Source organism: Amycolatopsis sp. cmx-11-51 (genome assembly GCF_047608665.1).
Classification (GTDB): Bacteria; Actinomycetota; Actinomycetes; order Mycobacteriales; family Pseudonocardiaceae; genus Amycolatopsis.
Genome location: NZ_JADNQO010000001.1, coordinates 1,068,928 through 1,299,613 on the forward strand (window position 1 = coordinate 1,068,928; position 230,686 = coordinate 1,299,613).

The 230,686-nt window shown below is 67.6% G+C and carries 211 protein-coding genes, 3 tRNA genes and 1 pseudogene (2 of these 215 running past the window's edge); 92 read left to right on the forward strand and 123 right to left on the reverse strand.

All coding sequences use genetic code 11. From position 1 onward, the window contains the following. Positions 1–148, forward strand: partial view of a DUF6474 family protein gene (locus tag ACM6LU_RS05425; protein ID WP_414936429.1) — the 3' portion only. Its footprint begins 317 nt before the window's first position; only the last 148 of its 465 coding nucleotides appear in the window; its start codon lies off the left edge, out of view; its stop codon occupies positions 146–148. A gap of 286 nt (positions 149–434) precedes the next feature. Here ACM6LU_RS05425 and ACM6LU_RS05430 read toward each other — a convergent pair whose 3' ends face one another. Genes ACM6LU_RS05430 through ACM6LU_RS05445 form a run of 4 tightly spaced genes read right to left on the reverse strand, consistent with a single transcriptional unit; the run spans position 435 to position 3,987 of the window. Next, positions 435–1,394 carry a glycine betaine ABC transporter substrate-binding protein gene (locus ACM6LU_RS05430; RefSeq protein WP_414936430.1) on the reverse strand — a complete coding sequence of 320 codons (960 nt, stop codon included), beginning with the start codon at positions 1,392–1,394 and terminating at the stop codon, positions 435–437. Between the two features lies 1 nt (position 1,395). Continuing rightward, on the reverse strand, positions 1,396–2,172 hold the full coding sequence (locus tag ACM6LU_RS05435) for an ABC transporter permease (protein ID WP_414936431.1): 777 nt from the start codon (positions 2,170–2,172) through the stop codon (positions 1,396–1,398). Continuing rightward, positions 2,169–3,353: an ABC transporter ATP-binding protein gene (locus tag ACM6LU_RS05440; protein WP_414936432.1), complete on the reverse strand. Its 1,185-nt coding sequence runs from the start codon at positions 3,351–3,353 to the stop codon at positions 2,169–2,171. Before ACM6LU_RS05440 ends, ACM6LU_RS05435 begins: the two co-directional genes overlap by 4 nt. Then, positions 3,340–3,987, reverse strand: coding sequence for an ABC transporter permease (locus ACM6LU_RS05445; protein ID WP_414936433.1), 648 nt, complete (start codon positions 3,985–3,987; stop codon positions 3,340–3,342). Before ACM6LU_RS05445 ends, ACM6LU_RS05440 begins: the two co-directional genes overlap by 14 nt. A 302-nt stretch (positions 3,988–4,289) precedes the next feature. Here ACM6LU_RS05445 and ACM6LU_RS05450 point away from each other — a divergent pair, with 302 nt between their 5' ends. From ACM6LU_RS05450 to ACM6LU_RS05470, 5 genes are all read left to right on the forward strand, one after another. Continuing rightward, the gene (locus tag ACM6LU_RS05450; protein ID WP_414937095.1) at positions 4,290–4,781 is read left to right on the forward strand and encodes a hypothetical protein; all 492 of its coding nucleotides are present in this window, start codon (positions 4,290–4,292) and stop codon (positions 4,779–4,781) included. Positions 4,782–4,851: 70 nt separating this feature from the next. Further along, on the forward strand, positions 4,852–5,625 hold the full coding sequence (locus tag ACM6LU_RS05455) for a YcnI family protein (RefSeq protein ID WP_414936434.1): 774 nt from the start codon (positions 4,852–4,854) through the stop codon (positions 5,623–5,625). Continuing rightward, positions 5,626–6,189, forward strand: a complete 564-nt coding sequence (locus ACM6LU_RS05460) for a copper resistance CopC family protein (protein WP_414936435.1) — start codon at positions 5,626–5,628, stop codon at positions 6,187–6,189. Continuing rightward, complete coding sequence (locus ACM6LU_RS05465; RefSeq protein ID WP_414936436.1) at positions 6,186–7,217, forward strand: copper resistance D family protein; 1,032 nt, start codon at positions 6,186–6,188, stop codon at positions 7,215–7,217. Before ACM6LU_RS05460 ends, ACM6LU_RS05465 begins: the two co-directional genes overlap by 4 nt. 253 nt (positions 7,218–7,470) lie before the next feature. Further along, a complete protein-coding gene (locus tag ACM6LU_RS05470; protein WP_414936437.1) occupies positions 7,471–9,486 on the forward strand; it encodes a tetratricopeptide repeat protein in 2,016 nt (671 codons plus the stop codon). A 212-nt stretch (positions 9,487–9,698) separates the two neighbouring features. Here ACM6LU_RS05470 and ACM6LU_RS05475 read toward each other — a convergent pair whose 3' ends face one another. Both ACM6LU_RS05475 and ACM6LU_RS05480 read right to left on the reverse strand, forming a co-directional pair. After that, on the reverse strand, positions 9,699–10,586 hold the full coding sequence (locus ACM6LU_RS05475; RefSeq protein ID WP_414936438.1) for a phosphotransferase family protein: 888 nt from the start codon (positions 10,584–10,586) through the stop codon (positions 9,699–9,701). A gap of 7 nt (positions 10,587–10,593) precedes the next feature. Beyond that, positions 10,594–11,997, reverse strand: coding sequence for a tetratricopeptide repeat protein (locus tag ACM6LU_RS05480; protein WP_414936439.1), 1,404 nt, complete (start codon positions 11,995–11,997; stop codon positions 10,594–10,596). A 318-nt stretch (positions 11,998–12,315) separates the two neighbouring features. Here ACM6LU_RS05480 and ACM6LU_RS05485 point away from each other — a divergent pair, with 318 nt between their 5' ends. Next, complete coding sequence (locus tag ACM6LU_RS05485) at positions 12,316–12,690, forward strand: hypothetical protein (protein ID WP_076163933.1); 375 nt, start codon at positions 12,316–12,318, stop codon at positions 12,688–12,690. A gap of 13 nt (positions 12,691–12,703) precedes the next feature. After that, positions 12,704–13,129 carry a hypothetical protein gene (locus ACM6LU_RS05490; RefSeq protein ID WP_414936440.1) on the forward strand — a complete coding sequence of 142 codons (426 nt, stop codon included), beginning with the start codon at positions 12,704–12,706 and terminating at the stop codon, positions 13,127–13,129. A gap of 338 nt (positions 13,130–13,467) precedes the next feature. Here the strand turns inward: ACM6LU_RS05490 and ACM6LU_RS05495 are convergent, their stop codons facing one another. Together ACM6LU_RS05495 and ACM6LU_RS05500 are read right to left on the reverse strand one after the other, a co-directional pair. Beyond that, complete coding sequence (locus ACM6LU_RS05495) at positions 13,468–14,724, reverse strand: MFS transporter (RefSeq protein WP_414936441.1); 1,257 nt, start codon at positions 14,722–14,724, stop codon at positions 13,468–13,470. Then, positions 14,717–16,039 carry a GH1 family beta-glucosidase gene (locus ACM6LU_RS05500; protein WP_414936442.1) on the reverse strand — a complete coding sequence of 441 codons (1,323 nt, stop codon included), beginning with the start codon at positions 16,037–16,039 and terminating at the stop codon, positions 14,717–14,719. The genes ACM6LU_RS05495 and ACM6LU_RS05500 overlap by 8 nt, the downstream gene beginning before the upstream one ends. Positions 16,040–16,179: 140 nt before the next feature. On the opposite strand from ACM6LU_RS05500, the gene ACM6LU_RS05505 reads away from it, so the two are divergent. Then, a complete protein-coding gene (locus ACM6LU_RS05505; RefSeq protein WP_414936443.1) occupies positions 16,180–16,824 on the forward strand; it encodes a TetR family transcriptional regulator in 645 nt (214 codons plus the stop codon). A gap of 433 nt (positions 16,825–17,257) precedes the next feature. On the opposite strand, the gene ACM6LU_RS05510 is transcribed toward ACM6LU_RS05505, so the two are convergent. Continuing rightward, the gene (locus ACM6LU_RS05510) at positions 17,258–18,442 is read right to left on the reverse strand and encodes an amino acid deaminase/aldolase (protein ID WP_414936444.1); all 1,185 of its coding nucleotides are present in this window, start codon (positions 18,440–18,442) and stop codon (positions 17,258–17,260) included. Positions 18,443–18,528: 86 nt separating this feature from the next. Here ACM6LU_RS05510 and ACM6LU_RS05515 point away from each other — a divergent pair, with 86 nt between their 5' ends. Beyond that, the gene (locus ACM6LU_RS05515) at positions 18,529–19,833 is read left to right on the forward strand and encodes a D-arabinono-1,4-lactone oxidase (RefSeq protein WP_414936445.1); all 1,305 of its coding nucleotides are present in this window, start codon (positions 18,529–18,531) and stop codon (positions 19,831–19,833) included. Positions 19,834–19,845: 12 nt separating this feature from the next. On the opposite strand, the gene ACM6LU_RS05520 is transcribed toward ACM6LU_RS05515, so the two are convergent. The 5 genes from ACM6LU_RS05520 to ACM6LU_RS05540 all read right to left on the reverse strand — a co-directional run bounded on the left by ACM6LU_RS05520 (position 19,846) and on the right by ACM6LU_RS05540 (position 27,012). Further along, positions 19,846–20,793: a ribose-phosphate diphosphokinase gene (locus tag ACM6LU_RS05520; protein WP_414936446.1), complete on the reverse strand. Its 948-nt coding sequence runs from the start codon at positions 20,791–20,793 to the stop codon at positions 19,846–19,848. A gap of 61 nt (positions 20,794–20,854) precedes the next feature. Continuing rightward, a complete protein-coding gene (locus ACM6LU_RS05525; RefSeq protein ID WP_414936447.1) occupies positions 20,855–21,505 on the reverse strand; it encodes an NAD(P)H-binding protein in 651 nt (216 codons plus the stop codon). A 19-nt stretch (positions 21,506–21,524) separates the two neighbouring features. Continuing rightward, complete coding sequence (locus ACM6LU_RS05530) at positions 21,525–22,175, reverse strand: hypothetical protein (protein WP_076163924.1); 651 nt, start codon at positions 22,173–22,175, stop codon at positions 21,525–21,527. 362 nt (positions 22,176–22,537) lie between these two features. Continuing rightward, positions 22,538–24,805 (reverse strand): protein kinase domain-containing protein, encoded by a 2,268-nt coding sequence (locus tag ACM6LU_RS05535; protein ID WP_414936448.1) that lies wholly within the window; start codon positions 24,803–24,805, stop codon positions 22,538–22,540. Then, on the reverse strand, positions 24,796–27,012 hold the full coding sequence (locus tag ACM6LU_RS05540; RefSeq protein ID WP_414936449.1) for a serine/threonine-protein kinase: 2,217 nt from the start codon (positions 27,010–27,012) through the stop codon (positions 24,796–24,798). The genes ACM6LU_RS05535 and ACM6LU_RS05540 overlap by 10 nt, the downstream gene beginning before the upstream one ends. A gap of 118 nt (positions 27,013–27,130) precedes the next feature. On the opposite strand from ACM6LU_RS05540, the gene ACM6LU_RS05545 reads away from it, so the two are divergent. Both ACM6LU_RS05545 and ACM6LU_RS05550 read left to right on the forward strand, forming a co-directional pair. Beyond that, positions 27,131–28,192: an HpcH/HpaI aldolase/citrate lyase family protein gene (locus ACM6LU_RS05545; protein WP_414936450.1), complete on the forward strand. Its 1,062-nt coding sequence runs from the start codon at positions 27,131–27,133 to the stop codon at positions 28,190–28,192. 138 nt (positions 28,193–28,330) lie between these two features. Further along, positions 28,331–29,185 carry an HpcH/HpaI aldolase/citrate lyase family protein gene (locus ACM6LU_RS05550; RefSeq protein ID WP_414936451.1) on the forward strand — a complete coding sequence of 285 codons (855 nt, stop codon included), beginning with the start codon at positions 28,331–28,333 and terminating at the stop codon, positions 29,183–29,185. Positions 29,186–29,374: 189 nt separating this feature from the next. Here the strand turns inward: ACM6LU_RS05550 and ACM6LU_RS05555 are convergent, their stop codons facing one another. The 9 genes from ACM6LU_RS05555 to ACM6LU_RS05595 all read right to left on the reverse strand — a co-directional run bounded on the left by ACM6LU_RS05555 (position 29,375) and on the right by ACM6LU_RS05595 (position 38,459). Next, on the reverse strand, positions 29,375–29,896 hold the full coding sequence (locus tag ACM6LU_RS05555; protein WP_414936452.1) for a hypothetical protein: 522 nt from the start codon (positions 29,894–29,896) through the stop codon (positions 29,375–29,377). A gap of 240 nt (positions 29,897–30,136) precedes the next feature. Then, positions 30,137–31,522, reverse strand: coding sequence for an amidase (locus tag ACM6LU_RS05560; protein WP_414936453.1), 1,386 nt, complete (start codon positions 31,520–31,522; stop codon positions 30,137–30,139). An 11-nt stretch (positions 31,523–31,533) separates the two neighbouring features. Then, positions 31,534–32,292, reverse strand: a complete 759-nt coding sequence (locus ACM6LU_RS05565; protein WP_414936454.1) for an SDR family NAD(P)-dependent oxidoreductase — start codon at positions 32,290–32,292, stop codon at positions 31,534–31,536. After that, positions 32,289–33,710 (reverse strand): aldehyde dehydrogenase family protein, encoded by a 1,422-nt coding sequence (locus tag ACM6LU_RS05570; RefSeq protein ID WP_414936455.1) that lies wholly within the window; start codon positions 33,708–33,710, stop codon positions 32,289–32,291. Before ACM6LU_RS05570 ends, ACM6LU_RS05565 begins: the two co-directional genes overlap by 4 nt. After that, positions 33,703–34,476: an ABC transporter ATP-binding protein gene (locus ACM6LU_RS05575; protein WP_414936456.1), complete on the reverse strand. Its 774-nt coding sequence runs from the start codon at positions 34,474–34,476 to the stop codon at positions 33,703–33,705. The genes ACM6LU_RS05570 and ACM6LU_RS05575 overlap by 8 nt, the downstream gene beginning before the upstream one ends. Further along, positions 34,473–35,219 (reverse strand): ABC transporter ATP-binding protein, encoded by a 747-nt coding sequence (locus ACM6LU_RS05580; protein WP_414936457.1) that lies wholly within the window; start codon positions 35,217–35,219, stop codon positions 34,473–34,475. The genes ACM6LU_RS05575 and ACM6LU_RS05580 overlap by 4 nt, the downstream gene beginning before the upstream one ends. Further along, positions 35,216–36,028: an ABC transporter permease gene (locus tag ACM6LU_RS05585; RefSeq protein ID WP_414936458.1), complete on the reverse strand. Its 813-nt coding sequence runs from the start codon at positions 36,026–36,028 to the stop codon at positions 35,216–35,218. Before ACM6LU_RS05585 ends, ACM6LU_RS05580 begins: the two co-directional genes overlap by 4 nt. Beyond that, on the reverse strand, positions 36,028–36,972 hold the full coding sequence (locus tag ACM6LU_RS05590) for an ABC transporter permease (protein ID WP_414936459.1): 945 nt from the start codon (positions 36,970–36,972) through the stop codon (positions 36,028–36,030). Before ACM6LU_RS05590 ends, ACM6LU_RS05585 begins: the two co-directional genes overlap by 1 nt. Next, positions 36,969–38,459, reverse strand: a complete 1,491-nt coding sequence (locus tag ACM6LU_RS05595) for an ABC transporter substrate-binding protein (protein WP_414936460.1) — start codon at positions 38,457–38,459, stop codon at positions 36,969–36,971. Before ACM6LU_RS05595 ends, ACM6LU_RS05590 begins: the two co-directional genes overlap by 4 nt. A 60-nt stretch (positions 38,460–38,519) precedes the next feature. On the opposite strand from ACM6LU_RS05595, the gene ACM6LU_RS05600 reads away from it, so the two are divergent. Together ACM6LU_RS05600 and ACM6LU_RS05605 are read left to right on the forward strand one after the other, a co-directional pair. Then, entirely contained in the window at positions 38,520–39,263 is a 744-nt protein-coding gene (locus ACM6LU_RS05600; protein ID WP_414936461.1) for a FadR/GntR family transcriptional regulator, read from the forward strand. Between the two features lie 21 nt (positions 39,264–39,284). Further along, entirely contained in the window at positions 39,285–40,340 is a 1,056-nt protein-coding gene (locus ACM6LU_RS05605) for a patatin-like phospholipase family protein (RefSeq protein ID WP_414936462.1), read from the forward strand. 74 nt (positions 40,341–40,414) lie between these two features. Here the strand turns inward: ACM6LU_RS05605 and ACM6LU_RS05610 are convergent, their stop codons facing one another. The 5 genes from ACM6LU_RS05610 to ACM6LU_RS05630 form a co-directional block, all read right to left on the reverse strand. Next, on the reverse strand, positions 40,415–41,017 hold the full coding sequence (locus ACM6LU_RS05610; protein ID WP_414936463.1) for a class F sortase: 603 nt from the start codon (positions 41,015–41,017) through the stop codon (positions 40,415–40,417). A gap of 4 nt (positions 41,018–41,021) precedes the next feature. Further along, the gene (locus ACM6LU_RS05615; RefSeq protein ID WP_414936464.1) at positions 41,022–41,726 is read right to left on the reverse strand and encodes a hypothetical protein; all 705 of its coding nucleotides are present in this window, start codon (positions 41,724–41,726) and stop codon (positions 41,022–41,024) included. Between the two features lie 429 nt (positions 41,727–42,155). Beyond that, a complete protein-coding gene (locus tag ACM6LU_RS05620; RefSeq protein WP_414936465.1) occupies positions 42,156–42,488 on the reverse strand; it encodes a hypothetical protein in 333 nt (110 codons plus the stop codon). A 17-nt stretch (positions 42,489–42,505) separates the two neighbouring features. Continuing rightward, the gene (locus ACM6LU_RS05625; RefSeq protein ID WP_414937096.1) at positions 42,506–43,546 is read right to left on the reverse strand and encodes a trans-sulfuration enzyme family protein; all 1,041 of its coding nucleotides are present in this window, start codon (positions 43,544–43,546) and stop codon (positions 42,506–42,508) included. Positions 43,547–43,882: 336 nt separating this feature from the next. Continuing rightward, positions 43,883–47,119: a penicillin acylase family protein gene (locus tag ACM6LU_RS05630; protein WP_414936466.1), complete on the reverse strand. Its 3,237-nt coding sequence runs from the start codon at positions 47,117–47,119 to the stop codon at positions 43,883–43,885. Between the two features lie 194 nt (positions 47,120–47,313). Here ACM6LU_RS05630 and ACM6LU_RS05635 point away from each other — a divergent pair, with 194 nt between their 5' ends. Then, entirely contained in the window at positions 47,314–47,688 is a 375-nt protein-coding gene (locus ACM6LU_RS05635) for an FKBP-type peptidyl-prolyl cis-trans isomerase (protein WP_414936467.1), read from the forward strand. 64 nt (positions 47,689–47,752) lie between these two features. On the opposite strand, the gene ACM6LU_RS05640 is transcribed toward ACM6LU_RS05635, so the two are convergent. The 3 genes from ACM6LU_RS05640 to ACM6LU_RS05650 all read right to left on the reverse strand — a co-directional run bounded on the left by ACM6LU_RS05640 (position 47,753) and on the right by ACM6LU_RS05650 (position 49,693). Continuing rightward, on the reverse strand, positions 47,753–48,796 hold the full coding sequence (locus ACM6LU_RS05640; RefSeq protein WP_414936468.1) for an ImmA/IrrE family metallo-endopeptidase: 1,044 nt from the start codon (positions 48,794–48,796) through the stop codon (positions 47,753–47,755). After that, positions 48,793–49,122, reverse strand: a complete 330-nt coding sequence (locus ACM6LU_RS05645; protein WP_414936469.1) for a hypothetical protein — start codon at positions 49,120–49,122, stop codon at positions 48,793–48,795. Before ACM6LU_RS05645 ends, ACM6LU_RS05640 begins: the two co-directional genes overlap by 4 nt. 488 nt (positions 49,123–49,610) lie before the next feature. Then, positions 49,611–49,693, reverse strand: a tRNA-Leu gene (locus ACM6LU_RS05650). 129 nt (positions 49,694–49,822) lie between these two features. On the opposite strand from ACM6LU_RS05650, the gene ACM6LU_RS05655 reads away from it, so the two are divergent. From ACM6LU_RS05655 to ACM6LU_RS05690, 8 genes are all read left to right on the forward strand, one after another. Further along, entirely contained in the window at positions 49,823–51,100 is a 1,278-nt protein-coding gene (locus tag ACM6LU_RS05655) for a DUF3662 and FHA domain-containing protein (RefSeq protein WP_414936470.1), read from the forward strand. A gap of 161 nt (positions 51,101–51,261) precedes the next feature. After that, complete coding sequence (locus tag ACM6LU_RS05660; RefSeq protein WP_414936471.1) at positions 51,262–51,729, forward strand: FHA domain-containing protein FhaB; 468 nt, start codon at positions 51,262–51,264, stop codon at positions 51,727–51,729. Beyond that, complete coding sequence (locus tag ACM6LU_RS05665) at positions 51,726–53,132, forward strand: PP2C family protein-serine/threonine phosphatase (RefSeq protein ID WP_414936472.1); 1,407 nt, start codon at positions 51,726–51,728, stop codon at positions 53,130–53,132. Before ACM6LU_RS05660 ends, ACM6LU_RS05665 begins: the two co-directional genes overlap by 4 nt. Continuing rightward, positions 53,132–54,610, forward strand: coding sequence for an FtsW/RodA/SpoVE family cell cycle protein (locus tag ACM6LU_RS05670; protein ID WP_414936474.1), 1,479 nt, complete (start codon positions 53,132–53,134; stop codon positions 54,608–54,610). The genes ACM6LU_RS05665 and ACM6LU_RS05670 overlap by 1 nt, the downstream gene beginning before the upstream one ends. After that, positions 54,607–56,070: a penicillin-binding transpeptidase domain-containing protein gene (locus tag ACM6LU_RS05675; RefSeq protein ID WP_414936475.1), complete on the forward strand. Its 1,464-nt coding sequence runs from the start codon at positions 54,607–54,609 to the stop codon at positions 56,068–56,070. The genes ACM6LU_RS05670 and ACM6LU_RS05675 overlap by 4 nt, the downstream gene beginning before the upstream one ends. A gap of 3 nt (positions 56,071–56,073) precedes the next feature. Continuing rightward, entirely contained in the window at positions 56,074–57,384 is a 1,311-nt protein-coding gene (locus ACM6LU_RS05680; RefSeq protein ID WP_414936476.1) for a protein kinase domain-containing protein, read from the forward strand. Continuing rightward, entirely contained in the window at positions 57,381–59,354 is a 1,974-nt protein-coding gene (pknB, locus tag ACM6LU_RS05685) for a Stk1 family PASTA domain-containing Ser/Thr kinase (protein WP_414936477.1), read from the forward strand. Before ACM6LU_RS05680 ends, pknB begins: the two co-directional genes overlap by 4 nt. 91 nt (positions 59,355–59,445) lie before the next feature. Further along, on the forward strand, positions 59,446–59,907 hold the full coding sequence (locus ACM6LU_RS05690; RefSeq protein WP_414936478.1) for a type II toxin-antitoxin system Phd/YefM family antitoxin: 462 nt from the start codon (positions 59,446–59,448) through the stop codon (positions 59,905–59,907). A 176-nt stretch (positions 59,908–60,083) separates the two neighbouring features. Here ACM6LU_RS05690 and ACM6LU_RS05695 read toward each other — a convergent pair whose 3' ends face one another. From ACM6LU_RS05695 to ACM6LU_RS05705, 3 genes are read right to left on the reverse strand one after another with little or no spacing between them, the layout of a single operon-like run. After that, positions 60,084–60,728, reverse strand: coding sequence for a hypothetical protein (locus ACM6LU_RS05695; protein ID WP_414936480.1), 645 nt, complete (start codon positions 60,726–60,728; stop codon positions 60,084–60,086). Beyond that, on the reverse strand, positions 60,716–61,528 hold the full coding sequence (locus ACM6LU_RS05700; protein WP_414936481.1) for an ATP-binding cassette domain-containing protein: 813 nt from the start codon (positions 61,526–61,528) through the stop codon (positions 60,716–60,718). The genes ACM6LU_RS05695 and ACM6LU_RS05700 overlap by 13 nt, the downstream gene beginning before the upstream one ends. After that, positions 61,525–62,169: an aminodeoxychorismate/anthranilate synthase component II gene (locus ACM6LU_RS05705; RefSeq protein WP_414936482.1), complete on the reverse strand. Its 645-nt coding sequence runs from the start codon at positions 62,167–62,169 to the stop codon at positions 61,525–61,527. Before ACM6LU_RS05705 ends, ACM6LU_RS05700 begins: the two co-directional genes overlap by 4 nt. 111 nt (positions 62,170–62,280) lie before the next feature. Between ACM6LU_RS05705 and ACM6LU_RS05710 the strand changes: the two genes are divergently transcribed. Beyond that, on the forward strand, positions 62,281–63,600 hold the full coding sequence (locus ACM6LU_RS05710) for an FAD-dependent oxidoreductase (protein ID WP_414937097.1): 1,320 nt from the start codon (positions 62,281–62,283) through the stop codon (positions 63,598–63,600). Positions 63,601–63,790: 190 nt separating this feature from the next. On the opposite strand, the gene ACM6LU_RS05715 is transcribed toward ACM6LU_RS05710, so the two are convergent. Next, on the reverse strand, positions 63,791–64,444 hold the full coding sequence (locus ACM6LU_RS05715; RefSeq protein WP_414936483.1) for a response regulator: 654 nt from the start codon (positions 64,442–64,444) through the stop codon (positions 63,791–63,793). Beyond that, the gene (locus ACM6LU_RS05720) at positions 64,384–66,234 is read right to left on the reverse strand and encodes a sensor histidine kinase (protein ID WP_414936484.1); all 1,851 of its coding nucleotides are present in this window, start codon (positions 66,232–66,234) and stop codon (positions 64,384–64,386) included. The genes ACM6LU_RS05715 and ACM6LU_RS05720 overlap by 61 nt, the downstream gene beginning before the upstream one ends. Before the next feature lie 132 nt (positions 66,235–66,366). Here ACM6LU_RS05720 and ACM6LU_RS05725 point away from each other — a divergent pair, with 132 nt between their 5' ends. The 3 genes from ACM6LU_RS05725 to ACM6LU_RS05735 all read left to right on the forward strand — a co-directional run bounded on the left by ACM6LU_RS05725 (position 66,367) and on the right by ACM6LU_RS05735 (position 68,321). Beyond that, complete coding sequence (locus tag ACM6LU_RS05725; RefSeq protein ID WP_414936485.1) at positions 66,367–67,077, forward strand: ABC transporter ATP-binding protein; 711 nt, start codon at positions 66,367–66,369, stop codon at positions 67,075–67,077. Between the two features lie 15 nt (positions 67,078–67,092). Then, positions 67,093–67,827: an ABC transporter permease gene (locus ACM6LU_RS05730; protein WP_414936486.1), complete on the forward strand. Its 735-nt coding sequence runs from the start codon at positions 67,093–67,095 to the stop codon at positions 67,825–67,827. Between the two features lie 101 nt (positions 67,828–67,928). Next, entirely contained in the window at positions 67,929–68,321 is a 393-nt protein-coding gene (locus ACM6LU_RS05735; RefSeq protein ID WP_414936487.1) for an SCO5389 family protein, read from the forward strand. Here the strand turns inward: ACM6LU_RS05735 and ACM6LU_RS05740 are convergent. From ACM6LU_RS05740 to ACM6LU_RS05750, 3 genes are read right to left on the reverse strand one after another with little or no spacing between them, the layout of a single operon-like run. Beyond that, positions 68,318–69,295, reverse strand: a complete 978-nt coding sequence (locus ACM6LU_RS05740) for an LLM class flavin-dependent oxidoreductase (protein WP_414936488.1) — start codon at positions 69,293–69,295, stop codon at positions 68,318–68,320. The genes ACM6LU_RS05735 and ACM6LU_RS05740 overlap by 4 nt on opposite strands. A 2-nt stretch (positions 69,296–69,297) precedes the next feature. Further along, entirely contained in the window at positions 69,298–69,453 is a 156-nt protein-coding gene (locus tag ACM6LU_RS05745; RefSeq protein ID WP_409489491.1) for a hypothetical protein, read from the reverse strand. Continuing rightward, on the reverse strand, positions 69,453–70,376 hold the full coding sequence (locus ACM6LU_RS05750) for a class E sortase (protein ID WP_414937098.1): 924 nt from the start codon (positions 70,374–70,376) through the stop codon (positions 69,453–69,455). The genes ACM6LU_RS05745 and ACM6LU_RS05750 overlap by 1 nt, the downstream gene beginning before the upstream one ends. A gap of 402 nt (positions 70,377–70,778) precedes the next feature. Here ACM6LU_RS05750 and crgA point away from each other — a divergent pair, with 402 nt between their 5' ends. Beyond that, entirely contained in the window at positions 70,779–71,045 is a 267-nt protein-coding gene (gene crgA / locus ACM6LU_RS05755) for a cell division protein CrgA (protein WP_037308756.1), read from the forward strand. A gap of 118 nt (positions 71,046–71,163) precedes the next feature. After that, positions 71,164–71,541, forward strand: coding sequence for a PH domain-containing protein (locus tag ACM6LU_RS05760; protein WP_414937099.1), 378 nt, complete (start codon positions 71,164–71,166; stop codon positions 71,539–71,541). Between the two features lie 268 nt (positions 71,542–71,809). On the opposite strand, the gene ACM6LU_RS05765 is transcribed toward ACM6LU_RS05760, so the two are convergent. Together ACM6LU_RS05765 and ACM6LU_RS05770 are read right to left on the reverse strand one after the other, a co-directional pair. Beyond that, the gene (locus ACM6LU_RS05765; protein WP_414936489.1) at positions 71,810–72,772 is read right to left on the reverse strand and encodes a rhomboid family intramembrane serine protease; all 963 of its coding nucleotides are present in this window, start codon (positions 72,770–72,772) and stop codon (positions 71,810–71,812) included. 52 nt (positions 72,773–72,824) lie between these two features. Continuing rightward, complete coding sequence (locus tag ACM6LU_RS05770) at positions 72,825–73,385, reverse strand: peptidylprolyl isomerase (RefSeq protein ID WP_414936490.1); 561 nt, start codon at positions 73,383–73,385, stop codon at positions 72,825–72,827. An 89-nt stretch (positions 73,386–73,474) separates the two neighbouring features. Between ACM6LU_RS05770 and ACM6LU_RS05775 the strand changes: the two genes are divergently transcribed. Then, a complete protein-coding gene (locus tag ACM6LU_RS05775) occupies positions 73,475–74,194 on the forward strand; it encodes a hypothetical protein (RefSeq protein ID WP_414936491.1) in 720 nt (239 codons plus the stop codon). 292 nt (positions 74,195–74,486) lie between these two features. Here ACM6LU_RS05775 and ACM6LU_RS05780 read toward each other — a convergent pair whose 3' ends face one another. Continuing rightward, complete coding sequence (locus ACM6LU_RS05780; RefSeq protein WP_414936492.1) at positions 74,487–74,942, reverse strand: DUF6918 family protein; 456 nt, start codon at positions 74,940–74,942, stop codon at positions 74,487–74,489. A gap of 168 nt (positions 74,943–75,110) precedes the next feature. Beyond that, complete coding sequence (locus tag ACM6LU_RS05785) at positions 75,111–75,635, reverse strand: DUF2020 domain-containing protein (RefSeq protein WP_414936493.1); 525 nt, start codon at positions 75,633–75,635, stop codon at positions 75,111–75,113. Between the two features lie 99 nt (positions 75,636–75,734). Between ACM6LU_RS05785 and ACM6LU_RS05790 the strand changes: the two genes are divergently transcribed. Further along, positions 75,735–76,448 (forward strand): hypothetical protein, encoded by a 714-nt coding sequence (locus ACM6LU_RS05790; protein WP_414936494.1) that lies wholly within the window; start codon positions 75,735–75,737, stop codon positions 76,446–76,448. A 3-nt stretch (positions 76,449–76,451) separates the two neighbouring features. Continuing rightward, positions 76,452–77,093 (forward strand): pyridoxal 5'-phosphate synthase, encoded by a 642-nt coding sequence (locus ACM6LU_RS05795; RefSeq protein ID WP_414936495.1) that lies wholly within the window; start codon positions 76,452–76,454, stop codon positions 77,091–77,093. A gap of 67 nt (positions 77,094–77,160) precedes the next feature. Here ACM6LU_RS05795 and ACM6LU_RS05800 read toward each other — a convergent pair whose 3' ends face one another. Beyond that, a complete protein-coding gene (locus ACM6LU_RS05800) occupies positions 77,161–78,345 on the reverse strand; it encodes a DNA glycosylase AlkZ-like family protein (RefSeq protein ID WP_414936496.1) in 1,185 nt (394 codons plus the stop codon). A gap of 254 nt (positions 78,346–78,599) precedes the next feature. Here ACM6LU_RS05800 and ACM6LU_RS05805 point away from each other — a divergent pair, with 254 nt between their 5' ends. Both ACM6LU_RS05805 and ACM6LU_RS05810 read left to right on the forward strand, forming a co-directional pair. After that, complete coding sequence (locus tag ACM6LU_RS05805) at positions 78,600–79,451, forward strand: ADP-ribosylglycohydrolase family protein (RefSeq protein ID WP_414936497.1); 852 nt, start codon at positions 78,600–78,602, stop codon at positions 79,449–79,451. Positions 79,452–79,511: 60 nt separating this feature from the next. Continuing rightward, complete coding sequence (locus ACM6LU_RS05810; RefSeq protein WP_414936498.1) at positions 79,512–79,754, forward strand: hypothetical protein; 243 nt, start codon at positions 79,512–79,514, stop codon at positions 79,752–79,754. A gap of 372 nt (positions 79,755–80,126) precedes the next feature. Here the strand turns inward: ACM6LU_RS05810 and ACM6LU_RS05815 are convergent. From ACM6LU_RS05815 to ACM6LU_RS05830, 4 genes are all read right to left on the reverse strand, one after another. Further along, a tRNA-Ala gene (locus tag ACM6LU_RS05815) sits at positions 80,127–80,199 on the reverse strand. Positions 80,200–80,238: 39 nt separating this feature from the next. After that, positions 80,239–80,427: a DLW-39 family protein gene (locus ACM6LU_RS05820; protein ID WP_414936499.1), complete on the reverse strand. Its 189-nt coding sequence runs from the start codon at positions 80,425–80,427 to the stop codon at positions 80,239–80,241. Positions 80,428–81,430: 1,003 nt separating this feature from the next. Then, the gene (locus ACM6LU_RS05825) at positions 81,431–82,291 is read right to left on the reverse strand and encodes a hypothetical protein (RefSeq protein ID WP_414936500.1); all 861 of its coding nucleotides are present in this window, start codon (positions 82,289–82,291) and stop codon (positions 81,431–81,433) included. Positions 82,292–82,401: 110 nt separating this feature from the next. Further along, complete coding sequence (locus tag ACM6LU_RS05830; protein WP_414936501.1) at positions 82,402–83,613, reverse strand: helix-turn-helix domain-containing protein; 1,212 nt, start codon at positions 83,611–83,613, stop codon at positions 82,402–82,404. Positions 83,614–83,784: 171 nt separating this feature from the next. Here ACM6LU_RS05830 and ACM6LU_RS05835 point away from each other — a divergent pair, with 171 nt between their 5' ends. The 3 genes from ACM6LU_RS05835 (at position 83,785) to ACM6LU_RS05845 (ending at position 85,937) form a co-directional block, all read left to right on the forward strand. Further along, positions 83,785–84,027: a hypothetical protein gene (locus ACM6LU_RS05835; RefSeq protein ID WP_414936502.1), complete on the forward strand. Its 243-nt coding sequence runs from the start codon at positions 83,785–83,787 to the stop codon at positions 84,025–84,027. After that, positions 84,024–84,917 (forward strand): helix-turn-helix domain-containing protein, encoded by an 894-nt coding sequence (locus tag ACM6LU_RS05840; RefSeq protein WP_414936503.1) that lies wholly within the window; start codon positions 84,024–84,026, stop codon positions 84,915–84,917. Before ACM6LU_RS05835 ends, ACM6LU_RS05840 begins: the two co-directional genes overlap by 4 nt. 195 nt (positions 84,918–85,112) lie before the next feature. Next, complete coding sequence (locus ACM6LU_RS05845; RefSeq protein ID WP_414936504.1) at positions 85,113–85,937, forward strand: phosphotransferase enzyme family protein; 825 nt, start codon at positions 85,113–85,115, stop codon at positions 85,935–85,937. On the opposite strand, the gene ACM6LU_RS05850 is transcribed toward ACM6LU_RS05845, so the two are convergent. Continuing rightward, on the reverse strand, positions 85,896–87,329 hold the full coding sequence (locus ACM6LU_RS05850; RefSeq protein WP_414936505.1) for a hypothetical protein: 1,434 nt from the start codon (positions 87,327–87,329) through the stop codon (positions 85,896–85,898). The two genes, ACM6LU_RS05845 and ACM6LU_RS05850, sit on opposite strands and share 42 nt — an antisense overlap. 143 nt (positions 87,330–87,472) lie before the next feature. Between ACM6LU_RS05850 and ACM6LU_RS05855 the strand changes: the two genes are divergently transcribed. After that, the gene (locus ACM6LU_RS05855; protein ID WP_414936506.1) at positions 87,473–87,673 is read left to right on the forward strand and encodes a hypothetical protein; all 201 of its coding nucleotides are present in this window, start codon (positions 87,473–87,475) and stop codon (positions 87,671–87,673) included. On the opposite strand, the gene ACM6LU_RS05860 is transcribed toward ACM6LU_RS05855, so the two are convergent. After that, positions 87,670–88,023, reverse strand: a complete 354-nt coding sequence (locus ACM6LU_RS05860; RefSeq protein WP_414936507.1) for a GntR family transcriptional regulator — start codon at positions 88,021–88,023, stop codon at positions 87,670–87,672. The two genes, ACM6LU_RS05855 and ACM6LU_RS05860, sit on opposite strands and share 4 nt — an antisense overlap. Positions 88,024–88,168: 145 nt before the next feature. Here ACM6LU_RS05860 and ACM6LU_RS05865 point away from each other — a divergent pair, with 145 nt between their 5' ends. The 8 genes from ACM6LU_RS05865 to xerC all read left to right on the forward strand — a co-directional run bounded on the left by ACM6LU_RS05865 (position 88,169) and on the right by xerC (position 95,430). Beyond that, positions 88,169–88,393: a hypothetical protein gene (locus ACM6LU_RS05865; RefSeq protein WP_414936508.1), complete on the forward strand. Its 225-nt coding sequence runs from the start codon at positions 88,169–88,171 to the stop codon at positions 88,391–88,393. A gap of 212 nt (positions 88,394–88,605) precedes the next feature. Next, the gene (locus tag ACM6LU_RS05870; protein WP_414936509.1) at positions 88,606–89,289 is read left to right on the forward strand and encodes an ABC transporter permease; all 684 of its coding nucleotides are present in this window, start codon (positions 88,606–88,608) and stop codon (positions 89,287–89,289) included. After that, positions 89,289–91,484, forward strand: a complete 2,196-nt coding sequence (locus ACM6LU_RS05875; RefSeq protein ID WP_414936510.1) for a cell division protein FtsK — start codon at positions 89,289–89,291, stop codon at positions 91,482–91,484. Before ACM6LU_RS05870 ends, ACM6LU_RS05875 begins: the two co-directional genes overlap by 1 nt. Before the next feature lie 138 nt (positions 91,485–91,622). Beyond that, positions 91,623–91,907 (forward strand): hypothetical protein, encoded by a 285-nt coding sequence (locus tag ACM6LU_RS05880; RefSeq protein ID WP_414936511.1) that lies wholly within the window; start codon positions 91,623–91,625, stop codon positions 91,905–91,907. Positions 91,908–91,938: 31 nt separating this feature from the next. Further along, a complete protein-coding gene (locus ACM6LU_RS05885; RefSeq protein WP_414936512.1) occupies positions 91,939–92,478 on the forward strand; it encodes a hypothetical protein in 540 nt (179 codons plus the stop codon). Then, entirely contained in the window at positions 92,478–94,052 is a 1,575-nt protein-coding gene (locus ACM6LU_RS05890; protein WP_414936513.1) for a DUF3631 domain-containing protein, read from the forward strand. The genes ACM6LU_RS05885 and ACM6LU_RS05890 overlap by 1 nt, the downstream gene beginning before the upstream one ends. Next, positions 94,053–94,283 (forward strand): helix-turn-helix domain-containing protein, encoded by a 231-nt coding sequence (locus tag ACM6LU_RS05895; RefSeq protein WP_350574242.1) that lies wholly within the window; start codon positions 94,053–94,055, stop codon positions 94,281–94,283. It abuts the gene before it with no gap. Beyond that, positions 94,267–95,430, forward strand: a complete 1,164-nt coding sequence (gene xerC, locus ACM6LU_RS05900; RefSeq protein WP_414936514.1) for a site-specific integrase — start codon at positions 94,267–94,269, stop codon at positions 95,428–95,430. Before ACM6LU_RS05895 ends, xerC begins: the two co-directional genes overlap by 17 nt. A gap of 60 nt (positions 95,431–95,490) precedes the next feature. Here xerC and ACM6LU_RS05905 read toward each other — a convergent pair. The 9 genes from ACM6LU_RS05905 to dnaA all read right to left on the reverse strand — a co-directional run bounded on the left by ACM6LU_RS05905 (position 95,491) and on the right by dnaA (position 107,796). Then, positions 95,491–95,564 (reverse strand) — tRNA-Ile (locus tag ACM6LU_RS05905). Positions 95,565–95,611: 47 nt separating this feature from the next. Continuing rightward, the gene (locus ACM6LU_RS05910; protein WP_414936515.1) at positions 95,612–96,298 is read right to left on the reverse strand and encodes a DUF3566 domain-containing protein; all 687 of its coding nucleotides are present in this window, start codon (positions 96,296–96,298) and stop codon (positions 95,612–95,614) included. A 36-nt stretch (positions 96,299–96,334) separates the two neighbouring features. Next, positions 96,335–98,857: a DNA gyrase subunit A gene (gyrA, locus tag ACM6LU_RS05915; RefSeq protein WP_414936516.1), complete on the reverse strand. Its 2,523-nt coding sequence runs from the start codon at positions 98,855–98,857 to the stop codon at positions 96,335–96,337. Positions 98,858–98,909: 52 nt separating this feature from the next. Then, positions 98,910–100,877, reverse strand: coding sequence for a DNA topoisomerase (ATP-hydrolyzing) subunit B (gyrB, locus tag ACM6LU_RS05920; protein WP_414936517.1), 1,968 nt, complete (start codon positions 100,875–100,877; stop codon positions 98,910–98,912). 205 nt (positions 100,878–101,082) lie between these two features. Further along, complete coding sequence (locus ACM6LU_RS05925) at positions 101,083–101,574, reverse strand: DciA family protein (RefSeq protein WP_414937100.1); 492 nt, start codon at positions 101,572–101,574, stop codon at positions 101,083–101,085. A 272-nt stretch (positions 101,575–101,846) separates the two neighbouring features. Then, positions 101,847–103,001 (reverse strand): DNA replication/repair protein RecF, encoded by a 1,155-nt coding sequence (gene recF, locus ACM6LU_RS05930; RefSeq protein ID WP_414936518.1) that lies wholly within the window; start codon positions 102,999–103,001, stop codon positions 101,847–101,849. Positions 103,002–103,006: 5 nt separating this feature from the next. After that, the gene (gnd, locus tag ACM6LU_RS05935) at positions 103,007–103,897 is read right to left on the reverse strand and encodes a phosphogluconate dehydrogenase (NAD(+)-dependent, decarboxylating) (protein WP_414936519.1); all 891 of its coding nucleotides are present in this window, start codon (positions 103,895–103,897) and stop codon (positions 103,007–103,009) included. Between the two features lie 37 nt (positions 103,898–103,934). Then, the gene (gene dnaN, locus ACM6LU_RS05940) at positions 103,935–105,068 is read right to left on the reverse strand and encodes a DNA polymerase III subunit beta (RefSeq protein WP_414936520.1); all 1,134 of its coding nucleotides are present in this window, start codon (positions 105,066–105,068) and stop codon (positions 103,935–103,937) included. 1,102 nt (positions 105,069–106,170) lie between these two features. Beyond that, positions 106,171–107,796, reverse strand: a complete 1,626-nt coding sequence (gene dnaA, locus ACM6LU_RS05945; protein ID WP_414936521.1) for a chromosomal replication initiator protein DnaA — start codon at positions 107,794–107,796, stop codon at positions 106,171–106,173. A gap of 594 nt (positions 107,797–108,390) precedes the next feature. Between dnaA and rpmH the strand changes: the two genes are divergently transcribed. The 8 genes from rpmH to ACM6LU_RS05985 all read left to right on the forward strand — a co-directional run bounded on the left by rpmH (position 108,391) and on the right by ACM6LU_RS05985 (position 113,897). Next, positions 108,391–108,534, forward strand: coding sequence for a 50S ribosomal protein L34 (rpmH, locus tag ACM6LU_RS05950; RefSeq protein WP_005154511.1), 144 nt, complete (start codon positions 108,391–108,393; stop codon positions 108,532–108,534). Between the two features lie 23 nt (positions 108,535–108,557). After that, entirely contained in the window at positions 108,558–108,968 is a 411-nt protein-coding gene (gene rnpA, locus ACM6LU_RS05955) for a ribonuclease P protein component (protein WP_414936522.1), read from the forward strand. A gap of 4 nt (positions 108,969–108,972) precedes the next feature. Continuing rightward, positions 108,973–109,278, forward strand: coding sequence for a membrane protein insertion efficiency factor YidD (yidD, locus tag ACM6LU_RS05960; RefSeq protein WP_020632650.1), 306 nt, complete (start codon positions 108,973–108,975; stop codon positions 109,276–109,278). A gap of 4 nt (positions 109,279–109,282) precedes the next feature. Beyond that, positions 109,283–110,392, forward strand: a complete 1,110-nt coding sequence (yidC, locus tag ACM6LU_RS05965) for a membrane protein insertase YidC (RefSeq protein ID WP_414936523.1) — start codon at positions 109,283–109,285, stop codon at positions 110,390–110,392. Positions 110,393–110,422: 30 nt separating this feature from the next. Next, the gene (locus ACM6LU_RS05970) at positions 110,423–110,980 is read left to right on the forward strand and encodes a protein jag (protein WP_414936524.1); all 558 of its coding nucleotides are present in this window, start codon (positions 110,423–110,425) and stop codon (positions 110,978–110,980) included. 219 nt (positions 110,981–111,199) lie between these two features. Further along, positions 111,200–111,880, forward strand: coding sequence for a 16S rRNA (guanine(527)-N(7))-methyltransferase RsmG (gene rsmG / locus ACM6LU_RS05975; protein ID WP_414936525.1), 681 nt, complete (start codon positions 111,200–111,202; stop codon positions 111,878–111,880). A gap of 65 nt (positions 111,881–111,945) precedes the next feature. Beyond that, entirely contained in the window at positions 111,946–112,875 is a 930-nt protein-coding gene (locus tag ACM6LU_RS05980; RefSeq protein WP_414936526.1) for a ParA family protein, read from the forward strand. Next, positions 112,872–113,897, forward strand: a complete 1,026-nt coding sequence (locus ACM6LU_RS05985; protein WP_414936527.1) for a ParB/RepB/Spo0J family partition protein — start codon at positions 112,872–112,874, stop codon at positions 113,895–113,897. Before ACM6LU_RS05980 ends, ACM6LU_RS05985 begins: the two co-directional genes overlap by 4 nt. 487 nt (positions 113,898–114,384) lie before the next feature. Here ACM6LU_RS05985 and ACM6LU_RS05990 read toward each other — a convergent pair whose 3' ends face one another. Both ACM6LU_RS05990 and ACM6LU_RS05995 read right to left on the reverse strand, forming a co-directional pair. Then, positions 114,385–115,335: a D-alanine--D-alanine ligase family protein gene (locus ACM6LU_RS05990; protein WP_414936528.1), complete on the reverse strand. Its 951-nt coding sequence runs from the start codon at positions 115,333–115,335 to the stop codon at positions 114,385–114,387. Between the two features lie 37 nt (positions 115,336–115,372). Then, positions 115,373–116,692: a PLP-dependent aminotransferase family protein gene (locus ACM6LU_RS05995; RefSeq protein WP_414936529.1), complete on the reverse strand. Its 1,320-nt coding sequence runs from the start codon at positions 116,690–116,692 to the stop codon at positions 115,373–115,375. A gap of 194 nt (positions 116,693–116,886) precedes the next feature. Between ACM6LU_RS05995 and ACM6LU_RS06000 the strand changes: the two genes are divergently transcribed. Continuing rightward, positions 116,887–117,531: a GNAT family N-acetyltransferase gene (locus tag ACM6LU_RS06000; RefSeq protein WP_414936530.1), complete on the forward strand. Its 645-nt coding sequence runs from the start codon at positions 116,887–116,889 to the stop codon at positions 117,529–117,531. A 348-nt stretch (positions 117,532–117,879) separates the two neighbouring features. Here ACM6LU_RS06000 and ACM6LU_RS06005 read toward each other — a convergent pair whose 3' ends face one another. The 9 genes from ACM6LU_RS06005 to ACM6LU_RS06045 all read right to left on the reverse strand — a co-directional run bounded on the left by ACM6LU_RS06005 (position 117,880) and on the right by ACM6LU_RS06045 (position 129,083). Next, the gene (locus ACM6LU_RS06005) at positions 117,880–119,028 is read right to left on the reverse strand and encodes an N-acetylmuramoyl-L-alanine amidase (protein ID WP_414936531.1); all 1,149 of its coding nucleotides are present in this window, start codon (positions 119,026–119,028) and stop codon (positions 117,880–117,882) included. Positions 119,029–119,288: 260 nt separating this feature from the next. Continuing rightward, complete coding sequence (gene trxA / locus ACM6LU_RS06010) at positions 119,289–119,612, reverse strand: thioredoxin (protein ID WP_076163850.1); 324 nt, start codon at positions 119,610–119,612, stop codon at positions 119,289–119,291. A 36-nt stretch (positions 119,613–119,648) separates the two neighbouring features. Continuing rightward, entirely contained in the window at positions 119,649–120,644 is a 996-nt protein-coding gene (gene trxB, locus ACM6LU_RS06015; protein WP_414936532.1) for a thioredoxin-disulfide reductase, read from the reverse strand. Between the two features lie 172 nt (positions 120,645–120,816). After that, on the reverse strand, positions 120,817–121,602 hold the full coding sequence (locus ACM6LU_RS06020; protein ID WP_414936533.1) for a hypothetical protein: 786 nt from the start codon (positions 121,600–121,602) through the stop codon (positions 120,817–120,819). After that, complete coding sequence (gene sigM / locus ACM6LU_RS06025; RefSeq protein ID WP_037308644.1) at positions 121,599–122,258, reverse strand: RNA polymerase sigma factor SigM; 660 nt, start codon at positions 122,256–122,258, stop codon at positions 121,599–121,601. The genes ACM6LU_RS06020 and sigM overlap by 4 nt, the downstream gene beginning before the upstream one ends. 31 nt (positions 122,259–122,289) lie before the next feature. Beyond that, positions 122,290–123,852, reverse strand: a complete 1,563-nt coding sequence (locus ACM6LU_RS06030; protein ID WP_414937101.1) for a protein kinase family protein — start codon at positions 123,850–123,852, stop codon at positions 122,290–122,292. A 121-nt stretch (positions 123,853–123,973) separates the two neighbouring features. Further along, a complete protein-coding gene (gene murJ, locus ACM6LU_RS06035; protein ID WP_414936534.1) occupies positions 123,974–126,109 on the reverse strand; it encodes a murein biosynthesis integral membrane protein MurJ in 2,136 nt (711 codons plus the stop codon). A gap of 305 nt (positions 126,110–126,414) precedes the next feature. Then, on the reverse strand, positions 126,415–128,565 hold the full coding sequence (locus ACM6LU_RS06040) for a DUF6049 family protein (protein WP_414936535.1): 2,151 nt from the start codon (positions 128,563–128,565) through the stop codon (positions 126,415–126,417). Further along, a complete protein-coding gene (locus ACM6LU_RS06045) occupies positions 128,562–129,083 on the reverse strand; it encodes an NUDIX hydrolase (RefSeq protein ID WP_414936536.1) in 522 nt (173 codons plus the stop codon). Before ACM6LU_RS06045 ends, ACM6LU_RS06040 begins: the two co-directional genes overlap by 4 nt. A 148-nt stretch (positions 129,084–129,231) precedes the next feature. Here ACM6LU_RS06045 and ACM6LU_RS06050 point away from each other — a divergent pair, with 148 nt between their 5' ends. Continuing rightward, positions 129,232–130,653 carry a CCA tRNA nucleotidyltransferase gene (locus tag ACM6LU_RS06050; RefSeq protein ID WP_414936537.1) on the forward strand — a complete coding sequence of 474 codons (1,422 nt, stop codon included), beginning with the start codon at positions 129,232–129,234 and terminating at the stop codon, positions 130,651–130,653. 258 nt (positions 130,654–130,911) lie between these two features. On the opposite strand, the gene ACM6LU_RS06055 is transcribed toward ACM6LU_RS06050, so the two are convergent. After that, the gene (locus ACM6LU_RS06055; RefSeq protein ID WP_414937102.1) at positions 130,912–131,334 is read right to left on the reverse strand and encodes an AAA family ATPase; all 423 of its coding nucleotides are present in this window, start codon (positions 131,332–131,334) and stop codon (positions 130,912–130,914) included. Further along, positions 131,289–132,176, reverse strand: coding sequence for a hypothetical protein (locus tag ACM6LU_RS06060; RefSeq protein WP_414936538.1), 888 nt, complete (start codon positions 132,174–132,176; stop codon positions 131,289–131,291). Before ACM6LU_RS06060 ends, ACM6LU_RS06055 begins: the two co-directional genes overlap by 46 nt. Before the next feature lie 348 nt (positions 132,177–132,524). Between ACM6LU_RS06060 and ACM6LU_RS06065 the strand changes: the two genes are divergently transcribed. After that, positions 132,525–133,832: a sensor histidine kinase gene (locus ACM6LU_RS06065; RefSeq protein ID WP_414936539.1), complete on the forward strand. Its 1,308-nt coding sequence runs from the start codon at positions 132,525–132,527 to the stop codon at positions 133,830–133,832. 16 nt (positions 133,833–133,848) lie between these two features. Then, positions 133,849–134,700 (forward strand): class I SAM-dependent methyltransferase, encoded by an 852-nt coding sequence (locus ACM6LU_RS06070; protein WP_414936540.1) that lies wholly within the window; start codon positions 133,849–133,851, stop codon positions 134,698–134,700. 384 nt (positions 134,701–135,084) lie between these two features. Here ACM6LU_RS06070 and ACM6LU_RS06075 read toward each other — a convergent pair whose 3' ends face one another. From ACM6LU_RS06075 to ACM6LU_RS06115, 9 genes are read right to left on the reverse strand one after another with little or no spacing between them, the layout of a single operon-like run. Beyond that, positions 135,085–137,013 carry a TNT domain-containing protein gene (locus ACM6LU_RS06075; RefSeq protein WP_414936541.1) on the reverse strand — a complete coding sequence of 643 codons (1,929 nt, stop codon included), beginning with the start codon at positions 137,011–137,013 and terminating at the stop codon, positions 135,085–135,087. Between the two features lie 37 nt (positions 137,014–137,050). Next, positions 137,051–138,145, reverse strand: coding sequence for an ADP-ribosylglycohydrolase family protein (locus ACM6LU_RS06080; protein ID WP_414936542.1), 1,095 nt, complete (start codon positions 138,143–138,145; stop codon positions 137,051–137,053). Positions 138,146–138,149: 4 nt separating this feature from the next. Then, positions 138,150–140,171 (reverse strand): YrhB domain-containing protein, encoded by a 2,022-nt coding sequence (locus ACM6LU_RS06085; protein ID WP_414936543.1) that lies wholly within the window; start codon positions 140,169–140,171, stop codon positions 138,150–138,152. 16 nt (positions 140,172–140,187) lie between these two features. Then, positions 140,188–142,434 (reverse strand): ADP-ribosylglycohydrolase family protein, encoded by a 2,247-nt coding sequence (locus ACM6LU_RS06090; protein ID WP_414936544.1) that lies wholly within the window; start codon positions 142,432–142,434, stop codon positions 140,188–140,190. Then, positions 142,435–143,904, reverse strand: coding sequence for a TNT domain-containing protein (locus ACM6LU_RS06095; protein ID WP_414936545.1), 1,470 nt, complete (start codon positions 143,902–143,904; stop codon positions 142,435–142,437). An 8-nt stretch (positions 143,905–143,912) separates the two neighbouring features. Beyond that, positions 143,913–144,368 carry a hypothetical protein gene (locus ACM6LU_RS06100; RefSeq protein WP_414936546.1) on the reverse strand — a complete coding sequence of 152 codons (456 nt, stop codon included), beginning with the start codon at positions 144,366–144,368 and terminating at the stop codon, positions 143,913–143,915. After that, positions 144,365–151,438: a toxin glutamine deamidase domain-containing protein gene (locus ACM6LU_RS06105; protein WP_414937103.1), complete on the reverse strand. Its 7,074-nt coding sequence runs from the start codon at positions 151,436–151,438 to the stop codon at positions 144,365–144,367. The genes ACM6LU_RS06100 and ACM6LU_RS06105 overlap by 4 nt, the downstream gene beginning before the upstream one ends. 10 nt (positions 151,439–151,448) lie before the next feature. Beyond that, on the reverse strand, positions 151,449–151,778 hold the full coding sequence (locus tag ACM6LU_RS06110) for a WXG100 family type VII secretion target (protein ID WP_414936547.1): 330 nt from the start codon (positions 151,776–151,778) through the stop codon (positions 151,449–151,451). Next, positions 151,778–152,338 carry a YbaB/EbfC family nucleoid-associated protein gene (locus tag ACM6LU_RS06115; protein ID WP_414936548.1) on the reverse strand — a complete coding sequence of 187 codons (561 nt, stop codon included), beginning with the start codon at positions 152,336–152,338 and terminating at the stop codon, positions 151,778–151,780. The genes ACM6LU_RS06110 and ACM6LU_RS06115 overlap by 1 nt, the downstream gene beginning before the upstream one ends. Positions 152,339–152,753: 415 nt before the next feature. Between ACM6LU_RS06115 and ACM6LU_RS06120 the strand changes: the two genes are divergently transcribed. Further along, a complete protein-coding gene (locus tag ACM6LU_RS06120) occupies positions 152,754–153,335 on the forward strand; it encodes a YqgE/AlgH family protein (RefSeq protein WP_414936549.1) in 582 nt (193 codons plus the stop codon). A gap of 334 nt (positions 153,336–153,669) precedes the next feature. Here ACM6LU_RS06120 and ACM6LU_RS06125 read toward each other — a convergent pair whose 3' ends face one another. Then, positions 153,670–154,092 carry an SdpI family protein gene (locus ACM6LU_RS06125; RefSeq protein ID WP_414936550.1) on the reverse strand — a complete coding sequence of 141 codons (423 nt, stop codon included), beginning with the start codon at positions 154,090–154,092 and terminating at the stop codon, positions 153,670–153,672. Between the two features lie 65 nt (positions 154,093–154,157). On the opposite strand from ACM6LU_RS06125, the gene ACM6LU_RS06130 reads away from it, so the two are divergent. The 3 genes from ACM6LU_RS06130 to ACM6LU_RS06140 all read left to right on the forward strand — a co-directional run bounded on the left by ACM6LU_RS06130 (position 154,158) and on the right by ACM6LU_RS06140 (position 159,173). Next, positions 154,158–155,324 (forward strand): esterase-like activity of phytase family protein, encoded by a 1,167-nt coding sequence (locus ACM6LU_RS06130; protein WP_414936551.1) that lies wholly within the window; start codon positions 154,158–154,160, stop codon positions 155,322–155,324. A 165-nt stretch (positions 155,325–155,489) separates the two neighbouring features. Further along, on the forward strand, positions 155,490–158,345 hold the full coding sequence (leuS, locus tag ACM6LU_RS06135) for a leucine--tRNA ligase (protein WP_414936552.1): 2,856 nt from the start codon (positions 155,490–155,492) through the stop codon (positions 158,343–158,345). Between the two features lie 90 nt (positions 158,346–158,435). After that, positions 158,436–159,173 (forward strand): SDR family oxidoreductase, encoded by a 738-nt coding sequence (locus ACM6LU_RS06140; protein WP_414936553.1) that lies wholly within the window; start codon positions 158,436–158,438, stop codon positions 159,171–159,173. On the opposite strand, the gene ACM6LU_RS06145 is transcribed toward ACM6LU_RS06140, so the two are convergent. Further along, complete coding sequence (locus ACM6LU_RS06145; RefSeq protein WP_414936554.1) at positions 159,170–159,874, reverse strand: TetR/AcrR family transcriptional regulator; 705 nt, start codon at positions 159,872–159,874, stop codon at positions 159,170–159,172. The two genes, ACM6LU_RS06140 and ACM6LU_RS06145, sit on opposite strands and share 4 nt — an antisense overlap. A gap of 39 nt (positions 159,875–159,913) precedes the next feature. Then, positions 159,914–160,285, reverse strand: coding sequence for a hypothetical protein (locus tag ACM6LU_RS06150; RefSeq protein WP_414936555.1), 372 nt, complete (start codon positions 160,283–160,285; stop codon positions 159,914–159,916). Positions 160,286–160,474: 189 nt separating this feature from the next. Here ACM6LU_RS06150 and ACM6LU_RS06155 point away from each other — a divergent pair, with 189 nt between their 5' ends. From ACM6LU_RS06155 to ACM6LU_RS06185, 7 genes are all read left to right on the forward strand, one after another. Further along, positions 160,475–161,020 (forward strand): YbaB/EbfC family nucleoid-associated protein, encoded by a 546-nt coding sequence (locus ACM6LU_RS06155; RefSeq protein ID WP_414936556.1) that lies wholly within the window; start codon positions 160,475–160,477, stop codon positions 161,018–161,020. A gap of 23 nt (positions 161,021–161,043) precedes the next feature. Further along, positions 161,044–161,358 (forward strand): hypothetical protein, encoded by a 315-nt coding sequence (locus ACM6LU_RS06160; RefSeq protein WP_414936557.1) that lies wholly within the window; start codon positions 161,044–161,046, stop codon positions 161,356–161,358. 3 nt (positions 161,359–161,361) lie between these two features. Further along, positions 161,362–162,498 (forward strand): WXG100 family type VII secretion target, encoded by a 1,137-nt coding sequence (locus ACM6LU_RS06165; RefSeq protein ID WP_414936558.1) that lies wholly within the window; start codon positions 161,362–161,364, stop codon positions 162,496–162,498. Positions 162,499–162,572: 74 nt separating this feature from the next. Beyond that, positions 162,573–164,105 (forward strand): DUF6346 domain-containing protein, encoded by a 1,533-nt coding sequence (locus ACM6LU_RS06170; protein ID WP_414936559.1) that lies wholly within the window; start codon positions 162,573–162,575, stop codon positions 164,103–164,105. 463 nt (positions 164,106–164,568) lie between these two features. Continuing rightward, a complete protein-coding gene (locus tag ACM6LU_RS06175; RefSeq protein ID WP_414936560.1) occupies positions 164,569–165,429 on the forward strand; it encodes a ribokinase in 861 nt (286 codons plus the stop codon). Positions 165,430–165,497: 68 nt separating this feature from the next. Further along, the gene (ptsP, locus tag ACM6LU_RS06180) at positions 165,498–167,132 is read left to right on the forward strand and encodes a phosphoenolpyruvate--protein phosphotransferase (RefSeq protein WP_414936561.1); all 1,635 of its coding nucleotides are present in this window, start codon (positions 165,498–165,500) and stop codon (positions 167,130–167,132) included. Positions 167,133–167,241: 109 nt separating this feature from the next. Beyond that, positions 167,242–168,660: an MFS transporter gene (locus ACM6LU_RS06185; protein WP_414936562.1), complete on the forward strand. Its 1,419-nt coding sequence runs from the start codon at positions 167,242–167,244 to the stop codon at positions 168,658–168,660. On the opposite strand, the gene ACM6LU_RS06190 is transcribed toward ACM6LU_RS06185, so the two are convergent. Beyond that, positions 168,657–169,319, reverse strand: coding sequence for a DUF1707 SHOCT-like domain-containing protein (locus tag ACM6LU_RS06190; RefSeq protein WP_414936563.1), 663 nt, complete (start codon positions 169,317–169,319; stop codon positions 168,657–168,659). The two genes, ACM6LU_RS06185 and ACM6LU_RS06190, sit on opposite strands and share 4 nt — an antisense overlap. Before the next feature lie 147 nt (positions 169,320–169,466). On the opposite strand from ACM6LU_RS06190, the gene ACM6LU_RS06195 reads away from it, so the two are divergent. Continuing rightward, positions 169,467–170,435, forward strand: coding sequence for a hypothetical protein (locus tag ACM6LU_RS06195; protein WP_414936564.1), 969 nt, complete (start codon positions 169,467–169,469; stop codon positions 170,433–170,435). Between the two features lies 1 nt (position 170,436). On the opposite strand, the gene ACM6LU_RS06200 is transcribed toward ACM6LU_RS06195, so the two are convergent. The 3 genes from ACM6LU_RS06200 to ACM6LU_RS06210 are packed head-to-tail and all read right to left on the reverse strand — an operon-like array spanning position 170,437 to position 173,452. After that, positions 170,437–171,096: a response regulator gene (locus ACM6LU_RS06200; RefSeq protein WP_414936565.1), complete on the reverse strand. Its 660-nt coding sequence runs from the start codon at positions 171,094–171,096 to the stop codon at positions 170,437–170,439. Beyond that, complete coding sequence (gene macS, locus ACM6LU_RS06205; RefSeq protein ID WP_414936566.1) at positions 171,093–172,259, reverse strand: MacS family sensor histidine kinase; 1,167 nt, start codon at positions 172,257–172,259, stop codon at positions 171,093–171,095. The genes ACM6LU_RS06200 and macS overlap by 4 nt, the downstream gene beginning before the upstream one ends. Then, on the reverse strand, positions 172,256–173,452 hold the full coding sequence (locus ACM6LU_RS06210; RefSeq protein WP_414936567.1) for an AI-2E family transporter: 1,197 nt from the start codon (positions 173,450–173,452) through the stop codon (positions 172,256–172,258). Before ACM6LU_RS06210 ends, macS begins: the two co-directional genes overlap by 4 nt. Before the next feature lie 268 nt (positions 173,453–173,720). Between ACM6LU_RS06210 and ACM6LU_RS06215 the strand changes: the two genes are divergently transcribed. Together ACM6LU_RS06215 and ACM6LU_RS06220 are read left to right on the forward strand one after the other, a co-directional pair. Further along, complete coding sequence (locus ACM6LU_RS06215; RefSeq protein WP_414936568.1) at positions 173,721–174,782, forward strand: hypothetical protein; 1,062 nt, start codon at positions 173,721–173,723, stop codon at positions 174,780–174,782. A gap of 195 nt (positions 174,783–174,977) precedes the next feature. Next, the gene (locus ACM6LU_RS06220; RefSeq protein WP_414936569.1) at positions 174,978–178,112 is read left to right on the forward strand and encodes a PE-PGRS family protein; all 3,135 of its coding nucleotides are present in this window, start codon (positions 174,978–174,980) and stop codon (positions 178,110–178,112) included. Between the two features lie 158 nt (positions 178,113–178,270). Here ACM6LU_RS06220 and ACM6LU_RS06225 read toward each other — a convergent pair whose 3' ends face one another. Further along, positions 178,271–179,464 (reverse strand): ROK family transcriptional regulator, encoded by a 1,194-nt coding sequence (locus ACM6LU_RS06225; RefSeq protein ID WP_414936570.1) that lies wholly within the window; start codon positions 179,462–179,464, stop codon positions 178,271–178,273. Between the two features lie 91 nt (positions 179,465–179,555). Here ACM6LU_RS06225 and ACM6LU_RS06230 point away from each other — a divergent pair, with 91 nt between their 5' ends. Next, complete coding sequence (locus ACM6LU_RS06230) at positions 179,556–180,722, forward strand: MFS transporter (RefSeq protein WP_414936571.1); 1,167 nt, start codon at positions 179,556–179,558, stop codon at positions 180,720–180,722. On the opposite strand, the gene ACM6LU_RS06235 is transcribed toward ACM6LU_RS06230, so the two are convergent. Then, positions 180,719–181,480 (reverse strand): dioxygenase, encoded by a 762-nt coding sequence (locus tag ACM6LU_RS06235; protein ID WP_414936572.1) that lies wholly within the window; start codon positions 181,478–181,480, stop codon positions 180,719–180,721. The genes ACM6LU_RS06230 and ACM6LU_RS06235 overlap by 4 nt on opposite strands. A 177-nt stretch (positions 181,481–181,657) precedes the next feature. Between ACM6LU_RS06235 and ACM6LU_RS06240 the strand changes: the two genes are divergently transcribed. Next, a complete protein-coding gene (locus ACM6LU_RS06240) occupies positions 181,658–182,119 on the forward strand; it encodes a MarR family winged helix-turn-helix transcriptional regulator (protein ID WP_414936573.1) in 462 nt (153 codons plus the stop codon). Here ACM6LU_RS06240 and ACM6LU_RS06245 read toward each other — a convergent pair. Next, a pseudogene (locus tag ACM6LU_RS06245) lies at positions 182,095–182,215 on the reverse strand (VOC family protein); the annotation flags it as partial. The gene ACM6LU_RS06240 and the pseudogene ACM6LU_RS06245 sit on opposite strands and share 25 nt — an antisense overlap. A gap of 9 nt (positions 182,216–182,224) precedes the next feature. Further along, positions 182,225–183,412, reverse strand: a complete 1,188-nt coding sequence (locus ACM6LU_RS06250; RefSeq protein WP_414936574.1) for a serine hydrolase domain-containing protein — start codon at positions 183,410–183,412, stop codon at positions 182,225–182,227. Between the two features lie 194 nt (positions 183,413–183,606). Here ACM6LU_RS06250 and ACM6LU_RS06255 point away from each other — a divergent pair, with 194 nt between their 5' ends. Next, on the forward strand, positions 183,607–184,569 hold the full coding sequence (locus tag ACM6LU_RS06255; RefSeq protein ID WP_414936575.1) for an NADP-dependent oxidoreductase: 963 nt from the start codon (positions 183,607–183,609) through the stop codon (positions 184,567–184,569). Between the two features lie 321 nt (positions 184,570–184,890). Here the strand turns inward: ACM6LU_RS06255 and dnaB are convergent, their stop codons facing one another. The 12 genes from dnaB to ACM6LU_RS06315 all read right to left on the reverse strand — a co-directional run bounded on the left by dnaB (position 184,891) and on the right by ACM6LU_RS06315 (position 196,086). After that, positions 184,891–187,503, reverse strand: a complete 2,613-nt coding sequence (dnaB, locus tag ACM6LU_RS06260; protein WP_414937104.1) for a replicative DNA helicase — start codon at positions 187,501–187,503, stop codon at positions 184,891–184,893. A gap of 464 nt (positions 187,504–187,967) precedes the next feature. Further along, positions 187,968–188,765, reverse strand: coding sequence for an ESX secretion-associated protein EspG (locus ACM6LU_RS06265; protein ID WP_414936576.1), 798 nt, complete (start codon positions 188,763–188,765; stop codon positions 187,968–187,970). 97 nt (positions 188,766–188,862) lie between these two features. Continuing rightward, positions 188,863–190,242: a hypothetical protein gene (locus tag ACM6LU_RS06270; RefSeq protein WP_414936577.1), complete on the reverse strand. Its 1,380-nt coding sequence runs from the start codon at positions 190,240–190,242 to the stop codon at positions 188,863–188,865. Between the two features lie 3 nt (positions 190,243–190,245). Then, positions 190,246–190,845, reverse strand: coding sequence for a DUF3558 domain-containing protein (locus tag ACM6LU_RS06275; protein WP_414936578.1), 600 nt, complete (start codon positions 190,843–190,845; stop codon positions 190,246–190,248). After that, positions 190,845–191,255, reverse strand: coding sequence for a hypothetical protein (locus tag ACM6LU_RS06280; RefSeq protein WP_414936579.1), 411 nt, complete (start codon positions 191,253–191,255; stop codon positions 190,845–190,847). Before ACM6LU_RS06280 ends, ACM6LU_RS06275 begins: the two co-directional genes overlap by 1 nt. A 165-nt stretch (positions 191,256–191,420) precedes the next feature. Beyond that, positions 191,421–191,876, reverse strand: coding sequence for a 50S ribosomal protein L9 (gene rplI, locus ACM6LU_RS06285; protein WP_414936580.1), 456 nt, complete (start codon positions 191,874–191,876; stop codon positions 191,421–191,423). An 11-nt stretch (positions 191,877–191,887) separates the two neighbouring features. Continuing rightward, positions 191,888–192,136: a 30S ribosomal protein S18 gene (rpsR, locus tag ACM6LU_RS06290; protein ID WP_005168122.1), complete on the reverse strand. Its 249-nt coding sequence runs from the start codon at positions 192,134–192,136 to the stop codon at positions 191,888–191,890. Positions 192,137–192,226: 90 nt separating this feature from the next. Beyond that, positions 192,227–192,736, reverse strand: coding sequence for a single-stranded DNA-binding protein (locus ACM6LU_RS06295; protein WP_414936581.1), 510 nt, complete (start codon positions 192,734–192,736; stop codon positions 192,227–192,229). Between the two features lie 16 nt (positions 192,737–192,752). Then, positions 192,753–193,073 carry a 30S ribosomal protein S6 gene (gene rpsF, locus ACM6LU_RS06300; protein WP_414936582.1) on the reverse strand — a complete coding sequence of 107 codons (321 nt, stop codon included), beginning with the start codon at positions 193,071–193,073 and terminating at the stop codon, positions 192,753–192,755. Positions 193,074–193,173: 100 nt separating this feature from the next. After that, on the reverse strand, positions 193,174–194,058 hold the full coding sequence (locus ACM6LU_RS06305; RefSeq protein WP_414936583.1) for a hypothetical protein: 885 nt from the start codon (positions 194,056–194,058) through the stop codon (positions 193,174–193,176). Between the two features lie 169 nt (positions 194,059–194,227). Next, on the reverse strand, positions 194,228–195,121 hold the full coding sequence (locus ACM6LU_RS06310; RefSeq protein WP_414936584.1) for a hypothetical protein: 894 nt from the start codon (positions 195,119–195,121) through the stop codon (positions 194,228–194,230). A gap of 122 nt (positions 195,122–195,243) precedes the next feature. Beyond that, positions 195,244–196,086: a hypothetical protein gene (locus ACM6LU_RS06315; protein WP_414936585.1), complete on the reverse strand. Its 843-nt coding sequence runs from the start codon at positions 196,084–196,086 to the stop codon at positions 195,244–195,246. 174 nt (positions 196,087–196,260) lie between these two features. Here ACM6LU_RS06315 and ACM6LU_RS06320 point away from each other — a divergent pair, with 174 nt between their 5' ends. The 3 genes from ACM6LU_RS06320 (at position 196,261) to ACM6LU_RS06330 (ending at position 198,138) form a co-directional block, all read left to right on the forward strand. Continuing rightward, positions 196,261–197,040 (forward strand): deoxyribonuclease IV, encoded by a 780-nt coding sequence (locus ACM6LU_RS06320; RefSeq protein WP_414936586.1) that lies wholly within the window; start codon positions 196,261–196,263, stop codon positions 197,038–197,040. 190 nt (positions 197,041–197,230) lie between these two features. Beyond that, a complete protein-coding gene (locus ACM6LU_RS06325; protein WP_414936587.1) occupies positions 197,231–197,740 on the forward strand; it encodes a hypothetical protein in 510 nt (169 codons plus the stop codon). A gap of 44 nt (positions 197,741–197,784) precedes the next feature. Next, entirely contained in the window at positions 197,785–198,138 is a 354-nt protein-coding gene (locus ACM6LU_RS06330; protein ID WP_414936588.1) for a hypothetical protein, read from the forward strand. Here ACM6LU_RS06330 and ACM6LU_RS06335 read toward each other — a convergent pair. Both ACM6LU_RS06335 and ACM6LU_RS06340 read right to left on the reverse strand, forming a co-directional pair. Next, positions 198,095–199,633, reverse strand: coding sequence for a glycosyltransferase family 87 protein (locus tag ACM6LU_RS06335; protein ID WP_414936589.1), 1,539 nt, complete (start codon positions 199,631–199,633; stop codon positions 198,095–198,097). The genes ACM6LU_RS06330 and ACM6LU_RS06335 overlap by 44 nt on opposite strands. A gap of 17 nt (positions 199,634–199,650) precedes the next feature. Then, the gene (locus tag ACM6LU_RS06340) at positions 199,651–200,739 is read right to left on the reverse strand and encodes an ROK family transcriptional regulator (RefSeq protein WP_414936590.1); all 1,089 of its coding nucleotides are present in this window, start codon (positions 200,737–200,739) and stop codon (positions 199,651–199,653) included. 56 nt (positions 200,740–200,795) lie between these two features. On the opposite strand from ACM6LU_RS06340, the gene ACM6LU_RS06345 reads away from it, so the two are divergent. Next, positions 200,796–201,845 (forward strand): Gfo/Idh/MocA family oxidoreductase, encoded by a 1,050-nt coding sequence (locus ACM6LU_RS06345; protein WP_414936591.1) that lies wholly within the window; start codon positions 200,796–200,798, stop codon positions 201,843–201,845. On the opposite strand, the gene ACM6LU_RS06350 is transcribed toward ACM6LU_RS06345, so the two are convergent. The 3 genes from ACM6LU_RS06350 to ACM6LU_RS06360 form a co-directional block, all read right to left on the reverse strand. Continuing rightward, complete coding sequence (locus ACM6LU_RS06350; RefSeq protein WP_414936592.1) at positions 201,846–204,389, reverse strand: transglycosylase domain-containing protein; 2,544 nt, start codon at positions 204,387–204,389, stop codon at positions 201,846–201,848. 382 nt (positions 204,390–204,771) lie between these two features. After that, positions 204,772–207,138 (reverse strand): transglycosylase domain-containing protein, encoded by a 2,367-nt coding sequence (locus ACM6LU_RS06355; RefSeq protein ID WP_414937105.1) that lies wholly within the window; start codon positions 207,136–207,138, stop codon positions 204,772–204,774. Between the two features lie 490 nt (positions 207,139–207,628). Beyond that, entirely contained in the window at positions 207,629–208,042 is a 414-nt protein-coding gene (locus ACM6LU_RS06360; RefSeq protein ID WP_414936593.1) for a DUF5318 domain-containing protein, read from the reverse strand. 246 nt (positions 208,043–208,288) lie between these two features. On the opposite strand from ACM6LU_RS06360, the gene ACM6LU_RS06365 reads away from it, so the two are divergent. Then, on the forward strand, positions 208,289–208,834 hold the full coding sequence (locus ACM6LU_RS06365; RefSeq protein WP_414936594.1) for a PadR family transcriptional regulator: 546 nt from the start codon (positions 208,289–208,291) through the stop codon (positions 208,832–208,834). 63 nt (positions 208,835–208,897) lie between these two features. Then, positions 208,898–209,980, forward strand: coding sequence for an inositol-3-phosphate synthase (locus ACM6LU_RS06370; RefSeq protein WP_414936595.1), 1,083 nt, complete (start codon positions 208,898–208,900; stop codon positions 209,978–209,980). Between the two features lie 131 nt (positions 209,981–210,111). Here ACM6LU_RS06370 and ACM6LU_RS06375 read toward each other — a convergent pair whose 3' ends face one another. Then, positions 210,112–210,378, reverse strand: a complete 267-nt coding sequence (locus tag ACM6LU_RS06375) for an HAD family hydrolase (RefSeq protein ID WP_414936596.1) — start codon at positions 210,376–210,378, stop codon at positions 210,112–210,114. A gap of 22 nt (positions 210,379–210,400) precedes the next feature. Here ACM6LU_RS06375 and ACM6LU_RS06380 point away from each other — a divergent pair, with 22 nt between their 5' ends. The 3 genes from ACM6LU_RS06380 to ACM6LU_RS06390 are packed head-to-tail and all read left to right on the forward strand — an operon-like array spanning position 210,401 to position 212,664. Beyond that, on the forward strand, positions 210,401–211,903 hold the full coding sequence (locus ACM6LU_RS06380) for a recombinase family protein (RefSeq protein ID WP_414936597.1): 1,503 nt from the start codon (positions 210,401–210,403) through the stop codon (positions 211,901–211,903). A 24-nt stretch (positions 211,904–211,927) separates the two neighbouring features. Further along, on the forward strand, positions 211,928–212,095 hold the full coding sequence (locus tag ACM6LU_RS06385) for a hypothetical protein (RefSeq protein ID WP_414936598.1): 168 nt from the start codon (positions 211,928–211,930) through the stop codon (positions 212,093–212,095). Positions 212,096–212,106: 11 nt separating this feature from the next. Further along, the gene (locus tag ACM6LU_RS06390; RefSeq protein WP_414936599.1) at positions 212,107–212,664 is read left to right on the forward strand and encodes an NUDIX hydrolase; all 558 of its coding nucleotides are present in this window, start codon (positions 212,107–212,109) and stop codon (positions 212,662–212,664) included. 3 nt (positions 212,665–212,667) lie between these two features. Here the strand turns inward: ACM6LU_RS06390 and ACM6LU_RS06395 are convergent, their stop codons facing one another. Both ACM6LU_RS06395 and ACM6LU_RS06400 read right to left on the reverse strand, forming a co-directional pair. Then, positions 212,668–214,110 (reverse strand): XRE family transcriptional regulator, encoded by a 1,443-nt coding sequence (locus tag ACM6LU_RS06395; protein ID WP_414936600.1) that lies wholly within the window; start codon positions 214,108–214,110, stop codon positions 212,668–212,670. A gap of 207 nt (positions 214,111–214,317) precedes the next feature. Further along, complete coding sequence (locus tag ACM6LU_RS06400) at positions 214,318–214,461, reverse strand: hypothetical protein (protein WP_414936601.1); 144 nt, start codon at positions 214,459–214,461, stop codon at positions 214,318–214,320. Positions 214,462–214,922: 461 nt separating this feature from the next. On the opposite strand from ACM6LU_RS06400, the gene ACM6LU_RS06405 reads away from it, so the two are divergent. The 8 genes from ACM6LU_RS06405 to ACM6LU_RS06440 all read left to right on the forward strand — a co-directional run bounded on the left by ACM6LU_RS06405 (position 214,923) and on the right by ACM6LU_RS06440 (position 220,919). Next, entirely contained in the window at positions 214,923–215,381 is a 459-nt protein-coding gene (locus ACM6LU_RS06405) for a hypothetical protein (RefSeq protein ID WP_414936602.1), read from the forward strand. 85 nt (positions 215,382–215,466) lie between these two features. Next, positions 215,467–215,790, forward strand: coding sequence for a putative ATP-grasp-modified RiPP (tgmA, locus tag ACM6LU_RS06410; protein WP_414936603.1), 324 nt, complete (start codon positions 215,467–215,469; stop codon positions 215,788–215,790). A 3-nt stretch (positions 215,791–215,793) separates the two neighbouring features. Continuing rightward, positions 215,794–216,771 (forward strand): ATP-grasp ribosomal peptide maturase, encoded by a 978-nt coding sequence (tgmB, locus tag ACM6LU_RS06415; RefSeq protein ID WP_414936604.1) that lies wholly within the window; start codon positions 215,794–215,796, stop codon positions 216,769–216,771. Next, positions 216,758–217,942 (forward strand): ATP-grasp peptide maturase system methyltransferase, encoded by a 1,185-nt coding sequence (tgmC, locus tag ACM6LU_RS06420; RefSeq protein WP_414936605.1) that lies wholly within the window; start codon positions 216,758–216,760, stop codon positions 217,940–217,942. The genes tgmB and tgmC overlap by 14 nt, the downstream gene beginning before the upstream one ends. Before the next feature lie 157 nt (positions 217,943–218,099). Continuing rightward, the gene (locus tag ACM6LU_RS06425) at positions 218,100–218,249 is read left to right on the forward strand and encodes a hypothetical protein (RefSeq protein ID WP_414936606.1); all 150 of its coding nucleotides are present in this window, start codon (positions 218,100–218,102) and stop codon (positions 218,247–218,249) included. A gap of 148 nt (positions 218,250–218,397) precedes the next feature. Then, positions 218,398–218,718 (forward strand): hypothetical protein, encoded by a 321-nt coding sequence (locus ACM6LU_RS06430; RefSeq protein WP_414936607.1) that lies wholly within the window; start codon positions 218,398–218,400, stop codon positions 218,716–218,718. After that, on the forward strand, positions 218,718–220,397 hold the full coding sequence (locus ACM6LU_RS06435; RefSeq protein ID WP_414936608.1) for an alpha/beta hydrolase: 1,680 nt from the start codon (positions 218,718–218,720) through the stop codon (positions 220,395–220,397). The genes ACM6LU_RS06430 and ACM6LU_RS06435 overlap by 1 nt, the downstream gene beginning before the upstream one ends. Positions 220,398–220,406: 9 nt before the next feature. Beyond that, the gene (locus ACM6LU_RS06440; protein ID WP_414936609.1) at positions 220,407–220,919 is read left to right on the forward strand and encodes a hypothetical protein; all 513 of its coding nucleotides are present in this window, start codon (positions 220,407–220,409) and stop codon (positions 220,917–220,919) included. Positions 220,920–221,086: 167 nt separating this feature from the next. On the opposite strand, the gene ACM6LU_RS06445 is transcribed toward ACM6LU_RS06440, so the two are convergent. The 11 genes from ACM6LU_RS06445 to ACM6LU_RS06495 all read right to left on the reverse strand — a co-directional run. Then, complete coding sequence (locus tag ACM6LU_RS06445; protein ID WP_414936610.1) at positions 221,087–221,872, reverse strand: M15 family metallopeptidase; 786 nt, start codon at positions 221,870–221,872, stop codon at positions 221,087–221,089. 3 nt (positions 221,873–221,875) lie between these two features. Beyond that, positions 221,876–222,262, reverse strand: coding sequence for a hypothetical protein (locus tag ACM6LU_RS06450; protein ID WP_414936611.1), 387 nt, complete (start codon positions 222,260–222,262; stop codon positions 221,876–221,878). Between the two features lie 69 nt (positions 222,263–222,331). After that, positions 222,332–223,081: a hypothetical protein gene (locus ACM6LU_RS06455; RefSeq protein ID WP_414936612.1), complete on the reverse strand. Its 750-nt coding sequence runs from the start codon at positions 223,079–223,081 to the stop codon at positions 222,332–222,334. Further along, positions 223,081–224,214: a hypothetical protein gene (locus ACM6LU_RS06460; RefSeq protein WP_414936613.1), complete on the reverse strand. Its 1,134-nt coding sequence runs from the start codon at positions 224,212–224,214 to the stop codon at positions 223,081–223,083. Before ACM6LU_RS06460 ends, ACM6LU_RS06455 begins: the two co-directional genes overlap by 1 nt. Positions 224,215–224,225: 11 nt before the next feature. Next, on the reverse strand, positions 224,226–225,326 hold the full coding sequence (locus ACM6LU_RS06465; protein ID WP_414936614.1) for a hypothetical protein: 1,101 nt from the start codon (positions 225,324–225,326) through the stop codon (positions 224,226–224,228). A gap of 16 nt (positions 225,327–225,342) precedes the next feature. Further along, a complete protein-coding gene (locus tag ACM6LU_RS06470; RefSeq protein WP_414936615.1) occupies positions 225,343–226,227 on the reverse strand; it encodes a hypothetical protein in 885 nt (294 codons plus the stop codon). Then, on the reverse strand, positions 226,227–228,623 hold the full coding sequence (locus ACM6LU_RS06475; protein WP_414936616.1) for a phage tail protein: 2,397 nt from the start codon (positions 228,621–228,623) through the stop codon (positions 226,227–226,229). The genes ACM6LU_RS06470 and ACM6LU_RS06475 overlap by 1 nt, the downstream gene beginning before the upstream one ends. A gap of 182 nt (positions 228,624–228,805) precedes the next feature. After that, positions 228,806–229,351 (reverse strand): hypothetical protein, encoded by a 546-nt coding sequence (locus tag ACM6LU_RS06480; protein ID WP_414936617.1) that lies wholly within the window; start codon positions 229,349–229,351, stop codon positions 228,806–228,808. Beyond that, positions 229,351–229,875 carry a phage tail tube protein gene (locus tag ACM6LU_RS06485; protein ID WP_414936618.1) on the reverse strand — a complete coding sequence of 175 codons (525 nt, stop codon included), beginning with the start codon at positions 229,873–229,875 and terminating at the stop codon, positions 229,351–229,353. The genes ACM6LU_RS06480 and ACM6LU_RS06485 overlap by 1 nt, the downstream gene beginning before the upstream one ends. Further along, entirely contained in the window at positions 229,847–230,443 is a 597-nt protein-coding gene (locus ACM6LU_RS06490; protein WP_414936619.1) for a hypothetical protein, read from the reverse strand. The genes ACM6LU_RS06485 and ACM6LU_RS06490 overlap by 29 nt, the downstream gene beginning before the upstream one ends. Then, positions 230,440–230,686, reverse strand: the 3' portion of a protein-coding gene (locus ACM6LU_RS06495) for a minor capsid protein (protein ID WP_414936620.1). 182 nt of this gene lie beyond the right edge of the window; the window shows 247 of its 429 coding nt (coding positions 183–429); the start codon falls outside the window, past its right edge; it ends in the stop codon at positions 230,440–230,442. The genes ACM6LU_RS06490 and ACM6LU_RS06495 overlap by 4 nt, the downstream gene beginning before the upstream one ends.

The window sequence follows — 230,686 nt, forward strand, 5'->3', positions numbered from 1 at the left end:
GGACACGCAGGGGACGCTGGAGCAGCTTTCGGCGACCGTCCGCGCTTCGGAGCGGATGCCGGCCGCGCGGCGGAAGGCGGCGCACCGGGCGGTGGCCGGGGAGCTGGACCAGCTGGAGGGAAAGCTGCTGCACCGCCTGGGGATCTGAGCGGTCGAGCGCCTCAAGTGCCATGAACGGTCCGTTACTTGCAAAATTTGCAAGTAACGGACCGTTCATGGCACGACCCGGTGCGTCCAGACGGGTGGTGAGGGTGATGAACTCAGCCGAGAGGTCTCCCCAAGGGCGCCCCGCGCCCGACGGAGACTTCACCCGTCGAGCGCCCTCTCTTGGGCCGAAGGCCCACGGAAACTCGATGAAGGGGCGCCTCCACTCCTACCGCGAGGTGAATGCGGAACGGCGCCCCTTCGGCGAGTTTCCGTCAGCGCTCGACAGATTAGCTGATGAAGCCCTTCTTCTTCATCCACTCATAAGCGACTTCGCCTTGGTCACGGCCGTCTACGTCGACCTGCTTGCACAGTTCGATCATCTGCTGGTTGTCGATGGCCGCGGCGACGGCTTCGAGCGGGGCGCGGAGTTCCGGGTGCTGCTTCAGGAAGTCCGAGCGCAGCGTCGGCACGGCGTTGTACTGCGGGAACGCCTTTTTGTCGTCCTCGAGGACACGCAGGTCGAGTCCGGCGATGCGGCCGTCGGTCGTGAAGATCTCGCCGATCGGGCAGGTCCCGCTCGCGACGGCCGAGTAGATCGTGCCGATGCCGAAGTTCTTGATCACCGGGTTCTGGAACCCGTATGCCCGCACGGCGGCGGGGAAACCGTCCTGGCGGCTGGTGAACTCGGTCTCCAGGCAGAACACGCCCTGGTCGGGCTTCTGCTTGAGGAACGCCGCCAGGTCCGAAGTCGTCTTCAGGTTGTTCGCCGCTCCGTAGGCTTCAGTGACCGCGAAGCCGTACTGGTCGTTCAGCGGCGAATAGTTCAGCCAGGTGACGCCGAACTTCGACTCGTCGGCCGCCTTCGTGGCTTCGTACTGGGCTTGTTCCCCACCGGGGACGGGAAGTTCGTTGCCCTGGTAGTTGATCCAGCCGGTGCCGGTGTATTCCCAGGTGACGTCGGTCTGGCCGGCGAGCAGTGCCTGCCGCGACGAGTTCGAGCCCTTGATGTCGGTCAGGTCGATGACGTCCGCGCCCGCCGCGGAAAGCGCCATTTCGGCCATGTAGCCCAGGATGATGTTCTCGGTGAAGTCCTTGGACCCCACCGTCACCTCGACACCCTTGAGCGCCTCGATGGGCTGGATCGAACCGGGTTCGATCTTGTACGGCAGCGCGGTGTTGACCTCGAGCCCGCAAGCGGAAAGCGTGCCGCACAACAGGACTGTGCCGAGAATCGCCTTCAATCGCATGTCAGCGCAGTCCCTTCGGTCCGAAGAACTGTTCCGCGACCGCACCCAGCCAGTCCACCAGCAGTGCCAGCGCGACGGCGAGCACCGAACCGGTGATCAGCACCTTCGTCAGGTTGAGCTTGTAGCCGGTGTCGATGAGCAGGCCGAAACCGCCGGCGTTGACGAACATGCCGAACGTCGCCGTGCCCACCGCCAGCACCAGCGAGGTCCGCAGGCCGGCCAGGATCAGCGGGACGGCCAGCGGGAACTCGACCCGCCACAGCACGCCGGAGGCCGACATGCCGATGCCGCGACCCGCGTCGATCAGTGCGGGGTCGACCTGTTGCAGGCCGACCATCGTGTTCCGCAGCACCGGAAGCAGCGAGTAGAACGCCAGCGGCAGCGCCGCGACCCACAGCCCGCCGGTCGCACCGGTGACGATGAACCACAGCACCAGCACCCCGAGCGCGGGCGCGGCCTGGCCGATGTTCGCGACCGCCAGGAACACCGGTGCCGCCCACTTCGCGTACGGCCGCGTCACGAGCACGCCGAGCGGCACCGCCACGGCGACCACGATCGCGGTGACCACGACGGTCATCGCCAGGTGGTCACGCAGCGCTTCGAGTAGCCCGGTGGCGTTGAGTGTCGCCTTCTCCGTGGCGGTCAGGTCGCCGGCGAACACCCAGATCAGCACGCCGGCGACGATCAGCAGGACCACCGCGGGCTGGGCGAACAGCCGGACCCGTTCGGCGCTTCTCGACGAGGACTCGGTGGTGAACCCGGTATCGACGGCCGTCATGCGGTCACCCCTTCCGCCGGGTTGCCGTCCGAGTGCTCCTCGCGCAGCTGCTGGATCGTCGAGATGACGGTGTCGAGCTCGATCGTCCCGGCGTACTCGCCGCGAGCGCCGGTCACCGGGACGCTGCCGCCCTCGGCGAGCATGGCTTCGAGCGCGTCCTGCAGCGTCGACTGGAGGCTGACCGAGTCACGCAGCGGCTTGCCCGCGGTGGCCAGCGACGTCGCCGCGGTCAGCTCGCGGACGTGGACCCATCGCATCGGACGACGGCGCTGGTCGAGCACCAGCACGAAATGCTTCCGCTGCCGGGTCAGTTTCTCGCGCACGTCCGACGGCGATTCGCTGACCGCCGCCGTCAGGGCGTCCTGCTTCAGCTCGACGTCGCGGACCCGCAGCAGCGTCAGCTGCTTCAGCGAGGCACCGGCGCCGACGAAACCGGCGACCGTGTCGTCGGCCGGGTTCGCGAGGATCGCGTCCGGGGTGTCGTACTGGAGGATCTTCGACTGGTTGCCGAGCACCGCGATCTTGTCGCCGAGCTTCACGGCCTCGTCGAAGTCGTGGGTGACGAAGACGATCGTCTTCTTCAGTTCGGTCTGCAGCCGCAGCAGTTCGTCCTGCAGATTTCCTCGGGTGATCGGGTCGACCGCGCCGAACGGTTCGTCCATCAGCAGGACCGGCGGGTCCGCGGCGAGCGCCCGCGCGACGCCGACACGCTGCTGCTGCCCACCGGACAGCTGACGCGGGAAGCGGTCGCGGAAGTCGGCCGGGTCCAGCCCGACCAGGTCCATCATCTCCTCGACCCGGTCGTTGACTTTCTTCTTGTCCCAGCCGAGCAGACCGGGCACCACCGCGATGTTCTGCGCCACGGTGAAGTGCGGGAACAGCCCGGCCTGCTGGATCGCGTAGCCGATGCGACGGCGCAGGGTGTCGACGTCGAGCTTCAGCGCGTCGTCACCGCCGATGGTGATCCGGCCGGACGTCGGCTCGATCAGCCGGTTGATCATCCGCATGGTGGTGGTCTTGCCACAGCCGGACGGGCCGACGAAGACCACGATCTTGCCGGCGGGCACCACCATCGAGAACTCGTCGACCGCGGGCTCGCGGGTGCCGGGGTAGCGCTTGGAGACGTTCTCCAGCTCGATCTCGACGCCGGATACGGTTTCAGGCTGCTCAGCCACGGACACCCCTCGAGACGGTCAAACGATTGATCAGGACGTAAACGGCGTCGAGGACCAGCGCGAGGACGACCACGCCGAGCGTCCCGGTCAGCGCCTGGTTGAGGGAGTTCGTGCTTCCCGCGTTGGTGAGGCCGGAGAAGACCTCCGAACCGAGGCCCGGGCCCTTCGCGTAGGCCGCGATGACCGCGATGCCCATGAGCATCTGCGTCGCGACCCGCATCCCGGCGAGGATGGCGGGCCAGGCGAGCCGTAGCTCCACCCTGGTCAGCACGCCGAACCGGCCCATACCGATGCCGCGTGCCGCGTCACTGACCGCTGGATCGACGCCGCCGAGCCCGACGATCGTGTTCCGCACGATCGGGAGCAGCGCGTAGAGCACGAGGGCGATGACGGTGGTGTTCGCGCCGAGGCCGAAAACCGGGATGAGGAGGCCTAAGAGGGCGAAGGAGGGGACGGTGAGGATCGTGCTCGCCAGCGCCGTGGCCACGGCCGACCCGATCGGGCTGCGGTAGACCGCTACCCCGATCACCACGCCGAGCACGGCGGCGATGATCGTGCACTGCACGACCGCGCTGACATGGAGAAGCCCTTGAAGGGCGAGTCTGTCCCACCGATCCGAGATGTACTCGAAGAGGTTCATCGCGTGCTGGTTCTCCCGCCGCCTCTAAGTGAGAGTCCTCACCCATTCGGAGTAGCCGTATCGGGAGCCTGACTACCCAAAACGTGTGCGGCCAAACCCCGGTTTACCGCCTTTTATCCCGTAAACCTTCCCCATTCGGCCTAAATGGGCAAACGCAGGCGCCGTCCCGCGGTGTCTTTCCCACTGCTCACCAGCCGGGAGGACGTCGACCGCTCGGCCGGATGTCGCATACCCTTCACCTCGTGAGCAAGGGCAGCCATCACCGAAGCGCGTTACGCGTTGTGCGTGGCGGCTTGCTCGGCGTGAGTTCCGCGGCGCTGGCGGTGACCGCTCACGTCGTGGGGGACGGCGAAGTACCCGATGCGGCGATGACGATGTTGCTCACCGTGCTCATCGGCTGGAACGCCACCGCGCTCGCCGCGAAGGCGCGCGGACCGCTCGCCACGATCGTCGACCTCGGCGCGGGCCAGGTCGTGATGCACCTCGTGCTCAGCTCCCTGAGCAGTCACGAACTGAGGCACGACGAGCCCGCTCCCGTCTCGGGCGGGCTCGCGATGACCGTGGCCCACGTCGTCGCGACGCTGGTCACCGCGCTGCTGCTGGCCAAGGCCGACGGACTGCTGCTCGGCGTCCTCGCCTGCCTGCGCGTGCTGGTCCCGTTCATCCTCAACGCGCTTCCGGTGCCCGCCGCGGCGGGCACGCCGGTGCTCGCCCGTCCGGCGGGTCCCGGTCACCTCGTCCGCGTGGACCTTCGCCGGGTCCACGGCAGGCGCGGCCCCCCGCTGCTCTCCTGAACCCCAGCTCGTCCCCCGTAAACCGGCGAGGTCCCCGAACCCGCCGTCTCAATCACGTTCAGGAGTCTTCGTGTCCAAGCACGTCTTCCAGCGCGCCGGTTTCCTCGCCGCCGCCATCGGTGCCGCCGGTCTGCTCTCGGCCGGGGTCGCCTCGGCCCACGTCACCGCCAACGTCTACGGCCCCCAGCCCGAAAAGGGTGGCTACGGGTCGATCTTCTTCCGCGTCCCCAACGAGGAGAAGGACGCCGGCACGGTGAAGGTCGAGGTCACCCTCAAGCCCGAGTACGCGCTCAGCTCCGTGCGCACCAAGCCGATCCCCGGTTGGAAGGCCGAGGTCGTCAAGTCGAAGCTGCCCGCCCCGGTGACCACCGCCTCCGGCACTCAGATCACTGAAGCCGTCACCAAGGTGTCGTGGACCGCGGAGCCCGGCACCAAGATCGCCGCCGGTTCGGCCGAGTTCCAGGAGTTCCAGATCAGCGCTGGCCAGTTCCCGGCCACCGTCGACGCGCTGGAGTTCCCGGCCACCCAGACGTACGAGAACGGCAAGGTCGTCGAGTGGAACCAGCCGACCCCGGCCTCCGGTGAAGAGCCGGAGCACCCCGCGCCGAGCGTGAAGCTCGCCGAGAAGAGCGGTGACGGGCACGGTGGTGGCCACGGTTCCGACACGAAGGCCTCCGAGGAATCGCACGCTTCTTCGTCGTCGTCCGACAACACCGCCCGCTGGCTCGGCGGCGCGGGCCTGGTCGTCGGCGCGCTCGGCCTCGGCGTCGGCGCCGGTGCCACCCTGCGCGCCCGCCGCGCCACCGCGGCCGCCTCCACCAAGAGCACCGAGGAAACCGAGTAAATGCGTAAGGCGCTCATCGCGCTGGCGATCACCGGGGTGGCGTGGCTCGCCACAGCCACCCCGGCGCTGGCGCACAACGTCCTGATCTCCTCAGACCCGGCGAAGGGCGCTTCGCTCGCCGCCGGGCCCGCGAAGATCACCCTCACGTTCGACCAGTACGTCCAGAACGCGAACGTCAACCAGATCGCGGTCATCGGACCGGGCGGCGGCCAGTGGGCCGAAGGCCAGGTCGAGGTCCGCGACAGCGTCGTGTCCGTACCGCTGCGGCCGCTCGGCCCGGCGGGCGAGTACAAGATCGGCTTCCGGATCCTGTCCGCGGACGGGCACGCCGTGACCGGTGAGGTGCCGTTCACGCTCACCGCCGCGGGCGCCGGGACACCGGCGACCGCCGACGCCGCGCGCAGCAACGCGGGCCAGGCCGAGACGACCCCGGCGACCGGCGGCGAAGGTTCGTCCGGGGTACCGATCTGGGTGTGGATCGCGGGCGCCGTCGTGCTGCTCGCCGTCGGACTGACCGTCGCACTGCGCACCGGCGCGGGCGACAAGGAGAAGAGCGGGTCATGACACAGGCCGAGACCACCTCGCGCGCCCGCGTCGCCGTCCTGTTCTGCGTGGTGGCGGCGGGGATCGTCGGTGCCCTGATCGGCGTCGCGCTGACGGCCACCACCCCGGTCCCCGGGGTCGCGCAGGTCAGCGAGGTGGTCTCGGTCTCCATCCCGATCGTGCGGGTGCTGCTGGACATCTCGGCGGTCGCCACGATCGGGCTGGCGCTGCTTTCAGTGCTGGTCGGCTACGACCGGCCGAAGCTCTCCGAGCCGATCATGCGGATCGCGCGGCCCGCGAGCGTCGCGGCGGCGCTGGTCTGGGCGACCACCGCGCTCGTCGCGCTGATCCTGCAGACCGCCGAATACCGGCCGGGCTCCAGCACACTGTCGATCTCGGACGTCGGGAGCTACATCGCCGATGTCGGCGCGGGGAAGGCGCTGCTGATCGTCGCGGTGCTGGCGTTGCTGCACGCGGGACTCGGCGTCCTCGCGCTGAAACACGGCGAGAAGGTGCCCGCCGAGGTCCGCGTCGGACTGGGCCTGTTCGCACTGCTGCCGCTGCCGGTCACCGGGCACGCGTCGAACTGGAACTACCACGACTACACGATGATCTCGATGGAACTGCACGTGATGAGCGCGGTCGCCTGGACCGGCGGGCTCGGCGCGATGGCGGTGCTGCTCGTCGGGAACCGGACACTGCTGGCGCACGCGCTGCCGCGGTTCTCCAAGCTGGCGACGCTGTGCCTGATCCTCGGCGCGGTGACCGGCCTGTTCAACGGGCTGATCGAGATCACGCTCAACCCGTCGCTCGGTTTCTGGGAAGGCGTGTTCACCACGCCGTACGGGCAGTTGGTGCTGCTCAAGCTGTTGTGCACCGGGGTGATCGCGGGTCTCGGCGCCTACACGCGCTGGAAGCTGATGCCGCGGATCATCCGGCACAACCGGACGGCACTGGCCGCGTGGGCGACGCTGGAGCTGACCGTGATGGGGTTGGCGTTCGGGTTCGCCGTCGTCCTCACTCGCGCGCCGGTCGTGCCGACGAGCTGAAGGGGACTTTCCCCGCATCTCACGCGGCGAAGGGCGCTTTCCCCGCATCGCATGCGGGGAAAGTCCCCTTCAGCCAGGCGGTGGCCTTGCTCCATCTGGCCGCATTTGACCGGTTTCACTGTCCTCTTCGGATCGTCACCGGAATGCTCTACGCGATCGCTGGGGTAACCCGAAGAGGGGATAGTGGATGGGCAGCCCGATGCCGGGTGAAAGTGAAGTCGGCACACCGCAGGTACCGCGCCAGCGTTCGGCGGTGAGGCTCACCAGGCAGGTGAGTTCGGGGCCGCGTCAGCTCCCGCCCGCGCCGGCGCATTTCACCAACCGTACGGCCGAACTCACGCTGCTCGAGAAGCTGCTGGCCAAGGACGACACCGACGCCGACCGGCCGTCGCTGCACCTGATCAGCGGACAGGGCGGCATCGGGAAGACGGCGCTGGCCACCGCGTGGGGCCGTCACGTCGGTGACCGTTTCCCGGACGGGCACCTCTGGACGGATCTCGGCGGCTTCAGCACGAACGGCCCGCTCTCCGCGAGCGAAGCACTCGGCCGGTTCCTCCGCGCGCTGGGCGTCCCGCCGGAGGGGTTGCCCTCGGAAGTCGAGGAACTCGCCGCCCTGTACCGCACGACGACCGCCGAGCGGCCGCTGCTCCTGCTGCTCGACAACGCGGCCTCGGCCGAGCAGGTGCTGCCGCTGCTGCCTTCCTGCGGGGAAAGCCTCGTGATCGTGACTTCGAGGCGCCGCCTCGGCAGGCTCCAGGCCGAACATCGCGCGAGGCTGATCGAGCTGGCTCCCTTCGGCTCCGCGCACAGCGCCGAGCTGCTGGGTCGCGCGCTCGGCGCCGAGCGGGTCGACGCCGAGACCGACCAGGCGCGCGCCATCGCCGAGCTGTGCGGCGGCCTGCCGATCGCCCTCACCACGGTCAGCGCCAAGCTGGCTGGACGGCCGAAAATGTCGTTGGAGAAGATCGCCACCGAGCTGGGGAAGGAATATCGTCGACTGGCCACGCTCTCGACGAAAGAGGCGCAATCGGTGGAAGCCAGCTTCAACCTGTCCTACGACGAACTTCCCTCGGACGCGGCCGCGCTGTACGCGGCGCTCGGGCTGCATCCCGGTCCCGACTTCGGCGTCGGAGTCGCGGCCGCGTCGATCGCCGTCCGCCCGGAGGTCGCCGACGACCTGCTTGACCAGCTCGTCGACGTCGGGCTGCTGATCGATCGGGGTGACGACCGGTACACGTTCCACGACCTCGCGCGGCTGCACGCCAAGGAGAAGACGTCGGGCAACGAGTACGACCGCGACATCGCCGTGCGCCGCATGCTCGAGTGGTACCTGTTCGCGGCCTCCGCGACGGCCGGCTTGACCACGCCGGACCAGGACACGATCCCGTACCGCTACGAGTACCGGCCGTCGACGCGGGCGTCGTTCGATTCGTCCGAGGAAGCACTCGCCTGGCTGGAGCTGGAACGCGAGAACCTCATCGCCGCGGTCCAAACGGCCCACGAATGGCAGCTGCCGGAGCTCGGCTGGCAGCTCGCCACCGCGATGTGGCCGCTCTTCCTGCTGCGCAAGCACTATCCGGACTTCCTGCGGGTGAGCGAGATCGGCGTCCACTGCGCGAAGGCCTGGGGCAATACCTCCGCGGAGGCGTTGATGCGCAACCGCGCCGGCGCCGCCTGCCGCGGCACCGGCCGGTACGACGACGCCGTGCGGCACTACCTGGCCGGACGCGACGCGGCCCGGACAAGCGGGGACCACGTCGTCGAGATCCGGTCGGTGGAAGGGCTCGGTCTGGTCGCACTGCAACAGAGCAGGCTCGACGAAGCGATCGAGTGGTTCACCGAGGACCATCTGCTCAGCGAGCGGCAGGAACGCCCGCACGACGTCGGGCTGGCGCTGATCAATCTCGGCGCGACCCGTGCCAGGGCCGGACAGGTCGAGGCGGCGATCACCGACCTCACCCGTGCTCGCGACACTCTCGACGGCGACGACTACAACGTGGCCCGCGCCCGGATCGAACTCGGCCGCGTCCTCACGGCGAGCGGGGATCTCGCGGGCGCGCGGGCCGAAATCGAACCCGCCCGCGCCACCATGGAGGCCAGCGGGTCGCGGTTCGAGGTGGCCAGGGCGCTGTCCGCGTTCGGCGAGATCGCCGAAGCGGAAGGCGAGCCCGAAGAAGCCCGGCGCCACTACGACAAAGCTTTGCCGATTTTCGTCGGGCTCGGCCGCCCGGAAGCCGACGCTCTGCGTACGCGTTTGGAACAACTGTGACTCGAAGGCACCGATCGACGAACAACCACGGGATGAACTGAGCGCGCCATTTAACGGAGCGTAGCTGCAAGTTGCACATTTGGGGGAGCCTTGGGCCAGGAGAAGTGATTAGCCCGGGCGAATTCGTCACCGATTGATCGCTGATTTCGGGCAAGCGACGAACGGTCATTCGCCGTCGGCGAATGCACGTGCAGAAACCTTTCCCTGGTGACTCACCGATACCGGTTCCAGCGGGCGCCGGTGTGCCCGTTCCGGAGATCGTCCAGCCGTTTTCGCAGCTCATCACGCACGCTGGGGTGACTGCGGAGAATCGGGAGAACACTCGTGGTGAGCTTCAGTTCACGGATCGCGCGCAGTACCGGGAACCCGGACCACGTGGTCACGTCGAATCCGTACCGCTCGGCGAACACGCGATAGCGAGCGGGTGGATCACCGAACCGTTCATGGCCGACGGCGAGCGGCGTCAGATCCCATTCCGGCGGTCCGACGCAGGACGAATCGAAATCGCACAGTACCGGTCCGTCCGGTCCTCCGATCACATTCCCGGTGTGCGCGTCCCCGTGGACAAGGGCCCGCGGCAAGGGAAAGTCGAGCGTCGCGAGCGCGGCCTCGACCTCGGCACAGCGTTCGAGCAGGAACCGCCGGTCGCCCGATGACAGCTCCTCCGCGTCCGAAACCCGGGCGCGGACCGCGGCGAACGGCGCCCATTCGGCGAGCCCCTCGGGCGGCTCGAGCGCGTGGACCCGGCGCAGCAGCGCGGCGAGGTCCGAGGACTTGGCCTTCCGGCCGGTGGACGGCACTTTCCACCACACCGTCACGAGATGGTCCCCGACCGGCAGCGGCTGGTCGAGGCCGGGAAGCAGGCGGATGGCGGGCACGTCGTGCCGTTCGAAGTGCCGTGCGACCCGCACGACCGTGCCGGCCCGGTGCCTCAGCAGGGTCGAGCCGACGATCCGGACGACGAACGGCGCGCTCGCCAGTTCGTAGACGGCGTTGTTGGTGAACCTCAGCAGCCGGGCCTCGGCGGGGTCCACGCCCAGCAGCTCACAAGTCCGCCCCAGGACATCGCGCAGTTTGCCGGGTGTGAACCGGCCGTCCAATCCTCGCTCAGGCGGCGTAGAAGGAGTTGAGGCGATCGGCGAGGTCACGGGCGTCGGCGTTGTTCCGGCGGCGCTCCGCCTCGACCTGCAGTGGTCGCATCCGGTCCTTCACCCGCTCCGACTTGATGCCCTCGGCACAGTCGACGGCCTTCGAGCCCACCTTGGCGCCGTGATCGAGATCGCCTTCGAGCAGGTGGTTCGTGGCCAGCGCGCTGAGCATGAACGTCTTACTGCGGGCCATGTCGTCGTCGTAGAACTCGACGGCCTTCGCCAGCGCCGGGATCGCGTACTTGGTGTGCTCGGCGTTCTTCGCGGCGAGCACCGTGTGCACGGTGCCGATCATGGCGTAAACGTCGGTCTCGGTGAAGAACTTGACCCAGGACTCGGCCTCGGCCAGGTCGGCGCGGGCGAACTCGTCCTTGCTCCGGCCGAGCAGCTTGGTGGCCTGCTCCTCGTTGCCCATCATCGCGTAGGCCCACGCCTCGTTGGCGCAGAGCACGGCGACCGCCAGCTCGGAGCCCGATTCCTGGGCGGCGATCTGGCCGAGCTGGAACAGTTTCAGCGCGTCGTTCGGAGCGTCCTGGTGCAGGTAGACGCGGCCCATCCGGTACAGCACGTTGGCCACCAGCGGATGGCTGTCCCCCTGTTTGGCCAGGTCCAGCGCGTTCGCGAAATGGCCGCGTGCGGAGTCCATGAGGCCGGTGTCGAAGGATGTCCAGCCCGCCAGGCTGTGCAGGTCGGCCAGCGCGACGTACAGGCGGTTCTTGACCATTTCGGTGCCGGTGGACTCGAGCATCTGCTGTCCCCAGGACAGCTGCGCGACCACGGCGTCGCGGCAGAACCCGCCGCCGTACTGGTAGTCGAGGGACCGGAGCGCTCTGGTCGCGGCTTCCACCTGACGGACGTCGGTCATGCCGATCCGCCCGGGAGCGGGCGTCTTCGCCGGCCCGGAAGACCAGGTACCCGATTCGGGACCGAATACCGCCGCACCCATCGTGACCTGGGCGGCGTGCGCGAGGAACCTCCGTCGCTTCACGGACTCGTCCTCCTCCGCCTGCTGGCCGTCGGCAGCGCCGACGACCTTTATCGCTGTCGCCTCGTCATAGGCGAGACCCATGTATCCCCGTGGGACACCAAGGCCGTCAGCGATGCGGGTGAGCACGTCGTACGCCATCACCTGGCGACCCTTGAGGATCTCGGACACCTCGGACTGCGATTGGCCGGTCATCGCGGCGATCTGGCGCTGCGAAACACCGTGCTTGCGCAACAGCCGGTAGACGGAAGAGATCTCCCGGGTGGCCAGTGCGGCTCGCATCTCCGGCTGCTCCCAGGCATCCGGCGGCACGGGGTGACTCTGGCGGCTCTTGGAGTCCGAGCCGGCGACAGCGCCGCCACCGATACTGGCGTCCATTGCGCCCCCTCACAGTTCCGTTGGGGTCGAGAAACAGCGTAAGCACACTTATTCAACCGTGCGAAACACCGAAATGCCCGTCGTGATCGGCCCGGCAGAAGTCGTTTGACCGCTTACCGTGAAACCTCGTCCGGTTACCGCTATGACGGCGGTTCGACCTTCTATCGCACTCGGTTTCACATCACTGTAGTTGTCAGATCTCAGTGACCGACCAGCCACCGGCAGCGATCACAGAGAGCTACCAAGTCTCCGAACCTCCTACAGGTGCGGATACGCGGTCAGGAAGACGACGTGGAACGAGAGAGCGGAGAAGAGCCAGTGGAGTTCGTGGACTCGATCGCAACAGGCTCCATCACCGCGGGACGGCCCGGTATGGCGACGCGCCACCTGCGTGCGGCCGGCCCCGCCGGTCAGCAGGCGGTCGCCGTCGCGCCGGGTGCCAACCGTCCGGTCTCCCCCTCCGCGGCGGTCGACCCTCGTACCGCGAGTGTGCGCCGTTACGAAGGCGGACAACTGGTCTGGCGCGTGCAGTGCGGCGATCTCATCAGCCGCGAGCGTGCCGTCACCGTGTTCGTCGAAGACAACCAGGTGGTTCTCGTCTCGCCGCCAGGAGAGACCGCGCGCCTGACGTCCGGCCAGCTCGGACAGCTCAGGGCAGCGCTCAACGAAGCCGCCAAGATGGCGGAAAGGTGACGGTGAGTTCTCCGTGGATCAGGTCCTAGGGCAAGTCCTCCGCAACGCGGTTTGGGAACGCCTCGACATGCTCTCCGATCTCGCGAACCGGGCTGACGCGCAGTCGCTCGTGTCGGTCGCTCGCTCGGAGCTCCCCCGGCTGACCGAGGGCTGGCGCGCGATGCTCCAGGCGCATGAACCCGACGAGCGCGGCGACTGCCCCACTTGCTCGACCCGCTGGCACAAGTGCAAGGCCCCCTGCTCGGTCTGGCAGGTCGCGCACGAGCACCTGGTCGCCGGCGGCCTCGCCCCCCAGCAGACCGTGGCCACCCAGGACCACCGGCGGGAGAACCGCCGCCGTGTCCCTGGTCAGAGTCGTGGCGTGAGCCCAGCCGAAACCACCGGCAGGCACGCACTGGTCAACCCGCGCAGGCCTGCCATCGGCGGTGTGCACGCTTGAAACTCTTCTTGAGAGACACCGCCTAGAAGCTGGCGAGCGAACGGCGGTCCGAGCGCCCCCTCGGCAACCACGCCACGAGCTCGCCTTCGCCGGAAGCGGTTCGCCCGTACCCCCGAACGCGACGAGCCGCTCTCGGTGATCACTCCGGTCCCCACCGCGATTAATCGAAAATTCTCGGCAGAACACCTAGCGAAGGCAGTAATCGGTCGCTAGGTTGATGATCACAAAAGCAGCGCGATACCTGCCAAGGAACACGCTGCCATCCCCCGAACTCCGCGGGCCGGTGCCGTTGCACTCCCCTCCCCCGACCGGCACCGGTCCGCGGTCTCCAAAACGCTCTAGCCGACGCCTTTCACCCGCGTGACCAGCACCGCGGCGATGACGGTGGACAGCGCCGAAGCCGCGAAGAGGCTCGGATAACCGCCCAGGTAGGCCAGGATCGGCGCGGTCAGCATCGGCGCCACCACCTGCGGCAGCGAGTTCGCGATGTTGATGACCCCGAGGTCCTTCGCCCGGTCCTGCGCGGTGGGCAGCACCTGCGTGAGCATCGCCAGCGCGACGGCCATGTACGCACCGAAACCGACGCCCAGCAAGGGCGACGCCGCGAGCGCGGCCGTCCAGTTCTGCCAGACGACCAGCACCAGCGCGGCGACGGCCATCACCGCTGACGCGGCGAGGACGTAGGGCTTACGTCGTCCGGACTTGTCGGAGAAATGCCCGGCGATGAGCGCGCCGACGATGAGGGCGGCGCCGTAGAGCCCCATCATGATCAACAGTCCGGTGTCCGGGTCTTCGTAGTGCACCGCGTCCTTGAGGAAGAACAGCAGGTACAGCGTCCCGAAGGCGTTGCCGAGGTTGATCATGAAGTGACAGCCCCACGCCCAGGCGAAGTCCGGATGCCTGCGCGGAGAGATCCACAGGTTCGACAGCACGTCGCGAGTCTTGGCCGACGGCCGATACGCGACCGGCAGCCGCGCGTCCGGCGTGCGCAGGACGAACGCCGCCGCGCCCGCCAGCACGATGGCCGCGCACACCGCGTAGCCCAGCGGAAGACCGGCGAGGTCGAGCATCACCACGACCACCACCGCGCCGAGTACGGTCCCGAGCATCTGCGCGATACCGACCAGCCCGCCGACCTGCGCGCGCTGGGGCACGGGCACCCGGTCCGCGATCGCCGAGACCAGCATCGCGAGCATTCCGTTCAGGCCCGCCTGCACCAAGCACCAGCCGAGCACCATGACCGCGACGTTCGGCGCGAACGCGAGGACGAGCAGCCCGGCCGCGGCGACCACGGCACCGGCGGCCGTCCACGGATGGCGGCGTCCCCGCGCGGAACAGGTGCGGTCCGAGAGCAGGCCCACGGCCGGGTTGGCGATCAGCGCGATGACCGCGCCGACCCCGGTGACCAGGCTGAACACGGCCTCTTTGTTGGCCGCGTCCAGGATTTCGGCCTGCTTCGGCAGCAGGACCTGGATGGGCGCGTAGACCCCGAGCCAGAGCGCGATGTTCGCGAAGAACAGCAGGCTCATCCAGCCCGCGCGGACCCTGGCGACCGGTTCGGCGAGCGCCTCGGGCAGTTCCCTGACCTCACTCATGGCGGATCAGTTCCCGGTACCAGCCGAAGGAATCCTTCGGTGTCCGCTTCTGCGTCTCGTAGTCGATGTGCACCAGGCCGAACCGCGGCTGGTAGCCCTTCGACCATTCGAAGTTGTCCATCAGCGACCAGACGAAGTACCCGCGGACGTCGACCCCCGCGTCCATCGCCTCGCGCACCGCGACCAGATGACTGTCGAGGAAGTCGATGCGCTCCTGGTCGTGGACGTGCCCGTCATCGGCGACGACGTCGTCGAAACTGCAGCCGTTCTCGGTGATGTAGACGGGCGGGAGGTGCTCCCGGTAGCGCTCGTGGAAGCCGACGAGCAGATCGCGCAGCCCGTGCGGGACGATCGGCGAATCGTTGGTGGTCATGGGATATCCCTCGATCGCGCGAAGCTCGAAGGGGAGCGGGTTGCCTTCACCGGGCGCCGCGACGCCCTGCGGCTCGTAGTAGTTCACCCCGTAGAAGTCGAGCGGCTGCGCGATGGTGGGCAGGTCTTCGGCGAAGTTCTTCGGGAGATGTTCGACGACCTGTTCGGGATAACGGCCCAGCAACACAGGATCCGCGTAAGTGCGGTTGATGAGGGCGTCGATCCATTCGCCCGCGGCCTTGTCCGCCGGCGAATCGGAGGCGGGCCAGATCGGCGAATGATTGTTGGCCGTGCCGACACTGCGGGCGCCGGCCGCGCGCAGGGCCTGGACGGCGAGACCGTGGGCGAGATTCTGGTGGTGCGCGGTGGGCAGGGCGTCGAGCAGCAGGGTCTTGCCCGGCGCGTATTCGCCGATCGCGTAGCCGAAGATCGACATGACCATGGGCTCGTTGAGCGGGATCCACATTTTCACCCGATCGGAGAACCGCTCGCCCAGGATGGCGGCGTACTCCGCGAACCGTTCGGCGGTATCACGGGAGAGCCAGCCACCCTTGTCCTCGAGCGCCTGCGGGAGATCCCAATGGAAAAGCGTCCCCACCGGGTCGATTCCGGCGGCGCAGACCTCGTCGATGAGCCCGTCGTAGAAGGCGAGGCCTTCCGCGTTGGGCTTTCCGTCGCCGTCGGGCTGGATTCTCGGCCAGGCGAAGGACATCCGGTACGCGCCGACGCCGAGTCCGGCCATCAACGCGATGTCGCCGGAGTAGCGGTGGAAGTGATCGGCCGCTACCTTGGCGTCCTCCCCCCGCGCGATCTTCCCCTCCGTTTCAGTGAACGTGTCCCAAATGGACTGTCCTCGGCCGCCCTCTCCGGTCGCCCCCTCGATCTGGAAGGCGGAGGTCGAGACACCCCACAGGAATTCGGACGGGAAGGTCGGATTCTCCACCGGCTACGCACCTTTCTCGAGAGACACAAGCTTCGGAGACACGGCCGAACATGAAAAGTTCTCAGATACTATGCCTTCACTCGACCGTGGGGAACCCTGTCGGGACGATAAAGTCGCAGATCAGCGAAGGAGGAGCCCGAGTGTCCGACATCCAGGCCGCGAAACCGCAGACGGAGACAACTCCGCTCCGGCGGCAGCCCGTCCAGCAACGCAGCGCCAAGCGCGTGGAGCAGATGCTCGACGCCAGCGCCCAGCTGATCGACGAGCTCGGTTACGAAGCACTGACGACCACGTTGATCGCGAAGCGCGCGGGGGTGGCCGTCGGTTCGCTGTACCAGTTCTTCCCCGACAAGCGGGCCGTGGTGCAGGCGCTGACGCAACGCAATCTCGAACGGTTCGTCGCCTCGGTGTCCGACACCCTGAACGAGCTCGCGCCCGAACACTGGTGGGATGTCGTGGACTCGATCCTCGACATCTACCTCGACATGCACCGCGAGGTCCCCGGATTCTCGAAGGTCCACTTCGGTGACGTCGTGGACCGGCAGCTTCTCGACGAGACGCGCGACAACAACGCCGTCATAGTCGACGCGCTCACCGACATCCTTTCGGCGCGGATCTCGTCGCCGCTGGACGACATCCGGTTCGCGCTGACGATCGCGAACGAGACGGCCGACGCGCTGCTGAAGCTGGCTTTCCGTCGTGATCCGCGTGGGGACGAGCGGATCGTGGCGGAGGCGAAGTCGGTGGTGAAGGGGTACCTGGCGAGCAAGTTCGGGGAGGCCTGAGTTTTCTGGGCGCTCCGGGTGGGCTGAAGGGGACTTTCGCCGCGTCCGATGCGGCGAAAGTCCCCTTCGCCCACGTCGGTCCACTATGGACTGATGATCGGCGGCCTGACTGTCCCCCCATGCCACCTTTTGAGACGCTGAGCGCCCCGAACTCGGTTTGGCGAGCCTTCCGCACACCGACGGATTCCCTGCTCCATTAGTGTGCACCGGCGACCCGGGCCCATGCCTCACCAGTCACACATGCCCCACCAGCCCCGCCACGACCTATCCTGAGCTGGCGTTATCCTGTTATCCACACAAGTTGTCCACACCCACCCACAGTTGTGGACAACTTCACCCTCCGCCCCTCGGAATCCTCTCCCCCGACACCCCCTCCCGATACGCTGGTGCGGGGCGCGCCCCCCTGGGACGGGTGGGGGTGGGGTCGCGCGGATCAGCCGAAGTTTTGGGCTTCGCCTCGGTAGGTGGGGACGGTCCGGTCGACGCGGTCGCCGATGACGACGTGGTAGTGCGTGAAGCGTTCGGCGAGTTCGCCGGCCTTCGCGTGGCGTAGCCAGACGCGGTCGCCGAGCCGCAGGTGGCGGGCGGCTTCGCCGGAGACGGGGGTCTGGACTTCGCCGGCGCCCTCGAACCCGAGCAGCGAGAGACCTTCGGGCAGGTAAGGCGTCGGCTGTCGCGAAGACTCCGTTGGGCCGGAAGCGATGTAGCCGCCGGAGAAGAGCGTGGCGACCTTCGGCGCAGGCCGCCGGACGACGGGGAGCGCGAACATCGCGGCCGGACGCGGTGAGAAGTGCGCGTAGCCGTCGAAGAGGGTGGGGCCGATCAGGCCGGAGCCCGCGGCTATTTCGGTAACGGCCGCTTCGGCGCCTGTCGATTCGACGCTGCCGCTGCCTCCGCCGTTGACGAACTCCAGATCCGCCAGGGCCCGCACCGCCTTGACCGCGGCCGCGCGGCGCTTCGCGATTTCCACAATGGACTTCCGCTGCATCCAGCCGACGACCGCGTTCTTGACGCCGCCACCCGCCGCGTCGCCGAGCCCGGCGATCTGGCCTTCGTACGCCATCATCCCGGCAAGCCGGAAACCCCTGCGGGACAGGATGGTTCGCGCCAGATCGGCGGCCTGCCGCGGGCTGAACACCGGCGAGCGCCGGGTGCCGACATGCACGCCGGGCAGGGGCCGCCACGAAGCGTCGAGTTCGAGACAGACCCGGATTTCGGCATGGTCCTGCCCCAGCGCGGCATCGACCAGGTCGAGGTGCTCCGGCGAATCGACCATGATCGAGATCGCCGCCCGCGCCCGGTCGTTCGCCACCAGCCGCCGCAGCGCGCCGTGGTCGGCGGTGGGGTACGCGACCACGATGTCGTCGGTCGTCCCCTGCTCGACGTGCCAAACGGCTTCGGCGAGCGAGTAGCACATGAGACCTTCGAAGCCGGGCCGCGCGAGCGCCCGCATCAGCAGGTATCGGCAGCGCACCGACTTGCTGACCACGCGGATCGGCTTGCCGCCCGCCCGCCGCAGCAGATCGGCGCCGTTCGCGTCGAAAGCATCCAAGTCGACTATCGCGAACGGAGGATCCAGATCCTTCGTCGCCAAGTCGTACACCGTCGCACTGGTCACCCGAACTAAGGTACGACAGAAGGGCTTGAAACGCGAATACTATTCACTTACTGTTTCGGCACTCACGACGACTGTTAGGTGGGCGCATGACTCGGTGGACCAACTGGGCCGGTACCGCGGCGGCGACACCCCTGCGTGTGCATCGGCCGCAGGACACGGGTGCGATCGCCGAGGCGATCGGCCGGACCGCCGCGGCCGGACGGCGCCTGCGCCCGCTGGGCAGCGGCCACTCGTTCACGGCGATCGCCGTGGCGAATTCCGACGCCATGGATTTGGCCGGCTGGACCGGTATCGCGTCGGCCGACGTCGCGAAAGGCCTGGTCACGGTCCGATCGGGCACCACGCTCAAGCGACTCAACGCCGAACTCGACGCGCTGGGGCTGGCGATGACCAACCTCGGCGACATCGACGCGCAGACCGTCGCCGGCGCGATCTCCACCGGCACCCACGGCACCGGCGCCCGGCTCGGCGGGATCGTCACCCAGATCGCCGCGCTCGAACTCGTGCTCGCCGACGGCACCGTGGTCACCTGTTCGGCGGACGAGCGCCCCGATCTCTTCGCCGCCGCGAGGGTCGGCCTCGGCGCGCTCGGCGTCATCAGCACGGTCACCCTGCAGTGTGAACCGTCGTTCCTGCTCTCCGCGCAGGAACGGCCGGAACCGCTCGAACAGGTCCTCGAAGGCTTCGACCAGTTCGCCGACGAGAACGACCACTTCGAGTTCTACTGGTTCCCCTACGGCAAGAACGCGCTGGTCAAGCGCAACAACCGGCTCCCGGCGGGCAGCGAACGCAAGCCGCTGAGCAAGGTGAAGGAATTCGTCGACTACGAGATCACGGAGAACGTCGCCTTCGGCGGGCTGTGCCGCCTCGGCCGCGCGGTACCGAAACTCGTGCGGCCGCTCGGCAGGTTCGCCTCGAACATCCTCTCCACCCGCGAATACAGCGACACCTCACATCGCGTCTTCGTGACCCATCGCGGCGTGCGGTTCGTCGAGTCGGAGTTCGCGATCCCCCGCGAATCACTGCTCGACGTCTTCGCCGAACTTCGCGCGTTCGTACCGAAACTGGAGAACCCGATCGCGTTCCCGGTCGAAGTACGCGTCGCCGCCGCGGACGACATCTGGCTCTCCACCGCCAACGGCCGCGACTCCGCCTACATCGCGATCCACCAGTTCGCCGGCATGCCCTTCCGCGAGTACTTCGCCGGATTCGCGTCGATCGTCGGCGAGGTCGGCGGACGCCCGCACTGGGGCAAGATGCACGACCTCGACGCGGCGACCCTCCGCTCGCGCTACCCGCGGTTCGACGATTTCTCGCGGGTCCGCAAGGAGGTGGACCCGGCCGGGATCTTCACGAACACCTACCTCGACCGGGTCCTCGGCACGATCTGAGCCGATGCAGACCTAAGCCGATTCGAAGAGCGCGCTGACCGACTCTCCGTTGTGGATCCGCCGCATCGCCTCCGCCAGCGCGGGCGCGATCGACAGGACCCGCAGCTTCGGGCTCTGTTCCTCCGGCGCGATCGGCACCGTGTTCGTGCAGACGACCTCGAGCACATCGGGCTGGCTGCCGATCCGCTCAAGCGCGCCGCTGGTGAAGAGACCGTGCGTACAGGCGACGCGGATCGAGCGCGGCTTCAGTTCGCGCAGTTTGGAGAGCAACTCGATCACCGTGCTCCCCTTGGCGATCTCGTCGTCGAGGACGATCACGTCGCGGCCGGTGATCTCACCGATCACCGAGCTGATCTCGACTCTGTCGTCGGCGAAGCGCTGCTTCGCGCCCGCGGCGACCTGCGCTCCGAGCAGCCGGGCGAAATGCGCGGCCTCCTTGGCGTTGCCGAGATCCGGCGAGACCACAGTGGTCGCGGAGAGGTCGTACTGGCGGAAGTGCCTGGCCAGCTCCTGCAGCGCGTGCAGGTGATCGACCGGAACGCTGAAGAATCCGTGCACCTGCGGCGAGTGCAGCGTCATCGCGAGGACACGATCGGCGCCGGCGGTCGCCATGAGATCGGCGACGAGGCGGCCACCGATCGAGATGCGCGGCGCGTCCTTCTTGTCCGACCGGGCGTACGAGTAGTGCGGCATGACGACGGTGATCCGCTTCGCCGACGCGCCCCGCGCGGCGTCCAGCATCAGCAGCAGTTCGACGAGGTGTTCCTGTACCGGCCGCACCAGCGGCTGGATCAGGAAGACATCGCGTTCACGGCAGTTCGCCTCGAGCTGGACTTCGAGGCAGTCGTTGGCGAACCGCTGCACCCGCACGGGATGCAGCGGAACACCGAGATGAGTACAGATCTCTTCGGCGAGCTCCGGATGTGCGCTACCGCTGAAAACCGCGATGTCCTCGCGCAAGGACCTACTCCGTTCACTTAACTGACGGATTACGTCCACACACTAGCCAGTACCGACGATTTCAGAGAGCGGAAACAGCCTGAGAGATAGGTGTATCACCCGAGATCGCTTCGAGGACGCGTCCCACCGTCGACGGATTGTCGAGCAACGCGACCAAGAGCGCGGCGACGTCCTGACGCGGGATCGGCCCGCGTCCGGTCGCTTCCGCGATCCGGATCTCTCCGGTGCCGTCTTCGTCGGTGAGCTGTCCCGGCCGCAGGATCGTCCATTCGAGATCGCGGGCGCGCAGATCGTCCTCGGCCGCTTTCTTCGCTTGGAGATAGACGCGGAAATCGTCCGATACGTCCGCGGTCTCCCCTTTGTCGGCACCCATCGAGCCGACCTGGATGTGCCGACGCACGCCCGCCCGCTCGGAGGCCGCCGCGAAAAGTCCCGCGGCCGCCCTGTCCACAGTGTCCTTGCGAGCCGTGCCGCTGCCGGGCCCGGCTCCGGCGGCGAAGATGGCGGCGTCGGCGCCATCGAGCACCTTGGCCACGGCGTCCACATCGGACTTTTCCAGGTCGAGGACGACGGCTTCGGCACCGATCGCCTCGAGGTCGGCGACGTGATCGGGATTGCGCACGATCCCCACCGCCTGATCACCGCGCCCGGCGAGAAGTTTCTCCAGCTTCAGCGCGATCTGTCCGTGTCCACCCGCAATGACTACTCGCATGGACCCGACAGTAGTGCGTCTACTCGACTTCGGCAGGGGCCTCGGTGGCGCGCAGCAGCTGGTCGTAGACGATCTCGTTGACCAGGCGCGAGACCGGGTCCTCGTCCAGGATCATGCGCTCGTTGTGCCCCTCGAGGTCGAGGTCGGTCACCGCGTTGGGGTCGGCCGCGACGATACCGAGCCCGTAGGCGCGGGCACGCGGCAGGCAATTGCCGACGTAATCTTCCGTCAGTACGGCTGGCGATGGGAGCACCATCGCGGCCTCGCCGTAACGTGCGAACGGGACCGCTGAGGCCATCGCGGTGCGCCAGTGCCGGGCGACCGCGAGGACGCCGATGATCTCGGCGGCCGGCGCGGGTGCGGTCGCGGCCAGCTCTGGCCATGTCCAGGTGTCGACGGTGGCGCGATCGACGACGGGACCCATACCCATCGCGATGCGCTCCGCGTGCACGTCGGTGCGGAGCCGGGCGACCACGCAGATCTTCCGGCCGAGCACGGTGGTCTCCGGCAACACGATGCCGTTCCAGCCGAGCAGGGCCGCGGCCTTGCGCGAAAGCTCCTCGACGCTCGCGGGCAGTTCGATCGGCGGCACCACCCGGCTCGGCAGTGACCGGCTGCGCTTCGCGCCACCGGCGACCGTCGAGCTCTCCATGTTCGGTGTAGCCGCCACGTTCCGCCTCCTTCGAACCTGGTTTCCCTAAGGCTCTTCATCCCGTGCCGCCTCGGAGGAAGCGGCACATGAACTGTCTAACAGGGCGGGGACGCGGGGGCGCCGGACAACGCGAGTGGCTGCGATCGACGGCGCCTTGTCATCGGTGACCGGTCGGCAGGCGGTCATTCGACTTCAGTCCGACCGTGCCGCCAACCGAGTGAGAGCGAGGTAAGTGGTGTTACCCGGCGTCTCCGAACGGTCACGGGTATGGACTGATCGCTACCGGACACAGACGCGGCAAAGGAAGCGAAACGTTAGGCCATCCGGCCCAGTGCACACTCATTCCACTGTGGACATTTCTGGGGCTTCCCAGGTCAAGGTCATGAGAACGTCGCGGTTCGGAGGAGTTCCTCGACGCCTGGCGTCCGCCACTCGTCCATCACCACGATTTGCCTGTCCGCAACGAACCAGATCCGCTGGGTCACTTGCGCCTCGCCGCTGCCACCCGTCTGTCCACGAGGAACACAGTCGACGACCCACTCCTCGTAGGTCGCCGTGGCGGTGCCGATCGGTGCGGTGGCGGAAACCGTCTTGGTAGCGTCACCCTCTTGGCGGAGGTCCTTGCGGCCGGCGGCGTTGCAGGCGCGGCCGCCCGCGCTGCGGCGGTACAGCTCGCCCGGCCGATAGGCCGGCTGCTCCGCGGATTCCTTCGTGTTGTCGGTGATGAGGAAGTAGCGGCAGTTGAAGTACTTCTTCGGATCCGGGCAACTCGAATCGACGATCACCTTCTCGAGTCCCTGCGGCACCGCCGTCCAGCCCGGCGGCAGATGCAGGGTCAGCGCGCCGACCGCCACGTCGGTGAGCCCTTGCGCGGGCGGCGCGGCCGAGGTCCCCTTCAGCGGTTTTCCGCCGGTCACGCCCGCGGCGAGTTCCGGATTCAGGAGATCGGCGACCTTGTCGTAGGGCAGCGTGTAGTTCTGGACGCCACAGGCGGTGGCGAAGCCGAGCCTGTTGAGGTCGACGGTGATCTCGACGGCCGTCGGGGTGAACGCGAGCCACACCTTCCGCTCGTCGGTGAGGTCGGCCGTCTTGAGGGGACGGTACGGGAAGTAGGCGTTGGCAGGGCCGCACTGCTCCTTGTCGGGCCAGAGCAGTTCGGCGAGGGTCCGCAGTCCGTCGTCGGTGAACTTCCCGGGGGCGAACAGTTCGGCGGGCGTGAGTGCCTTGCCCTCCTTCAGGTCGATCGTCACCGCGTCACGACCGTTTCCCCAGGTCGAATGCGGTTTGTTGGTGAGGTCATGGGTGTAGCTCACCGAGAGGTACCGCTCGTTCTGCGAGCGGATCTCGGCCTTCGTGAGGAGTTCGTACGGCCCGCGTTCCGGCTCCAGTTTGGCCGCGCCGGGGCCGGTCTTGCGGTTCCACTCGTCGATCGGCGCGGTCAGGGCGTCGTTGACCCGCTTCAGCCAGGCCTGGTCGGTGGACCCGGACACCTCTGGATAGTCCCCGGTGTAGGCGAGGTTCGTTCCTGGCACGGTGCCGGTGCGGTTCTTCATGGCGACCTTGAGCGCGACGGCCTGCTGAGTCGTCGGCGGTGACTGCGGCGGGGTGCTCGCGTCGGAGAAGACGACCACCGAGCCGACCACCGCGGCCGTCGCCGCGACGACACCGATGGCGACCTTCAGCCCGGCCGCGATCCCGCCGGTCGACGCGGCCACCGCGCCCGTTCCGGCGGCGGCGACCCCGGGCGCGGCCGCCGTACCCGCGCCGAGCAGGGCCAGCGGCGTCACCGCGGCGAGCAGGCCCGTCGCCTTCGCCAGCCGTGACCAGCCCTTGCGTTCCCAGTCGTCGCCGTAACCCGCGCGGGCGACACGTTCCAGTTCGCCGACGAACATGAGCGCGTCGACCGGTCGTTTCGACGGATCCTTCGCCATCCCCAGCGCGACGATCTCGTGCACCGGTTCGGGTGCTTCGCCGAATGGGATGGGCGCGTGTTCGTGCAGCGTGCGGAGCACCTCGGTGTCGTCGGCCTGATACGGTCGATGACCGGCGACGCACTGGAAGAACACACAGGTCGCGGCGTAGACGTCGGTCGCGGGAGTGGACTGTCCACCCGCCCATTGTTCGGGCGCCATGTACGCCGGCGTGCCGACCGCCGGACCCCGGTCACCGGCGAGGACTGCCGTGCCGAAGTCGACCAGCTTGCTCTCGCCGGTGTCGGCGACGAGGACGTTGCCCGGTTTGTAGTCGCGGTGGACGACGCCGACGGAGTGCGCCGCGGCCAGCCCGAGCAGCGATCCCTTCAGCACCGCGAGCGCGGCTTCGGGCTCGAGAGCGCCTTCGGCCTGAAGTACCGCGCGCAGCGAGACCCCGTTGATCGCCTCCATCACGATCGCCGCGCCCTGCGGCGTCTCGAAGAACTCGTACAGCCGGACGACGTGCGGGCTCGACACCCGATGCAGCGCCAGCGCTTCCTGCCGGAACGCGGTCAGATACGCGGGATCCGCGGCGAAGCGGGAGAAGAGGTATTTGATCGCGACGATGTGGCCGGTGTTGTCCTGGCGTGCCAGGACAACACGGCCGAAGGTGCCCTCCCCCAGCTGCTCCAGCTCGGTGAAGCCGGGCAGTCTCCACTCGTCGGTCAGTGCCACCGTGCCTCTTCCAAAATCTTGTCGAGTCCTGGAGTGTTCCACTCGTCGACGATCACGAGCTGCGTTTTCGGCAGAAACCACACTCGCTGGGTGACGATCCCGCCGCCAGAACACGTGAGCTGCCATTCCTCGTAGGCGGCCTTCTTCGTTCCGATCGGCCGAAGCTCCTTCGCCTGCAAGACGGGCGAACCCTGTGTTTCAGCTGGTACCCCGAGGGAATGACACGGACGCGGGCCGGTCGAGCGGTTGTACGGCTTGCCCGGTTCATACGCCGGAGTAGACGGATCGACCCGCGAGTTGTCACTGAAGAGAACGTGCGCGCACTGCGCCCCCGAGCACTGGTCGACGGTCACCAGAGAGCGCTCAAGCGTCGCGCTGGACCGCAGCGACCACTTCTCCGGTGTGGTGATGGTGAACGCGCCGACGTCGTCCTCTTTGGTCCGTTGCGCCGGTGTGTCGCCGAGCAGCTTCTTGACCCTGGGACTCAGCAGATCGAGCAGCCGGTCGTAAGGCACGGTGACCGTCGTCGGGTTGCAGACCATCGGATACCCGAGTGCGAAGGCGCTGAGGTGGAAGACCATCCCGCCCGCCGCGGGCGCCGCCTGCACGATCGACGCTTCTTCGGTGTACGGATCCGACATCGACCTGGCGGGGAGATGCTTCGGCTCCGATGGCGGCTCGGCGAGGCATTCACCTGGTCTGGCCGAGGCGTAGAGCCGGTCTTCCAGTGTCAGCATCCGTTCGGCGTTGCCCTCGACGTTGTCGAACAGGTTCGGGGTCGAGATCACGTCGCCGCCGGACAGGTCGATCACGAGGGTGCGAACGTCGTAGCCGCCGTGGTTTCCGAGCTGCACGGTTTCGACCGAACGTTCGTAGACGACCGAGAGCAGCTTGTCGTCCTGGCGCAGGACCTCGGCCTTGGTGGTCATATGCGGGATGTCGCCGTCGGGTTCCTTCTCCGGCGGGTTGCCCGGCGACCAGACGCTCGTGAGCCAGCCGTCGATCGGCGCCATCAACGCCTTGTTGACCCGCTCCTCGACGGCCTTGTCCTTCAGTCCGCTGATCCGGACGTACTTGCCGTTGTAGTCGAAGCCGTTGAGCTTCTCGGTGCGGGTGCGGACGTCGACCCGCAGGGCGGCGAGCGTCGTCGTCCGCGGTGACGGCTGGTCGTCGCTGCCGGCGTCGACCACCACGACCGTGCCGACGGCGGCAGCGGTGACGGCGGCGATCGCGGCGGTCACCTTGAGGCCGAGCGCGATCCCGCCGCCGGTGGTCGCCGCGACCCCGCCGACCACGCCACCCGCGATGACCGGCGCGGCGGCCGTCCCGGCTCCGAGCAGGGCCAGCGGGGACAGGGCGACCAGGACACCGGCGCCCTTGGCGAGCCAGTGCCGGCCGTTGCGCTCCCAGTCGTCGCCGTACGCCTTCCGCGCGGAAGACTCCAGTTCGGCGACGAACCCGGCCGCGCCCGACGGCCGCTGGGCGACGTCCTTCGCCATGCCGCGCGCGATGAGGTCGCGGACCGGTTCGGGGACCTCACCGAACGGGATCGGCGCGTATTCGTGCAGTGTGCGGAGCACTTCGGTCTGTTCGGCCTCGTACGGCCGGTGCCCGGCGACGCACTGGAAGAAAACGCAGGTCGCGGCGTAGACGTCGGTCGCGGGGGTGGCGATCCCGCCTGCCCACTGCTCGGGCGCCATGTACGCGGGGGTGCCCGCGGCGACACCGGTCTGCCCGGCGAGGACGGCGATGCCGAAGTCGACCAGTTTGCTTTGCCCCTCGCGGGTGACCAGGACGTTGGCCGGTTTGTAGTCGCGGTGGACGGTGCCTGCGGCGTGCGCGCCGGCGAGGCCGAGCAGCGAGCCCTTGAGGATGGCCAGCGCGGCTTCGGGTTCGAGCCTCTCCTGGCGGCCGAGGATCTCTTTCAGGGAGATTCCGTGAACCGCTTCCATGATGATGGCGGCACCCTGTGGGGTCTCCACGAACTGGTGCAGACGGGCGGTGTGCGGTCCCGAAACCCGGCTCAGGATCTGCGCCTCATGGCGGAATTCGGCCAGCCGCCGCGGGTCCGCGGCGAACCGCGTGTACAGGTATTTGATGGCCACGACCTGGGCGGATTCCTCGTGCCGCGCCAGCACGACACGCCCGAACCCGCCTTCGCCCAGCGACCCCAGCTCGGTGAAACCCGGCAAGGCCCAGTCGTCCACAGATTCCTCCGCGATTCCCGATCGTGCCCCCTTGGAGGTGAGCTGCGCCGCAGCGGTTCCCCGCCTTCCGGGTTTAGGGTTACTCGTCGGTCACTTAGCCCGTTGCGATGGAGGAACGATGCGTTCGCCGAAGGATTTCTTCGCCCCGCTCGCGGTGGGGGCGCCCGAACCGCTCCGCCAGATCCCCGTGCCTCCTTCGCGGATGATCCACTTCTTCGATCCCAGCAACGAGAAGATGGCGGCCAAGGTCCCGGATCTCGCCAAGAAGGTCGACGTCCTGCTCGGGAACCTCGAGGACGCGGTGCGCGCCGACCGCAAGGAGGCCGCGCGGAACGGGCTCGTCGCCATCGCCAAGGCGAACGACTTCGGGAAGACGCAGCTGTGGACGCGCGTCAACAGCCTCGACTCGCCGTGGGTGCTCGACGACCTGATCACGCTGGTCACCGAGATCGGCGACAAGCTCGACGTGATCATGGTGCCGAAGGTCGAAGGCGCGCAGGACATCCACTACGTCGACAGGCTGCTCGCGCAGCTCGAAGCGCGAGCGGGCCTGACGAAGCCGCTGCTGGTGCACGCCATCCTGGAGACCGCCAGCGGCGTCGCGAACGTCGAGGAGATCGCCGGCGCGAGCCCCCGGATGCAGGGCATCTCGCTCGGCCCGGCCGACCTCGCCGCGAGCCGCCGGATGAAGACCACCCGGGTGGGTGGCGGGCATCCCGGTTACCTCGTGCGCACGGACCCGACCGGCGAAGACCTGAACGAGGGACGCACGACGTATCAGCAGGACCTTTGGCATTACACCGTCGCGCGGATGGTCGACGCCTGCGCGGCGAACGGGATCCTGCCGTACTACGGGCCGTTCGGCGACATCCGTGACGTCGTGGCCTGCGAAGACCAGTTCCGCAACGCGTTCCTGCTCGGCTGCGTGGGTGCCTGGAGCCTGCATCCGGTGCAGATCGACATCGCCAAGAAGGTGTTCTCACCCTCTCCCGAGGACGTGGCCTGGGCGCGGCGCGTGATCGCCGCGATGGGTGACGGCACCGGTGCCGTGATGATCGACGGGAAGATGCAGGACGACGCCTCGGTGAAGCAGTGCCGGGTGGTCGCCGAACTCGCCGACGCCCTGGCCGCCGACGACCCCGAACTCGCCGCCGCCTACGACGCCGCCGGCAGTGTTTGACATCACGCGATCGCGAACACGTCCACGGGCCGCGGCTGATCGAACACCCGCCAGTCGCCACCGCACGGCGGCCCGCAGCCGCGTTGGCGAGGCCTGCCGGCCAAAACGCGTGATCCGAAAAGATCAGGAGGCTTCCGAATGAATCCCCGCCGTTCCGTCCTGTACATGCCCGGCGCGAACGAAAGAGCACTGGAAAAAGCCAAGACGCTCGACGCGGACGGGCTGATCCTCGACCTCGAAGACGCCGTCGCGCCCGACGCGAAGGAAGCCGCTCGTGAGCGGGTCTGCGTCGCCGCGTCTTCGAAGGAGTACGGCGAGCGCGAGGTGACCATCCGCGTCAACGGCCTCGACACCGAATGGCACGACGCCGACCTCCGGGCCGCCGCGCAGGCGGGTCCGGCCGCGATCGTGGTGCCGAAGGTGAACTCCGCCGCCGAGGTGCACAACATCGAGCGCGCGCTGGAACTCGGCGGCGCACCCGATCACACGAAGATCTGGGCGATGGTCGAAACCCCGGTCGCGATGCTGCACGCCGAGGAGATCGCGTCGGCGTCCGAACGGCTGACCGTGCTGGTCATGGGCACGAACGACCTGGCGAAGGAACTGCACGCCGAATTCGTCCCCGGCCGCGCGCCGCTGCTCGGCGGGCTTTCGCTGGCACTGCTGGCCGCGCGGGCGACCGGCAAGGCGATCCTCGACGGCGTCTACAACGACGTGAAGGACCTCGAAGGCTTCGAGGCGGAATGCCTGCAGGGGCGCCAGTTCGGCTTCGACGGCAAGACGCTGATCCACCCGACGCAGCTGGAGCCGTGCAATCGGATCTTCGCGCCGTCAGAGGAGGAGATCGAACGGTCGCGCAAGATCATCTCGGCATTCGAGGAGGCACAGGCGGCCGGGCAGGGCGTCGTGACCGTTGACGGGCGGATGATCGAAAACCTGCACGTGGACAACGCGCGGCGGATCCTGGCGCTGGCGGAAGCGATCGGCGGCTGACAGGAACGTGCGGCGAACAGCCGCGTCCATGAACTGTTGGCCGTGATGTAGGCAGCGACCTGTGGGGAGATGAGACCGGCAAGGTCTTGCACGTCCTTCCAGTGCCCCAGCAAATCGACAGCGAGCAGCGGCTCGTGGTGAGCGACGCGGTTGCGAAGCCTGTGTAAGCGCTCTACGTGCCGGTCGACGTCACGACGGTCGGTCCCGGCACGAAAAGGCCAAGTGCAGGTACGGGATCCACAGCGGGTCGTGATGACGTCTCGCGGACAGGTACCGCCAGAAGCCGAAGCTGAGTTCGGCGATCATCTTTCCGGGCGACGGCGATGGCCGCTTGTCCGAACCGCAAGGGCGGTTGACCTTCGGGGTCGCGTTCTTGATCGCTTCGGCAAGCAGTCTTCGGCTTGTCTCGTTGACGTCGTACCGCGTACCGTTCGCCGCTTTCTGCCACCGCGACGGGAAGATCATCGTCGCCTGGAAGACCCAGTGCGCCTTTCCCTCTGCGACGGCATGGCCCAGTGCCCGGTCATAAGCGTTGCGCAAGGCGACTTCCAGGTGCGACAGGTCGTGATGGATCGCTGCGGATACCGCCGTGTTCCACTCGTACAAGCCCACGGCTTGCTCCCGTTCCTGGTTCGCCGCTTGCGGGAAGACCTCGAACCTTGGCTTCGACAGCCAGGTTTCGATCCAGTCCCCCGCACCAGCGCTGGTCATCCTCGGAACTCCTGCCTAGGGATTCGCCGTCCACTCGACGTGGCCGACAAATTTGCTATGCTTGCCGACGAATAGCCCCGGATGGCCCCTGACCTGCTGGTCATGTCACCGGGGCTTTGATCTTTTCGCTTGCTGGCAGGCAAGGCAACGACGGCAGGACAGGGCGTCGTGCCTGACGCAATTCGTCCTCTGGTTGCGGTAGATGAACGCGCATCTACCGCAACCAGAGGACGAATTGCGTCAGGGGCGGGGCCAGGGGCGGGCAGGGGGGCGAAGGGTTTCGTAGGCGGCAGCGGCGCGAAGGACGTCGAGGTCGGCGAAGCGGCGGCCGCTGATCTGGAGGCCGATGGGCTGGTCATCGCTCGTGTAGCCGCAGTTGATCGAGACGGCGGGCTGGCCGGACATGTTGTACGGCACGGTGAACGCGATGTGCTCGAACGGACGGCGCGGGTCGTTGGTCGGCGAAGGCCACTCCGCTGGCGGGGCCGAGACGGGGCACGTCGGTGACAGGACGACGTCGAAGCGTTCGGTCTCGCGCAGGGTCGCGACGGCGATGGCGTCGATCTGCGCGAAGCCGCGGTAGGTGTCGACACCGCTGACGTCGGCGCCGCCGGCGGCCCAGTCGGCGATGTACGGCAGGACCTTCGCGCGGCGTTCTTCGGACAGTGTGGACATGTCCGACCAGGCTCGGACGCGCCAAAAGGTGTCGAGCCCGTCGAGCATTTCGCGGCGCAGGAACGGTTCCACCGGTTCGACGACGGCGCCCGCGGCTTCGAAGGCCCGCGCGGCCTCGGTGACCGCCGCGAGGATGTCCGGCGAGACGGGGAGGCCGACGCCGGGGTCGAGGTGGAGACCGATCCGTAGGCCCTTGACCCCGACTGACAGCGACTCCCAGTCAAGTGAGGACGCCGGCAGCGAAAGGTGGTCGCGACCGTCCACACCGGACAGAACGCTCATCAGCAGCGCGGTGTCGGCCACGGTCCGCGTCATGGGCCCGGCGACGCGGCCGAGGAACGGCGGATCGACCGGCACGCGACCGAAACTCGGTTTCAACCCGACCAGGCCACACCAACCGGCGGGCAGCCGGATCGAGCCGCCGATGTCGGTACCGACGTGCAGCGGGCCGTAGCCGGCGGCGGCCGCCGAACCGGCGCCGGCGCTGGAACCGCCGGGCGTGCGCGCCGTATCCCACGGGTTCCGCGACGCGGTGTGGAAACTCGACAGCCCGGACGTCAGCATCCCGTAGTCCGGCATGGTCGTCTTGCCGAGCAGGACCCCTCCGGACTCGCGCACGCGAGCGCCCGCCGGGGCGTCGTCAGGCGCGGGCACCAGCGAGGTGGCGGCCGTGCCGAGCGGGACCGGGGTGCCGCGGGTCGCGATGTTCTCCTCGAGGGTCAAGGGAACGCCGTCGATCGGGCCGAGGCGTTCCCCGGCGTGCCAGCGGCTTTCGGACGCCTTCGCGTCTTCACGCGCGCCGCCCGGGTCGTACGCGTACAGCGCGTGCAGTTCGGGCTCGCGCGCCTCGACGCGGGCGAGGACCGCTTCGGTGACCTCGACCGGCGACAACGTTCTCGCGCGGTACTGGGCGACCAGTTCGACGGCGGTCAGATCGGGCAACTCCGGCACAGCGGAACTCCTCACGTCGCGGGCGGTTCGAAGCGGCCGTCGACCGCGGTCCAGCCGCCGTCCACCGCCAGCACGGACCCGGTCACGAACGACGACGCGTCGGACGCCAGATAGACGACGGCGCCGGCGAGTTCGTCCGGACGTGCCCAGCGGCCGAGCGCCCCCTTGGTCGCGTAGGCGTCGTACCAGGCCGGATCCGCTTTGATTTGCGCGGTGAGCGGAGTCTCGACGACGCCGGGAGCGATCGCGTTGACCCGCACCCCGGCCGGGCCGAACTCCGCCGCGGCCGTGCGGAACAGCTGCACGAGACCGGCTTTCGTCGCCGCGTACGGCCCCTGACCGGGCTCGACGGTCGTACCGCGGATCGAGGAGAACCCGATGACGCTGCCCCTCCCGCGCTCGACCATCCCCGCGCCGAACGCGCGGACGACCTCGAACGTCGCACCGAGGTTCAGCGCGATCACCCGGTCGAATTCCTCGCGCGAGTACTCGAGCAGGCGTTTGCGCACGTTGGTCGCGGCGGTCAGCACCACGACGTCGATCTCGCCGAGTTCTTCCGCCGCTCGCGCGGCCGCACCGGACTCGAGCAGGTCGATCTCGTAGGCCTCCCCCGCACCGGTTTCCTCGGCGGCGGCGACATCGCGGTCCGCGACGATCACTTCAGCGCCGTGCGCGGCCAGCGCCCGAGCGGCTTCGCGGCCGATGCCGCTGCCTCCGCCGAGCACCACGGCCCGTCGTCCGCCGAGGCGGAACAGGTTCTCATAGCTCATGGCCGCAGCACCGCCATCCTCGTCACGGTCAGTTCCTCGACCGCGAACCGCGGCCCTTCCCGCCCGATCCCGGAGTCCTTCACGCCGCCGTACGGCATGGTGTCGGACCGGAAACCGGGCACCTCGTTGACCACCACACCGCCGACGTCGAGTTCGTCGAGCGCGCGGAACGCGGTCTTCAAGGACGTGCTGAACACCGAAGCGTGCAGGCCGTAGCGCGACGCGTTGACCGCGTCGAACGCTTCGTCCACTCCTGCCACAGTGCGAAAGCAGACGACGGGGCCGAAGATCTCTTCGTCCCAGCATTCGAGGCCCTCGGGCACGTCGAGCAGCACCGTCGGGCGCAGCACTGTTCCGTCCACACCGCCACCGACCAGCCGCGCACCCGCCGAAGTCGCTTTGTCGACCCATTCCTGAACGCGCCGTGTCGAACCCTCGTCGATCAGCGCCGACACCCGCGTCTTCTCGTCGCGGGGATCACCGCCGACGACCTCGCCCAACCGCGCCAGCACGCTTTCGGTGAACTCCTCGGCCACCGCTTCGACGACCAGGACGCGTTGCACCGAAATGCAGGCCTGGCCGGACGCGTAGAACCCGCCGCGCAGCACGGCGTCGGCGGCCGCGTCGAGATCGGCGTCCTCGGCGACGACGAGCGCGGCGTTGGAACCCAGCTCCAGCAACGTCTTCGTCGGCGCGGCGTCGCGGGCGATCCGGTGCCCGACCAGCGCGGATCCGGTGAACGACACCGCACCCACCCGCCTGTCCGTTGTCAGCGCCGCCCCGACCGCCGCGTCGCCGGTGACCAGCTGGACCATCGCGGGCAGGTCGGTCAGCGAGCGCACGAGGTGCACGAGCCACAAGGTCGCCAAGGGCGTCTGCGGGGCGGGTTTCACCACCACCGGGCAGCCCGCCGCGATGGCGGGCGCGATCTTGTGCGACGCCAGCAGCAGCGGATAGTTGAATCCGGCGATGCCGACCACGACGCCGATCGGCTTACGCTTCCAGAACCCGACCAGCCCGTCGCCGGACGGCAGCAGGTCGAGGGGCACGGTCTCGCCGTGCAGCCGGGAAACCTCTTCGGCGGCGGCCTGCCAGGTGACGATCGTGCGGGCGACCTCGACACGGCAATCCACCAGCGGTTTGCCGGTCTCCAAGACCAGCAGCCGCTCGAAGGCCTCGCGCCGGGCTTCCAGAGCGGCGGCGACGTGGTTCAACAGCGTGCGACGGGTACGCGATGGCAAGGCCGCGACCTGCTTGAACACCGCGACGGCCTCGTCGATCGCCCGCGTGGCCAGCTCCGGCGTCCCGACCGGCGCCCGGCCGATCTCGCTCCCGTCGTACGGGAACGTCACCGGCTCAGTGTCCACAGTGGACATCCAGCCGTCGCCGATCGGCAGTCCTTCCGGGTACTCAAGCATCGTCGCCTCCGTTACGAAGCCGCGCCAGCTCGGCGCGCAGGTTCGGCGCGGCCGCCAGCAGCTCCCTGGTGTACTCGTGTTCCGGCGCGTCGTAGACCTGGTCGACGTCACCCATCTCGACGATCTCCCCGCGCCGCATCACCGCGACCCGGTCGCAGACGTGCCGCACCACACCGAGGTCGTGCGAGACGAAGACCAGCGTCAGCGAGTACAGCTCGACCAGCGACGCGAGCAGGTCGAGGATCTGTTTCCGCACCGAGACGTCGAGCGCGCTCACCGGTTCGTCCGCGATGAGGACGCTCGGGTTCGGCGCGAGCGCCCGCGCGATCGAGACGCGCTGCCGCTGCCCGCCGGAGAACTGGTGCGGGTGCCGGCCGGCGGCGTCTTCGGGCAGGCCGACCGCCTTCAGCAGCTCCGAAACCCGCGCGGGGTCTCGGCGTCCCAAGGGTTCGGAGATGATGTCGCGCACCCGCATCCGCGGATCGAGCGAGCCCATCGGGTCCTGGAAGACGATCTGCAGTTCCGACCGAAGGAAGCCGAGTTTCCGTTCGGGCAGCGTGTCGACGCGCTTGCCCTGGAACGAGACACTGCCCGCCGTCGGCTTGTCGAGAGCGGCCAGCAATCTGACCAAAGTGGACTTCCCCGAGCCAGACTCGCCGACGATCCCGAAGCGCTGACCAGCCTCGACGTCGAACGAAACCCCGCGCAGGGCGTGCACGTCGCGGCGTGGGTAGCGGCGTTCCAGGTCCCGGACCTCGATCATCATCGGCTCGCCTCCAGATCCGAAGCGGCCAAAAGCTTCTTGGTGTACTCGTGCTGGGGAGCGGTGAGCACTTCGCGGGTGGTTCCGGCCTCGACGATCTCGCCGTCCAGCATCACCAGCACCCGCTCGCACACCGACGCCACGACGGCGAGGTCGTGCGTGATGAACAGCAGCGCGCTCTCCCGCTCGCGGACGCCGTCGAGGATCAACTCCAGGATCTGCGCCTGCACGGTGACGTCCAACGCGGTCGTCGGCTCGTCGCAGATCAGGAGCTTCGGATCGTTGGCCAGCGCGATCGCGAGCACCACGCGTTGCCGCTGCCCACCGGAGAGCTGATGCGGATACGCGCGGAAAGTCCCTGGCAAACCGACGGAATCCAGCAACGTCTCCGCCGCCGCGCGGTGATTCCCGCGATCGCGGTGGATCCGCATCGGCTCGGCCACCTGCGCGCCGACCCGCATCGCCGGGTTCAGCGCCGTCATCGGCTCCTGAAACACCATCGACAGTTCGTTGCCGCGCAGCCGCGACAGTTCCTTCTCCGGCGCGGTCAGCAACTCGCGGCCGTCGAGCTTCACCGAACCGGACGCGGCGAGTTCTTCGGGCAGCAGGCCCATGATCGACAACGCCGTCAACGACTTCCCCGAACCGGACTCGCCGATCAATCCGACGCGCTCGCCGCGCGCGATGTCGAACGAGACGCCGCGGACCAGGTCACCGATGCCGAGGCCGTGGACTTCGAGGGTCATAGCCGCACCGCCAATCGAGGGTCGAGACGATCGCGGAGGCCGTCCCCGAGCAGGTTGAAACCGAGGACGGCGATGGCGATCGCGACGCCGGGTACGAGCGCGAGCCGCGGGTGCAGGGTCAGGAACACCTGGGATTCCTGCAACATCCGGCCCCACGATGGCGTCGGCGGCCGCGTGCCGAACCCGAGGAACGACAACGCCGCTTCCGCGAGCACGGCGATCGCGAACGACACGGACGCCTGGACGATCAGCATTCCGGAGATGTTCGGCAGCACGTGCCGCGCGGCGATGGTCAGCCGCGACCGGCCCGCCGACCGCGCGGCCAGCACGAATTCGCTGCTCATCACCTGCAGCGTTCCCGAGCGGGCGATCCGGGCGAAGGCCGGGATGGTCGCGATGCCGATCGCCACCATCGCGGTCAGCGTGTCGGCCCCGAACACCGCGCCGAACATGATCGCCAGCAGCAACGCGGGGAACGCGAGCACGAGGTCGTTGACGCGCATGACGAACTCGCCGAGCCACCGCGACGACATCCCGGCGAGGATGCCCAGCGGCGTCCCGATCAGCGCGGCGATCCCGACCGCGACCACGCCGACGTACAGCGTCGTCTGCGCGCCGACCATGAGCTGGCTGAGCACGTCGCGGCCGAAGCCGTCCGTGCCCAGCAGATTGGCGCCGCTGAAGTCGTGCAGCCGATGGGCCGCGTCGACCTTCACCGGGTCGAACGGCGTCCACACGAACGAAAGCAGCGCGGCGAGCACGATCAAAGCGACCAGTGCGCCGCCGATCACGAGACTGCGATCGCGCATCAGGAACCCCGCAATCTCGGGTCGAGCACCGTGTAGAGGACGTCGACCACGAAATTCACCAGCAGCACACCGACCACCAGCACCAGCACGATCCCCTGCACGGACACCAGATCCCGTGACGCCACCGAGTCGAGCAGCATGCTGCCCAAGCCCGGCAGGACGAACACGCGCTCGACGACGACCGCGCCGATCAGCAGCGTCGCCAGTTGCAGGCCCAGCACCGTCACCACCGGCACGGCGGCGTTGCGCAGCCCGTGGCGGAACAGCGCCTGGAACGGCCGAAGTCCTTTGGAGCGCGCGGTGCGCAGATAGTCCTGCCCGAGGGTGTCGAGCACGGCGGAGCGGGTGTATCGGGTCAGTACGGCCCCCTGCACGAGGCCGAGTGACAACGCCGGAAGGACAAGGCCGCGGAGGAATTCGCCAGGGTCTTGCACCGGCGGTGTCCAGCCACCGGAAGGCAGCCAGCGCAAGTGCACCGCGAAGATCTGCACCAGGATGATGCCGGCGAGGAACGCGGGAATCGCGACGCCGATCTGCGAGAGCCCGGAAACCGCGGTGCCATCGGCTTTCCGGCGCCGCACGGCGGCGAACGTCCCGGCCGGGACCGCGATCAGCAACGCGACCAGCATCCCGGCCCCGACCAGCCACAACGTCACGCCGAGCCGGTCGGCCAATGCGGGTCCGATCTCTTCGCGGGTGACGTACGAGCGGCCGAAGTCGCCTTGCAGGACACCGCCGATCCACTCGAAGTACTGCGTCACCAACGGCCGGTCGATGCCGAATTCGGCGCGGGTCTTCGCGATCAGCTCCGGCGTCGCGTTGACGCCGAGCGCGACCTGCGCCGGATCGCCGGGCAGCACGGCCATGAACAGGAACACCACGATCGACGCGACCAGCACACTGGCGATCAGGATCGACAGGCGGCGGAGGACCTTGACCGTCATCGCGGCGCCAATCCCGTGAGGTCGAAGGACTCGCTGACCTGGTTGCGGACGAACCCGGTCACCTTGTTCTTCGCCACGATCACATTGGGGAACAGGAAGAGCCAATCAGCGGCGGCGTCTTCGGACAGCTGCCGAGCGACCTGCCGCATCGCGCCGACCTGCTCCTGGGGCGTTCCGGCGTCGGCCTTCGCCAGGTTTTGCTGGACGGGCTCGCCGTCATAACCCCAGTAGTACTTCGGCTTGCCGAAGGTGACGATGTCGCGTGCCTCGACGTGCTGGATGATCGAGAGGTCGTAGTCGCGGTCGGTGAAGACCTGCTTGAGCCAAACCGCCGGGAAGTCCAGCGGTTCGATCGTCACCGTGACCCCGACATCGGCCAGTTGCGACGCCACCACCTGCGCGGCCGAGACGGCGTACGGCAGGTTGGGAATCCTCAAGCGCAGCGCGGATTGCGGCTGTCCGGCCTCGGCGAGCAGCGTTTTCGCCTTCGCCGGGTCGAAGGGGTACGCGTTCGAAAGGTCTTCGTACCAAGGATCCGTCGGCGGGACCATGCTGCCGATGAGCGTGCCGCGCCCGGCCCAGGCCGTGTCCAGCAACGCCTTCCGGTCGATGGCGTAGGACAGCGCGCGCCGCACGCGGACGTCGTTCAGCGGCGGACGCGCGTTGTTGAACGCGAGCGTGACCTCGCTGTTCGTCGTGCCTTCGACGACGGTGAACCGGTCGTCGCTCTGGAACTGAGGGATCGAGTCCGGCACGGTGATCGCGGAGATGACGTCGATCCCGTTGCTGAGCAGGGCGTTGTTAAGCGCCGTCGGATCCTTGATGTACTTGAGGACGACGGTGGAATACGCCGGTTTACGGCCCCAGTACGCGGAATTCTCCTTGAGCACGATGGAATCGCCGCGCCGTCGCGAAGACACCGTGTACGGCCCCGTCCCGACCGGTTTGTTCGCGAGATCCGCGACGCCGGTGGGGCTGAACATCGCGCCGAGCCTGCTGGTGAGGCTGAACAGCCAGCCGTTGCTGGGTTTCGTGAGCACGACCCGCGCGTGGTCCGGCGCGACGACGTCGACCCGGTCGACGACGTCCATTGTGGACTTGATCGAGACCGTCCAGTCGGTTTTGACGCGCATCAGCGAGAACTTGACGTCCTCGGCGGTGAACGGCGTGCCGTTGCCGAACTTCGCGTCCTTGCGGAGCTTGAAGTCGTAGGTCTTGCGGTCTTCCGAGACGGTCCACGATTCGGCCAGCAGCGGCACGATCTTCCCGTCCGTGTCGAGTTTCACCAAACCCTCGTAGACGTTGTAGAGCAGGGCCTGCGGAATGGCGGCACCGTCGGTGCGGGTGAAGTCGAAATTCGCGGGCTCGGCGGTGTAGCCGACCGCGAGCGTATGGGGATCCTTGGCCACGGTGGCGCTCGAACCGGCGGAGCAGGCGGACGTCACCAGCAGCAGCGCCAACGCCGCCGCGTGGATCCGGACTTTCATCCTGCCCCCTGACCGGTAGACTGGTCTGACCAGTAAACCAGACGAGACGGCAGGGTCAAGATGGAATTCGAGCCGGTCGCCCCTGTCCGCGCGTACCAGCGCGTCGTCGAACAAATCGAGGAAGCCGTGTTCAGCGGCCGGATCAAACCCGGCGACCGGCTACCGAGCGAACGTGAACTCATGGTGCAGTTCGACGTCGGCCGCTCGACCGTGCGGGAAGCGCTGCGTGTCCTGCAGGCGGCGGAAATGATCCGCTCGCGGCCCGGCGATCCACGCGGTCCCGAGGTTCTGGCCGCCTCACCCGTCGCGTTGCACCGGTCGATGCACCGGCTGGCAAGGGCCGACCACCTCGGCCTTTCCGAACTGCTGCAGTTCCGCATGATCCTCGACGGTTCCGCACATCTGCTCGCCGCGCAGCTCAGGACCGAAGACCATCTGACGGAACTGGATGCGGCACTGGAAGCGATGCGCGCGGGCGTCTCGCGGGGTTTCGCCGAATTCAGCCACGCGGACGTCGCGTTCCACGAGGCCATCGCCCGCGCGACGGGGAACCCGCTGCTGGTGATCAGCGGTGAGGTCGTCCGCGGAGTCGTACTCGAACTCATCGAGGACAAATTGGAGCACGCCGACGACCGGACGGCGTTGATGCGCAACTGGCTGGCGCATCACGAAGAGGTGCTGGAAGCGATCCGGGACTCGGACGGTGAGCGCGCGGCGCGGCTGGCGAAGCAGGCGCTTTACGACAACTACGCCGAGTACGTCCCTGAAGAAGAACGTCGTCTTCTCCAGCCACTGCTCGCTTGACCCGCCTCTACACTCGCTCAGGTGGGGGATGCCAAGAAGCCTTCAACGGCCCGGAAGGGCGTCGGTCTCGCGCTGTCCGGTGGCGGCTACCGCGCGATGTTGTTCCACACCGGAGCCCTGTGGCGGCTCAACGAACTCGGCTGGCTGTCGAAGATCTCGACGTTCTCCAGCGTCTCCGGCGGTTCGATCGCCGCCGGTGTCCTCGCGCACGCGTGGTCGGACCTGGACTTCGAATACGGTGCCGCGAACAACTTTCACGACGAGGTCGTCGTGCCGATCCGTAAGCTGGCGCGTACCCGGCTCGACATCCCGATCACCTTGCGCGCCATGGCCATGCCGTGGCGAAGCGCCGGTGATGAGCTCGCGCGGGTGTACGCGAAGCACCTGTTCGGCGACTGCTGCCTCAAGCATCTGGACCCGGCGGCCCCGCAGTTCGTCTTCACCGCGACCAACCTCCAGGACGGCGCGCTGTGGTGGTTCTTCCGGCAGGACGGGCCGCACGGGAACCTCCCCCTCGCCACCGCGGTGGCCGCGTCGTCGGCGTTCCCGCCGATGCTCTCGCCGGTGGTCTTCCGCGATCCGCTTTCGGCCGAAGCCGGCAAGAAGATCGTTCTGAGCGACGCCGGCGTCTACGACAACCTCGGGCTGGATCCGGTGGAGGGGCACGCGACGGTGCTGGTCAGCGACGCGGGCAAGCGGATGAAGGTCAAGCAGAAGGTCAAGCGTGACTGGGGGCGGCAGCTGCTGCGCGTCCTCGACATCATCGACAACCAGGTCCGCGAGCTGCGGCGGGGCGCGCTGCTGAAGTCCTATGTGGAGAAGGACTTCGCGGGCGCCTACTGGGGAACCTACGTCGATCTGGAGAACTTCGAGCTGGCGGATTCACTGAGGGCGCCGGTCGAGCTCACGCACAAGCTGGCGGAGACGCCGACGCGGCTGACGAAACTGCCGGAGGTGTTGCAGGAGCGGTTGATCAACTGGGGTTACGGGGCGTGCGACGCGGGGATGCGACGGTGGGTCGACACCGAGGCGGTGGCTCCGGCCGGGTTCCCGTTCCCGAAGTCGGGCGTGGGCTGAGCGGGTCCCCGAATGCTATGAACGGTCCGTTCCTTGCGAAATTTGCAAGGAACGGACCGTTCATAGCGCGCGCGTCAGGCGACCAGGTTCGCGTAGACGATGATGTTGTCCTTGTAGCTGTGCTCTTCCTTGTCGAAGACACCGCCACAGGTGATCAGCCGCAGCTGCGGCTTGTCCGTGTTGCCGTAGACCGCGTCCTCGGGGAACTGGTCCTTGGGAACCTGCTCCTTCTTCTCGACCACGAACTTCAGGCTCTTGCCGTCGCTGCGGTCGACGAGGATCTCGTCACCTGGGCTTACGTCCTTGAGCTTGTAGAAGATGCCCGGCTGCTTGTTGCCGTCGACGTGCCCGAGCACGATCGCCGGGCCGACGTCACCGGGAACCGGCGAAAGCTGGTACCAAGCGGCCTGCATCGGCTTCTTCGCCGAAGGGACGGCCATCTTGCCGTCCTTGTTGACCGCGACCGCGATCAGGTTCGACTCGGCGCCGATCTTGGGGATCTTCACGTTCGTCGGCCGGGTGCCGTCGAACGGCTTCGTGACCGGGACGGTCGATTCCGGCGGCGCCTGCTGTGCGGCGGGCGCGGGATCGTCGGTACCGCAACCGGTCAGCGCGAGGGAAAGGATCAGGGCGGCCGCTACCGCGCGGCCACCCTGCCTCAGGAATTTCGTCGACATTCGATCAGGCCGCGGTGGCGCCGAAACCGGTCTCGATGCCGCCCTTGGGGGCGTACTTGACCTGCTTCTCCGGCTTGCCCGGGGTGCCCGCGCCGCCGCCGATGGGCGACTCGAACTCGATGTCCGCCTTGCCCGGCTTGCCGGCACAGGTCCAGGTGAAGGTGCTCGAGTTGCCCTTGAAGGACTTCTTCACCTTCACGATGTAAACCCAGTAACGGCCGTCGTCCTCGGCCTGGTTGTGCCTGATGATGTCGAAGTCCGGAGCCGAAACGTTCGACGGCTCGCCCGACTGGCAGGCGATGACCAGCGCGCCGACGCCGGTGTCACCGATGTAGCCCGCGCCGACGTTGTCGTAGAAGGGTTCTTCCGGCGGAGTGGTCGGCTTCTCCGAGGTGGAGGTCGGCGACGGCTTGTCGGAAGTCGGCGTGCCGCTGGTCGAGGTCGGCGTGCCGCTCTCGGTCGTCGACGGCGGGGCCGTCGTGACCTTGCCGCCCGACCATTCGGGACCCGAGGTCGCCTTGCCGCCCGTCCACGAAGGCGAGGGCGCCGTGGTGGGCGTCTCGCTCGCCGGGGCGGCAGGCGTCGTCGTGATCTCGTCCTGTGCCATCGCGGCGGGCGTGACGGCCAGCGAGATGACGGCGCCGGCCAGCACCGCGCCCGCGACGCGGCTCAACGTCTTCTTCAAAGTGATCTCCCAGTGGAAAAGCATCGCAACGCAAGGTGACCCCCACCCTGCGACCACCCAGGGAAAAATCCCACGTTCGGGTGATAGCGCGATCCTGCCGGAAAGTCGTGGCTCGGCAGTAGCGAAAGGACAGTGACAAGAGCCACTGGAAAAACCGGTAACACCGAGGTGGTCCGACCCGATACAGGAGTCCGAAAGTCGCTCAGCAGAGGGAAATCCTCGCGGTGCCGAGGGCAGGTTAACACCCATACGGCCGGAATGGCCGCCATGCGGAAGCCTTTTTTCCTCTTCCGCCGAACGTCTCGAAAGCGCCGGTTTTCCTGGCCGAATCGACCGCTGTTCGCCACTCTCCGCAAGTTTGTTACCCGTCGGTTCACACGTTCGGAGTACGCCCTCGTGAAGCACTGACCAGCTCCAGGTGAAAGCCGGTGCTTGGTAACTCGAAGGTCACGATCAGAGCACCAGGAACAAGGCCACGGCGAGGGAAAGCGCGCCGAGGAGGCCCCCGAAGAACAACCAGGGCTTCGGTGACGTCCGCTTCCGCACCGCCCGGCCACCGCCCACGGCCGCGAGCAGCAGCCCGAGACCGAACCCGATCGCCGGGACGAAGGTGGCGAGTGTCCGGTTCTCCGGGGCGCAGGCCCAGATCTCGTCGCTCGGGCAAGGCTTCGACGCGAGTTCGGCCAGCACGCCCGCCGCGACGATGGCGAGAAAGCCGAGCACCAGGAGCCAGAACAGGCCCCACATCCATTGACCGAGCCGCCGGGGCGGTTTCGTCTCCTCCACGCGTTCAGGTTAAGGCGCTAGCCGAGTGCCGAAGCCAGATCCGTCCAGAGATCTTCCGGATCCTCGAGCCCGACGCTGAATCGGACGAGTCCGGCGGGCACGTGGGCGTCGCCCGCCAGCCAGGCCCGCCGCTCGACCAGGCTCTCGACGCCGCCGAGGCTGGTGGCCGCGCGGATCAGCCGCAGCGAGCCGATGACCTTGTCCGCGGTTTCCGCGTCCGGAAGTTCGAACGCGATCATCGTGCCGGAGCCGGGATACCGCACCCGGGTGATCGCGGGGTGGTCCAGCAGCCGCGCCGCCAGCAACGCGGCCGTGCGCGTCTGCTCGGCCAGGCGGACCGGCAGCGTCCGCAGGCCGCGCAGAGCCAGCCACGCTTCGAGCGCTCCCGGCGTCGCGCCCATCCGGGTGCGCGCGTCGCGCAGGTCCTTCGCGACGCCTTCGTCGGCCGCGATCGTCAGGCCGAGCAGCAAGTCACTGTGTCCGCCGATGAGTTTCGTCGCGCTGTGCACGACGATGTCCGCCCCGAGGTCCAGCGGCCGCTGACCGAGCGGGGTGGCGAACGTGTTGTCCACGGCGACCAGGCCGTTCGCGGCGGCGGCGATCGTCTCGATGTCGATGACGTCGAGGGTGGGGTTCGTCGGGGATTCCAGCCAAAGCAGGTCGGCGTCCGCGGCGGCGACCCACGCCTCCGTGTCGTCCGGCGCGATCTCCGTGACCATGAGACGGCCGGTCCGGTGCGCGTGCGCGAGCAGCCCGCGAGACCCGGCGTAGGAGAACGTCGGGACGCAGACCTTCGCGCCGACCTTTAACGTGTCCACCACGGCGCTGAGCGTCGCGATCCCCGACGCGAACGCGGTGGCGTGCCCGCCCTCGAGCGCGCCGATCGCGGCTTCGAGGGCTTCCCAGGTCGGCGTGCCGTTCTCCCGCGAATACGCGCGATCGGCGCCGGCGTCGAAGGTGCTCGCCGCGACGATCGGCACGTTCAGCGGTTCACCGGGGCCCTCGGGGCGTCCGGCGGCGACGGCGAGGGTGCGGGGTGACCAGTCGTTCGTGTCCACCCCACCACCGTAAAGGTCGCGGATGATCACGGAAACCGGCCTCTTCGCGATCATCGGGTGCCGGACTCCGGCCATGACTTCCGGAACCATCGACGCGGGAACCTGAGCACTCGGCGACATGTGGGTCAACCGGGTCGGGTTCGGCGCGATGCGTTTGCCCCAGCGCGGCCGCTGGCGACCGTGACCAGGCCCAGATCCGCCTCGCGTGGGCTCGGCGGCGTGGGCCGCACGTACTGGTCATTCCGGACAACGTCGCCGCCGGAGAGCACTGCGGCTCCCGCCCGAAGCCCTGGCCCGCCTCGAAGTACTCCATCAAGGCGGGCCGTCAGCCACGGCCTAGTGGGCGTACACCTCGAACTCGTAGAGGGAGTAGCCGTACTTCGTGCCCCGCTGAACTCCGGCCATCCGGACGTAACGGCCGTCGGTGGCTTCGAAGGCGACGTTGTCCTGCCCGCCGTCTCCGTCCACTATGGACGCCGCGTCCCGCCAGTTCGTCCCGTCCGACGAGACCTGCACCTTGTACGCCTTCCCGTACGCGGATTCCCACTGGAGGATCACCCGGGAGACCCGCCGCACCGAACCGAGGTCGACGGTGATCGACTGGCCGTCGCTCCAGTCGCTCGCCCAGCGGGTCGAGAGGTTCCCGTCGATCGCGTTGGACGGCGGCGAGTTGTACCAGCCGGTCTCGTGGCTGCTCGCGCTGACCGACCGGCCGGTGGCGAGGTTGGCGATGTTGTCGCCGCGCTTCGCCGGGAACTCGACGACCTGCTGGAAGGTCGGCCGGTTCTGGGTGCTCATCTTGGCCTGTGTGATCCCGCCGAGCGCGCGGTGGATGATCGTGTCGGCGCACCACTGGTCACCCGCGGAGCAGTCGCCGTCACCGGGGTACACGGTGTTGGCGGGCTGCGCGGCGGCCTGCGTCAGCGAGTCGAGCAGGATCTGGCGGCAGGCGTCGACGTCGCCGCCACCGCAGTACTTCGCGCCCAGCGGTCCGGCCACGTTCTGCCCGAGTACAGAGCGGATGTCCTTGTGCACGTAACCCCACCAGCCCGCCTGATACGACGAACCGGCGTGCGGCTGGCCGACGTGCTTTCCGGGAACCTCGTTCTGCCAGCCCGAAGGCGACTCGTTGATCTTCAGCACGCCCACCATGGCGGCGTAGGCGGCGTCGCCCATGCCGGGTTTGAACTGGGCATTGACCAACAGCGGCCACCACGCGTCCATGACGCGGATCGCGTCGGCGTTCGCGTAGGCCTTGCTTCCGGGCGAGGTCTCCGAACGCAGGCCGCCCGCGGCGAGCCAGGTCTTCAGCTTCGCCACCGCGTCCGCGGCCGGACCGGTCACGGGGGCCTTGTCGATCACCTTGAACAGTTCCGGCAGCACCTTCTCCGCCCGCAGGTCGGCGAGCGCCGCCTCTTCCATGGCCTGTGTGAGGTTCACCCGCGTCACCTTGGTGCCACTGGAAACCAGTTTCTTGACCCGCGCGTCGATCAGATCACCGCGGTGCACGGAACTCTTGTCCGCGCCGCTGGCGGCGTAGCCCTTGGTCTGGGCGTTGTTCCAGCTGATGTAGTAGTCCTGGTTGATCGACTGCGGATGCTGCGACGACGGCGTGTAGTTCGCGAGGTTTCCGTCGGGATTCCAGCCCTGCCAGTCGAATCCGGCGTCGGCCTTCACCGGCATCGCCGGGTCGACGGTCGGATTGCGGACCGGGTTCGAGCCGGAGTTGAAGTACGCGACGTCGCGGGAGTCGGCGTAGAACCAGTTGTAGGTCTGGTTGACGTCGGCCGCCGCGGCCTGGAAGTCCTGCGCGGACTTGATCGCGTCCGGGTCGTTGAACTTCTGGAAGCCGATGATCGTGTCGATCTCGTGCTGGAAGGTCGACCGCAGCGACGCGTACGCCACCGGTTTGCCGCCGACCAGTGCCCGGCTCGTCACCGGACCGTATTTCGTGCGGAAGCTGCGCAGCGTGTACGAACCCTCGGCGGTCCCGTCGGCGATCGTGGGCTTCCAGGCGTTCTTGCGCTCGACGATCTCGAACGGCAGGCACTGGCCGCGGAAGCGGTAGAAGTTGGAGTTCTTGGTCGGCGTGGAACCGTTCTGCTCGCACAGTTCGACGGCGTAGGAGTCGGTGATGTCCTGCGACGCCGAAGTCGCGCTCCACGAGTAGTCCTTGCCGCGGCCGAGCAGCACGTACATGCTGATGCCCGCGAAGGAGGCGCCGCGGGCGCTGATGCCAGGGCCCTGGAGTTCCTGCAGCATCAGCAGTTGCGGCGCGAAGTAGCCGGTCTGCGGGCCGAAGACGGCGACCGGGTGCCCACTCGCGGTCTTGGCGCCGGAAACGACCAGCGCGTTGGACATGCCGTGCTTCTCGGAGAGCATGTTGCCGGGCAGGACGCCGTCGTCGAAGATGCCGCGGACGGCCTTCTGGTCTTCAGGCGCGGGAACGGTCACCTTGGCGGGCGCCCGAGTCCCGGCGGAACCGGTCGGGTCGAAGACGAGTTGCTGCCCGGAGACCGAACCCTTGTCCGGCATCGCGGCGCCCTGCGGGTTCGACGGTGCCTTGCCGTAGTCGAAAGTCTGTCCATTGTGGAGGGTCTTGACGGTCTCGGGGTCGTCCTCGGAGCGGAGGCTCTTCCAGACCTTGTCGCCCTGTTCGAGACCGTACTTCTCCTGCATCGCCATCTTCGCGATGGCGTTCTGCACCTCACCACCGCCGCCGGCACCGAACTGCGCGCCGACCACGGCGGCGAGGACGACGAGGTCGGTCAGCTTGAACGGCTCGATGGTCCCGGCGTTGGTGATCGCGTCGACGTGCCCGGTGAGGACGTACTCACCGGGGAAGTAGCGCCCGCTGTGCGAATCGGAGATGTACTTGTTGACCCCCTGGACGTAGGCCTCGGCGTCGGCCTTGCCCTGTGCGCCGCGCGGACCACTGGCCGCGGCGTTGTCGATCTGCTTCTGCAGTTCCTGCTCGGTGTAGGGCGCGGAGGAGAAGAAGCTCTGCTCGAGGTCGCGGTTTCCCTGCGCGCCCCCGGCGAACGAGGTCAGCTGGCCGCGTCCGACGCGGCGCATGACGTCCATCAGCCAAAGGCGGTCCTGTCCGGCGGCGTACCCGGCGCCGTACATCGTGCCCGGTCGCGTCGTGCCCACGATCCGGGGAACACCGGTCGCCTTGTCACGAGTGATCGTCACGTCCGAACGGGGTTTGATCGTGCTCTCGACCTGCCCGGACTGGACACCGAACGAGGCATCGTTGAAGAACTGGTTGATCTTGTCCGTGGTCAGCGTCCGGTAGCCGTTGGCGAGCGAGGCGTACTTGCCGAGCTGGTCGGCCGAATGCGCGGGACGGGTGCCGAGCGCCTTGTGCGCCAGTATCTCGGCGAGGGTGGCGTTTCCCTTGGTGCCGGGCGGCAGGATGTCGGAACACTGGCCGCCGCAATAGTCGTCGAGCGCGGCCGCCACCACCGAGTTCTGCGGGGATTCCGCCGCGCTCGCCTGCGGTGCCGGAACGGTTCCCGCCACCAGGGTCAACCCCGCCAGCGTCGTCAAGACCCGTATGCCTCGTCGCATGAAAGACCTCCGTCGTCGGAGAGTGACGAGGCGCACACTACGCACGGGTCTCCAAATTTGTGAAGACTATTCGCGTTCTTCTCACCGTTCGGCGGAACACTTCGACCTGCGAACCCCGGACCTGCGTAGGTAGCCCTCCTCTTCCCCGCCGCCGCCCTCAGCGGAGAAGCTTCGCTTCACGTATCTTCCTTGGCATGTCTTTGGAAAAGCCCCAGATCGACCGCCCGGAGGGGCCCGCGCCCTCCGACCTGGAGAAGTCCGACATCACCGTCGGAGAGGGCCAGGAGGCGAAGTCCGGCGACACCGTTTCGGTGCACTACGTCGGTGTCTCGCACTCGACCGGCGACCAGTTCGACGCGTCGTGGGACCGCGGTGAGCCGCTGCGCTTCGGCCTCGGCGCCGGTCAGGTCATCCCCGGCTGGGACCAGGGCGTCGCGGGCATGAAGGTCGGCGGCCGTCGTCAGCTGGTCATCCCGCCACACCTGGCCTACGGCGAACGCGGCGCCGGTGGCGTCATCAAGCCGAACGAAACCCTGATCTTCGTCGTAGACCTGATCGGCGTGAACTGACCCACTCAGTCAGCAGGGCCCCGGTGGACATAGCCCTCCGGGGCCTATCTGGCGCCGCCGAGAGTCACACCGCTTGCAATCGTCGCGTCGGTCGCGCAAACGGGTTGTCCGCGGAGTCTTCCGAGAAGCCCGCCAATTCAGCGATCTCTTCATCGGTGAGACCTTTGGCCCGTAATGCATCCCCGATGGCCGTGACGAGCTGCGGGATCTCTGGCGCCAAGCGGTCACTGTCCGGTTCAGTCGTCTTCCATCCGCGAGCGTTCAGAGACTTGTAGAAGCTCGTACGGTCTGCTGCGGAAACCTGCTTGAGCGAGTAGGCACGCTCGAAGAGCGCCTGCATCGAGACTCCCCAGACTCGCTTCATGTCTCGTAAGTGTCCGAGCGTCGCAGGACGAAGATCCGGCTTGATCACATGCGCCGGCATCAGAAACTCAGCCGCGAACTCGTTGGCTTCTCGTTCGGGATCTTCGGTCGCGATCCCGTTGTGAAGCACGAGATGGCCGAGTTCGTGAGCCAAGGTGAGCCGTTTGCGATCGACCGGGGCGGCCGCGTTGATCAGCAACACAGGGTGATCGCCGATCCACTGGGAAAGCCCGTCGATACGCGAGGTACCGAAGTCTTCTTCCAGGATCACGCAGCCGGCGGCCTCGAGCCATCGGGCCAGGTGCCGCACCGGCCCGGCCGGCAGTCTCCATTGAGCGCGCACCATCAGCGCCGCCTGCACCGGAGTCGTATCGATCGGATCGAACGTCGGGACAGACTGCTCCGCCCTCATCGACACCTCTTCGAACAACACGGACACGTGGAGTCGATAGGCGTTCAGTCGCGCTTCCAGTTTCCGCCACACGGACGCTTTGGTCGTTCGCGGACGCCTCATGTGTGCGTCCACCGCGAGCGCGCCCCGAACGGCGTGATCCCGAGACAGGAAGCGCGTTGATACGCCCAACGACCGCGCGAGCCGGCTCAACACGTCGTCATCAGGCATGCGTTGGTCGTTCTCGTAACGGGACAACGCTGCCTGCGTGACTCCAGCCATGGCGCACAGATCCGCCTGCGTCAGTCCGCGGGCGCGGCGAAGTGTTTCCAGCACATCGCCGATTCCACTCACGTCGCTTCGTCCTCCTCATCTCGGACCATGGCCTCGTACAGGTCGATCTGGGGCAGCGACGGATCCACCGGAGTCCAGGTGAACGCCGTACCCGTGGCGCCAGGCGCCCCAGCATCTACCTCGACAGCCCAAATCGCATCTTTGTCCAACCCGTCGCGCAGGGAGACGATGGTGCCGCCGATCACCCGCTCTTCGGGGTCCCAGCGGTAACCGAAGCCCAAGCGGACCTCCTCCAATCCTTCCAGAGCTTCGGATTGCGCCCAGAAGGCCAGGGCGGATTTCGTGGCGTACGACCTGACGCGATCTCGAACCGTGTGCCGCTTCACGAGCGCGGTACCGGAGACCGACCGCGACTTCGCGAGTGACCCCCTGATCCACCAGCTCGACCGAATCGATGTCCGTGAGCCCCCGGCGCAAGTGCGCCCAAAGCCGGTCATGGATCCAGTTCGAGAGCCCACGATCACTACTGTCCGCAACCCAGCCCGGGAAGGCATCGCGATACTCGGCCAAGTCAGCCCTTGCCGCATTCGTGGCGTCGACCAGAGCTTCGACGACCTTGTCGCCAAGGTCGTGCAGAACATCCTCAGCCTGAGGGTAAGAAAACATACCAGAAAATATACCGCCTGCGCACACGCAACAACCAGCACAAAAGCAGGAAAGGAAGGGTTGTTCGCGGGATTGAGGCACCGAACCCAAGACCAACCGTCACTCTCACGCACCGTGGGGGCCCGGGGGTTCGGCCCCGGGAGTCGACGAGCAACGACTCACGCGAAAGAGGCCCCCATCACGGAGCGAAGGGGGCCTCGAACAAGAGTGGGCGAGGAGGGAGTTGAACCCTCACGTCCTTTCGGACACACGGACCTGAACCGTGCGCGTCTGCCATTCCGCCACTCGCCCGAGTGCATCGTTCTCTGACAGCTCGCAAAGCGTAGCAGGCTGATTTCACGGGTTTCACCGGGGGCCGTGTCCGACTGGCCGTACCCGGATAGGATCGACGGGGAAGCATACGTGTGAGGAGGTTGCCCGGTGGGCCGCGTTGAGCGCTTTGATAGGCGGCTCGAGAATCTTGTGGGCAATACCTTCGCGCGCATGTTCGGTGGCAACGTCGTCACGCAGGAAGTGGCGGTGGCGCTTGAGCGCGAGAGCGAGGAGAACATTCGTGAGCTGGCCGGTGGTCGACAGCTCGCCCCCAACCACTACATCGTGTCGTTGGGGCAGGCTGATCACGAGCGCATGGCCGGAGACGAGCGTCGGGTCACGTCGGTGTTGGCGGAGGCGGTCAAGGAACACCTCGCCGAGCACGGTTGGGACACCTATGGTGACGTCGTAGTTTCGCTCGAGCGCAACGAGGCGCTGCATACTGGACAGTTCAAGACCCGTTCGTCCGTCGATCCCGACGTCAAACCCCACGACGCCGAAGGTTCGTCACGGTCGGCACGACCCAGCAACGCAGGAGACCCAGCAATGAGCCAGCCCCCCGGCTACGGCCAATACGACCAGGGTGACCCGTACGGCCAGCAGCAGGGCCAGTACGGCTACGGACAGCAGGCTGGCCAGCAGCAGCCCGGGTACGACCAGGGTTATGGCGGCCAGCAGCAGGGCGGCTACGACCAGGGTTACGGCGGCGCCCAGCAGCCCGGTTACGACCAGTACGGCGGCCAGCAGCAACAGCAGCCCGGGTACGACCAGGGCTATGGCGGTGGCGCCGCTCAGCAGCCCGGCTATGACCAGTACGGCGGCCAGCAGCAGCCCGGCTACGACCAGGGTTACGGCGGTGGCGCCGCTCAGCAGCCCGGCTATGACCAGTACGGCGGCCAGCAGCAACAGCAGCCCGGGTACGACCAGGGCTATGGCGGCGGCGCCGCTCAGCAGCCCGGTTACGACCAGTACGGCCAGCAGCAGCAAGGCGGCTACGACCAGTACGGCGGTGGCCAGCAGCAGCAGTACGGCCAGCCCGCCGCGGACCCGTACGCGCAGGGTGGCGGCTACGGTGGCCAGCCCGCGGCCGGCCGTCAGCTCGCCGCGAGCCTTCAGCTGGACGACGGCTCGAACCGCTCGTACTCGCTGAAGCAGGGCGGGAACGTCGTGGGCCGTGGCCAGGACGCCGACTTCCGGCTCCCGGACACCGGTGTCTCGCGCCGTCACCTGGAAATCACCTGGGACGGCCAGAGCGCGACGCTCGCGGACATCGGTTCGACGAACGGCACGACCGTCAACGGCACCCCGGTGCAGACCTGGCAGCTCGCCGACGGCGACGTGATCCGCGTTGGCCACTCGTCCCTCGTGTTCCGTACGCAGGGCTGACCGGCGGCGGCTGGAGGGGGTACCGCAGAATTGCGGTGCGGGACCTCGAGTGGATCGGCACTTCAGGTCGTATGCGGAGAGCAAGGCTGTTTCGGAGCCGACCATCCCGGACGGTCCGGTCTCTTCGCGGCGTACAGGAGATACGGGAGCGGACACAACAAGTGCCAGAGCTGGTCGTTCAACTCACCAGGGTGGGCTTTCTCGTGCTGCTCTGGCTCTTCGTGTTCGCGGCGTTGCGCGTCGTCCGCTCGGATCTGTACGCGGCCTCCGGGCTGCGAGTCGCCGTCCCGACGTTCGGTCGCAAGAAGAAGGAAAACAAGAAGCCGCGCGGCGCGAAGTCGCCGCAGCAGCTGCTCGTGACCCATGGCGCGCTGGCAGGCACCAGGATCGCCTTGGACGGCAGGCCGATCCTGATCGGCCGTGCCGACGACTCGACCTTGGTGCTGGACGACGACTACGCGTCGACCCGGCACGCCCGGATCGCACTGCGCGGGGAGGATTGGTACGTGGAAGATCTGGGCTCGACGAACGGCACGTACCTCGACCGGGCTAAGGTCACGGCACCCCTCCGGGTCCCGCTCGGAGTCCCCATCCGGATCGGCAAAACGGTGATCGAGCTTCGCCCATGACCCTCGTCCTCCGCTACGCGGCTCGCAGCGACCGGGGCCTGGTGCGTTCCAGCAACCAGGACTCCGTGTACGCCGGTCCCCGCCTGCTCGCCCTCGCCGACGGTATGGGCGGCCACGCCGCCGGTGAGGTGGCCAGCAAGGTCGTCATCGCCTCCCTCGCCCCGCTCGACGACGACGAGCCGGGTGACGATCTCCTCGCCCAGTTGCGTGAGGCCGTCCAGAACGGCAACGCGGCCATCGCCGAACTCGTCCAGCAGGACCCGGACCTCGACGGGATGGGCACGACCCTGACCGCCGTGCTGTTCGCCGGTTCGCGGATGGGTGTCGTGCACGTCGGCGACTCGCGGGCGTATCTGATGCGAGGCGGGCAGTTCTCGCAGATCACGCGGGACGACAGCTTCGTCAACGAACTTCTCGAACAGGGCCGGATCACCCCGGAAGAGGCCGCGGTGCACCCGCAGCGGTCGCTGCTGCTGAAGGCGCTCACCGGCCACGAGGTCGAGCCGAGCCTGACGGTGCGCGAGGCGCGCGCCCGCGATCGCTACCTGATCTGCTCGGACGGCCTGTCCGGCATGGTCAGCGACGAAACGCTCGCCGAGGCCATCCAGATCCCGGATCCGCAGGCCTGCGCGGACCGGATGATCGAGCTGGCGCTCAAGGGTGGCGGCACGGACAACGTCACGGTGATCATCGCCGACGTCGTCGACGTCGATTTCGGTGAGGACGCGCCCATAGTGGGCGGCGCCGCCGGGGACGGCAGTGACGAGTTCCACCAGGGCGACTCCCCCGCCGCCCGCGCCAGGGCGCTGACCCAGCCCGCACCGCAGCCGCGGCCCGAGGTCCAGCCACCACAGGAGGACCCGAAGGTCAAGCGCCGGAGGCGATTTCGCTGGCTGGCGGGAGCAGTGGTCGTCCTGATCGTGCTGGCCGCGGCGGCGATCGCCACGCGGTATTTCGTGCTGAGCCAGTACTACGTCGGTGAGGGTGACGGCGAGGAGGTCGTGATCTACCGCGGCGTCCCCGGCAGCATCCTCGGCATCGACCTGCACGCCTACGAGCAGGGCTCGTGCCCGCCGGGCGGGCTCTGCACCGACAAGCTACTGGTGCCCGCGCTCCAGGAGGACGCGCGCATCGCGGTGAAGAACGGCGTCAAGAAGGACAACCTCGACGACGCCCGCAAGTACATCGACGACTTCCTGCGGCCGCACAAGCAGTTGGCCGACTGCAAACCGGCCAGCGGCTCGAATTCCGTGCCGCCTTCCATGCCGCCTCCCGCGTCGTCGCCTCCGGTGTCGTCGTCGGCGGCCTCCCCTTCTACCCCCGCCTCGCCGAGTTCGGCGAACCAGCCAGCGGGGAGGGACTGCTCGACGCCGGCCACGGCAGCACCAGGGGGCGGTAACTGATGAGCACACCGCTCGCCGATCCGGCTTCGGCCCAGTTCGCCACGAACCCTCCGCGCGAGCTGCCCACCCGGCGCGGAACCGAACTCGTTCTCCTGGCGTTCGCGACGTTCATCGTCACCATCGCGCTCGTGCTGGTGGAGGCGAACCAGGAGCAGGAGCTCACCAGCTCGATCATCTGGCTGGGGCTGTCCTACCTCGGGGTGCTGACGGCGGCACATCTGGCGGTGCGCCGCTGGGCGCCGTACGCGGATCCGGTGATCCTGCCGTGCGTCGCGCTGCTGAACGGGCTCGGCCTGGTGATGATCCACCGGATCGACCTCGCGCTCGCGGAGCGGGCTGTCCAGCTGGGCAAGGAATACAACCCGGACGTCACCAAGCAGGTGCTGTTCACCGCGATCTCGCTGGTGCTGTTCGTGGTGGTGCTGATCGTGATCAGCGACCACCGCACGCTGACCCGTTACGGCTACATCTGCGGTCTGGTCGGCATCGTCGCGCTCGCGCTGCCCGCGGTGCTGCCGTCGAGCCTGTCCGAGGTCAACGGCGCGAAGGTCTGGATCAAGCTGCCGTTCTTCTCGATCCAGCCCGGCGAGTTCGCGAAGATCCTGCTGATGATCTTCTTCGCCTCGTTCCTGGTGACGAAACGCGACCTGTTCATGGTGGCGGGCAAGAAGATCGTCGGCGTCGAGTTGCCGCGTGCCCGTGACCTCGGCCCGATCCTGATCGCGGCGGCCGCCTGCCTCGGCGTGCTGGTGTTCGAGAAGGACCTCGGGACGTCGCTGCTGTTCTTCGGTGTCACGCTGGTGATGCTGTACGTCGCGACCGAACGGGTCATCTGGGTGGTGCTCGGCGTCGGCTTCTTCGCCGCGGGCGCGATCATCGCCTACAACCTGTTCACGCACGTCCAGCAGCGCGTCCGGAACTGGATGGACCCGCTCGCCACCTACGACGACGCCGGCGGCGGTTACCAGGTCGCGCAGGGTCTGTTCGGACTCGGGACGGGCGGGGTCGGCGGCACCGGCCTCGGCGCCGGACGGCCGGACATGGTCCCCGAGGCCAAAACGGACTTCATCACCACCGCGATCGGCGAGGAACTCGGCTTCATCGGCCTCGCCGCGATGCTGATGCTGTACCTGATCCTGGCGATGCGCGGGATGCGCAGCGCTCTCGCGGTCCGCGACACCTTCGGCAAACTCCTCGGCGGCGGCCTTTCGTTCGCCCTGGTCATGCAGATCTTCGTGGTCGTCGGCGGCGTCACGAACCTGATCCCGAACACCGGGATCACCGCCCCGTTCCTCTCGCGCGGCGGTTCCTCGCTGCTCGCGAACTACATCCTGGTGGCCCTCCTGCTCCGCATCTCCGACGCCGCCCGTAAACCCGCCGCGCGGCCGAAGCCGCAACAGCCTCAGGCGCCGCTCGCGGAAGCGCACACGGTGCTGGTCCAGCGGCCGCCCGCGAACGGTGAGGGGAGCGCTTCGTGAACACCCCGCTCCGCAAGGTCGGCGTCGCCATGCTCGTCATGGTGGTGCTCCTGCTGGCCAACGCCACCTACATCCAGGTGGTCAAGGCCGACGACTATCGCACGGATTCACGCAACCTCCGCGTGCTCTACGAGGAGTACTCCCGTCAGCGCGGGCTGATCGTCACCCCCGACGGTGCCGCGCTCGCGAAGGTCGATCCGTCGAACGACAAGTACAAGTTCATCCGGACCTACGCCGACGGCCCGATGTACGCGCCGGTCACCGGCTACTACTCGATCAACTACGGCTCGGGCGGCCTGGAGCGCTCCGAGGACGAAGTCCTCAACGGCTCCGACCCGCGGTTGTTCGTCCGGCGCCTGTCGGACATGGTCACCGGCCGCGACCCGCGCGGCGGGAACGTGCGGCTGACGATCAACCCGGCCGTGCAGAAGGCCGCGTACGACCTGATGACGCAGAAGGGCTACACCGGTTCGGTGGTCGCGATGGAGCCCAAGACCGGGCGCATCCTGGCCATGGTGTCGACGCCGTCGTACGACCCGAACAAGCTCGCCTCGCACAGCACCAAGGAGCAGACCGCGGCGTGGGGGCAGTGGCGCGACGATCCGAAGAAGCCGATGCTGAACCGCGCGATCTCGGAGACCTACCCGCCGGGTTCGACGGCCAAGCTTTTGGTGACCGCGGCCGCGCTCGAAGACGGCAAGACGCCGGACACGCCGGTCAGCACCGCGCCCAACGTCAAGCTCCCCGGCACGCAGACGACGCTGGAGAACTACGGCGGCGCGACCTGCAAGGGCGGCACGTTGAAGGAAGCGCTGCGGTACTCCTGCAACGTGCCCTTCGCCGAACTCGCGGGCGAACTCGGCAAGGACAAGCTGAACGCGACGGCGAAGAACTTCGGCCTCGGCGAGGATCTGACCGTGCCGATGCGGGTGGCCGGTTCCACCCTCGGCCCGCTCGACTCGAAGCCCGCCCTGTTCCAGAGCGCCATCGGACAGCGCGACGTGCGTCTGACGCCCCTGCAGGACTGCCTGCTTTCGGCGACCGTCGCGAACAACGGGATGGCGATGAAGCCGCAGCTCGTGCAGGCGCTGCTGGCGCCGAACCTGTCGACCATCGAGGACTACACCCCGACCGAACTGACCGGCGACGCCGCGCTGTCCAGCGCGAACGCCGCGCTCCTGCGCGACATGATGCTGGCGTCGGAGGAGAACACGAAGGGCGCCGGCAAACGCGGCGACATCCAGATCGCCTCCAAGACCGGCACCGCCGAGCACGGCAACGACCCGAAGAGCACCCCGCCGCACGCCTGGTACACCGGTTTCGCGCCGGCGATGGACCCGACGATCGCCGTCTCGGTGATCGTCGAGTCCGGCGGTAACCGCGGGCTCGAAGCGACCGGTGGCACCGTGGCCGCGGAGATCGGCCGCGCCGCCGTCAACGCGATGCTCGGGGGTGGATAGCGCATGCTGTCCTCGGGTCAGCTGCTGGCCGACCGGTACAAGCTGACGAACCGGATCGCCGTCGGCGGGATGGGCGAGGTCTGGCAGGCCAGTGACACGCGGCTGGACCGGACGGTCGCGGTCAAGATCCTCAAGGCGGAGCTGTCCGGCGACGCGGAGTTCCTGCACCGCTTCCGGACCGAGGCGCGGATGACGGCGTCGCTGAACCACCCCGGCATCGCCGCGGTGCACGACTACGGCGAGACGGTCGCGGACGAGCTGTCGATCGCGTACCTGGTGATGGAGCTGGTCGAAGGCGATCCGCTGGCCGCGATCATCACCCGCGAAGGACGGCTGAACGCCGAGCGCACCCTGGACCTCCTCGAGCAGGCCGGGAACGCGCTGCAGGCCGCGCACGAAACCGGTCTGGTGCACCGCGATGTCAAACCGGGCAACATCATGGTCACCCCGGCCGGGCAGGTGAAGATCACCGACTTCGGCGTCGCGAAGGCCGCCGACGCCGCCCCGGTGACCAGGTCCGGCATGGTCATGGGCACCGCCCACTACATCGCCCCCGAGCAGGCGCTCGGGCACAACGCCGAACCGGCGAGCGACGTCTACTCGCTGGCCGTATGCGGTTACGAATGTCTCACCGGGCACCGGCCGTTCCTTTCGGAGAACGCGGTGACCGTCGCGATGATGCACATCCGCGATCTCCCGCCGCCGCTGCCGCCGGACGTGCCGCCGGGCACCCGCGCGGTCATCGAGGCGACCCTGATCAAGGATCCGAGACAGCGGTACAACAGCGGCGGCGAGTTCGCGGCCGCGGTGGCGGCGGTCCGCGCCGGCCTGCCCCTGCCGACGCCGTCGGGGCTGGTCAACGTGGCCTACGCCGCGGGCCAACCGCCCGTGATGCCGCAGCAGGGACCGCCAGGTCCGCACTCACCGTCGAACCCGATGGTGGCTGTCGGACCGGCGTCGCATCCGGCGATGCACCCGGTTACCGGCCCGCCCCCGATGGCGGTCCGCCGTCTGCCCGGCAAACGGCCACAATGGGGCTGGTGGGTGCTGCTCGCGGTGATCCTGATCGCAGTACTGGTGGCAGGAGCCTTCCTCATCGTGAGACTGGTCGGTTCGGGCAACGGACAGCGGTCGGGCGGCGTGGAAACGAGTGAACAGGCACCGGCTCCGGGTAAGAAGTCTGTAGGTCCTTCACCGACATCCGCGTACCCCGCGGTGCCGACGGAGGGCAGCACCGAGGAGTCGGCCGGGCAGGCGAATCCAGGAATGATGAGCAGCAAACCTTGGACGGAATGGAACGGCACGCAGAGATGAGCACACCAAGACTGCTCAGCAACCGCTACGAGCTGGGCGACACGCTCGGCTATGGAGGCATGTCCGAGGTCCATCACGGCCACGACGTGCGCCTGGGCCGGGAGGTGGCGATCAAGATCCTGCGTGCCGACCTGGCACGGGATCCCCAGTTCCAGGAACGTTTCCGTCGCGAGGCACAGAACGCGGCGGCCTTGAACCACCCGGCGATCGTCGCCGTCTACGACACCGGCGAGACGAACACCGAGCTCGGCACGCTGCCCTACATCGTCATGGAGTTCGTCGAAGGACGGACCCTGCGGGACATCGTGAAGACCGAAGGCCCCATGTCGCAGAAGCGGGCGATGGAGGTCATGGCCGACGTCTGCGCGGCGCTGGACTTCTCGCACCGGCACGGCATCGTGCACCGCGACGTCAAGCCGGCGAACGTGATGATCACGAAGAACGGCGCCGTCAAGGTGATGGACTTCGGCATCGCGCGCGCCATGCACGACGGGCAGTCCGCGATGACGCAGACCGCCGCGGTGATCGGCACGGCACAGTACCTCTCACCGGAGCAGGCCCGCGGTGAGTCCGTCGACGCGCGTTCCGACGTCTACGCCGCCGGTTGTGTGCTGTACGAACTCGTCACCGGAGAGCCACCCTTCACCGGTGACTCCCCGGTCGCGGTGGCGTACCAGCACGTCCGGGAGGACCCCAACCCGCCGTCGTCGGTGAACCCGGCCGTGGCGCCCGAACTCGACGCCGTCGTGCTCAAGGCGCTCGCGAAGGGCCCGGCGAACCGCTATCAGTCGTCGGCGGAGATGCGTTCGGACCTGGTCCGCACGCTGTCCGGCCAGCGGCCGTCCGCGCCGATGGTGATGTCGGAGGACGAGCGCACCCAGGTCATGGACTCCGACCGCCGGGCTCCGCAGCGCTACGACCAGTACGAGGACGAAGCCGAGGATCCGGCCGCGAAGAAGAAGCGTCGCGCCTGGTTGATCGCCGGCCTCGTCGTCTCGCTGGCGGCCGTGGTGCTGCTGATCATGTGGCTGTCCAACGCGTTCGACAGCACCGGCGCGGAGAGCAAGGCGATCCCGGCGGTGCTCAGCCAGTCCGAAGCGACGGCGAAGACCACGCTGCGTGACGCGGGATTCAACTCGTTCGAGGCCACCAAAAGGGTCCCGTGCACCGGAGCGGCCGTCAACGGCCTGCCCGCCTGCGACGAGAACGACATCGACAAGGTCATCGCGATCAACCCCGCCCAAGGCCAGATGACGCTGACCACGGAGAAGATCACGCTGACCGTCGGCGCGAAGCCGGACAAGATCAAGACGCCGGACCTCAAGGGCAAGACCCAGGCCGAGGCCGAGGCGGCGCTGACCGGCGCGGGCCTGAAGCTCGGCGCGACCACCGAGCAGGAGACCGACGAGCCGAACAACGCGGGCAAGGTGCTTTCGCAGAACCCGGGCGCGCAGGCCGAGGTCGACCAGGGCTCGAAGGTCGACATCACCATCGGGAAGTCCAAGGAACTGAAGACGGTCCCGAACTACAAGGGCAAGAGCCGCTCCGAGGCGGAAGCCGGGCTGAGGCAGGCCGGGTTCACCCCGGTGTCCAAGAACACCAGCTCCAGCGAGCCCAAGGACACGGTCGTCGACCAGAACCCGAACGGCGGCAAGCTGCCGGTCGGCAGTGTGGTCAACCTGTCGATCTCGGACGGCAGCCAGGAGACCTTCGACATGCCGAACCTGAAGGGCATGACCGAGGAGCAGGCGACTCAACAGCTACAGCAACTGGGCTGGTCCGGCAAGCTGGACACGCAGGCCGACAAGTCCGGTGACCGGGACGACGCGGGCAAGGTCAGCAAGACCAACCCGCAGGCCGGTTCGAAGGTCGCGAAGAACGCGCCGATCACGCTGTTCATCTACGAAGGCGACGACTCGCCGACGACGTCGAGTTCGCGGCCGGGCGGCGGGATCCTCCCGCCCCCGTGATCGACAGCTGAAGGAGGGCCCCGCACGGTTTCGTGCGGGGCCCTTTTCCTGCCACCGCAGCCAGGTCGCTACGAAGCGCTTCACCAGGCATATGGTCCGGCAGATCACACAACGCGAACTGCGCAATGACACGCCGAACATCATGCGTGCCGTCGAAGAAGGGGACAGCTTCGTTCTCACGCGCAACGGCACGCCTGTCGCGGATCTCGTGCCGCACAGCCAGAAACCGACCTTCGTTCCGTTCGGCGAGCTGATCGAGCTTCTCGGTGATCTTCCGCCGGAGGATCCTGCACAGTTCTTCGCGGACGTCGATCTCGCGGCGGATCCTGACCCGCACCGCGGCCCGGGAGAGCCGCAGCGGTGGCAGAAGCGGTTCTGCTCGACACTTCAACTGTCATCGCCCTGCCTCGTCCCGATGAACTCGCACTCGACGCTCCCGCGGCCATCGGCTCGATCACCTTGGCGGAGCTGGCCGCCGGAGTGCACGGCGCGGACCGGCCTCACGACAGGGCCTCTCGGCTGGTCCGCCTCCAACGAGTGGAAGCGCGAATGATTCTCCTCATCGCGTCGGTCGCGGCGATCCATCGAATTCCTCTGGTCACTCGCGACGGCCCCGATTTCACCGACCTCGCGCCTTTCGTCAAGGTGATCGCAGGCGGCCACGGACTGAAGCCTCACGCCAAGCTCTCGGGAAGTTTTTGGCAGGACCCTCGAGTCAGCGGCTGGCCATCAGGCGTTGCGGCGGAGCAGGTGGCCGACGGCCGTCGCGCTCACGAGCAAGACGACGACGGCCGCCACCGCGGCCACCGTGAACGGACCGGCCAGTGGGTGTTGCGAAGTCAGGGCACGCAGCAGCGGGTTGGCCAACGGCAGCCATTTCACCAGCAGCACGGCGGCGAGCGCGAAGATCGCCGCCAGTACGGACCAGCCGATCCGCGGGATCAGCAGTCGCGAACAGGGCAGGCCGATCGCGATCCCGAACAGCGCGCACAACGCGTGCGCCGCGGCGCCGAGGGCGAGGGTGCCGATCGGAAAGCCGCCGGACCGGATCCCCGACCACGCCAGCGTCACGAAGATCAGCACGGCGGCGCAGCCGAAGACGGCCAGTGTCGCGCCGCCGAGGACCGATCGCCAGCGTCGCGCGTGGCTGAAGGTCACCAGCCGCTGGACCGGGTCCTCGACGTCGAGCATCGCGATCGTCAGCCAGCACGAGACCACCAGGAGCGATCCCGCGCTGATCCCGTACTGCGGCAGCAGCGGTGACTTCGGATCCGTGTAGAGCACGGTGCTGACCGCGAGGTAGGCGAGGATCGCGGGGAGATAGCGCTGGGAATGGCCGAGCAGTGCGAGGTAGTAGCGGGTCATGGCGAGCACGGCGCCACCTCCCGGACCGAGAAGCCCCGGTTGAGTGCGCGCAGCAGGACTGCGTCCGTGTGCCCGGCTTCGACCGTCAGGACGACTCTTTCGCCGTCGGCCACGGCCTGGCTGACGCCGGGTTCCGCCGACCAGTCGCCACCGGGTCCGTGAAGCACGATCTTTGTCGCGGCTTCGGCTTTCGCGGCCGCTTCGACGCGGATCAGGCGCCCCTCGTCCATCCGGTGGACGTCGTCGGCGTGGGCGTGCACGGCGGCCGCCCGATGGTCGGTGAAGACCACGCTCGCGCCACGTTCCTTGGTCTCGGCGACGAGTTCGCCGAGCACCGTGTGGGCCTCGACGTCGAGGCCGGACCAAGGTTCGTCGAGGATCAGCAGCTCCGGTTCGACCAGAACCGCCTGGGCGAGACCGACTTTCTGGGCGTTGCCCTTCGACAGCGTCCGCAACGGTGCGTCCGGCCCGCCGACCAGCGCCAGCCTGTCCAGCAGGGGATCTATGGCCGACAAGTCGACAAGTCCGTCGATGCGGGCCATATGCCGCAGGTAAGCTCTGGCGCTCATCCGCTGTCCGCCAGGAAAGCGGTCCGGCAGGTAGCCGACCCGCGGGCTGCCCACGATGGTTCCCGAGGTCCCGCGGGAAAGTGCCGCGAGGAGCTTGAGCAGCGTCGACTTGCCCGACCCGTTCGAGCCGAGGATGCCGATGACGCGGCCCGGTGGGACGTCGAGGTCGACGTCGACGAGCACGGGTTCGCCGCGGCCATAGCGCTTACCGACTCCGTCGAGCCGGATCAGTGAGGTCACGCAGCAGCGGCCTTCTGCAGTGCGCGGGTCGCCTGTTCGAGTTCGTTGACCGTGGCGTCGGCGACCGGGTGCCCGGCCGAAGCCATCCAGTTCGCCAGCATCCGGTGCCCGCCCTGCGTGAGCACGGATTCGGGGTGGAACTGGACGCCTTCGAGCGGCAGCTCGCGGTGCCGCATGCCCATCACGACACCGGACTCGGTGCGGCCTGTGATCTCGAACACGGTGTCGTCGATGGTTTCCGGCAAAACGGTCAACGAGTGGTACCGCGTGGCGGTGAATTCGTCAGGGAGCCCGGCGAGCACTCCGTCGCCCGAATGACGGACTTGACTCGTCTTGCCGTGCAGCAGTTCAGGGGCGCGGTCGACGGTGGCGCCGAAGACGACGCCCAAGGCCTGGTGGCCGAGGCAGACGCCGAGCATCGGGATCCGCTTTTGAGCGCATTCGCGGACGACGTCCATGCTCTGACCAGCACGTTCCGGGGTTCCGGGGCCGGGAGAGACGAGGACCGCGTCGAACTCGCCGAGCTTGTCGATCTCCACGACGTCGTTACGCCAGACAGTGCAGTCGGCGCCGAGCTGGGCCAGGTACTGGACCAGGTTGTAGACAAAACTGTCGTAGTTGTCGACGACGAGCACGCGCATACCGCCAGCTTAGCGGCTCCCACCAGGTGGACCGTACGCCAGATCACAATGATTGTTAGGGCTACCTAACTTACCGTGGTAGGGGTGAGCCGTTCTCTTCGTGTAGCCATCGTGGGTGCCGGTCCGGCCGGCATCTACGCCGCCGACATCCTCGACAAGTCCGACGCAGACGTGACGATCGACCTGTTCGAGCGTATGCCGGCGCCGTTCGGGCTGATCCGGTACGGCGTCGCGCCCGACCACCCCCGGATCAAGGGCATCGTCACCGCCCTGCACAAGGTGCTCGACAAGCCGAACGTCCGGCTGCTGGGCAACGTCGACTACGGGACCGACCTCAAACTCGACGATCTGCGCCAGTTCTACGACGCGGTGATCTTCTCGACCGGTGCCATGGCCGACCGCGCGCTCGACATCCCCGGCATCGACCTCGACGGCAGTTACGGCGCCGCGGACTTCGTCTCCTGGTACGACGGTCACCCGGACGTCCCGCGCACCTGGCCGCTGAACGCGACCTCGGTCGCCGTTCTCGGTGTCGGGAACGTGGCGCTCGACGTGGCGCGGATTCTCGCGAAGACCGCGGACGAGCTGCTCAGCACCGACATCCCGGACAACGTCTACCAGGGCCTGAAGGCCAGTCCGGTCACCGATGTGCACGTGTTCGGCCGTCGCGGCCCGGCTCAGGCGAAGTTCACGCCGCTGGAACTGCGTGAGCTGGACCACTCGCCGAACGTCGAGGTCGTCGTGTACCCGGAGGACATCGAGTTCGACGAGGGCAGCATCGCCGCGCTGCGGGCGTCGAAGCAGATCGACATGGTCGTGAAGACGCTGCAGGAGTGGGCGATCCGCGACCAGGGCGACCGGCCGAAGCGGCTGCACCTGCACTTCCTGCACTCGCCGTGCGAGGTCGTCGGGGAGGACGGTCGCGTCGTCGGCCTGCGGACCGAACGCACCGAACTGACCGGTGACGGGAACGTGCGCGGCACCGGCGAGTTCCACGACTGGGACGTCCAGGCCGTCTACCGCGCGGTGGGTTACCTGTCGTCGCACCTGCCGGAGATCCCGTTCGACCACAACACCGGGACCGTGCCGAACCAGGCTGGCCGGGTGCTGGACATCGACGAGGACCAGGTGCCGGGCGTCTACGTGACCGGCTGGATCAAACGCGGCCCGGTCGGCCTCATCGGCCACACCAAGGGTGACGCGGCCGAGACGATCGCGAGCCTGCTGGCCGACGCCGACGACCTGGCGGCCCCGGCAGTGGACGATCCCGACGCGATCCTCGGCTTCCTCACCGAGCGCGGCGTTCCCTTCACCACCTGGGAAGGCTGGGGCAAACTCGACGCCCACGAGAAGTCCCTGGGCGTTCCGCACGGCCGGGACCGCGTCAAGGTCGTGGAACGCGACGAAATGACCCAGATCTCGCGCTCTTAACTCACTTACCCAGCCCCCCACCCGTCCCAGGGGGCGGCCCCGAACCCAGTCTATCGGCCGGGGGCGGCGAAAGGGCTGGTCAGTTGGGGTTGTCCACAGCCGGCGACGGTTGTGGACAACTGTCGGGCGCCGTGAAGGCCTCCTTCCGGGACTCCGAGTCCCTCAAGGGGGCCTTCACGGACCAAAAGGATCAGGAACCCAGGTAGGCCAAGACCGCGAGCACCCGCCGGTTCGTGTCGTCCGAAGCGACGATGCCGAGTTTCGCGAAGATGTTCGCGGTGTGCTTCCCCACCGCCCCCTCGCTGAAGTGCAGCCGCCCGGCGATCGCGGCGTTGGAGCAGCCCTCGGCCATCAATTCGAGCACCTCGCGTTCCCGAGGGGTCAGCGCGGAGAGAGGGTCGGAGGCGTTGCCCGCCACCAGTTTCGCGATCACCTCGGGGTCCATCGCGGTCCCGCCGCCCGCCACGCGCCGCACCGCGTCGATGAACTGGTCGGCGTTGAAGACCCGGTCCTTCAGCAGGTAGCCGATCGCGCCGGCGCCGTCGGCCAGCAGTTCCCGGGCGTAGAGCTGCTCGACGTGTTGCGACAGCACGAGAATCGGCAATCCGGGGAGGTCACGCCGCACCGCCAGCGAGACCTGCAGGCCCTCGTCGGTGTTCGTCGGCGGCATCCGGACGTCGACCACCGAGACGTCCGGCCGGTGTTCGCGCAACGCCCGTTCCAGTTCCGGCCCGGTCCCGACGGCCTCGACGACGTCGAAACCGTGCGCGGTCAGCAGATGTGTCAGTCCGTCCCGGAGGAGGTACTGGTCCTCTGCGACGACACATCGGGGTCGAGCTGACACGGGATCTCCATGGTCGCCTTCGTCGGCCCGCCGGGCGGGCTGGTCAAGGCAAAAGTACCGTCGAACGTGCCCAGCCTGCGTTCGATCCCCCGAATCCCGCTGCCCCGGGCCGCGTTCGCACCGCCCTTTCCGTCGTCGGTCACCTCGATCCGCAGCAGACCGTCGTCGTAACCCAGCTCGATCGACACTCGCCGCGCCTCACCGTGCTTCGCCGCGTTGCCCAACAACTCGCTGACCGCGAAGTAGGCGCACGCTTCCGCGGGCTGTTCGAGCCGCGGCACCACACCATTCACCGAGGCCCGCAGCGGACTGTCCAGAGCCATCGCCCGCACTGCGTCACCGAGACCGCGTTCGGACAACACCGGCGGGTGAATCCCCCGCACCAGCAGCCTCAGCTCGGTCAACGTCTCCGACGACGTATGCCGCAGGTCGGCGGCCAGCCGTTTCGCCGCGGCCGGATCACTGTCGATCAGGGCTTCAACGGCCCCCAGCTTCATCCCCATCGCGACCAGGCGGGACTGGACCCCGTCGTGCAGATCCCGTTCGATCCGCCGCAGTTCGGCGGCCTGCGCGACCGACGCGTCCGTCCGCGTCTGCTTCAGCCGCTCGACACGCTGCTCCAGCCGCGACGCCTCCGTCGGTCCCAGCAGCAGCTTCGCGAAGCGCGCTCCCAGCCGAGCGAGCCACGGTGTCGCGACCAGCCCGGCGACGAAGGCCGCGACGGCGACCGGAGTCAGCGCGAGCGCCTGCCCATGGCTGGTCGCCTCGGGCAGGCCGATCATCGAGAACCAGTGCGTGGTCGACCATCCGGTGTTCGTCCACTGGGCGATCGGACGCCATACCCACAACGCCAAGACACCCTGGAATCCGAAGAACACCAAGGCCGCCGTCGGCAGCGCCATCAGCAGCAGCACCACGGAGTTGACCAGCGCGGCCGCCAGGTCACGCCAGGTCGCCCGATCCCGCATCGCCCAGCGCCAGCGCGCCAGCCGCGCCGGCCACCACGGCGTGTCGTACAACTGCCGTCCGTGCTGGTACATCCCGTCCGCCCGCGGCACGGGGAACGACGGTTCCGGCAGGTAGGGGCGGTCGATCCGCACCCCGGTCCAGTTCTTGGCTTCGCGGCGCAGGGTGTCGGTCACCGTCCGGCCGGCGACGACCAGCGTCGGGAACAGCGGCGCCGGGCCGATCAGCACGAGCAGTGTCGGAACCGCCATCCCGAGCTGCGCGGCCGAAAGCCCGAACAGCCCCAGCTGGAACCCGAGCGCCTTGAGGTGCCGTTTGAGCCAGCCCTCGCCGCCACGACGCTCACGCGGTCCGAGCCACCAGCGGGTCCACTTGCCGTACAGCCGGAGCGCGGGCGGTCCGGTCAGCAGAACCGCGGGCACGAGCAGCAGACCCGCGAAGGGGTTCCACAGCTGCCAGCCGAGATCGCGCCCGGTCGCCGGGTCGTCGGAGATCCACTCGAACCGTTTGGTCCATTTGATGAACCACGACCGCTTGAACAGGCTGTTCCCTTCGCGGTACCAGCCATCGCGCTCACGTTCCGGCTCGGGCGGAGCGGGCCGGTAAGGCGACTCGACGTCGATACCGCACCAGCGCCCGGCCAGCCGCCGGGTGAGGACGGCGCGCGGCCGTGCCCCCTCCAGCGCCAGCGTGTACGCGAAGACCAGACCCGCGCAGAGCAGGCAGAACCCCACCAGCACGAGCAGGAGGTCCAGCCAGCTCACCAGGGCCAGGCCGGTGAGCGCGAGGCCGCGGCGCACCGAGGTGAGGTACTTGCGAATCATGCGAGAAGTCTCGCCCACCGCCCTCACCCGGCGCAGTGACCACAGGTCCCCGGTTGGGGTGGGCCCAGCCCCACCCCAACCGGGCTTCTAGCCCCATTCAGAAGAAAAGCGTTGCACCATAACGTTTTTCGCATGCCACTCATCGAAGTCAGCAACCTCCGCAAGACGTACGGAGAGCACGTCGCGGTCGACGACGTTTCGTTCCACGTGGAACAGGGCGAGATCTTCGGAATCCTCGGGACCAACGGCGCGGGCAAGACCACCACCGTCGAATGCCTCCAGGGACTGCGAACGCCGGACTCCGGCAGCATGTCGGTCCTGGGGCTCGACCCCGGCAAGGACCACAACTTCCTCCGGCAGCGCCTCGGCTCACAGCTTCAGGAGAGCAGCCTGCCGGACAAGATCAAGGTCCACGAGGCACTCGACCTCTACGCGTCCTTCTACGCGAACCCCGCCGACACCGGCGACCTGCTTACGAAACTGGGTCTCACCGAGCAGCGGAACAAGTACTTCGGCAAGCTTTCCGGCGGGCAGAAGCAGCGCGTCTCGATCGCGCTCGCGCTGGTCGGCCGCCCCGAGGTCGCCGTCCTCGACGAGCTGACCACCGGACTGGACCCGCACGCGCGCCGCGACACCTGGAAGCTCGTCGAGACCGTGCGCGACAGCGGGGTCACCGTCCTGCTCGTCACGCACTTCATGGACGAGGCCGAACGCCTCTGCGACCGCCTCGCGATCTTCGACGCCGGACGCGTGGTCGCCACCGGCACTCCCGGCGAGCTCCGCGACCGCGCCGGTAAAACCACCTTGGACGACGCCTTCGTGACCCTGACCGGCCGCGACTGATCCCGGAGACGAGAAATGAACACGCTCACCAAGATCACCATCACCGAAACGAAACTCGCCCTGCGCTCACCGGGCTTCGTCATCTCCGGGCTCGTGCTGCCGACGGCCATCACGGCCGTGCTCGGGGTGATCCCCGGCATTCGCGCGGAGAGCGAAACAACTACGGGGATGCGCTTCCTCGACGCCTGGGTACCGTCGATGATCGTGCTCACCATCGCCATGATGGGCCTGCAGTCGATCCCCGGGATCATCGCGTCCTACCGCGAACAGGGCATCCTCCGCCGCTTCGCCACCACCCCGGTACACCCGGCCCAACTCCTGGTGGCGCAGCTGATCATCAACGTCGCCGTGACGATCGGCGGGGTCGGCATACTCCTCGTGGCGGCCGGCGTCGTCTTCGACGTCCCCAGCCCGCGCGACCCGCTCGGCTTCCTGCTCGCGTTCGTCCTCGGCACGGCCGCGATCTTCGGCCTCGGCCTGATCGCCGCGTCGGTCGCCAAGACCAGCCGCGCCGCGGGAGGGATCGCGATGATCGCCTATTTCCCGATCATGTTCCTCGGCGGCGTCTGGCTGCCGCGTCCGTTGCTCCCGGAGGTCATCCAGAACATCGGCGCGTACATCCCGCCGGGCGTCAAAGCCCTCGAAGACGCCTGGACCGGCACCGGTGCCCAGCCGCTGCAACTCGCCGTTCTGGCGGTTTTCGCGGTGGGCAGTTGTGCAGTGGCGGCGAAGCTCTTTCGCTGGGAGTGACGGCGGCTTCCGCCAAAGTGGTGATGATGATCGTTTTCTCTTGTGGCGCGGGCCGCGGGTGGGTAGTCAGGGAGACGGCCAACGTTCACCTTGGAGGTTCGATGTCTTTGGATGTATCGCCCGCGCTGCTTGAGAAGGCCGAGCGCGGGGAGGTCTCCGACGCCGAATTCGTCGCCTGTGTCCGGGAATCCCTGCCCTACGCCTGGACCGTGATCACCGGTGTCATCGCGGAGGCCGACGGCGCGCCCGACGGGTTCGCCGACAACGAGACGCCGCCGCCGAGCGAGGCCGAACGCGGTCAGCTGCTGCGGGCGCTGGCCTCGGACGCCATCCGGGGCGGGCTGGAACGGCACTTCGGCGTGAAGCTGGCGTTCCAGAACTGCCACCGGATCGCCGTGTTCAAGAAGTCCCATGTGGACAGTGACCGCTACCGCGCGTTCGTCTCGCCACGCGGCCAGCTGCTGAACCAGAGCCCGGAACTGCGCGACTGCTAGCCGGTTCGCAGCGCGGGTAGCACTTCGGCGCCGATCCGCGCGATGTTCTCGAGCGTTCCCTCCGGCGTACCGGACGCTTCCACCATCATGATCACGTGGGAGATCCCGGTACGCCGGATGCTCGTCCCCAGCCTGTCGACGCAGTACCCCACTCCGCCGATCGGGTGCCTTTCGCACAGCTTGTCGGTGTAGGAGACCGGATCCTTGTCCAGCCCCCGCTTGCCGTTCAGGGAGACGTGCCCGGCGAACCCCTCCTTCAGGGAACCCGGCAACGCCGACCGCACGACGTCCAGCGCGTCGTCCCCCACCTGGCACATCACCGTCGAGACGTGTTCGGCGGCCGAATCCCCATATGCGGCAAGGGTTTCGATCTTGGCGTCGGCGTCGGCGTGCAGGCCGAGCAGCATCGGCAGCCGACGGTCGGCAGCCAGCCGGACGGCACGCGATCCGGCGTCACCACAGGCCACGACCAGGCGCGGAGCCCGCTGGGGCCGCGGCACCATCGGGACCTCACGGAACTCGAAGTGGTCGCCATCGGCCGAGACGGTCTTCGAAGTCATCGCCGCGAGCAGCAGATCGAGGCTCTCCTCGAACCCCGTTTCGTAGCGGGACGCCCCGGTGCCGAACACCTCGAGGTCCTGCCACGGCCCGCCCCGGCCGACGCCGATCCGCAGCCGTCCGCCGGAAACCGCGTCGAGCAGCGACCATTGTTCGGCGAGCGCCACCGGATGCGCGATCGACAGCACGCTCACCGCGGTGCCGACCGCGATCCGTTCGGTGCGGCCGAGCACGTGCGCGGCGAGCGTGATCGCGGACGGGCACACGCCGTACGGCATGAAGTGGTGCTCGGCGAACCAGACGTCGTCGAATCCGGCCCGTTCGGCGGCGACGGCGGCGTCGACCGACCTGCGCAGGACGTCGGCGTCCTCCTGTCCGGGAAACCGCCCGGAAACGAGGAAGACACCAAAACGCACGCCTACTGGACGCTCACTTCGTTGAACCACAGCCGCGGTTCCAGCCACGGGAAGACGACGAACATCAGCAGGGCGACGATCCCCAGCGCCAGCACGACCGACGTCATCAGCTTCACCGCGAAGGGGCCCGGCAGCTTGCGCCAGATCCAGCCGTACATCAGCGCGCCTCCGAGAGCTTGGGCAGGAGTTCGGCGTAGGAGCCGACCTGGTTCTTCGGCACCTGCTGGGCCAGCACCGCGTGGATGATGAGCCGCTCGCGCGCCGAGAACTTCGGGTGACACGTCGTCAGCGTAAGCAGGGAGGCCTGCTCGGCCTTGGGCAAGATCTCCGGGTCCTTGTACGGCACCGGGTTCACCGTGTCGCCCTTGGTCGGGAACACGATGCGGCGGCCGTTGGTCTCGCCGTAGGCGCCGCCGTCGACGGCGTTCGGGTCACGCAGCGTCCCGACGTTCTTGCATTTCGGGTCGGCGCCCTTGCCCGTGGCCCAGCCCTCGACCTCGTCCTTGTAGGGCAGCACCTTGTAGATGTAGAAGTCGGTCTGCGTCTCGATGATGATCTGCTCGCACGAGCTGACGTTGTCGAGGTCGTTGAACGGCGCGCCCTTGCCGACGCGGTGGCCGGCGATCGCGAAGTTGCCTGGCTCGCCCGGGAGCGCGGTGCCCTTGTAGTGGCCGGGGCCGACTTCGAGCGCGGCCTCGGTGGTGCCTTCCTGGATGGTGAAGTTGAAGTCGGCGCCGAACACCGGGATGTGGATCCTGGCGAACGCCTTCCCGTCGACGAGGTCCGGATGCAGCTGCCGGTCCTTCGACCAGTCGCCGTCCAGTTCCGAACTCGCCTCGGACTGCTTGCCCGCGGAGAAGAGGTCGGTCACGTAGACCTCGTAGACCATGAACAGCAGCACCACCAGCCCCGCGGTGATGAGGAGTTCCCCGACGGTCCGGATGGCGACGCCGCCCTTGCCCAGTTCCGCCGGGGGGCGTTCTTCGGTCGCGGTACCGCCGCCGACCGGTTCGAAGATGACGGTCTCCTCGGTCGACCCCGGCGGCGGCGCGGGACGACGGCGCGGTGGTGGCCCATGCATCCGGCGTCGCGGCGGTGGCCCGTCCGGCGACCTGCCTTCTTGCGGCCTTCGGCGGGGCGAAGGCGTCTCTCCCTGGCCACGACGCGGCCCGGCCGCGTCCTCCGGCCTACGCCGGGGCACTGGACGGCCCTCGCCGGGTGGGCGTTCGGAGTACCGCCGTCGGTCCCCGCCCGGCTCTTCCCGCTCAGCCACGCAAGCTCCTCAGTCTCGAACCAAGCCGCAGTGTCGAACCAGCACAGTGTCGAACCGTGTGTGACACCATTGTCACAGTGCGGGAAATCGACCGGTCCCGGACGGTGCCCAGCGGCGCCTGTTTACGTTAACGTGTGCACGTGGCGCTGGTTGCGCACCCGAAAGCGGGTCATCGCCACCAGGGAAGCCGAACAGTACGCGAGGAACACGATGCCGAAGTCCAAGGTCCGCAAGAAGACGGCGTACACCCCGCCGACCGATCGCCGCACGCCGGTGAAGGTCAAGGCCGCGGGCCCGTCGAACCTGTTCTACAAGATCGTGATGTTCGGTCTCATGTTGGTCGGCCTGTTGTGGCTGGTCGTCAACTACATCGCGGGTGACAAGATCCCCTTCATGGCGGATCTGGGCAACACGAACTTCGCGATCGGCTTCGTGCTGATGATCGCCGGGTTGCTTATGACGATGCGGTGGCGGTGAGCATTACCCCGGTTGGCGGCTTGACGCCGAATTACACCGGTGTGACTCATCCCCAGTGTGGATAACCCCTGTGGATAACTACCCCACCTCGTGGGCACCGCAGCAGAACGTTGTGGTAGTGGCTTGGGCGATCACCCTGTTCTTGCTGGCAGGTGTGGTGTGGCTGGCCATCGGGGGTGACGTCGGCGGCACCGTGCTGACGGGGATCTCGGTGCTCTCCGTCGGCGCACTCGCGCTGCATGGCACCCTGCTCCGTCCCCGGCTGGCCGCCGGTCCCGACGGGATTCTGGCCAGGACCGCCGGTGGCGCGTACCAGTACTCCTGGGCCGAAGCCCGGCTCCGGCTGCGCACGACGCGCCGTTTCGGCCGGGACAGTCTGACCCTCGAGGTCGAATCCGGCGAACATCTGCTGGTGTTCGGCCGGATCGACCTCGGCGAGGACCCCAGGGACGTCATGGACGTCCTCACCGCCCTCAAGGGTCAGGCGTTGTCGTAGTAGTGGACGTCGCCGTTCGGGCCGTGTGACCAGCCCGCGACCGCGGGCGACGCGTACTCCCCGAAGATCTCGTACGACAAGGCTGGCGAGCAGATCGGCGGTGACCTCCCAGCCACTGGCCGCGCCCGGCCTCGTCGTGCTGACGGTCTGCGTCGCCACCGACGAAGTGACGCCGGGAAGCAGAGTCTTCGCGACGACGGGGGCGAACAGCACCCCCCTAAAAGTACCCAGTCACGTTACTTCTCCCCACGTGGGGGAAGCGGAGCTACTACCGGTAGCAGATGTAGACGGACTGGCCCTGGTATGGCGTGAACTGGCAGTACGCGGCGGAAACCGTCTGCGCGTCCTTCCAGACGATGAGCCCGATGATCGCCACGACGACGATCGCGATGCCGACGATCTGCCAGCGGAGCCGGTTCTTTTCCGGGGCGTACAGCAGGGCGAAGGTCGCCAAGAGACCGGCGGCGAAACCACCCGCGTGGGCGAGGATCGAGATGTTCGGCACCTGGAAGGTGATGAACACGTTCAGGCCGAGGATGATCAGCAACCAGGTCGGGTTGAGCCTGAGTTTGATGACGATGACCGTGTACGCGCCGATGAGCCCGAAGATGGCGCCGGACGCGCCCACCACGGGGAAGGCGTCGAGGCCCGAGAACACCAGGCACGCGGCCGAGCCGCCGAGCATCGACACGAAGTAGAGCGCGGTGAACGGGAGCCGTCCGAGCGCGAGCTCCAGCGGGCGGCCCACGAACCAGAGCGAGAAGGCGTTGCTCGCGATGTGCAGCACGCCGAAGTGCAGGAATCCCGAGGTGAAGATCCGCCACCACTCGTTGCCCGCGAGTGTCGGCGCGTTGTCCAGGTTGCCGAGCTGGAAGAACTCCGAGATGTTGTTGTTCGAGATGCTGCCGGACAGCGCGACCGTGATGAAGAAGATGACGACGTTGAGCGCCAGGAGGGCCGGCGTCACGAGAGCCGTCCGAGGCGGCTGAGCGCCGGCGAGGGTGGTCGCGCCGTAGCCGGCGTCACGATACTGCTTCTGCTGGACGCGGTCCTGCTGGCGGCCTGCCTGCACGCAGTCGGTGCACTGGAAGCCCACGGACGCTTCACGCAGGCAGTCCGGGCAGGCTGGACGCTCGCAGCGCGAACAGCTCAGCCCGGTCCGCCGGTTCGGGTGCCACCAGCAACCAGGCATGGCGGCCTGCTGGTACTGGGGATTCGGTGGTTGGCTCACGATGCCACCAACCTACCGAAATCCCCCGTAGCCGGCTTTGTGATCAGCGTTGTCAGCCTTCGCGGGTGATGCTGACCTTCTCGATGACGATGTCCTGCAGCGGACGGTCGGCCGGACCGGTCGCCGTGCGCCCGATCGCGTCGACGACGTCGCGGGATGCCTGGTCCGCGACCTCGCCGAAGATCGTGTGCTTGAAGTTCAGGTGCGTCGTCGGGGCGACGGTGATGAAGAACTGTGAGCCGTTGGTGCCGGGTCCGGCGTTGGCCATGGCCAGCAGGTACGGCTTGGAGAACTGGAGCTCCGGGTGGAACTCGTCGCCGAACTTGTAGCCGGGGCCGCCGCGGCCGGTGCCGGTCGGGTCGCCGCCCTGGAGCATGAAGCCGTCGATGACGCGGTGGAAGATCGACCCGTCGTAGAACGGGCCCGAGTTCGTGCCCTGCGCGTTGGGCTGGGTGTACTCCTTGCCGCCCTCCGCCAGCCCGACGAAGTTCGCGACCGTTTTCGGCGCGTGGTCGGGGAACAGGTTCAGGTGGATGTCACCCTGATTGGTGTGCAGAGTGGCCTTCGATGCGCCACCGATGAGGGATCCCTTGCTTTCAGTCACGAGCGTCATCGTGCCATCTGCGGCAAGATCTGGGGGAAAGGGGCACGATAGGTTACGAGCAACGAAGCAGAATCAAAACGATTGATGAGGTGAAGGCCATGACCCGGACCGCAGATTCGGTGAGCGAGTCGGCGAAGGCCGGCGCGCTCGGCCTGCGTAAACGTGCGGTTGAGGCGGGTAAGGAAGCCACCGCCCACGCCGTCGAGGTAGCCGAGCAGAAGCTCTCCGAGAGCGCCGGTGAGATCGCTAAGACCAGCCGTCGCGCGCGCAAGAAGCTCGCGAAGAAGACGGAACTGACCCGCAAGGAGCTCAAGCGGAGCTCGAAGGCGGCTCGTAAGGAGGCGTTGGCCAGAATTTCCGAGATGCGGAAGCCGGGCCGTAAGGCACGTAAGGCCGCGATCCTGGCCGCGAAGTCCACCGGTGAGTCCAAGCGCCGGGGCAAGAAGGACTTCAAGGCCGCGAAGAAGGACTTCAGGGCCGCGCTCGTGGAAGCGAAGTCCGCTGCCAAGGGGACGCGTAAGCGTCGCCGCTGGCCGTGGGTCATCGGTATCGCGGTGGTCGGCGGCGGTGCCGCCTACGCCCTGCGTTCCAAGCAGGAGCCGCCGGTGGCGCCTGCTCCGCCGAAGGCACCGCCCGCTCCCCCCGTGAAGCCCGCCGCTCCGGCCGGGGCCGGGGCCGCGGCCGCGCCGAAGCCCGATCCCGCGAAGCCTGCCGCTTCCGGTCCGGCTCCGGCTCCGGTGAAGCCCGCGACACCGAAGTCCGGTACCCCGAAGAACGGGCACCAGGCTTCAACCAGCTCCGCCGACAAGAAGAACTGACGCCTACCCCTCGTCCCCTACTTGTCGCACGGGCCGTCCAGTGACCCACAAGGCCACTGGACGGCCCTCTCACGTCCAAAGCGACCCAAGCCCGAAGATCAACGCACCCCACAACAGCACCGGCGGACCCCCCGTCTCGCCGAAGCGCGCCAGCGCGACGGCGAGACTTCACCGGTCGCGCGCCCTCTTTCGGGCCGAAGGCCCACGTAAACGCGATGAAGGGGCGCCTCTCCGCCCCACGTGAGTGGGAAGCGGATCGACGCCCCTTCGGCGCGTTTACGTCAGCGCGCGATTAAACAGACGCAGCAGCGTGCTTGTCGATCAGCTGGCCGAGGCGGGGAAGGGCCTCCTCGACGTTCTTCTTGCCGTTCGGGCGCAGCTTGCCGTAGACCTTCTTGATGCTGTCGCGGCTGCTCTTGTCGGCGCGCGCGTCGGTGACCGACAGGAGCGCGTCGGCGGCCTCGTCGCTGCGGCTGACCAGGTAGGCACCGAAGTCGTTGCCGCCCTTGGCCTTGTAGTCGCCGTAGAACGGCTCGAGGGCGCCGGTGAAGTCGTCGAGCAGCGCGTCGACGGCGGAGGGGATGATGCCCGGCTTGATCTTCTTGACGGCGGCGAAGCCGGTCTTCACGACGGCACCCGAAACGCCGCCCTTGTCCGAAACCTCGGCGTCGACGAGACCTTCGAAGTCGCTCACGACCGCCGGGCGGCGGGTGGAGTCGAGCAAGATTTCCTTGAGGGTGTCAGCCACGAAACCTGTCCTTTTGTCTTATGGGGAGAAATGATCTTTTGTGCCGCCGAGCCACACCGCGAGGCGGCCTCCGCCGGATCTGGCATTGCGCTGGGTCCCGCGAACCCTCGCGCGTGCGGCACAGGGTAGTACAAGATCAACTTCACTCTGACGTGTGGATACCACTACCTAGAGCTGCAGCTCACCGATAGCCTCCTTCGCCACCGTACGTGCTTTGATGCTCTGCTTCTGGTTGGTGGTCACGACTACCGCGTTCCCACCTTTCGCGACGGCGTAAACGGCGCCGTCACCGGACGGCTGGTAGCCGCCTTTCCAGCCCGCCGGTTCGTCGGCGGGGTTGGAGGTGTCGATGGGTGCCGCCTGGTCGACCAAAGCCTTGGCGACGGCGGGTTCTCCGACGTAGACGCGCACGGTGAGCTGCAGTTTCCCGCTGAGCGCGTAGAAGAAACAGGTCGGCTGCGGCTGGTCGGCCGACGTCTTGACCTTGGAGACCTTCTGCCCGTTGGCATCCGAAACGAACTCGGTGCCCAGATACGGGCACGGGCCCTTGCCGGTGGGTTCCGGCGGCGGCGGGATCTGGGGCGCCGGGGTGCTCGACGGCGCGGTCGGGTTCGCCGCGGGCGGCGGCTGTTCCGTCGGCCCGCAGGCCGCGAGGAGCGGCACCACGAGCGGCAAGATCAGAAGACGTCGCATAGTGGCGTCCAGTGAAGCAGATCGGTTCACCGCGTCGCCGCATCCATCCGCCCTGTTCGTGCGACGATGGCGGTGCGTAGCGGTCTTCAGGAGGCATCAGTGCTCACCAAGGAGCAGTACCTGGGTGCGGTGGCGGAACGTATCCAGCGCAGCGGTGGCAGGCTGAACACGGTCCAGATCGGCCCGAGCGCGGCCGTGGTGGGTCTGTACACCGAATCCGTGATGCTGTCGACGATGAACTATTGCGTGGTCGCCGCGGCGATCCCGGAGGTGACCGCGCCCGCGTTGTACGACTTCACCGGGCTGGCGACGCAGCACGCGCGTGCGAACGTGTGGGGCACGGTGGGCTGGACGGCGGCTTCGGTGGTCATCGCCTGCCTGATCGGGGACCGGGTGTACCCGGACGCCGCGCAGGCCGCGTCGGCGAAGTCCGGCAATCAGTTCGGCGGCGAGACGCGCATGGTGGCCGTCGACGTTTCGGCGGCGCAGATGTACGCGTTCGTCGGCGGGAAGCTGTGGGGCGCGGCGGTGCAGGGTTCGGTCAACGCGAAGCTGACCTTCTGTTTCCCGCAACCGGCCGAGGTCTACCAGCAGGTGCAGTGGCAGCAGTCGCAGGGCCAGCAGCCGCCGATGCCGCCCGGACCGCCGATGCCGCCGCCCGGCTGGCAGCCGCAGCAGCCGCCGCCTCCCCACCAGTACCCGCCGGTCGGGCCGCCGCCCGCGCAGGGCGTGCCGCCCGGTCAGCATCCGCCGCACTATCCGCCGCCCGCGCCCGGTTATCCGCAGCACGGCCAGCGCCCGCCGGGGTACTGACCGGTGACCGGCTCGTTGCGCGGCTGGCAGTCGTTCCCCGAAGAGCTGCCGGAGTTCGACCCCGGGAGCACACCGGGCACGCCGAGCGAACTGTTCCTGGAATGGCTCGACGAGGCCGGGGAACACGTCCTCGCGCCGCACGCCGTCACTCTGTCCACAGTGGACACTGATGGAGTGCCGGACGCGCGGGTCGTGATCCTCAAGGCCGTCGACGGTGGCACCTGGGCGGTCGCGACGAGTTCCGAAAGCCCGAAAGGCGTTCAGCTGGCGAAGAATCCGTACGCCGCACTGACGTTCTTCTGGCCGGGACGCGGCCGTCAGGTCCGGTTGCGGGGCCCGGTCTCGCCTGCCGACCCCGAGGTTTCCGCGGCCGATTTCACCGCCCGGCCGCCGGCGTCCCGGGTGGAGGTGTTCGTCGGCAGGCAGTCCCAGGTCCTCGAAGACCCGGGCGATCTCGACCGCGCTGCCGAGGAAGCGCGCCGGTGGGTCGAAGACAATCCCGGCGTGGCACCGGAAACCTGGACCCGCTATCTGGTGACGCCGTCCGAAGTGGAGTTCTGGCAGGCCAGCCACGACCGGCGGCACAAGCGCCTCCGCTATCGGCGTGAGAACGAGACCTGGCGCAAAGAACACCTCTGGCCGTAAACGGCAATCGGGAACGACGACGGTGAACGACACTTGGTCCCCATCGACGAAGCCGGAGCCTGACCGGTCAAGCTCTGAGATCGGCGACTCGCGACGCCCGGCTCTTCGGCGAATCCAGACTGAAGCTCCGGGCGTCGCCCAGCTGGTCGCGGACGAATTCCTCGGTCTCCACGACCGTCTTACGCAGTGCGGCGTCTTCGTCCCCGAAGACCTTGTAGACGATCTTGTTCGTCTCGGTGTCGAACTCCCACAAGCCGGCGAAGCGGCCTCGGTCGACGATCAGGTGGCTCGGTGGATCCGCCTGCCCGCCCAGCGTCTCCCCCGCGCGGCCACCGGGCACCGGGCGTCCGACATCGGCGTCATCGAGCAACCGTGACATCTCGCGGTGCAGCAGGTGGATGCCGTCGATCCCGGCGAGAAGCGCGTACGACGGCTCCGACGGCACGGTGAAGGCGTCGAAGTCGTCCGCGAGGTACTTGGGCATCAGCAGATCGGTGCCGTCGAGCGGCACGAGTTCCAGCGATGCCACGGCCTTCTTGGCGTTCGCCGCGGTGAAACCGGAGAACCAGCGGAAATGCTTGAGCGACGCCGGTGCCGCCCACGAGAAGTACCGCCGGGCCAGTTCGGTCTGCGCGGTGTCCATATCGGACAGTCCACCGCGCGGGGACGGCGTCCAGCGGACGTAGCCGTAGCGCTGCTGGTCCAGCCGTCCGTTGGCCGGGACCCGGCGGATGTCGCCGCGGACCTGGAGCAGGCCGAGCGCGAGCGGCAACGTCGTGGTGGTGCCGCGTTTGCGACCCGCCTCACCGAGGTTGCGGACCGCGGGCCCGGCGGCGGCCTTGATCGCGGCCGAGTCGAGCGGTCCGGCCGACGCGTCGAGCAGGTCGGCGACGGTGACGCACAACTGCTCGATCTCGGCCTGTGTGACGCCGAGGTACTTCTCCGCGGCCGCGATTTCACCCGCCGGTGCGCCGGCGCCGACGGTCAAGCCGAGTTCGAAGTCCGCCGCGGGCAGAACGTAGGCGCAGCCGCGAGCCGAGGGCAGTTCGTGGATGGCGAGCCGGGCGACGTCCGCGTCGACCGTCTCGCGGTCCAGACGGGCTCTGGCGAACAGCCCGAGGTAGGGCGCCGAACCGCCCACGGAACGCATCCAGCCGGTCCGCTCCAGCACGCCCGCCGCCGGGGCGCCGTGCAACGATCCGTCGAGACCTTGCCGATGTGCCCACCACGCGCGCAGCTTTTCGGTCGCCATGTCTCCACGGTATGGGCATTCGGTGGCGTACCGCAGCCCGGCACGCTCGGGTGATGCGCAGGCGGTTCTCGGAAGGTTCCCCCATCGCGTCGGCGGTGCCTGCGGCGCGTCCAGCTCGAGAACTTGCACCAGGACCTGCTCGCGATCGCACAGGGACGCGCTTCACGCATCTCGGCCGGTTTTCCGGCTTTGCCGCCAGACCTACGGCAAACTGCCTTTCGGAGACGGCACGATTGACCGCCTGAAGGAGTCTGATGCTGGTCGAACTGGCCATCGGCGACGCGTACGGAGGCTCCTTCGAGCACGCGTACCCGAGTTTCGTCGCCGAGCACAACACGCTGGCCGGATACGTGCCGCATCCCGGCCAGCTCGGCGTCCCGGCCGGCCGCTACACCGACGACACGCAGATGACGATCGCGATCGCCGAACTGCTCGTCTCGGGTCGCCGGTGGACGCCGCCGCTGCTCGCCGAGCAGTTCGTGCTCGTCTACCACCGCGATCCGCACGACGGTTACGCGCCACGCTTCCATCAGCTGCTCAGCGAGGTCCAAGACGGCGAAGAGCTGCTGCGACGGCTCCAGCCGCAGAGCGACAAGAGCGGCGCGGCCATGCGGGCCGGGCCGATCGGGGTCCTGCCGACCGTCGACGACGTCCTCTACCACGCGAAACTGCAGGCCAGGATCACGCACGACACCCCGGCCGGGATCGCCGCGGCCCAGGCGGCGGCGCTCGCCGTCCACTACTGCCACCATCGGCTCGGCCCGCTGGCCGAGGTCGCGCGGTGGATCGACGGGGTGCTTCCCGAGGACGTCGGGCACGGCGGCTGGGCGCGGCCGTGGTCAGGCAAGATCGGGCCACAGGGCTGGATGAGCGTCCGCGCCGCGCTGACCGTACTCGCCGATGGCGGTGGTCTCGCCCGGATGCTCCACACCTGCGTCGCGTTCACCGGCGACGTCGACACCGCCGCGACCATCGCGCTGGCCGCCGCGTCGCGTTCCCCCGAGGTCGCTCAGGATCTCCCACCGGTGTTGTGGCGGGACCTGGAGAACGGCGAGTTCGGCCGTGACTACCTGGCGGAACTCGACGAGCGGTTGCTGCACATCTGACGTAGTCGAGATCCACAGAAGGCGGACGCGCCCGTGGGCTTGCTTCGGCAGACTGGGCCGGTGAAGTGGCTGATCCGGGGCGGAGCCGCGGCCGGCTGGCTCGCGGTGAGCGCGGTGCTCGTCGTCGGCACGGCGAACCTCGAACCCGATCACGGGGAACGTCCGATCGACGCGCTCGGGTTCACCGTCGTCGCGGTCGCCTGTCTCGCGCTCGCCGCTGTCTGGCGACGGCGGCTGGGACGGAAGCGTTTGCGCTCCTGCTCTACCTGGGCATCGGCTATCCGGACGGTCCCGTCCTCTTAGCCGGTCTCGTGCCGCTGTGCGCCCTCGGAACCCTGCGCCCGCGACGGCTCGCGTACGCCTTCGCGGGTGGAATGGCGACGATCGTCGTGGGCGCGAACTTGTCGACAGGTGGGGCGGGCGTCATCGATCTGGTCTTCGTCGGTTGGGCGGGTGGCGTTCACCGGTTCGACCCCCGCGATTGTGGTCGACGAACCGTTTCTCGCGGTCGACGACATCGCATGGGGTTGGTCCAGGTCACAGAACTCTCGCGGCCGCCCATTCGGTTCGGTTCCGCTGTGAATTCGTTGTCGGATTGCGAAGGACCGTTCAAGAGCGCGTACCGACAGCAAAACGGCCTGGCTGGAGGAAATCCTCGGCCAGGCCGTTTGTGTGTGGAGCTGAGGGGAATCGAACCCCTGACCCCCGCCTTGCAAAGGCGGTGCTCTACCAATTGAGCTACAGCCCCGAGTCGCGAGCGGTCACAGAATAACCGCCCGCGGAAAGCTCAGTTGTTGCGGGACGCGTCCGCGGCCTTGGCCGGGGTGCTTCCGTTCGTGGAGACGGCGCCGAGCGGGCGCTCGGTCGGCGCGGTGGCCTCACGCCAGAGGTCGGCCTCGGCCTTGGCGGCCTTGTTGCGCTTGATCACGAACAGCACGCCGCCCGCGATGACCGCGAGCGCCAACAGCTTCTTCATCAGAAGCCCCCTCTTTCCGCCGAGTTGCTCCGCTTGCCCACCGATGCTACTGCACGCCGATCCCCGGACGCCTGGCGCCCGACGTTCCACGTGGAAACACGCGATGGCAGAAGCCCTGCCGGGAAGAGAGTCCGGCAGGGCTCCACAGGTGGAACGCCAAGGCGCCCGCGACCCTTCCCCGTTTCGCGTGAGCTTGCCCACGCAGCAGAAAAGCCGACTCGCGATGATCGCGAACCGGCTTTCGGAGTGGGCCCACCAGGACTTGAACCTGGGACCTCTTCGTTATCAGGCCAAGATCACCCTCTGTTGACCTTGGAAGCCGTGTCCCACCTGCGGATCGAACGTCCGCCAACGTCCGTAGAGATCCAGTGATCGCCACGCCGATTGTCGCCCAGTTCGTCGCTCAACTCAGCATGACGCTCAGTGCCGACGCCCTACCCCCGCGAGTCCGCCTGCCTTCAAGGCGGCAGCTCGCTCCTCCAGCTCACTTATCTGGCGGCTCTGGTCGATAGTCCTGGTCGTCAAGCCGATGATCTGCAAGCAGCCCCCGAGACCCCAGAAGAGCGTGGCGAGGGGAACACCAGCACCCACTAACCTCATAGGCCACAGAGACTGAATCCATGGCCATGAAAGCGCAGCTACGATGCTTACGGCGCACGAAACCGCACAGACTGCGATAACCCACCGATAAGGGCGCATCAACCCCTTGATCCCACGTGGCGTCCGACCCACGATCTTTCCGAACGCTGGCGTGATGACGACAATCAGCACGGAAACAGCCGTAAGAACGAGTGCCACCAGCGCACCCGCAACAGCAGAGATCCCGAGCAGAACAGTCTGTGTCGTGGCAGCAGCCGTGACACTGAAGACGACCGGCAGGCTACACAGCAGGCCGAGCGGAACGCCGACGTAGAAGTCAGGCGACAGCACGACCGCGCCCATGGCGGAAGATCGCCAAGGACGCTTGTGATGCGGTTGCGTAGCCGCCTGGATAGTTACCACATTATTCAGTGTCGACGTTCTCCGTCTGGATTGCTACCGCTGAAGCATCTTCATTCTCACTTGCTACAGCATCCGCAAGGCTAGCCTGCCCAACTTCACCCGTTGCGGGGTCCGCCGGAGCCTCAACAACCGTCTCGACTGTTGCGATCTCAGTGCTGTAGATCGACTCGGTCCCGCTCGACGTAGTTCCGGTCAGACGGGCTTCCCCATACTTGTGCTCATCGACGTGTCGAAGCGTCTGCTCCACGAAGGGGCTCGCAAGATCAAGACCACCAGCAGCCTGAAGTTCGAGCCGCCCGACCTCGGCCCGTGCTTGCTCGATAAGAGCTTCCAAGTCGGGAGCATCCTGATAGTGCGGGTTGGGCTGCCGGATGTTGAACCGGATCCGGGTCACGCGGTCAACCGACTGAGTCCACTCGCGTAGCGACATCCGGGAAGCCAACAAGGACTCCACGTGCCAACGCGAGTCACCTTCGCTCAACATCATTGCGATCGCGTTAGACACAGAGCCTATGACGATCTCCGGTGGCCTCGCTTGAAACGCTAGGACCAGATTGGTCGTGTTGATGGCAAACGGAGTCACGTTGCCGAGCCGAAAGGTCACCCCAATGAAGTCCCTCTCCTCTTCGTCATAGAACTCGAAGACGCTGGGATTGCGCTCGTAGCCGATCCGGCCGTGGAGCACGTCGCCGTGCAGCTCGGTGTAACCGACGATCCAGGTGCGTCGATACCTCTCGATCCTTGCGCCAGGCACGATCCGAGACGTGATCACCTGCGCTGGCGTCGCGTCGAAGCGCTCCTGAAGCGGCGGCTCAAGAAGAAATCTTGCAACCTTTCCTGTGTGCAGACGGTGCGTAACCACGTCGGGACGCTACAACACGTAAGGGTTATTACTCAGCCGTTCGGGCTGACCTTGCCAAGCCGTTCACTCGTTTGCCAGCGTCCGTAATCGTCCTGCGACCCAATGCCTGCTCAGATCTTGATGTTCGCCCAGCGAGCGAATCCGGCGAGAGTCTCTGACCTCCGACGGTCCTGCTCGGCGAGCGTGATCACGGTTTCCCGGACATGCGGGTGGTAGCGGGTCTGCTGAGGCGAGACCTGGCGAGCGATCTGGAGCGCCTGGAGCGAACGGGCGCGGTCTCCGTGGAGCTGGAAGCCGCGGGCAAGGTCGATCCAGTGGTGACCGACCCGCTCACCTGGGGTTGTCGGACTAATCTGCATCTCCGACGCGCGCTTTACGGCTTCCGTGCCGTCGCGCCGTTCGACGGCCAGGCCGACAGACCAGATCGCGACGTTGTCACGATCGAACGCCAGGCGGCAGTAGTCAGACCCTGGTGTGACATGGGCAGCGAGCTGACGAGCTTCGCCAAGGTGGTTTTCGCTGGTGTCGGTGTCCCCAGCACGGGCAGCGGCAAGACCAGACTTAAGATGGAGCGCGCCGTACAGCGCGTGTGCTGCCTCCTCACCGCCGCGTAGCTGGCCGTCGAGCTGGGCGCGAGCATGCTCAAGGTAGGTAAGCGCTCCGCGCCACTCGGCCGAGTTGATCAGCTCGCCAGCGCGGTAGAACGCTCCGGCCGCCATGGCGAGCGGATCGCCGGATTTCTCTGCGGCCCACTCGAAACGCTCGGTCGTCAAGGAAGACAAGTCGACGTAGCCGAGCTTGTAGGCAACTTGCCCAGCGGCCGCGTATGCCTCTGCGAGCAAACCGAACGTACGTTCCTGCTCGCGGCCGTTACTGATGTAGGTCTTCGCGCGAAGCTCGGCGAGCAGACCAGGAACCTCAACGCCCAGTTCGTCCAGAACCACGCTGTGCCGCAATTTGGAAACGTGCTGCACCGACTGCTCAAGTTCGAGCATCGACCTAGGGACTACGTCCTCAGGCGGCAGCAAGTACGACGCGATCTCACGCCGTAGAGCAGGAATGACCGAGTGGACGCGGTGTGAGTCACGGTCCTGGATCGGGTAAGGCTGCTCAGTGAGGTCAGTGTGCGCGATGCCGAGCGCTTGCGCGGCCGCTGCTGTGAATCCAGCGCTTGCAGGCGTCTTGCCCTGCTCTACCTGCTTGACCAGGCTCAGGCTCACATGAGCACGCTGCGCAAGTTGATCCTGTGTGATGCCCGCAAGCTTTCGTGCAGCCCGGACGCGGCGTCCGATGCCGTCGCGCGGCAAGTCGTCGATGCTCATAGCGGGTTCGCTCCCGTGTACGGGGGTGATCGGTCTACTCCTACGGTACGACCTGCTACGCGCTGTTGTCCTTTTCTTGTTCCTTCAGTTGTCCCATCGCTCATAGCTTCGATGTCGTGACGTTGAGCAGCGGAAACCAAGAGCCGGGCAGACCCGCGACGGAGGCCAGGCGTGCACAGGCGTGATATCGAGTTGCTGGCCAAGCTCGCCAACGTGAACAAGAGTGCCGGCATTGCCACGCTCGAACTCAGGCACCTACAGCCCAACGACGCAGCGTATGGGCAAAGCCTTCGAGAGCTTGGTGAACGGCTCGTCGGCCTTGGCAATGACCTGACAGCCCGCGCTGACGAGCTTGCTTGCCAGGCCATCGAGCAAACCGGCAGGGACATCGAGCGAGGTGAAGACAACCCATGAGTCAAGAACCATCGAGGCACGAACCATCGACCGCGCGCACCAGGGAACTTGGCCACGAGCTTCGGCGAGTCCGCAAACGTGCCGGGTACTCCGGCACGGACATGGCGCGGAACCTGGGTTGGGGCGTCCCCAAAGTCTCCCGGCTCGAAAGCGGTCAACGCTCGGTCCTCCCGGAAGAAGTCGCGATCTACCTTGCCCGCGCACACGCCACTCCCGAGGAACTCAAGGAGCTCGTCGCGCTGGCAAGCGAAGCCCATGACCACAGGCTGCAATTCCACGATGCAGGACTGCCTGACCGGCTTCGCACCCTCGCCCTGTTGGAAGCCCGGAGCATGTCGATCACCACGTACAGCCCGGATCTCATTCCCGTTCCGCTCCAGACCGATGCCTACATACGGACCGTCCTGCAACGGTACGGCCACACCGCTGGTCCCAAGCTTGAAGCAGCTGTCGAAACCCGACTCAGTCGCCAAACAGCCATATTCACCCGGCACTCACGCCCCGCGCTCACCCTCTACATCCACGAAGACGCCCTCTACACAACGCTCGCCGACCCGACGGTCTTGTACGAGCAACTGCTTCATCTCCAGATCTCGTCGGCGCTGCCGCGCTGCCGTATCTACCTCGTACCCGCCAGCACCGAAACCTTCGACAGCCGCCATGACTTCACGATCTTCCGGCACGAAGTCGATCAACCCGTGCTCTACGTCGACGCTCTCACCGCCAGCCTCTTCCTGGAGGACGACACCGAGATCGCCTTCTACCAGGAGTTCCTGAACCACCTCGATGCCGCCGCGCTCGACCACCACCAGTCCCGGGAATGGCTGGCCAACCGAACACAGGAACTCGAACAGAACACGCTTAGCACTACCAGCAAAAGGCCCACCTGACTCCCAGGCGGTGCACTTACCCCGACAGGCGCACCGACTGGGTTCCACTCTGCTGCCACGTTCGGACAGCGGCCCCCTGTGCACAGCCCTTAGCCTGGACTGAGGTACCCAGACAGGAGTGAGATGACATCTCCAACGCCGTTCACATCGGAACGGGCACGAACCGTGCTCAACGTGGCGTGCAACCACTCTGACGTGGACTCGACGGAAGCGGTGTCGCTTCGGTTTGGTGAGAACGCCATCTACAGCCTCGCAGGCAACTCGCTGGTCGGTCGCGTCGGACGGTCGATCCCAGCGGCGATCAAAGAGGTTCAGGTTGCGACGTGGCTCAACGACCACGGGTTTCCCGCCGCAAGACTGGCGACCGGGACGGACCACCAACCTGTAGTCGAAGACGGCTTGCCTGTGACGTTTTGGGAGTTCATCCCGGAACACGGAGAGAAACCGACAGCCGCCGAATTCGGCAAGATGCTGCACGACTTGCATGCGCTGCCTGATCCCAGCTTCGATCTGCCTGAGTTCTCCCCAATGTCCAAGTTCGAGGCACGAATCAGTCACCTCGATGGGCGACTTCCCGAGTCTGACCTGGCGTTCTTACGAAGTCGGTACGAAGAAGTATCTGAAGAGTTTGAAGCACTCGAATTCGAGTTACCACCCGGACCGATCCATGGCGATGCCCATCCCGGAAATGTCATGCGGTCCACGGACGGCAACCTCTACCTGATCGATTTCGAGGACTTCGCATACGGACCGCGAGAATGGGACGCCGCTGTACTTTCCGTTCGGCATGAAGCTTTCGGGTGGGCATCGGATGCCGAGTATCGGAGCTATGCCGAAGCTTACGGTTTCGATCCGATCGACTGGCCAGGCTTCTCAGTCATCCGAGCGGCTCGTGAGTTGAACATGACAATGTGGCTTGCACAGACGATGGACGAGTCACTAGAGGTCAAAACTGAGGTCTACAAGCGACTCTCTGATCTACGCGATGACCAAGCGCCTCGAAGCTGGCGAGCTTTCTGATGGCAGGTGCTGGCTGGAGAACTCCAAAAACTCCCGCACCAACGGATCATCCGCATGGGCACCTAGCCTCAACTGGAAATCATCCAGATACGAAATCACGCGGAAGGATTTGAGACTGGCGGCAGTCTCGACGACTGCACGCGCCACACGTAACGCCTCGTCTAGGTTGCCTCCTTGCAGATGAGACGTGGCAAGCACGGTCCGACAAAAAGACAAACTACGGACGTAAGTTGATTCCGATGCTGCGATTGATGCGGCCGCGTGATGGTTGGCCAACTCAGCATTACCGATGTCGCGGAAGCAGTGCGCAAACTCGGCGTGCAGCTCGGCCGCATCGAAGTAGCGAATCCACTCCGGGTCATTCTCACGGCTACCTTGACAATGCCATCGCTCGGCCGTCAGCAAGGCCGCGGTTGTGGCCTCCTTCCTGCCCATGGAAGCGAGTGCTCTTGCCTCCATAGCGTGGAAGAGCGCCATTGTCGTTGACGTGGCGTAGCCGTTCGCGCCCTTGTAGGCAGCACGTGCCAAATCGACAGCACGCTGAAAATGGCCGAGAAAATTCGCTTGGTGTGACATGCCCGCGAGGATCCGACCACACAACGGCTTGTCCCCCGACGCTTTCGCCAGCCGGAATGCCTGAGTCAGGTACCGCTGTGCCAACCCGTGAGCACCCGTGTCGTAGGCAGTCCATCCGGCGAGCCGAGTCAGCGCGGCGACTTCACGGAAGTACTCGCGCCCGACTGGGTCATACGGCGACACGTTCGAGATGTTCGGCAAGACCTCTTGGTCCAGGAACGAGGCGACGAGGGATTTCGGCCGGCCGCCACCGTACTTGTAGTCGAAGCCGCTGAACATCGTGGTTGCTTCGCGGACTGCCTCGACGTCCACAACGGTGATAGATCGTGGCTCGGTCGGAGGTCGAGAGCGATCGTCGTCAGAGTCCGTGAGCCATCGAACGACGAGTCCGCTCCATGCCTCCGGCACGACGGAGAGCGGCCCGACACGCTTCGGCGTCCTCAGCTCAAGCTCGGTGATCGCGCCGAGCGCGACCACGCTGTGAGCGACCTCTTCGGGGTAATCAAGACCGACGTCGTCGCTATCGGTCGGCGAGATTTCCGCGTAGCCGATCTCGGTAAGTCTCACCGGCCGACCAAGCAGCTCGCCGAGCACAGCGGCGATCAACTGACACGTGCGGGGGTGCGGGGTGGTGCCGTCGAGCCAGCGCTTGACGGAGACATGATCAGAGCTGATCGGCTCCCCGCCGTCGGTTTGACTGCGCTCGCGCACCCGACGTGCGAACCCCTTGTTCGTCGCCCCCGCTTGCCGCATCACCCCTGCTAAGAGCGTGTTCGGCTGCTTCCCCTTCTCGACCACGAGTACCTCCGTGGTCATTAAAGCACCCCCCGTGCACCCCCTGGGTGCACATTTGCACCCCCGCAAACACACTGCTGCACCCCCGCCCTCGGCCGGTTTCCTAGCTACATCAGCGACGCACAGCCACAAGGGCAGAGTCGCTAGAGCGAAAGGGAACGAAGATGGTGAAGAGCAACTTCCCGGTCATGAAGAGCGGTGGCGGCATCCTGCCGAAGGTTGTCGGCCTGATCATCCTGCTGGCTATCGGCGTCATGGTCGTCAAGCACCCAACCGACTCGGCAGGGTGGGTCACTGACGCGGTGCACGGAATCGGAGCCGTGCTCGACGGCGTCGTGAACTTTCTCCGCGCGCTGTCGAGCTAGCTCGGTCCTAACCGGCGCTCAACCTCGGCGAGACGACGGCGGACGTCCGCGATGGCCTGCCAAACCCGCTCATCCGACGAGTCACTTGCTCGGTTCGCGGTCTCGCCTTCGGCTTGCTGAGTTCGGACGAAGGACCCCTTGCCGTGCCGGATGACCACAAGGCCCTCATCCCGCAGGAGAGCAACCGCGCTCTTGGCCGTGTTCGGGGCGACTCCCCAAGAGTCAGCTAGGTCCTGATAGGTCGGCAACTGAGCGCCAGGGCTGTACTCCCCCGACGCGATGGCAGCCCGCAGGCCTCCTGCCACTTGCAGGTACGGCGCACGCGGATCGTCCGGGTCTAGGGATGTCATGCCTCAAGGGTAGGCCAAGCAACTGAGTTAAGTCAGTTCCTGCAAGTCTGTTGACAGAGTTGATAGACAGGACTTACGTTGAGCCTCGTTCGCATCGAAGCCGCTCCCGACCGGGAGCACCCGCACCGACTTGGAGTTCAACACCATGGAAGAGCTCGTCTCTGCTCTCAGCTACGCCCCCGACGGCCTGTACGAATCGGACATCGACGCGATGATCGCCGAGTACTTCGTGACGACTCACGACCAGGAAATCCAGGTCGGACCGCCGTCGGTCTCGGACCGGGTAGCCACCCATCGGCACGTCCGGCGCATCAGCCGCCAGGCCGTCAGCTCGACACTCCGAGCGAGGCCGGACAGCTCGGCCGCTTAATTTCGCCCCGATCCGGCGCACGGAACCGCCAAGAACCACCCGCCGGACCGGGATCTCCCAACCACCTCAAAGCCAGTCAGGAGATACCAATGGTAGGGCTCAACCTGCCCACAGACACCGGAAGCGCCTACCCGCCTTCGGTCGCCGAACTTCTTCCCCGAGTCCGAGACAGGATCACGGAACTGGGCGAGATCCCCTCTCGAAACCGGATCATGGCCGAGTTCAAGGTAGGTGCGCCGAAGGCTCGCGCCATCCTCGACGCGATCGCCGAAGACGACGAGACAGAGCCCGCCAGGCCTCTGCACGCCGTGCCGGAACCCTCCACTGAAACCGAGTCCGAGCCGGATGGCATCGTGCCGGACCCGAATCAGGTGACCTTGCGTGAATCACGCGAGGATGACTCGAATCCACAGGTCACGGGCGCCGCAGACCCAGGCACCAGTGCGAAGGCCCGGCCCGTGAAGCTATGGCCCGTCCTCCTGCTGGCAATGCCAGCATTCGTGGCGGTGTGGAGCGGATGGGTCGGACTCGGTCGGCTTACCGGGTTCGGACCGATCCAGCTCTTGCCGGGTATCTGGGATGACTTGACGATCAACTCGGCCATCACTCTGCCGATCGGAGTCGAGGCGTACTCGGCGTTCGCCCTGCGAGTCTGGCTGTCAGGTTCGCCGCACACGGACCGAGCACGCAGGTTTGCGAAGTGGTCCGCACTGGGCTCGCTCGCTCTCGGAATGGTCGGCCAAGTCGCCTACCACCTGATGTCCGCCGCATCCGTCACGCATGCGCCCTGGCCAGTCACCACGCTCGTGTCCTGCCTGCCCGTGGTCGTGCTCGGTAGCGGTGCCGCTCTCGCGCACCTGGTCCGCGACACCACCGGCTTGGAGGTGAGGAACTGATGACCACGACTTCTGACGAAGTCCGCGGCGACGAGTCTCCGAGCGGCCGCGTGATCGCCTTCCCTGTCAGTGCGGCACCCGACACCACCGACTCCGTCCTGACAGTCGACGACGCCGAGACCGACGAATCGGCTGTACCGGCGCCGAAGGCGCACGTCGACATCCCCGCCGCCGATGGCACGTCTTGGCTGGACCGCTTGCGGTCGCAGGATCGGCAACCGGTCATTCCCAGCTACCTCAAGTCGGCGAACGACGCCAAGGACGCGGCGAAGTGGGTTGGCAAGCACTACACGCACAAAGCGGGCTATCACGTCGCACGATCGCCTCTGTACGCGCTCAAGCTGGCGGTGCGATCTCCGCGCGGACTGCTGCTGTTGCTCGCGGCGACAGGCCGCTACGTGACTGACGCGGAAGGCCGTCCGGCTCGCTCCGAAACCGCGACTGCCGACAAGGCTGATCTGTACCTGAAGCTGTCACAGCAGCGAGACCGCCGAGTCGTGCTCCGGCTCATTCAGCTTGGTCTCGTGTCGACGCTCGGCCTCGTCCTGGTCCTCGTCCTGCCGAACGTGTTGCCGGGATGGGTGATCTGGGCGTGCGGCGTGGTCGCGGTCGGTCTGCTCGGCAAGCTCGGCACCACAAAGGACAACCCCGTGGTTTCCTCCCGCGCGGTGATGTCCGGACAAGTGCAGAAGCTCACCAGCGACAACGTGATCCAGGCGCTTTCCGTACTGGGCATCGCTGGTATCAACCAGGCGCTTGCCAAGAACCCTAACGCGATCGGCTTTACGGCGCCGATCACCCGCGACGGTCCGGGTTGGCGTGCCGACGTCGACTTGCCGCCCGGCGTTACGGTCGCCGAAGTGATCGAACGTCGCGCGAAGCTCGCGTCTGGTCTCGGCCGTCCGCTCGGCTGTGTCTGGCCGGAGGGCAACGCGGAGGTTCATCCCGGACGCATGGTGCTTTGGGTCGGCGATCAGGACTTGTCCAAGTCCCGTCAGGCTGCTTGGCCGCTACGGAAGCCCGGCACCGTGGACTTGTTCAAGCCTCAGCCGTTCGGCACCGACCAGCGCGGCCGGTGGGTCGACGTCACCCTGATGTTCATCTCCATGGTCATCGGCGCCATTCCGCGCATGGGCAAGACGTTCACCCTGCGAGAGCTGCTTCTGATCGCCGCGTTGGATCCTCGCGCCGAACTGCACTCGTATGACCTCAAGGGCACGGGTGACCTTTCGCCGCTTGCACCGGTCTCACACCGGTATCGGGCTGGTGACGAGCCGGAAGACCTTGCCTACGCGGTCGCCGACCTCCGGGCGCTGAGCAATGAGCTTCGACGGCGCGCGAAAGTCATCCGGGAACTGCCGAAGGATCTGTGCCCGGAGAACAAGGTCACGCCGGAGCTCGCCAGCAAGAAGTCCCTTGGCTTGCACCCGATCGTGATCGGCGTCGACGAGTGTCAGAAGTGGTTCGAGCACCCGGACCATGGCGCGGAGATCGAGGAGATTTGTACCGACCTCGTGAAGCGTGGTCCTGCTCTCGGCATCGTCATCATTCTCGCCACCCAGCGGCCGGACGCGAAGAGCATCCCGACCGCGATCAGCGACAACGCCGTCATGAGGTTCTGTCTCAAGGTCACCGGGCAGCAGGCGAATGACATGGTGCTCGGCACGTCGTCCTACCGGAACGGCATCCGGGCGACCACGCTTTCCTTCCGGGACAAGGGGATCGGGTATCTGGCCGGTGAGGGAGACGAACCGCGCATCACGCGGGGTGTCTACATCGACGGTCCGGACGCCGAGAAGATTTCAGCGCGTGCTCGCACAGCACGTCTGGCGGCTGGACGGCTGACCGGTTACGCCGCTGGGCTGGACATGACGCCTGCTGAGGACGAGGGCACCGACACGTTGCTTGCCGATGTGCTCGCAGCGATCGACGACGCGGACAAAGCATGGTCCGAGTCCATCGTCGATCGGCTCGCCGAACTCCGGCCTGCTGTCTACGGCCCGTGGGCCGAATTGCCGACCGGCTCAGCGAAGGCGACTCAGCTTTCCACCGCGCTCAAGCCTCTGGGGATCGCCACCAAGCAGGTTTGGAGCAACGACCCGAACACGGGCAAAGGCGCGAACCGCATGGGCGTCAAGCGCGAATGGATCGCCGACGCGCTCACCGAACGTGAGCGGAGCCGCAAGAACGGCTAGCTAGCGGAGGGCTCTAGCTCTAGAGCCTGCTGCCTCTAGACCTAGAGCCCTCCCTAGACCTCCAAATCATCCCTGATCAGCGCCCTAGGACCTAGAGGCGTAGGCCGAATGCGGCCAAAAACAGCCCAGGAGACCACTGTGAACACCCCGAACAGCCTGACTCTGCTGCTCTTCCTCTTCTTCACCTTCGTCGCTCTCGGTTACGCCTGGTCGTGCGCCGTCTTCCCGTACAAGGCGTGCCGGTCATGTCGGGGCGTGGACTTTTTTCGCTCGCCGGTTTTCCGGGCGATCAGGCTTTGCCGCCGCTGCGACGGCAGCGGCCGGACTCTCCGCGCCGGACGTCGCGCCTACAACTCCTACCTCCGCGCTCGTCGCTCGTTCCGCAACGCCCAGGAACGCAACCGACGCAACGACGACCACTGACCTCCTCTGCCACTCGTTCGGAAGGTGCCCTATGAAAACCGCTCTGATCGACCCCGAGCGTCAGTTTCTCGGCTGTGTCATGCAGTGCTCCATCACTCCGATGCGACGGCTGCTCGCGGGTATGCGGGCCGACGATTTCGGCTCGCCGGTCGCGGCTCACGTGCTTCAGCTCGCGATCGAGTTGGTGGCCGCCAACCAAGCGGCTACCCCGGTCGCTCTGATGGACCACGCTCGCGAAAGGAACGACATCTACCCGCAGACGTCCCCGGCTCCCCGGTCGGGTGGCGCGAACCGCCTGCAAGCTCTTGGCCTCTGGATCGCCGACACCTACAGCGACGGACCGATCTTGCCGCCGTCGTACTACGGCTCCTGGCTGAAAGCCTTGGTGCTCAAGGACGCGTACCGTCGCGCCGTCCGGGCACACGCCGTCCGCTTGGAGCAGGCCGTAGCTCAGGAGGCGTCGACCAGTTGCCTCCGTGATCGCCTCGACGACACAGAGCACCTCGACGATCTGTGGAGGCGATACCGAGAAGCCGACGGCTCACTTCCTCGGCTGGAGGTGGCTGCCTGATGGCCGCGATTGTTGACGCCGTGTCCGCGATCGATGCCTTGATCGCCGACGAACCGGCGTCCAGCTGCCTCCAGTGTGGTCGTCCGCGTGGTGACTCGCCGTCCTCGGACTTCTGCACGGAGAACTGTCAGCGCGTCTGGCGAGCACGCAAGACAGCCGACGAGCCCGCCGAAGATGGGGGCGCCCAGCCGAATCAGGCCCTGCCCGAGACGGCGCCAATCGAGCCGCTCACGTGGCTTGGCCCGCCGCCCGTCGGGGCCTTCGTCAAGGACGGTCACGAGGTGCTCGATTCGGTCGTGACGTTCGTGTCGCGGTTCTCGGCGTTCCCGAACGAGCACACGGCGCCCATGTTGGCGTTGTGGTACGCGCATACCCACATCGCGGACAAGCTCTATGTCACGCCAAGGCTCATCCTCGATTCCGCGGAACCGGGCAGCGGCAAGACGCGTGTGCTGGAGGTTGGTCAGTACCTCGTCGCCAAGCCGGAGATGACGATCAGCATTACCCCTGCTGCCATCTTCCGGATGCTCGTCGAGGGCCCGATGACGCTGCTCTTCGACGAAATCGACGCCGTCTTCAATCCGAAGACGGGCGGTAACAACGAAGATCTCCGGGCGCTGCTCAACGCTGGATACAAGCGCACAGCGACCGTGACGCGATGCGTCGGCGACGCGAAGAGCATGAACGTCACGCGCTTTCCGGTCTACGCACCGGTCGCGCTGGCTGGGATCGCCGGAGGGATGCCCGACACCATCACCACGCGCTCGATCACGGTGCACATGAGGAAGCGCCGATTTGATGAAGTCGTCGAAGAGTTCATTGAAGAGGACGTGGAGCGGGAGTCATCTCCCGTTCGCGGTGAGCTGGAAGCTTGGATGAGCCGAGTCGGCGACGAGGTCAGCCGAGCACGCCCGGAACGGCCGGACGGTGTTCGGGATCGAGCGGCGGAAATCTGGCGGCCCCTGCTTGCTATCGCGGATGCGGCCGGTGGGCACTGGCCGGAAACCGCCCGGAAGGCATGCCGGCATTTCGTCCTGGAGAACGGACCGCAGACGGTTTCCCTTGGCGTGCGCCTGCTCGCCGATATCCGGCAGGTTTTCGGCTCTCAGAAGGTCGACCGCATGGTCACGGCCGAGCTGATTCGCGAGCTGCACGACATCGAAGACGGCCCGTGGACGGATCTCCAAGGCAAACCGCTCGATAGCCGGAGGCTGGCGAAGGAGCTTGAGCGGTACCTAGTCAGGCCGAAAGACCTCAAGGTCAACGGCAAGACGCTCAAGGGCTACCGCATCGACGGCGACGCAGGGCTTGCCGACGCGTGGAGCCGCTACCTGCCGCCGCTCGAATCGGGCGCGACCTCCGCGACTCCCGCAACCTCGCAGGTCAACGGGACGCAGCTTCCCGACTCGCCGCCGTTGTTCTCCGCGACCTCCGCAACCGGGGCGGTGTCGGAGGTCGCGGACGGTCGCGGCACCAACGCGACCTCCGCGCCTGGTCTGACCTGCCCGGTTGCCCCGGTCGCGGAGGTCGCGGCCGAAAGCACGTCCATGTCGAGCGCCAAGGGGGAGGCATAGATGAACGCAGTGCCCATGCCGGTCGCAGTGCCTGAACGGCACCTCTACCGGATCACGGAAGCGATGCGCCTGCTCTCGATGAGCCGATCGGTCATCTACGAGCAGTTGCGCGCGGGGCGTCTGCGCTCCGTCAAGCAGGGGCGCGCCCGGCTCGTTCCGGCGGTCGCCATTCAGGAATACGTCCAGTTGCTCATGAACGAAGCGGGGGTCAGCTATGGCGAAACGGCGTAGTCGCGGAGACGGCGGACTGCACTGGGACGAGGGGCGGCAACGGTGGATCGCCACAGTGACCACGGGCTACACCCCGGCAGGTAAGCGGATCACGCGGAAGGCGAGCGGCAAGACCAAGACCGAGGCACAGCAGAAGCTCAAGACGCTGGTTCGGGACCTTGACGACGGCTTGCCCTCGGAGGATCGCGCCTACAAGGTGGCTCAGGCTGTTCGGGATTTCTTGGAGTTCGGGTTGCCTCGACGGTCCGAATCGACGGTCGAGAAGCTGACGATCCTCGCGGAGGGACACGTGATCCCCGATCTGGGGGCGCGGAAGCTCGGCGAACTGAGCGCGGACGACGTAGACAAGTGGCTCGCTGCGAAGGCGAAGATTCTCTCGACGCGGACTCTTCGTGACCTGCACTCGATCCTTCGGCGCGCAGTGGCGCGAGCCCAGAAGCGGGACAAGGTGAGGCGGAACGTCGTACTGCTCTGCGAGATCCCTGAAGGTCTGGCAGGCAGGCCGTCGAAGTCGCTCACTTTCGAGCAGGCCGAAGCGCTTCTCAAGGCCGCCGAGCGGACGCAGCTACGCGCCTACATCACGTTGTCTCTGCTGATCGGCGCGCGGACCGAAGAGTTAAGACCGCTCAAGTGGACTCATGCTGACCTTGTCGGCAAGCGGGACGCGACACCACCGATTCCGCCGCACATCATGGTTTGGCGTTCGGTACGGGTGGGTGGCGACACGAAGACCAGGAAGTCACGCCGCTCGCTTGCGCTGCCTCAGCGGTGCGTCGAAGCGCTACGGGCCCAGCGTGCGAAGCAGGACTTCGCACAACGGGTTGCGGGCGATCGATGGCAGGAGAACAACTTGGTGTTCGCGTCGGACGTCGGCACGGAACTCGATGCGGCGAACGTCCGGCGCGGGTTCCGGAAGGTCTGCGCCAAAGCCGGACTCAATCCGGACGAGTGGACGCCGCGCGAGCTTCGTCACAGCTTCGCGTCCCTGCTATCCGACAGCGGGATGCCGATTGAACAGATCTCTCAACTCATGGGCCACAACGGAACGGCAGTGACGGAGTTGGTCTATCGCCATCAGCTACGGCCGATCATCCAGGAGGGCGCGAAAGCCATGGATGAGATCTTCAAAGACGATTCAGCGGCGTAGTCACCCAGATAGACACTCAGGGGCGGTTTCCCTTTGGTGGGAAACCGCCCCTGAGCAGCGTGGGCCCACCAGGACTTGAACCTGGGACCTCTTCGTTATCAGCGAAGCGCTCTAACCGCCTGAGCTATGGGCCCGAACGAAGAGAAGATTACAGGACGCCTTTCGGCGTCCTGCAACCGGGTCACTCTCGTTCGGAAAGGGTCACTTCCAGGCCTCCGGCGAGGTCGGCGGAGACGTTGTAGATGAACGCGCTGACGGTGGCGAGGGCCGAGATCAGCACGATGTTGATGGCGCCGAGGATGGCCGCGATCCCGAAGACGCGGCCCGCGCTGATCAACGGGTCTGCCGGTGCGTCGGCACCTTCCCCGCCGACAAGCGACGAGTAGGTCCCGTTGAGTTTGTCCCACACGCCCATACCGTCGAGGACGGTGTACAGGACGCCGACGGCGACGAGCCACACGAAGAACAGTGCGACGCCGAGGACGAGGGACAGTTTCAGCACCGACCACGGGTCGAAGCGTTTGATCTGCAGGCTGGCGCGACGCGGTCCACGGCCGGGGCGGCGGAGCGCCGTCGGCGTGGCACGGGTGCGGGAGGCCGACGGGATGGCGGAGGGGGCGGGTTGGTCGCCCTCTCCGCTGTCGCCGAAGAGCTTCTTCGCGGCGGTGCCGCTGACCCCGTGGTAATCGGTCACGGTTGTCGCGTCCTGCTTCGGTTCCGAGTGGGCCACGTCCTCGGTGGCGACCGAAGACACCGAGACCGTCTGCTCACTGGTGCCGTCGGCCTCCCCCGCGCTGTCGCGCTGCCAGGGCGGGCTCGACGAACCCGCCTGCGCGCCGCCTGCTTCGGGCTTCTCGGATGGTGTCACGAGGTGTCAGTCCTTACCCAGTACGTGGGGCGTCGCCTACTGCTCCGACGCCGGGGTTTCTTCTCCTTCAGTACTACCTGCAGTGGCGACGTCTGAGGGCTCGTCCGCGTTGCGTGCGACCGCGAGAAGAGTGGTTCCTTCGTCGAGATTCATCAGCCGCACTCCCTTCGTCTGCCTGCCGGCCTTGCGCACCTGTCCCGCCGAAGTCCGGATCACCCCGCCACTGGAGGTGATCGCGTAAAGCTCGTCTTCGGCGTCGACGATGACCGCGCCCACCAGCCTGCCACGTTTCCGGTCGTACTGAATGGTGAGCACACCCTTGCCGCCGCGGCCCTGGACCGGATAGTCGTCGGTGGGGGTGCGCTTGGCGTAGCCGCCGTCGGTGGCGACGAGGAGGAACCTGTCCGGCTGGACGACGTTGACGCCGAGCAGTTCGTCACCGTCGTTGAACCGCATGCCCAGCACACCGGACGTCGCGCGGCCCATCGGGCGCAGCGCCTCGTCGGTGGCGTGGAAACGGATCGACTGACCCTCCGCGGACACCAGGAGCAGGTCGTCTTCCGCGGCCACGAGCACGGCCCCGACCAGCTCGTCGCCCTCGCGGAGGTTGACCGCGATGAGGCCACCGGCGCGGTTGGAGTCGAAATCGGTGAGCTTGGTCTTCTTCACCAGGCCGCGCCGGGTCGCGAGCACCAGGTACGGCGAGACCTCGTAGTTCGGGATCTCGATGACCTGGGCGATCTTCTCGTCCGGCTGGAACGCGAGCAGGTTCGCGACGTGCTGGCCGCGCGCGTTGCGGTTGGCCTCTGGCAGGTCGTACGCCTTGGCCCGGTAGACGCGGCCCTTGTTCGTGAAGAACAGGATCCAGTCGTGTGTCGAGCAGACGAAGAAGTGCTGGACGATGTCGTCCTGTTTCAGGGTCGCGCCCTGCACGCCCTTGCCGCCGCGTTTCTGCGATCGGTACAGATCGGTTTTCGTTCGCTTGGCGTAACCCGTGCGGGTGATCGTGACGACGACGTCCTCGACGGCGATGAGATCTTCGACCGAGACCTCGCCGTCGAACGGGATGATCTTGGTGCGCCGGTCGTCGCCGTACTTGTCGACGATCTCCTGCAGTTCCTCGGCGATGATCGAACGCTGCCGCACCGGCTTCTCGAGGATGTCCTTGAGGTCGGCGATCTCGAGTTCGATCTCGGCCAGCGTGTCGACGATCCGCTGCCGCTCCAACGCCGCGAGGCGCCGAAGCTGCATGTCGAGGATCGCGGTCGCCTGGATTTCGTCGACGTCGAGCAGGCTCATCAGCGCGGGACGGGCCTCTTCGGCCGAGGGCGAGCGCCGGATCAGGGCGATGACCTCGTCGAGCATGTCCAGCGCCTTGACCAGACCGCGCAGGATGTGGGCGCGCTCTTCGGCCTTCCGCAGCCGGAAGCGGGTCCGGCGGACGATGACCTCGATCTGGTGCTTCACGTAGTGCCGGATCATCTGGTCAAGGCGCAGCGTGCGGGGCACGCCGTCGACGAGGGCCAGCATGTTGACACCGAAGTTCTGCTGCAGCTGGGTGTGTTTGTACAGGTTGTTCAACACGACCTTCGCGACCGCGTCGCGTTTGATCGTGACGACGATCCGCATACCGCTGCGGCTGTTGGACTCGTCGGCGATGTCGGAGATGCCGGTGAGCTTGCCGTCGCGGACCAGGTTCGCGATGTTCTCCACCAGGTTGTCCGGGTTGACCTGGTACGGCAGCTCGGACACGACCAGGATCGTGCGGCCCTTGGCGTCCTCTTCGACCTCGACGACCGCGCGCATGCGCACGGAGCCGCGGCCGGTGCGGTACGCGTCCTCGATCCCGGAGTTGCCGAGGATCATCGCCCTGGTCGGGAAATCCGGGCCCTTGATCCGGACCAGCAGCGCGGCGAGCAGCTCGTCGTCGGTCGCCTCGAAGTTCTCCAGCGCCCATTTGACGCCGTCGGCGACCTCGCGCAGGTTGTGCGGCGGGATGTTCGTCGCCATCCCGACCGCGATCCCGGAACCGCCGTTGACCAGCAGGTTCGGGAACCTTGCCGGCAGGACGTCGGGCTCCTGGGTGCGGCCGTCGTAGTTGTCGGAGAAGTCGACGGTGTCTTCTTCGATGTCCTGCAGCATGTGCATCGCGAGATGCGCGAGCCGGGATTCCGTGTACCGCATGGCGGCCGCGGGGTCGTTACCCGGCGAGCCGAAGTTGCCCTGCCCGTCGATCAGCGGGTACCGCAGCGCCCACGGCTGGGCGAGCCGCACCAGCGCGTCGTAGATCGCGGAGTCACCGTGCGGGTGGTAGTTGCCCATCACGTCGCCGACGACGCGGGAGCACTTGTTGTATCCGCGGTCGGGACGGAAGCCGGAGTCGAACATCGAGTACAGCACGCGGCGGTGCACCGGCTTGAGGCCGTCCCGCACATCCGGCAGTGCCCGCGACACGATGACGCTCATCGCGTAGTCGATGTAGGAGCGCTGCATCTCCTGCTGGATGTCGACCGCTTCGATCCGGTCGTGGTCCGGAGCAGGCGGCAAGGTTTCCGTCATGGGGTCCTTCTCGTGTGGAAAGTCCTAAAGGGACAAGAAGCTGGGGACGCGGTCACACGTCCAAGAAGCGCACATCCTTGGCGTTACGCGTGATGAAGGAGCGGCGTGCCTCGACGTCTTCGCCCATCAGGACGGAGAACAGGTCGTCGGCCTGCGCGGCGTCGTCCAGGGTGACCTGGCCGAGCAGCCGGTTCGCCGGGTCCATCGTGGTCTCCCACAGCTCTTCGGCGTTCATCTCGCCGAGACCCTTGTAGCGCTGGATCGCGTCGTCCTTGGGAAGGCGCTTGCCCCCCTCGACGCCGGCCTGGATGACGGCGTCGCGTTCCCGGTCGGAGTAGGCGTACTCCGGCTCGGCCCGCGGCCACTTGATCTTGTACAGCGGCGGACGCGAGAGGAACACGTGCCCGTGCTCGATCAGCGGGGTCATGAAGCGGAACAGGAACGTGAGCAGCAGCGTGGTGATGTGCTGGCCGTCAACGTCGGCGTCGGCCATCAGCACGACCTTGTGATACCGCAGCTTCTCGAGGTCGAACTCCTCGTGGATACCGGTGCCGAGCGCGGTGATCAGCGACTGGACCTCGGTGTTCTTGAGGACGCGGTCGATACGGGCCTTCTCGACGTTGATGATCTTGCCCCGGATCGGCAGGATCGCCTGGTACATCGAGTCGCGGCCTTCCTTGGCCGAACCGCCGGCCGAGTCGCCCTCGACGATGTAGAGCTCGCATTCCGAAGGGTTGGTCGACCGGCAGTCCTTGAGCTTGCCGGGCAGTCCGCCGATCTCCAGCGCGCCCTTGCGGCGGACCAGGTCGCGCGCCTTGCGGGCGGCCATCCGCGCCTGTGACGACGAGATCGACTTGTTGATGACCGTCTTCGCCTCGGCGGGGTTGCGCTCGAACCAGTCGGCCAGCCACTCGTTCGACGTCTGCTGCACGAACGTCTTGGCCTCGCTGTTGCCCAGCTTGGTCTTGGTCTGGCCCTCGAACTGCGGCTCGGCCAGTTTGATCGAGACGATCGCGGCGAGACCCTCACGCACGTCGTCACCGGTCAGGTTGGCGTCCTTCTCCTTGAGCAGCTTCTTCTCGCGCGCGTACGCGTTGACGACGCGGGTGAGCGCGGCGCGGAAGCCCTCTTCGTGCGTGCCACCCTCGTGCGTGTTGATCGTGTTGGCGAAGGTGTACACCGACGGCGTGAAGCCGTTGTTCCACTGCATGGCGACCTCGACTTCGAGGCCGGTGCCCTTGGCCTCGAAGGAGATCACGCTGTCGTGGATCGGGTCCTTGCTGCCGTTGATGTGCTTGACGAAGTCCTCGAGACCGCCCGGGTAGCAGTAGGTCTTTTCCTTGACCCTCGCCGCTTGGCCCGAGGCGTCCACTTCGGTCTCTTCGTCGGCGACGCGCTCGTCGCGCAGCGAAAGGGTCAGGCCCTTGTTGAGGAAGGCCATCTCCTGAAGACGCCGAGAAATCGTCTCGAAGTTGTACGTCGTCGTCTCGAAGATATCGTCGTCGGCCCAGAAGGTGATCGTCGTTCCGGTGCTGTCGGCCGGGCCGAGGTCCCGCAGCTCGCCGGGAAGCTGGTTCGTGTATTCCTGGCGCCAGCTGCGGCCGCCGTATTTGACCTCGGCGAGCAGTGTCTTCGAGAGCGCGTTCACCACGGAGACGCCGACGCCGTGCAGACCACCGGACACCGCGTAGGAGTCGCTGTCGAACTTACCGCCCGCGTGGAGCACGGTGAGCACGACCTCGAGAGTCGGCTTCTTCTCCTTGGGGTGCATGTCGACCGGGATACCTCGGCCGTCGTCGACGACCCGCACCCCGCCGTCGGCCAGCAGGGTAACCTCGACCTTGGTGGCATGGCCCGCCATCGCCTCGTCGACGGAGTTGTCGACCACCTCTTGGACGAGGTGGTGGAGGCCGCGTTCGCCGGTGGAACCGATGTACATACCGGGACGCTTGCGGACTGCTTCGAGGCCTTCGAGCACCGTGATCGACGACGCGTTGTACTCGCTCTTGTTCTCGGTCACAGGCGTTGATTCTCCTCGTCTACCCCGAGCGGAAGCTCGCTCGTCTCCAGTGTACTTGGCCGCGTCCGCTGACATGCGGCAAGGACACCCCTGATTTGCTCACAGGCGCGCTAATTCGTTCGAAGAAGAGTCTTGACGTTCGCGAAGCACTCTGGGCGCCTTCTCGGGACACTGGCGGCATAGTCGCGGCGAAGCGCAACTCGGATCAGCCGTACGTGTCACGCGGACCACGTCCAGGGACGCGCCGCGGCCCTTTTCGCCAGCTCGGCGCCGTCGGCCCCTGGATCCGCATCCTCTTCACCACGCCGTGCCCGACGCCTGCCGCGATCTTCGTCAGCAACTGACCCTGTAGCAGGCGCAGTTGCGTCGCCCACGCCGTCGAGCTGGCGCGCACGGTCAGCTCGCCTTCCTTCAAGGCCACCGGCTGGGCGTGTTCGGCGACCTCTTCACCCACCAGCCGCGCCCAGTGGCCGAAGACCTGACCGTTGGCCAGCCGCGTGTTCCAGCCGCGGTCGACCGCGATCCGGGAAGCGAGCCTGCCGAGCGGTTGCGGGTCGCGGGTGTCGGCACCCGGCCCTGACCAGCGACGACGTCGCGAACTCTGTCCGTTCGCGCCGGCCCCGCCTCCGGTGATACGGCCACGGCGGACGCCCGGTTCGACACCACGCGCCTTGGCTTTGGCCTTCGCGGCCTCCAAAGCGGCATGCGCGAGGTCACGGCCGGTAGTCGGCTCCTTGCCGTTGGTATCGGCTGGGCCGTTCGATACTGGGGCCTGTTCACTCTGCGTGTCGAACAGGCCTCCCTCGCTCGGGTTGCCGCCCTTACGGGGGGTGTCAAGCCGCTTTTCAGGCCCCTTCGTCACGCGGGGCGATAACGCGTTCACGGTGTTATCCACACTGTCCACAGGTTTGTCCCCAGATCGGTGGGCAACTGCTGTGGCGCCGATCACCCGGAGTGTCCGCTTCGGGATCATCCTCGGTTGATCTCACCATCGGCCACGAGGAATCGGTGCCCGGCCAGTTCGGCGGGTACGTCCTCGTCCACGGCGGCGGTCACCAGCACCTGCTCGGCGCCTGCCGCCACCTCCGCCAGCCGGGCTCGGCGACGCCGGTCCAGCTCGGCGAACACATCATCCAGGAGAAGCACCGGTTCCCCGGCCTCGCCACGCAGGAGTTCGTAGCTTCCCAAACGCAATGCGAGGGCGAACGACCAGGACTCCCCATGGCTCGCGTAACCCTTGGCCGGGGCCTCGCCGAGGATGAGGTCGAGCTCGTCCCGGTGCGGGCCGACCATGCTCACCCCCCGCTCCAGCTCCAGGTTCCGGGACCGGCCCATCGCCTCGACCAGCACTTCCTTGAGCACCGCTTCGTCGGCGCGAGGACCATCTGGGACGCCGTAGCCCTCCGGCATCGCTTCGCCCAAGCTCGATTTGTAAGCGATCTTCGCCGGGCTCGAGTCGGGCGCGACCCCCATGTACGCGGCGGCCGCGTACGGCGCGAGGTCCGCGATGAGGTTGAGCCGGGCCGCCAGCAACGCCGCCCCCGCCACCGAAAGGTGGTCGTCCCAGACATCGAGCGTCGACAACGCGTACGGGTCTTCGCGACCCGTACGCCGCTTACCCGCTGTTTTGAGCAGGGCGTTCCGCTGCTTCAGCACCTTCTCGTAGTCGGCGCGGACCCCGGCGTACCGAGGCGCGCGAAGCACGAGGAGTTCGTCCATGAAGCGGCGACGCTCCCCGGGATCCCCGCGCACGAGCGCCAGGTCCTCCGGGGAGAACAGCACCGTACGCAGGATCCCGAGTACGTCACGTGGCTTGCCGACCGCGCCGCGGTTGATCCGCGCGCGGTTCGCCTTGCCGGGGGTGATCTCCAGCTCGACCGTCAGTTCGCGGTCGTCGTTGACCACCGCGACCCTGATCAGCGCGCGTTCGCACCCGTGCCGCACCAACGGCACGTCGGTCGCGACGCGGTGCGAGCCCAGGGTCGCGATGTAGCCGATCGCCTCGAGGAGGTTCGTCTTGCCGCGGCCGTTCTGTCCGACGAGGACGGTCGGGCCGGGTTCGAGCTCGAGATCGGCTTGTGGCCAGGACCGGAAGTCGGTGACCTGGAGATGTCTGAGGTACAACCCGCCTAGCCGCCGACCTTCTTCACGGAATGCCCGCCGAACTGGTTGCGCAGCGCGGCGACGGCCCGCATGGCGGCCGAGTCCTCCTGGCGCGAGGCGAATCGCGCGAACAGCGCGGCCGAGATGACCGGCGCCGGGACCGCGTTGTTGATCGCCTCTTCGAGGGTCCACCGGCCTTCACCGGAGTCCTCGACGTAACCCTCGAGGTCGTCCAGCTCCGGGTCCTCGTCGAGCGCGCGGACGAGCAGGTCGAGCAGCCACGAGCGGACGACGGTCCCCCGCTGCCAGCCCTTGATCACCGCGGGCACGTTCTCGACGACCTTCGCGGCTTCGAGCAGCTCGAAGCCTTCGGCGAAGGCCTGCATCATGCCGTACTCGATGCCGTTGTGAATCATCTTCGCGTAGTGACCGGAGCCGACGGCGCCTGCGTGCGAGAAGCCTTCTTCGCGCGGGCCCTCGGGACGAAGCGCGTCGAAGATCGGCATGGCCTTCTCGACGTCCGAAGCCGCTCCGCCGACCATCAGGCCGTAACCGTTGTCCTTGCCCCACACGCCACCGGAAACCCCGCAGTCGAGGTAGCCGATGTTCTTCGCCGCGAGCAGGTCACCGTTGATCTTGTCGTCGGTGTACTTCGAGTTGCCACCGTCGATCACGAGATCGCCCTCGGACAGCAGATTGCCGAGCTCCGCGACGGTCTGCCGAGTGGGTTCCCCGGCGGGCACCATGATCCAGACGATCCGCGGACCGTCCAGTTTGGACACCATGTCCTCGAGCGACGTGGAGTCGGTGACGTCCGGGTTGCGGTCGTAACCGACCACCTCGTGACCGGCGCCGCGCAGCCGCTCACGCATGTTGAACCCCATCTTACCGAGGCCGATGAGTCCCAGCTGAGCCATGAAGATCCCCTTTGGTGCGAACAGAAACGGCGACCGGTCAGCCCGGGAGGCGAACCGGCATCAGGAGGTACAGGTAGCCGGGGACGACGTTGCCCTCTTCGTCGGCGGGCTTGATCAGCGCCGGCCGGTTCGGCGTGGTGAACGTCAGCTCGGCACGGTTCGCGTTCAGCGCGCCGAGACCGTCGACGAGGTAACCCGGGTTGAACGCGATGGTCACCGGCTCACCCTCGTAATCGACCTGAAGCTCCTCTTCTGCCGAACCCTCGTCGTCGCCACCGGCGGACAGGCGCAGCGACCCGTCCTTGAACTCCAGACGAACCTGGGTGCCACGTTCGGCGACCAGCGAAACACGCTTGATCGACTCGGCGAGCGCGGAGACGTCGATGACCGCGCGCGACGTGTGCTGCGCGGGCAGCAGCTGCCGGTACGGCGGGAACTCCGCGTCGAGCAGCCGGGTCGTCGTGTAGCGACCGGAGCCGGAGAGGCCGAGGAGGCCCTCCCCGCTGGCGAGCGCGAGACGGATCTTCGCGCCGCTGGCACCGAGCGTCTTCGCGGCCTCGGCGAGCGTGCGCGCCGGGACGAGCACGGCGGCGTCGGACAGGCCCTCGGCCGGCTCCCAGGTGAATTCGCGCATCGCGAGCCGGAAGCGGTCGGTGGCGACCAAGGTCAGCGAGGATCCGGAGATCTCCACCCGCATCCCGGTCAGCATGGGGAGCGTGTCGTCCTTGCCCGCGGCGACGACGACCTGGGTGACGGCCTGGCCGAAGGCGTCGCCGGTGAGTTCACCGGCGAAGGCGGGCTGGGACGGGAGCTGCGGGTAGTCCTCGACCGGCATCGTCGGCAGGGAGAAACGCGCGGAGCCGCAGGTGATGGTCGCGCGGGCGCCGTCGACGGAGATTTCGACCGGCTGCGCGGGCAGCGATTTAGTGATGTCGGCGAGGAGGCGGCCGGAGACCAGGAGGCGGCCGCCGTCGGCGATCGTGGCCGGGACGCCGACCGTGGCGGAGACCTCGTAGTCGAATCCGGAGACGGTGAGTGCGTCAGTCGTCCCGTCGGAGCCCGCATCGAGCAGGACACCGCCCAGAACCGGGACCGGAGGCCGCGACGGGAGGCTTCTCGCCACCCACGCGACGGCGTCGGCCAGCCCGTCACGCTCGACGCGGATCTTCATGCGCGCTTCCTTTCGACAACCGAGCCCCTGACGGCTCGAAAGCTCAACGGTTCACCGCGGCCGGAGAGCGCGATGGCCAGGTGCCTCGCAGGTTCGTTCGGTCCGAGCGAGGACGCGAACGCACGTCGACACGCAGACCAGGTGCAGGGACCCACGTTAGGCCGTCCCCGGGGTCCGCGTCACCTCGGCCTCCCCTTGCTTTTGTCGACAAGACGACACGACTCACCGGCTGTCCCCAGATTCGTCCTTCGCCTGTTTTTGTTTTATTCCCTTCTTAAGAAGAACTAAGAACAGCAGTAGTAATAGGCGTTGTGGATTGTGTGGACAAGCCTCGTTCGCGCAGGTCCCGGCGGGTCCGAGGCTGTGGACTGAGGGTGTGTACGGACGGTGGACAGCTCGGGCCGTCGGTGGATGGATTCGGGCGACGCTCGATCTGTCCACAGTTGGCCTCAGTTGTCCCCATGGTTATCCCCAGATGTGCGGCGGTTTGTACCCAGGAGCTGTGGGTCCGGCTCGTGACCGGAATCGCTCGGGAGAGTGATCCGGGCGGCCCGCGTCACCCTTGTGTACAGAATGTGGGCAACCTGGGGACAGCGTGTGGATCACGGTGTGGAAATGCTGTGGATTTCCTGTGAGTGCGATGTGGACGGAAAACCGATCATCACTGGTCGCGGCCCCGCTGGAGTTGTGCACAAAGTACCCACAGCCTGTGGATTCTTGTTGTGCACAAAGGGAAAACCGAAGGTCACGTACGCGCGCTTCGCGTCCTTCGCGCACCTACGCCATGTTCTTCAGGCACCCACTCTTCGAGGCTCTACACGCGCTTCAGACCTATGTAGACAGCAACGCGGCACGACGAAGGGCTCCCACCTGGACAGAGTGAGAGCCCTAAAGCTGTTGTGTACCAAGGAATTTTACTGTCTGGTGACCACTACGGGTCTCCCCAAGGGCGCCCCGCGCCCGACGGAGACTTCACCGTCGAGCGCCCTCTTTCGGGCCGAAGGCCCACGTAAACGTGATGAAGGGGCGCCCTCCACTCCCAACCTGAGTTGTAAGCGGCCCGGCGCCCCTTCGGCACGTTTACGTCAGCGCTCGACAGATATCACTGCCTGGCGCGCTGCTTGATGCGCGAGGTCAGCTCCTGCACCTGGTCGTAGATGCGCCGCCGTTCGGCCATCTCTTTGCGGATTTTCTTGTCCGCGTGCATGACCGTCGTGTGGTCGCGGCCGCCGAAGGTCTGTCCGATCTTCGGCAGCGACATGTCCGTCAGTTCGCGGCAGAGGTACATCGCGATTTGGCGCGCGGTCGCGAGGGCCTTCGTTTTCCCCGGACCGCAGAGGTCGTCGAGAGTCACGTCGAAGAACTCCGACGTGACTCCCATGATGGTCGGCGCGGTGATCTCCGGCGCGTGCGAATCCGGGATGAGGTCGCGGAGCACGATCTCGGCGAGAGCGACGTCGACCGGTTGCTGGTTCAGTGACGCGAAGGCGGTGACGCGGATGAGCGCGCCTTCGAGCTCCCGGATGTTCGCCTCGACGCGCGAAGCGATGAACTCCAGCACCTCGTTGGGGACCGCGAGCCTGTCCTGCGCGGCCTTCTTGCGAAGGATCGCGATCCGGGTTTCGAGCTCGGGCGGCTGGATGTCGGTGATGAGGCCCCACTCGAACCGCGTGCGCAGCCGGTCTTCCAGCGTTTCGAGGCGCTTCGGCGGGCGGTCGGAGGAGACGACGATCTGCTTGTTCGTGTTGTGGAGGGTGTTGAAGGTGTGGAAGAACTCTTCCTGCGTACCTTCTTTGCCTTCCAGGAACTGGATGTCGTCGACGAGCAGGATGTCGACGTCGCGGTAGCGGCGCTGGAACGCGACCTTGCGGTCGTCTCGCAGCGAGTTGATGAAGTCGTTGGTGAACTCTTCGGTCGACACATACCGCACGCGCATGCCGGGGAAGAGCCGCTGGGCGTAGTGCCCGACGGCGTGCAGCAAGTGGGTCTTCCCGAGTCCGGACTCTCCCCAGATGAACAACGGGTTGTACGCGCGCGCCGGTGCTTCGGCGACGGCGACCGCGGCCGCGTGCGCGAAGCGGTTCGAGGCACCGATGACGAAGGTGTCGAACGTGTACTTCTCGTTGAGCTTCGTCTTCGACGTCTGCGGCTGCGCTGGCGCGGTATAGGGCTGGCCCGCGATCGGCTGGCCGGAGAACGTCGGCCAGATCTCGGTCACGGCGGCGAGGGCTTCGCCCTCTTCGTCGACTTCTTCGTCGCTGTCGTCGCCATCGTTCAGGCTGTTGTCCACCGGCTGCCTCGGCTGCCTCGGCGGCCTCGGTTTGGGAGGCTCGGGCCGGGGCCTGTTCGGGGACAGCATGCCGTCACCGTCGGGCAGCGGAGGAGTGCCGGGCATCGGGCCGGAGCCGTTTTCCACCCGGCCGGGTGACGCCTCATAGCGGGGCCCCGGCGAAGCAGGAGGCATCTCGGTGCTGTCGACCTTCACCGCGAGGGAGACCGCGCGGCCGAGCCGACGCGAAAGGGCTTCGGTGATCGCGCCGCGAAGGGCGCGCTCGATCGCTTCCTTGGCGAAGTCGCTGGGAGCGGCGAGCAGCGCGGTGCCGTCGAGCAGGCCGATCGGCCGGGTCACCCGCATCCAGGCGCGTTGCTGCGGGGAGAGGGTGCCATCGGACAGTTCGCGCACGACCTGTTCCCAGATGACGCCAAGATTGTGCTGGTGATCGGACACCTGCCTGACTCCCCTCCCCTCATCGGTGCGTGCGAACACCGCGCTCCGAAACATCGGGTCGGGCGCCATCATGGCCCGATCAGCTCATGCGCACAGCAAATATCCACATAGTTGTCCACAGCTGTGCACTAATGTACGGCGGCCCGCGGCGACGTCACCTGCGGGATCGCCGTAGGCCGGCGGGACGCCTCCACAACCCGAGGACGCCCGGGCGTCTGCACCGTTCCACCTCGGCGAAAACCCGGGAGAGGCACGCTAACAAGCCCCGCCCGATGCCACAAGGCATCCTCGCGCGCAAGCATTTCACGGTGTACGACGCGTTGCCATTCGATGCCGTCGCGTCTCGGTGATCACTCTCCATGGCCCGTCGCGTTCAGTGGTCGAGGGGGTGCCTGCCGGACTCGGGCGGTGGGTGCGTACCCTCGTAAGGTCTCCCGTATACAGCGGGGGCGTTTCGCGTGCCCACGTTGTCGTCGCTCGACGTGACGAGGCCACACGTTGGTAGGAGACACCAGAGACTGCCGTGCGTCAGCACGACACGCCAGGAACGGGTCGAACCGTTCCCGGCGGCCGATGAAACAGGAGAAGTAAGTCGTGAGCAAGGGTAAGCGCACCTTCCAGCCGAACAACCGCCGACGCGCCCGGGTCCACGGGTTCCGGCTTCGGATGCGGACCCGTGCCGGCCGGGCCATCCTGGCGGCTCGCCGTCGCAAGGGCCGCGGCGCACTGTCCGCCTGATCCGGCCGCCGTCGAGGGACGTCGTGCTGCCGGCCGCCGCGAGGTTGCGGCGCAGTGAGGATTTCCGTGCCGTGATGCGGCGTGGGGCCAAGGCAGGCAGGCGCCGCCTCGTCGTCCATGCGTTGACCACGGACCCGCCCGATGCCGCCGAAGCGGCGCGGGCGGGTTTTGTGGTGAGCAAGGCCGTGGGCAACTCGGTGGTGCGCCACCGGGTCACCCGCCGGTTGAGGCATCTCATTTCCGCCAGGATCGGAACACTGCCGCCGGGGAGCTCGTTGGTGATACGGGCACTACCTCCGGCCGCGGACGCGTCCAGCGCGGAACTCGGCTCGGACCTCGACGCGTCGTTGCGACGTCTCGGGTTGTCCGGGCCTTCCGCCGTCACCGGGAAGTCCCGCCAGGCGCGACCCCCCGACAACGGATCAGCGGTGTAACGGCATGCGAGCCACCGAGAACGAGACCACCGAAGACGCCCGGCCCGGCCCGGTGGCCTGGGTCCTGCTCCTGCCCGTCAAGCTCTATCGCAAGGCGATCTCCCCCTTCCTTCCTCCGGCGTGCCGGTTCTACCCGAGCTGTAGCGCGTACGCCGTCGAGGCACTGACCCGGCACGGCGCCGGCCGCGGCAGCTACCTCGCGGTCCGGCGCCTGCTGCGCTGCGGCCCGTGGACCATGCCCGGCCGCGACCCGGTACCCGAGACCTTCTCGTGGCGCCACCGCCGACCTGAAACACCGATCGAGGAGTAGTTCAGTGCTCGACTTCATCTACTACCCCGTGTCCTTCATCTTGTGGTGTTGGCACTGGGTCTTCGGGCAAGTCTTCGGCGAGGCGAACGCGGTTTCGTGGATCCTCGCGATCATCTTCCTGACGTTCACCGTCCGCGGCATCATGTTCAAGCCGTTCGTGAACCAGGTCCGGTCGATGAAGAAGATGCAGGACTTCGCACCGGAAATGAAGAAGGTGCAGAAGAAGTACGCGAACGACCGGCAGCGCCAGGCGATGGAGATGCAGAAGCTCCAGAAGGAGCACGGCGTCAACCCGCTGGGCAGCTGCCTCCCGATGCTGCTTCAGATCCCGGTCTTCATCGGCCTGAACCACGTCCTGCGGATGTTCACCATCAACCCGTACGGACCGTTCGAGGCGAAGACCGAGAACTACTTCTTCGACAAGGCCGGCGTCGATTCCTACGTCAACGCGAAAATCTTCGGCGTCAACCTCGGCGACGCCATCTACACCGGTGTCGACATGGTCAGTGGCGGTAACGCGGCGACGGGCTTCCACTGGCACGTCGCCCCCGTCGCGATCCCCCTGATGATCGTCGCCAGCATCGCCACGCACCTCACCGCTCGCCACTCGGTCCAGCGGCAGAACCCCGAGTCGGCGACCCCGCAGACCGCGATGATGAACAAGCTGACGATGTACGTCTTCCCGATCGGTGTGCTCATCTTCGGTGCACTGTTCCCGCTCGGTCTGCTCCTGTACTGGCTCGCCAACAACGGCTGGACCCTGATGCAGCAGCGTCTCGTCTACACCAAGATCGACAAGGAAGAAGCGGCCCGCAAGGAAGCCGAGAAAGAGAAGCGCGCGAATCTCGGTCCGAAGCCGGGCCAGAGGCCGACCGCGCCGCGTCCCGGCCAGAAGCCGGTCCAGCAGAAGCGGAACAAGCCGTCCTCCGGCGGTCAGGTCAAGAAGGCCGGCTCGCCCCACGGCTTCGCTCAGACCGGCTCGTCCACCGCGGCGAAGAAGGACGACACGAACGCATCAGCCGAGCAGTCGACGAACGGCTCGAAGGAGAACGGCGCGGACCTGCCCGGTCTCATCTCGGACTCGACCAAGAAATCGGGCCGGAAGCGTCGCTGACGCCGATCCGGCCTGGAGAGGAGACCAACAATGGCGGAGACGATCGACACGATCGACGCCGAGGAGAACAGCGCGTCCGAGGTCGAGGACACGGCTGCGGAGACCAGCGGTAAGCGAGGTGTCGACGACGACGTACTCGTGAAGGAAGGCGACATCGCCGGCGATTACCTTGAGCGGCTGCTCGACCTTCTGGACTACGACGGCGACATCGACCTCGATGTCGAAGCGGGCCGCGCGATCGTCAGCATCGACGGGGGCGAGGACCTGGAGAAGCTCGTCGGCCCGCGCGGCACCGTGCTCGAGGCGCTCCAGGAGCTGACGCGACTGGCGGTGCAGCAGGAGACCGGTTCGCGGAGCCGCCTGATGCTGGACGTCGCGGGCTGGCGCGCGGACCGCCGCGAGGAGCTGCGCGAACTCGGCCGCTCGACCGCCGAGACGGTGGTCTCTTCCGGCGAGCGTGTCCGGCTGCAGCCGATGAGCCCGTTTGAGCGGAAGGTCGTGCACGACGCTGTCGCCGCTGTCGACGGGGTCAAGAGCGAGAGCGAAGGAGAGGACCCGAAACGTCGGGTCGTCGTCTTCCCCGCCTGAGAGTTCTCTCGGAAGAAGTGGCCCACCGGTGATCCGGTGGGCCACTTCTTTTTCCGGTGAATTACACGGGTGGCGTTTCACGTGAAACGCCACCCGTCGTTGTCGAGACGAGTGGAGTTGTCCACAACTCCGGTCTGTCTCCCCGCTTTGCGGTCAGCGTCATGGACAATCAGTGGAGCGCGTTTCACGTGAAACGGCGTCGAGGTTGAGGAGCAAGAGGTGGGCTTGGACGGGGTCGCCGCATCGGTACGGAGTGCGGCGTCGGAGGTGTTCGGAGATTGCGTCGAGCAAGCCATCGGCTACGTCGAACTCCTGGAGCGCCACGGCGTCGAGCGCGGGCTCATCGGTCCCCGTGAAGTCGACCGGCTGTGGGAACGGCACGTCTTGAACTCCGCTGTGATCGGCGAGCGGATCCCCGGCGGCGCCCGCGTGGTCGACGTCGGATCGGGAGCGGGGCTTCCGGGTGTACCACTCGCGATCAGCCGACCGGACCTCGATATCGTTCTCCTCGAACCGATGGCCCGCCGGGTCGACTGGCTGACCGAGGTTGCCGAGAAGCTGGAACTCCCGATCACCGTTGTTCGCGGGCGCGCGGAAGAGCGGCAGGTACGCGAGGAGCTCGGTGGCGCGGATGTCGTCACCGCCCGGGCGGTCGCCCCCTTGGCCCGGCTCGCGAGCTGGTGCCTCCCGCTCGTGCGTTCCCAAGGCACTCTGGTCGCTCTCAAGGGAGCGAGCGCCGGAGAGGAAATCGAACGCGATCGCGTCGCCGTCCGGAAGGCCGGCGGTGACGAGCCGGAAGTCTTCGCGTGCGGCACCCAGGTGCTTGAGGTTCCCAGCACGGTCGTCGTGATCCACCGCCTGCCTTCGAAATCGTCTAGGCCGCGCGGCAGGCGAAGCTAGACCAGTTCCACGTGAAACATCGCAGAACGACTCCCACGTCTAATACAGAGGAGGCTCGAGACCCGGTGACTCCCCCACCGTCCGACCCTGCGGCCACTGGCAATGAGCTCGGCTGGACGCCGATCGCTGAAGAGGCCGTCCGGGCCGCCAGCGTGCTGCACCCCAAGAAGGGGGCACTCCCCCGCCCGAACCGCCGGCGCGTGCTGACGGTCGCCAACCAGAAGGGCGGCGTCGGCAAAACGACGAGCACGGTGAACCTCGCCGCCGCCCTGGCCGTCCACGGGCTCAAGACGCTCGTGATCGACCTCGACCCCCAGGGCAACGCGAGCACCGCGCTCGACATCGACCACCGTTCCGGCACGCCGTCGATCTACGAGGTGCTGATCGGTGAGGTCACACTCGCCGAGGCGGCCGCGCAGAGCGAGCAGTCGGAGAACCTCTACTGCGTGCCCGCGACCATCGACCTGGCAGGCGCCGAGATCGAACTCGTGTCGATGGCGTCCCGCGAGATGCGGCTCAAGGAGGCGCTCTCATCCGAGATCCTCGACGAGATCGACGTCGACTACGTCTTCATCGACTGCCCACCGTCGCTTGGTCTGCTGACCGTCAACGCGATGGTCGCCGCGCAGGAGGTGCTCATCCCGATCCAGTGTGAGTACTACGCGCTCGAAGGGCTGGGGCAGCTGCTGAGCAACATCGAGCTCGTCCAGAAGCACCTGAACCGCGAACTCATCGTCTCCACGATTTTGCTCACCATGTACGACGGCCGGACGAAGCTGGCCGATCAGGTGACGAACGAGGTCCGGAACCACTTCGGGGACACTGTGCTCAAGACGGTGATCCCGCGCAGTGTGAAGGTCTCCGAGGCGCCTGGATACGGCCAGACGGTCCTCGCGTACGACCCGGGTTCCCGGGGGGCGATGAGCTACGTGGACGCGGCGAAGGAGATCGCCCAGCGTGGGGCGGAGATGAAAGAAAGGAGCGGTACGGCATGAGTGAGCGCAGAGGGGGGCTCGGACGCGGGCTCGCCGCCCTGATCCCCACCGGTCCGCCACCCGGCTCTACGGCCCCGGCCGAGAACGGTTCCGCCGCGACCCCCGATCCTCCGCCCGGTCCGGCCGGTCCGGCGGGGCCGGACGACAAGGGCTGGTTCGCGGCCAACGGTGCGGCCGGTTCGCACGGCGGAGCGGTGGCCGGTGCGGTCTACCGCGAGGTGCCGGTCAGCCAGATCAAACCGAACCCGAAGCAGCCGCGGCAGGTCTTCGACGAAGACGCGCTCAACGAGCTGGAACACTCGATCCGCGCATTCGGGCTCATGCAGCCCATCGTGGTCCGTGAGCTCGGAACCGATGAATACGAACTCGTCATGGGCGAGCGGCGGCTGCGCGCGTCGCAGCTGGCGGGGCTGGAGGCGATCCCGGCGATCGTCCGCCAGACCGCCGACGACGCGATGCTGCGTGACGCGCTGCTCGAGAACATCCACCGCGTTCAGCTCAACCCGCTCGAAGAGGCGGCCGCGTATCAGCAGCTGCTCGACGAGTTCGCGGTTACGCATGAGGAGCTGGCCGGCCGGATCGGGCGCAGCCGCCCGGTCATCACGAACACGATCCGTTTGCTCAAACTCCCCCTCGCGGTCCAGCGACGGGTCGCGGCGGGCGTGCTTTCGGCGGGACACGCGCGGGCGTTGCTCTCTCTCGAAGACGCCGACGCTCAAGAAGAGCTGGCCGTACGGATCGTCGCGGAGGGTATGTCGGTCCGCGCGACCGAGGAAGCCGTCACGCTCAAGAAGAGCGAGAAGCCGCCCAAACCGAAGCCCGCTCCCCGCAAGCCGATCCAGGCGCCTGGTCTCCAGGAACTGGCGAACCGGCTTTCGGACCGATTCGACACCCGGGTGAAGGTCGACCTGGGCCGCCGCAAGGGCCGGATCACGCTCGAATTCGGGTCCGTAGACGATCTCGAACGTATCGTGGCACTCATGGACAAAAACCAGGCAAATCAGACATCCGAAACCGATTAGGGATCACACCGGGTTGTTTTGTCACGGTGACGATTGCTTACCGATCATGATGGAGTAACGTAGAGTGCTTGATCTGAGGGCAAGTTGTTTCCCGTGAAACTGACCGTCGACGAGGTGGCGCGCGGGTGGCCACGGCGATGAGCGGGGAATCTTCGCCGGCGTCTTCGGTCTCGTCAATGGGTTCGCTCGCACAGGCTGCCTCACCGCCGAGCAGGAAGCCTTCCGCCGGACGAACAACGACTGGTACGACGCGAACTTCATCAACCCCGCACACACTGACCCCAGCGTCTACGACGCCGAGATAAATTCCGGGGCCGCAGCGTGGTTCAAGGCGACGGCCCGCGTCTTCATCGAGCGGGTCGACGGCTACCTGTCGATTTTGGAAAAGCACGAGGTCCCGTGCGAGACCGTCCGGTCGCCGAACCCAGCCCAGGAATGAGAAAGGGGACTCGCCCGCGGTGGGCAAGTCCCCTTCGTCGTGTTCAGGTCAGCTCTTGCGGGAAACCGCTCGTCCGACGAGGTCGGCGAAGACCGATCCGAGGGTGGCGCCGGCGGCTTCGATCGCCATGGGCACGATGGACGTTTCGGTGAGACCCGGTGAAGGGTTTACCGCGAGGAAGTAGACGGTGCCGTCCTCGGTGACCACGGCATCGGTGCGTGAGATGTCGCGAAGCCCGAGTTGACGGTGCACCGCGACGGCCAGTTCGCTGACCGCCTTGGCGGCGTCGTCAGAGATCCTTGCCGGAGTGAAGAAGTCGGTCAAACCGGCGGTGTAGCGAGCGGTGTAGTCGTACACGCCGCTTTCCGGCACGATCTCGACCGCGGGCAGGGCTTCGGGGCCCTCGGTGCCTTCGATGACCGTCACGGCCACTTCGACGCCGGTCACGAACTTCTCGGCGAGAACGGTGTCCCCGTACGCGAAGCAGCCGACCATCGCGGCTGGCATCTCCGCGGCTTCCTTGACGACCTGGGCGCCCAAAGCCGAACCACCCTGGTCGGGCTTGAGGATCAGAGGCAGGCCCAGCGTCTCGACCATCGCGTCCAGCACGGCCTGCGCGCCGAGTTCACGGAAGGTGCTGTGCGGCAGCACGACCCAGTCCGGCGTGGTGAAGCCCGCGTTGGCGACCAGCGCCTTGGCCGTCGGCTTGTCCCATGCGCGGCGGCAGCCCTGCGAACTGGTGCCGACATAGGGCACGTCGAGCATTTCCAGCACCGTCTGCACCGCGCCGTTCTCCCCCTCACCACCGTGAAGGGCGATGATGGCCGCGTCGGGGCGCTGAGTGCGAAGACGTTCGAGCAAGCCCGCGTCGGTGTCCCACTCCTCGACGATGAGACCCTCCGCCCGCAGCGAGACCGAGAGCCGCCGCCCGGAGCGGAGAGAGACATCGCGTTCGTGGGAAAGTCCGCCTGCGAGTACGGCAACGGTGCGGTCGACCACCGAGGACTCCTTTGTGTCTATGAGGACATCCGGTCGATCAGACCGTGTCCGGGGAGGGGTTCTGCGGCCCCGAGATCGAGCGTGGGCTCACGTTACCGAAGGTACGCGCAAGGTCCATTTCGGACTCGAGCACCGCGGCGAGCCGTCGGACGCCTTCGCGGATCCGCTCGGGTGTCGGGTAACAGTAGGAAAGACGCAGCTGTCTGCTGCCGAAGCCATCGGCGTAGAAACCGGTTCCGGAGGCGTACGCCACCCGGGCGGTGACGGCTCTCGGCAACATCGCCTTTGTGTCCACGCCTTCGGGGACGGTCATCCAGACGTAGAAACCGCCTTCGGGTTTGGTCCAGCTGCAGCCGGCGGGCATGTGCTGTTCGAGCGCGGACAGGATCGCGTCCCGGCGCTCCCGGTAGTTTTCGCGGAAGGTCTTGATTTGACCCATCCAGTCATGAGTCGAGAGGTATCGCGACACGATCAACTGGTTAAGCGTTGGCGGGCAAAGGGTCGCGGACTCGGCCGCGAGTACGAGTTTCTCTCGGACGGCGTGCGGCGCGAGTACCCAGCCGACGCGCAGTCCGGAGGCGAAGGTCTTCGAGAACGAGCCCAGATACACGACGTTGTCGGGGTCGATCGAGCGGAGCGCCGGGTACGTCTGCCCGCCGAAGCCGAGCAGACCGTACGGGTTGTCTTCGACGATGAGGATGTCGTGTTCGCGGCAGATCTCCACGATCTCCGCGCGGCGCTCGACGGCCAGCGTGACGCCGCCGGGGTTGTGGAAGTTCGGGATCGTGTAGAGGAACTTGACCCGCCGGCCCGTCTTCTTGGTCTCCTCGAGTGCGGCACGGAGCCCCTCGGGGACCAGGCCGTGGTCGTCCATCGCGACGTGGACGACGTTCGCCTGGTACGCGGCGAAGGAACCGAGCGCGCCGACGTACGACGGACCCTCGGCGATGATGACGTCGCCCGGATCGCAGAACAGCCGGGTGACCATGTCGAGCCCCATCTGGGAGCCGACCGTCACGACGACGTCGTCCGGGTGGGCCTTGATGCCCTCGAGCGCCATGATCTCGCAGATCTGCTCGCGCAGCGCCGGGACGCCGTGCGCGGAGCCGTACTGGAGTGCGACCAGGCCGTCCTGCGCGATGAGTTCACCGACCTGCGCGGACAACGTGTCGAGCGGGAGCGCGGCGAGATTCGGCATCCCGCCGGCGAGCGATACCACCTCGGGGCGACTGGCTACCGCGAACAAGGCCCTGATCTCGGAAGCAGTCATTCCGGCCGTACGCGCGGCGTACCGGTCGAGATGCGGATCGAGGTTGTGACGGCCGGTCTGCGGCCGGACAGGGCGATTCTCGGTCATCAGGCGCTTCACCCGTGCTTCGAAGTGGACATAGTGGCTACCGACTGGTAGTTCCATCGAGTGTAACCACCCTCCCTTGAGGGGCCCTGGCCTTCCGGTGTTCATCACATCGGCCTATCCTCGATCAGGACCCCTTCAGCGAGCTCTGCTCGGGACAGGGCTGAGTCGGTGTCGTCGTTCAGGGAGGTTTGCCGGTGTCGCGTCGCGTCGTGGGCGTAACCCTGGACAACCTCGAGCATCTGCCGAAGAGCTGCCGCCGCTGTGTGTACTGGGAGCTGGCGCCGCATATGAAGGCGCAGGCCGAGGAATACGGCGCGACAGAGGTCGAAAAGGAAGCCTGGGTCTCCAGTGTCCTGCTGGAATGGGGCTCCTGTGGCCGCATCGTCTACAGCGACACCTTGCCTGTCGGCTTCGTGCTCTACGCGCCGCCGAACGCCGTGCCGCGTTCGCTGGCTTTCCCGACTTCGCCGCCCGGTCCGGACGCGGTACTGCTGACCGCCTTCCAGATCCTCCCCGAATTCCAGGGCGGCGGCCTCGGCCGGATGCTGGTGCAGGCCGTCGCGAAGGACCTGACCAAACGCGGTGTCCGCGCGATCGAGGCCTTCGGGGACGCCAAGCCCGACGAAACCGATCCGGACGGCGGGCACAGCTGTGTGCTGCCCGCCGCGTTCCTGCAGGGTGTCGGGTTCAAGACCGTGCGACCGCATCCGCGGTGGCCTCGGCTGCGACTGGAACTGCGGTCGGCGATCTCGTGGAAGGAAGACGTGGAGGCGGCCCTTGAGCGGTTGCTCGGCCAGGTCTCCATCACGACCGCCGAGCCGAGCATGGGTCGCGCCTGATCTGTTCGGCCGTTCCGGATGCCGTGAAAGGCCCCCTTCGTAGCGAATTTCGCACTGAAGGACGCCTTCGTCTCACGCCTTTAGCAGAGTTTCCGGGCGCGCGCGGTGGCCATCCCCCACCTTGGGGACAGCTGTGGGTAACCCGCCGAGTTATCCACAGATCGCTGCTAGGAGCGGTGGAAAAACTGTGGATGGGTAGACTGGACTTGGGGACGCCCCCCGGGAAGGGCGGGGGCTGCGCGCCGGGTGGAGCTAGGGGTGGCGTGGTCGGGAGAAGGGGCACACAACCGGTTGTGCCGATGGTGTCGGCAGGGGAATGTGCGCCCGCGTGCGGGTGTGGAGGACTGGCTACTCCGCTTTGGCGAGTTCGTGGGCCAGGACGTCCGCGAAGGTGAACGTGCCGGTCGGCTGGTCCCCTTCGCCGAGGAGGTACAGGCGTTTCACGGCGACCAGGATGCCTTCGGCGACGATGTCGCGGAAGGCCGGGTCGGCCAATTTGGCGCCGTCTTCCGGGTTGGTCAGGTAACCGATCTCGATCCGCACGGCCGGGCAGCGGGTGCGGGTGAAGATCTCCCAGGTCTTGTAGTGCGTGCGGCAGTCGCGCATGCCGGTCCGGGCAGCCAGCTCGCGCTGGATGAAGCCCGCCAGCAGCTCACCGACGGTCGACGTGGGGCCGTTGCCGGTGCCGAAATGGAAGCTCGCGACCCCCTGCGCCTTGGGCGAGGGGTTCTTGTCGTTGTGCAGCGAAAGGAACAGGTCGGCGCCCGCCTCGTTTGCGAACTTGGCACGCTCGCCCTCGGTGGGGTTCTGGTTCGGCCCGCGCGAGATCAGCGCCTCCATGCCCGTGGCCTGCATCCGGCCTTCGAGCCGTCGCGCCAGATCCCAGGCGATGTCCGCTTCGAGCAGGTCACCGGCGACGACACCGAGGTCTTCGCCACCGTGGCCAGGGTCGATCACGATGCGCTTGCCGCGCAGCCGGGGGCCGGCCTGGCGCACCAGCTCCTGCTCGCGCAGGAAGACGGGGCGGCCGCCGCGTGCGCGCGGTGAGGACAGCCGGTGCAGTTCGCGGATGGTGGCCGGACCGCACATGCCGTCGGCGACCAGGCGCATGTCGCGCTGGAACGTCTTGAGCGCGCGTTCGGTCTGTGCGCCGAAGTGCCCGTCCGGGCGGCCGGCGTCGAAGCCGAGTTCGGTCAGCCGCTCCTGGAGCGCGAAGACGTCGTCACCCTGCATGGGCGCGGAGAACATGTAAGTCAGCGGGCGGCTGCCGAGGTGATAGCCGGCGCCACGAAGTGCCTGATAAGTCGCAGGACCCACCAGACCGTCGGTGATGAGCCCACGGCGCTGCTGGAACGCGCGCACGGCATGTTCCATCGCCGTGTCGAAGACCTCGTACTCCCCGGATTCGGTCACCGGCGGGAGCAGCTCCATCGCCGCCAGCGTGGACCTGATCTCGGCGACGTCCGGTCCGGCGTCACCGCGGCGGAGTACCCGCATGCACTCCTCGCTCTTCCTTTGGGGCACCGAATCGAACTCGATGCACGACTGAAAACTCTGCGGGGCGAACCCCGGTGCTCTATTGTGCCCTGTGAACTCTCGGTGAGCGCGGAGGCCCGGTCGGTGCGTCAAGTCTCCGTTCGAGGAACCCTTCCGGACGCCCTGATCGTGTTCCGGTAGCGGTGAGAGATACCCGTTCCGCCGAACGACGAAACCCGGAGCCTGGGCAGGCCCCGGGTTTCAGCAGGTGAAACGGGAGATCAGAGGACGTCGGCGAGATCCGAGAGCAGCGCGGCCTTCGGCTTGGCGCCGACGATCTGCTTGACCGGCTTGCCGCCCTGGAACAGGATCAGCGTCGGGATCGACATCACCTGGTAGTCACGCGCAGTGTTCGGGTTGGCGTCGATGTCGAGCTTCGCGATGGTCAGCTTTTCGCCGTTCTCCGCCGCGATCTCCTCGAGCACCGGGGCGACCATCTTGCACGGACCGCACCAGGTCGCCCAGAAGTCGACCAGGACGGGCTTCTCACTCGTCAGCACGTCGTCGACGAAGCTCTTGTCGGTCACTGTCACGGTGTTGGCCATGGTGTCTCCTCCTGGGTAGTGGAACGGGCTTGAAAGTCAGTTGGTGGTGGCGCCGTAGCCGCCACCGACCAGCTCAGGGGTCTCCTGGGCGGTCTCGACACCGGCGTGTTCCGCCAGCCATCGTTCCGCGTCGATCGCCGCGGCGCAGCCCGAACCCGCGGCGGTGATCGCCTGCCGATAGGTGCGGTCGACCAGGTCACCAGCCGCGAAGACACCGGGAAGGTTCGTGTACGAGGTCCGGCCCTTGGTGAGCACGTAACCGTCTTCGTCGAGGTCCACCTGACCGCGTACCAGTTCGCTGCGCGGGTCGTGACCGATGGCGACGAAGAACCCGGTCACGTTCAGCTGGGACTCCTCGCCGGTCACCGTGTCCTTGACCTGCAGGCCCTCGACCTTGCCCTCACCCTCGACCCCGGTGATCTGCTTGTTGAGCGCCCACTTGATCTTCTCGTTCTCGCGGGCGCGTTCCAGCATGATCTTGGAGGCGCGGAATTCTTCGCGGCGGTGGACGATCGTGACGGACTTGGCGAACTTCGTCAGGAAGGTCGCCTCCTCCATCGCGGAGTCGCCGCCGCCGGCGACCACGATGTCGTGGTCGCGGAAGAAGAAGCCGTCGCAGGTGGCACAGGCCGAAACACCGCGGCCGAGCAGTTCCTGCTCACCGGGGACGTTCAGGTAACGGGCCGCGGCGCCCATCGAGAGCACGACCGCGCGGGCCGCGTAGCGCTTTCCGTTCGCGACGACGTACTTGACGTCACCGGTCAGCTCGACGGACTCGACGTCCTCCTGGCGCAGATCGGCGCCGAAACGCTTCGCCTGCTCACGCATCTCTTCCATGAGGTCGGGACCCTGGATGCCTTCGCGGAAGCCGGGGAAGTTCTCGACCTCCGTCGTCGTCATCAACGCACCACCGAACTGCGTGCCCTCGAACACCAACGGTTCGAGCTGCGCTCGTGCCGCGTAGACAGCGGCGGTGTACCCCGCAGGACCCGACCCAACAACGATCAGGTTCCTGATCTCCTCGGCAGCCACCCGTGACCTCCGCTCGTAGTGACCTGTTCACCAGGCTCAACACGATCGTAGGGGCCGGTGTTCCCGGGGTGACCGGCGCTACTTCTCCTGCCTTGCGGCGGCGACAGCAAAGGTCCCTTGCTTCCGGCATGGGGAGCAAGGGACCTTCGCTATCGCCGATACCGCTCCGCTGCTACTTCTGTCCGATGATCTTGTCGAAGAGGACCGCCGCGTTGCCCGGGCCGCAGTCGGCACCGAAGGCGACGATGCGGAACTGGGCGAGCTTGCCTGTGGTGTAGATCACCATCACGCCGTCCTTGCCCGCGACGTCGACCGGCCGGATGCCCTCCGGCCGTACGTCGGGGTCCAGTCCGGCGGCGGCGACACAGGCGTCGAGCCGCTCTTCGGTCTTCAGCGAGCCGAAGTCGCGGACGCCGACCGCCTTGCCGACGAGGGCTTCGGCCCCGCCACCGTCGCCGCCGACCGAAGGACCGGTGGGTGCGGGCGGGGGCTGCGCGACGCCTCCCGGCGTCGACTGCTGCGTGGTGGGGACGACGATCGCGATGGCGGCGATGGCCGCCGCGGCCACGGTCGCTATCCCGGCGCCCCAGCCGATCCGCTTGTTCCGCCGCCGCCGTGCGGCCGCGAGGTCCACCACCGGGGCGACCTGCGCCTGCTGCCCTTCAGGTGCACCTTGAAACGCAGGCGACGTCCGCATCTCGGCGGCCAGCGCCGCGTCGATCCTGGCGGCGAACTCCGCCGGCATGGGTGCGACCGGCTCGTTCGCGAGTTCCGCGAGGTCGGCCGTGGTCGCTTCAAGTGCTTCGATGATCGCCAGTGCTTCGGGGTCGGCGTTCACCAACGGCCAGAGTTCGGCCGCTTCTCGCTCGTCCAGCACCCCAGCGTGCAGGTCGGCGAGCACATCGACAGACCACGGCGGACCGACGGTCCCACCGATCCCCCTGCTCTCGTCTGTCATCGTCCCTCCCCGTCACCCGGCGTGCCCTGAGGACGCCTGGCACCCCGTTGCGGGGTAGCGCGCTCCCGTTTGCTTTCGTGAGTTGGGACGTTCGCAATCGCATCGGGGTTCCGCAGATGTCCGAGAACCTTCGCGAGCTTTCCGCGACCCCGGGCACACCTGCTCTTCACCGTGCCCTCGGCGATGCCGAGCATTTTCGCCGTCTCAGCGACCGAGTATCCCTCGACGTCGACCAACACGATCGGGGCACGTTGCTCTTCGGGAAGCTGGTCGAGGGCTTCCTTGACCACGAGGCTCGTCTCGCGCTCGGACATCGAGTCGCGCGGCGAGGCGGGCTCGTTGAACTGCCCGGTCTCTGGCAGTGGGACGGTCGGTCTTGCCTTGCCCCGCCGGATGCGGTCGAGGCACGCGTTCACGACGATGCGGTGCAACCACGTCGTGACTTGCGATTCGGCCCTGAAGTTGCCCGCCGCGCGGAACGCGGAGATGAAGGCGTCCTGCAGGGCGTCCGCGGCTTCTTCCGGATCACGCACGGTGCGCAGGGCGACCGCCCACATGCGATCCCGATGTCGCTGGACCAGTTCACTGAACGCGTGCGGGTCACCAGCGGCATGCGCCGCTATGAGATCCGCGTCCGTGGGAGCTGCAGCTGTCACCCGGGAGAGCCTACTGACCCTTTGATTTAGGTCACCCCGCAGGCAGGAAGGTCAGCTCTTTGAGTTCGGTGACGAACTTGTTGTCCTCGTCTCCACCCAGCTGAGTGATCCAGATGATGAAGTACTGACCCTGCTGAGGTTGCTGCAACGCGATGGTCGATTCGCCCGCCGCCAGGTCCCCGCCGCCGACGACCTTCGTCTCGTCGAGCTTCGGGTTCTTCTTGTCGGCGGAGCGGATCTCGACCTTCGAGCCGGGGCTTCCCGCGTCGATCTTGATCTGGCTGAGGTTGACCGGGTCCTTGAAGGTCACGACCAACCCGACACCGTCTTTGAGGACCGGGAACTGCTTGTCGTACTCGTCGGTCTTCCACGAGGTGCCCGCGTCGCCGTCGGTCGTGTTCTTGGCGCGGCCGGGGCTGTCGCCCTTGCTGCCCGGATTGAACACAGCGACGGCCGACGGCTTCACCGCGGCTCCCAATGCGGGAGACGCGGGCAGCTGCTGGGTGGGCGGGGGCTGCTCGCCCGAAGGCGGCGGAGCCTGCGAAGACGACGACGCGGCGACGTTCAGGTTCGGACCGCTGGACTTCGATTCGCCCTGGAACAGGTTGATGAGCATCATCCCGCCCCAGGCCAGGATGACGACGGTCGCGACGACCAGCACGGTCACACCGAACGCCAGCTTCTTGCGCCGCGCGACGTCCTTGACCGGCTTCTTCGTCGTCCAGACCGCGTCGTCCGACTCGGCGGGGGCTTCTTCTTCGCCGACGGCCTTGATCAGCTGGGTGCGCTCCTCGGCTTCGGCGACCTGGCCCAGTACGCGCAGGATGGCAGCGCTGGTGCGGATGCCGCCGTGGCCACCGTCCTCGATGGTGCGGACGGCGAGTGACGACAATTCGACCGGGACCGTCGGGACCAGTGATCGCGGCGGGATGACGCGGCCGGTCGGCGCGTGCGGAGCCGCCGGGATCGCGGGGGGTCCGCCGGGAAGCGCCCAACGGCCGGTCAGCAGCAAGTACAGGACCGCGCCGAGCGCTTTGACGTCGTCGCGAAGGGTCGCTTCGGGTAGTGGGCCCGGGAAGGCGAGCTTCAGCGCGCCGTCCGGGGTGAGCCGCAGGCGCTGAGGATGGTCGAGGCCGAGCACGAGTCCGTTCTGGTGGGCGTGATCGACGGCTTCCGCCAGCGCTTGCACCATCCGGGCCGCCGCGGCGGGCGCCACCGGGCGCTGCGCCACCAGGTCGACCAGGTCACTGCCCTTGGTCCATTCCGCCACGACGACACCGAGCAGGCCTTCGCCCGAGGTGACTCCGCTGCCGAGGCTCAGCACGTCGAGGACGCGCGCGACCCCGCCGTGGCCGAATTTGGAGGCGTGCGCGGCACGCTCCAGCGTTCGGCGCGCGAGCCTCGCGGCTTCCGCGTCCGCCGGGTCACCGACCAGCAGTGTCAGTGCCACATCCCGCTTCAGCTGCCCATCGCGGGCTCGCCAAAGATGCGCGGCGGCCCGTTCGTCCACCCCGAACTGTGCGAGCAGGCGATACCGGCCGTCTCCGACGACCCGGCCAGGGGCCAGCGACCCGCCTTGGGCCCGGATGCCCACCTGGCTCGCCTCCCCTGCCTGTTCGCTCCGTCTCGTATCCACCGCAACTCTCCCGCGTAGCTCCCGCACCGAGGGTACCCAGAATACGACGCGTGGACGCGCGCCATCCGTGCGTGAATCGTTATCCGCGCTTGATCAACCGGGTGATCCTGTCCGTGGCGGGCTTCAATTCCTCGACTCTGAGGGCCATGAGCACGCCGAACGAGACCGCGATCCCGACCACCGTCTGCAGGAGAAGTTTCACCCAGGCATGGAAAGTAGGCCCGAACGAGTCAGGGACGACCTGCCCGGCGAGCCAGGCCGCGCCGACTCCGAGCACGCTCGCGACGACCGTGAAGAGGATCACCCCGAGAATCCGCTTGCTCCGGAGATTTCCGAGGGTCACCCACAGCCAAACCTGGCCGAGGATCGCGCCGACGACGAACGTGAGGCCGTTGACCATCATCACGCCGAGCACGATGTTGTCCGGCGACAGCAGCACGGGGCACAGGTAGAGCAGCGGCACCTTGACCACGGTCATCACGATCATGATCAGCACCGGCGTCCGCGCGTCCTTCATCGCGTAGAACACCCGCATCTGCAGCATGACCAGCGCGTACGGCAGCAGCGCGAACGCGCTGATCGCCAGTGCCTCACCCATCCGCGCCGCGTCCTCGACCCGGCCCTTGCCCAAGGTGAACAGGGCGATACCGACCGAACCGCCCACAACGGTCATCACCGCGGAGATCGGCAGGAGAGTCACCGTCGAGATTCGCGAAGCGTAGGAGAGGTCGCCGATCAGCTTCTTGTGGTCGCCGTCGGCCGCCGCGCGGCTCATCCTCGGCATGATCGCGGTCAGCAGCGACACCCCGATGACGCCGTACGGCAGCTGGAAGAGCAGCCACGCGTTGCTGTAGGCGGTCACACCGCCTTGCGAACCGCTGGTCAGCACGCGTGTCGTGATCGTGTAGCCGACCTGGCTGACCGCGACGTAGCCGACGGTCCACAGCGCGAGCCCGCCGAACTCCTTCATGCGCTTGTCGATGCCCCAGCGCCACTTGAACTTGAAACCGGACCGCAGCAGCGGCGGGATCAGCAGCACCGACTGCGCCACGATGCCCGCGGTCACGCCGACGCCGAGCGTCAGCAGTTTCGGGTCGGTGATCGACACCGGGTCGGTCGAGATGTTCCCCGGCATGATCCACACCACGAGGATCGTGAAGATCACGACCAGGTTGTTGATCACCGGCGCCCACGCCGTCGGGCCGAAGATGTTCTTCGCGTTCAGCACGGCCGAGAGCAGCGCGAACACGCCGTAGAAGAAGATCTGCGGCAACAGCAGATACGCGAACGCGGTGACCAGGTCGGGGTTCGCCTGTCCTTTGTCGTCCACGTAGAGCTTGGTGATCAGCGGTGCCGCGAAGACCGCGACCGTCGTCCCGACGACGAGCAGCGCGCCCGCTACGGTGACCAGCCGCTGCGTATAGGCCTCGCCGCCGTCCTTGTCGTCCTGCGACCGCACGAGCAGCGGGACCACGAGGCTGGACAGCACGCCGCCCATCAGCAGTTCGAAGATGATGTTCGGCATCGTGTTGGCGACGTTGAACGAGTCGTTCTCCACCTGGGCGCCGATGGCCGCGACCAGCAGCAGCTTCCACGCGAAGCCGGAGATCCGGCTGATCAGCGAGGCGATCGCCATCCGGCCGCTGGACTTCGCGATCGACGGCGCCTTCGCCGGGGCGGCGACGTCCTGTTCACCGGTCTCCCCCGGCCGCGGTTTGACCAGCGGCGCGTCCTTGATCGCAGGCATGACCTGCGTGGCGAGCTGGTCGTACGGGCGGAGGACGTCGGGGTCGGCGACCGGCCAGCGCGATCCCATCGGGACGCCGGGGGTGCGCGGGATGAACCGCGTCGCGTCGGGTTCGTCGCGCCGGTCCTGCTGCCAAGGGCGGACCGGTGGCGGCTGGCGGCGCCCGCGATGCGGCGGCGGCGGTGTCTGGTTGAGCGCCTGCGGCGCCGTCGGACGGCGCTGAGGTGGATTCTGGGGCGGTTCCTGGGACGGCTGCGGCAGCGGTTGCCCCGGCGGTGGCGGAATCTGCTGACGACGGGTCGGCGGAGGCGGCGTCGACTGCGCCGGGGGCGCGACGGGCGGAGGCGCCTTCCGCGGCGGTGCTTGGTTCGGCGGTGCTTGGTTCGGCGCTGCCTGGTTCGGGGGTGGCCTCAGCCTCCGCGTCTCGTCGTCGGTACGGCCCGCGCCACGCTGGCGGCGGCCGTCCACCGGCGGCTGCTGGGGAGGAGGCGGTGCCGCCCGCCGCGGCCGCTCGCCGCGTTCGGGCGGGGGGACCTGCTGCGGGGGCGGCTGACGGCGTTCCGCGCGTTCAGGGCGCCCTGAACGTTCCGGACGGCGCGCTGGGCCATCCGTGCGACGGGGCGGCGGCGGAGTACCTTCGCGCCGGGGACGGCCTGCACGCTCGGGCGGTACACCCGGCTCTCTTTCCAACGTGCGCCCAATCCTCGGTGCTCGACTACGTGATGCCCGGTGGCATCGTTCGGCCCAGGGTAATCGGCGACGGCCGGAAACACTTAAACCTGTGCGTCCTCGGTCACACGTGGGGCAGTTTCATTCGTCCGAGCGGCACGTGAGTCCTTGATCCTCCGGTAGATCCGGCGAGACGAGAGCAGCAGCAACGCGCCAGCCGCGGTGACGGTGATGATGATGGTGATCGCGCCGTACTCCGTGGAAGTCAGTTCGAACCGCGCGTCGGTGCCGAGTTTGGTCCCGTCGGGCGTGGTCAGGGTCACGTCGACGCTGAACCGGCCTGCTCGAAGCGCCTCGACCGGGAGCAGCTGGTTGACGGCGCCGTTGGCCGGGACGGTCCGCTCCGGGACCGCTTCGGTGGGACGCAGGCCCACGTTGTTCTTCAGCACGGTGCGGACGTTGACGCCGACAGGCAGGCCGTTGGTGATGTACGCCGGCAGCGGCGACGCGCCGGAAGCCAGCGCGATCGTCTGCTTCGGCCGTTCCACGGTCACCTGGCTGCGGATCGCTTCGAGGTCACCGCGGGCGTTGCCGGTGACGGTCCCGGCGTCCGCGCCGCGCCACGAGGTCGAGGCGGCCCGGATGAGGGCGAGCCGGACGGGGGCGATCACGTCGGCCGGCTTCACTCGTTTGGTGGAATCCATCGTCATCGCCGACGACAGGCCCAGCGTCTCGTTGTCGATCTGGGACATCTTCGCGGTGACGTCGCCACCGGTCGCGGCCGAAACGTCCTGCGGGTCGTAGTTGACCGACGCCGTCCCGGACGGGCTTTCGCCGAGCAGATCGGGCAACGGCGTCGACTTGATGAGGCCGACGGCGTAGAACTCACCCATCCGCTCCAGGAACGTGGTGAGGTCGGGACCGGTCGGGTCCCAGTGCCTCGGCGGCGCGATCAGCAGCTGTGCGCGCTCCTGCCCCGTGGTCTGCCCGCCGAGCCCGGCCCGGAAGGCGATCGCGCCGAGCCCGTTCTGGGTGCCGCCGGAGCCGTTCAGCGCGGACGCGATCAGCGTGTCGATCGGCTGCGCGCGGAGGTTCGTCCCTTCGAGCGAGACCCCACCCGAAAGCGGGGCATCGGACTGGAGCTTGCCCGAGTCGGTCAGCACGGTCTTGACGCCCGCCTTGCCGATCGCTTCGACGGTCTGCGAGTCGAGGGCGCCGCCGGGCCACAGCACACCGTCCTGCGGCTGGATGCCGAGCAGGTTCTTGATCGTCGCGGCGCCGCCGAGCGCACTGGCCAGGAGCGCGGTGTCGGTCGCGTCGCCGGCACGGACCTTCGTCAGCGCGGTGAGGTCGGCGTCGGCGAACGGGAGGGTGACCACGCACCGGCCCGCGACCAGCGCCTTCAGCTGGCCGAGCCAGTTCCTCGCGCTCTCGACGCCCTTGCCCGCGACGGGACCGCCGCCGGTGGCGACCTGGTAGCCGCGGGCCATCCCGTCCACGGTCGCGACCAGATCGGGGTCGATGGCCAGGCACAACGACGTCGAGACCTTCGTGTCGGCCTCGGCCGCCCGCGCGGCAGCGACCAGCGAGTCCAGCCGTCCGCCCGGGCTCAGTTCGCCCGCCAGCCGCTCGTCGGACAGGGTCAGCGGGCCGCCGAGCGGGGACGAGACGACGTGCACGGTGCTGTTCGCGATCGGCCACAGCAGACTCGCCGACGGCGGCGACGGCGGACGCGACCCCGGCGCCCTGCCGGGGACGCCGAGCACCGGCATCAGCAGGCTGACCGCGGCGAGCCGTTCCGGCCCGCCGAACTCCGGGGTGCCGTTGACGTTGACCAGCAGCGGGTACACACCGGGCTTGGAGAACTGGAGCTTCGAGGACTGGCCGAGCGGGACGATCAGGTTCAGCGCCGCGCTCCGCCCCGCTTCCAGGGTGCCCGGTTCGAGGTCGACGAACTCGGTCGCCGACTGGTCCTTGAACTTGCCACCGGCGAGCACGTCGCCGATCTGCTGCTCGCTCTGCAGCCGGGTGCCCTGCTGCAGCCGGACGCTCAGCTTGCTGATCGGCCGGTCGCCGACGTTGGTGACGCGGCCGGTGACGGTGAGCGACGTCGAGGTCGAGGTGATCACGCGGGGATTCAGCTGATCGAGGTCCACGCGCAGCCGGGGCTGCTCCTGCGCTTGCGCGACCGCGCCGAACAACGCGGGCAGAGCCAGGAACAGGATCGACAGGACAGTGGCGGCAAGCCGCTTCACTCAGGTGCTCCCTCGGCGGTGTGCTGTTGCGCGAAGAGTTCTTTCGCCTTCCGGACCAGCTTGCGCTCGTCGGAGTAGGCGAGAATGGTCTCCAGGTCGGTGAGCGGTACCCAGGCGACCTCGGTCACCTCGACATCTTCGTCCGAAAGTTCGCCGCCGGTGGATTCCAGGATGAAATGGTGCACCGTCTTGTGCACCCGTCGTCGCTCGGCCACGAACCAGTAGTCGATGGTGCCGAGGGGCTCGAGGACCCGCGCGGAGATGCCGGTCTCCTCCTTCACCTCGCGCACCGCGGTCTGTTCATACGTTTCATCGTCCTCGATGTGGCCCTTCGGCAGCGACCACAGCAGTCTGCCGTGCCGGTCGAGCCGCCCGATCAGCGCGGCGTTGGCCCGCTCGACGTCGACGACGAGGCCGCCGGCGGAGGTTTCGTCGACCGTGGTCAGCCGCCTTCCCCGCCTGCGCCTCCGCCGGCGGCCCGGCTTCGAAGCGCCGGAGCGGCCGGCTGATCCAGACATGCTGCGATGCTAGAGCAAACGGCGGTACGGGTACGCTGGCTCTCCGTGCCCGTGTTGGGCCGAGTCGTAGTAAGTACATCCAAATCGTGGTGGGATTGTCGTGAACAAGGTGGTCGCCGGGCAGGTGATTGCGGGGAAGAGCACTGCGATGCAGAACGCTGTGACGGAGCTGATGCGCGTCTCCCCGCTGGCGGACGAACTCGCGAAGCTCTTCGCCAAGGCGGGCTACAGCCTGTACCTGGTCGGCGGGAGCGTCCGCGACATGATGCTCGACAGGCTCTCGAGCGACCTCGACTTCACCACCGACGCGCGGCCGGACCAGGTGCTGAAGATCGTCGGCCCCTGGGGCGACGCGGTGTGGGACGTCGGCATCGCGTTCGGCACGGTCGGCGTGACCAAACAGGGCATGACCCTGGAGATCACCACGTTCCGCGCCGACAGCTACGACCGTGTCGGCCGCAACCCCGAGGTCACCTTCGGCGACAGCATCGAGGGCGACCTGCTCCGCCGCGACTTCACGGTCAACGCGATGGCGATCGACCTCGCGAGCCAGACCTTCGTCGACCCGTACGGCGGGCTACAGGCGCTGCAGGACCGGGTGCTCGACACGCCCGCGACCCCTCAGGAGTCCTTCGCCGACGACCCGCTGCGCATGCTGCGGGCCGCGCGGTTCTCCGCGCAGCTCGGGTTCACCGCGGCGCCGCGGGTGATCGACGCGATGACGTCGATGGCCGAGGAGATCGACCGGATCACCGCCGAGCGCGTCCAGGCCGAACTGTCGAAGCTGCTGCTCGCGGACGACCCCCGGCCCGGCATCGAGCTGCTGGTCGACACCCGCCTCGCCGACCGCGTGGTGCCCGAGGTGCCAGGTATGCGGCTGGCGATCGACGAGCACCACCAGCACAAGGACGTCTTTCAGCACTCGCTGACCGTCCTCGCGCAGGCGATCGACCTGGAGAAGTCTCACGAACCGACGTCGGAGCCGGATCTGATCCTGCGGCTCGCGGCGCTCCTGCACGACGTCGGCAAGCCCGCGACTCGCGAATTTCAGCCCGGCGGTGGCGTGAGCTTCCACCATCACGAGGTCGTCGGCGCGAAGATGGCCCGCAAGCGTTTGCGTGCACTGAAGTTCTCCAAGGAGATCGTCCAGGACGTCAGCCAGCTCGTGTTCCTGCACCTGCGGTTCCACGGGTACGGCAAGGGTGAGTGGACGGATTCGGCGGTGCGGCGCTACGTCACCGACGCCGGCGACCTGCTGCCCCGGCTGCACAAGCTGGTGCGCGCCGACTGCACCACGCGCAACCGGAAGAAGGCGGCCGCGCTGCAGGCGACCTACGACGACCTCGAGCGGCGGATCGAGACGATCCAGGCGCAGGAGGACCTCGACCGGGTCCGGCCCGATCTCAACGGCGAGGAGATCATGCGGATCCTCGACCTCAAACCGGGGCCGGACGTCGGCAAGGCGTGGAAGTACCTGAAGGAACTGCGGCTCGACCGCGGTCCGCTGGAGCACGACGACGCCGTGGCCGAGTTGAAGAAGTGGGCCACCGAGAACGGCCTCGGGAACTGAGGTCAGGTCGCGACGGCGTCCACATCGGTCAACAGTTGCCGCCAGCTGGAGAGCTTGCTGACCGGGCCGTGCCTGTCGAGTCGTTCCAGAAGTTGTCTCCGGTGCTGATTGAACCGTTTGGCGTCACGGTCGCGTCGTCTGCCAGTCGATTCAGCCGCGGCGATCAAGGCGGACCGCAGGAGTTCTTTGGGGTCGGCGACCTTCTCGACCTCATGGATTTTCGGGAGTCCAAGAGTGGCCTTCCCACGCGAGTCCCCATCAGCCGACCAGATCCATGGGAAGCTTGAACTGGACTCCGGGTGGAGCGGTCGCGTAAACGACCCGATCGGCGTCTGTGGCCACTACCGCGGCTTCCCTGGCTCGCCATGTCCTGGCGAGTGGAAGTAACGAGAGCGCCCTCGTAGTACTTCCATCAGGCGCGGTCTGGAGTCGGTTGTCCGCGACCAAGATGTCTTCACAGCTGCATAATTGGACCACTCCAGGCGAATGGGTGTTGATGATGACCTGTCGGAACGGGTTGTTGGCGTCCGGTGGTTCGTCTGGGTCAACGGCAAGGTCACGGACCAGGTCGAGCATCGCCTTCAGGTTGGCCGGATGTATCCCGTTCTCCGGCTCCTCCATACAGATGAGCCCGGTCACTGTGGGATCTTCGAGTAGTACGCACAGCGCGAGAAAATGCAGAGTGCCCTCTGAGAGCGCGCGTGCTGGAAGCCTGAGCCCGCCACGTTCCTCGCGAGGAACAGCGTAATTACCTCTCGAACCTGGTCAGGTTCCACAGAGAGGCTTTCGACGCCAAGGTCGGCGAGCCGACCGGCGACCCGCGCGTAAACAGCGTCCGCGTCTGGTGCGACTTCGTTGCTCACGTTGTCCTGGGCAATCCGGAAGAGCGCGGCCGCGAGGTGGCGGCCATCGGAGCCGAGTGAACGAGGGGCGGTGAATCCGTCCGGTGTACGAAGCGCGGAAGGCTCGAGGGCAAGCCTTCGCCAGCTCTGCATTTCGCGGCGCGCGACGAGAATTGTCGGGTGGTCGTTCGTCGTGATGGTGCTCAAGACAGTTCTGCCCGTCCGTGCTGCGGCGCGTGGTCGGGGCCTGCCTGAGCTCCCGCCGTCACCGTGCACGTTGATCACCAGGCCACTCTCCTGAACGCCCGTCGAAAGGTACGGCCCACCGCTCCGTCGTCCCAGCAGCACGGCATTACGGAACCTCTTGACGCTGTGATTGAACTTCAGATGTTCAGCCGCTTCACCTCGGTTGATGTGAACGAGCTTCTCGGACAGCAGGGCAAGCCGCCCGACGCTTGCTTCACCGTCCGGACGGGTGTAGCCGAGTCCGAGTTCATATCGAAGGAACGTCGTGGTCGCAGGTGCGGGTGAGCCGAGATCGTCTTCGACTGTCGCCGGAACGATCATCTCGACCGCGATATGGATCTCACGCTCGTGGTCGCCGTAGCCGTCCCAGAACAGATCTCGTGGGTCGCCGCTCCGTCCGTCGGCAGGGCCGCGTATCTGCTGAGCTGCTTCCATCAGGGTGCCGGACGCCAGGTGCGACAGAAAGTCGATAACGTCGGACAGGTTGGACTTGCCGATCCCGTTCGCTCCCGCGATGCAGGTGAACGGACCGAAGTCGACCCTTACGTCCAGCAGGTTCTTGAACCCCTGTACCTCCAGCCTGGTGAGTATGAAGTCAGGCTAGCGTGGCGACGAGTCGATTCAGCGGAACGTGGCGTCGGTGAAGGTGACTTCGATGCGCTCGAGGTCGCCGTTTCGTCACGGATTTCCACGTCGATCGAGTGAGATAACTCCGTTGGGCCCTGGCTCGTTGTGCCGTTAGCCGACATACTCGCGCCGGTGCTCCGGGCAGGGGGAAGATCCATGGCGAAGCGGCCGACCAGTTTTCTGGTGATGTTGCTGCGTCGCGGCGCGCCCGCGCTGGCCACGGCGACAAGTGAGCTGTCCGACGAGGTCGGCGATCCGACGCCGATGCGCGCGTTGCGGCGGATCCAGAAGATGTCCGGGCCCGTCGACACGACCTATCGCGACAATCTCCTGTTGCGCGCTGCCCGATATGTCGCACTCGTTCCGTTGGTCTACCGGCTCTTCGCGGTGCCCGGCGCGTTCGGGGTCTACGTCTCCACGCACGGCATGATCGGGATCGGCCCGGTCGGGCTGGTGGCACTCGGATCGGTCGCGCTGTCGCTGTACGGGATCCGGTGGATGCTGCGTTCGGCGCCGTTCCGGCCGCAGCACGCCGTCCGGTTGCTGGCCCTCGACCTGGTGTTCACGCTGCTCGCGCCACTGGCCGTCGGCGCGCTCGTACCGGCTTCGGTGTTCGCCGAGGCGATGGCGGTGCCCGGGAAGCACCTGCTCGGCGAGGTCGCGCTGCTGGCGCTGGCGCTGGGGATGCCCGCCGCCGTGGGGCTGGCACTCGCCAGCTTCCCGGTCCGGATGCTCGCGTCCCTGCTCGGCACCGGCAAGGCCGCGCCCGGTGACGCCATGGCCACCTTCCCGTCGATCGTCGGCGTGCTCTTCACCGCGACCGGCGCGCTCGTCCTGATCGGGCTCGGCACCAGGCTCGCCCTCGCGTACGGCATCCGCAACGGCCGGACCGCCGAACGCGCCCGCCAGCACCGGATACTGCACGACTCCGTGCTGCAGACCCTCGAAGCGATCGCGCTGGCCGGCAAAGGCGACCCGGCGGCGCGGCTCGCCGAGGTGCAGCGGCTGGCGCGGGCGCAGTCGATGGAACTGCGGCGGACGATCGAGAGCGAGACTTCGGAACGGTCGGAGGCCGGGTCGCGGCCGCTGGGAGAGAAGCTCGCGTCACTGGCGGCGGAAATGGCACGGGACGGGCTGCGTGCCCAGCTCGTGATCGCCGAACTCGACGACGACACCCTCTCGGAGGTCCGGCAGATCGCCATCCGCGACGCCGTCCGCGAGTCGCTGCGAAACACCCTCAAGCACGCGGGGACGGACAAGGTCGTCGTGCGCGTCGAGGAGCAGGAAGGCGGCATCACGGTGATCACCCGCGATCACGGCGCGGGCTTCAGCCTCGACTCCCGGCCCGCCGGCTTCGGGATCAGCGAGTCCATCACCGCCCGGCTGAACGAGGTCGGCGGGACCGCCAGGGTGGAGTCCGCTCCGGGCAATGGCACCAGAGTCACCCTCTGGGTGCCGTTCTGACGGTAAACAGGAGAGCATGAAGAAAACGGACGTCTTGGCCAAAGCGCTCACCGCGTACCGCGACGGTGACCGGGCCATGGCAGCGGACCTCGCCGAGCGTGCCGGGTCCACGCTCGGCATCGAACTGCACCGGTACCTGACCGAAGGTGGCTGCGAAGGTGTTTACGACCAGCCCGCCGCGTTCACGGCGTTCATCCGCGGCGGGGGGAACGTCAAGCTCTACCGCACGCTCAGCGCCATGCTCGCCAAGCGCTATGGCAGTGTCGGTTCGCTGCTCGACCTCGGCTGCGGCGACGGGCTCGCCGTCGTCCCCGCGCTCGAACAGGCCGACCGGCAGCCCGGCCGGATCGACCTCGTCGAGCCGTCGAGCGCCCTGCTCGCCGAAACACGCAAGCACCTCGACGGCACACACGGCCTGCACACCTGGGGCGCCACCGCGCAGGAATTCCTCGCCCGCGACGACGACCGGCAGTGGCAACTGACGCAGTCGACCTTCGCGCTCCAATCGATCCCCACCGCCGAGCGCACCGAAGTCCTACGGGCGCTCCGGCCCCGCACCGCCTGCCTGGTACTCGCCGAATTCGACGTGCCCGAGTACGACGAAGACTCCGCCGAGTACCTGCTCTCGCTGGTCACGCGCTACGAACGCGGGATCTCGGAGTACGGCAAGGGCGCGTCGCTGGTGGCGCAGGGATTCCTGCTCCCGATCCTGCTGGGCTTGGTCAAACCGGGAGCGGACCGGACGAACTGGGAGCAGCCCGCCACCGATTGGGCTTCGCAGCTCAAGGAAGCGGGTTTCACCGGGATCCGGATCGAACCGCTGGCGGACTACTGGTGGTCCCCCGCCGTGCTGATCACCGCGTCCTGAGTTCGGCTCCCTCGGGGGAGATGGGGATCTTTGTTTTCCTCGCTCGAAACCCCCCGTTGTCGAGGACGGCCGCGCGGCTCGCCGGCCATCGTGACGTCCTCGCCGAGGGTGCCGATGAGCTGATGCGACGACACCGGTGTGCGACGCGGGTGCGTACATGAAGGCCCCCTTCTTCGCGCCAGGCTGATCAGCGCTGGCGGGAATCCGGACTTGTCATCGCTAGTGCCTGCAAAGGGCCGAGCGGGGAAGGCATGTCCCTGAACCCCTGTTGATCAAGCTCCGCAACCGGTGTGAACCCGCGACGATGGAGGAATGGAAACACTCAACGTCCCCATTCCTTCATCGTCAGCCCGGGCGGCGACACCGCGCGGGTCGACCCGACCGTCACTGGACCCGCGACAGCGCGCCGGTTTCGAGATGCTGGGCGATCGGCCGGGGCAGCACGTAGGCCACGGCCCCGCCCGGTGTCCCGTTCCACGGCGCGGTGATCCCGGTGACCACGCGCAGCGGCCGTTGGACGCGGTACAGGCGGCGTTCCCGTTCGCGTTCCGCGGCCAGCGACGTCTCGACGAACCGCGACGGCTCGGCGTGCACGAGGTTGCCGGTCTCGTTCCCGAACCGCTGCACGGTGGTGCCCGCCGTCAGCACGATGACCCGCTTGCGCCGGAAGAAGTTCAGCGGCGGCTCGCCCCGCAGCGGCAGGATCGGCCAGTCGGCCGGGTTGTCGGCCTCCTCGTTCGCGCCCACCGCGGTTCGTGCCGGGTACAGCAGCAGGGTGCCGAGAAAGAACCTCGCCGCCTCTTCGAGCTTGGCGAACGCCACCGGCTCGTCCGCCGGAGGCCGCGACACCTCCCAGCCGTTCGCGGCGCGGCGCAGGGTCCAGAGCCCCGGCTCCGGTACCGCGTTCGCGCCGATCCGGTAGGCCGTCGGCGCGATCCCGTGCTCGGCCAGCCGCTGGTAGAGCACGTCCAGCACCTCACCGGCCCGGACGTCGCGGCCGGGCTCGCCGTCACGTTCGACGCGGGTGCGGACGCTGTCGTCCGGCAGATCCGCGTCGGTCTGCGGCGGACGTGGTTTGCCGACGATCTCCGCTTCGGCGGTCGCCCGCACCAGTTCGCCGACCAGCGGCGGCCGGAATCCGGCGCCCCTGATGTGCTCGATCAGCTCCGGTTCCGGCGGCACGCCGTATTTCCGCAGATAGTGCGGGACGGCCGCGGGCCAGATCCAGACGCCGTCGGTGTGGAAGGCGTTCGGCACGTCCGGCGGGCCGTTCGGGGTGAAGATGTCGGGCTGCGGACCCGGCCGGGACACCGCCACCGGTGAGCGGAAGAGGTAGTCCAGCACGCCGCGGACCTGGTCCGGCGGCACGGGCGGCCGGTTGACGACCGGGCGTTCGCCTTCGTTGTGCGCGTCGACGATCTTCGCGTGCCGGAACGCCACGTCCAGCGGCAGCCCGGCCTTGGCCGCGAGCCAGGCCGGGACGTGCTTGTGGTCGCGCGGGAAGATCGCGAGTTCGGTCGCGTACGCGCGTGGCGTCGGCTTCCCGCCTTCGTTCGGCGCGAGCCGCCAGGTCGGTTCCTGCTCGGCGTCGAAGTCGAAGTCGAAGTGCGACTCCGAGTCCAGCGTGAAGGTGCCCTGGAACCAGGTGCCGGTCTCGGGGTGGTGCATCGCCGCGCGCAGCCGCACGAACAGCGAGCCGAGTTCCGGCGGGGCCGCGATCGACACCGACACCGGGCCGGTGCCCTCGTCGCCGACCGAGCGGACCTCGAGTTCGGCGTAGTCGCCGATCTGCCGGAACTGAGCGCCGACCCGCTGCCAGCCCGGCGGCAGCACCCGCAGCAGCGTCCGGCCGATGGCGCGCAGCAGCGGAGGCTGGTCGCCGACGCCGTTCTCCGGCCGGGCGTCCTGCGTCTCGACGAAGTCGTGCCTGGTCTGCCACAACGCCGTCAGCCGCGACGGAGCGGCCGTGGTCGAGAAGTCCGTCAGGCCCAGTTCGGCGGCGCGGGCCGCGTCCTCGCCCGCCCAGCGCAAGGTCAGCTCACCGCCGCCGGTGTGCGGCGCGATCAGGAAGTGCTCGTCGTCGAACCGGCCGTGTGTCTGCAGGCTGAAGGTCGCGCCGACCTCGCCGTTCAGCACGACCCTCGCCGGGCGCCCGTTCCAGTCGCGGTCAAAGCCTTCAGGCGCCGTCTCCCCCGGCGGCGCGATGAGCAGCAGTGTGCCGTCTTCGGTCGACCGCTGGGCCGCGAAGACGGTTTCCCCCCATACGGCGTACAGGCCATCCGGCCGCTCCGCCGCTTGAACCCGGTAACGCACGATGTGTCCTCCCCAATTCCCCAAACCGGAGGTAAATCTAGTGGGCCGGGTAGCGGGCGTACCACCGGTCGTCACCCGGCGCGTTCCCGCCGAATTCCGCGAGCGCGTCGTCCGCCAGCCGTCCGATCACCTCCGCCAGCTCCAGCTTCGCGAGCCAGCTCGGCTCGAGCTCTTCCACCCCGTACATCGCGCCGACGAGGTTCCCGCAGACCGATCCGGTCGAGTCGCTGTCACCGCTGTGGTTCACCGACGCGAGCAGCGCGGTGTTGGGGTCCGTGGTGGCCAGTGCCACGTAGACCGACATCGAGAGCGCGGTTTCGCCGATGTTCCCCTGTCCGAGCGTCTCGAGCCTCTCCGGTGTCGGGGCCCCCTTCTCGGCCAGGGCGAGTGCCTGGTCCAGTGCGACGCTCTGCTCCTCGTGCCCCTGGTACTTCTCCAGTTCGACACGGGCGTTCGCGACGGCGTCGAGCAGGGGTTTCCCGCGCAGCAGTTCGTGCACGATCACCGCGAAAGCACCCGACGAGAGATACCCACTCGGGTGACCGTGCGTCAGTGCCGCGCTCTCGGCACCGAGCCGGAAGACCTCCACGAGGTCGTCCGACCACAGGGCGACCGGCGCCGCGCGCATGACACCGCCGCAGCCCTTCGAGTTGTTCACTGGCTTGTCCATGCCGCCACGCACGCCTGTCTTGCCGTACGCCTCCAGCTCGCTGAAGCAGGTCAGGCCGGGCGCGCGACGGCTGAACAGTTCGCGGTTCGTGATCAGCCAGCCGTCCGGTTCCAGGCTCGTGTCGTGCGGGCCGCGCGCCCGTTCCCACGAGACGCCCTGGGTGTGCAGCCAGCGCTGGTAGGCCTGCTGGAGCGACTGCTCGACGGGCACGGCACCGGCGTGGGCGTGCGCCCTGATCAGGCCTTCCAGGGTGAACAGCGTCATCTGGGTGTCGTCGGTGATCCGCCCGATCCCGCCGTACGCGGGGATGAGGTCGGTGATCCCGGCGGGACCGGCGATCTCCCGGATGCGGTCGATCGAATCGAATTCGGTCTTCGCACCGAGCGCGTCGCCGATCGCCCCGGCGAACAGGCTGCCGCGCAGCCGCGAACCGGTCGCCGGATTCTGAAGCCAGTCGCGCATTTCTCTACTGCTCTCCTCGTGGATACCGGTTCGCGTCCCAGCGGCGCCGCTCTTCGGGCTCGCGGGGCAGACCGAACCGGTTGAAGTAGTAATAGGCGTCGCCCGCCATGGCGTCGACGACGCCGAGGTCGGGATACGCGGCGAGCCAGGACTCCGGCAGACCGGGCACGGTGAGCCTGGCACCCACCATCGCCCCGGTCAGCGCGCCGGTCACCGTGCCGCCTCGGGCGGCCAGTGCCAGCGCCGCCTCGGGGTCGTGGCCCCGTTTGGCGGCGGCGAACAACGCCCTGCCCAGCACCGAAAGCGGCGTGCGGCCGTCCCCGATGCTGTCGAACTGTTCGACGTCCTCGCCGTCGAGGTCGTTCCTGAGGTCGAGCACGGTCTTGACCAGGTCGCCGACCTCACCGCTGTACTCGTCGAAGCCTTCGAGGAAGTTCGCCACCGCCGGCTCGCCGTTCCGGGCCGCGAGCTGGGCGCGGAACACGTTCACCAGCAGTTCGGCGCCGTGGACGACCTCGTGCCCGGCCGCGGAACCGACCAGCTCACGGACCACCTTCATCGCGTAAAAGGCGTTGTCGGCGGGACCTTCCACGCCACCGGTCACCGTCGCTGCCAGTGCGGTCGCCAGCATGGCCGAGAACTCGGCGGGGGCCGGGCCCGCGCCTTCGGTGGCCTTGGCGACCCAGCCGTCCGGCCGCCCGCCCGCGGGCAGCGACGCCGGGATCTCGGCCTTGTCCGGGGTCGGGTCCAGGCCGCGGAGCACGGACTCGGTGTGGAACAGCAGTTGCCGGGTCAGCCCGCCGAGCGGCAGCCCGTCCGCCGGGTCCGCGCCCGAGCCGAGCGCGTCTCCGAGCGCGAAGCCCACGTACGCGCCGAGAAGCCGCGGGTATGCGAAGCTGCCGACGGGGATCGTCGGGTTGTAGAACTTCCCGAAAGTCCAGGCGGCCGGGCGCGGTTCGCCGTTGTCGTAAAAGTGCGTGACCAGGCCGTTGGCGAACAGGTCTTCGGGCAGTTCCGGCAGCGGACGGCCGTCGTACTTCGCCCGGGAGCGCTCGAACGACAGCGTCGCGCCACGGACGTAGCGGGCGAGCTCGTCGGTACTCAGGGGGTAGCCGTTGTCCCTGGCCTGGTCGACGAGGCTGCGCAGGTTCGCGGTGGCGGCGCCGTCGTACTCCCCGCTGAAGTAAGCGGGACGCCCGACGGACTCCGGGCGCTCGGTCCCTTTCGGGAGTTCGAGGTCGGCGACCTGCCGCAGGGTCTCCGGATAGACGTTGAAGGTCCCCGGCCTGCCAGGGTTGACCAGCAGGCCGACCCCGGGGGTGTCCTTGGCCCGGCGCAGCAGCACGCGGGGCTGGATTCGCTGCCAGACCGTGTACTCCGACGGGACCTGTGCCTCGGAGGTGTAGACGACGAACCTCGCGCCCGCGTCACCGAAGTCGCGGACCTGCAGGTGGCCGTCCTTCGCCGGAGCCAGCACGTCGAGGTCGAGCATCCAGTGGACGAACTCCTCCGGAGTGATCCACTCGACGCGAAGGTAGCCCAGCAGCGTCTCGACATCGCTTTCCGGCTTCGGCCGCCCGGAGAACCGTGGTCCTGGCCGGTGCTCCGGGTTCGCGCGGACCGCGCCGGTCGGCTCGCCGAACAGCGTGTGCTGCTCCCAGCGCAGGATCGCCGCCTTCGGAACGGGCAGGCCGGGGACCGCGGCCGGATCGAATTCGGGATCGACGACCTCGGTCCATCGGGTGAACGCGTCGTCGTCACCGTCGCCGCCGGCCGCCGAAACGGCCATCAGCTCCAGGTCGAGCCGAATCTCGCCGCCGTCGTCCGGGACGAACGCGACCGGGCTGGGGAACAGGCCCGCGCCGGGGTCGGTCCCGTCGAGCCAGCCGACGGTGTTGTAGGTGACGTTCCAGCCTTCGGTCGCGCGCACGACGTACTCGCGGCGGATCCGCAACGCGCCGGTCCCCTCCGCACCGCGGCCTGCCAGCCACTCTTCGACACGGCTGACGGCTTCCTCTTCGTTCATCGTCCCCATTCCAGTCTCACCAGCGGGGATACCGCCGGTCCCAGCCGTCGACCTCGTGCAGCGCCGAGTGGCGGTCGAAGTGCCAGAACGCGTCCGTGGCGATGTTCTCCACCAGGTAGCGCAGTTCCAGCTGCTCGACCCACTTCTGTGGCAGGCCGGGAATGCCGGTACGGGCGCCGAGCAGCGCTCCGACGATCGCGCCGGTGACCGCGCTGCGGCCCGAGTGGTTGACCGCCCGCAGCAGCGCCTGCTCCGGGTAGTTCTCGAAGCCGGACAGCGCGGCGAACGCGCGGCCCAGCACCGAAAGCGTGCCCTTGCCGTCGCCGATCAGCTCCGGGACCCGCAGGTCGGGCAGGCCGTGCTTGCCGAAGAACGGCACCGATTCCGCGACCATCGCCTTGAGATCCGACCAGACCGGTCCCCGCTGGTGCGGGTTCTGCTCGCTGAGGACCTCGCGGGAGGTGTTCCAGATCGGGTAGCTGAACGCCTCCGAGGTCAGCGCGGGTTCGAACAGCCAGGTCAGGTAGGTCGCCGCCTCGACGTCGATCTCGCCGGGATGGGTGACCGAGACCAGGTCGCGCACCGCCTGGCGGACGCCGCCGCTCATCGCGGTGCCCGGGCCGGCCGCGGTCATCGCCGCCGGCAGCGCCGCGACCAGCGCGTCCGGTCCGCTCAGCGGCATCGCCGTCGGTGAGATGGTGGCCAGCGCGTGATAGGCGTTCAGTTCGGCGTCGTCGGGGGTGCGCCGGACGCGGAGTTCCGGCACCTTCACCAGCCAGCCGTCGGCGTTGTCCAGCGGCGCGCCCTGGGTGTGCAGCCAGCGCATCAGCGAGTTGCGGGCGACCGTCCCGAGCGCCCGTTCGGCGTCACGGTTCTCCGGCTGCTCGCGATGGGGGCTGCGGATCACGGCCTCGGTGTAGAACAGCAGCCGCTGGGTGAGCGGTCCGATCCGGCCGGGCAGGTCGAACGCGACGGGCAAGTCGGTGACGCCGTCCGGGCCGTAGGTGCTGTGGATCTCGTCGAGCCGCATCCGGTCGACGGCCGCCCCGAGCGCCTCGCCGAGCGCGAAGCCAACGTACGCGCCCGTGACGCGCTGCCAGCCGTAGCGCGAGCTGGAGCGGTCTCGGTCGAAGTACTTGCCGAAGGTGTCCAGACGCGGCTGGATCTGCCCCTCGTTGTCGTAGCCCGGCGCCAGCCCGTTCGCCCGCAGGTCGTTCGGGCGGCCGCGCGGTGGTTCCGGCCGGTTGAGCGCAGCCAGCCACGATTGGCCGAGGACGGTCTTCTGGCATTCCTCGACGGTCAGTTCGAAGCCGCGGCGGCGTGCTCGTTCGGCGGCGGCCAGTGGTGGCTTCACCGGTTCTGGCAGGCCCATCTTCGCGGCGGTATCGGCGGCAAGGGCCTCCAGTTCGGGATCCGCTTCCGGGCAGCGTTCGTTGACGTCGACGGACGCGTCCCGGCGCGGGAACTTCGACGCGGTCTCGGTGAGTTCGGCGCCGCCGACGTCCTCGAAAGTCGCGGGCCCGCCGTTGATCACGAGGTTCGGCGGGCTCTCGTAACTGGCAAGGGTGGCGATGTCCACCTTCCAGTACCCGTGTTCGCGGGACGGGAGGTTCCTGGTCGAGCTGAACACCCTCAGCTCGGCACGGTCCTCGTTGAAGTAGAACCGCTCCGTCTTGCCGGACGCCAGGTCGAGCGGGACGTAGACCTCGCAGCGCAGCAGTCCGATGAGCAGCTGCTCCCTGGTCAGCCAGCCGACGCTGGCGAACGACAGCAGTGTTTCGAGTCTGTTCTCCGGTTTCGGGTAGCCGCGGCGGACCGGACCGGCCTTGTATTCGGGGTTCTCCCGTTCTTGACCGGTCTGTACGCCTTCCGAGTTGACCTTGACCCAGCCGGCGACGACCTGCAGGGGGACCCCCAGATCACCGAGCCCGGCCTTCGCGTACTCGGGGTCGACGACCTCGCGCCAGGCCTCCTGGCCGGGGAAAGCGACCGGGACGCTGAGCCCGCCGGGCTGCGGATGCGCCTGGCGCAGCTCGCCGTCCGGTTCGCGGACGAGCACCGACGGCGGCGGGAAGATCTCCTTCTCGGCATGACCCTCGTCGAGGAAGGCGATCGTGTTGTAGGGGACCGACCAGCCCTCGGGGATGCGCAGGACCTTTTCGTGGTTCACGCGCAGGCCGACGCCGCCCGGCGCGGACACGTCCGGACCGTGGACCGCGCGCAGCCACTCTTCGACCTTGGCTACCGCTTCCGCCGATTCCACCTACTCGATCCTCTCCAGGCTGCCGTCGGACACGTGCTCGGCGATGGTCCTCGGGAGCACGTAGGCCACCGCCCCACCTGGCATGTTCGCCCAAGGGACGGTGACACCGGTGATCACGTGGAGCGGGCGGCGCAGCCGGTAGGTCCCGCCGACGCGCTCCCGTTCCAGCGGCAGGGACGTCGTGGCGAACCGTACCCCTCCGTGGTGCACCAGATTGCCCGTTTCCTCGCCGAACCGCAGTACGACCGTACCGGCGACCATCCGGCTGACGCGCTTGTTGCGGAGCAAGGTGAGGGGAGGCTCACCCGGTGCTGCCTGCACCGGCCAGTCGGCGAGTTCTTTCGCGGTCTCCAGCGGAGTTTCGTGCCCGGCTGTCATCCTCGCCGGATGCAGCAGGACGGCGCCGAGAAGCTGGTGAGCCGCGTCTTCGAGCTTTTCGAAGTGCTTCGGAGACACCGGGGCGCCGCCGGAGTAGGCGGCGACCTCCCAGCCCTTCTCGGTGAAGTTGAGGCACCAGGCGCCGTCCGCGCGGTCCCCGATGCGGTACGCCTCCGGCCAGACGGCGTGCTCGCCGAGCCTGCTGACCAGGACGACCAGGAGCTCTTCGTCGGCCAAGGTGGGATTCGGCGACGTCTCCAGCTCCGCGGCGATGTCGCCCTCGGTCTTCTTGACGTCGGAGCGGCCTGGTTTCGGCCTCGGCTTGCCCAGCAGATCCGCTTCCGCGGTCCGGCGCACGAGGTGTTCGACGTACGGCGGCTGGAACCGCTGCCCCCGGATGTGCTCGACCAGTGCCGTCTCCGGCGGGATTCCGTACTTCCGCAGGTAGTGCGGCACGGACGCGTGCCAGATCCAGGTGCCGTCGGTGTGGTAGCTCTCCGGGACGTCGCCGTCGGCCTCCGGCTCGAAGATGTCTTTCCCGAGGCCGCTGCCCGACAGGATCGCTGGTTCCCGCTCGAGGTACTGCGCGACCAGCGGCGCTTCGGATTCGTCGAGTTCCGGCCGGTCGACCACCGGCGGCTTGCCCTCGGTGTAGGAGTCGACGATCCGGGCGTGCCGGAACTCGACGCGCAACGGCAGCTGGGCGCGTAGCCGCCACCAGTCCGGGATGTGCTCGTCCTCGCGCGGGAACGCGGCCAGCTCGTCCGGGTACGCCGAAGACGCCGGTGCCTTGGTCCAGGCCGGTTCGTCGTCGAGGGTGAAGTCGAAGTCGAAGGTGCCGTCGGGGTTGAGCGTGAACCTCGACTGCAGCCAGGTTCCCCGGCCGGTGCCGTACATCCCGGTGCGGAGCCTGCCGAAGAGATCGTTCAGCTCGGGGGCGGGCGTGAGGTTGTGGCCCTCCAGTTCGGTGTACTCGCCCGCTTGCCGGAAATCGGCGACCGCGGCGCGGGCGGTGTCGGTGACACTCGTCCGGATGAGCTTGCCGATCTCCACCAGCAGCCCGCGTTGTTCGTCAGAAGTCAGTTGTTCCACGTGAATCATCACGTCCGGTCCGGCTTGTATTCAGGGAAACGCGGCTCCACCCGGAAAGACGGTGGCTCACCGGCGGCGCGGCGGGCGGACTCTTCCGCCCACATCTCGAAGGTGCGCTTGCGAAGCGACTGGATCAAGGCGATCTCCTGTGGCTGCGTCCCGCGCTCTTCTCGTCTGGCCTGCTCGTACAGGCCGTCGATGGTTTCGTAGAGGGCGAAGATCGGCCCGTCTCCCTTGAGGTAGCGCGCGCGGGCTAACTCGGTCTCCTGCACGAACTTCTGCTCGGGGACCTTGCTGATGTCCGAACTCGCCATCGCGCGGAGCACCTCGCGGACATGGCTCGGGTCTTCCTCGAACTCGCCGGTGCGCAGGTTGAGGAGGTACCCGGTGAGGCCGCCGTCCGGCGTCGCGTCGACCCGGTAGGTCTGCGCGTAGTAGGTGAAGTAGGCCGGTGTCTCGATCACGCGCTCTCCTCCGGGGGCTTCGGCAACCCCAGCCGCAGGCCTTCCATGAACTTCACCCGCACCTGGTTGATCAACGCGGCCTCCAGCTGTGCCTGTTCCCTGGTCAGCCTGCCTTGGCTCTCCTCGTCCGCCGCTCGGTTGTACGTCGGGAAGTCCCGGCGGACTTCGTACAGCGCGTGCTCGAAGACGGCGACGTCGTCGATGCTTTCCAGGTGCAGCCGCAGTTCGGCGACGTGCCCGTTCGGCAGCCGGACGTTCATCTGCAGGTCGCGGTAGCCGCTCGCCTGCGGATTCGCGAACCGGTCCTCGAATTTGACGATCTTGAGATCCGGATGCGCCATGACGGCGTTCAACGCGTTGTAGGCGTCGGCGACCGTCTTGAACTGGATCTTCGCACCGACCAGGTCGACGAGACGGGAGGCGTCGCCACCGTACTTGGCGATCTTGGCCATCGCCCGGCCTTCCTTCTTGGGTTCGGTCCGCGCACCCGCCGTGCCGTCGTTGTCCCCGGCGATCTCGGCGACGATCCCGTTGAGCCGCCCCTGGTTCTCGGGCCACGCGGCCGCTTCCCGCCGCAGGAACTCCCTGATCCGGGGTTCGTCGCCGATGTGTTCGTCCGGGAATCCGGCGTGGACCCGCTCGCTCGGATCGGCGCCGGCGGCCACCTCGGCCGCCGCTTGCGCGAGCTCCCGCTGGTGCGGGGTCAGCGGTGTTTCGCCCGGTCCTGCCTGTTCGACCTCGTTGATCAGCTGATAGTCGCCCGCGTGCGCTTCGGCGACCGCGTCCAGGAGCATCGGGATCGCTTCCGGATGCTGAAGGAGGCTGCCGATGGTCACCGGGTTGTGGAGAAGCGACTCGGCGAGATACGCGTTCGCGGGGTCCTGCAGCAGGCGCAGCAGCTCGGGATGCCGGGGCAGCTGCTCGGCGATGAAGTCCCGCATCGGGCCGAGGTCGTGGGTGACGCCATCCTCGTCGACGTGTTTCGCCCGGTCCTTTTCCGGATCCAGCCGGTCCAGCGCGGCCGCGATCTCGGGGTCGTCCAGGGACCGCTCGTGAGCCATGCCGTAGCCCCCGTCGCGCGGCGGCGTCACGATCGGACGGCCGTCCGGGCCGATCCGCGACGGCTGCACGTCGGGGGTGTCTTCCCGCGCGTACGCGATGCGCGGGTCGACAGGCTGATCCGGCCGTGCGTAAGCGATTCGTGGGTCCACAGGCCGTGTCGAAGCGGTCTCCGTCCGCGTGGTGTGCGCGTCGGTGTGCTGCGCGGCAGGGGTTTCCGGGACACCGACGTGCATCAGCCGCACGCCCACCGGGGGATGCGGCAGGTTCATCAGGGCACCCGACTGCGGGTCGATGAACGCGACGCCGTCCCGCGTGTTCGCCACCATGGCGATGTGGCCGCGCTCGACGCCGTTCTCGTCGAGGTACTTCACCGCGACGACCGCGTGATGGTCGGTCGGCATGTCCCGCATCTCGCGGATGACGGTGTCGTAGTCGGCACGGTCGGAGAACTGCCCGCCGAACCGCTCTTCGACGTGCTCCAGCGTGCCGCGGCCGTCCATCTCGTGCATGAGCAGCGGGTCGGCCGTCGAGTCGATGCCGTTCAGCCGGTCCATGTACGCGCCCGGCGTGCGGGTGCAGTTGGAGCGGTAGCCGTTCGCTAAGGCGTCCGGGTCGCTGAAGTGCGGGTTGACCTCGCCGAGCCGCGGATGCCGGTCGCGCACGTACGCCGCCTGCTGTTCCGCGCTCGCCGAACCGGCGTGGATCGCGGGTTCGCTCGGCGGGTTCGTCGCGACCGCCATGGACGAGTAGTCCCGCTCCGGGGCGGGCAGCTCGACCGTCTCGTGGTCCTGAGCGGGCTGTTCGCCGTACTCGGGTCCCTTGTCGGCGTCCGCGACCGCGTGCTCCGCCGGATTCTCCGTGGTGAGGTGCGGGGTCTGCGGCTCGTCGAAGCCGCCGAGGCGGGCCATCGACCGTTCCTGGGCGAAGCGCGCGAGTTCGGGTGCCTCCGCGGCGTGCTGGGCCCGCCGCTCGTCCATCTTCTGCTTGGCGGTGTCGGGATCGAGGTAGCGCGGGTCGCCGGGTGTGACCTCTTCGGCGTGGATGACCCACTTCGGCCGGTCGACCAGCGGCGGAGTCTTGAACTCCTTGCTGTGCACGTAAAGCTGCGTAGCCGGCTTGGTGATCGCCTCGCGCTCGCCCGGGTTCTCGGCGAGCGACGAAACGTCCTTGCCCGTCTTCGAGACGATGTGGATCTCGACGTCTTCGCCGAACTTCGACTTCGTGTCCGGTGACGTTTTGATGGTCGAGCTGGTCATCGTCGGTTCGGGGACGGTCTGGCCGACCTCGTAGTGCGCCGCCATGATCCCGGCGGCGCGCACGTCGCCCTTGGTGTCGATGCCGCGGATGGCCTCGCCGTGGAAGTCCGGCAGCTCGTGGAGCGCGCCGACGATCGCCCGGGTGCTCCGCTGGGCGTTCTCGAAGTCGGGGTGCGTTTCACCCCGGCGGTTCGCGTCGTTGATCGCGTAGGCGTGCTCGCGTGAGTACGAGTAGATCGCCTCCGCGGCCTCCGGCGAGATGCGGTCCTTCAGTGGGCTGGCTTCCAGCCGCTTGAGCGCCTTTTCGCGGGCCTGCTCGGCGAGATCCGCGCTGTCGTAACGGTCGCGGAGGCTCTTGTGGTCCTCGGGCGAACCACGGAAGTCTTCGTCGGTGACGTAGCTCTCGTCGAGCCGCGTGGGTGCTTCTTCAGGGCCTTTGAGCCGCTCGGCGATGTCGAGTTCGGCCTTGGGGGTTTCGGCTTCGCCAGTCCTGTCGATGTGCGGTGCGTCGCCTCCGCCCATCGGCATCGCCTTGATCGACGTCGGGTCGTCGGGCAGCGTCGCGAGCCGCCCGGTCATCGGGTCGGCGAAGACCACACCGTGCGGCGTGTTCACCGCGGCGACGATCCGGGTCTCGATCCGGTCCTTCGACCGCGGTGAGCCTTCCGGCGCGTTCGGTTCGGCCGCGGCGTGCTGCTCGAACGCCACCGCGGTCCGCGCGCCCACTGGACGTTCGCCCAGCTCACGGGCGACATCGGCGAACCCGTTCCGATCCGACCACTGCCCGCCGAGCCGATCGCTGACGTGCTGCAGCGGCGAGCCACTCGCCGACGGCCCGGCGACGGCGTCGCCCCCGTTCATCCGGTCCTCGAACGCGACCAGCGCCTCGGCCGAGTTGGTCTGGTAGCCGTCCTTCCACGATTCGGGTGCGTAGTAGTTGCGGGTGTTGGCCTCGCCGATCGCGGGAAGCTCGTCCATGACCAGCCGGACCTGCTGGTGCGGCGTCTCGGCGGAACCGGCGTGGATGACCGGCGTCCCACCCTCGTCGAGCGGCCTCGCCAGCTCGGACCAGCCGCCGTCGGGAACGTGTTCCCTCGGCTTGGGGACCTCGCGGACCGGAGCGTCGGCGGCGTCGATCCAACCGCCCTTGCCGTCGGAGATCTTGGTGTCGAGACTGGCGAAGCCCTTGTTCTGGAACAGCTCCGGATGATCGCGGCGCAGCTGTTCGTCGCGGGCGGCCTCCTCCTGAGCCAGCCGTTCCTGCTCGGCGTTGTTGTACTCACACCGCTCCGCGACCTTCTGCTGGACCTCGTCCGGGCTCAGGTGGCCGTCTTCACCGGCGACGACCTCTTCGCATTCGACGATCCACTTCGGCAGGTCGTTGGGCGAGCCGTCGTCCAGCCGCTTCTTGTAGTCGGGATGCTCGGGATGCCCCGGCCCCATCTTGACGTCGGTGACGCGCAACTGCGTCGCCGACTTCATCAGCACTTCGCGCTCGTCCTTGAGGGAGGCGAGGTCCTCGATGTGGCGTCCGGTCTTCGACTGGATGCGCATCTCGACTTCACCGGGGAAGGTGCTGCGCGGATGCTCTGGCGTGACCCGCGACGTGCTCAGCATCTGCGGATCGACGATGACCTGCCCCTTGGCGTGCGCCTCGAGGAAGCCGTGGATCGCGCTTTCGTTCCCGTTGAAGTTCACCCGGCGCGAGACGACGCCCTCGTAGGCGGGCATCTCGTTGAGGCCGGAGGTGATCGCCTCGATATGCGGCCGGAGCGCGTCCAGCTCGGGGCCGCCGTGTCGCTGGGCATGGGTGATCGTCTCGGCCATGTCGGTACGCGTGTAGCTGTGCACCGCGTACGCGCCCTGATCCGACATGTCCCGGACACGCGGGTCCTCGTGGGCATCGCGTTTGGCGAGACCCTCGCGGCGGACCTGTTCGCTCCGGGCTTCCCCGGTCTCCGCGTCGAAACCACGCTTGTCGAGCTGCGTTTCGGCGAGCGCGCGGTAGGCCGCCGGGTCGTCCGTGTGGAAGTCCGGGTCGGTCAGGTACGGCTCGTCGACCGGGGAACCGGTGTCGTCAGTGGTCTTGTCGTCGGGTGTGACGTCCTTGGGGAGATCCGTGTCCTTGGGCGGGTTTCCGCCGTGGTCCTGGGGCACGGGTTCCGCCGGGGCGTGTTGCTGCGGCGGCTGCTGTTGCCGCGTCCGGTCCTGCGGGACGTTCCCTTCGTGGCCAGGGCGCGGCGCCGGGACCTGCGGCGGGCGTTGCGGCTGCTGCCCGCCGAAACGCGGCGGCTCGGCGCCGGGCGGCACCGGACGACCGGGCTGCTGCCCCGGGTGCCGAGGCGGCTGTCCGGGGTGACCGGGCGGAGGCGGCGGCACAGGACCGCGGTTGCCGGGAAACGGGCCATTGCCAGGGTGCTGGGGTCGTGGCGGAGGCGGCGGGTAGCCCGCCGGGCCGCGCTGCTGGCCAGGGGGCTGCCCGGGCGGCGGCTGCTGCGGACGCGGCGGGACACCGCCGTTCGGACCGGGCCCCTGAGGCGGCCTGCCCTGATAACCCTGGGGCGGCGGCTGCGGTCGCGGCGGCTGCTGGCCAGGCGGTGGCTGCTGAGGACGCTGGCCGGGAGGTCCCTGCGGCGGCGGTTGCTGGGAACGCTGCTGCGACCGGTCCGGCGGGCCGCCCATCCGGCGATCCTGCGGATGCCCGCCGGTGCCCGGATGCTGAGGCGGCTGCGGTCCCGTGGGACGGGGACCCATCGGACCCTGTGGTCCACGTGCGGGCGCGGGGCCATGGCCACCACCCTGGGGCGGAGGCGCGAAGCCACCCGGAGGCCCCTGAGGCGGCGGCTGCGTCGGCTGGCCCTGGAAGGGCATCTGGGTAGGAGGCTGGTCGAAACGCGGCTGCTGCGGCCCACCGTTCCCGGCGAAACCGGCGGCCTGGACGCCGTCGTGCGGCCGGTTCGGCTGTCCTCCACCCGGCGGTGGGAAACCGCCGGGTGCGGGGCCGTTTCCGGACGCCATGCCGTGGCCGCCCGTGCCGGAACCCGAGTTCGGCGCCATGCCGTACCCACCGGAAGACGACCCGCCCGAACTCGACGGCGCACCCGTCGAGGAGGGCGCACCACCGGACGAGGAAGGTGCGCCGGTCGAAGCGGGACCGCCCGTCGAGGAGGGCGCACCGGATGAAGCGGGAGCACCGGTCGAAGCCGGGCCGCCGGACGAAGCAGCGGGCGGCATCCCACCGGACTGCGCGGGACCGGAAGCGGGTCCTTGCGCGGGGCTCGAAGAGGGCGCCTGAGTTGCATTGGAAGCGGCGCTCGGAGCCGGTCCCTGCGCTGGGCTGGGAGCCGGACTCGCCGCCGGTGCCTGTGCGGGCGTCTGGGCGGCCGCGGGTGCCTGCTGCTGATTCGCCGCCGCGGCCTGCTGCTGACCGCCCCCGTTGTCCGCGGCCGCCGCCGGAGCGTTGTGGGGTTGCGCCGCGCGCTGACCGTCACCGGTGTTCGCGGGAGTGTCGGCCGGACGTTCCGGCGGCTGCGTCGAAGACTGGCTGACCCGGTCACCGGCCGGAGAGCTGTCCGCCGTCCGCTGCGGCCCGCTTTCGGAACTCGCCGTCCGCGCCTGCGACTCGGAAGAACCGCCACTAGAGGACGAATCGCGACTCGACGAAGAATCGCCATTAGAGGACGAATCGCGGTTCGAGGAAGTGTCCGGAGAACGCGAAGGCGTTCCGGAATCGCCTGAATCCACATCCGGCGCCGGAGGACCGTCACCCGCCGTCGCGGGACCTGGCGTGTTCGCGGCGCGGATATCGCCGATCTGGCTCTTCGCCCCGTCGACACCGCCGCCGACGGCTCCGCCGGAAGCGCCCATCAGGACGTCCTTGGCCGAAAGCTTGTCGAGGTCCCCGGTGACGGTGGCCTGCCCGACCGTGCTGGCGACACCTTCGGCAGCGCCCCGCACGGCACCCCGCGCCGCGCTGTCGACGATCTGGCCGCCCACACTGTCCGAAAGTCCCTTGGTGGCGCCCTTGCCGATGCTGCTGCTGCCCGCGCCGACGACCCCGTCGACGGCGCCGCTGATCGCGGAATCCTTGGTCTTGCTGGAATCCCAGCTGTCGCGGTCGCCCTTGGCCATCTGCAGGCCCTGGATGCCCGCGTCCATGGCGAGGTTCATCGCCGTGTTCTGCAGGACTTCCTTGCCGATCTTCTTCAGGCCCTCCTTGAGAAGTTTCTCGAGGAGTTCCTTCGCGACCTTCTTGAAGCCTTCCTGCGCGAGCTTCTGCATCAGCTGCCGGAAGATCATCTGGACGGTCATGCGGGTGGCGATCTGCGCGGGCGCGATCCCGGCCGTCGAACCACCGAACGTCACCGCGGCGGCCGCGAGCATCGCGATGATCTGCGCGGCGAGGATCACCAGCGAGATGATGATCATGTACTTCGTGTACTCGACGTCCAGCGCCGTCGCGTTGCACGAGTCTCCGAGCGCCTTCGAAGAATCGGCGAGCGACTTGAAGTAGGCCTCGTCGCCTTCGACGAATTTCTTCCACGCCTCGGCGAACTTCTCCGCGCCCTCACCGGTCCAGCCGCCGAGGACCTCGGTGGCGCCCTTGGTCGCGGTGTCGGCGATCGGCTGGACGGCCTTCGACGCGTTGTGCCAGGCGTCCCGAAGTTCGCGGAGCTTGTCCTCGTCGCCTTCGGGCCAGCTTTCCCCGACGACGATCGGCAGGAGCCACTTGACCGCGTCGGGCATCTCCATACCCACGGCGCTAGACCTTCTTGTCCAGCGTCGTCTTGATCTCTTCTTCGGCGTTCTTGAACGCCGTCATCGACCGTTCGACGTTGTGCTGCATGCCCCGCAGCGCCTCGACGATGTTCGCGAACCCCTCGGACGAACCCTGCGCGCCCGGCTCGTAGTCCTTCGCGAACTCCTTGCCGGCGTCGTCGTTCCCCCAGCACTGGCCGAGCGAGTTGATCGCCGCCATCAGTTCCTTGCCGGCGTCGTCCAGCTGATCCGCGGCAATTCCCAGCTTGGCCGCGGCCGTGACGACCACGTCCGGATCCGCGGTGAATCCGCCACCGCCACCACCGCTCGTCATCAAACGCCCCTGGTCAGCCAGCTCGAAGGCGGCTCTTCCTCATTGTCGTCCTGCTGACGCACCCGTTTCGGGATCGGTTTCGGCGCGGGCGGGACGGGCGGTGCCGGAGGCGGCGGTGGGACGTCGTCTTTGCGCAGCAGCGGATCCTCGAAGTCGGCGTCGGACTTCACCGGCGCAGGCTCCTCCTCTTCGGCGAGGAAGTCCGGGATCACGGGCATCAGCCCCTGCAGCGACGGTGCGCCTTCGATGAGGTCCGAGAGGTCCGGCAGTCCTTCGGTGATCGGGGCCATCAGCTCGGCGACCTGCTGCTTGACCTGCAGCGATCCCTGGCGCACCAGGGTCAGCACGGTGTTGGCCAGCTGCGCGGGGTTGGTGCGCTCGAAGGCGTTCGGCTGGATCTCGAGTTTGCTCAGCGTGCCGGTGGAGTCGATGGTGGCGCGGACGAGGCCGTCCTGCGAAACCACCGTCGCGGCCAGCTGCGACGCGGCGTCCTGTGCGTCCCGAAGCTGGGCCGTTTGGCGCTCGAACTGTTCGAGCAGCGTGTCGACCTGGTCTTTCATGGCGGCATTACGCGCTTCGAGGCGTGCGCTGTCGTCGCCGGCCGTCGTCACTTGAGCCCCCGCGAGTGCTTGATCCCGGGCATACGCCACCCGGTGTCGGTAGCGTCACCCTAATGCCAACGGCGGAGCGGTATCGCGTGTTCTCCGTTTTCGCACGGTGAGAACGTGACCGGCGGCCCCCGCCGGCGGGGGCCGCGACCACCGGTCACCAGGAAGAACGAGAAGGCGGCCGGTGCGCTTTAGGGTCGCCTCTCGGCGGCTATGCGCAGTGTGGCTCCAGCCGGACGGTATTCCACAAAGGCGGTTCTTCAGTGAGCCCGGGGGACACGGAAAGCGCACCGACCTCTGTGTCCAACGGTGCTCGTGATGCTGTTGTTCCCTGGCCGGACGATTTGTCTCCACTCGAAGTGGGATCATGGCGGATGTGCCAGTGGACGCCGAGGTCGAACCGGGAACGCTCCTGGTCGCCGCCCCCACGATGTTCGATCCCCATTTCAAGCGGACCGTCGTGTTCGTCATCGATCACCGGGACGAGGGAACGCTCGGCGTCGTGCTCAACCGGCCGAGTGACGTCCCGGTCTACGACGTGCTCCCCAACTGGGGTGGACACGTCGCCGAACCGCAGTCGGTGTTCGTCGGCGGGCCGGTGGAGAAGAAGACCGCCCTGTGCCTTGCCGCGCTGCGGACCGGCGAGACGGCGTCCAGCGTGCCCGGCGTGATCGCGGTGCGCGGCCCGGTCGCCTTGGTCGACCTCGACACCGATCCCGAGATCCTGGTCCCGAAGGTCCGCGGGGTGCGGGTCTTCGCCGGGTACGCGGGTTGGGACTCCGGTCAGCTCGCGAGCGAGATCGAACGCGACGACTGGGTGATCGTCCCCGCGCTGCCCAGCGATGTCCTCGCCTCGCCGCACCACGACCTCTGGGGTCAGGTGCTGCGTCGTCAGGGCATCCCGCTGGCGCTGCTGGCCACCCACCCGGGAGACCTCCAGCGCAACTAGATGACTGATTCCGTGAAGATCGCGCGAAGTGCAACCCCGCGAACGCCCCTTCGGCGCGAACGCGTCATGGGGGCGTGGTCCGGCACTTGGTCCTGGTGTCCCCAATGCCACATTGGGGACACCAAACGAACCGGGAGATTCGCGCCAAGCGCCTCTGAGCAGTGTGAACACGACTTTGCCGGGACCCTGATCCTCAAGTAGGCAAGGAGGCCTTCACCAACCTTGACGATACGGACATACGGCACCCAATCGGACGATGTGACTCGAAAAGCGTCCTCTGTGGACAGTCGCAGCGCCTCGCCGAGCTTCACGTGATTTTCACGGAATCAACCGTCTAGGCGGTGGCGGTGTCGGCCTTCTTGAAGACGCCGCAGGTCCCGCAGGCGCAGCCACTGCAACCGGCGGGCCGCGCTGGTTCGGGCTCCGGGACGGTCGCGGCGGCACGGTTGCCGAGCACTCCCCCGGCGGCGACCAGCGCGATCAGTCCGAGTACACCCACCACCGAGGCGAGCACGAGCCCGGACGTCGTCGGCATGACGAGCGCGGCGGCGCCCGCGAGCACGGCGATCACGCCACCGGCCAGCGTCGGGAGCCCGGCGACCTTGTTGCCGAGGCGGAAGGCGTCGTCGCTGCGCATCGTGGCGGCGGTGCGCACGCCCGCGCCGCGGTCACGCGGCAGCTTCTCGCGCAGACCGAGGAACCCACCCCAGCCGACAAGGACACCCAGCACGATCGGGACCAGCGCTATGACGAACACTCCACGAGGATAAGCGTGACGTTCCGGCAACCTCCCGGATACCCTGATCGACTGTGCTACAGGCCATGTCACGCCGCGTCCTGAAACCACGGAGCCTAGCCGCCGCCCTGATCGGGGCCGTTCCCCTCACCTTGATGGCGGTCCCCGCCGCCCAGGCCGAGCACCGTCCGTTGCGGTTGCTCGGCGAACAGATCGTCCCGAATTCGCTGCTCTACCAGGGCACCGTCGTCGGAGGTCTGTCCAGCATCGACTACGACCACCGCACCGGTGAGTACGCGCTGATCTGCGACGACCGGTCCGCCCTCAACCCCGCGCGGTTCTACACGGCGAAGTTCTCCCTGGACGCCAAGGGACTCGGACCGGTCACTTTCACCGGCACCAAGCCGTTCCTGCGGCCCGACGGCACGACGTACCCGCCACTGGCGAAGAACGACCCCGCTCGGCCGCCGAACATGCAGACCATCGACCCCGAAGAACTGCGGGTCGACCCGTGGACCGGCCACTACCTCTGGTCGCAGGAGGGCGAGCGATTCGGTGCCGCCCTGATCGACCCGTCGATCCGCGAAGCGAAACGCGACGGGGCCTATGTCCGCGACCTGCCGATCCCCGCCAACGAGAAGATGACCGCGACCGTGGGGCCGAGGCAGAACCTCGTCCTCGAAGGCCTCACCTTCGCCGGTTTCGGCTCGCTCGTCGCGAGTTCGGTCGAGGGGCCGCTGCTGCAGGACGGCCCGGAAGCGAACACCACGTCGGGCGCCCTTTCGCGCATCACGCTGCAGTCGCGCTTCGGGCCGGTGCTCGCGCAGTACGCGTACCCACAGGAGAAGGTCTTCGCGTCACCGAACCCACCCGGCGCGTTCGCGACCACCGGCGTCTCGTCGCTGCTGGCCGTCGACCAGGCCGACCCGACGCGCTACCTCGTCATGGAACGCTCGTTCGTCACCGGTGTCGGCAACAAGATCCGGATCTACGAAATCGACACCAAGGGCGCCACGAACATCGCGAAAACACCTTCGCTTGCCGACGCCAAGAACGTCAAACCAGCCAAGAAGCGCCTGCTCGCCGACCTCGCGGACTTCAAGTTGTCCACTGTGGACAACGTCGAGGGGATGACGTGGGGCCCGCGCCTGCGCAGCGGCGAGCGCAGTCTGGTGCTCGTCAGCGACAACAACTTCTCGGCGACGCAGGTGACCCAGTTCATCGCTCTGGCGGTCCCCTCGGAACGGCTTTGACCAGCGGGTTAAACTGGTCTCATGAACATGGCTCGGCTGCTCCTTGGCCTGCCGCGCTGACCTCGGCCAATCGGCCGGGACCAGCGCGGCGACCCCTCATGCCCTCCGGGCTGGGGGGTCGAGTTGTTTTTGGAGTGGCTTGACGTGGAAGAGCACGGAGGATCGATGAACCAGGCGAGCGAAGCGCCCAGCGGCGCCGACTCGGCCCCTCAGCACCGCTACACCGCGGAGCTGGCGGGCCAGATCGAGCAGCGCTGGCAGGACTACTGGTCCGACCACGGCACCTACCACGCGCCGAACCCGGTCGGCCCGCTCGCGGACGACAGCGGCGACGTCGGGTCGGACAAGCTGTTCGTCCAGGACATGTTCCCGTACCCGTCGGGCGCGGGCCTGCACGTCGGGCACCCGTTGGGCTTCATCGCGACCGACGTTTTCGCGCGGTACCACCGCATGATCGGCCGGAACGTGCTGCACACGATGGGCTTCGACGCCTTCGGCCTGCCCGCGGAGCAGTACGCGGTCCAGACCGGGCAGCACCCGCGCAAGACCACCGAAGAGAACATGCAGACCTACCTGCGCCAGATCCGGCGCCTGGGTCTTGGACACGACGAGCGCCGCCGCGTCTCCACGATCGACCCGGACTACTACAAGTGGACCCAGTGGATCTTCCTGCAGATCTTCAACTCCTGGTACGACGAAAAGGCAGGTAAAGCTCGCCCGATCGTCGACCTGGAGACCGAGTACGCGCAGGACGAACGCCGGACGCCGGACGGCCGCAACTGGTGTGAGCTGACCCGCGCCGAGCAACTGGAGATCATCGACTCGCACCGGCTGGTCTACATCTCCGAGGCGCCGGTGAACTGGTGCCCCGGGCTGGGCACGGTGCTGTCGAACGAGGAGGTTACCTCCGACGGCCGCAGCGAGCGCGGCAATTTCCCGGTGTTCCGGCGCAGCCTGCGGCAGTGGATGATGCGGATCACCGCCTACGCCGATCGGCTGGTCGACGACCTGGACCTGCTGGACTGGCCGGAAAAGGTCAAGGCCATGCAGCGCAACTGGATCGGCCGCTCGCACGGCGCGCGCGTCTCTTTCGAGTCCGGCGAGCGGAGGATCGAGGTCTTCACCACCCGCCCGGACACCCTGTTCGGTGCCACGTACCTGGTGGTCGCGCCCGAGCATCCGCTGGTCGACGAGCTGACCGCCGCCACCTGGCCGGAAGGCGTCGACGCCCGGTGGACCGGTGAAGCCGCGAACCCGGCCGAGGCCATCGCCGCCTACCGGGTCGCCGCGTCGCGGAAGTCCGAATTGGACCGTCAGGAGAACAAGGAGAAGACCGGCGTCTTCACCGGCTCCTACGCGGTGAATCCGGCCGACGGCAAGGAAATCCCGGTCTTCGTCGCCGACTACGTCCTGATGGGCTACGGCACCGGCGCGATCATGGCCGTCCCCGGCCAGGACACACGTGACTGGGAATTCGCCGAGAAGTTCGGCCTGGAGATCATCCGCACCGTCCAGCCGACGGAAGGCTTCGGCGAGCTGGCTTTCACCGGCGACGGACCGGCGATCAACTCTGGGTTCTTGGACGGCATGGGCGTCGACGAGGCCAAGAAGACGATGATCGGCTGGCTGGAGGAGCACGGCCACGGCCGCGGCACCGTCCAGTACAAGCTGCGCGACTGGCTGTTCTCGCGCCAGCGTTACTGGGGCGAGCCGTTCCCGGTCGTCTACGACGAAGACGGCCAGGTCCACGCGCTGCCGGACAGCATGCTGCCGATCGAATTGCCCGAGGTCGCCGACTACTCGCCGGTGACCTTCGACCCGGAGGACAAAGACAGCACGCCGTCCTCGCCGCTGGCGCGCGCCACCGACTGGGTCGAGGTCGAACTGGACCTGGGCAACGGCGAGAAGACCTACCGCCGAGACATCAACACCATGCCCAACTGGGCGGGTTCCTGCTGGTACCAGCTGCGGTATCTGGACCCGACCAACCCGGACGTGTTCGTCGCGCCCGAGAACGAGGAGTACTGGGTCGGTCCGCGGCCCGCCGAGCACGGCGTCGACGATCCGGGCGGCACGGACTTGTACGTCGGCGGCGTCGAGCACGCGGTGCTGCACCTGCTGTACTCGCGGTTCTGGCACAAGGTGCTGTTCGACCTGGGCCATGTGTCGTCCAAGGAGCCGTACCGGAAGCTGTTCAACCAGGGATACGTCCAGGCGTACGCCTACACCGATTCCCGCGGCGTCTACGTTCAGGCCGACCAGGTCGAGGAACGCGACGGCAAGTTCTTCTCCGGTGACGAAGAGGTCAAGCAGGAATACGGCAAGATGGGCAAGAGCCTGAAAAATGTCGTAACGCCTGACCAGATGGCCGCCGACTACGGTGCCGACACCTTCCGTTTCTACGAGATGTCGATGGGCCCGCTGGACGTCTCGCGGCCGTGGGCGACCAAGGACGTCGTTGGCGCGCAACGATTCCTGCAGCGCCTGTGGCGACTGGTCGTCAACGAGGAAACCGGCGAGCTGCGGGTGTCCACAGTGGATGCGACGGACGCCGATCGCAAGCAGCTGCACAAGGCGGTCGCCGGTGTCCGCGAGGACTACGCGGAACTGCGGTTCAACACGGCCGGCGCGAAGCTGATCGAGCTGAACAACTACGTCACCAAGACCTATGGCGGCGCCGAGGCCACGCCGCGGGAACTGGTGGAGCCGCTGGTGCTGATGCTGGCGCCGCTGGCCCCGCACCTGGCCGAGGAGCTGTGGAAGCGCCTGGGCCACGCGGATTCCCTGGTGCACGGGCCGTTCCCGGTCGTCGACGAGAAGTACCTGGTCGAGGACACCGTGGAGTATCCGATCCAGGTCAACGGCAAGGTGCGTTCGCGTGTCACCGTGCCCGCCGACGCGGGCAAGGACGCCGTGCAGGCGGCCGCGCTGGCCGACGAGAAGGTCGCCGCCCTGGTCGGCGACGGCACACCGCGCAAGGTGATCGTCGTCCCAGGGCGTTTGGTCAACATCGTCCTGTAGCCGCGACGGCCGAAAGGCGCCAGCGTCGAGGGTCATGAGGCGATTCGATGGAGTTGTTCAAAGACAACGAAATCGAACGGAGAACACCGCATGACCCTCGACGGCAAGGTGGCATTGGTGACCGGCGGCAGCCGCGGGATCGGTGCCGCCACGGCGATCCGGCTCGCCGAGGACGGCGCTGACGTCGCACTCACCTATCAGCACAACGCCGGACTCGCGGCCGGTGTCGTGGACAAGATCAAGGCTCTCGGCCGCCGCGCGCTGGCGGTCCAGGCCGACAGCGCCGACGCCGCCGCGATCTCCTCGGCCGTCGAAACGACGGTCGCCGAATTCGGCAGGCTCGACGTGCTGGTCAACAACGCGGGCGTCGGTTTCGTCGGCCCGCTCGACCAGACGAGCCTGGCGGACATCGACCGGGTGCTCGCGGTCAACGTCCGCGGTGTCTACGTGGCCTCCCAGGCCGCGGCCCGGCACCTCGGCGACGGCGGTCGCGTGATCACCATCGGCAGCTGCATTTCGGACCGCGTGCCCGGTCCGGGGATGTCGCTGTACGCGGTGAGCAAGACCGCGCTGCTGGGCTTGACCAAGGGATTGGCCAGGGAGCTGGGGCCGCGCGGCATCACCGTCAACATCGTGCACCCCGGCCCGACCGACACCGACATGAACCCGGTCGACGGTCCGTACGCCGCCGACCAGCGGGGCCTGACGGTGTTCGACCGCTACGGCTCGCCGTCGGAGGTCGCCGCCACGGTGTCGTTCCTGGCGCGGCCGGAAAGCAAGTACGTGACCGCCACGACCGTTTCGGTCGACGGCGGGCACGCGGCCTAGCCGGTGGTCAGGCCGATCTCGCGCGCGAGATCGGCCAGCATCGCGTCGAAGAGGACGTCCGGTTTCGAGAACGGGATCGGATAGTTGCCGAAGACCTCGAGCGTGACGTGCCCGTAGAGCCGGGCCCAGAACTGGATCATCAGGTACGTCACGCCGAGGTCGAGCTTCTCCAGCGGGAACTCCGCACCGGATTCCTTCAACACGGCCAGCAATTCCGCCTGGAACGACGTGAGATCGTCGCGCAGCTCGGCGGGGACCACGTCGTTCGACGGCGTCACCAGGTCGTGCATCGCGAGCACCCGGCCCGCCGCGGCGAGGAAGATCCGCCCGAACGGCTCGTCCAGCCGGTTCCCCGCGTCTCCCGCCGGTGACGCGAAGACCAGTGTGAACTCCTTGGTGTGTGCGAGCGCCCACCGCCGGAATCCCTTGCAGATGGCGAAAAGCTGAAGCGCGCCCTCGTCCGGGAGCTGCGCGATGTCGTCGGCGAGATCCGCGACGACGTCCGCGCGAAGGTGCTCGACCAGATCGTCACGAGACCCGTAGTAGCGGTACAAGGCAGGCGCCGTGATGCCGAGTTCGCGTGCGATCGCCCGCAGCGTCACGGCCTCCGGGCCCTGCTCGACCAGGAGCGCCCGCGCCGTCCGGCGGATGTCCTGATCGGTCGCAGCCCGCTCGCGGCCCCTGCGGCTGGGGTTGTTCATCCGGGCATTCTAGGTGGTCAGTGCGCCCATTACCGGGGATCAACCCAGAAGGCGAGCCTGGAGCCTGGTGAGTGGCCGCAGCGCCAGGAAGACCGGAACGGCCATCCCGAGCGCGACGAAGAAGTGCACGATCCACGCCCCCGCCAGCGTCGGCCCGCCCCACGTGCCCTCCGGATCGCTGCCCGACCAGAAGATCCCGTACGTCGCGATGCGCCCGACAAGATAGAAGAGCAGCAAAGCGAGCAGGAACGCGACCACACTCGGACCGAAGGCCGCCACGAACCGCGGCCGTGCCCCGCCGTCATGCCCGATCCAGCGCCGAGCGAGCCCGCGCTGGGCCTTCGCACCACCGAGGAAGCCCGGAAGTGCGAGAAGCGCGTAGATCGCGCGTTTCCAGTCCGAAATCGTCATGAACAGCACGCTATGGGCCGATGACCTGGATAAACACCGGGGCAGCCGCCGTACCGGGTAGGGAAATCCGGGGCCGCTGTGGTGATCCACGCGACCGGAGTGTGGATACGCGCGAAACGTTCCCCGATGTCAGACGGGTATGCCACACTCGGTCGCCGAATGGCTACGACGTGAACAGGGGAGGTTCGCGTGTCGAACCCTGAGCAGCTCTTCGCTGATTTCGAGGCCAAGCTGGCCGACGCCCAGCGGAAGGCGAATCAAATGCGCACCGAGATCGAAAGCGTCTCGGTGTCGGAACGCAGCAAGGACGGCCAGATCTCGGTCAAGGTCAACCATGCGGGGAACCTGGTGGGCCTGGAGATCGGCCCGTCGGCGCGGGACAACCCCGCGCTCGCGCAGGAGATCCTCCGCGTCGTCCAAAGTGCCCAGAGCAAACTGGCAGGCGCGATGCAGACCGGCGTCCCGTCCATCGCGGGCAGCGAGACGATGAACGAGCTGGTCGACCAGCTGCACAACGAGTACCCCGAACCCGAGCCGACGGGCTACGTCGAGGGCGGCCACCGGACGGTGGACGAGGACGACCGCTTCGTCGCCGAAGACGAACTCGACGCGCCTCCGCCGGCTCCCAAACCGCCCGTGCCTCCGGCTCCTCCCGCCGCGCTGCCGCGTGCCGCGCGCAGGCAGCAGACGGACCACGAGGACGACTACTTCACCGGCGGCGACTTCCTGCGCTGAGCGGGTACTTGAGGGAGGGGAACATGAGTCAGCCACCAGGACCGGGCTTCCAGGTAGATCCGGCGGTTCTGCAAGCGCATCGCGACAAGCTGGATGGTCTCACCGGTCGGATCAACACCGCGCTCGCCGCCGCGGGACAGACGATGCATCCCGAGGCTTTCGGCCTGGTCGGGATTACGCTCGCTGCTGCCTTCGCGGTCGGGCAGTCAGTCGCGGAAGACGCGGTCAAAGCGGCCGCTGACGCTGCTGACGATCACGCCGACCGGGTCGGGACTTGGCAGCAGCGCAAGGAAATTACCGAGGACGAGTACAAGAACCTCTTCAAGGTGCAGGACTGACGCATGGCTGAGAATCCCGTGATCACCACACCGAGCCCGCATTCGCCCAATCGCCTGGTCGCCACTGATGGAGCCGCGAAGGAGAGCCCGCTCGAAGGGGCGGGTCTGCTCCAGGATTTCGGTGATGCCGTCATCAAGATGGGGTCGGGAGATTGGGGCGAAGGGCTGGCCAACCTCGTGTTGGGAGGAGTTTCCTTCGCCTCGGACATGTCGGATCCGCTCGGAGCCCTCGCCAAGGCCGGGATCGGCTGGGTGATCGAACATGTGAGTTTCCTTCGGGAGCCCCTCGATTGGCTGACGGGCGATCAGGTCACGCTGGAGAATCTGGGCGGTACTTGGAGCAACATCGGCGACGAGTTGTCGAAAGTCGCTGAAGAGCTGCGGCAGGACGTGGCGAAAGACTCGGCGAACTGGACCGGCCCCGCAGCCGACGCGTACCGGGCTTTCGCGAACGATCGTGCCGACACTTACGAAGGTGTGGCGACCGGCGCACAAGGCATCTCGGTCATGATCGCGTTGTGCAAGTCCATCCTCGCTGTGATCCGCAGCGTGGTGCGCGAACTCATTTCCGAGTGTGTCTGGAAGCTGATCTGGATCATTTGCCGCTATCCCGGCCCCGCGATGCCGGCGGGCCTCGCCGCCGAGGGTGTTCCGATGGCGATCAAGTGGGCCACGAAGATCATGGACAAGGTCAAGCAGTTGACGAAGGCGTTCGGCAACGGCTCGAAGCTGGTCAAGCAGCTCGGCGAGATGTTCGGGGAGGCTTCGAGGCTCCTCAAGTCGGTTGATGGCGGTGCTGTGGCCAAGAACTTTGGCAAGGACGTCTCCGGACTGGCGAAGACTCTGGGCGACGACATCGCCGCCCTGGGGGCGTATGCGAAGACGGCCGTCACCGACGTTTCGAAGGAAGTCGGCGACGAAGTGAAGAAGAAGGTCGCTGAGGTTCCTGCCGATATCGGCAAGGAGGCGGCGAAAGAGGCGACGAAGAAGGCAGGCGAGGCAGGCGACAAGATGATCAAGGGTGACGAGGACGACAAGAAGAAGGACGGTGTCATGGCTGACCGTCCCGGTGACGCACAAGTCCAGCCGGTGTTCGATCAGCCCGGTGGCCAACGGATATCGGGGTCGATTCAGGCCTGAACTGTACTGTTCGGTTTCCGGAGGTAACCATCAGATCCGCTGGCAAAACCGCGGCCACTCGCGCTGCGGCGTGGGTGTTGCTCGTCCTGTTCGTACTCGGCGTCGTGACGCTGTTCCGCTTGTCCGGCGTCCCTGCGACGACTACCGGCTCCGACTCGGTGGGCGCGGACGCCACGGCGTTCGTCGCTGAATGTGCGGAACGAGGGCCGGTTTCGCTCAAGGGCGCCGGTTTCTACTGGGAATGCACGGCACAGGTGCAGGTGAGCCCTGAGCGACAGGCGCGCTTGATCGAGTTCGGTCCCGACGAGCTGACTCCTGGCGATCGCGAACGACCGATCTTCGTCAAGTACGCGAACGGCGATTGGCAGCGCAACACCGCGCATCCGTATGTGTTTCTCCGGGTTGTCGGACCGATAGCCATCGGTGGCCTACTATTTCTCGTCTACGCCATCGGGATCAGGTCCATCGCCGGTTGGTTCGTGCCGTCGTTCACGCGAAGTAAGAAGCCCACCCACCCGAAGGCCGTGTCGCGCGAACTGCCTCTGGAGCTGTCTCTCCCTGTTCCGGACGGTGGGGATCCAAAAGGTGTATTCGCTGCGTTCACGTTCCTGACGGTGCTGGGAACCGGGTTGCTCGTGATGGCGGGAACGATGATCGTGGCGGTTTACCGCCTGATGCCGGAGAACTGGGCCGCCTATCTCGTGGCTTCGCCATTCGGCCTGCTGGGTGGGTCGGTACTTGTGGCCATCCCGTCCGCACGCCGCAGAATGAAGGTGGCGCAAGGAGCAGCGGTCATCCCGGCCCGATTGACTGCTCGAGGTTTCCAGCAGACGGCGCGGGACGGCTCACCGAGGCAGCTCCCTTGGTCCAAGATCGAGAAGTTCGTTTTCGAGGAACGTCCTGGCGATCTGGTCGAGGTGCATCTCTCGGTCATCAATGACGACGTCGTCGCGGACTTGGCCGAGCCGTTTCGCGCCCGATCACGTCATGGCTACCTGCTCAGTCCATACGTGCCGCTCCACGAAGCCGAGCACTTGTCCACAGTGGTCGAGAACTTCAAGCCAGGGCTGACCAGCTGGCCGGCTCGTGAGATCGCTCGAGGTGGCCTCGGCTTGATCGGGCCGGCGAAGAGTACGGTCGTCCGGTTGAGGCGAAAGGCCGGGACAACCGTTCATGTGGACACTCGGGTTTCCTCGAGCCGCCCCTCGGTGTTCCGTATCTTGCTGATGCTGACGACCTGTGCTCTGGTGATCTGGTCTTTGTCCATCGGCGCTTCGGGCGGGACGTCCGTGAACCTGTTCATCATCTCCGCGCTGATGGTGGTCTATCTCGCCGTGTCCCTGTACCGGGGCCGGCGCGGGACTTTCATGGTGCGCCGGAATTCACTGGTCTGGCGCGAAATCGGGAAGAACGAGGTCCTGGTCGATCTCGCGAGTATCGACGGAATAGTCGTGAAGCCGGTGACTCCCGGCAACGGCCGGTGGTACTACTCCTTGCACGTAATCCCCCGTGATGGCGACGAGTACCAGCTTGTCGACAAAGTCGGCCGCGCCGCAGGGAAACGCGTCTTACGCGCGGCCGAGCGAGCTGTGGTTCTCGGGGGCTGACCGCATCAACGAGCGGCCTGGTTTGTACCGGCAAGGAGAACAAAGGCCGATCGGACCGGTGAGGCAGGACTGTGCGGTTTTCGGGTCATCTCAAGCCAAAATCCACCCGGTCAGGCGACGGTCGCGAATCGAGGCGGGAGAGTTCCGGCGTCCGTTGGAACGGGGCGCCGCCGGCGCCGATCACTCGGGGGGCTACGTGATCGACGCCGGCGACCCGATGCCCCGCTCTCGGCTTTCACCGGGATCGGGGCAACGTCACCGCGTGGACGCGGCAACGCATCTCAAGAGCGGGCGTGATCGCCGAAGTGACGCCCGGGGGAAGGTTATCCCCCGAAGGAGTGACGGCGTTCCGCTGCTCGTCTGATTGTCGCACTACGCGCCAGGAAAGTTACAAAGTTCTTCACATCTTCGCTGTGGGAAGGGACATGACCGGACAACTCTTGGTCATGGCATGGTTCCTTCCATGTCTTCTCAGGTACTGGTCATCGGGTCAGCCAATGCCGATCTAGTCGTCCCGGTCGACCGGCGACCCGGTGGTGGCGAAACCGTACTCGGTGGCGACACGGTCCTGTCACCGGGTGGCAAAGGCGCCAACACCGCGGTCGCCGCGGCACGGCTCGGAGCCGACGTCGCGCTGCTCGGAGCGGTCGGCGACGATCCGTACGGTGAATTGCTCAAGCGTTCGCTGGGTGAGTCCGGGGTGAACACGACGCTGTTGCGCACAAGCGAGCGTCCTACCGGGATCGCGTACATCACAGTCACGCCCGACGGCGAGAATTCGATTCTCGTCTCGCCCGGGGCCAACTCCGGCTTGCGGCCCGAGGACATCGATCTCGACGGTGCGGAGATCGTGGTGCTGTCGCTGGAGATTCCACTCGAAACCGTCGAGCACGCTGTGGCGAAGGCGGCCGGTGCCGGAGTCCGGACGCTGGTGAACCTGTCGCCGGCGGCCGAACTTTCCGCGAAAACACTCGAGAACGTCGACGTCCTGCTGGTCAACGAGCACGAGGCGGCGTTCCTTCTCGGCGGCGAGGCCGATTTCCCCAAGCTGCTCGACCTCGGTCCGAAGGCCGCGGTCGTGACGCTCGGCGCGAAGGGGGCGATGGTGGTGACCGCGGAAGGTGTGACGGAGGTGTCGTCGCCGAAGGTCGAGGCCGTCGACACCACAGGCGCCGGTGACGCCTTCGCGGGTGCGCTCGCCACGTCGCTCGCGAAAAGCGAGGGGTTGGCCGACGCGGCGCGTCAGGCTGTGAAAGTGGCCGCGATCACCGTGACCCGTCAGGGTGCGCAGCCCTCCTATCCGACAGCATCCGAACTGGAATGATGTCTTCTTCTGTGTTGTGCTGTTGGCTATGAGTCAGGTCACGCCCTCTATGAGATATGGTCTAGACCATGCCGTCTGAGTCACTGACCGGGGTCGCCGTCAGTCCCGGCCGCGCGAGCGGTCCTGTCGTCCGAGTCGCCGAACCCCTCGGCGAACCGTCGAGCACACCGGCACCGGCCGATCCCGCCGCCGAGGCCGCCCGGATCGGTCCGGCCGCCCAGATCGTGGCGGCCCGGCTCGAGAAGCTGGCCGAGACCGCGACCGGTGAGGCCGCGACGATCCTCATCACCACAGCGGCGATGGCGGCCGACCCGGCGCTCGTCTCCTCGGCGGAGCAGCTGGTCAAGACGCAGAACCTGCCCGCGTCGCGTGCGGTTCATCAGGCGGCGGGCAAGTTCGCCGACGCGCTCTCGGCCGCCGGTGGCTACATGGCCGAGCGGGCCCGCGACGTGCTCGACGTGCGCGACAGGCTCGTCGCCGAGTTGCTCGGCATCGCGCCCCCGGGCGTTCCCGACCTGGAGTCGCCGAGCGTGCTCGTCGCGCGCGACCTCGCCCCCGCCGACACCGCCGGGCTCGACCCGGAGAAGGTGCTCGCGCTCGTCACCGAAGAGGGCGGCCCCACCAGCCACACCGCGATCCTCGCCCGCGCGCTCGGCATCCCCGCCGTCGTCGCGGTCCGCGGGGTTCTCGCACTCGACGCGCAAGCGCTTGCGGTGGACGGTGACACCGGCGTGGTCGAGGTCGCGGACCCGAACGCCGAAGTCGTCACGGCCGCCAAGACCGGCGCGATCGAGTGGGACGGCACCGGCGCGACCGCCGACGGCCATCGCGTGAAGGTGCTCGGCAACGTCGGTTCCGCCACCGACGCCCAGGCCGCGGCCGAGGCGGGCGCCGAAGGTGTCGGCCTCTTCCGCACCGAGTTCTGTTACCTCGACGCCTCCGCCGAGCCGAGCGTCGAAGAGCAGCGCGAGGCCTACACCGCCGTGCTCGCCCCGTTCCGCGGCAAGCCGGTGATCGTCCGCACGCTCGACGCGGGCGCTGACAAGCCCCTCGCCTTCCTGGAGCCCGAAGTCGAGCCCAACCCGGCGCTCGGCGTACGCGGCCTTCGCGTCGCCTTCGACCGGCCCGAGATCCTCGACCGCCAGCTCGAAGCCATCGCGGGTGCCGCGCAGGACTCCGGTGCCGAGGTTTCGGTGATGGCGCCGATGGTCGCCACCGCCGCCGAGGCCGCTTGGTTCGCCGAGCGCGCCCGTGCCGCCGGTATCGCCCGCGCGGGCGTGATGATCGAGATCCCGGCCGCCGCGCTGACCGCCCGCGAGATCCTCGACGCGGTCGACTTCGTCTCCGTCGGCACCAACGACCTCGCGCAGTACACCTTCGCCGCGGATCGCCAGGTCGGCGCCGTCGCCAAGCTCAACGACCCGTGGCAGCCAGGTCTGTTGCGCCTGCTCAAGGTCATCGGCCGGGCCGCCAAGGACACCGGCAAGCCCGCCGGCGTCTGCGGTGAGGCCGCCGCCGATCCGAGGCTCGCGCTGGTCCTTGCCGGGCTCGGCCTGACCAGCCTCTCGATGAACGCGCCCGCGGTGCGCGCGGTCGGCGCGAGCCTGGCCGCGACGACGCTGGCCGAATGCGAGGCACTGGCCGAGGCGGTCTTGGCCACGTCGGACCCCGTGCTCGCGAGGCAGGCCGCCGCGAAGCGATAGCAAAGGTCCCCTGCTCCCTCGGTCCGGAAAAGATCGGGGGCATGTCGAAACCCGGTCCACCGCTTCGACGCACTGGTGAAGACACCGAGTGCGACGAAAGGACCGGACCATGACGACCACCGAGACCCCGCGGGCGGGCCGCCGGGAATGGATCGGGCTGGCCGTACTGGCCCTCCCCACCTTCCTGGTCTCGCTCGACGTGTTCGTGCTGATCCTCGCGCTGCCGAAACTGAGCCAGAGCCTCGGCGCCGACAGCACCCAGCAGCTGTGGATCATGGACGTCTACGGCTTCATGATCGCCGGGTTCATGGTCACCATGGGCACCCTCGGCGACCGCGTCGGCCGCCGGAAACTGCTGCTCATCGGTGCCACGGCGTTCGGGCTGGCCTCCGTACTGGCGGCGTTCTCGACCAGCGCGCTGATGCTCATCGCCGCCCGCGTGATCCTCGGGATCGCCGGTGCGACGCTGGCGCCGTCGACGCTCGCCCTGATCAGCAACCTGTTCCTCGACAGCCGTCAGCGTTCCCTCGCGATCGGCATCTGGGCGGGCTGCTTCACCGTCGGCGCGATCGTCGGGCCGATGGTCGGTGGCGTGCTGTTGGAGCACTTCTGGTGGGGTTCGGTGTTCCTGCTCGGTGTCCCCGCGATGGTCCTGCTGCTGGTCGTCGGCCCGAAGTTCCTGCCCGAATACCGCAACGAGAACGCCGCCCGGATCGACCTGCCGAGCGTCGCGCTCTCGCTGGTCACGATCCTGCCCGCGGTCTACGGCATCAAGGAACTCGCCCGCGACGGCGTGCACGTGGTCCCGGCGGCCTCGCTCCTGATCGGGCTCGGGGTCGGTGTGGTGTTCGTGCGGCGCCAGCGCTCCATCGAGGACCCGCTGATCGATCTCAAGCTGTTCCGCAGCCGCGCGTTCACGACCGCTCTCGGCGGGATGTGCGCGTTCACCATGCTGGGCGGCACGACCATGCTCTTCGTCGCGCAGTTCTTCCAGATCGTGCTCGAACTCTCACCGGTCGGTGCCGCGCTGGCGTTGCTGCCGGGCATGCTCGCGTCGACCGTCAGCTTCCTGACCGCGCCGATCCTCGCCCGCCGCTTCCGGCCTGCCACCCTGATCTCCGGCGGGCTGGCCGGTGCGATCGCCGGCTTCCTGTTGCTGACGCAGGTCGAAGCCGGTGCCGGACCGGTGATCCCGTCGATCGCCTTTGCCATCACCTGCCTGTGCGGCGGCCCGCTGGTCACCCTCGGCACGGACCTTGTCGTCGGCTCCGTCCCGCCGGAGAAGGCTGGTTCGGCGGCATCGCTGTCGCAGACCGGCAACGAATTCGGCTACGCGCTGGGCATCGCGACCGTCGGGACGCTGGGCAACGCCGTCACCCAGGCCCGGATCGCCGACGCGGTTCCCGCGCACGACGCCTTCGCCAGCGGGATGCATGCGGTGTCCGGGCTGGCCGCGCTGGTGCTGGCCGCGGTCGCCTGCTTCGTGATCAAGCACCTCCGGCACGTGCGGCCGGTAGGCACCGCCTAACCGAAGAAGCCCCGCCGCGGGTACTTGATGATCAGCGACCCCCCGTGCACGCGCCCGGTGATGACGAACCGGGGCGTGCCGGGGCGGCCGTTCGACCGGGTCCGGTCGTCGAGGTTGCCGAACTTGATGTCGGTGATCGAGTTGGTGTCGACGGCGCCGTTCTCGGGGATGGTGATCTCCACCGTCCCCCATTTGGCCTGCAGTTCGATGTGCACCACCGGGTGCCGGATCTCGGCCTGGGAGAAGTCCAGCTTCGTGGCGCCGTACTTGTTCCGGATCACCATCGACTCGGGGACCAGCCAGTTCCCGTCGCGCTGCAACGCCGAGTATTTGCCGTTGAGTTCCATGACCTGTCCGGAAGACTGCGCGTAGGCGTGCGGGCCCGGCGGTGCCAACGGGTTCTGCTGTTGACGCGGCACCATTCCCGCTTCGGGATGCACCAGCCCCGGCAAATCCGTGAGCACCACGTTCAGCTCGCCGCGGGTCTTCGAGGCGAGGGCGCGGTCGGTCCGCTCGGTGAACTCGTCGAGGTTCAGCATCCCGAGGCCGATCGCCTTCTGCAGTACCTCGACGACGTGTTCGCGCTCCGCGTCGGAGACGCGGATGTCCCGTCCGGTCAACGGCTTGGTTTCGGTCGTCGGCTGCTCTTCCTCGCCCATGCTGGGAATGGTAGAACCGGATCTCACGCGCGAGATCGGGGAAATACCCTGAACAGACCCGCATTTCACCCCTGTGCCGCCCTGATGGCGGCGGTCCTCCTGCTGGCCGGATGCACCGATGTCACGTCACAACCCGCACCTGCGCCCGTGTCGACACCTCCGCCACCGTCGAAACTCGAAGGCGAACCGGTGGACTACAGCGGTTTCCGGCTTGTCATGGCGACTTCGCCGCCGTCGATCCTCGATCCCGCCAACGGCGCCATGACGCCGTTGCCCGGCGCTCCGGCCGGGGACCGGGTCAACGACGTCCTGCGGGTCGGCGAACTCCCGGTCGTGCTGTCGGCCGCCCGCTGCGGTCCGTCGTGCTTGGAGCCGTCGGAAGTGCTCGTCTACGGCGATCCCGAGAACCAGCCGTGGAAGCTGGGCAAGGCCCGCAGCGTGGCCCCGTCGGCCGACGAGACCGGCGTCTGGCTGATCCGCGACGACGGCAACGACCTCTGCCGTCTCCAGTACGTCTCCCTGCTCGGCGCCGAACGCGACCGCGGCCGCCCGGCGAGCTGCACGACGGCGGTGCGCCAAGAGGTGCCGAAAGGCCTGCTGATCACGGTGAACAGCGGGACGGCCACCGCCGAGGACGTGCTGATCGATCCCGCCACCGGCCGCACCGTGCACCAGTTCCCGCGGATACTGGCGATCACCGAGGACCGGATGTTGCTCGCCGAGCTGGTCAAGTTCTCCGTGCTCGACCTGCGCAACGATCAGCGCGTGCCGGTCGAACGGCCGGTGGCCAACGGCACGCCGAGCCAGGTGGTGCCGAGCCGCGACGGGTACAAGGTCGCCGTACTGTTCGGCGATCCCGCCTGGGCCGGGACGAGTACACAGACCGCCGACGTCTGGGTGCTCGCCCTCGACACCCTGACCTGGACCCGCGCGCCCTCGATGCCGATCGCGGCCCCGCTCAAGCAGGTCGCGATCGAATGGTCCGAGGGCGACGCCCTGGTGATCGCCACCGACGTCGTCGCGAGCTGGCACCTCGACCGGCCGCGGTGGACGATCGTGAAGACGCCGTTGCCCGCCGACCGGAACCGGCAGGTGGTGGCGGTCCCCCAGGCCTGAGCTACTCCTCGTCCAGTCCGTGTTCGATCGCGTAGCGGGCCAGCTCGACGCGGTTGTGCAGCTGGAGTTTCCGCAGCGTCGACTGGACGTGGTTCTCCACCGTCCGATGCGAAAGGACGAGCTTCTCGGCGATCTGCCGCGCCGTCAGCCCCTTCGCGACCAGGCGCAGGACGTCGGTCTCGCGTTCGGTCAGCCGCGGTGGGGCGGGGCCGTCGTCCGGGGCGTCGGCCATGCGGCGGTATTCGCCGAGCACGAGCCCCGCGAGCCCGGCGGTGAACACCGGATCCCCCGCGGCCGTCCGCCTGACCGCGTCCACCAGCTCGCTCGCCGAGGCCGATTTGACCAGGTAACCGGATGCGCCGGCCTTGACCGCCTCGAGGACGTCGCTGTGCTCACCGCTCGCGGACAGCACCAGGACCTTGGTCGACGGCAGCTCCGCGGTGATCTCGCGGGTGGCGTCGACGCCCGACGTCTCGCCGAGGTTGAGGTCCATCAGCACGACGTCCGGCCGGACCGTGCGTGCGATCCGGACAGCGGCAGGCGCGTCCGGCGCGGTGGCCCGCACGTCGAAACCGTGTTCGGCCAGGTCGCGGGCGACCCCGTCCCGCCACATCGGATGGTCGTCGACCACCATCACCGACACTCCAGGTGCACCGGTCATCGCTTTCCCCTCGCCGCGACTGGAACCTTGACTTCCCATTCCGTGCCCTGGCCCGGCGCGGTGTCCAGGGCGACGCTCCCGCCCAGATCTCGCACGCGGCCCTTGATGGACTCCGCGATACCTAGATGTCCCTCGGCCGCCGCTCGTTCCAGTTCACCGGGTTCGATTCCGGGACCATCGTCACGGACGCTGACCACGACCTCGGTGCCGAGGTCCTCCAGTAGCACCCAAGCCTGCGCTTCGGCACCCGCGTGTTTCTCGACGTTCAGCAGCGCTTCGCGCGCCACCGCCACCAGTTCCGCGGTCACGTGCTCGGGCAAGCGGACCTCGCCCGCGGGCGTCGAGACCTGCACCGACGGCGTCGCGAGCAACTGCAACGCGGCCCGGAGGTCGGTGGTCCCGTTCGCACTCGGCCGCGTCGGCTCGGTGGTGACCAGTGCCCGCAGCGCGATCTCCTGCTCACCGGCCAGTTTCGCCAGCTCGGCCGCCTCCCCGCCGAATTCGGCGCCGCGTTTGCGTACCCGGGCGAGCACCTGCAGGACGCTGTCGTGGATCGACCTGGCGAGCCGCTCCCGTTCGGCCGTCGCGGCCTCCATGCGCAACGCCCTGGACAGCGCGTCCGCGGACCGGCGTGCCATGGTCGCGGCCAGCCCGATCACGAACCCGCTCGCGGTCAGCAGGAAGCCGTCCCGCGCGACGTCGACGTCGAAACGCCAGCGCACCAGCCCGGTGACCACCGAGACCACCAACCCGGCGAGCACCCCGCCGAGCGCGCCGAACCGCGTCCCGGCCGCCGCGGGCGGGACCGCCGCCCACACCGTCGTGATGAGCGGGGTGTTGGCGTCGAACTGCGCGGTGGACAGGACCCAAGCCGACGTGAACATGAGGACGACGGTCACCGCGAGATCGACGCCGACCAGCCACGGCCAACGGCTCGACGGCCGGGCGTAGAGCACGCTGCTGAGCACCGTCCAAGCCGTCATCACGCTGAACGCGGCCCACGCCAGCCACTGCTTCGCGTAGCCGTCGTAGTGGACGATGAACGAGGCCAGCGCGAAGAGCAGCGTCGTCACGCGAAGCACGATCACCCCGCGCCAGAGCGGAGTGGCCGGATCCCGCGTGTCGAGCGCCGAGACGGCTCGCCAGAGCGGGGTGTTCGTCACGACTCTGCTTCGGCCGTTTTCTCGGCGTCGTTCGGCTGCGCCGCCTGATCCCGCAGGACGTCGACCTCGTCCGGATCGGGATTCTGTTCGTGCAGCAGCGACCGGATACCGGCGTTGAGCACCGCGAGCAGCGGCACCGAAAGCAGCGCGCCGGGGATTCCCGCGGCGACCAGGCCCGCGGTGATCGCGAGCACCACCGCGAGCGGATGCAGCTTGACCGCGCGGCCGAGCAGGATCGGCTGCAGCACGTGGCTTTCCAGCTGCATGACGCCGATGACGACGGCCAGCACGATCAGCGCGCCGACGACGCCCTTCGTCACCAGCGCGATCAGCACGGCCACCGCGCCGGCGATCACCGCGCCGATGATCGGGATGAAGGCGCCGAGGAAGACCAGCGTCGCCAGCGGGATCACCAGCGGCACGCCGATGATCGCCAGCCCGATGCCGATGCCGACCGCGTCGACGACGGCCACCGCCGCCGTCGCCCGGACGTAGCTGACCAGCGAGGCGAACCCGCGCCGCCCGGCGACGTCGACCCGGTCGCGTACCCGGCCGGGTATGCCGTGGACGAGGAACTTCCAGATCTGGTCGCCGCCGGAGAGGAAGAAGATCAGGATGAACAGCGTCAGGATGAAGCCGGTGACGATCTCGCCGACCGTGCCCGCCGTGGTGAGCGCGGTGGTGGTGATCGACGCCTGGTTGTTCTGCAGGAAGCCGATCGCCTGGTTGATGAACTCCTGGATCTGCTCCTGGCGCAGGTGTAGCGGCCCGTCGATGAGCCAGCGCTTGATCTGGTTGAGGCTTTCGGTCAGCTGCTTCTGCAACTCCGGCAGGCCGGAGGAGAACTGCGCGACGACGAAGGTCAGCAGCCCGCCGAGTATCGCGAGCCCGGCAATCAGCACTATTCCGGCCGCCAGCCCGCGCGGGAACTTCAGCAGCATCAGTTTCGACACCGCGGGCGCGAGCAGCGCGGCGAGGAGCAGCGCGATCGACAGCGGGATGACGACCACCGACAGGTAGCCGATCAGGAACACGATGACGTAGAGCGCGGCGATCACCACGATGAAACGCCACGCCAGCGCGGCGCCGATCCGCAGGCCGCGGGGCACCAGGCTGGTGACGTCTTCGGTGGATTCGGAGAGGAAGGGGTTCGCCGGGTCGAATTGCGGCTGCTTGCGCTGGGGCTCGCTCACGCGCTCACCGTATCGGTCCGGGGCGACGTTCTTGAACATTCCGGGCGACGCGCACGGTCGAATTCGCCCGAAGCGACGCTTGACACACCGTTCGATGATCGACTCCGCGGTAACCAGGCCCCGCCAGGGATGATCACTGATCGTGATTTCGGGCTACACCCTGTGTTCTTCACACGATCGAGCCATCAAGGTGTCTTGAAGTCGCGCGGCCCTTCCGCACTTTGCTTATGTCGGTCTCGCACGGTGAACCGAACTGACAGGAGACCGAGTGGCGAACGCGGCGAAGAACGAGGGGCGGGGCGCGGCGCGCTTCGGTCGTCTCGCTTCGCGTGCGCTGTTCGTCCTCGGCGGCGCCGTCGCCGGTTCCGCCGCCGCCTGTGTCGTTTCCGGCGCTTCCGCTTCCGCCGCTTCCGCTTCCGCCGATGTCGTCCCGTCCGCTCCGGTGCTTTCCACTCCCGGCACCAGCGTCACCCCGGTCACCGACGCCACCGCGGCGGGCCTGACCGACGTTTCCCGCGGCGCGTCCGGGTTCACCGGCGACGTGGCCGGTGCGGGCAAGGCCGCGATGTGCGGCGGCCGCCACCAGGAAGCCACCGCGTGGTCGCTCCCGGATGACGTCAAGCCCGTCCCCGCCGCGAAGCGCCACTGCGGCGGGGACATCCGCTCCGAGGAGCACGAAACCTCCGCCCGCGTCAGTGACGCCATCACCGATTTCACGGACAACGCCGTGATCATCCCCGCCAAGCGGACCCTCGGGGCTTTCGAGCACATCGTGCGCAAGCCCGAGGACACCCGCCAGGTGCTGGACGAGACGTTCGCCCCGTCGCCCGAGTCGCAGGACTTCGGCCGCAAGGTCTGGGGCCTCCTCGACCCGCGCGGGCACGGCGACCTCGTCACGGGACTTCCGGTCAGCGGCGTTCCGCTCGACCCGGAGTCCCCGCTGGAGGCAGGCGGTGCCGGCGACCAGGTCACCGACTTCGCCCGGCTGGCGACGAACCAGTTCCCCGCTTCCTTCGAATCCGTCCTCCCGATGCCGGTCCTCGTGCAGCAGCACGGTGCCGTCGATCGGGCCGAGGACGTCCCGGCACGCGACGGTCACCGTGGTGACTTCCCGCGTCCGGTCACCCCGGCGCCGCTTCCCGTCGCGCCGTCCATCCCGACTGTCCCCGGTAGCGGCAACGCCCCCGGTGGTCACCTCGACGGCCTGACCCATGGCGTTCCCGCCTGGCTCGTGTCGGCCGTCGAGCGTTCCCTGACCGGCTATTCGCCGGCAGGCACGCGGTACATGCCGCTCACCCCGGGCTCGCAGCCCGGTGTCACTCCCGACTGAACACCTCCCTCCGCGGGGTAGCCGACGCGCCTCACGCCTCCCGATCCCGGGTTTGGCTTCGCGTCCGCTCCTGATCCCCCGCGAAACGGCGGTGCGCTTTTTCGCGCCCGCGATCGCTCCACCCCTCTGGTGCCCCCTCTTCGAAGGCACCTCCTCGAACCCGAAAGGGAACCCGAAATGAAGGAGAAAAACCCCATGCAATCCTGGGCAAAGCGCGGACTCCAGACCGCGTTGGTCACGGGTGGGTTGTTGATGCTGGGCACCGGCATCGCTTCGGCTGACGAACAGGTCAACCCCGACACCCCGGCCTCCCCGCTCGACGCGAACGTCAACGTTCCCCTCGAGATCGACAACAACGCCGTTGGCACGCCCCTCGGTCAGATCGACGCCCCCGGCTACGAGGGCGAGGTCGGCACCAAGCCCGTTTCGGACGCGAGGGCCTCGGTCTTGTCGGCCGGCGGTGACGGCATCGGCGGAAGGCTCCCCAGCCTCTCCGGCAAGGGGGCCATCCCCGCCCCGTTGGCGAAGGGTGAACCGGCCCACCACGCCAACGGCGGACTGACCCCGGGTGGTTTCACCACCACGGACGACATCCTCAAGGGCAACAAGGTCGTCGGTGACGTGGTCGTCCCGATCCAGGTCGTCGACAACGCCGTCGGCGTGCTCGGCGACGCCGAGGTCCACGGTCGTGACCACTCGCAGGTCTGGTCGCACAATCAGGACATCGAGACCAACGGTGAGGACTCCAGCCTCGCCGGAAACGTCGTGTCCCTGGACTGGGCGCTGCCCGTGCAGATCGCCGGCAACGGCGGCGGGTTCGCCGGCGGCACCGGCCGCGTGATCGGCGGTTCGGCCGACCAGAGCATTACCGAGACCGGCGACATCACCACCGACGGCGAGGGTTCCACCACGTCCGGCAACGTGGTGGCCGGTCAGTTCGCCACCCCCGTCCAGGTGACCGGCAACGCCGCGTCCTGGATCCTCGGCAACGGCAAGAGTTCGGGCTACGACACCGACACCGAGGCCACCTCCGGCGGCTGGGTCGATACAGACGGTGACGACAGCACCTTCGGTGGCAACGTCGGCGCGGTGCCGATCGCCCTTCCGGTCAAGGTCAACGACAACGCGGGCGCAGCGCACGGTTCGCTCGCGAACTCCGACAGCAACTCCTCCGCGGACGCGACGGCCGGAGACCTCAAGCCGGGCTGGAGCAAGGTGCCCAGCTACGTGCAGACCGGTGGGGAGGACTCGTTCGTCGCGGGTAACGCGATCGTGCCGCAGACCGCGGACGTCGCGAACGTCGGCGGTGTGGCAGGCAGCTGGGTCGGCCTCGCCAACACCGGCAAGGACGGCGGCACCAGTCACACCAGTGCCGTCGACGCCGGTGGGTTCGTCAGCAGCGAGGGCGAAGGCTCCACGGGCGGCGGCAACATCGTCGACCCGGCCGCGGCCGCCCCGTCCGAGGCGACCTGCATCGCGGGTGCCTACCTCGGCAACTCCACCGCCACGTCGTGCGAGAACACCGTCGACGCGAACGCCGGCAACGGCAGCCACACCACCGGTGAGGACTCCACCCTCGCCGGGAACATCGTCAACACCCAGGCCGCGCTGGCCCCCGAGGTCTACGGCGTCGGTGCTTCGCACATCGGCCAGGCCGCCGCCAAGGCGACCGAGACCAAGACCGTGACCGCCGGCGGTTACGACGGCACCACGGGCGACGACTCGTCCGGCTCCGGCAACATCGTCCAGGTCCCGGCCGCGGTTCCGGCCGAGGTCTTCGGTGCCGGTGGCTCGGTCGTCGGCCAGGGCTCCGGCACGGCCGACGAGAGCAAGGTCGTCTCCGGTGGCGGCGGCGGGAACACCGCCGACGACTACGGCTTCCTCAGCTCCAACCTGGCGACCGTGCCGGCTTCGGTGCCGGTGCAGGCGTTCGGGATCGGCGGCGCGCTCGCCGGCCAGGGCCACGGTGGCGCAGACGGCGACACCACGTCCAACGCCGGACACGACGTCCACGCGACCGGTGAGGGTGGCGCGGGCGCGGGCAACCTGGTCTACGGCCCGGTCTCCCTGCCGGTCCAGGCACACAACTTCGCCGCGGTGGCCGGTGGAATCGCGTCGGGCGAAGGCTCGAACCTGACCGACTCGTCGGCCGGTGGCGACGCCACCGCCGACGGTGAAGAAGGCGCGCTGGCGGGCAACATCGTCCAGACGCCGATCGGCGGCACCGTCCCGGTGACCGGTCTCGGTGTCGCGGGTGCGGGCATCGCCAAGGGCGACAGCCTGAACGACGTCATGTCGTCGGCAGGCGGCGACGCCACCACCAACGGTGACAACGGCGCGGTCGCGGGCAACATCATCGGCGCGCAGGCGCTGCCGGTGGTGCCGGTCACGCACGACGCGATCGCGGCGGCGGGTATCGCCGACGCCGAAGGCTCCGACACCATCGACGCCGTCTCGGGTGGCGACGTCGAGACCTCGAGCCTCGACGGATCGCTCTCGGGCAACATCCTCGACATCCCGGCCGCGGCCGTTCCGGAGGTGTTCGGCGACGCCATCGCGGCGGCAGGCGGCAACTCCGAGACGGACGCGGACAGCGTGATCGACGGCCAAGCCGGCGGCGACAGCAGCACGGGCGGCAGCGAAGAGGCCCTTTCCGGCGCCAACCTGCACCACCCGCTGGTGTACTCGATCCCGCTGAACAAGCTCGAGCGCCCGATGCTGGCCAGCGCGGACGAGAACTCGACCAACGACACTGAGATCAACGACGAGGACTACACCCGCATCTTCACCGACCCGGTCGGTTCGGAGATGTCGATCGACGCGCTCCCGATGCTGCCCTTCGGTGCTTCGGCGCTGAACGGTGCCGGCGCACGGCCGACCATCCCGGCGATCGGTGGCGTCCGCGCCGACGGTCCCCAGGTGGGCACCCTGCCGGTGCAGGTGGCCGGCCTGGCCGGCCTGGCCGCGCTGAAGCAGCTGGGTGCCATCCCCGCGCAGCTGCCGAAGTCGGACCTGCCCGAGCTGCCCGTCACCCCGGCCCTGCCCGGTGTCCCGGCTCTGCCGAAGACCCCGGTCCTGCCCGGTGACGCCGCTCGTGCGGACGCCCCCGAGGTCGCGCAGCTGCCTGCCCTCCCGGCGCTGACCGCGCTGCCCACCGCGGGCAAGCTGCCGGTGCAGCTGCCCAACTCGGGCACGCTGCCCGTCGTGAGCGGTACCCCGGCGATGCCGACCGCGCAGGTGCCGGCTCTGGCGGGCGTCGACTCGTCGCCGCTGAGCATGTTCCAGCGTTTCATCGGCACCCTGACCGGCAAGAAGTTCTACACCAGGTGAATCAGCCAGTCGGCTAGCGCCACTGAATGAACCGAAACGGGCCCGGAGGCACTCCCGGGCCCGTTTCCTTCAGCCGGGGGGCTGAAGGGGACTTTCCCCGCATCGCATAGGGGGAAAGCGCCCTTCGCCTCGTGAGACGCGGGGAAAGTCCCCTTCAGCTAGTCGGAACCCGGGGTGAACAGCGCGTCCTGAGCCGCGCCCATCGCGGTCAGCACCGCGCCCTCCAGCACCGCGCCCCCGCCGACGGTCCCCGCCCGCACCTCGGTCCGCAGCGGCGAGATCTCCGCGAGCCGACGGCTCACCCTGGCCGCCAGCGCCTCGCCGCCCGCGCGGCCGATTTCGCCGCCGAGTACGACGCAGCCCGGGTCCAGCACGGCCGTGACCGCGGCGGCGCCGATCGCGATCCGCTCCGCGACGATCTCCAGGAACTTCTCCGAGCCGGTTTCGATCGCGTGTCTCACGGCCACCTCGGCCGCGTCGGCGTCGTCGGCGGGTGGAGCCGCGATGCCATGTTCGCGAGCCAATTCGCAGATCGCGGCGCTGCCCGCCAAAGTATGGAACCCGCCGTCGCAGTCGGTCGACGTCGGCAGCCTGCCGGGTCCCAGCGTCGGCAGGAACCCGATCTCACCCGCGCCGCCCGACGCGCCCCGCCGCAGCGAACCGTCGAGGACGATGGCCGCGCCGACACCGAAACCGAGCCACAGCAGGACGAACGTGTCCCGGTCGCGGGCGGCGCCGAGCCGCTGTTCGGCCGCGGCCGCGAGGTTGACCTCGTTTTCCAGCAGCACCGGGATGCCCAGCCGCCGCCGGAGTTCGACGACGAGTTTTCCGTGCCACGCGGGCAATCCCCCGGCAGGCCGCAACCCGCCGGTCGCCGGGTCGACCAGACCGGGCGCGCCGACGGCGATCGTGTGCAGTGTGGTCGCGCCCGCCTTGGCGGTGGTCGCCGCCAGCAGGGCGATCGCGCGTTCGACGGCCACGTCGGTGTCGACGTCGAGGTCGAACGGCAGCGAGGCCTCCGCGTGGGTCCGCCCCAGCAGGTCGGCGACCGAAACGGCCATGCCGTGCGAGCGGACGTCGAGGCCGGCGAGGTACGCGCGTTCGGCGACGATGCCGTACAACTTCGCGTTCGGCCCGCGGCGTTCTGCGCCCGCTTCGCCGACGATGGAGATCAGCCCGGCGTCCTGCAGGCGTTCGACGAGATCGGCGACGGTCGGGCGGGAGAGCCCGGTCAACGTCTTGAGCTGGGTGGCCGTCAGCGAACCCTCGCGCTGGAGCAGGTCGAGGGCGAGACGGTCGTTGATGGCCCGCGCCGTGCTCGGGGAGGCGGACGGTATCCGGATGACACTCACCGGCAGATCCTCCCAGAATTAATTATCAGGTTCCCTTCCTGATAGTTTACGCTAGCCCCGTCGAGTCGTCTTGTGGACCTTGGGGGCCCCAGTGAAAAGTGCAATAGAAACCGTCGCCGGGCCGACGCGGCGGGTGCGGCAGGCGCGGATCGCCATCGCCGCCGTCTTCGCCGTGCACGGCGCGGTGACCGGCAGTTTCGCCACCCGGATCCCGTGGATCCAGGAACACGCGGGGATCAGCGCCGGCCAGCTCGGCCTCGCGCTCGCCTTCCCCGCCATCGGCGCCTCGCTCACCATGCCGCTCGCGGCGCGCATCGGGCATCGCCTCGGCGGCCGCCAGGGGCTGCGGGTCCTGCTCGCGTACTGGACGCTGGCGCTGATCCTTCCTTCGCTGGCGGGAAACCTCTTCACCCTTTGTCTCGCCCTGTTCGTCTTCGGTACCGCCGCCGGTACCTCGGACGTGCTGATAAACGCCCTCGGTGTCGACATCGAGGAGAAGATGGGCAAGTCGGTCATGTCGGGGCTGCACGGCATGTGGACCACGGGCGCGCTCGTGGGATCCGCCGCCGGAGCGCTCGCCGCGCACGCCACACTGGACGCCCGGGTGCATCTGGCGATCGCGTCCGTCGTGCTCACCGTCGCCGGAGCGCTCATCTGCCAAGGCGTCCTCGACGTCCGCAGCGCGCCCGACGAGCACCCGCCGCCGAGGTTCGCGCTGCCGCCGAAGTCGGCCGTGATCATCGGTGCCGTCGCGTTCTGCGCCGTCTTCGCCGAAGGGGCGAGCCTGGACTGGTCCGCCGTCTACCTGCGTGACGTCCTCGGCACGTCGCCCGGTATCGCGGCGGCGTCGACCACCGCGTTCACCTGCACGATGGCGGTCGCCCGCCTCTCCGGTGACGCGCTGGTAAGGCGCTTCGGCTCGGTCAACACCGTTCGCACGGGCGGTGTCCTCGCGACAGCGGGCGGTCTGCTGGTCGTGCTGGCCGCGCATCCGGTGATGGCGTTGGCGGGGTTCGCGTTGATCGGGCTCGGTGTCTCCGTCGTCGTTCCGCTCGCCTTCGCGGCGGCCGGGCGCGGGGGGCCGACGCCGAGCCAGTCGATCGCGGGCGTCGCGACCATCACCTACTCCTCGGGGCTCGTCGCGCCGTCGCTGATCGGCGGGATAGCCGACCTGACTTCGCTGACGGTGTCCTTCGGGCTGGTCACGCTGCTGGCGCTCGGGCTGGTGGCGGGCGCCGGGGTGCTCCGGTCCCGCTAGCCGAACTGGAGGGAGCGTTTGGCGAGGCCGTGCCAGTAGCCTTCGATGACGGTCTCGCCTTTCCCCTCGGACGAACTCGCGCCGAGCGAGACGAACAGCGGCGCGAAGTGCTCGATCCTGGGGTGCGCGATGGCGGCGGCGGGTGCCTTGTGCTGGAAGTCCAGCAACGCGTCGAGGTCGCCCTCGCGCAGGGTTTCCGCACCCCAGTGGTCGAATTCGCTCGACCACGCCGGGGGTGCGCCGTCGGCATGGCCCAGTGCGCTCAGGTTGTGGGTGAAGAAGCCGCTGCCGATGATCAGTACGCCTTCGTCGCGCAGCGGCGCGAGTTTCCGGCCGAGGTCGAACAGCTCCCGCGGGTCCAGCGACGGCATGGAGACCTGGAGCACCGGGATGTCGGCGTCCGGGTACATCTCCACGAGCGGGACGTACGCGCCGTGGTCGAGGCCGCGGTCGGGTGCGTCGTGGACGGGTGTCCGCGTCGAGCGCAGGAGTTTCCGCAGCTTTTCCGCCAGCTCGGGAGCGCCGGGCGCGGCGTATTTCACCTGGTAGAAGCGATCAGGGAAACCCCAGAAGTCGTAGACCAGCGGAACCGTGGTGGTGGCGCCGAGGGTCAGCGGCGCCTCTTCCCAGTGCGCGGAGACGACGAGGATCGCCTTCGGCTTGTCGAGGTCCGCCGACCATCCGGCGAGCTGCCGGGTCCAGGTGGCGTCGTCGGCGAGCGGCGGTGCGCCGTGGCTGAGGTAAAGCACCGGGGTCATGTCAGCTCCAGGTATTTGAACTTTCAACTACCAGGATAGACGACGCCGTGGTGCTCCGGGTTATTCCCGGGCGAGGTTCGCCGCGCCATGCGTTCCGGAATCCGATGGGTTTCATGGATACTTCCTCATGTCGATGGCAACTACATGTAGAAGTGCATGCACTTGGTGGGATGAGCAATGACGGACGCCGTGGCCGACGTGGAACGCGCGATGATCGCCATCCGGCGGAGTCAGGCGAGGCGTTCGCTGTCGAAACTCGCCCGCGACCGTGCCGAATCGATGCCGGACCAGGCCGTTCAAGGACTGCTCGACGCCGCCGAGGCGGCCGAAGAGAACGGCGAGCCGGGTACGGTCACCAGCCTCGCGGCGGCGTTGACCATCGACCAGCCGCGCGCGAGCCGTCTGGTCGCGCGGGCCGTCGAGGGTGGCTTCCTCCGGCGTGAAGCCGATCAGCGTGACGGCCGCCGTGCCGTCCTCGTGCTCACTGGCAGCGGACACGCCGAGGTGGCGCGCATGCACGAGTTCCGCCGCTCGGTGTTCGCCGAGGCGATGGCGGACTGGCCGGACGAAGACCGCCGCGAGTTCGCCCGGCTGCTGACCGCCTTCGTCCGGAACTACGGGGCACTCGGCGTGAAGTAGTTCACCAGGTTGCCGTCGGGGTCGCGAAACAGCGAGGCCGGTTCCCCATGGCATCGTGGTCGGCTTCTGCACGATTTCGGCCAGGTCCGCCTGTCGCTCGTCCTTTCACTTACCGCAGAACACCGTCCTGACCAGCTTGTTCAGTTCTGCCGGGAACCCCTGCGCCGCGTCCGCGGCGGCCCCGGCGGTGATCGAAGCGGTCATCGTCTTGCTGCCGTCCGGCGTGCTGTACATCAGCGCCGCGTAGCCGTTGTTGCTGCCGTTGTGGTTGAGGACGGTGACGGCGCAGCCCGGGCCCAAGTCCTGCGAAAACTGCCCGAGGCCGTAGAAGCCGTAGAGGCTTTCGCTCTGCGGGTGCGTTTTGCGCATCTCGGTCAACAGCCAGGCGGGGAGGAGCTTGCCGCTCTGCAGTGCCGAGAAGTACGTCTGGAGATCCTTGGTCGTCGAGATCATGTCCCCGGCGCTGGAGGCCCAGGACGGGTTCTGGTGGGTGACGTCGATCGTCTTCCACTGACCGGCGTCCTCGTAGGGGTAGTAGGCGTGGGCGTACGGCTTGGGCATCCCGGACCAGGCTCCCGGCGACAGCGTGTCCCGCAGCTTCAGCGGCCTCAGGACCCGACGGTCCAATTCGTCCGCGAAGGGGCGGCCGCTGAGCTTCTCGACCAGCAGCCTGAGCACCACGTAGTTGGTGTTGGCGTAGCTCCAGCCCGCCCCCGGCTCGAACCGGGGCGGCTTGGACAGCGACAGCCGGACCAGCTCCTCCGGCTGGTAGGTGTGGAAGCGCTTGGCCACCCATTCCGGGCCCGACCACGGAATTCCCGGCACGATCGTCCCGTCCGGGAAGTACTCGCCGGTGTAGTTGAACAGCCCGCTGGTGTGCTGCAACAGCATCCGCACGGTGATCCGCCGGTCGAAGCCGAACCGGGGCAGGAAGCCCGCGATCGGGGTGTCGAGCCCGATCCTGCCCTCGGCCACCAGTTGCAGCATCAGCGTCGCGGTGAAGTTCTTCGTGGTGCTGCCGACGCGGAAGTGGCCATCGGTCGGCGGCTTCGCGGTCCCGCCCAGCTCGCGCACCCCGGCGCTGCCGGTCCACTCGCCACGCTCGTCGCGGACGCGCAGCTGCATCCCGGCGAACCCGGCGTCGACGAAACTTTGGACGGCCTGCCGTAGCTCCGGCCGATCCCGTCCGGCGGCGGACGCCGTCGGCACGGCGACGCCTGCCAGCAGCGTGGCCGCCAGAGCCATTACCCCTGCTCGCCAGAAGATCCTGGTACCCCTCAGTGACTTGGTCATGGTGACCACGTTCGCGTGCCGCGCTGACACGGGACGGCCATGGCGCTGACACCGATTCGGGAATTGCGTTGAACGCAATTACTCCTTATAGATATTGCACTGGAAATCATGTCCCGGTGGATCGATACTGGTCTTCGGAAGCCCTCGGCAGCGGATATGCCGATCACCACCCCGAGAAGCACAGGAGACCAGTCATGCCCAGAATCGTGCGCCCGACCGCCTACGGCACGCCCGACGTCCTCACCGTGACCGAGCTGCCCACCCCGGAAGCGGCCGCCGACGGCGTGGTCGTCGAGGTCCGGGCCGCGGGGGTCAACCCGATCGACTGGAAGCTCTACAGCGGGGCTTTCCACGACGTGGACGATGACCACAGAGACGCCGCCGGGATCGCCGCTTCGATGCCCTCCATCGGTCTCGAGTGCGCGGGCGTCGTCACCGAGGTCGGTGCGGAGGTGACCGATGTGCGGGTCGGGGACGAGGTCGTCGTCTACCCCGTGACGGCCGCCTACGCCGACTACGTCACGGTCCCGGCCACCTCGATCATCAGCAAGCCCGCCGGGCTCGATTGGGCCGAGGCCGGGTCGCTGATCCTGACCGGCACCACCGCTGTCCACGCGCTGCACGCCGCCGGCGTGGGTGAAGGCGACACGGTGCTCGTCCACGGCGGGTCGGGCGGGGTCGGCTTGATGGCCGTGCAGCTGGCCGCCGCTCAGGGCGCGACGGTGATCGCCACCGCCGCCGAGCGCAACCACGCCCTGCTGCGTGAGCTCGGCGCCATCCCCGTCGTCTACGGCCCCGGGCTCGCCGACCGGGTTCGCGCCGCCGCGCCGCAGGGCGTCACCGCCGCTGTCGACTTCGCCGGTACCGACGAGGCGCTCGACGTCTCGCTGGAGCTGGTGGCCGACCCCACGCGGATCTCCTCGATCACCGGAGGGCCTCGGCGCGCCGGGGCCGGCATCAAATTGCTCGGCTACGGGCCGGGCGAGGACGCGGGCGCCGAACTCCGCGACGCCGCCCGCGGTGACCTCGTCGAGCGCGCCGGGTCAGGCTCGCTGCGTGTCATCGTCGACAGCACCTTCCCGCTCGCCGAGGCCGCGAAAGCCCACGAGGTCGGCATCGCCGGACACGCCCCCGGCAAGCTCGTGCTGATCCCCTGACCGGCGGGGTTGCGTGCAGCGCGGCATCGCTGGGCAACGCCGTCCAGGTCATCGACGAGTGCCGCCCGGGGCTGCTGCGCGTTTCCCTCGACGGCCCGCGCGCCGACCAGCGCGAACCACTTCCTGCCGACGCCGGGGCCCGGCCTAGTCGGTGTCTCTCAAAGCGCGCTTTCGGATTTCCGCAGCCGGGCCGCGGCATCCGCTGGTCACCCACTCAGCCAGATCAGCGGCCCACCTCCGCGAAACCGAGGCCTCCGGCCGACAAGAAACGCGCGCGCGTGTCCTCACCCAACCTGCCAACCTCAGTTCGGGAGACACGCTCTAGTCGTGCGAGAGGTCGACGAACCGGCTGTAGTGCAGCTGGTGCGCGACGGTGATCGTCGCCGTCGGCCCGGCACGGTGCTTCGCGATGATCAGGTCCGCTTCACCGGCGCGCGGGTCGTCCCGCTCCCAGGCGTCGGGGCGGTTGACCAGGATGACGAGGTCGGCGTCCTGCTCCAGCGAACCGGACTCACGGAGGTCGGACAGCATCGGGCGTTTGTCGGTCCGCTGCTCGGGACCACGGTTCAGCTGGCTGATCGCGATCACGGGGACCTCGATCTCCTTCGCCAGCAGCTTCATCTGCCGCGAGAACTCCGAGACCTCCTGCTGCCGCGACTCGACACGCTTACCCGAGGTCATCAGCTGGAGATAGTCGAGGACGACCAGTTTGAGGTCGTTGCGCTGCTTGAGCCGCCGGGCCTTCGCGCGGATCTCCATCATCGTCATGTTCGGCGAGTCGTCGACGAACAGCGGCGCCTCGGAGACCTCGCTCATCCGGCGCGCGAGCCGTGTCCAGTCGTCGTCGGACATCTTGCCACCGCGCATGTCCGCCAGCCGGATCCGGGCTTCGGCCGAGAGCATGCGCATGACGATCTCGGTCCTGCTCATTTCCAGGGAGAAGATGACGCTGGTCAGGCCGTGTTTGATGGACGCGGAACGGGCGAAATCCAGTCCCAGCGTCGAGTTGTGGGTCGGGACCATCGATCGCCCGGCCAGATACAGATGGTCGGGCGCGTCGACTTCCACGCATCGGACCGGAACGGACGCCACGGGGCGGACATCCACGACGTAACGGAGGTGGGGGCGGACGTGGACACCGGTGAGCCGTTCCTTCTGCAGCAGATGCTTGCGCTGTAGCCAGAACACTCGGTCTTGGGTGGTGAACCCGAGGATGTACTCGGTCGAGGTCTCCTCGTTGCGCCCCTTGACCTTCTTGGTCGTGAACGAGCAGCGGTAGCCGAGGCTGACGGCCAGTTCCCGGGTCTGTTCGGCGAGCACCCTGTTCGTCACCGCGAACTGGACCGCTCCGGAATGGGTGACGGTGCCGTCGGTGTCGAACAGCCCGGCCAGCAGCGCGCGACGTTGTTCGACGGACGCCCGCAGGTAGTCCACGGGAATGTGCTTGTCGCCGAGTACGCCCATCGTGCGAAGGATCGCCTGCACACTGCCGTGCTCGGTGCGGCAGGACTGGCAAAGACGCATGCCCGAGGACGGGCGCCCGCAGTCGGGGCAGGTCGGTGCGGGCACCAGAGAACTGTGGAACCGCACCTTGCCACCGCACGAACGGCCACACGTCCGTACCTGGGAGGTTTGGGGAACGAACGGCTCTCCGCACACCTCGCAAGGCCGGTATTCCAGTGGGTCGGGGGGGACCAGTCGCAAGGTGTACGACAGCTCACCGCGGCGTTCCACCAGAAGGCTGGCTTCCGCCTCCAGGTAGCAGATGATTTCCGGGTCTGCCGTGGTGAAGCGCGCACTGGCCGAGTCCCCGTCACCCAGCCAGGCTCCGAGCGCGTAGGGGTGAAGCGGGAGATCACGCTCGGGCAGTCGCAGCGGAGCCGCGGTCTTGATCGAGTGGTTGGCACGCCGATCCGCGGTCTCACAGCGCACGGAAGCCGCCAACTCTTCCGTCGTCCGCACCGCCGGGCCGGCGGTCGAACGGCGGGACGCCCTCGTTTCGGTCAGCCATTGGTGTTCCGCGTCCGCGAGGATCACCGTGCCGTCCGAGAACTCGACCTCGTAACAAGGACGGTCGTCCATGACCTCGGTCGCGGCGACCACGGTGGTCGGACGGCCGTTCGCCCCGATCAGCCGGTCGCCGGGCTGGACTTCGCCCATGGTCGTCCAGCCGTCGGGAGTGGCTAGCGGAGTGTCCAGCGCGAGTGCCTTTCCGACGCCGGGACGGGCGGCGACGATGATCATCTGCCCGGGATGCAGGCCGTTCGTCAAATCGTCGAAGTCGGCGAACCCGGTCGGGATGCCCTGTGACTGCCCGCCGCGCGACGCGATCGCGTCGATCTCGTCCATGGTCGGCTGGAGCAGTTCTTCCAGCGCGACATAGTCCTCACTGGTGCGCCGCTCGGTGACGTCGTAGATCGCGGCCTGTGCGCGGTCGACGACCTCGTCGATGTTCGCGCCGTCGGCCGCGGCCGCGCCGTAGCCGTACTGCACGATCCGCGTGCCCGCCTCGACCAGGCGCCGCAGCACCGCCTTCTCGGAGACGATCTCCGCGTAGTATCCGGCGTTCGCCGCCGTCGGCACCGTCGCGATCAGGGTGTGCAGGTACGGGGCGCCGCCGACGCGGCCGAGTTCGCCGCGGCGTTCCAGTTCGGCGGAGACGGTGATCGGGTCGGCGGGCTCGCCGCGCCCGTAGAGGTCGAGGACGACGTCGTAGATCGCCTGGTGCGCGGGCCGGTAGAAGTCGTCGGGGCCGAGGGCTTCGATGACGTCGGCGACGGCGTCCTTCGACAGCAGCATGCCGCCGAGCACGGACTGCTCGGCCGCGATGTCCTGCGGCGGCTGGCGGTCGTATTCACCACCACGCCGACCGGGGTCGCCGGGACCCGGGTCGGACTCCGCGTACATCGGATTGCGGTCGTCGGTCAGCGCCACCGCTGCTGCCACCTCCTCAAGCATCGAACACGCGTTCGATTATGCCAGATTTTCCCCGGTCGGTCCGCCTGTGCTCACCGGCCGCCCTCCCTCGGCTTTCGGATGCTTCCTTCGGCCGGAAGAAAGCCACTGTGCGTACCGGCCAATCGGGCACGGTAGGCCCCCCGAAAGGACCAGCGCAATTTCACCTGGGGACCGCCCTGTGGACAACCTGGGGATGACTGCGGGCATCCCTTCACAGGTGACTCAAAGCCTGTGTACAACTTGTGGGCAACGACGGGATGATCTGACAAAAGCGCTGTTCAGGAGCTGTGCACACACTGTGGAGAACTTTCTTCGAATCTGTGCGGCGTGTCGGGCGATACACGTCGTTCGGCGTGTCGCACGGCGGCGCACAGGAGTGCCCTGTGGATGAATGCCACGGAGGGTGGAGGGGTGCCCCGCTGGGCTGAACGGCGTGGAATTCAGGACGCGAACAACCTGCCCTGTGCGCTCCGTAGTCGTTCTCCGAGAACCTGCTGGTCGGCGGGTGTGAAGGCGATCCTCGGCTCGCCACTCCCTGGTATCTCTTCGGTCAGCCACCGGCCCTCGGACGTATCGATGTAGTTCACCGGGCGTTCGATCCGCTGCCGCGCGCCGCTCCGGCCGCGGGCGGCGACGTACAGGCTGCCGCTGCCCATCCGGCGTAGCGCGAGGATGCGGCGAAGCTCGTCGGCCTCCTGGCTGCCGGCGCTCTGCCGTCCGCTGCGAAGCACCTCGAAGCCCTCGTCCTGCGCCGTCGACGACGAGCGCGAGACTTCGACCTGGCTCTTCGGGACGGCGACCGGGCGGCCGCGTCCCGGCGCGAGCTTCGGGATCTGGTCGAGGAACTCGGTCAGCAGTTCCTCGGGCCGCACCGAGGCGAGCGCGACGCCGTCGTGCTCGCTGTGCCGGGCGAGGACGAAACCCTCCCCACCGGCGCTGCCCGCGAGCAGGGTGAAGCTCAGCGCCTTGCCCTCGAACCCGCCGTCGACCCAGCCGTAGTACTCCAGGGTCGGCCTGGCGATCGCTTCGAGTGTCGCCTTGAACCCGGGGTGCAGGCCCCGTGAGCCGAAGAGGCCCTGGCGCGCCAGTTCCTCGTTGGTCCGCTCGTCCTCGGATCGCTGCGCGTTCTCGTCGTACCAGGTCGGTGTCTCCGACAGGATCGTGTGCGGCTCGCCGCCCCGGCGGCGGATCAGCGTGATGAGGGTGCCGGTCGTGATCGTGACCTGCTTGTCCAGCACCGGAACTGCCCCCTAGTCGTTCTTGTTCGTCCAGCCCGGAACAAGACAAGCCGGGCGCGGCCCCAATCTTGGCACGCGCCCGGCTCGCTCGTGCCGACTACTCGCCGATCACCGGCGGTGCGGTGAGTTCGTCGGTCCCGAAGATGTCGTTGGGGTCGTCGCCGACGAGGTACTTGGCGCTGCGCTCCTCGTCCTCGCCGCCCTTCCCCTTGGCGCCACCGGGACCCATGCCGCCCATGCCGCCCATCATTCCGCCGGCGCCGCGACCCGCCCCGGCACCGCCCGCGCCGGCCCCGCCGGAGCCCATGCCGCCGCCCATCCCGGCCGCGCCACCGGGGGTGGCCGCGCCACTCGCGCTGCCCGGTCCGCCTGGACCGAAGCCACCGGGACCGAAACCGCCGTCCGGGCCGAAACCGCCCGCGCCGGGGATGTCGGTGCCACCGAAGCCACCGCCTCCGCCACCACCCGGGCCGAAGCCTCCGGCGCCGGGGATCTTCGGCGGGGTGAAGCCGGACGCGTTCGTTCCGTCGTTCCAGGACGGCGGCTTGAAGTCACTACCGGGGATGTTCGGGTCGTACTGCCCGCCAGGCAGGTTCGATCCGGGCAGGTTCGACCCCGGGATGTTGCTGCCCGGCAGGTTCGAGCCAGGAAGGTTCGATCCGGGCAGGTTCGATCCGGGCAGATTCGAACCGGGCGCACCGATGCCGGGCATGTTCGAACCGGGGACGCTCGGCATCCCGCCGGGTGGCATCCCACCGGGCGGCATCGAACCGGGCGGCGTCGAGATGCCGCCGGGCGGCATGCCGTTGTTCCCGTTCCGGTCGCCTTGGCCGGTGTCGTTCCCGTTGCCGTCCTTGTCTTTGCCGCCGCCACCGTTGACGTCGACGTTCGTGTTCTGCCCCTCCATCTTGTTGTAGGTGGGCAGCTTCTTGCCGTTCTCGGAACTGGCCTTGAAGTACTCGTTGAACGCGTCGACGTTCGCTTGACCCTTTTGGTTGTAGTCCCGGATCGCGCGGTCGGTGTCGGTCGTCCACGGGGTGATGGAGTTGAGCAGGTTGTTCTTCGGCGGGTCCTTCGGGACCGGCTGCACCTTCGCCTTCACCGTGGTGAACGCGGTGTTCTGCTCGCCGAGGTACTTGTCGGAGTCCGTCAGCTTCTTGCCGGAGTCCTCCATCCACGTCCGCAGCGGATGCGCGCCGGACTCCTGCGCGGCTTCGGCGCCCTTACCGGTCCAGGCGGCGTCCATCTCCTTCGACAGGTCGTCGATGGTGGTCAGCCTGTCCTGGTAACCGGCCTTGAGCCGGGTCGCCGCGGCCTGCCCCTCGGAGATCGACCCGGTACCCGGACCGGTGACGATCTTCTCCCAGATGTTGTAGCAGTCGATCTTGCGATCGCCGCCCGACGCTTCGAAGTCGCCGGATTTCGTGGTCGCCAGGTTGTAGGCCGAGTACCCGGCGATGATCGGCAGCAGGAACACCCGTCAGCCCTCCTTCAACGTCTCGATCATCGCTTCCCCCACTTTGCGCGCGACGGGGCACGGATCGCTCGCGCCGGGCCCGTTGTCGTACTGCACCAGGATGTTCACGGCCAGCTGGTCGGTCACGCCGACGAAGAGGCCGCATTTGCCGCTCTTGCGGCCGTCGAGCGCCGCGGCGTAGACCGCCGGATACCCGGCGACCTCGGTCGGCTCGAAGTAGTCGTCGTTGGCCTTCGTGTCGTAGACATCGCTGAGGCCGTTCTTGTTCGCGAGCACCGGGCTGATCTCGATCTGGTTCAGCCGGTCGTCCGCGGCGAAGATCGAGCAGCCGGGTCCGACGCTCGTGGTCCGCGGTTCGCCTTCGCCGAGGCCGAGCTCTGACCGCTTCGCCGCTGAGAGCGCGGAGCACGCGTCGCTCTCGAGCGCCGAGGTCTTCAACGGGCTCGGCACCTTGGGCGCGGAGCCGGACGAGCCGCTCGACGCGCTCGGGGAACCGGCCCCGGTCGTGTAGGACGGTTCCGAGGACGCCGTGCCGCTCTTGGTGCCCGAACAGCCCGCGACCAGCGCGGCGGCGGCGAAAACGAGTACGAGGGAACGTCGCATCACACGGCCTTGTGCTTGTTGAGCGAAGCCTGCGTTTCGGCCTCGTTCGTGGCGATCTTCTGCTTCGCCGCGGTCAGCTGGTCGATGTAGTTCTTGACGTAGTCCTGCATCTTCTGGTTCTGCTCCAGGAACGCCTTGCCCGAGGGGTTGGCCAGCTTCTCCCAGTCGCCGCTCGCGAACTCCTTGCCGGGTGCCTTGACGTTCGCCATCAGGTTCGCGTCGGCGAAGTCCTTCTTGAGCTCGACCTGCAGGTCGGTCCACTTCTTGATGATGCCGTCGATCTTGTCCTTGTCGAAGGTGAACCCGCCGCCACCCCCGCCCGACCTCGACGCCTGCTTGTCCGGGTTGGCCGGCGCGGACACCGTGACCTTCTCCTGCCGGTTCTGCTCGGCGTTGCTGTCGTAAGCCATAGCTCCCAGATCCCCTTTTGAGTCCCCGTGCCTCGACGTCGAGTCTCGATAATGCCCCGATCCCCCGTCAAGCCTAAGACGCGGGCCTTCCGGGTGGGGTTCCGCGGAAAGCAAAAGGCGGGACCTCTCCGCGATGGAGACGTCCCGCCCGTTGCCGAAGCGGTGTTACTTGGCCTTGACCTCGAGCCGCACGTCGACGCGGACGTCGGGGTGCAGGCGGGCGCCGACCGAGTGCTTGCCCACGGTCTTGATGTGGTCCTTCAGCTCGATGACGCGCTTGTCGAGCAGCGGGCCACCGGCGGCCTTGATCGCGTCCACGATCTCGGCGGTGGTGATCGAACCGAAGAGCTTCTTCGAGCCCTCGGCCGCCTTGCCGGTCAGCTGGACGGCACCGAGGCCCTCCAGGGTCGCCTTGATCTCCTTGGCGTGGTCGAGGTCGCGGATGCGACGGCTCTCCTGCGCCCGCTTGATCGTGCGCACGTTCTTCTCCGCACCCTTGGAGGCCACGATCGCGTAGCCGCGGGGGAGCAGGTAGTTGCGCGCGTAGCCGTCCTTGACCTCGACGATGTCGCCGGGTCCACCGAGGTTGGAGACGTCGGTGGTGAGAATGATCTTCGCCATGACGTGCCTCCTTAGCGCGCGGTCGAGGTGTAGGGCAGCAGCGCCATTTCGCGGGAGTTCTTGACCGCGATGGCGATGTCACGCTGGTGCTGGCTGCAGTTGCCGGTCACCCGGCGGGCACGGATCTTGCCGCGGTCGGAGATGTACTTCCGCAGCAGGTTGGTGTCCTTGTAGTCGATGTTCTCCGGGCGGCCCTTTTTCTCGGCCTTGCAGAAAACGCAGACCTTCTTCTTGGGCTTGCGGATGGGTGGCTTGGCCACGGTTTTACTCCTGGATTCCTACGTAGTGGTTGTCTCGAGGCGTCTCGCGGAGCTTTCGCCCGCGGTGGACGCACCTGATGCGACTGTCGATCAGAAGGGCGGCTCGTCGGAGAAGCCACCGCTGCCGCCACCACTGGCGGGCGGGGCGGAACCCCACGGGTCGTCGGCGGGCGGGCCGGACTGGCTACCGCCACCGCCGCCGCCTCCACCGAAGCCGCCGCCTCCGCCGCCGCCACGGCTGACCTTGTTCACCTTGGCGGTGGCGTAGCGCAGCGACGGGCCGATCTCCTCGACCTCAAGCTCGACGACAGTGCGCTTCTCGCCTTCCTTGGTCTCGAAAGACCGCTGCTTGAGGCGCCCCTGCACGACGACTCGCGCACCGCGCGTCAGCGACTCGGCGACGTTCTCGGCCGCCTGACGCCAGATGTTGCAGCGCAGGAACAGGGCCTCGCCGTCCTTCCACTCACCGGACTGCTTGTCCAGCGTGCGCGGGGTGGACGCGACGGTGAAGTTCGCGACCGCCGCACCGGAAGGGGTGAAGCGAAGCTCCGGGTCGGACGTGAGGTTGCCGATCACCGTGATGACGGTGTCTCCAGCCATCGGGAAGTCCTTCGGCTCAGGCCTTGGCGGCGACGGGCTTGGCCGGCTTGATCTCGCGGCGCATGACCTTGGTGCGGAGCACGGTCTCCTGGAGGGAGAGCTGACGGTCCAGCTCCTTGACCGCTTCCGACGTCGAGTTCAGGTCGAGGAGCGCGTAGATGCCCTCGGCGTGCTTCCTGATCTCGTACGACAGACGGCGGCGGCCCCAGACGTCGACCTTCTCCACGCTTCCGCCGGAAGTGCGGATCACGTTGAGGAAGTTGTCCAGGGTCGGGGCGACCGTACGCTCGTCGAGCGTGGGGTCCAGGATGACCATTACCTCGTAATGGCGTGACACAACCACTCACCTCCTATGGGCTCGCGGCCACGGACTGTCCGTGGCAGGAGGGTTTGTCCAGGTAAGCGTACCTGGCGGCTTCCGGCGGCTTCGCCTCAGGTCAGGAGACGCGGCGCAGGACCCAGGTGCGGACCAGCGCGGCGGTCACCCCGGCGAGCACGAGCACCGCGAGCAGCATCGGCAGCTGGACGTCGCCGCCGGGCATGCCGTCGGTCGCGAGCGCCTCGGCGTTGCCCGCGTTGCGGACGTCGCCGTTCTGTTCTGGCGCACCGGGGAGGCCGAACTGCGGGCCACCCTCGCCGGGGAGCGGGCTGTTGGCCGGGTAGCGCACGCCCGGCGCCACCGCGACACCCGGCTGCGCGACCGGCAGGTTGCCGTAGTCGCGCGGCGGGGCGTGGCCGGTTCCGTTGCCGTTGCCGCCGGGCAGCAGATTCGGCCCCGCTGGGGTGCCGTTGGTGCCACCGCCGGTGCCGCCCTGCTGCGAGGCGGTGGTGCCGGGGGCAGGCAGCGCGGGGGCGACGTAGTTCGTGGCGACCGTGGTCAGGCCGCAGCTGCCGGCGACCTTGTGCTCGATGGAGTTCAGCGTCTTGTTCGGGTCGAGACCGAGGCCCCAGGACTTGGTCTCCTTGACCGCCTGCTTGACGGCCGCGCCGATGGCCTTGCCGTCGACCGAGCCGCCCGCGGCGTTCGGGACCGCGCCGATGTCGATCCTGTTGACCTTGGCGATGTCGTCCGCGGCGACGTCCCAGAGGGCCAGCGTGCCCGCTTCCCGCGCGCCCGCCCGCACCAGTTCCTTGACCGAGCCGCCGGTGATGGCGACGGTGTCGCCCATCCCGCCGTTCACGGTGCCGCTGCACGCGTTCGCCAGCGTGGTCGCCGCCGAGGCGGTGCCCGAGGTCAGGAACGCGCCACCGGTGACCAAAGCCGCGAGTGCGGTGACGGTGAGCGCGTTGCGGGTGGTCTGCCAGATGGTGGTCTTCCGCACGAGCGCGATCCTCCGGGTCGGTGGGGGCGTGAGGCAGTGCGTCAGGTTTTCACCCCGAGAGAAAAGCACTACCAACGGGGATAACGAGGGGGTGACCAGAAAGATACTGGAGAGCCGGGAGCGTAGCTCTCCGTTGCGGGTGGTGGCGGGGGCATGGATGGAGGCAGGACTAACTTGAAGCGGCCATTCGGCGGAGGACCCAGGTGCGGACCAGGCCCGCGCTGACCCCGGAAAGTAACAAAACGGCGATCAGTAGCGGAAGTTTCCCGTCCTGAGTGAATCCGTCGCTCGCGCTGGGTAGCGCCTCGGCTTGTCCCGCATTCTGGACATCCGGATCACCGGTCTGGTTTTCGGTCGTGATGCCGAACTGCGGCGCGTAACCCGGGATCTGACCGCCGTAACGCAGTCCGGGCGACGGGCTGAAGAGACCGGCCATCGCCATCGGGATGGAGCTGTAGTCGCGCATCGGGGCGTAGCCCGTGCTGACGCCCCACGGCAGGCCGCCGAAGTTCGGCGTGAAGGTGCCGGGCAGCAGCGGGCTGTTCGCCGCCGGGATGCCCGGGCCGGTCGCCGGGTTGCCGCCCTGCGCCGGGGCGCCGGGTCCGCCTGTCTGCGGACCGCCGCTACCGGGCGTACCGGGGGCGGGTTTCCCGGGCTGGGGCTGGGTGCCGGGGGCGGGCTTGCCGCCGCCGGTCAGTGCCTGGGTGGTGCCGGTGACGGCGCCGTTCAACGCTTCCGCGGCGGGTTCGCCGACGACCGGGACCGGCGCGATCACGGCGTTCACCACGGTCACCGTCACCTTGCAGACCGTGCCGAGCAGCGCGTTGATCGTGCCCGTGAGCACTCCGGAGACCGGTCCGGCGTGGCCGAGGTCCAGCGGGATGCCGAGCAACGGCGTCTTCCCGAGGATCCTGTCGCCGGGTTTCGCGATCACCGATCCGCCGCAGGCGGCGGTCTTCGTCTCGGCGGCGGCGGCCGTGCCAGGTATGGCGAGGGCGGCCGAGCCCGCGAGAATGAAGGCCGAGGCACCCAGGGCGGTCGCCCTCCGTGTCCGTTCGCGCATGCCTTCGACTCCTCCGTCGTCGGGTTCACCTACCTGCATAACGACGCTGAGGGAGACGAGTAACGCCCGCTCACCCGAAGAGGCCAGGCATTCGAGTGGAGCGGGCGTCACTGACGGTGAAATCAGGCGGGCTTGCCCCGCAGCCAGGCGCGGACCAGCGCCGCGGCGACGACGGCCAGCGCCAGCACCGCGAGCAGCAGCGGCAGCTTGGCCGGGGCGACCGGCGCCTGGATGGCCTGCGCGTTGCCGGTGTCCTTGTCGTCGACGGTGGGCGGCGGTACCTCGCCGGGGACGATCTCGGTGATCACCGGTGCCTGGACGAAGTTGCCGGGAAGCAGCGCCGCGTTGCTGATGACGCCGGCGATCGAGTCGCCGCCGATGCCGGTGGAGGAGCCAGGGCCGGTTTCGACCGGGAGTTCGCTGCTCGGTCCGCCGGGCTGTCCCGGCTTCGGCGGTTCGGGCTGCGGCGGATTCGGGCCGGGGTCCGGCGGGATCGGGCCGGGGCCCGGACCAGGGCCGGGACCCGGACCCGGACCCGGACCAGGCGGGATCTCGGGGCCACCCGGGACCTCTTCGATGACGCCCTGCGTCAGGTTGCCGACCGCGTTCACGGTTCCCTGCGCGACCGGGCAAACGCCCTTCGCGGCGAGGTCGCCGACGGCGTTGTCGGTGAGGCCGGTCGCCTTGACCAGGTCGCCGACCGGCAGCGAGAGCAGCGGGTTCCGGCCCGCGGCGGTCTTGGCCTTCGAGTCCAGCCCGACGGTCAGCGCCTCAGGCGAATTGAGCGGAGCGCCCGCGTCGAGAACGAGGCCGTTGGCGGACTTCCCGTTCTGCAGCGTCGCGGCGCAGTCGCCGGAAAGGGTCGGATTCGGTTCTGCGGCCATCGCGATCGTCGGGAACGCGAGTGCGGCCGAAACCGAAAGTGCGAAACCCAAAGCCGTGATCCGCCCGGCAGTCTTCCCCATCGAGCTCGTCCTCCGCCCCTCAGACCCAACGCGGTTTTAACGGAACGCGCTCACGCTACCCCACGAGCGTGACCATCCGGTCCGCGACGGGGGAAACCGGTGAGGGTGATCTCCGCCTTCCGCCTCGCCACCGCCCTCAACGGAAGAGCTTCGCTCCGCGTAGATTCTTCCAATATGAAAATCGGTGCCCATGTCCGTGACGACGACCCCCTATCCGCGGTCGCCGAACGAGACGCCGAGGTCCTCCAGTTCTTCCTTTCCGACCCGCAGGGCTGGAAGGCTCCCAAACCCCACCCGCACGGCGAAGCGATCAAAGAATCGCCCGTCGAGGTGTTCGTCCACTCGCCGTATCTGATCAACGTCGCGTCGATGAACAACCGCATCCGCATCCCCTCGCGGAAGAACGTCACGCAGCACGCGAACGGCGCGGCGGAGATCGGCGCGAAGGGACTGGTCGTGCACGGCGGCCATGTCGGTTCTTCGGAAGACGTCGAAGAAGGTCTTGTCAACTGGCGCAAGCTTTTCAAGCGTGAACAGGAGAAGGGCGGTTTCGCGGTGCCGATCCTGATCGAGAACACCGCGGGCGGCGACAACGCGATGACCCGTGACCTCGACACGATTGCCCGGCTCTGGGACAAGGTCGGCGAATTCGGCGCGGGCTTCTGTTTCGACACCTGCCACGCGTACGCGGCGGGCTGGGAGCTGACCGAGGCGGTCAAGAAGGTCAAGGCCATCACCGGCCGGATCGACCTGGTGCACCTCAACAACTCGCGCGACGAGTTCGGCTCCACCAGGGACCGGCACGCCAACGTCGTCGGCGGCGACGGCACGATCGACCCCGAGGTGCTCGCCGCGGTCGCCGCCGAGGCGGGCGCTCCCGTGATCGTCGAAACCCCGGCCGACGGCCAGGCCGCCGACATCGCCTACGTCCGCGAACGCGTCGCCTCCGCCTGACCCCGCCGCAAGTAGTCCTCTAGTCGCGCTCAAATCGCAACTAGAGGACTACTTGCGTCAGACGGGGCAGGAAGGCCGTGCGCGCGGACCACTCAAGCGGGAGTTCGTTCCCTCTTCAGCGGGAGGGCAGGGCGGGCCCGGGACGGAAGGCTCATTCCCACCAGGACGGTCCTGGCACTGGAGGGAAGTCATGAACATCAAGTCGAAGATCACCGCCGCCGCCGTACTCGCCGTCGCGGCGACGACGCTGGGCGCGACGCAGGCGAGCGCGGCGCCGGAGCGGGGTTCGGTCGTCTTGGGATCGGCGGGCGGACCGCTGACGTTCCCGGGCTACGACAATGACCCGGTCCGCTTCGATTTCGCCGCCTTCGGCGAACCCGGCAAGTCCTCGGGCCGGTTCCACGTGAACCACTTGACCAAGGACGGAAAACTCGTCGCCGACTTCGACGGCAGGGTCGACTGCGTCTCCAGCGCCGGCGACCTCGCCATCGTGACCGGCGTGATCGAACGGGCCGACATCCCCGGCCTCCCGGTGAACGTTGTCGGCCGCCGAGTCGGCTTCTCGGTGCGGGATGAGCCGCGCGGCCACGATCGGATCGGCTGGAGCTGGGCTTACGGCGGAATCGAGCACGACGTCCTGCCGTGCACCGGGCCGGTACCGTTCTTCCGGACGAGCACGGGCGGCTACACCGTCCGCTGAATCGGCTTGACCCTCACGCCACGGGAGGGTCGAACCTGATCCGCATGAAGAATCGAACCGTGTACCGGGCGGAGGACGGCGAGCACGTCGGTTACGTCGTCCCCTCGCCTGAAACTCGTCGGCAGGCAGAGACTCGTTGGCAGGCGTTGACCGTTTTCGGTTACCCGCTCGGCGGGCCCGCGGCGTTCGACGACTCCGTCGCGTTGCTGGAGGCCGAAGGCCTGGCCGTCCTCGCCGAGCGCTGGTCGGTCAAGCACGGCGACAGCTGGTTCGCCTGCCGCCTGGTCGAGACCTCGCCCGACGAGGTCGTCGTCCAGATCGACGACTTCGGCGCCGAGGACTTCGGCAGGCACCTCAAGCTGGAACGTCCTGGGCCCGAGGTGCTGAAGCGCGCTTAGCGTCCGGTGCGCCGTCGAGGAAGCCGCCGACGGGATCGTCGTCCCCGGCGAGGCGGACGGGGTCTGTGCGCGGCTGGTAGATGTCGCGGATCACCAGCGCGCACAGGCCGAGTACCGCGAGGTCGCGGACGACGACGGTGCCGAGGAACCAGTCATCGGGCAGGCCTTTGTTGTCGACGCCGAGGTAGTACATCATCCGCGGCGCCCAGACCAGCGCGTCGATGAGCATCCAGCCGAGCAGCAGCCGCCAGCGCGGGATCGCGAGTACCGCCAGCGGCACCAGCCACAGCGAGTACTGCGGGCTCCATACCTTGTTGGTCAGCAGGAACGCGGCCACCACGAGGAAGGCCAGCTGGCCGAGCCGCGGACGGCGCGGCGCCTTCAGCGCGACGTACCCGATGCCGGCACAAGCGGCGAGGAACAGCACCGCGACGATGAAGTTGAGCACGACCGGTGTTTCGCCCGCGGTGAGTTTCCCGTCGAAACCGGCCCAGCCGGACAGGTGGGAGATCACGTTGTAGAGCGAGTCCGGGTCCATCGGGCGCACCGTGTTGAGCCGGAAGAACTCCCACCAGCCGGTCGGCGCGGTGAGCGCGAACGGGACGTTGACGACCACGAACGTCGCCGCGGCGAGCCCGGCGGTGAGCGCCCACTGCTTGACCTTTCCCGCGCGCAGGCACAGGAAGAGCAGGGGGATGAGCAGGAGTAGCGGATACAGCTTCGCCGCCGCGCCGAGGCCGAGCAGGAATCCCGCGACCTCGGGCCGCCGCCGGGACCAGGCGAGCAGCGCGGTCGCGGTGAACGCGGTCGCGATGGCGTCGAAGTTGGTGAAGGTGTGCACCAGCACCAGCGGCGAGATCGCCACCAGCGCGACATCCCACGGACGGCGTTTCAGCGATCGGCCGGTCGCCCATACGGTGACGAGCCAGGCCAGCGCGAGCCAGAGCGCCGAAATGTTGAAGTAGACGGCGACCGGGAGCGCGCTGGGCAGCCAGCCGGCTTTCGCGACCGAAAGCCACGCCTCGGTGAGCTTCGCGTTGATCCACTGGAACAGCCCTGTCGCGACCGGGTACTCCATGTACCGCGTGGTCTCCTTCGCCGTTCCCGCGTCTTCGGTCCACGAAGTCACGTACGGGAAGGTGTCCGGATCGTTCAGCCGCTCGGAACTGTAGAGCGGGATGATGTCCGAGTAGCACATCGCGACGAACGGGCGGCCCGCCCGCCAATCGAGCTGGTGCGTCCCGGAGTCGTCGGTGTACTCCTGGATGCAGGACGCCTTGCCGAACCACGAGAGCAGCAGCGCGAGGCAGGCCAGCAGCAGTCCGACGCGCTGCGGCGACCAGAACCAGTGCCGCCCCACGGCCGCGTGCTCGCCGAGCGGGCCGCCGATCGGCCGGGTGGCGGCGGCAACGAGTGGTTCGTTCCAGCTCGGGATGACCCGTTCGCCGGGGGTGAGGGAGAGCGGGGCCTCGGGCTGGGTCGTCTGGCCGGACACTTGGCGGATGTTAGCGCCTACCCGGGTGACCACCCGGTGATATCGCCGCTGTCGTAGAACCCGGCCAGTACCTCGGCCGCCGCGCCGAACGCGACGACGTCATCGCCCATCTCGTCGAGATCGACCTGGATCCGTTGCCAGTGCGGCAAAGGCAGCAGTTCCCGCAGCCGTGCGGCGACCGTTTCGCGGTAGATCTCCGGCTCGGCGCGGACCGAACGCCCGGCCAGCACGACACGTTCGAGGTCGAGCACCTGGACGAGGTCGGCGAGCCCGATCCCCAGCAGGCCGGCCGCCTCCTCCGTGGTCGCCGCCGCGTTGTGCAGCACTTCGACGCAGCCGCGGCGCCCGCACGCGCAGCGCGGCCCGTCGAAGGCGAGCGTCGTGTGCCCGAATTCGCCCGCGTTGGTACGCGGCCCGCGGTACAGCCTGCCGTCGATCAGCAGGCCGACGCCGATCCCGGTGCCGACGAGCACGACGGCGGTCGCGACCTGGCCGCCTTCGGTCCAGTGCTGGGCGAAGGCGGCGGCGTTGGTGTTCTTGTCGAGCCGCACGGGTAGCCCGGTGCGTTCCGCGAGCAGGTCGCGCAGGGGGACGTGGTGCCAACCCGGCATGTTCGTGGCGTCACGGACGAGCCCCTCGCGGTGGTCGAGCGGTCCGACGGCGCCGACGCCGAGGCCGAGTACGCGTTGGCGCTCGACACCGTCGAGTAGCGCTTCGGTCGCTTCGGCGACGGCGGAAACGGCCTGGTCAGGGGTGAATCCCGGGGACAGCGGGCCGCCACGCGACGCGATGACCATCCCGGTCAGGTCGGTCCTGAGCACCCGGAAGGAGTCCCGGTCGAGCTGTGCGCCGAGTGCGTACCGGGCGTCCGCGCGCACGCGCAGCAGCGTGCGCGGCTTGCCGACGCCGGACGCGGGCTGGCGTTCCTCGTCCAGCAGGCCGGCTTCGAGCAGTTCGGGGACGATCTTCGAGACGGCCTGTTGCGTGAGCCGGGTGCGTTCGGCGAGTTCGACGCGGCTGAGGCCGCCCGCGCGCAGGATGTGCGTGAGCAGCAGCGTTCGGTTGTGCTGGCGCAGGCCGCGCAGATTGACCCCGGTCTCCGGCATAGCGCGCATCCTGCCACGACTGGCTGATTACGCAACACTGTTGTTTAATAGGGGGCATGGCTGATTTGCGAGTGGGGATCTTCGGATACGGCATCGGCGGGCGCGTCTTCCACGCCCCGCTGATCAGCGCGACGCCGGGGCTGACCCCGGCCGCCATCGTCACCTCGAACCCGGATCGGGCCGGGCAGGCGGGCGCCGACCATCCGGCCGCCGAAGTGCTGCCGGACGCGGACGCGTTGTTCGCGAAGGCGGACGACCTGGATCTGGTCGTGGTCAGCACGCCGAACCGCACGCACGTCCCGCTCGCGCTTCGGGCGATCGAGGCGGGTCTGCCCGTCGTAGTCGACAAGCCCTTCGCGCCGACGGCGGCCGAAGCGGCGAAGGTCGTCGAGGCCGCGAAGGCCAAGGGCGTCGGACTGACGGTGTTCCAGAACCGCAGGTTCGACTCGGACTTCCTGACCGTGCGGAAGCTCGTGGACGCGGGCCGTCTCGGCGACGTCTTCCGCTTCGAGTCGCGCTACGACCGCTGGGTGCCGAAGCCGCGGGACAACTGGCGCGAACTCGGCGACCCCGCCGAGGCGGGTGGGCTGCTCTACGACCTCGGCGCGCACATCGTCGACCAGGCGCTGCAGCTGTTCGGCCCGGTCGACGAGGTCTACGCGGAGGTCGACAAGCGCCGTGCCGGGGTGTCGGTCGACGACGACGTCTTCGTCGCCCTCCACCATGCCAACGGCGTGCGCTCGCACCTGTGGGCGTCCGCGCTGGCGGGGACCCGGAACCCGCGCTTCCGCGTGCTCGGCGACAAGGCGACGTTCACGAAGTACGGCCTCGACGTCCAAGAGCCGCAGATCAAGGACGGGCTCCGGCCCGGCGACCCCGGCTGGGCCGTGGAACCGGCGTCGGACGCCGGCCTGCTCGGCGTGAACGACGATGTCGAAACCGTCCCCACCGAGGTCGGCCGCTACGAGGACTTCTACGCACGGGTGCGCGACGCGCTGCTCGGCGAAGGCGAGTTCCCGGTCGATCCCGCCTCAGCCGTCGAGGCGCTCCGGGTCATCGAAGCCGCTCACCTTTCCGGTGCCGAGCGGCGCGTCGTCACCCTCTAGCTAGCCGTTGTCGCCCCGGCCGCCACCGCGGCCGTTGCCGTTGCCGTTAACTTCGCCGTTGTTCTCACTGGACGAAGGAGGATTCCGCGAGCTGGACGGCGGGTCCTCCTCGTTCCGTGAGGACGACGGTCCGGTCGACGGTCCGGTCGACGGCGTCCCGGTCTCGCCGGTGCCCTCGTTGTCGTCGGGCGGGGTCTGCGTCGACGGGACGGTGTTGGTGTTGTCGCCCCCGCCGATGATCTTGACCTTGTCGAAGCGCTCCCCCGGCTTCCCGTTCAGGTACTGGGAGAGGAACTTCTGCCAGATCGGCCCGGCGATCGTCGAACCGAAGATCGCCTTGCCGTTCCTGCCCTTCAGCGCCTTGTCGCCGTCACCGCCGACCCACACCGAGACGGAGATCGACGGCGTGTAGCCGACCATCCAGGTCTGCGAGTTGGAGTCCTTCGCCGACGCGGGTTCGCCCGACCGGTAGGTGTGCTGCTGGGTTCCCGTCTTGCCGGCGCACTCGTGACCGTTGGGGCACTTGAGCTTCGAGAACGGGATGACACCCTTGAGCGACTCGGTGACGTTGCCGGCGATCTGCTTGCTCTTGTCGGCGTCGTCGGAGAACGCGGGGTTCGCCTCTTCCGGAGCGGAGTACGCGGCCTCGTCCTGCGAGTTGGTCACCTTGGCGACGAAGTGCTTGGTCCGCCGCTGGCCATCGGCCGCGAAGGTCGCGTACGCGGCGGCCATGTCCTCCGGGCTGACGACCGTCTTGCCACCGCCGAGGGCGATGTTGTTGTCGCCGGTGAACAGTTCGGCGGTGCCTTCGGGCGAGGGCTTGACCCCGGCCTCCTTGGCCGCTTCGGCCACCGGCCCGGTCTTGGTGACGTTGGCGACCATGTCGTAGAACACCGTGTTCGCCGAACGCTGCATCGCCTCGGACACCGTGCACTGCGCCGAGCACGAGCTGCCGGGTCCGGCGTTCCGGATCGTCTGCTTCCCGAACTGCCGGTTGTTGGACCCGTCGAACGTCGAGTTGATGCCGCCCTTGCCCGACTTCAGGTACGCGGTGAGGTCGAACGGTTTCATCGACGATCCGGGGTTCTGCGGCGTGTTCGCCCAGTCACGGCCCTTGAGATCCTGGCCGTTCGGTCCCTTCACGATGGACGGGCCGCCGTAATACGCCTTCACCCCACCGGTTTTGGGGTCGACCGCGACGAGCGCGTTGAGCAGGTTCTCGTCGGTCTGGCCCTTCATCCCGTCGGCGACCGCCTGCTCGGCCGCGGCCTGCGCCTTCGGGTCGATGGTCGTGTAGACCTTGTAGCCGCCCGTGTAGTAGACGTCGTCGGTGATACCGTGCGCGGCCAGTTCTTCCTTGACCTTGTCGCGGATGAACGGGTTCACCACCCCGGCCTGCTGCTTGTCGGTCTGCGGGATCGGCGTCGGGAACTGCAGGTTCGCGCGGTCCGCGGCGGACAGGACGTTGTTCTGCACCATGCGGTTCAGCGCCACGTTCCAGCGTTCGTTCGCGACCTTCTCGTTCTCCGAGCGGCCCGGCTGCTGGATGAGACCCGCGAACAGTGCCGCCTCGGACGCGTTCAGTTCGCCCGCGGGCTTGCCGAAGAACGCCTGCGCGGCCGATTCGATCCCGTACGCGCCACGGCCGAAGTAGATGATGTTCAGGTACGCCGCGATGATGTCCTTCTTGTCGTACGTCTGGTTCATCTTGAAGGACTTGGCGAGTTCGGTCCATTTACGGGTGAGCGACGATTCGTCGTCCCCGCTGGCGACCTTGATGTACTGCTGGGAGATGGTCGAACCACCGCCCTTGCCCGCGGTCACCTGGTTGTAGACCGCGCGCAGGATGCCGCCGACGTCGAAGCCGGAGTTCGTCTCGAAGGAGGCGTCCTCGGTGGCGATGACGGCCTTCTTGACGATGTCCGGGATCTGCTCCGGCGTCAGGATCTGCCGGTTGCCACCCTTGGGTACGTCCTTGCCCATCTCGGTGTTGTCGGCGTAGAAATAGGTCACCGCCTGGCCCTGCTTGGCCGCGATGGTCTGCGGCGACGGGACGTCGACGATGAAGTAGGTGATCACGAACGCGATCGCCGGGACGACGAAGAAGAGGCAGAACAGCGCGAGCAGCACTCGCCGGATCCGTCTCCACCGGCGCTTCTTGCGCTGTGCCGGGCTGAGGATCGGTTTCCCGTCCTCGCCGACCTCCTGCTCGTACTGGTCGTCTTCGTAAGGCTCTTCGTAGCCGCGATCCGCGTCGTAGCGGTGCTCGGTGCCGTTGTGCTCGTGATGCGTGATGAGGTCCGGCTCGTGCTGCGGCGCGACGGGCGGCCGCTGCGAACGTCGCGGCGGTTGCTGGGGCTGCGGCGGTGGACCCTGTCGCTGCCACGGCGCCTGCCCCTGGCCCTGCTGGCCGGGGCCCGTTCGCTGCCCGTATCCCGGGGGCGGGCCCCCGGCGGGACGGCGGGGTGGTCCGGCCGGGCGTTGCGGACGACGTGCGGGGTCAGGGTCCTGACCTGGCCATCCGCCGTGGGGATCGTCGTTCACTTTGACGTCCTCCGAACCTTTCGTGGGTGAGCGCGGTCCTGCGGTCGCAGGTCTCCTTCTAGTTAAGACGTATCAAATCGGTTCAGGTTCATCGGTGTGACGAAAGAACGGGGTGCCGGACCGTCGCCCGGCAGCCACCAGCCGGTGGGCCCGGCGTCGCCGGGTGGCACGTCGAGCTGGAAATGACTCACTTGAGGCGTCGTCCGGTCGGCGACGATGTCCCGGACGATCACTTCCTCACGCCGGAACAGATCGCCCCGGATGCCCGGCGGTCACCGCCCGGTCCGTGCGGTGCCCCCGCAGGTCATGGCCATCGGTTACCACGAAAAAGGTGTGCCGGGCCAATGCCCGCCACACCTTCTTCAGTCGCTTCGCCCGGTCATCACGGATCTTCGGCGTTCGGGAACAACGGATCCGAAGTACCCGGCCCCGGCCTGGTCGGCCAAGAGGGTTTGGTCGGCTTCGTGGGTTTCGTCTCGGTCGTCTCGGGCGGCTCAGTGGGGGTGGTCGGCGTCGGGGTGGTCGACGGTGTCTCGGGCGGCGTCGACTTCTCCGGCGGTTTCTGGGCCGTCGTCGTCGGCACGTAACGTGCGTCCTTGCCGATCGGCTTGACCTTGCCGAACTTCTCCGACGGCTTGCCGGTCAGGTACCGGGACATGAAGTCTTCCCAGATCGGACCGGCGATCGTCCGGCCGAAGACCGGTTTGCCGCTCTTGTCGTGCAGCGGCTTGTTGCCGTCGCCGCCGACCCAAACCGAGGTCGAGATGGTCGGCGTGTAGCCCACCATCCAGGTCTGCGCGTTGCGGTCGCGGTAGCTCGCCGGGTCGCTGTCCTTGAAGTCGTACTGCTGCGTCCCGGTCTTGCCCGCGCAGTCGTGACCCTTCGGGCATTTCAGCTTCGAATACGGGATGACTTCTTCGAGCGCGTCCGTGACGTTGCCGGCGATCTGCTTGCTCTTGTCGGCGTCGTCACTGAAGGCGGGAGTGCCCTTGGGGGTCGTCTCGTCGAACTCGACCTCGTCCTGGGAGTTGGCCAGCTTGGCGACGAAGTGCTGTTTCTGCCGGACGCCTTCACCGGCGAAGGTGGCGAACCCGGCCGCCATGTCCTCGGCCGTGGTGACCGTGCCGCCACCGCCGAGGGCGATGTTGATGTCGGGGCTCAGCTTCGCCTTGCCACCGTCGGCCTCCACCATCACGCCGGCTTCCTTCGCGGCCTTCGCCACCGGGTCGATCTTCGTCTCGTTGCGGACCATGTCGTAGAACACGGTGTTCGCGGACACCTTCATCGCTTCGGCGACCGTGCATTGCGTGCCGCAGTTGGAGCTCTCGCCCGCGTTCCGGATCGTGCGGCCGTCGAACTTCCGGTTGTTGGAGCCGTCGAAGGTCTCGCCGAGCCCCTTGCCCATCTTGAGGAACGCGGTCAGGTCGAAGGCCTTGAACGCCGAACCGGGGTTGTGCGGCACGTTCGCCCAGTCGATGGCCTGGACGTCCTGGCCCTGCGCGTTCTTCGTCCAGTCCGGGCCACCCCAGTACGCGACCACACCGCCGGACTTGGGATCGATCGCGACCAGCGCGTTCAGGATGTTCTCGTCGGTCTGGCCCTTCATCCCCTCGGCGACGGACTCCTCGGCCATCTTCTGCGCCTTGGGGTCGATCGTCGTGGTGATCTTGAAACCGCCCTGGTGCAGCCGGTCCTGGTCGTAGCCGCGGGCTTCGAGTTCGTCGATCACCCGGTTGCGGATGTGCAGGCTCAGCGTCCCGGCGTCCTCGGCCTTGGCCTGCGCCTTCGGGATCGGCTTCGGGTACTCCGCGGTGGCGCGCTGACCCTGGTCGAGCCACTTGTTCGCGACCAACTGGTCCATCACGAAGTTCCAGCGTCGCTGCGCGTACGCGTCGTTCTCGGACTTGCTCGGACCCTGGATCAGGCCGGCGAGCAGAGCGGCCTCGGCGGAGCTGAGCTCCTTCGCGGGCTTCTTGAAGTAGGCCTGCGCGGCCGCCTCGATGCCGTTCGCGCCGCGGCCGAAGTAGATGGTGTTGAGGTAGGCGGTGATGATCTCCTCTTTGGACATCTGGTTGTTCATCTTGAAGGATTTAGCCAGCTCGGTCCATTTACGGGTGAGCGTCGGCGCCTCGTTGGCCGTGGCCTTCTTGATGTACTGCTGGGAGATCGTCGAACCGCCACCCTGGCCGCCGGTGACGTTGTTGTAGACCGCGCGCAGGATGCCGCCGACGTCGAAGCCGGAGTTCGTTTCGAACGACGAGTCCTCGGCCGCGTACACGGCGCGTTTCACCGCGTCCGGGATCTCGCCCGGCTGCAGGAGGTACCGGCTGCCGCCGCTGGCAGGCGCGATCTTGCCCATGGGACTGCCGTCGGCGTACGTCAGCGTGATCGGCTGGCTTTGCAGGGTCGCGATGCTTTCCTGTGACGGGACGTCCACCAGGAAGTAGGTGATGACGAACGCGATCGCCGGTACCACGACGAACAGGCCGAACATCGCGTAGAGCACCCGGCGGACGAGCTTCCAGCGGCGCTTCTTGCGCTGCTTCGGGGTAAGGACCTTCTTCTGGTCGCCGTCTTCGTCCTCGGCGGGTTCTTCGTCGTACTGGTCGTCGCCCTCGGCGCCGAGCGCCGCGCTTTCGTGACGATCGTCATAGCGATCGTCGTACGGGTCTTCGGTGCCGTTGTGCGCGTGGTGCGTGATGAGGTCCGGCTCGCGCTCGTACGGATCCGGTTCGACCGGGCGGACCAGCGCGGTCGGTTGATCGGCCGGTGCGGGAGGACGCCGGTTGCCGGGCGGAGGCGGCGGCGGACGGTGACCGACGGCGCCCTGCTGGGAACGCTGGGTTCCGGCACCGACGGGACCTCGTGCGGGCGGCGGCGGGGGTCCCTGCCTGCGCGGAGGCATGCCGTTGGGGCGGCGCGGGGCCGCGGGACGGCGCGGTTCTTCGTCGGACGGCCACTCCGGCCCGCCACCGTCACCGCCCGGCCACCGGGGATCCACGGAGTGTGGGGCCGCCGAGCGGGGGGTGCCGTTCGGGGGTGTCCGGCGCTGCGGGCGGCGCGGGGGTTCCTCGCCCGGCCAGCCGGGATCGTCGGTTTCACCCGGCCATTGGGCACGGCGAGGTGCATCAGGCTCCTGGCCTGGCCAGGAGCGGTTGCGGTCGTCGTTCACGAATGGGCCTCCCAGACCGGCGCTTCGGGGAACGCCGCTCTGTGGTCAACTGCGTTTTCGATACCCGTCACTGACCCGCTGTCCTCTGTGACCGGGTCCGTGGCCTGGTGGTTCCAGGATCTCCCGTTCCGAGGACGTAGGACCGCACCAGGTGGTTCCAGTGACAGCTCCGGCAGACCTCGACCTCGTAGACGGTGAACTCCGCGAAGAGCCCGTCCATCCGCGCCAGTTCGTCCGGCGTCTTGGCGGATCCGGCGACGTGCTTGAGCTCGTCGCCGTAGACCCAGGACACCAGGGTCAGTTCCTCCCGATGGCAGACGGGGCAGTCCTGCTCACCAGGTCGTCCGTGGAATTTCGCGGCCCGCAGGAGGTACGGACCCGCGTCGCAGACGTCGTATGTGCCGACCCGCCCGGAGTGGACGCCCTTGAGCAGCGCGCGCCGCTGTAAGGCGTAGTCCACGACCTGCCGCTGGTTTCGCACGTCAACAGAGTACGGGCTCTTGCTGTGTGGTCCACGCCCTGTTCCTGGCGGGACAGTGCGTGCGCGGTCGGACACGCCGACGATTCGATAACTCTCCGGTGAATTTCGTCGGTGCTCCCGCACTCGATCGGGGTTAGCTACACCACTTCGATGTATCGGCGCGATATAGTGGACCGGTAGGTTGACCGAACCGGTCTCGGTGGCCAACGCGACCGGTCGCGGTTTGTTCCCGGAAGGGGGTGCGGTGTGCTCGAGCTCGCGATCTTGGGGCTGTTGCACGAGACCCCCATGCACGGTTACGTGCTGCGCAAACGTTTGCATGAGACGCTCGGGATGTTCCGGACGTTCTCGTACGGCTCGCTCTACCCGACCCTGCGTCGGCTGCTCCGCGCCGGATACCTCGTCGAGGAGCTCGAAGAGGTGGAAGACCGGGTGTGGGCCCGTCGGGGCAAGCGGGTGTACAAGCTCACCGCCGAGGGCAAGGAACGGTTCGCCGAGCTGCTCGGCGACGCGGGCCCGCAGACTTGGGACGACGAAGGCTTCGGCGTCCACCTGGCGTTCTTCTCGAGGACGCCGGCCGACGTCAGGATGCGAATCCTGGAAGGCCGTCGTCGTCGGGTCGAGGAGCGCCGAGAAGGACTTCGGACGGCGATGGCGCGGGCCGAGGAGAAGATCGACCGCTATACCCGCGAGCTGCACCGGCTCGGGCTGGAGTCCAGCGAGCGGGAGGTGCGCTGGCTCAACGAGCTGATCGCGCACGAACAGGCCGAGCAGCGCGGACCGGAGACCTGAGGTGCTCTCCGTGCCCGCTGGGCACTACCTACAACTGTTGGACGAATTGAAGGAGAAACCGGCATGGGCGAGAACCGCCGCGTTCGGGTGGCCATCGTGGGCGTCGGCAACTGTGCGGCCTCGTTGGTCCAGGGCGTTCAGTACTACAGCGACGCGGATCCCAGCACCCGCGTGCCCGGTTTGATGCACGTCGAGTTCGGCGAGTACCACGTCCGCGACATCGAGTTCGTCGCCGCGTTCGACGTGGATGCCAAGAAGGTCAGCCGCGATCTGTCCGAGGCGATCTTCGCCAGCGAGAACAACACCATCAAGATCGCCGACGTGCCGCCGCTGGGTGTCACCGTGCAGCGTGGTCACACCTACGACGGTCTCGGCCGCTTCTACCGCGAGACCATCGAGGAGTCGGACGAGACCCCGGTCGACATCGTCGCCGCACTGCGCGAGGCCGAGGTCGACGTGCTCGTCTCCTACCTGCCGGTGGGCTCCGAAGACGCCGACAAGTTCTACGCGCAGGCGTGCATCGACGCTGGCGTGGCGTTCGTCAACGCGCTGCCGGTGTTCATCGCCTCCGACCCCGTGTGGGCGGAGAAGTTCCGCGCGGCGGGCGTTCCGATCGTCGGTGACGACATCAAGTCCCAGGTCGGCGCCACCATCACGCACCGTGTGCTCGCGAAGCTGTTCGAGGACCGCGGTGTCCAGCTCGACCGGACCATGCAGCTCAACGTGGGCGGGAACATGGACTTCCTGAACATGAAGGAGCTCGAGCGGCTCGAGTCGAAGAAGATCTCGAAGACCCAGTCGGTCACTTCGCAGGTCGACCGCGAGCTCGGCAAGGGCAACGTCCACATCGGACCGTCCGACTACGTGCAGTGGCTCGACGACCGCAAGTGGGCCTACGTCCGGCTCGAGGGCCGCGCCTTCGGCGACGTGCCGCTGAACCTGGAGTACAAGCTCGAGGTGTGGGACTCACCGAACTCGGCGGGCATCATCATCGACGCCGTGCGCGCCGCGAAGATCGCGAAGGACCGCGGCATCGGCGGTCCGATCCTCTCGGCTTCCTCGTACTTCATGAAGTCGCCGCCGGAACAGTACGACGACGCCACCGCGCGCGACGAGGTGGAACGTTTCATCGCCGGCGAGGCGTGAGCCCCCGCTAGCGTGAGATGAACGGGACTTTCATCGCAAATTTTGCGATGAAAGTCCCGTTCATCGCGTCTGGCGGCATCCGCGAGCCGAGCGGGAGACCGTCAGAGGGAGGCCCGGCCCAAAAGCCCGCTTCAGCCCAGCGGTGCCTGAAGCGCCTCCGGCAGGTCCGTGATCCTCTCGAGCACCGTCGTCCGCGCCAGCACCGAGGGATCCGGCGGGAAGTGCGGATTCGGCACCGCGTACACCGTCATCCCCGCGGCCAGTGCCGCGCGAAGCCCGTTCGTCGTGTCCTCCACGGCCGCACAGTTCTTCGGCTCCGCGCCCAGCAGCTCGGCCGCCCGCAAGTACACGTCTGGCGCCGGCTTCCTGGTGCCACGTTCATGACATACCTGGCTCATGGCACTTCGGCTTCCTCCCACGATGACCCTTCCCGACTCGCTGCTCGATCGCCTATTCGACCTGGCGAAGCGCGACGGCAAACCGAGTTTCATGTACGCGCGAATCTCCATGGACCGAGTCGGAGCGGGCATGGGGGTCGTCCGCCAACTCGAGGATCAATGCGACCTGTTCGAGCGTGTTGGGCTAAGACTCGCGGGCGTCTACGCCGACAACGACATCTCGGCCTACTCGGGCAAGAAGCGTCCGGACTACCTCCAGATGCTCGACGACGTCACGCGCCAGCGCGGTACGGCGGTGACGTCTTGGCACACGGACCGACTTCACCGCTCCCCCGTCGAACTCGAGCACTACATCGGGGTGTGCGAGCCGGTCGGGTGCATGACGTACACCGTCAAGGCGGGGCACCTCGACCTGTCGACCCCCGCGGGGCGGATGGTGGCTCGCCAACTCGGTGCCGTCGCCCGCTTCGAGAGCGAACACAAGGCAGATCGCATCCGTGCGGCGATGCACCAGAACGCCATGAAAGGCCAGTACAACGGAGGGTTGCGGCCGTTCGGCTTCGAGCCCGACGGCGAGACTGTCCGCTTCGAGGAAGCGGCCGAGATCATCGCGGGCACCGAGACCGTCCTCGCGGGCGGAAGCGTTCGAGGCTTGGTCATGGACGCGAACCGGCGGGGTATCGCTACTTCACAGGGCAATGAATGGGATACGCCTGGTTACCGTGACATGCTCCTGCGTCCGAGGAACGCGGGTTTGTCGGTCTACCGCGGCGAAATCGTCGGTAAAGCCGTGTGGGCGCCGATAGTGCCTGAAGAAACCTGGTACGCGCTTCGCGCGTTGCTCACGGACCCCAGGCGGCTCACGAACGCCGGAAACAATCGTGTGAAGTGGCTCGGCACCGGTCTCTACATCTGTGGCGTGTGCGAGTGGCCAGGAATGAAGATCGGGCGTGGTGCGCGCTCCGACTACCGCGGGTACAAGTGCGGTAGTCCGCTGCCTAAGAACGGAGTTCGGCATGTCGTCCGGCACGCGGAGTCGCTCGACAGCTTCGTCGAGAGGCTGCTCGTGGCTCGACTTTCCCAGCCCGACGCACGTGACCTACTTGTCGCGAGTGATCGAGCACAAGAGGTCGACACGGTCGCGATGCACAACGAGGCGAACGTGATGCGACAGCGGCTCGACGAGCTGTCGGCGATGTTCGCCGAGGGCACGATCACCGCGGCGCAGTTGCGTACCGGCACCCTCAAGTCGCGTGAGCGGCTCGACGCCATCGAGCACGACGTCATCGCCGCCGCGCAGGTTGATCCACTCGCCGGTGTCGCTGGCGCGCCTAACGTCGCCGACGTCTGGTTCGGCACCGAGCTGGACCGGTCGGACGGGCTCAGTGTCGGTCGGCGCCGAGCCATCCTTGACACAATGCTCTCGGTGACCGTGCTCAAGACCCGGCCCGGTCGCCATGCGAGCGGCCTTTACTTTTCGCCCGAGACGGTGCGTACTGAATGGAAAGAGCGCGCCGCGGCGTGACACGTGGCGTGCGATCGTCGGTGTATGACGAGCAGCACGCGAACGGCGGAGCGCGCCGAGGTCGACAAGTACATCGACCGGCTTGTCGCCGAGGCGCCTCCGCTTGATACCGAGCAGCGCGACCGGCTCGCCGTCCTTCTGAACCCGGCCCGGTCGGCTAGCGCACTCTGCGACGCCGAAGGTTCGCCGTAGCATCTACCCACGTGACCACGGAGCCCAACGGGCAAGAGCTGACGCGCTGGAAGATCCACGGCGAGCGACTCGTCGACGACACACGCCGCGACCGCGTGAGCATCGCCTCGGTCGAGCTGCCCGACGGGGTCACCTTTGAGCAGTGGGTATTTCGCATCCGCCCGGCCGCGATGATGGCTGTTCTTGACGGTCAAGATCGGGTGCTCATGCTTTGGCGGCACCGATTCATCATCGATCGGTGGGTGTGGGAGCTGCCCGGCGGCTACGTCAACCCGGACGAAGATCCCGCGGTTACCGCGGCGCGCGAGGTCGAGGAAGAGACCGGCTGGCGTCCGCTCGACGTCGAGCCGCTCGGCTCGTTGCAGCCCATCGTCGGCAGTGCTGACGCCGAGAACCTGCTGTACGTGGCTCGACGGTCCGAGTACATCGGCGAGCCCGAAGACATCAACGAAGCCGAGCGGGTCGCGTGGATTCCGCTCGATACGGTCCGGGACCGCATCACCAAGGGCGAGATTGTCGGCGCTGCGTCGCAGGTCGCGCTACTTCACGTGCTCGCGTTCTACCGCTGAGCCCTACGCCGGCGTGGGAACGCCAACGGCGCTCATCTGCGCGTAGACGGTGCGCACCCGGCGGTCGGTCCGGTAGGGAGAAAGGCGCCGACCAACGTCTGCGAGGTAGGCGCCGCCCCTGATCGACCGGACGTTCTCGCTCATCCGCACCGCCTTCGTCGCCTCGGCGCACGCTTCGTCGACGCGGCCTTGATCAGCGAGGATCGACGAGAGAAGTGCCGTGTTGAACAACCGGCCTCGGTCGTACCCGTCGCTCATGCTGAGCGACCGACGGGCGAACTGCTCGGCTTCCACAGAATGGCCGAGGTCGCGGAAGGTATGAGCGAACTTGGCCGACAGGTAGGCACTGTCGAAGTAGCTCAGCCACGCCGGCCCAGAGCCGGGCACGAACCGCTCGAAGGCGCGTTCGGCCTCGCCGAGTGCTGCGAAGCACGCATCTGTGTTTCCCTTGAGCGCCTGGCCGTGAGCCTCCAGCACCGCTGCCTCTGCTTGCAGTGCGACCAAGCCGGATCGTTTCGCCGTTCGCCTTGACGCGAGCGCCATATCGACGGCGGTGTCGCGAGACTGGTTGAAAGCGGCGTGGTGCGACATGGCGGCGAGCATCTCCGCCTCGAGCGCGTCGTCACCGGCGTCCTGCGACAGCTTCAACGCCTCGCGCAAGTGCCGTTGCCCTTCCGCTGCGTTGCCGACGTCGTAAGCGCTCCAGCCGGCGACCTGGTGCAACTCGGCGGCGGCTGCGGACAGTTCGTTCCGGGTCGCGGTCGTCCTGCTCGTGTCGTTCAGCATCGGCGTTACGCTCGATGTCAGGTAGCTGGTGATTGAAGTCGTTCCGCGGCTGTGTCCGCCACCGAAACGATTGTCGAGCTGGCGGAACGTCTCCGTCATGTGACGAACGATCTCGGCGTCGGTACTTCTGGGCTTAGGCGGTCCAGAGGCGGCCGCGGGGGTTGAGCCAAGCAATGACGCGCCAATCGCAGTGACGCCTACGCTTGCGGTCTTGAAAAACTGTCGCCGTTGCACGGCCTCGAGGCTAACCGCGACTCTCGGCTCGGCCGATTCTTCGAGCGTATGGGAAAAGCTGAACCAAAGCAGCGAGCGCGGCACATGCAGAGCCCTCGCCCAACGCTCGAGCTTGCGCAGGTCGCTCGGAGGCCGAGCGTCGTCAGCCTCGAGTCGGCTCACCTGCACTTGCGTGAGACCGAGCCACAGGCCGAGCGAGGCTTGCGAGACATGGGGATTCTGCTCTTGGCGGTAGGCCGCGAAGAACCAGCCGAAGTGACGCGCCTTGAGGGCGGTGCGGATGCTGTCCGCTTCCCAGAACGTGTCCGGCTGCGGCCGCGCTACATGCGAGATCAGCCGGCGAGTGCAGATGCCGCAGTGGTCGCTTACGCGGTCGCGAGCCAGTCGTGCGCCGCACGCCTCGCAGGTTCGCGCTGCTTTCCGCACCCTGGTCACCCCTCGTCCGCCGTTCAACGCGCAGTGTATGTGACTCACCACGCTATGTCGCGGATTCCATACGGGGCATGTATGGAATCCGGCATTAAGACGCTGTACCTGCCGGATCTCATGCGTCGCTGTCGTTTTCCGCGGGAGGTCTTCGGCGGACGCTCAGTGCATGTACGAGGTAGCGCACGGTAACAACGCCACGCGGCGCTACGTCGCGGCCGAGACCGTGCTCGCTTCCTTGTCGGGCAGGAGTCGGCCGAACCGTGCGACGACCGAAAGCCGGAAGGCATGTCCGGCGATCCCCTCGAATTCGTGGCGGGTGCGGAGCGTGGGCCCCTCGGCCCTCCGCATTCGCCACGTTCCATCGCTGCGGCCGCCGACGTGTACGTGGTCGCACTCAAGGGAGAAGATCATGTGGACGAGTGAAGACGCCCTTAAAGAGCTGGTCTCCCGCAACTTTCGAGCTATCCAACTTGCCGGTTCGCCAGGACAACCCGAAATGATGTTGTTCTCGCGAGGGTGGGAAGAGCCCTTTATGGACGAGGTCATAGTCAGGGGCGAAGACGACGCGACGGCCTGTCGGCGCCGTCTCGCGGACGACGTCGACTTGCTCGAGCGCAAAGACTATGTCTGGTACGCGGATGGCTCAGTCGTCGAGGTCGTCGACGAGTTGATCTTTCGCCTTCCGCACCCTGCGAATCCCCAAGCTCCAAAGCTGGTGCTCCCTACTCTGGGCACTCTTTGGCTCCCGCCTGGTGCTCGAACCAAAGTTCGCGCGTAGCACTCGCCATCCTCTGACTGTGGGGTGTTCTATGTCTACCGTTACGATTGTCGGCGCGGGTTTCGTCGTGGCGCTCGTGGTTTGCGTTGTGGCTTTCCTGCGATGTTTTGCTTTCGGCTCAATTTCGGGCCGACACGCGCTCGGCGTGCCGCGCGAGACTCAGGTGTGGCCCGTCGAGGTTGTCAAGTTGGGTGACGTCATCTGTGTCCCAATCGAATTGGAAATAGTCGATAAGTATGGTCTCGGGCTGAGCGTTGATGACGATTACCCGTCCGACTTCATCGGTGCGAGGCCATATCTCGAAGAGTACTGGCGAACTTCGGGACGTCATCTCGTTGATCAGACGGTAGAGTTCGCCGCTTTTCGCTGGATTGATGAGGACCTCGAATATAAAAGCGTGAGCGGAGAGCTTGAGTCCTTTCCTCGTTTCAGAGAAGGGGAAGGCGACGACGATAGATCTCACGCGGCCTCGGCTCTGGCGGCCGCGTAATGACACGCGGATGCAACGGCGGAGCCGAATTGGTGGGCTGTCAGGGCGGAAAGTATCCGACTGAACAGAAGCAGAGGAGGCAGGTATGCCAACAGAGGTGCAAGGTGTCGGGACTTTCCCGGCGTCGGATCACTTCCCACTCGGGCGACCGTTTGGAGCAGTGGATACGAGCGACGAGCGTCCGTCTCACGCGCGGCCATTCGGGCTCACGCTCGCCGTGCGACCCCGGGTAAGCACGAGTCTCGAGACGGACAGGCTCGGCTACGACTCCGATCGACAGATCGGTCTGATTCGGGAGGGTGACGACATGGTGCCGCTCGCCAAGCACACTGACGGGCAGACGAACACCCAGACGAACGCGGACGGGCAACACGGTCCGGACAGCGACACCGACGCTCGGGAGGACTGAGCCGTGACTGCTGCGCGGTCCGTCCTTGTCCTGACACACACGTTCGACCCGACGGCCGACTATGTCGTCGCCGAGTTGAACCGTCGTGAGGTTCCGGTGTTTCGGTGCGACGTCGCGGACTTCCCCGAGAGTATGTCGGTGGGCGCCGAGTTGTCCGGCGCGGCGTGGTCGGGACAGCTACGGACCGCGCAGCGTGCGCTCGACCTCGACGACGTCGCCGGCATCTACTACCGGCGCCCGACGGCCTTCGATCTTCACTCGGAGATGAGCGAGCCCGAACGCAACTGGGCGGCGTCGCAGGCTCGGCTCGGTTTCGGCGGTCTGCTCGCCGCGGTCGAGCCCTGGCTCAACCATCCTCACCAGATCGGCCTAGCCGAATACAAGCCCGTTCAGCTTCGTGCCGCTGCGCGGTGCGGGCTGCGCGTACCGCGAACCCTCGTCACCAACGATCCGAAGCAAGCGCGGCGGTTCGTCGAAGAACTCGGCGACGTGGTGAGCAAGCCGTTTACCAGCCGCGGAGTTTCTGACGCCGAGGGTTACCGGGTTCCCTACGCGTGCAAGGTGACTGCCGAACAATGCGATAACGAGAACATCGCCCGAACCATGCACATGTTCCAACAATGGGTGCCGAAACACTACGAGGTGCGGCTAACCGTCGTTGACGACGAATTTTTTGCCGCACGAATCGATGCGGCAACGGCCGAGGCCGCCGAGGATTGGCGTACCGACTACGCGGCCTTGAGTTACTCGGTGATCGAGACACCGAACTTCGTGCGTAGTCGCGCGCGATCCCTGCTTGACCTGCTCGGCCTCCGGTTCGGCGCGTTGGATTTCGTGGTCACTCCGGCTGGCGACTGGTCCTTTTTGGAATGCAACCCCAACGGTCAATGGGCATGGATTGAAGACGAGACAAGTATGCCCATCGCGGCCGCGCTCGCGGATGCCTTAGAAGGAAGAGGAAAAACTCTTGACCGACAGTAAAGAACATCGAGTGCGCTTCGTGGCGCAACTCGTCGAGTCGGGCGCGCTCGATGATCCGGCGTGGCGAAACGTGTTCGCACAGGTGCCACGGCACGAATTCGTGCCGTACTACTTCGAGTCGCGTCGCGACCGGCCAGGCTGGACGCTGGTCGAGGAACCGGCCGACGAGTGGCTCGCCGGCGTCTACGGCGTCGATCACCTGGTCACGCAGGTGGGAGGCGACGACAAGAACGTCGATGCGGCCAGGCGCGGCGAACGTGTCGAGGGGCCGCCTACCTCGTCGAGCAGTGCCCCCGGCCTGATGGCTCGCATGTTGCGGGCGCTCAACCTGGACGGCCGCGAGCAGGTTCTCGAGATCGGCACCGGCACGGGATACAACGCGGCGTTGCTCTGCGAGCGGTTGGGCTCGGACCGAGTAACGACAGTCGATGTCGACGAGGGCCTCGTCGACCACGCGCGCGAACGGCTCTCGGCCCTTGGCTACAAGCCGGGGGCTGTCGCCGCTGATGGCTCGAAGGGAGTGCCCGACGGGGCACCGTACGACCGAGTGATCGCTACCGTTGGACTTCGATCGGTCCCGCAAGCGTGGATCGAGCAGACTCGAACCGGCGGCATGATCGTCGTTCCGCTCGACCGACTCGGCCGGGGCGGGTTGCTCGCGCGGCTGACCGTGCACTCGGATCACAGCGCGGAAGGCTTCTTCTTACCGAACTACGGCGGCTTCATGCCGGTCCGCGTGAACCAGGCCGCGCCCGCGCAGCAAGCCCTACGCGAGGTCGGACCGGAGGAGGGCGAGAGCAAGGCGAGCCCGTTGCCGGTCGACCTGGTCACCGACTCCGCCCACCCCTTCGAGTTCTTCGGCGCGCTCACGATCCCCGGCGATGGCTGGGAATCTGTCGGATTCACACCCAGCGGTGGCGGCCTGCCCGAAACATGGCTGGCTCAGAACGATGGGTCCTGGGTGCGCCACGTGACCACCGAGGACAGCGTGCATATGGTGCGGCAAGGCGGTCCCCGGCGGCTCTGGGATGAGGTCGAGAAGGCGCACGCCGAGTGGACTGAACTGGGACAGCCGGAACGCGCCCGGTTCGGCCTCACCGTGTCTCGCGGGCATCACGTGGCCTGGCTCGACGAGCCGCACGGGCCGCACAACTGGACTCTTGCGACGTAGCAAATGAGGCGCAGTCACCCCGGAACAATCTCGAAACTGAGGATAAGCCGTGATGTGTTCTACAGATTCGCCTGATCCCCCGCAGGAGACCAAAGCCCCCGCGCCCGCCGTATCGCCGGGTGAAGCGGCACAGGTGGCCTCCGACTGTCTAGCCGAAGTGGGTTCGTCGCTTGCGGAGACGGCCGAGCGTCTGCGTGAGGCGATTGAGGCCGGTACTGTGCCGCCCAAGGCAGCGGCGAGGATGATCTCGCGCCTGGAAGAAGCCGCGGTCAAGGCGTCCGAGGTGCCGATGTCGCCGCAGGGGTGACCGCGCTCATAGGTAGGACTACTCGGGTAGGCGTGAGTACAACGCCGCTACCTGCTGCTCTCCCCTGGTTTTGATCGCTTGGGTTGTTGAACCGGTCTGTTCTGCTCCCGTAGTGTGATCGCTTGACTACCAGGGCAGGGGAGGGCTCATGGCTGGCTATGACGTGGTGATCGAGAAAGTCAGAGGGACCGGGCAAGCGGCTACGCGGGTCGCGGACGGTCTGCGTGGGGCGAAGTGCTCGGCGACGGTGCCGGTTGGTGACGCTGGTATGCCGGGAGCGCGATGTGTGGGCAAGCTCGCCGAGGTCAAGCAGGTATTGCAGGATCGTGAGCAGGGGTATGAGCGGCGTCTCGACGCGCACGCGTCGAGCATGGCGAAGGCCGCCGATCTCTACAGCAGTCGCGAGGACGCCGCGACAGCGGATCTGTCTATCCCGGTGCAGTCCACGGGCGGGCGGAAGCCGGTCTGATGGTCACTTGGGCTGAGGTCACTCGATGGGATTCCGCTCCCCTGCAAGGCGCGGTCGGTGAGGTCAACGCCGCGTACAACAAGGTCGTCGCGTGCTCGGACGACCTGCGCGGTATCAACACAGCCGACGGCTGGCACGGCGAGGCCGCCGGCGCGGCCGCGAACGAGGTCAATCAGGTCATCGACGGCCTGGAGGAGTACGCCGCCGAGGTCGCCTCGCTGCGTCGTAGCGCGGGGGACGTTGGGGACGCGATCAGCGGTGTCATGAACGGTGTCAAGGAGGTCGAGGGTCTCGCCCGCGCGCACCACTTCACCATCGGCGGTGACGGGGCCGTCAACGACAACGGGCCGCCCCCGGACACCCCAGAGGATCAGAAAGAAGCCGTCGCCCGCGAACGGGCGACGATCGCGGCGGAACTACGCGATCGCGTCTCCGAAGTCCTCAAGAGCGCGACCGACATCGATGACGACTTCTGTCTCGTGCTCGACCGGATCGTGTCCGGACAGACCATCGACGCGACCGGCAACGACAACGAGAACACCTCACTTGCTGCGGCCGGTAACTCCGGTGCCGCCATGGGATCACTCAGCATCCCCGCGCCACCGCCCGAGGGAGCCACTCCCGCACAGAACGCCGCCTACTGGGCGACCCTGAGCGAAGCGCAGCGAACCCGGCTGGCCACGGACCGCCCGGAACTCGTCGGACCACGAGACGGCTTCTCCGCGAAGCAACGCGACACCGCCAACCGAATTATCTTCGAGCAGCAACGTGCTGACCTGCAACAACAACGAGCCGAGCTACAGCGGAAGATCAACGAGTTTCCCCGGAACGGCGCAGGCGAGATCAAGCTCAACGACCAGCGGGAGTTCGACGCGCTCAAGTCGCAACTTAGGGATACGGACAAGAGAATTAACGGCATGAACGCCCTTGGAGATCGCCTAAATCAACCGGATGATACGCCGGACGATCAGAAGAACTACCTCCTTGGGATTGACAGCAGTGGCGACGGGAAGGCGATTCTCGCCAAGGGAAATCCCGACACTTCTGAAAATGTTGCTACATACGTGCCAGGGACGACGGCAGACCTTCCCACGTTCGGTGATGAGGCGGGCAGGGCTGAGGCTATGCAGCGTGCCGCTGCAATGTCGGGTTCGCCGTCAACGTCGGTCATCACCTGGCTCGGCTATGATGCGCCGGACGCAATTCCCAATGCGATCAGCGAGGACTACGCGAACGCGGCGGTTAAGCCACTCGACAACTTCCAAGATGGCTTGCGTGAGAGTCATAAAGGATTGCCGTCTCATAACACAATTGTTGGTCACAGTTACGGATCGACAGTAATTGGATATGCGGCGCGTGGCGGAAATGAACTAGCGGTGGACGAATTTATTGCCGTAGGAAGCCCTGGTGTTGGAGTCTACGATGCCAAAAATCTCGGGGTTCCACACGGGCATGTCTGGGCGACGGCGGCAGAGAATGATCCCGTTCCAATTACTGGGGCATTTACCGGGAACCCTACCGACCCCGGGTTCAATGGCAATGTCTTCAAAGCGAATCCTGGCGATTCGTCCCTTGTTGGCTACAACGTTAACGCGCACAGTCAATACTGGGACCCTAACAATCCCGCATTGGTCAATATGGGTGATATCATCGCCGGACATCAACCAACCGTTCGCTAGGGAAGTGTAATGAAACGTCAAGCTGCGATGCACTTTGCCCTTGCGTTGACAGTTGGTGCCCTTCTTGCGTCATGCAGTCAAGGAAGTGAAGGTCGGGACCCGGAAGTGAATACAACCATCACTGCGCAAGCTGCTATTGGGAAGACTGATCAATATATCGAAATGGCACGACAGGCATTGTCTGCCGAGGCGCGGCTGATCAGCCCTTTCAAGCAGGACAGCATTACGTGCACGGACCCTGCAAGTAGCACGGCTAAGGGGCGCGTGATGGTTTCGCATAACTACGAAGTTGCTGGCCTGTCTCCGGGTGACCCCGCGCAGCACTATGCAAAGATCCGAGATTGGTGGGCGAAGAACAGCTTTCGTGTGACGCAAGACAGTCAAAACGGGGGGTATGTACTCGCCGAAAACAGCTCAGATGGATTCACTATGATGCTTCGAGTCAATCAAGGCGGAAAAATCTACCTCGGTGTCAGTTCTCCCTGTGTTTGGCCCAATGGTACGCCAGAACCAAAGAATTAGATCGAGCATTTCGGTGCGTCCCGGAGCTGGTCAGCTAAATGCCAACGCAACAGAGCCCCACTCCCGAGTGATCGGGAGTGGGGCTCTGTTTGCTTTCGCGATAGGGTGATTCGGCGGGCCCCACTACCTCCCTCCCCCTCGGGTGTCGGGACCCGCGTTCAGGTTGTTTAGGTGGTCGCTTGGATGAAGACGTTCACGGGTGATGCGCAGGAGTATTCGATGTGGACTTTGGATGTGCCGCGGGGGATGGGGATGGCTTCGCCTTCTTTGACTTCTGTGCGCCAGTTGACAGGGTCTCCGCCGGTTCCGGCGCCGGGGGTGGGGCTCCAGTTGTAGAGGTGGCCGCCGAAGATCGTGGTTTTGGCGGCGAAGATCAGCTTGACGTTCGCGTCGGGCGGAACGGCGAGAATCTCGTAGCTGCTCGTCATCGCAGGGGGCAGGGTTGGCATGTTGTCCTCCGTCATCAGGATGCGGCCCTTGGTAGCCGGCGGGGGGTTGGTAGAAAGGCGGGCGGCGACGGCCGCGACGCGTGCGTGGGTTGCGTTGATTTCGAAGTGCATTTCGTCGGCGCGGCCGGTGTAGTCGCCGCCCCAGCGCACGACGTTGTCGACCTCGGCGAGAATCCGATGGATCTCGGCTCGCTGCGCTGGGGTGAAGGTGTTTCGGGCGCCGAGGGGATGTCGGGTGGCGTTGAAGTCGACCGCGGTCGCCGACGCATGATTCGACGTGCTGGTGCCGCCGCGGATGGGCCGGTTGGCATAGCCCCAGTCGTCGAGTTCGCCGCGGCTGGATTTCAGGTCGATGTCTTCGACGCGCTTGTCGAACTGGTTGGCGACGTACATCAGGACGTCGCCAGCTGGGCCGTCGGCGACGGTGAGCCGGACAGAGCTGCCCGGGATCGTGCGTGCTCGGCGGGCCGGATCGACCGGCCAGCCGTTCTGTGAAACGGCCATGTGTCACCCCGTTCTGTTGTGTGGGTTGGGTTTCGCAGGGTCGGCGACGGCGTTCTCGACGCGGTCGATCGCATCGCGCAGGCTCACGCCGGAGTTGGGGTGTAGTTCGTGCTCGACCCGGTCGACGCGCTCGACCAGGCCGCGGACGTCGTCGCGCGTGGCGGCGCCGTCGGTTTCGATAGCGGATATGCGTTCCATGACGCCGGGGCGCGCGGAGACGCCGTCACGTTCGGGCTCGCCGAACCAGTCGTCGGCGAAGTGCACGAGCCGGCGTAAACCGCGGCCAGCGTTGCGGGCCGCGGTCCAGATTCGACGAATGATCAGGTAGGCGGCCGCGGTGACACCGACTGTCCCGGCGATGTCGAGCGCGCCGAGATCGGCGAGATTCACGGGCTGGTTTCCTTGAGGTAAAAGGGTATGTCGGCATGGCCGTGTGCACGGCTGGTCATGCTGTGGCGGCTATTGCAGGTAGCAGGAGAGGACTTGGCAGGCGATCGCACCGGCGCCCGACGCGGACGCGGTCACGGTGACTTTCACCCAGTCTTGGCCGACGAAGTCCTTGACGCTGAACCGTCCTTGGCGGCCGCCTGTCGCGCCGGAATTCACGTTCCACGAACCGACTTCGGTGTTGGCGAACTTCAGGCGATAGGTGACGTTGGGCGTCGCGACCGACCGGCCCCACACGCCCTCGATCGTGACCCACGGGTGTGAGACGGACGCGCGGCCTTCCCACAGAACGGTTTCACCCGACAGACGCGCGGTATCGATATCCATATAGTCGAACGTTTCACCGAGACCGGGATCGGTGGTGTAGGTGTGGGTGGTGAACTTCGGGTAGAGCGCGATAGGTAGCCACGGCCGGGCGAGCCCGGCACCGACCTCGGCGCTGTCGGACATGATGATGCGGCCGGTGCCATCGGTGAGCGCCCAGAACTGGCCGTCGAAGTTCGGTGCCTTGTAGGTGTAGAGCACGGGGGCGCCGCCTTCGCGGCGAATGCGGATGATCTGGTCACCGGCGGGACTCGGTCCGATGTAGAGGATCTGTACGCCGTCGGAGTCGGTCATCTTGATGTAGCTGTCGTCGACGAGGGTCAAGCCGCCGCGGGAGATGATCGCGGAGGACAGCCCGACTTTCTTGCGGACCGCAGAGAGTTCGCGTTCGAGTTTGATAACGCGGTCGATGAGGTTTGACGGTTGGTTGACCTGCATCAGGCGGCGTCCTCAATGAGCGGGCTCATGGTGATGTCGACGGTTTCGGTGGTTTCGCCGGGCGTGTACTGCGCGTCGACGATCCGCATCGCGGTGTCGAGGCCCTGGCGCATGAAGTTGTCGCGGATGACGACTCGGACGTCGTCGCCGGTGTCCCAGTCCCCGACGTAGGGCGCGGCGTCGCCCCGGACGGTGAGGGCGGGGAGCACGACGGGCAGGCGGGCGACGAGCTGGTCAGCGGCCGCGTGCCCGCGCAGGGTGTCGGCGTCTGACACGCTGGTGTAGCCCTGCTCGGTTTCCAGCAGTGGCCAGCGTCGCGCGTACTTGCCCCGGTCCTCGGTGACGGCGATCGGGGTTCCCTCGGCCATGCCGTCACCGGTCGCGAACGTGCGGGTGGCCATTCGCGTAGCGTCGGACGGCCACACATAGTTGATGATGTTGCCGCCGGTTTCCCAGACATGCGCGGTGCCGGTCTGGCCGAGTCGAGGGGTGCCTACGCGCATGATCCGGCGCACGCGACCGGCGGTGCCTGCGGTGACGCCGAACATGATGTCGGGGCCGTCGAGCACGCTGGAGAGTTGCCGCAGGGCCTCGCCGGTGTCTTTCAGCTCGTGTCCGGGGTACTCGCGGTCGCGGTAGAGGAACGAGGCGGTGTCGTCGAATTCGACGCCAATGTCGCCGCCGGTGTGCGACTGCGCCAGCCGTACGAGGTCGCGCGCTATGTGGTTCTGCTCGGCGTCGTTGTAGGCGGTGGTGAGGCGGGCGACCTGGTCGACGGCGACGGTGTCCGGTAGCGGCGGGAGAACCTTGCGGTGATCGAAATATGACCACCAGTCGGCACCTTGGATCTCGACTTTGTGTGCGCTGCTGTCGTATTTGCGGGTCCAGATCAACCCGCCCCACATCGGTCGGCCGTCGCGCACGATGTAGAGCGCGCGCCGGGCGGGCATGGTTAGCTCGTACGGATCGCGGTTAGTCGTCGACGGATGCCTCGAGAGATCCCACGTTCCGGAGAACTTCCCGGCATCGTTCAACGGCTTGTTGTATTTGACGCCGGTCAGGGGTAGTTCGTCGAGCACGCGCCCGGTGCGTAGGTCGGCGATGAGGTAGACGTAGGTGGGCAGTGAGGCCACGGTGCCCCCTTCTACGGTCCGGTACCGATGTCCTCGACGACTAGGGCCCGCCGGTCACCGCCGCCCTCGAGTAGCAGCGTCGGCGTGCCGGTGCTGTTGGCTGTCGCGGTGACGCCGAACGTGCGGGTTTCGGTGGTCGTGGCGGTGTAGGTGTTGGACACCTGGAGTGGCTGATACGTCCCGGGGTTCACCAGCAGGTTGAAACTCCGTAGGGCAGTGCTGTTCGTGGTGATCGAGTTGCCGGACGCGTGGCGAATCCATCCGCTGCTGTTTGGCGGGCCGAGCGCGGTCGCGGCGTAGTTCGCGTTCCACTCCACCCGGTACTTGCGGCCGGCGACCACCTTCACCGTGACCGACTCGAGTACGACGTGCGCGGTCACGTTGTCCGGGCTGCCGCGCTTCACCTCGCCGACGAGGCCGCGAGGAAGTGAGCTGCCGAGGTACTCGAGCCAGCCGAGCGCGGAGTCGTAGCGATACAACACTCCGTTGTCGAGCCGGATCACGAACTGACCCGGGTACGGCGCGGCGATGGCGTCGCGTTCGTTCGCGTCGCGGACGGGCAGGATGCCACCGGCGGCGACGAGCCGGCCTGGGCGAAGGTCGTCGATCATGGCGTCGGTGACCGCGGTCGCGCCGGCCGTGACGCGTACCCGCGCCAACGTGAAGTAGTCGTCTGAGCCGCTCGGAATCGGGTCGCGTGGGGTGGCCGAGGCTTTGCCGCGCGAGATCCGGACGTCGAACTTTGTCGCGGTGTCGAGGTAGAACTCGTCGGATTGCTGAGCGAGGACCAGGTCGTATCGGTCGTTCGCCGGATCGGCGGGGACGGCCAGGATGTCGAGCGTCTTCGGTGAATCGAGCGTCGCCAGGTAGGAGCCGAGCCCGCGGGTGGCGCGTATCGCGCCCTGAAACGCTTCGACGATCACCGACCCGGTCGCGGTCGGCGTGCTCTGGTGAACCTTTCCGGGGTCTCCAGGGCCGACGCGGATGCCGTTACGGGCGGACACGGCGGATGTGCCTGGGGTGAGCAGGGCGGACACGGCTAGGCGCGCGTCTTCGGTGGTGATGAGTGGGCGTTCGGTGGACCCGACGGCCCATGAGTTGCGCTCGGGCATAACTGAACCTCCTTGCTCACATGGCGGTGTTGTGGACGGCCACCGACAGAAGCGCGTCGGAACTCGTTGCGGTAGAAGCGAAAACAGCCTGAGTCGACACGCCAGGTGGGAAGCTGAACCACCCGCGGGTGAAGAGCCGGTCGGACGCCGAGACACCACTGTCGGCGAACAGCACGGTTCGGGCGAGCGTGTCGACCTCGACGGATTGACCGGCCGGGATCGTCCAATCCGGGTCGAACTCGAGGGCCTGCCCGGTATCGCGCCGTGTGATGGACGGGCCACGGACAGGACCGGTAATGCGCCAGAGCGGCCACGCCTCGGCGCTGCCGGCGTTGGTCCAGGTGATGACACCGCCGCGAACGGCGGCGCCGAACGGCATCGGGAACGCCACCGGAAACCCGAGGCCACCCGTGCCGACGGCGCCGAGCGGAGTCGACGCCGTATACGCGGGAAGCTCGAGCAACCGCGGGTCGGTCGCGACCCATTGCAGCGCTCCGGCGACATACCCGACGTCGAACGAGAGCCCAGTCGGGACCTGCCGTCGGGTACATCTGGCGGTGACCATCCAGCGCTGCCCGTGCAACCGGATCACGAGCGGTTCCTCGTCGGGGTTCTCGGCCGGCGTGGTGACCCCGCGCAGCAGGTCGACCGCGGCCGTGTATTGCTCGCGCGTGGCGCGCCGAGCCGAGATCACGAACGAGTAGGAGATCGTGCGCGACTGCGCGAGTAACTGCCCCGGAAACGCGCCGTGTTGTCCGGGCCGGTCGACGTCGCCGCCGCGCATCTGCGGCAGGTCGAGCCATCCCTCGAGGGCGCGCCACCCGTATGCCGTACCGGCGCCGAGCAGGATGCCGCGCCACTCGAGTTGTCCGTCGCGGGTGATCAGGTCTCCGGCCGCCACTACCCACCCCCTCGGCTCAACCAGTCCAGCTCGCCGGCGATGTCGGCCGGCGACTGCGCCGGCGTCGCGTGGAACTGGTCAATGTGGACGGTCGCGCGGCTCCCGGTCGTCGAGTACGCGCCGGCCGCACCAGCGGCGCCGGTGCCGGGCGTTCCGGCGAATGCGAGCGCTGGCGTGGTCAAGCCGGCCGCCATCGTGTCCGACACGCGGGTCGCGAGATCGGACGCCGAGCGCAGCGCGACGCCGGCCGCCTTGTCGATACCGCCGGCCAGACCGGGCGGAATCCACTTGCCGATACCGGCGAACACGGTCGACGGGGAGTTGATCCCGAGAATGTCCTTAGCCCACCCAGGAAGCAGATCCCCGAAGAAGGCGAGCACCTTGTCTTTGAGCCACCCTGCGGCGTTCTGGATTCCGCGCCACAAACCGGAAAGCAGGTCCTTACCCGCGTTGAGCAGCAGAGAACCAAAGTCACCGAGCGCGCCGAGCACCCGCCCCGGTAAGCCCGCAAGCCAGTTCGCCAGCTCGAGGGCTTTGCCGATCGCGGCGTCTTTCACGCGGCCGAACCATTCGCCGACTTTGCCCGGCAGCGACGCGAACCAGCCGACGGCGTCCAGGACCCAGTTCACCGCGGTCTCGACCGCGGCCACGATGGTGTCCCAATGCTTGATGATCAGACCGGGCAAGCTCCAGTTGAGGAACAGCTCGACCATGAAGTCGACCGCGCCGGAGATCAGATTGCCGATCCAGTCGAGCGCCGCGCCGATCGCGGAGGTGATCGTGTCCCAGTTCGAGATGATCAGCACCGCGAGCAGCGCGACCGCGGTAGCGATCAGAAAGAACGGGTTCGTCATCATCGCCAGCCGGAGGGCGTTGAAAACCGTGGTCGCCGTGCGGAACGCGGTCGAGAGGCCACCGACAAGCGTCGTGAGCGGACCAGCGGCCACGGCGACAGTGGCAAGCCCGATCGCCAACGGGCCGAGCCACGTCATGTTGTCGGACAGGAAACCGGCCAGCATCGCCAGAAGCGGGCCAGCGACCTGAAGCGCCGCGGCCAGAACGGTACCGATCTGGCTCGCCAGCGTGGCCAGACCAGGAGCCAGGGCGACGACGGCCGGCTCGAGCGACGTCACGGCCGAGGCCAGTCCGCCCGCCAAGCTCTGCGCGACCGCGGCGACCACCGGTGCCAGGGCGGCGAGCACACTGCCCAGCGGGGCGACGGCGGGTGCCAGCGAAGCGAGCGCGGCGCCGAGCTGCGGGCCGAGCGTGGCTATCGCCGGGCCGACGTCGGACACCAGAACGCGCCCGATCTCGGCGAAAACCGGGGCCAAGCCCCGGGCGGCCGCGGCGATGCCGCCGAAAACCTGTTGTAGCAGGGTGGCGCCCTGCGCGGAGTTCAGGAAGTCCCGCACGGCGCCGGTCGCCTGCACGAGCACGTCGAGCGTCGACACGCCGCTCGTCGACATCGCCGAGAAGACGGCCGAGATGATGCCGCCGACGTTGCCGGCGAGCTGGCCGAGCTGCTGTAGCGCGTTGAGCCCGTTGCGCATCCACGTCTCGAGCTGCTCGGACTCGCGCGCCGCGGCGATGAATGCGGCGAACCGCTCGGCGGCCGAGCCGGCGCCGGTGGTGAGGTCGGCGAACACGGACGAGCCGACGGTCGCCACGTCGCGGAACACCTGCGCGAGTGGCTGCGTGGTCTCGCTCAGGTTGGCGACTGCGGTCGAACTGTTGTCAAAGATCGTCGCCACGTCGCGCCCGGTCTGCGCTTCGCGCAGGAACGCGGCGAGGCCGGCGGCGCCGACGCCGAAACTCGAGGCGACGTCGGTCATGCCGCGCTTGAGAATCGGGAGGTACTGCGCGCCGAGCTGGCGCACCACGTCGCCCATCTCGGAGAACAGCTCTTGCTGCACCGAGCGTTTGACCGCGTCCCACGCCGGCGCCAAGGCGCGCACGGCTTTCGCCGTGTCGCGTGCGGCCGGGGCGAGTTTCGCGGTGGCCTCGGCGAACTTCGCCGGGTCGTCGATCGCCTTCAAGGCGTCGCCGAACCCGGACAACCCGACCTTGAGCGAGGCCAGTGCGGCACCGCCCGCGACCGCGGCGCCCGGCAGGATCAGCAGCGCGCCTGACGCGGTGACGATGCCGCCGCCGAGTACGCCGAGTGCGCTGCCGGCGAGGTTGGCCGCGCCGGCGAGCGCGCCGACCTTGAGCGCGCTCGCGCCCGCGGAGAGCGCCATGTCGCGCGCGGACTTGCCCGCGCGCACGAGTGCGTTGTCGTAGACGTCGGTGTCGCGCGCCGCGGCGGCGAACCGGGCGCGGGCCTGCGCGAGTTTGCCGGCGACGCCCTTGTCGTCGATGCGGAGATACCCGACAAGCTCGCCGATGGTGAGCGCCACGCGACCACCCCCGCCCGCTGCTTGTCAGGGGCGGGGGCGGTCAGCCTCCGCGTATAGAGCTCGGCGTAGCCGGCTCGCGTCGGTGGAGAACAGACCGGCGATGCGGATGCGTAGCCAGCGCCACGAGCGGGCGCGCAGTAGGCCGGGCGTCTCGAGGTCGACGCCGTAGATTTCGTGCAGGTCTAGCTCGACGAGCGACCAGCGCTCGAGGATTTGCCGCCACTGGGGGCCGGTGCCGGTGCCGTCTTCCGTGTCCGGGTCGTACCACTCCCGGATGCCCGTTGCGGGGTCGATCGGGCCGCCGCGCGACGGCTCGCCCGATTCCCCGCCGAGGCTTCCGGGCGGCCGCCGGCGTTCCAGTACGCCTCGGCGGCCTCCGGGCTCTGGGTGTGGTGCAGAAACGCCGTCATGCCGGCGACCTTGAACCGCGGCCACGCGACACCGTCGGCGACCAGCTCGTCGTAGACCGTGCCGAGCGCCTTGCGGTACATGTCGATTTCCTGCGCGTCCGACAGCAACTCGCCGCCCGGCTCTGGCACCGACAGCTCGCCGGCGTCGGGGTCGTCCTCGTGCGCCTTGACCGCGGCCGCCACTCCGAACATCCAGTCGTGAAGCCGCTGCAATCGCAGACCGGTCTCGGCGTCGACCGGCGGCACCGTGTAGACCGTGCCGCCGATGGGCAGCTCGAGCCCGCCGTCGAGCAGGTCGTCGAGATCCCGATACGCCATCACTTGCCCCCGCTCGTCGTCGCGGTCGCTGCGGCGCCGCCGGCCGGCGGTGTGGTCACCGGGTTGGCGATCTCGAGCGGCTCGCCCTGGCCCAGCAACGTGAAGTTGAACGGCTCGAGGTCGGTCGTCTCGCCGCCCTTTGTGAACTCGGATACCTGCGCGTATCCCTCGGAGGCGTCCGGCGAGCCGTCTCGGCGGTACCACCGCACATGCACGTCGGCCGAGAAACCGACCTTGCGCGCGGCCTTGCGGATGAACTCCTGCCCGGGGTCGGGCGTGTAGGACGTTGCCGCGGTATCCCGCTTGCGCTTGCCCTCGGCCTCGACCTTCCATTTCCGCTGAGTGATGACGTCCGCGCCCCAACCGGGCGCGTCGTTGGTCGAGTCGTCCTCGGTGTTGTCGTCGGTGCTCTCCGAGAAGTTCGACAGGCCACGGACCGGTGTCCACTGCGGGGCAGTGGCACCGCTCGCGGCCGTGTCGACCTCGAGTGACCAGTCACTCGCGAGCATTGAACGTAGAGCCATTTCCTTTCCATACCTCCGGTTTCGAATCGAGACCTTCAAGTGGAACGCCAAGTTCGAGGCGAATCTCCTGAACCAAATTTCCGTTCAGTCGACCTATGAAGCTGCGACGCTCGATTAGTTCTTCTGTGAGGGTGGCGTCATCGGCTTTGCTTTTCCAGTCGGCGATAGCGGCCAGTAGGACCTCTGCGTGCTGATGTATTTCGGAAAGAATTTTGTTAGTCTGCTCCGAGCACAGGATAATCCCGCGCTGGCGTATAGAGAAAAAAGTGACCTCGAGTGCTTCCAGTTGTTCGTGAAGCTCGTTCGGTGGCCGCGGTGACCTGATAAATGCGGATAGTGACCGCATGATCTCGCTCGTTGCTTTTGTGATTTCTAGGTATTGTTCCAGTCGCTTATCGCGCCAGTGTTTACGCTCCTCTTGTCTTGCTTCCTTACTGGTTCGCCGCTCTTCTCGCCAGGAATTTACCAATTGCCCTGCGACAATGCCTGCGATGCCTAGTGCGGCAACAACAATTGGAACCCATACCGATACTTGGCCAGTCTGCATACCTTCACCGTAGTTGTTCATCCTCTGTATTTGGTGGGATGATGTGCTCGAATCCGGTAGGTGTCGGTGTGCACGTAGCGGCCGTTCTGGTCGGTGCCGCTGGGGTTCGAGGTCTCGCGGGTGACCAGGTGTACGCCGAGCCCGAGTTGCTGCTCGCCTGCGCCGGCGAGCGCGTCGAATGCGGCGTCGACGAGGTCGAACAGTTCGCGCGGGTCCTGGCCGGCGGAGCGGAAGCGGATGCGCAGGCCGAACTCGGCGTCGGCG

Coding starts and splice junctions, on each gene's coding strand:
- ACM6LU_RS05430 (WP_414936430.1), bottom strand. CDS start 1,394: ATGCGATTGAAGGCGATTCTCGGCACAGTCCTGTTGTGCGGCACGCTT.
- ACM6LU_RS05435 (WP_414936431.1), bottom strand. CDS start 2,172: ATGACGGCCGTCGATACCGGGTTCACCACCGAGTCCTCGTCGAGAAGC.
- ACM6LU_RS05445 (WP_414936433.1), bottom strand. CDS start 3,987: ATGAACCTCTTCGAGTACATCTCGGATCGGTGGGACAGACTCGCCCTT.
- ACM6LU_RS05460 (WP_414936435.1), top strand. CDS start 5,626: ATGCGTAAGGCGCTCATCGCGCTGGCGATCACCGGGGTGGCGTGGCTC.
- ACM6LU_RS05465 (WP_414936436.1), top strand. CDS start 6,186: ATGACACAGGCCGAGACCACCTCGCGCGCCCGCGTCGCCGTCCTGTTC.
- ACM6LU_RS05480 (WP_414936439.1), bottom strand. CDS start 11,997: ATGGACGCCAGTATCGGTGGCGGCGCTGTCGCCGGCTCGGACTCCAAG.
- ACM6LU_RS05495 (WP_414936441.1), bottom strand. CDS start 14,724: ATGAGTGAGGTCAGGGAACTGCCCGAGGCGCTCGCCGAACCGGTCGCC.
- ACM6LU_RS05515 (WP_414936445.1), top strand. CDS start 18,529: ATGACTCGGTGGACCAACTGGGCCGGTACCGCGGCGGCGACACCCCTG.
- ACM6LU_RS05525 (WP_414936447.1), bottom strand. CDS start 21,505: ATGCGAGTAGTCATTGCGGGTGGACACGGACAGATCGCGCTGAAGCTG.
- ACM6LU_RS05545 (WP_414936450.1), top strand. CDS start 27,131: ATGCGTTCGCCGAAGGATTTCTTCGCCCCGCTCGCGGTGGGGGCGCCC.
- ACM6LU_RS05550 (WP_414936451.1), top strand. CDS start 28,331: ATGAATCCCCGCCGTTCCGTCCTGTACATGCCCGGCGCGAACGAAAGA.
- ACM6LU_RS05555 (WP_414936452.1), bottom strand. CDS start 29,896: ATGACCAGCGCTGGTGCGGGGGACTGGATCGAAACCTGGCTGTCGAAG.
- ACM6LU_RS05565 (WP_414936454.1), bottom strand. CDS start 32,292: ATGAGCTATGAGAACCTGTTCCGCCTCGGCGGACGACGGGCCGTGGTG.
- ACM6LU_RS05570 (WP_414936455.1), bottom strand. CDS start 33,710: ATGCTTGAGTACCCGGAAGGACTGCCGATCGGCGACGGCTGGATGTCC.
- ACM6LU_RS05575 (WP_414936456.1), bottom strand. CDS start 34,476: ATGATGATCGAGGTCCGGGACCTGGAACGCCGCTACCCACGCCGCGAC.
- ACM6LU_RS05580 (WP_414936457.1), bottom strand. CDS start 35,219: ATGACCCTCGAAGTCCACGGCCTCGGCATCGGTGACCTGGTCCGCGGC.
- ACM6LU_RS05585 (WP_414936458.1), bottom strand. CDS start 36,028: ATGCGCGATCGCAGTCTCGTGATCGGCGGCGCACTGGTCGCTTTGATC.
- ACM6LU_RS05590 (WP_414936459.1), bottom strand. CDS start 36,972: ATGACGGTCAAGGTCCTCCGCCGCCTGTCGATCCTGATCGCCAGTGTG.
- ACM6LU_RS05595 (WP_414936460.1), bottom strand. CDS start 38,459: ATGAAAGTCCGGATCCACGCGGCGGCGTTGGCGCTGCTGCTGGTGACG.
- ACM6LU_RS05600 (WP_414936461.1), top strand. CDS start 38,520: ATGGAATTCGAGCCGGTCGCCCCTGTCCGCGCGTACCAGCGCGTCGTC.
- ACM6LU_RS05610 (WP_414936463.1), bottom strand. CDS start 41,017: ATGTCGACGAAATTCCTGAGGCAGGGTGGCCGCGCGGTAGCGGCCGCC.
- ACM6LU_RS05615 (WP_414936464.1), bottom strand. CDS start 41,726: ATGCTTTTCCACTGGGAGATCACTTTGAAGAAGACGTTGAGCCGCGTC.
- ACM6LU_RS05630 (WP_414936466.1), bottom strand. CDS start 47,119: ATGCGACGAGGCATACGGGTCTTGACGACGCTGGCGGGGTTGACCCTG.
- ACM6LU_RS05635 (WP_414936467.1), top strand. CDS start 47,314: ATGTCTTTGGAAAAGCCCCAGATCGACCGCCCGGAGGGGCCCGCGCCC.
- ACM6LU_RS05665 (WP_414936472.1), top strand. CDS start 51,726: ATGACCCTCGTCCTCCGCTACGCGGCTCGCAGCGACCGGGGCCTGGTG.
- ACM6LU_RS05670 (WP_414936474.1), top strand. CDS start 53,132: ATGAGCACACCGCTCGCCGATCCGGCTTCGGCCCAGTTCGCCACGAAC.
- ACM6LU_RS05680 (WP_414936476.1), top strand. CDS start 56,074: ATGCTGTCCTCGGGTCAGCTGCTGGCCGACCGGTACAAGCTGACGAAC.
- pknB (WP_414936477.1), top strand. CDS start 57,381: ATGAGCACACCAAGACTGCTCAGCAACCGCTACGAGCTGGGCGACACG.
- ACM6LU_RS05690 (WP_414936478.1), top strand. CDS start 59,446: ATGGTCCGGCAGATCACACAACGCGAACTGCGCAATGACACGCCGAAC.
- ACM6LU_RS05705 (WP_414936482.1), bottom strand. CDS start 62,169: ATGCGCGTGCTCGTCGTCGACAACTACGACAGTTTTGTCTACAACCTG.
- ACM6LU_RS05720 (WP_414936484.1), bottom strand. CDS start 66,234: ATGATTCGCAAGTACCTCACCTCGGTGCGCCGCGGCCTCGCGCTCACC.
- ACM6LU_RS05725 (WP_414936485.1), top strand. CDS start 66,367: ATGCCACTCATCGAAGTCAGCAACCTCCGCAAGACGTACGGAGAGCAC.
- ACM6LU_RS05730 (WP_414936486.1), top strand. CDS start 67,093: ATGAACACGCTCACCAAGATCACCATCACCGAAACGAAACTCGCCCTG.
- ACM6LU_RS05735 (WP_414936487.1), top strand. CDS start 67,929: ATGTCTTTGGATGTATCGCCCGCGCTGCTTGAGAAGGCCGAGCGCGGG.
- ACM6LU_RS05745 (WP_409489491.1), bottom strand. CDS start 69,453: ATGTACGGCTGGATCTGGCGCAAGCTGCCGGGCCCCTTCGCGGTGAAG.
- ACM6LU_RS05750 (WP_414937098.1), bottom strand. CDS start 70,376: ATGCATGGGCCACCACCGCGCCGTCGTCCCGCGCCGCCGCCGGGGTCG.
- crgA (WP_037308756.1), top strand. CDS start 70,779: ATGCCGAAGTCCAAGGTCCGCAAGAAGACGGCGTACACCCCGCCGACC.
- ACM6LU_RS05770 (WP_414936490.1), bottom strand. CDS start 73,385: ATGACGCTCGTGACTGAAAGCAAGGGATCCCTCATCGGTGGCGCATCG.
- ACM6LU_RS05775 (WP_414936491.1), top strand. CDS start 73,475: ATGACCCGGACCGCAGATTCGGTGAGCGAGTCGGCGAAGGCCGGCGCG.
- ACM6LU_RS05785 (WP_414936493.1), bottom strand. CDS start 75,635: ATGCGACGTCTTCTGATCTTGCCGCTCGTGGTGCCGCTCCTCGCGGCC.
- ACM6LU_RS05800 (WP_414936496.1), bottom strand. CDS start 78,345: ATGGCGACCGAAAAGCTGCGCGCGTGGTGGGCACATCGGCAAGGTCTC.
- ACM6LU_RS05805 (WP_414936497.1), top strand. CDS start 78,600: ATGCTGGTCGAACTGGCCATCGGCGACGCGTACGGAGGCTCCTTCGAG.
- ACM6LU_RS05820 (WP_414936499.1), bottom strand. CDS start 80,427: ATGAAGAAGCTGTTGGCGCTCGCGGTCATCGCGGGCGGCGTGCTGTTC.
- ACM6LU_RS05830 (WP_414936501.1), bottom strand. CDS start 83,613: ATGAGCATCGACGACTTGCCGCGCGACGGCATCGGACGCCGCGTCCGG.
- ACM6LU_RS05840 (WP_414936503.1), top strand. CDS start 84,024: ATGAGTCAAGAACCATCGAGGCACGAACCATCGACCGCGCGCACCAGG.
- ACM6LU_RS05850 (WP_414936505.1), bottom strand. CDS start 87,329: ATGACCACGGAGGTACTCGTGGTCGAGAAGGGGAAGCAGCCGAACACG.
- ACM6LU_RS05855 (WP_414936506.1), top strand. CDS start 87,473: ATGGTGAAGAGCAACTTCCCGGTCATGAAGAGCGGTGGCGGCATCCTG.
- ACM6LU_RS05860 (WP_414936507.1), bottom strand. CDS start 88,023: ATGACATCCCTAGACCCGGACGATCCGCGTGCGCCGTACCTGCAAGTG.
- ACM6LU_RS05865 (WP_414936508.1), top strand. CDS start 88,169: ATGGAAGAGCTCGTCTCTGCTCTCAGCTACGCCCCCGACGGCCTGTAC.
- ACM6LU_RS05870 (WP_414936509.1), top strand. CDS start 88,606: ATGGCCGAGTTCAAGGTAGGTGCGCCGAAGGCTCGCGCCATCCTCGAC.
- ACM6LU_RS05875 (WP_414936510.1), top strand. CDS start 89,289: ATGACCACGACTTCTGACGAAGTCCGCGGCGACGAGTCTCCGAGCGGC.
- ACM6LU_RS05885 (WP_414936512.1), top strand. CDS start 91,939: ATGAAAACCGCTCTGATCGACCCCGAGCGTCAGTTTCTCGGCTGTGTC.
- ACM6LU_RS05890 (WP_414936513.1), top strand. CDS start 92,478: ATGGCCGCGATTGTTGACGCCGTGTCCGCGATCGATGCCTTGATCGCC.
- ACM6LU_RS05895 (WP_350574242.1), top strand. CDS start 94,053: ATGAACGCAGTGCCCATGCCGGTCGCAGTGCCTGAACGGCACCTCTAC.
- xerC (WP_414936514.1), top strand. CDS start 94,267: ATGGCGAAACGGCGTAGTCGCGGAGACGGCGGACTGCACTGGGACGAG.
- gyrA (WP_414936516.1), bottom strand. CDS start 98,857: ATGACGGAAACCTTGCCGCCTGCTCCGGACCACGACCGGATCGAAGCG.
- gnd (WP_414936519.1), bottom strand. CDS start 103,897: ATGGCTCAGCTGGGACTCATCGGCCTCGGTAAGATGGGGTTCAACATG.
- dnaN (WP_414936520.1), bottom strand. CDS start 105,068: ATGAAGATCCGCGTCGAGCGTGACGGGCTGGCCGACGCCGTCGCGTGG.
- yidD (WP_020632650.1), top strand. CDS start 108,973: ATGCGAGCCACCGAGAACGAGACCACCGAAGACGCCCGGCCCGGCCCG.
- ACM6LU_RS05970 (WP_414936524.1), top strand. CDS start 110,423: ATGGCGGAGACGATCGACACGATCGACGCCGAGGAGAACAGCGCGTCC.
- ACM6LU_RS05985 (WP_414936527.1), top strand. CDS start 112,872: ATGAGTGAGCGCAGAGGGGGGCTCGGACGCGGGCTCGCCGCCCTGATC.
- ACM6LU_RS05995 (WP_414936529.1), bottom strand. CDS start 116,692: ATGACCGAGAATCGCCCTGTCCGGCCGCAGACCGGCCGTCACAACCTC.
- ACM6LU_RS06005 (WP_414936531.1), bottom strand. CDS start 119,028: ATGCGGGTACTCCGCCGCGGTGACGCCGGACCGGACGTCGCCGAGATC.
- trxA (WP_076163850.1), bottom strand. CDS start 119,612: ATGGCCAACACCGTGACAGTGACCGACAAGAGCTTCGTCGACGACGTG.
- ACM6LU_RS06020 (WP_414936533.1), bottom strand. CDS start 121,602: ATGACAGACGAGAGCAGGGGGATCGGTGGGACCGTCGGTCCGCCGTGG.
- ACM6LU_RS06045 (WP_414936536.1), bottom strand. CDS start 129,083: ATGTCTGGATCAGCCGGCCGCTCCGGCGCTTCGAAGCCGGGCCGCCGG.
- ACM6LU_RS06050 (WP_414936537.1), top strand. CDS start 129,232: ATGCAGAACGCTGTGACGGAGCTGATGCGCGTCTCCCCGCTGGCGGAC.
- ACM6LU_RS06060 (WP_414936538.1), bottom strand. CDS start 132,176: ATGGAAGCAGCTCAGCAGATACGCGGCCCTGCCGACGGACGGAGCGGC.
- ACM6LU_RS06065 (WP_414936539.1), top strand. CDS start 132,525: ATGGCGAAGCGGCCGACCAGTTTTCTGGTGATGTTGCTGCGTCGCGGC.
- ACM6LU_RS06070 (WP_414936540.1), top strand. CDS start 133,849: ATGAAGAAAACGGACGTCTTGGCCAAAGCGCTCACCGCGTACCGCGAC.
- ACM6LU_RS06080 (WP_414936542.1), bottom strand. CDS start 138,145: ATGCGCGACTGGCTTCAGAATCCGGCGACCGGTTCGCGGCTGCGCGGC.
- ACM6LU_RS06085 (WP_414936543.1), bottom strand. CDS start 140,171: ATGAACGAAGAGGAAGCCGTCAGCCGTGTCGAAGAGTGGCTGGCAGGC.
- ACM6LU_RS06105 (WP_414937103.1), bottom strand. CDS start 151,438: ATGGAGATGCCCGACGCGGTCAAGTGGCTCCTGCCGATCGTCGTCGGG.
- ACM6LU_RS06110 (WP_414936547.1), bottom strand. CDS start 151,778: ATGACGAGCGGTGGTGGCGGTGGCGGATTCACCGCGGATCCGGACGTG.
- ACM6LU_RS06115 (WP_414936548.1), bottom strand. CDS start 152,338: ATGAAAGACCAGGTCGACACGCTGCTCGAACAGTTCGAGCGCCAAACG.
- ACM6LU_RS06120 (WP_414936549.1), top strand. CDS start 152,754: ATGGCGGATGTGCCAGTGGACGCCGAGGTCGAACCGGGAACGCTCCTG.
- ACM6LU_RS06130 (WP_414936551.1), top strand. CDS start 154,158: ATGTCACGCCGCGTCCTGAAACCACGGAGCCTAGCCGCCGCCCTGATC.
- leuS (WP_414936552.1), top strand. CDS start 155,490: ATGAACCAGGCGAGCGAAGCGCCCAGCGGCGCCGACTCGGCCCCTCAG.
- ACM6LU_RS06140 (WP_414936553.1), top strand. CDS start 158,436: ATGACCCTCGACGGCAAGGTGGCATTGGTGACCGGCGGCAGCCGCGGG.
- ACM6LU_RS06145 (WP_414936554.1), bottom strand. CDS start 159,874: ATGAACAACCCCAGCCGCAGGGGCCGCGAGCGGGCTGCGACCGATCAG.
- ACM6LU_RS06150 (WP_414936555.1), bottom strand. CDS start 160,285: ATGACGATTTCGGACTGGAAACGCGCGATCTACGCGCTTCTCGCACTT.
- ACM6LU_RS06160 (WP_414936557.1), top strand. CDS start 161,044: ATGAGTCAGCCACCAGGACCGGGCTTCCAGGTAGATCCGGCGGTTCTG.
- ACM6LU_RS06165 (WP_414936558.1), top strand. CDS start 161,362: ATGGCTGAGAATCCCGTGATCACCACACCGAGCCCGCATTCGCCCAAT.
- ACM6LU_RS06175 (WP_414936560.1), top strand. CDS start 164,569: ATGTCTTCTCAGGTACTGGTCATCGGGTCAGCCAATGCCGATCTAGTC.
- ptsP (WP_414936561.1), top strand. CDS start 165,498: ATGCCGTCTGAGTCACTGACCGGGGTCGCCGTCAGTCCCGGCCGCGCG.
- ACM6LU_RS06185 (WP_414936562.1), top strand. CDS start 167,242: ATGACGACCACCGAGACCCCGCGGGCGGGCCGCCGGGAATGGATCGGG.
- ACM6LU_RS06190 (WP_414936563.1), bottom strand. CDS start 169,319: ATGGGCGAGGAAGAGCAGCCGACGACCGAAACCAAGCCGTTGACCGGA.
- ACM6LU_RS06200 (WP_414936565.1), bottom strand. CDS start 171,096: ATGACCGGTGCACCTGGAGTGTCGGTGATGGTGGTCGACGACCATCCG.
- ACM6LU_RS06220 (WP_414936569.1), top strand. CDS start 174,978: ATGCAATCCTGGGCAAAGCGCGGACTCCAGACCGCGTTGGTCACGGGT.
- ACM6LU_RS06235 (WP_414936572.1), bottom strand. CDS start 181,480: ATGACCCCGGTGCTTTACCTCAGCCACGGCGCACCGCCGCTCGCCGAC.
- ACM6LU_RS06240 (WP_414936573.1), top strand. CDS start 181,658: ATGACGGACGCCGTGGCCGACGTGGAACGCGCGATGATCGCCATCCGG.
- ACM6LU_RS06250 (WP_414936574.1), bottom strand. CDS start 183,412: ATGACCAAGTCACTGAGGGGTACCAGGATCTTCTGGCGAGCAGGGGTA.
- ACM6LU_RS06255 (WP_414936575.1), top strand. CDS start 183,607: ATGCCCAGAATCGTGCGCCCGACCGCCTACGGCACGCCCGACGTCCTC.
- ACM6LU_RS06275 (WP_414936578.1), bottom strand. CDS start 190,845: ATGCGACGTTCCCTCGTACTCGTTTTCGCCGCCGCCGCGCTGGTCGCG.
- ACM6LU_RS06280 (WP_414936579.1), bottom strand. CDS start 191,255: ATGGCTTACGACAGCAACGCCGAGCAGAACCGGCAGGAGAAGGTCACG.
- rplI (WP_414936580.1), bottom strand. CDS start 191,876: ATGGCGAAGATCATTCTCACCACCGACGTCTCCAACCTCGGTGGACCC.
- ACM6LU_RS06295 (WP_414936581.1), bottom strand. CDS start 192,736: ATGGCTGGAGACACCGTCATCACGGTGATCGGCAACCTCACGTCCGAC.
- ACM6LU_RS06310 (WP_414936584.1), bottom strand. CDS start 195,121: ATGCGCGAACGGACACGGAGGGCGACCGCCCTGGGTGCCTCGGCCTTC.
- ACM6LU_RS06315 (WP_414936585.1), bottom strand. CDS start 196,086: ATGGGGAAGACTGCCGGGCGGATCACGGCTTTGGGTTTCGCACTTTCG.
- ACM6LU_RS06320 (WP_414936586.1), top strand. CDS start 196,261: ATGAAAATCGGTGCCCATGTCCGTGACGACGACCCCCTATCCGCGGTC.
- ACM6LU_RS06325 (WP_414936587.1), top strand. CDS start 197,231: ATGAACATCAAGTCGAAGATCACCGCCGCCGCCGTACTCGCCGTCGCG.
- ACM6LU_RS06330 (WP_414936588.1), top strand. CDS start 197,785: ATGAAGAATCGAACCGTGTACCGGGCGGAGGACGGCGAGCACGTCGGT.
- ACM6LU_RS06340 (WP_414936590.1), bottom strand. CDS start 200,739: ATGCCGGAGACCGGGGTCAATCTGCGCGGCCTGCGCCAGCACAACCGA.
- ACM6LU_RS06345 (WP_414936591.1), top strand. CDS start 200,796: ATGGCTGATTTGCGAGTGGGGATCTTCGGATACGGCATCGGCGGGCGC.
- ACM6LU_RS06370 (WP_414936595.1), top strand. CDS start 208,898: ATGGGCGAGAACCGCCGCGTTCGGGTGGCCATCGTGGGCGTCGGCAAC.
- ACM6LU_RS06375 (WP_414936596.1), bottom strand. CDS start 210,378: ATGAGCCAGGTATGTCATGAACGTGGCACCAGGAAGCCGGCGCCAGAC.
- ACM6LU_RS06380 (WP_414936597.1), top strand. CDS start 210,401: ATGACCCTTCCCGACTCGCTGCTCGATCGCCTATTCGACCTGGCGAAG.
- ACM6LU_RS06385 (WP_414936598.1), top strand. CDS start 211,928: ATGACGAGCAGCACGCGAACGGCGGAGCGCGCCGAGGTCGACAAGTAC.
- ACM6LU_RS06400 (WP_414936601.1), bottom strand. CDS start 214,461: ATGCGGAGGGCCGAGGGGCCCACGCTCCGCACCCGCCACGAATTCGAG.
- ACM6LU_RS06405 (WP_414936602.1), top strand. CDS start 214,923: ATGTCTACCGTTACGATTGTCGGCGCGGGTTTCGTCGTGGCGCTCGTG.
- tgmA (WP_414936603.1), top strand. CDS start 215,467: ATGCCAACAGAGGTGCAAGGTGTCGGGACTTTCCCGGCGTCGGATCAC.
- ACM6LU_RS06430 (WP_414936607.1), top strand. CDS start 218,398: ATGGCTGGCTATGACGTGGTGATCGAGAAAGTCAGAGGGACCGGGCAA.
- ACM6LU_RS06435 (WP_414936608.1), top strand. CDS start 218,718: ATGGTCACTTGGGCTGAGGTCACTCGATGGGATTCCGCTCCCCTGCAA.
- ACM6LU_RS06440 (WP_414936609.1), top strand. CDS start 220,407: ATGAAACGTCAAGCTGCGATGCACTTTGCCCTTGCGTTGACAGTTGGT.
- ACM6LU_RS06445 (WP_414936610.1), bottom strand. CDS start 221,872: ATGGCCGTTTCACAGAACGGCTGGCCGGTCGATCCGGCCCGCCGAGCA.
- ACM6LU_RS06455 (WP_414936612.1), bottom strand. CDS start 223,081: ATGCAGGTCAACCAACCGTCAAACCTCATCGACCGCGTTATCAAACTC.
- ACM6LU_RS06465 (WP_414936614.1), bottom strand. CDS start 225,326: ATGCCCGAGCGCAACTCATGGGCCGTCGGGTCCACCGAACGCCCACTC.
- ACM6LU_RS06480 (WP_414936617.1), bottom strand. CDS start 229,351: ATGGCGTATCGGGATCTCGACGACCTGCTCGACGGCGGGCTCGAGCTG.
- ACM6LU_RS06485 (WP_414936618.1), bottom strand. CDS start 229,875: ATGGCTCTACGTTCAATGCTCGCGAGTGACTGGTCACTCGAGGTCGAC.
- ACM6LU_RS06490 (WP_414936619.1), bottom strand. CDS start 230,443: ATGAACAACTACGGTGAAGGTATGCAGACTGGCCAAGTATCGGTATGG.